The organism is Alteromonas lipotrueae (assembly GCF_019249215.1).
In the GTDB taxonomy this organism is placed as follows: domain Bacteria; phylum Pseudomonadota; class Gammaproteobacteria; order Enterobacterales; family Alteromonadaceae; genus Alteromonas; species Alteromonas lipotrueae.
Genome location: NZ_JAESDI010000003.1, coordinates 1 through 230,686, shown reverse-complemented (window position 1 = coordinate 230,686; position 230,686 = coordinate 1). Strand labels below are relative to the sequence as shown.

Below are 230,686 nucleotides of genomic sequence, written 5' to 3'. Positions count from 1 at the left end.
CAACCACACTCATCAACCACATTTGGGTTGTTGTACTTAATAATGCCGTTCACACCTTCAGTTACATAGTCAATTTCCGTACTACGTACTAGGTCTGCTGCATCTTCTGAAACCGCAACACGAAGGGTTGGTGAAATTTCTACAATTTCGTCGCCGTCTTTAGCGCTATCGGCAAAATCAAGTTCGTATGCATAACCGGTACAGCCACTTACACGGGTAGATAAGCGAATTAACTGACCCGGCTTGTCTTTAAGCTTGCTTTCAAAATGCTTAATGGCGCTGTCGCTCAAGGTAATAAGCTTTGTGCTAGGAACAAATGTTTCAACACTCATAGTGCCTCCTTAGGCCAACATCATTTTCGCTTTCTTAAGTGCAGCAAATAAGCTGTCCACTTCTTCAAGCGTGTTGTAAATTGAGAACGATGCACGAGCAGTGCCTGGAATACCAAAGCGCTTCATCAGCGGCTGAGCACAGTTATCGCCCGTTCTTATTGCTACGCCTTGCCTATCAAGAATAAATCCAATATCACCAGGGTGCGCACCGTCTAATAAAAAGCTTAAAACACCGACTTTATTAGGCGCTGTGCCAATTAAACGCATACCTTCAAAGGCAAGTGCTTGTTCAGTGGCGTAGTTTAATAGTGCTTGTTCATGGTTATGTAATGCGGCCATATCAAGATTTTTAAACCAATCAACTGCAGCACCTAAACCAATAGCACCTGCAATATTAGGTGTACCCGCTTCTAGCCGATTAGGTAACTCGCCCCATGTGGCTTCATGATAAGACACGTCTTTAATCATTTCGCCGCCGGTTTGCCATACTGGCCAGTCTTCTAGCACCGATTTGCGGCCCCATAAAACGCCAATGCCAGTCGGTCCGAATAGCTTGTGCCCAGAGAAAGCGTAAAAATCGCAACCTATGTCTTGTACGTCAACGCCGCCGTGAGCAATGCCCTGCGCGCCGTCCACTAACACCCATGCACCTAATGCTTTCGCTTTTTCCGTTAGCAGTTTAATAGGGTTAACCGTACCTAATGCATTTGATACATGCGGAAACGCCACCATTTTAGTGCTAGGTGTTAAGAGTCTATCGAAAGCGTGGATATCGAGCTCACCGTTATCGAACACCGGCACAATATTTAATGTTGCGCCAGAACGTCGACACGCTTGCTGCCACGTAACCAAGTTCGCGTGGTGCTCTAGCTCTGTCACCATGACTTGGTCGCCTTCGCGAAGCAACTGCCCCAACCCGTTAGCCACAATATTAATGGCTTCAGTGGTACCGCTGGTCCAAATCACTTCTTCTCGCACATTGGCGTTAATGAAGCCCGCTACACTCGTGCGCGCATTTTCATAACGTCGGGTTGCTTCATCAGATAAATGATGGGCGCCGCGATGCACGTTAGCATTGGTGTTCGTGTAGAAATCGACAATGGCATCAATCACCACTTGTGGCTTTTGTGTTGTAGCCGCGTTGTCGAGGTAAACCAGTGGCTTACCGTCTACCGTTTTAGCAAGGATTGGAAACTGGGCGCGAAGCGCAGCAACGTCTAAGCTCATTTAACCTCCATGTGTGCAAAGCGCTCGCTTAGCACAGGAAGTAACCAATCGCGAATAGCCGCATTAGGCATATCGTTAATTAGCTCTTGTATGAAACCAAAGTTCAACATCACCAAGGCTTTACTGCGCGGTACACCGCGAGTCAGCATGTAATAAAGCGCTTCACCTTCAATTTCTGCCACCGTTGCACCGTGAGCACAGCGCACGTCGTCAGCATAAATTTCAAGTTCAGGTTTGGTGTTGATAACACCGCGACGAGACAACAATAAGTTACGGTTGTTAAGCTCTGCCAAGGTCTTTTGTGCGTCACGGTGAATGTGAATACGGCCATTGAACACAGCACGGGCTTTATCACCCACAATCCCACGCGCATTTTCTTCTGTGGTGCCGTTAGGCATGGCGTGCTCAATGGTTGAATGTAAGTCGAATAACTCACCTTCAGCCAACAAATAAATCGCGTTCATTTTGGCGTTAGCAAATTCACCGGCATGATGCATATCTACATCTAAGCGAGACAACTCACTGCCATAGCCCACTAGGGTGCTATTTAAGGTTGAGCGGTCGTGCAACATAAAGTGACTACCACCAAGTTGTTTGGCGCTGCCTGTGAACATAGCAAAGCGGTAATGCTCCAAGTGCGCATCGTCAGCAATATCGTATTCTGCGAATGCTGTTGTAAGGCTATCGGTATCACCTGAACCTTGTTCAATGATAATCGCGCTTGATGCGTTACCTAGCTTAACCAATACGCGAGTATGGGCATCTACGTTCTTAGTCGCTAAATTCACTATGCGAATAGGCTTAGTTACTTTTGCGCCATCTGCCACATTAATGAAAACACCGTGCTGACAAAGTGCATCGTTAACGCGACCAAATAAATGGCGTGTTGGCTTCACTTGTCCGAACACACTCGCAATCGCTTGCTGTGTAGCCGCATCGTCAACGTTTAGCGATTTAATCACCATGCCTTCAGGCACGTCTAGCGTGTTAATTTGCGTAACTAACACACCATCGACAAACACGATATCTAACGCGTTTAAGTTATCGATGTTTGGCACAGGTACGCTGTCTGCTTGCGTGGCAATTGCAACGTTACGCTTTTCTACAGGCGTAAGTGGCGTATTGATCCAGCTTTCGTTACGGCGTTTCGGCCAACCATCGTTTTTTAATTGTGTTAAGGCCTGCTGACGCACGGGCGCCAGATAATCATCTAGCGCTGCCCCATCAATGACCTGTTCTAGCCATTGACTCATGCTTCAGCCTCCTCGTAGGCTTTACCTAAGAAGGCATAACCACTTTTCTCTACTTCTAGTGCCAGAGATGCATCACCACTTTTCACAATTTTGCCGTCGGCAAGAATGTGCACAAAGTCAGGTTTGATGTAATCAAGCAAACGTTGGTAGTGAGTCACTACGATAAAACTGCGCTCACCGTCACGCTGGCTGTTTACACCGTCGGCAACCACTTGAAGTGCATCAACATCTAGACCTGAGTCAGATTCATCAAGAATACAAAGCTTTGGCTCTAACAAAATCATTTGCATGATTTCGTTACGTTTTTTCTCACCACCAGAGAAGCCTTCATTAACACCGCGCTTTAAGAAATCTAGCGGCAATTGCACTTGCTTACACGCATCTTTGGCTTTCTTTAAAAATTCTGCAGCAGTAAGCGGGTCTTCGCCGCGCTGTTCACGCATGGCGTTTACAGACTCTTTCATAAATTCCATGTTGCTTACGCCTGGAATTTCTACTGGATATTGAAACGCTAAGAACAAACCTTCACGGGCACGTTCTTCCACTTCTAAATCGAGTAAATCTTTACCGTTCAGTGTCACTTCACCTTCGCTAACTTCATAACCATCACGGCCAGAAAGCACATAACCAAGGGTACTCTTACCGGCGCCGTTAGGGCCCATGATAGCGTGTACTTCACCTGGCTTAACTTCTAGGTTAAGCCCTTTAATGATGTTTTTCTCTTCTACGCTGGCATGTAAATTCTTGATACTAAGCATTGATTACCCCACTGAACCTTCAAGACTAATTTCGAGCAGCTTGCCGGCTTCTACGGCAAATTCCATCGGCAGCTCTTTGAATACTTCTTTACAGAAACCGTTAACAATCATGGAAACGGATTTTTCTGTGTCTAAACCACGTTGCTGGCACAAGAACAACTGCTCGTCGCTTACTTTCGACGTTGTTGCTTCGTGCTCAACAATGGCACTTGGATTTCTACTTTCGATATACGGGAACGTATGCGCGCCGCATTTATCGCCGATTAACAGCGAGTCACACTCTGTGAAGTTACGCGCGCCATCGGCACGAGGGCCCATCTGCACTAATCCACGATAGGCGTTGTTACTGTTACCCGCTGAAATACCTTTAGAGATAATGGTAGAGCGCGTGTTCTTACCAAGGTGAATCATCTTAGTACCGGTGTCGGCTTGCTGCCTTCCACGGGTTAACGCCACTGAATAAAACTCACCTACACTGTTATCGCCTTTCAGCACACAGCTTGGGTATTTCCACGTCACCGCTGAACCGGTTTCAACCTGAGTCCACGAGATTTTTGCGTTTTTATGGCAAATACCACGCTTGGTCACGAAGTTGTAAATACCGCCTTTACCGTTTTCGTCACCTGGGTACCAGTTTTGTACTGTTGAGTACTTAATAGTGGCATCATCCATAGCAACCAATTCAACCACTGCGGCGTGTAATTGATTCTCGTCACGCTGGGGGGCAGTACAGCCTTCTAGGTAGCTTACGTAACTCCCTTCTTCGGCAACAATTAACGTACGTTCAAACTGACCAGTGTTCATTTCGTTTATACGGAAATAGGTAGAAAGCTCCATAGGACAGCGTGTGCCTTTGGGGATATAAACAAATGATCCATCGGTAAATACGGCACTGTTTAATGCGGCAAAGTAGTTATCGGTGCGCGGTACTACTGAGCCGATGTACTTTTTCACTAAATCTGGGTATTTCACCAGCGCTTCAGAGATAGGGCAAAAGATAACGCCCGCTTCTTCTAACTTGCTGCGAAAGGTTGTTACCACTGAAACTGAGTCAAATACCGCATCTACAGCAACACCCGCTAGCATTTCTTGTTCATGCAACGGAATACCTAGCTTTTCGTAGGTACGCAGTAGTTCCGGATCGACTTCATCAAGTGACTGAGGCTTATCTTTCATACTCTTTGGTGCCGAGTAATAAGAAATGGCTTGATAGTCAATTTTAGGGTAGTCGACATGGGCCCAATCAGGCTCTTCCATTTCAAGCCACGAATGATACGCTTTTAAGCGCCACTCTAGCATCCACTCTGGCTCGTTTTTCATTGCTGAAATACGGCGAATTACTGACTCGTCGAGGCCACTTTCAAAAGTCTCAGATTCGATCTCTGAATAAAATCCAGCATCGTACTTTCTTTCTAACGCCTGTTCGATCTGTTCACTCATGTTGGGATCTCACTTGTTTGCCTGCGTTTGCTGCCTTCACTACTGGCCTCTCGGTCTTGCCAGTAAGTCACGTTGCCGTTTTAGCTATTCACGTATTTGCCAAAACGCATTTGCGATATTCTTATCGAATATCTAGACAGCCTAAAATTTTGGTGCCGTATTATATAATACCTGAGTATTTCACTCAAATATTCAATAGCCCTGTTAAATAAAAATTAAATATCGTAGCAATCGGTAATTGCGATGCCGTGCGACAAAAGACGCTATCGGCTTGCGGCCAATACTGTCGCCTCACGTAAACGGGTAACAATATCGATGACTTTATTGATGACGTAGGTAATGTCATCTAATGTGGTGAACCTACCTATACTAAAACGTATTCCAGCGTGAGCCAGTTCACTACTTCTTCCTATGGCGCGTAATACATATGAGGGTTCTAAGCTTGCCGATGTACAGGCAGAACCTGAAGATACCGCAATATCATTCATCGCCATCATCATACTTTCCCCATCCACACCACCAAAACTCACATTTAAAATGTTCGCTATACGCTGAGTTTCATGACCATTAAGGTGAATATCATCTAACTGGCTTAGCCCTTCCCACAACGCAGTTTTCAACTTGCTAATAAGGGCGGTATCATTCTCTAACTGCTGATAGGCAAGGTGTATCGCTTCCCCCATACCTACAATTTGGTGGGTTGCTAGTGTGCCTGAACGCATTCCTCGTTCGTGACCGCCACCGTGAATCTGTGCCGCTAAGTTGATTTTTGGTCGACGGCGAACGTATAACGCCCCCATCCCTTTCGGACCATAAATTTTATGCGCTGAAATAGATAACAGGTCGACTGGCAATGCTTGCAAGTCAATAGGAAGCTTACCTACGCTCTGCGCCGCATCGACGTGAAACAGGATGTTCTTAGCACGGCAAAGCTCACCAATAGCACTAATATCTTGAACAACACCTAATTCGTTATTTACGTGCATTACTGACACTAAAATGGTGTCGGTAGTTATTGCTGCTTCAAGCTGTGAAAGTGAAACAAGACCTGACGTATCCACATCTAGGTAAGTCACTTTAAAACCTTGCTTTTCAAGGTATTCACACGTATCTAAAACAGCTTTGTGTTCGGTATTAACGGTAATGATATGTTTACCGTTATTCGCATAGCCTTCTGCTACACCTTTAATAGCTAAATTATTCGATTCTGTCGCACCCGAGGTAAATACAATTTCTCGTGGGTCGCAGTTCAGTGCATCACTTATTTGATTGCGGGCGACGTCTACCGCTTCTTCCGCCATCCAACCAAAACGATACGAACGGGAAGCTGGGTTGCCAAAATTGCCATCCATAGTCAGGCACTGCACCATTTTTTCTGCAACCTTTGGGTCGACAGGCGTGGTAGCGGCGTAATCTAAATAAATAGGTGTTGAACGAGACATAAGCGACTAAAACATTCTCTAAAACTGTTGTTATAACTGAAAGCTAACTTCGATATCGTTGGCAACATTACGAAGGGAGGCGCTTTTATCTTGGCGCCCAGCCACTTCTTGAACGTCGCGCTTGGCCATTAATTCGCCAAGGGTAATATCGTTCAAAAAGGAACTTATCCGATCGCTCAAGTCTTGCCATAAACTATGAGTTAGGCAACGGTCGCCACTTTGACAATCCGCTTGACCTTGGCAACGGGTGGCATCTACAGATTCATCTACCGCACGAATAACTTCACCAATTGATATATTGGCAGCATCGCGCCCTAGTAAATAGCCACCACCTGGCCCGCGAACACTATCGACTAGCTGATCTTTACGTAATCGAGAGAAAAGCTGCTCTAAATAAGATAGCGAAATAGCTTGGCGTTCAGAGATATCAGCGAGAGGCACAGGACCGCGTGTCGAATGCAATGCTACATCAAGCATTGCCGTTACTGCGTAGCGCCCTTTAGATGTTAATTTCATAGAATCCTCCCGCTATTAATATAGCAGGAATTTTCACATACCTGACTAAATTGGTCAAGTATAAGACCTAGTAATTTAGTCAAGTATTATTGATTGAGGTAATCGCTTTTAGCTTCGCAAAAAATAAACTTTAAAATTAGTAACTTACACCAGTGAGTTACGCGCTTACTTTTTCATTTCGGCTACCCAAGCGTCGGCTAAATAGCAGGGTCGAACGCCTCTTGGCCAGCTTTAGCTTTACTCTCATCTGCAAACTCAATACCCGTATCGGCGAAATCTTGCGCTGATATGTTATGCAAGTTATCAGTACACACGTCACCGCCGAGTGATTGAATAACCTTACACATCTCTTCCACCTTGGTATCCATTTGATGCATATGCTCAAGCATAATTCCCATGGCATTAGCGACAGGATCTGGATTATCAGGCGCAACTGCATAAGCATCGAACCCATATTTTTCGGCAATTTTATTGCGGTTGGGGTTAACCTGCGCTGCATCACTTTGTTGCTTAGAGATAATTATACGCCCAGGAATCCCTACTGCAGTAGCCCCCGCAGGTATATCTTTCACCACCACAGAGTTTGAACCTACTTTGGCATTTTCACCTATGGTAATAGGGCCAAGCACTTTAGCACCCGCGCCCACTACCGCGCCTTTTTCTAAGGTAGGGTGACGTTTCCCCGGCGTCCAACTTGTACCGCCTAATGTTACCCCGTGATACAAAGTAACATCGTCGCCCACTTCTGCAGTTTCACCAATCACTACGCCCATGCCATGGTCGATAAATACTCGGCGACCTAACGTAGCACCTGGGTGAATTTCAATCCCCGTTAGCCAACGGTTGAATGTGGAGAGACTGCGTGCCAACCATTTCCAGTTGGCTTTCCACAATTTGTGGCTAACACGATGCAGCCACACCGCATGTAAACCTGGATAGTTGGTTAAAACCTCAAAGGTATTTCGTGCCGCAGGATCGCGATGAAATACCCCTTGAATGTCATCTTTAATTCTAGAGAACACGAGTGCCTCGTCTAGTTAGGTGATTCATTATCGTTATCAATTTCAGGCTCAGGTTCAGGCGCTTTCACCGATTTATCGATAGACGCCAATATACCACGTAGTATGTTCAGTTCTTGAGACTCAGGACGAGCGCGATTAAACAAACGTCGAAGTTTAGTCATCACCACGCCAGGATGGCTTTTACGAATGAAAGAGGTGCTTTCCAAAGTCGTTTCCAGATGGGTATAGAAACGCTCTAAATCTTCGTTTAGTGGGTACTCTTCTTCAACGCTGGGGTAAGTTTCGCGATTAAGATAGGCCATACGAATTTCATAACATAAGGTTTGTACCGCGGCGGCTAAGTTAAGCGAGCTATATTCAGGATTTGCTGGAATACACATATGGAAGTGACACTGCTGCAACTCTTCGTTGCTTAATCCACTATTTTCACGACCAAATACCAGTGCTACGGGGAAATTACTGACTTCCTGTACTAGTTTTTCGCCGCATTCACGAGGCCCAAGCATAGGCCATGAATGGGTTCTAGAACGGGCCGAGGTACCTACCACCAAACCACAATCAGACACGGCTTCTTCTAATGTACTCACTATTTTAGCATTGGCGAGGACGTCTCCAGCGCCTGCTGCCAAAGCACTTGCTTGGCCATCAGGCTCATGAACAGGATTAACTAAATAAAGGCTACTCAAGCCCATGGTTTTCATTGCTCTCGCTGTAGAGCCAATGTTGCCAGTGTGTGATGTACTCACCAAAATAATACGGATGTTCTCGAGCATGCTTTTTATTACCTGTAGCCTCGTCAATATTGAGCGAATAGTAGCACAATGGCGGTATAGATGGCTATCTGAAGGCCTACATTGATGCCTCAAACCAGTCGGCATCATCCGTAGTTGTGCGACCTACCCACATTTCATTTGCATCACACGACCATTCTGGTTAAGATGCGCGCGTTTTGAACACCTTACCTTGTGGGTCACTTGCGTAAAACGCATGTTGGGCTAACCTATGGTCAAGGTCTGTTCTTTGGTCTTTTACAATTGGTGGTTTATCTATGCATCCTATGCTGAATATTGCGGTGCGCGCAGCGCGTGCGGCTGGCACAATTATTGTTCGTGGTTTCGAAAAACACAACGAAGTAGCAACTGAATCAAAAGGCGCTAACGATTTCGTTACGCAAATCGATAAAGATGCTGAACAAGCTATTATTGCTAAAATTCAGCAATCATTCCCAAATCACTGCTTTATGGGCGAAGAGTCTGGCGAAACCGCCGGCGCAGATACTGATTTTCAGTGGATTATTGACCCATTAGATGGCACCACCAATTTCATTAAAGGCATTCCTCATTTTGCCGTATCTATTGCATTACTTCACAAAGGTCGTCTAGACCAAGCTGTTGTATTCGATCCTATTCGAAGCGAGTTATTCACAGCTAGCCGTGGACAAGGCGCTCAGCTAAATGGTTACCGTATTCGTGCGTCTAAGCCTCGTGATTTAAATGAGACTATTCTCGCTACTGGCATGCCGTTCAAAAACAAAGCTAAGTTTGGCGAGTATGCGCTAAGCCTAAACAAAATTTTCCATGAGTGTGGCGACATTCGCCGTGCAGGTAGTGCAGCGTTAGATTTAGCCTACGTTGCTGCTGGCCGTCATGATGGCTACTGGGAACGTGGTATTAAAACGTGGGATATCGCAGCAGGCGAACTTATTGTTCGTGAAGCTGGTGGCCTAGTCACCGACTTTAAAGGCGGTAACGATCCACTTTATAGCGGTGAAATTGTTGCTGGTAGCGCCAAGGTAGTTCAAGGCTTAGTTAAGCATTTAAAATAGCCTTTGCATTTTAGAAGGCAGCTCATTGAATTAGCGTCTTATATAAAATGAAAAAAAGCGGTGTTCATACACCGCTTTTTTTGTGCCTGTTTATAAGCTGGCTTTTGTAGGCGGCTTAGACCCTGTCTTTGAATAAGCCGATGCAGAAGAGAGCGTAATGGTTGTATCAATGTCTTGGTTAGGTCGTTGCGACCTAGCCTTCAACCCAAATAGTACTCGTGTAACCATGTTTCTTTTGGCAAGTTCATAAGTTAGCGCACAACCAACTAACGTAAAGAGTAAAATGAGCACAAACTGAATGCCTACTGGAAAGCCTATTGAATGAAGGCTATACGCGGCCACCACAATCAGTGTTTGGTGCATCATGTAGTAAGGAAGCACACCGCTATTAAGGTATTTAACCCAGTCCATGGGTTTATTTAAGTAACGCTTACCAAAGCCTAGTATTGCCGCCAACCAAGCCCAATGATTCAGCACTACAATGTAGCCTACCATCACTCTGAACCACCAGAACTCAGTCATCCAATCGCCAACAGGCCCAAACATGTCATGCCTATCTGCGATAATAAGTGAATACATGCACAACGCCACCACCGCGCTTACATAACGAGCACGCTCTAGTGCTTCCCATAGCTTGGGCTGCAAAATGATAACGGCACCTACCACCATAACAAGGAAGTATTTAGCATGGCTGTACCAGTCATTTAGCAAATCGTGTGTAGTGGGGTACGCATTTCGCAGCATTAGCCATATTGCGACCATTGCTGTAGAGGATGCAAAAGAAAAGCTTATTATTCCAATCTGGAGTTTTGCCAACTGAGCCATTATCGGAAACAGCAAAATTAACAATAACGAATACACCCACAAGTAAGGGAGAAACCAAAGGTGATTCCACGTGAGTAAGCCAATGTCAGAATGGCGCTCGGCAAGCCACTGTGTATTAGGGTTAATGTATTCTAAATAAAACTGCGTAAAAGTGGTGTCTATCACCCCATTAACCGTCCATTCAATATAAACTTGTGGGGCAACTATCACAAACATGCCAAATAATAACGGAATCATTAAACGTTGGGTTCGCTGAATTATCAACTCCCCTGCCCGTTTTAGGAATAGAAGCGGTTTAGGCTCTACGCGCGTCAACAATACCGTCAGTACCATCGAAGAAATTAGAAATAACAGCGACATTCGCCACTGATTAGTTAAAATCATCACGTCTTGCAGCCACGCTTGAGGCTGTTCACTTTTGATATGCCACCCCCATTCCAAAACGTAGTACATTCCAATGTGATAGAGAATTAACACACCAAACGCGATAACTCTTAGTGCATCGAGTTCATGAAACCGGGTTGATTCGTTGCGACTTATTGCTTGTGTCATTACTGTCTGTCCTATTCAATAATGTAGTAATAGGGTTTGATATAACGTAGATTTTCTTACTTACACTAGCGTAGAGTGACGAGAGAATGAGTAATTGGGGGTGAGCGGTGGGTAGCAGTGACGAAAAACTCAGTCAGTTTTTTCGCGATACAGAGCGATATCATAAATGGGCAGCCTTTGTACTGCTGGTGATTTATCTATTTTTGAATAACTCGATTAATGCTGCATCAGATTGGACAGAGCTCTCGAGAGATTCAAATAACAGCACTTCGTTGTGGGAGCCTTATCTGTGGGAATATAGCAGCGCATTAGCCACTGCATTATTAGTCGTCCCCCTTATTTATTTCATCCGCAAACTTGATACTTACGCATTTGGGTTTAGAACATGGCTACTTTGGCATTTTGCGTTTGCGAGCCTTTTTTCAATTGCACATGTCACTTTGATGGTGGCCTTTAGAGAGCTGTGCTATTTACTATCGGACAAAGAATATAATTTCGGGCCTATAGCCAGCGAATTTTTCTATGAATACCGTAAGGATTTATGGGGTTATATCACTCTTATCACCTTTTATTACATCATGATGTTCAGTTATAGAAGGCTTATAGGAGAGGCTTCTGTCATTCGGGAGCATGATGCGCCTGGGGAAGTGAGTGGCGCTAGAGGGGATACCCCCACCTCGGGCATGCCTGACAATTTGTTGGTAAAGAAGCTAAACAGAGAATTTTTAGTAAAACTTAGTGACGTCTATTGGGTAGAAGCGTCAGGCAATTATATTAATCTGCACACGGTGAAGTCGACCTTTCCATTACGGTATACCATGAAACATTTCTGTGAACACGCTAGTGAAAAAGGCTTTATTCGTGTACATCGTTCCTATGTGGTGCAAAGCACACTTATAGACAACATACGATTTGAAGACAGCGGAGATGGCACTTTAACATTGTTAAATGGCACTGAAGTTCCCGTCTCTAGGCGTTACAAAGACGCCTTAAAAGCCCGCCTAACTCCTGCAGCGTAAATTGAAAGCAAAAAAAAGCTAGTCAATTGCTGACTAGCTTTTTGTATCTTGTGAACCTAGCGTCAAAAATTAGGGCATTGGGTCTAAATCAGCGCCTTCTTTTTCTACCTGAGGTGGCATCAAATCTTCTTTACTAATACCCAGTGCTAGTGCAACTGAGCTTGCAATATAAACGGAAGAATACGTACCAACAACAACACCAAACAACAATGCAGTAGCAAAACCATGAATGAGTGCGCCGCCTTTATAGAACAAGGCAATCAACACTAATACCGTGGTGAGTGATGTAATGATTGTACGATTCAAGGTTTGCGTAAGCGAAATATTGATAATATCAATGGGCTCGCCCTTACGAATCTTGCGGAAATTCTCTCGAATACGATCAGAGACAACAATGGTATCGTTAAGCGAGTAACCAATTACCGCTAATACCGCTGCGAGTACCGTTAGATCAAATTCAATTTGAAGTGTCGAAAATAACCCCAAGGTTAGAATAACATCATGAGCAAGGGCCGATACCGAACCTAGCGCGAAACGCCATTCAAAACGCATGGCGACGTAAACCAATATACAGATGAGCGCCACTAGCATGGCCAAACCACCCTGCTCAGTAAGCTCTTCACCCACATTTGGCCCTACGAATTCAATACGACGCATATCAACCGTAGTGCCGTCGGCACGTAACGCTGCTAATACTTGCTCACCAATGGTGGCCGCTTTAACACCGTCACGAGGGGCAATACGAATTAGCACCTCTTGGCTGCTGCCAAAGTTTTGTACAATAGCGTCTTCGAATTCCGCGTTGTTAAGTAACGCACGAATCGATTCTAGGTTTGCCGCGTCTTCGTAACCCACTTCAATTAGCGTTCCGCCAGTGAAATCTAATCCCCAATTAAGACTGTTAACGCCCAAAGAGACGAACGAGCCTAAAATAAGAATGGTAGATAGCACCATCGCTGGCACACGCAGACGCATGAAATTAATGGTTTCAGATAACTTTAATAATTGCATGTCCTGCTCCTATATCGCTAATTTCTGTACATTACGTCGACCGCCCCACACAGCGTTAACGATAACGCGTGTTAGTAAAATGGCAGTAAACATAGAGGTAGCAATACCAATCATTAGCGTAATAGAGAAGCCTTTAATTGGACCGGTTCCTACAGCGAACAGAATAAGACCCGCAATGAACGTTGTGATGTTAGCATCTAAAATGGTAGAGAACGCGCTGTCATAGCCATGATGAATGGCCTGTTGAGGGCTTCTTCCATCACGTATCTCTTCGCGAATACGCTCGAATATAAGTACGTTAGCATCTACCGCCATACCAACGGTAAGAACAATACCCGCCATACCCGGTAAGGTTAGCGTCGCACCAGGGATCATAGACATAATACCCACAATCATCACCAAGTTGGTGATAAGTGCAATGTTTGCCACAATACCAAAGGCTTTGTAGTAAATGAGCATAAACACAAGTACCGCTAATAAACCGTACACAATAGCTTGCGTTCCAAGCTCGATATTCTCTTTACCTAAGCTTGGCCCTACCGTGCGCTCTTCAACAATTTGAATAGGCGCAATCAATGCACCAGCGCGAAGTAACAAGGCTAAATCACGGGCTTCTTTTGGAGAATCAAGGCCAGTAATTTGAAACTTACTGCCTAACTGTGCACGAATAGTGGCTACGGAAATAACCTGTTCGTGCTTTTCGAAGATTAGCTTGTCGTCTTTATTACGCTCGCCGTTCGACTTGTATTCAATAAATACCGTAGCCATTGGTTTGCCAATGTTGCCACGGGTCGAGCGAGACATTTTATTGCCGCCCTCTGAATCAAGAGAAATATTAACGTTAGGCAAACCGTATTCATCTACACCACTATTGGCATCAATGATATGACTTCCGGTAAGCATAATGCGTTTTTCAAGCAACTGAGGAATACCTTGCTGGTCTTCAATAACTTGAGAACCCGCTGGTACACGACCGCTAATAGCGTCACGCACGTCGTTTTTCTGATCAACCATTCTAAATTCTAAGGTTGCGGTAGCATTTAGAATTTCTTTAGCACGGGCCGTATCTTGAATACCAGGAAGTTGCACAACAATACGGTCAGCACCTTGTTTTTGAACCAAAGGCTCAGCAACACCTAATTGGTTAACACGGTTACGAATAATGGTAATATTTTGCTTAACCGCGTTCTCGCGAATCTCTTGAAGTTTAGCTTCAGAGAAAACCGCTCGAAGTACTAGGTCGTCAGTTTGGTTTAGCGTAAGGTCGCGATTTTGGTTACGTAAGAAAAACTCTGCTTTATCAAGCGTTTCTTCATCACGGAACGTAATTTCTACGTAGTCTTCTTTCTGTGTAACACCACGATAGCGAATGCCTTCTTCACGCAAAGAGGTACGAAATCCACTTTCAGCATCTTCTAATGACTTAGTGATGACTTCGGTCATATCCACTTCCATTAAGAAATGGACGCCGCCGCGTAAGTCCAAACCAAGTTTCATTGGCGTGCCACCTAACCCTTCAAGCCATTCTGGCGTATCAGGTGCAAGGTTCATTGCCACAAAGTAATCGTCACCTAATGCATCTTCTAATGCTTCACGGGCAACTAATTGAGTATCTGAATCTGAGATGCGAACGAGAATTTGCTCATCTTCGAATTCGATGCGCTTAGGGGTGATACCTTTTGCCGCCAACGTAGACTCAACTTGGCCTATCATTGACTCGGTTACGACAGCGTCACGGCCTGCAGAAATCTGCACTGCGTGATCTTCACCGTAGATATTGGGAAGTGCATAAAGTGCGCATAGTCCAATGACGATAAGCGTACTTAGCACTTTCCAGATTGAATTTTTATTTAGCACTGGATAGTTCCTTTCGTGCCAGTACCGGGAAGGTCCCGGCCCCGGCGTTTGTCAATTACAGCGACTTCATCGTGCCTTTTGGCAACACAGCTGTTACAGACGACTTCTGCACAACGATGTTGTTCGTGTCGTTAAGAGAAATTTCAATGAAATCTTTGTCGTCAGACACTTTAGTAATACGACCAACAATGCCACCTTGCGTTAGCACTTCGTCGCCTTTACCCAGTGAGGTAACTAAGTTTTTATGCTCTTTTACACGCTTCGCTTGTGGGCGATAAAGTAGGAAGTAAAATATTAAACCGAATACGGCCAACATGATGATCATTTCCATGCCACCGCCTTGTGCAGCGCCACCAGAAGCTTGCGCGTGTGCGCTTGAGATAAATAGGCTCATAAAATTCCCCAATTATTTTCGTTGTTATAGTGCCGGAACCGGCATATTTTTTTGTTCATAAAAAGTGTGTACGAAATCGTCCAACGAATCTGCTTCAATAGCATCGCGAAGGCCTTGCATAACACGTTGGTAGTAACGAAGGTTGTGGATGGTGTTTAAACGCGCACCCAAAATCTCATTACACTTATCTAAATGATGTAGATAAGAGCGAGAATAGTTTTTACAAGTGTAACAGTCACAATTTTCATCAAGAGGCGACGTATCGTTACGATGTTTCGCGTTACGAATTTTTACTACGCCATCGGTTACAAACAAGTGACCATTTCTAGCATTACGGGTTGGCATAACACAATCGAACATATCGATTCCACGGCGTACCGCTTCTACGATATCTTCTGGCTTACCTACCCCCATTAAATAGCGAGGCTTGTCTTCTGGAATTTGCGGCGCCGTATGGTCGATAATACGGATCATATCTTCTTTAGGCTCTCCAACCGATAAACCGCCAATGGCATAACCGTCGAAGCCTATGGCTTCAAGCCCAGCTAAAGATACATCACGCAAGCCTTCGTACATGCCGCCTTGAATGATACCAAACAACGCGGCAGGGCTGTCGCCATGAGATTCCTTACTTCGCTTCGCCCAGCGCAGAGACATTTCCATGGATACTCGTGCTTCTTGCTCAGTGGCAGGATAAGGCGTGCACTCATCGAAAATCATCACGATGTCAGAGCCTAGGTCACGTTGCACTTCCATCGACTTTTCTGGCGTAAGTAAAATCTTCTCACCATTAATTGGCGAGCGGAAGGTTACCCCTTCTTCGGTAATTTTACGTAAATCACCTAAGCTAAATACTTGGAAACCACCTGAATCGGTAAGGATTGGCTTGTCCCAATGCATAAAGTCATGCAGGTCGCCATGCTGGCGGATAACGCCCGTACCTGGACGCAACATCAAGTGGAATGTATTGCCAAGGCAAATATGTGCACCACTGTCTTCTAATTCTTCAGGGGTCATCCCTTTTACTGTGCCGTAGGTTCCCACCGGCATAAATGCTGGGGTTTCTACCACACCACGATCAAAAACCAGACGTCCGCGTCTGGCTTTACCATCGGTTTTCAACAACTCAAATTGCATGTAAAGCGTTCCCAATCAGGTGCGCGCTCTGGCGCTGGGTCAAACGAAATTGTGGGCGATTATACCAGTTATTCTTCTGAGATCATGCCCAATACGCATGTTTATCGTTGAGAGAAGGAAATAGGACGGTCATCCCCTGCCTTATTCCCTAAAATATCGCTTTCAATTAGGCTTTTTCGATAAACATACTGTCGCCGTAACTGAAGAATCGATACTCGTTCTCGATAGCATCTTGATAAGCATTCATTACATTTTCTCTGCCAGCAAAAGCACTTATGAGCATCATAAGCGTCGATTCAGGCAAATGAAAATTAGTGAACATGGCATCGACCACTTTGAAGGTAAAACCCGGATAGATAAAAATTTCAGTATCGGAGTAAAACGGCGTAATCACAGGCCTTTCACCCGTATTATTTTCTATTGACTGCACTGCACTAGCTTTTGCCGCAGATTCTAATGAACGTACCGACGTCGTCCCTACCGCAATCACCCGCTTACCTTGGGCTTTAGTCGCCAATACAGCATCTACCACCTCTTGGGGTACCTCGGCATACTCAGCATGCATTTTATGCTCTTCAATATTTTCCACCCTTACAGGTTGAAAAGTACCCGCACCAACATGCAGAGTAACAAAGGCCAAATTAACGCCTTTTGCTTTTAACGCCGCTAGCATATTGTCATCAAAGTGTAAGCCCGCCGTTGGCGCCGCAACTGCTCCAGGCGTTTGATTGTAAACCGTTTGATAGCGCTCTTTGTCGGTAGATTCATCCGGGCGGTCAATATAAGGAGGCAATGGCATATGGCCAAATTGCTCTAACAAAGAAAGCGCCGTCTCTTCATGGTCGAAGCGCAGTAAAAACAAGGCATCATCACGCCCTTCAACCGTGATATTTACATGCTCTTCTAGCAACAAACGGGTACCAGGCTTTGGTGCTTTACTGGCTCGAACATGTGCAAGCGCTGTGTGCTCGGTTAAAATACGTTCAATAAGCACTTCAACTTGCCCACCGGTTTCTTTCTTGCCTAATAAGCGTGCAGGAATAACCCGCGTGTTATTAAATACCAGTAAGTCACCTTTTTCTACTAACGACAACATGTCGTTAAACATAGAGTGGGTAACCGTGCCAGACTTACCGTTTAACTGAAGTAAACGGCTTGCCGTTCTATTTTCAGTTGGGTACTTGGCAATAAGGTGTTCTGGAAGTGTGAAGCGATAATCTGATAATTTCATATTACTATTTAAAGACGCCAAAATTAAACGAAAGAATTAAGACAAAAGTTGAATATTAAGTAGGTTTAAGTTTCATATACTTTAGTGATTTTAAGCAAAATGAAATTTCAAAAACTCATCCAACCTATTATTTTTATTAGCCTAAAGTAGCCATGTATAATTTGTTATACCTACTTATAGAACTCAATACGGTTAAATATCAAACAACAATAGAAGCAAAAACCTTAAACGGTTAAGATACACCCAGATAGTGATGATGTTCTCCCTTAACATTCCTTATCTTAGACCCGACACTTGTCGGGTTTTTTTTCGCTCGTCGATTACTATCGACTCCCTAAGCGAATTTTTCACTTCATATCTTTTTGCGATAAAGCATTTTACCTGTTTGTATCGTCAAGATCAGTTAAGATTTCTTCGATTAACGCCGCATCTACTGCTCGCGCTTTAAGGACGTATAATATTTGTACTAACAAATCTGCGCCCATAATGCCCTTATTCACTTTGTTTCTTAAATTATCAGCGCTTTGCTCCACACCAATGTCGGCTAAACGCTGACTGAGCGCTTGATATTTCACTCCGCGCACAGACATTTCAGACTTAACGAGTCGCGCTACGGTTTGTCGCCATGCATTTTTAGCACTCAATTAAACACCCCACTTGTGACGTATATTTTACAAAAACACACTTTTTTACACATTAAAAGCGTATTCGTTATTGACGATTATGGCATAATACGTCTACACTGCAAGTCAAGAATATTGGCGAGTGCGTAAATTGTGGTTACAGTGGCACTCGACATTATCGCTTCAATCGAAAAGGAGAACTGTATGAGTTGGGATCTAGAAAGCATCGAAACTTTGTTTAAAGGGCACGATGACTTTGTGGTGACGCGTGAGGAAAATTGTTTACTCATTGCGAATCAAGACGGTATAGACGCGTGGCTGGCTATTAGCGGCGAGCAAATCTTAGTGGAAACCTTATTATTTGCTTCATCAGAAGTTAAAGACAAAGCGGCTTTAGATCACGAGATTTTATCTACCCATATGTTGTTCCCATTAACCACGGTCGGCATTTCGACTGTTGGCGATGAAGAATACTACGTTGCCTTTGGTGCGCTTAGTGCACAATCGAAATCAGAAAGTATTGTGATTGAAGTAGAAACACTGTTTCAGAACGTTGCATCATTTTTAGATGCCTACGAAACACACCTTATTTAATATTTACTTCGAAGGAGAAGCGAATGTCAGTTTGGAAAAAATTAGTTACTGCAGTAAAGGGTGGTGCCAACGAAGCGGCACAGTCGGTAGTAGATAGCCAAGCTATCCGTATTCTGGAGCAGGAAATTAGAGAAGCTAAAGAAGAATTACGTAAATCTGATCATGCAAGAACGCAGATTTTAGCGAAATGTAAGTTGTCTCAGCAAAAAGTAGATAGCTTTAACTCATCCATTGCTGAATACGAAGCGCACGCGCGCAAAGCGATTGATAACGATCGTCAGTTGGCCCTTGATTGTGCTCACAAAGTATCTGAATTGAAAGAAGAGCAAGCGCAAGAACAGGCGTATCTTGATCAGTTCCAACAATCAGAAAAACAATTAGCACAGAATATCCAGCAAGCCAAAGCGAACTTACGTCGCTTAGAGCAGCAAGTCGATATGGTGAAAGCCACTGAAAGTGTACAAAAAGCGCAAGTTGCTGTTTCATCTCGCCACATGGGCGCGAACAGCAAAATGAAAACTGCAACGGAATCGCTTTCACGCATTCAAGATAAGCAGAAGATGCGCAACGCTGAGCTTCAGGCGGCCGAAGAACTGGCTACTGAAGAGTCGAGCAGCGATCTAGAAAAGCGCCTTTCTGAAGCCGGTATAAAAGGGGGCAAAACCTCTGCCGATGATGAACTTGCTCGCATTTTAGGCAAATAAAGTAATATTCAACGGGGGCTTAGGCTCCCGCTTCGTCTTTTATAGACATATTCCCCGCTTAAAGGCACAGTTAAAGAAAGACAAACAAAGGTTGTTTCTCGCTATGTCGCAATGGACAAAACTGCGCAAAATCATGTTGCAGTATTTCGCCGAATCTCGTTGGTACACGATTCTAGGCGCCACCGCCTTCTATGGTGTGAGTAGTTATTGGCTACTCTATGCCGCCAACGAAAATGCATTAATTGCACAAGCCGATTTTATCTACTGGTTAGCCGTTACCGCATCGACGGTGGGTTATGGCGATTTATCGCCCACGACCTCCGCCGGCAAGCTCATTGTAGCATTTTACGTTATTCCCTTAGGACTAAGTATTTTTGCCATGGTGATTGGACGAATTGCGGCCTGGGTATCTGAACAATGGAAAAAAGGGGTAATGGGCATGACAAGCCTAAATGTTAGTAAACATATTTTGGTGATTGGATGGAATGAGCAACGCACTATGTTGTTGTTAAATTTGTTATTGCAAGAACGCGAGGCCATGACTGAGCGGCCCGACATTGTTCTGTGTGTAAAAGCAGATATCACCAACCCCATGCCAGGTATTATCGAATTCGTAAAAGTAGACTCGTTTAACAAAGATGACGATATGGACCGAGCATGTATTAACGCGGCTCAAACAATTCTGATCGATAATCCACAAGACGATGTCACTATGACCACTGCGCTATATTGTTCGAAACGAAATCCGCAAGCCCATCAAGTTGCTTATTTCAATGATGATAGCCTAGTGGGCTTGCTACAAGAACACTGCCCAAAAGTGGAATGTACACCTAGTGTCGCTGTTGAAATGCTGGCGAAAGCGGCATTCGACCCAGGTTCGAGTATGCTGCACCATGACTTATTAAGCATTGGTGAAGGGCAAGCGCAATTCTCCGTGAAAATTCCCAACGACAGCCCATCTATTTCAGTTGCCAAATTATTTATGAACTTAAAGCGCCGACACGATGCCATATTTATTGGTTATGCCCCACACGGTCAAGTGAAAGACATGGTGGTGAATCCGCCGTTAGAATCAACCCTAGCACCAGGCGACACCTTATTTTACATTGCCGACAGGCGCATTAATGCCATCAATTGGCCATCGTTAGACGCCGAATAGCACAGGAGTGTATTGTGTTTAGTAAATTATTTAAGAAAAAAGCGCCAGAAAAACCCAAAGCGCCTGAAGTGATGGGCTTGTATCTAGGTGGTTCATTCGAGCTAGATAATTTAAAGCTGTCGTTACTCGAGCCATCGCTTACTATAGAAGGCGCTGCACGTTCACAACTGATTCAAGCCGTTGGCGAAGCGCCACTTGATACCGGCGGTACTTTGCTGCGCTTTTACACAGACGATGATGGCTTTTTGCAAGTGGTGCTTGATGGTGGGCTTAGTGAAAATCACATTACTGATGTTAAGCTTTGGCATTTTTATAGCACTGAAACCATTGGCAGTGAACAGCAATGGAAATCGTGTGTAAATACCCTGATTAGCCAACCTACTTATACTCTTGACGGCAAAGTATTTAAGCGAGTCTGGGAGGCCGTAGGGGCAGAATCACCGCCCGTAGCAGTGACAGAAACCACCTACGAAGAAGATGAAGATATCAGCACCACCGATCAGTTTATGATGCTCTACGAACGAGAGATAGAAAATGATAGAGTGGAGTCATTACTGGTTGCGGGCGAAGAAAAGGTAGTGGGTAGCAATTTTGACCGCTGCTTAGTTATTTCCACGGGGTTTGACGTAGAGCCCGCAGACATTACGATAAACGGTTAATCGACATATAAAGGTAAGGACGTTCTATGGACACTATTATGGATTCATTGACAGGATTAGATAACTTTGCGCTGTATTTCGGCCTATCAATTGTTTTCTTATTCGTCTTCAAACTTGTGTATGCACTAGTGACCCCACACGATGAGTGGAAACTAGTTAAAGAAGAGAAAAATGTAGCAGCTGCAATTGGCTTTGGCGGCGCGATTGTTGGTTTTGCTATTGCACTTGCTAGCGCAGCGACTCACTCAGTTGCGATTGTCGATTTCATTATTTGGGCTGTTGTCGCTATTGTCGCGCAATCACTAGCCTTTGCGTTATTACGTTTTACCTTTATGCCTAAAATTGCTCAGCGTATTAACGAAAATGAAGTTTCTGCAGGCGTGATGCTAGCCAGTATGTCTATTGCAGTGGGTTTATTAAATGCGGCATGCATGACCTATTAAGGGGGACCCATGACAAACTCTAATAAATCACACGCAGCACAAGATGCTATGACAGATAATCAGTCAAGTGGTTCTGCCACCAGCCGAAAACGTAGCTCAGGTATTAACCTTTCTCGTATGCGCAAAAGCTACGCGTTAAAGCCTCTAGCTATTGGTATTGCCAGTGTTTTCCTTAGTGCTTGTGGTGAAGAGAAACAAGACGCGCAAATCTACACTTCACTGGAAGACTGTAAGCGAGACTTCCCCGATGCAGTTGAACGCTGTGATGCGGCTTACAAAACCGCGACAGAAGAAGCGATGCGTACCAGCCCTCGCTTTAATAGCGAATACGATTGTGAATACGAATTTGGTGCCAACCAATGTCGCACGGTGAATACCAATTCTGGTAGTGTATTTATGCCCTTTATGGCCGGCTTCATGGTAAGTCAGTTGTTATCGCCAAATCGCTATTACTCACAGCCTCTCTATACCTCGTATTCACCCTACTCTTCATATCGCTCTCGTTGGGTTACGGCTGATGGAAATGTGTTTAGCGGTGATATTCGCAAGCGCAATTACAAAGTGGGCTCAGATACACTGAAACCCAAACCTACGGTAAACCGCACAATGAAGCGCGGCGGTTTCGGTAGTAGTGTTAGGGCAAAATCATCGTGGGGAAGTAGCTCACGCAAAGGCAGTTGGGGCGGATAAGCCATGTTTAGAATGCCATGCCAGCCACGCAAGGGTTGGCAGCAACTGGCCGGCGAATTTGGGTTTCACTTTCATACCATGTATGGCGAACCCTATTGGGATGAGCGCGCCTACTATCAATTTACGCTCGCCCAGATTGAAAAAGACATTGAAGACCCCACCGCCGAGCTTCATCAGATGTGCTTAGCTGTAGTTGACGATGTGGTTAATAGTGAGCAGTTACTCACCCGCTTTTCTATTCCCAAAGCCCACTGGGGATTAGTTAAAGACAGTTGGCGCAACCGCGATCCTAGTTTGTATTCCCGCTTAGATTTAGTTTATTCCGGCAAAGGCCCCGCAAAACTGCTTGAAAACAATGCAGATACGCCCACCAGCTTGTACGAATCAGGTTTTTGGCAATGGCTATGGTTAGAACAACAAGTGAATGCGGGTGTACTGGCGCGAAATGCTGATCAGTTTAATAGCTTGCAGGAAAAGCTGGTGTTTCGCTTCGGTGAAATAGCCCAGCATTATCAATTAAATCAAATGCACTTCTCTTGCTGCAAAGATACCGAAGAAGACCGCGGTACGGTGCAATACCTTCAAGACTGCGCAAGAGAAGCTGGTATTCAAAGCGATTTCGTTTTTATTGAAGACATTGGTTTGGCAGATACTGGCGTATTTACCGACCTTGCTGATGCCCCCATTACCGATTGTTTCAAGCTATATCCTTGGGAGTTTATCCTGCGCGAAGAGTTTGGTGACTCACTCGCTGATGCAAAGGTAAATTGGTTAGAACCTGCGTGGAAGTCTATTATTTCAAACAAAGCATTACTGCCTTTGTTATGGCAGAAATTTAAAGGCCACCCTAATTTACTACCTGCCTATTTCGCCGACGATATCCCTCATAACATCCATCATAAAGCCCCTCATAATGCCATGCACGGCGGCAAGTGGGTCAAAAAGCCATTATTTTCAAGAGAAGGCGCGAATATTTCATTAATTGAAAATGGAAAGGAATCGGAATTAAGCCCAGGTCCGTATGGAGAAGAAGGGTTCATTGTACAAGCTTTTCACCCCCTTCCTGTGTTTGATGGAAACCATACACTCATTGGTAGCTGGTTGGTAGATGACATGCCAGCAGGCATTTCGGTGCGTGAAGACAGCAATGCGATTACGCAAGACTTGTCTCGATATTTACCCCATATCATCTTGTAATCAAGCCCTAGCGTCTGCCGCTTGATGAGCTTAGCAGCCAATAAAACTAACGCGCTAGGCAAAGTGTTATAACGAAGGAATAGAATACTGTTTATGAAGCCACTGTCTTTTCAACTTCGCGTGTTACTTACCCTAGGCGCATTTCTCATTGTCATTGAGATAGTGAACCTTATAACGGGAAATAGCTTAAATCAGTTTGGTGTCTATCCCCGCTCCTTGTCCCATTTGCCCTATATCTTCATAGCCCCTTTTTTACACGGTACGCCGTCGCATTTAATGGCTAACTTTATCCCCCTGTTATTGTTTATGTGGCTTTCTATGCAGTGGGGAAAGCGCACCTTTCTCATCGCCACCGCAAGTGCATTGATTATTGGCGGACTGGGGGTGTGGATTTTTGGTCGTAGTGCTATGCATATTGGCGCAAGTGGTATGGTTTACGGCTACTTCGGCTTCTTAGTTTTAGCTGGCTTTAAAAGTAAAAAAGTTAAATACCTGCTGATTTCTATTATTGTTGCCATCGTTTACGGCGGAATGCTGGTAGGTATATTGCCAACCTCTAGGTTTATTTCATTTGAATATCATCTATTTGGCTTTTTAGGTGGGTTATTTGCCGCTTGGCACTGGGCACGATGAATGGATGCCGTATAATTGCAGTTAATTAAACAGTGCGGCTATTAAGAGAAAGACAAAAGCGTTATGGCAGAAGTACAATCGCAGCAAAAAAATCAGGGTTTTTTCGGCAACCTTGCTTTCAATATTATTATACCCGTGGTGTTAATGAGCTATGCAAGCTCTGAAGATTATTTAGGCCCAGAATGGAGTATCGTCGCCGCGCTGGCTTTTCCCATAGGTTATGGACTTTGGGATTTAAAAGCATCAGGCAAAGTTAACGGATTTTCAGTTTTAGGGATTATCAGCGTATTACTAACTGGCGGCTTTAGTTTGCTAAAACTGCCTGCCGAGTATATTGCCATTAAAGAGGCCGCGATCCCTGCAGCCATTGGTTTGGCAGTATTAATAACACAATTTACTGAAAAGCCGCTGGTCAAAATGCTGATCTTAAACGACCAAATTATAAACTGGCCACACTTAAATCGCGTACTCGATGAACAAAATAAACAAGCATTGTTTAAACGCAAAGTCGCAGTAAGTTCTTATATTGTAGCAAGCTCATTCTTTCTATCTTCTGCGTTAAACTATATTCTGGCAAAAGTGATATTGGTAAGCGCCCCTGGCACCACGGCGTACACCGAGGAATTAGGACGAATGACTGCATTGAGCTACCCAGTCATTGTTATTCCTAGCATGATATTGCTTATTACCGCACTATGGTATTTATTCAGCCAGATTAAGAAGATAACTGGCGAAGAGCTCGATGATTTTATTAATCAGTAAACCGACCAATTAATGCGCTTGCTCAATGAAGTAAGCGCAGCTACACCTAAATGAGAGTTCCCTACCGCGTTTAGCGCGGGAGAAAAAACACATATAGAAAAGCGTCCCGGCACCACGGCAATAACTCCCCCACCAACCCCGCTTTTTCCCGGCAAACCAACCTTAAAGGCAAAGCTACCCGCCTCGTCGTACATACCACTTGTGGCTAACAATGCATTCACTTGACGATTTTGGTCTGGGCTTAGTACCTGTTCGTCGGCACAATTAGAATAGCCTCTATTTGCTAAAAAGTTTGTGGCTCGCGCTAAATCAACACAACTCATTTCCAGGGCACAGTTGTTAAAGTAGCTATACAATACATCCTCAACTTCATTTTCGAAGTTGTTGTAGGCTTTCATTAAATATGCCATCGCTGCATTTCTAGCACGGTGATCAAATTCAGAGTCAGCAACCGCTTTATTAGCAAAAATATTATCGTTGCAGGATAGGCGCCTAACAAAATCTCGCATACCGATATGAGGCGAGGCGAAACGAGACTGTGTCATGTCACTAACCACTAATGCCCCCGCATTAATAAACGGGTTCCTTGGTATACCGTCTTCGTATTCCAACTGTACTAGCGAATTAAATGGCAGACCTGAAGGTTCACAGCCTACTCGTTCCCACATACCTTCGCCATAGTGATTCATAGCCAGCACTAAGTTGAAAACTTTGGATATGCTTTGAATAGAAAAAGGCACATCGGCATCACCAATTGACGTAATACGCCCTTCAATATCACATATGGCAATGCCAAATTGATGAGGATCGACACTGGCTAGCGCAGGAATATAGTCTGCGACTTCCCCCTCCCCTAGCATAGGTTTCACTTCATCAAAAATGGCTTCTAACAATTCAAGCATTAGCGCAGTGTTCCTATACTTTTAGTTACAACGCCAATTATCTTTAAAGTCACAGCTCGTGTTGGTCGCGTCGTTTTTATCACTTGCTTTTATCAATTCGACGTTCGTTGAAATACCTTGGGCAGGCATGTCGCGCTTATCAATAAAGTTAAAAATTTTCTTAGCGATATCTGTATTATCAATTTGACCCATGAACACATGATGACCAGCACCGAACGAAAATACCTCTACATCGACACCAGTATGTCCCGATGTTGTCCAACCTGTGTTAGTTTTATTGTCTAAAAATACTTTTAAGGCGTTAAATCGCGCTTTCACATCTTGCTGTGCAATGCTGTCGAAAGTAGCAATTTCTTCATCGGTAACATCAAAACCAAAAGTCGTTGCAACATAGTCACCTGGATTATCCTGTTCAACCATATCTTTCGCTATGGTACTCAGTGACGCTTTCAGGTTATGTAAATACTCGGGGCTCCAGCTATAGTCACCTCGAGCACCTATCGTTAAACCGCCAGTACTATGATCGGCCGTTAGAATAACCAAGGTATCTGGGTGCGCTTGCACGTAGGTCTTTAAGAATTCTATGGTGTAGGCGAGGTCTTGCATTTCAGCCATCGCCGACGCGATATCATTGGCATGCCCCGCCCAGTCTACTTGGCTGGCTTCAACCAGTAAGAAATACCCGTTGTCGTTTTCTAAGTGCTTAATAGCATGTTCTGTTAGGTATTTAAGGCGATTATCGCGGCTGTCGTCTAGCATGGCAGGTAGGGCTACAGGTGCAAATAAACCCAGTACGTTGCTGCCTTTTGGCACTGTCGCTAAACGGTTGTAAGTGTCGGTATATTCATAACCGGCATCAATAAATTCACCAATAATGTTACGATCTTCCCGCTCAAAAAAATCAGTACCACCACCTAACATCACATCGGCGACAAGCTCACCATTTACGCGAACATCAAAAAAGTCATCAGCGATAGCATTGTAGTTCTGGCGACTTTCGTTGTGAGCAATATAAGCCGCTGGGGTAGCGTGAACAATTTGTGAGGTGACCGCTAGGCCTGTTCGCATACCTTTCAATTTCGCGTAATACATGACTGATTTAACAGGTTGCTTATCTACATCAACACCAATAGCACCGTTATAAGATTTCACACCAGACGCTAATGCGGTAGCTGCGGCAGCTGAATCAGTTACAAAACCAGAAACTTGTGCTGGATAAGTAGATGCATTCCCCATCAAAATATCATCGAATATTACCGCATCAACCTCAGGGGTATTTTTATCATCAACATAATTACGGTAAGCCGTAGTGAAAGCAGGCCCCATCCCATCAGCTACCACCATGATTATATTGTTAGGTGCTGAGTTATGAGCATCCGTCTTTTGTGCACTTTCATTTGAGGTAGAGCCACACCCAGACATTACGGAAAGCGAACCGCATAGCGTTAAGGTGGTTAATAGTTTGCGTTTACTATAAATCATGAAACTTCCCTGAGAACTGAAAAAGCGCCATATATAAAAACGTGGGCGCGGGCGACCCTCATCCTAAATGGGTCGCATTTAAGAATTGTGTCATTTCACACATTGCACAAAATATTCACCAGATGATGGCGAGAATGTTGAACATGCTTATTATTGAAGGCGTTAGTGTAAGGCAGACCTACCCATTTCTCAAAGTATTAAGGAGAAATAGCACTGCCACGAGGGTGAATAATTATAAGAGGTAGCTAGTTTTCTGAGAGAAAGTCTCGAAGTCGTTGTTGAGCAACTTCTACAAGCATATCGGGTTGGAATTTGGATATAAACCGGTCACATCCTACTTTTTCTACCATGGCATCATTGAAACTGCCACTTAAAGAAGTGTTTAGCGTAATAAAGAGATCTTGCATCCTAGGATCGTTTCGAACTTCGGAGGTCAACATATACCCGTCCATTTCTGGCATTTCAGCATCGGTAAACATCATTAGAATTTCATCGCTGGGGCGCTTACCTGCATCCGCCCACTGTTGAAGTAAGGCTAAAGCCTCAGCCCCATTTTTTCTCTCAATGATGGTTATTCCTAATTGCTCTAACGTGTCTCTAACTTGTTTTCTTGCCGTGCTTGAATCATCAACAATCAATACTTTTTTGTCCTTGAAATGATTAACGATTTCTTTATCGAGCACTTTGTCAGAAATAGAGATGTCATAATCAATGATTTCAGCTAGCACCTTTTCCACATCGATAATTTCAACAATTTCTTTTTTACCTTGCACATCAACTTGCGTGATGGCAGTAAGATAATTAGTTTTCCCCATCCCACTGGGCGGTGGCTGAATAGTATCCCAAGATGTATTCACGATGTTCATAACTTTACCAATAATGAAGCCTTGAACAGATCGATTATACTCAGTGATGATAACATTGTGGGCATCGCTACCAATTGAACCGCCGCGCATTTTAATGGCTTGGCGTATATCTATGATGGGAATGGCACTGCCTCGATAATTCATCACGCCTTTTAGGTTTTGGTGAGAACCAGGCATACTATTGAATTTAGGAATATTAATGACTTCTTTAATTTTGAAAACATTCATAGCAAATATGTGACGAGAGCCCAACTGAAACATCAGCAATTCAAGCCTGTTTTCACCCACTAACTTAGTGCGCTGGTCAACCGAGGAAAGGACGCCGTTACTCATCGTTACTCACTTTAATTCTCAAAATCAATTGTTCGGAATGCCTGCTGTCATTTACTGAAATGCAGCTAAGTGTCAAAAGAATTTACACGTCATGCACTCAGAAACCTATTATCAATTATGCTAATAACCCGCCTAATTTTTGTTCTCCAAGGTAAAAGTTAGTTCACAAATTACGTTCTTACGAATATTGGTGAGCTTTGATACATGATACGAAACCACTCCCAACACCCGCGGCATTCACCACATGAATGATGGCAATCCAAAATATACACTTTTATTATTTTAGCTGCCGCACTAGGATTAAATGGAAGCTTAAGAGAACGCACCAATGCGAAATCTCAAAACAACATTGAAACTAATTATAGTAGGGAGATACGCTCATGTCGCAGTATCAACAAGATATTGATAACTTCGCCACGTTAAAAGCAGCACAAAAAGGTGCTTGGGAAGGCATTAGCCCTGAGTACGCTGCTAGAATGAAGATTCAAAACCGGTTCAAGACTGGACTAGATATTGCGCGTTACACCGCTGCAATCATGCGAAAAGACATGGCAGATTATGATGCTGACACAGCGCAATACACTCAGTCTTTAGGTTGCTGGCACGGTTTTGTAGGTCAACAGAAAATGTTGGCAGTGAAAAAACACCAAGGTACTACCGATAAAAGCTACTTATACCTTTCAGGCTGGATGGTAGCCGCGCTTCGCTCTGAATTCGGACCACTTCCAGATCAATCAATGCATGAAAAGACTACCGTTTCTTCACTAATCGAAGAGCTATACACTTTCTTGCGCCAAGCCGACGCTCGTGAATTAGGCGACTTGTTCCACAAGCTAGACGACGCGAAAGCGAATGGCGGAGATACGGCAGCTATTCAAAGTCAAATTGATAACTATGAAACCCATGTAGTACCTATCATTGCAGATATCGACGCAGGCTTCGGTAACGAAGAAGCGACCTACTTATTAGCTAAGCAGATGATTGAGGCCGGAGCATGTTGTATTCAGATTGAAAACCAAGTTTCTGATGCAAAGCAGTGTGGTCACCAAGATGGAAAAGTAACGGTTCCACATGAAGACTTCCTCGCTAAAATTAATGCCGTTCGTTATGCATTCTTAGAGCTTGGCGTAGATGACGGCGTTATTGTAGCTCGTACCGATTCACTGGGTGCTGGCCTAACGCAGAAAATTCCGGTATCAACCTCTGAAAGCGACCTTGCGGCTCAGTACAATGCATTCTTAAAAACAACCCCCGTTAACGGTGCTGATGATTTATCTGAAGGCGACCTTGTATTGAAGCAAGGTGGACAATTAGTGAAACCTGAGCGCTTACCTAATGGCTTATTCCGCTTTAAAGACAACTCTGGCTTCGATCGCGTCGTACTAGATTGCGTAACATCGCTTAAACACGGCGCAGACTTATTGTGGATTGAAACTGAAAAGCCTCATGTTGGTCAGATTGCTGAAATGGTTAACGCCATTCGTAAGGAAGTGCCAAACGCAAAACTGGTTTATAACAACTCTCCTTCTTTCAACTGGACACTGAACTTCCGTCAGCAAGTATTTGATACTTGGGCTGAAGAAGGGAAAGATGTTTCTGCATACGACCGCGCTAAGTTAATGAGCGAAGAGTACGATGCGACTGAATTAGCGACCACTGCTGATGAAAAAATTAAGAGTTTCCAAGCAGACGCTGCTCGTGAAGCGGGTATTTTCCATCACCTTATTACACTACCTACGTATCACACTACCGCCTTGTCTACCGACAACTTGGCTAAAGGGTACTTTGGTGAAGAAGGTATGTTGGCTTATGTTCGCGGTGTTCAGCGCCAAGAAATTCGCCAAGGCCTTGCTTGTGTTAAACACCAAGCAATGGCTGGTTCAGATTTAGGTGATACCCACAAAGAGTACTTCTCTGGTGAAGGTGCACTTAAAGCATCAGGTGATGATAACACCATGAACCAGTTCGACGTTTAAACACAAAGTATCCCAACTTTGTTCAAAGGCACCTTCGGGTGCCTTTTTTTATTATTCAGCGAATTTATCTGAATTTGCCATATGTCCAAATTCAAGAAACAATGGCATTACCAGCACTAAAAAATAATTAAACATATTTTTCAGCAACTTGGGATTTTCACGCTTTTTAAGAGTAAGACCAAAAGCGTATCTGACAGCAGATAAAAAAGGCTTTATAATAGTCCTGTCTAATTGAGTTTATTAAGAGCATTACAATAATGAATATAGCGAAGGTCGACTTAAATTTACTGGTATATTTAGATGTTTTACTGCGCGAAGGCAGTGTAACAAAAGCGGCCAATCAGCTAAGTATTACGCAACCTGCAATGAGCAACGGGCTAAAGCGTTTACGTGACTTATTTAAAGACCCTTTATTGGTGCGCACCAGCGACGGAATGACCCCAACAAAACGGGCACTTGAACTTCAACCCACCATTCGTGATGTACTCAGCCGACTTGAAAGCTCAATTCAGCCTGAAACCGATTTTGATCCGCTAACCAGCGAACGCACCTTTCGCATCATGACCAGCGACTATGCAGAAAGTACGTTGCTGCTTGAGTTAGTAGGCCGGTTAGCCGACCTTGCGCCGAATATCACATTAGATTTAATTACCCCTAGTGATGTTACCTTCCACGATGTAGAGCAAGGCAAGGTTGACATGGCCATTAACCGCTTTGAAGAACTGCCGCTGTCGTTTCATCAAAAAGTGATTTGGTACGATACCTTCAGTTGTGTAATGAGTTCAGATCATCCGCTTGTTGCTAAGTGTGACTTAGACAGCTATTTAAGCGCTCAACATATTTGGGTGAGTAAAACCGGCTTTGGTGTTGGCGTGGGTATCGACCCAACAGAAGTACAGAAGCTAGGTTGGGTAGACGCTGAGCTAACTAAAATAGGCAAGCAACGGGCTATTCGAGTATTTACACGTCATTACCACGCCGCATTACAGATAGCTAAAACGCAAAAGCTTATCGCCACCTTACCAAGCAAAGCGGCGAAGTTATTCAAAGACGACCCAAGCGTTGTAGTGAAAGAACCACCGTTCGATATTCCCCCTATTGCGTTAAAAATGGCGTGGAGTGCGCTACTCCATCATGATGCAGGGCATATCTGGTTACGCCGTTTAATTAGCGATGTAGCCAACGAAATGAGTGACCACTAGAGCACCATGTTGCTTCACGCCATTAAGATTTCACATGTGAATACTAAATACACACAAACATTCACTGAAAAAATGGCAAAGATAGGAACCATAAATTAAAAAACTGCCTCTATACTCTCTACACTAGAGCTACAGAAAATGTATAGAGGTAGTTATGCAAAATTATATTACACGAGGCCGTTTACAGGTTGCTGAGCAACTCGATGATTTCATCAACCAACAGGCAATGCCAGGCACTGGTGTTCAACCAGACGCATTTTGGCAAGGTGCAGAAGCCCTCTTTTCAGAATTCGTTCCTCAAAATCGTGCCCTGCTAGAAAAAAGAGAGCAACTCCAACTCGCTATCGATGACTATCACAAGGCTGGAAACCCCGCTTTCGGTGAGCAATACATTGCTTTCTTAAAAAAAATTGGCTACCTAGTAGAACAGCCTACAAAGGTACAAGCCGATACCACAAACGTGGATGCAGAAATTGCTAGCATGGCAGGCCCTCAATTAGTTGTACCAATCAACAACGCCCGCTATGCATTGAATGCTGTTAATGCGCGCTGGGGTAGTTTGTACGATGCTTTATACGGCACTGATGTTATTAGTAATGACAATGGGGCTGAACCCGGAAAAACCTATAACCCTGTCCGTGGCGAGAAAGTGGTAGCGAAAGCGAAAGCCTATTTAGACAATATGCTTCCACTTGCAAAAGGAAGTCACGCTGATGTTACCGGTTATAAAATAGAAACAGGTAAATTAGCGATATCCTTAACTGATGGCGACATCACCACGCTTGCGAACACCGAGCAATGGCAAGGTTATCAAGGTGATATTTCAGCCCCTACTGCATTGTTGTTTATTCACAATGGTCTGCATTTTGAAATTCAGATTGATGCCACCAGCCCTATTGGTAAAACTGACGCAGCTGGCGTGAAAGATGTGTTAATTGAAGCTGCGCTCACTACCATTATGGATTGCGAAGACTCCGTTGCCGCTGTTGATGCCGAAGACAAAACCTTGGTTTACAGCAACTGGCTAGGGCTGATGAAAGGCGCTTTAAGCATTGAAATGAATAAAGGTGGCAAAAACATCGTTCGTGCTATGCATGAAGATAGAGTGTACTCGCCTTCAAAACATGTAACGAATCAAGAGCAATTATCTTTATCAGCCCGCAGCCTTATGTTTGTGCGTAACGTAGGTCATCTAATGACAAACGACGCCATGCTATTCGATGGCGAGCCAGTACCAGAAGGTATTATGGACGGTTTAGTGACTTCGCTCATCGCTAAGCATGACTTGCTGAATAACAGCCCATTCCAAAACTCGCGTCATGGCAGCATATATATTGTTAAACCCAAAATGCATGGCCCTGAAGAAGTGGCCTTTTCTGATGCGCTATTCGCCAAAATAGAAACCGTCATCAATGTACCTAAAAACACGTTGAAAATGGGTATTATGGATGAAGAACGCCGCACCAGTGTTAATTTAGACGCCTGCATCAATGCAGCGAAGTCTCGCGTTGTATTTATTAATACAGGCTTCTTAGACAGAACAGGCGATGAAATTCATACGTCTATGCTTGCGGGCGCTTTCGCCGAAAAAGCGACCCTTAAAACCATGGCGTGGATTAAAGCCTATGAAACCGCTAATGTAGCCGTCGGCCTTCGATGCGGCCTTTCAGGTAAGGCTCAAATTGGTAAGGGCATGTGGCCTATTCCCGATGAAATGCAAAATATGATGGATGCCAAGATTGGACATCCCAAGTCGGGCGCGAATACCGCATGGGTACCCTCACCTACCGCTGCCACCTTGCACGCTCTGCATTATCATGATGTCAATGTTTTCGACATTCAGAAGGGACTAGACGAGGGTTTCTCAGGTCTTAACGATATTCTAACTATTCCACTGCTAGAAAGTAGAGATTCGCTATCAGCCGATACGATACAGCGCGAAATAGACAATAATGTGCAAGGAATATTAGGTTATGTGGTTCGTTGGGTGCATCAAGGTGTAGGCTGCTCCAAAGTGCCTGACATTAATAATGTTGGGCTAATGGAAGACAGAGCCACACTACGCATTTCATCACAGCACATTGCGAATTGGCTTGAGCACGGCATTGTAAGTGCAGCGCAAGTTGATGAATCACTTCGCCGTATGGCAAAGTTAGTGGATGAGCAAAATGCTGGCGACGCAGAGTATATTCCTATGATGCCTGATTTAGATAGCTCAGTTGGTTTCTTGGCCGCAAGCGACCTTATCTTTAAAGGAAAAGAACAGCCAAGTGGTTATACCGAGCCTTTATTGCACGCTAGACGCCGCGAGATGAAAGCGAAACTAGCCTCACGAAATTAGTCAGGGTGAATAAATGGTGTATTCGGCGTGGTTATTTCTATGGCTACGCCAGTAAAAACGCCTTGCCGAGCTTATCTTACTGAGTATTAATAATAAGATAAGTTCGGCATTTTTGCTGGTGCTCTCCTGGAAAAACTCATCATTCATTAACGCTTTCAGTCATTGTCTTGGTTCTTTTTCTAGCCTTTTCCACTGCTATTTTTTCAACCACTTGTTACAGACATTTTTACCGGCGTTTATCACCTCGCTTTTACCGCTACAAATACACTCTAGGCACGCGTTTCTTGCTCGTACAGTAATGCCAACATTAGTGCTTAAGCATTTAACTAGTACCTCTACCAGCACGCCAATAAAGTGGCGGGCTCGGCTAACTCTACTACGCTTTTACTATAATCACTGGAGTTAAAAAACATGCAGGTAACTTCATCGGTACCCGTTGCTAAGATACCCACTTCCATCGTGCCTATTTTGTCTGGCGGAGGCACTCGGCTTAGTGCCCATATAGGCATACTTAAAGCACTCAAAGACTTAAATGTCGAAATCAAAACCCTTGTGGGTGTATCTGGAGGCTCAATCATTGCAGCGATGTACGCCAAAGGTCATAGTATTGAAGATATGCGTGAGTTAGTAATAGCCACCGACTTTAAACAATTTACCGCTTTTTCTGTGTGGCGATTATTGCGAGAAGGCGGATTGTCGTCGGGAGATCATTTTGAACGCTGGATCGATGATAAGCTTGAAGGTATGACTTTTGCCGAGCTTCCCATCGCACTCACTATATTAGCCACAGATGTAAACGGTGGCGGCCCTGTATTATTTGGAAAAGAGAATACGCCGGACATGAAGGTTTCAGAGGCCGTACGTTATTCCATGTCTATCCCTCTGCTCTTTTCATTTAAACCTTTCAAAGAACACTTGTTAGTAGACGGCGCAATATTATCTGAAGATGCCTTGTTTGAGGATTGGCAACATGATGGCACGCCGACAGTGTGCTTTCGACTTCAAAGTGCCATTCAAAAACGTAAGATAATAAAGAAAGGTGTGCTATTGCTACCGCAGTATCTATCGATGTTGATACGCACCTTTATGACTGCCATATCAAGAGAATATATTAACGCTAAATATTGGCATAACACGGTGGTTATCAACACAGGGGAAATCTCAGCGGTAGACTTTGCGTTAACCGCTGAAATGAAGAACCATCTATTTGAACTTGGTTACGAAACCACTAAAGAATTTCTTCCCAAAAAGTGCGCCGCTTTTCAATCATTCAAAGTGGCATCTACTGGCTAGGAATTGCTTTAGTCTGGATTTTTAGATGTTGTAAAAGTCTTTGTACCAATCTACAAAGTTCTTAACACCGACATCGATAGACGTCGACGGTTTATAGCCTGTGTCATTAACCAATGATGATACATCCGCATAGGTATCTGGAACATCACCAGGTTGTAATGGTAAAAGCTCTTTTTTCGCTTCAACACCCAGTGAGGCTTCTAAGGTTTCGATAAATTTAAGCAAATGCACGGGTGTTTGTGCGCCAATGTTATAAACCTTGTAAGGCGCTTTACTAGAACTAGGATCTGGGGCGCTTGCATCCCAACTTTCATTTGGCTTGGCTACGTTATCAAGCGAGCGAATAACCCCTTCAACAATATCATCAATGTAGGTGAAGTCTCGTCTGTGGTTGCCGAAGTTGTATACCTGAATGGTTTTACCTTCCAGTATGGCTTTAGTAAATTTAAATAGCGCCATATCAGGGCGCCCCCAAGGGCCATAAACCGTAAAGAAACGTAATCCAGTGGTAGGCAGATTATAGAGGTGGCTGTACGTGTGCGCCATCAATTCGTTCGCTTTCTTAGAGGCAGCATATAGGCTTACTTGGTGATCAACATTATGCTGTTCTGAGAACGGCATTGTTTCATTCGCACCATAAACAGAACTTGATGATGCATAAACCAAATGACCGACCTTGTTATGGCGGCATCCCTCTAGTATGTTCATAAAGCCAACTAAGTTGGCGTCTACATAAGCATTAGGGTTTTCAATTGAATACCGTACCCCTGCTTGAGCCGCTAAGTGCACCACCTTGTCGAACTTTTGATCTTCGAATAAGGCAGCCATTTCAGGGCGTTCTTCAACACCCATCTTAATAAACGTAAAGCGTTGGCCTGCCGCTGAATTTTGAACTTGCTCAAGCCTTGCATGTTTAAGCGCGACATCGTAATAATCGTTAATGTTGTCAATCCCAACAACATCGTCACCGCGATTAATTAAATATTGAGAAACGGCTGCACCAATGAAGCCTGCAGCGCCGGTAACGAGAATTTTCATAAAAGTCCTATTTTCTATTTTTCCATTTCACGCTTTAACAGTGCATGAACGTGCTCGATTGGAATGGCATAAGAAATGCCTGAAGGATGCGTTAACGCACTTTCTTTACTGTCTCTAACGTAAACTTTATTGATGACCGCAAACACCTCCCCTGTTTCAACATTAACAACCGGGCTTCCTGAATTACCTGGATAAGCGGTCACATCTAATTGATAAATTAGATCTGGATTCTTAAGTCTATCAAGACTTTTCGCGGTAAGCGATCTCGCATTATTAGAAGGCATATAATCAGGCGTAATGGTTGCCACTATGCCTTTATGTACAGCAGGAAACAATCCTAATGCTCCTCCCAATGGATAGCCAAAAATGGCTAGTTCCGTACCTGCATCAACCAAGGAGTTGTTGGCTAATTTAAACGAGGGGAAAGGATTATTCACCTTTAGCAACGCTAAATCATGCTTGTCATCAATGGCCAGGATTTCTACTTTATCGAAGCGTACTTGTTTGCCATCTGGCAACATTACAACGAAATGTTCGACTATAGTAGGGTCTAGCTCTTCGTCAACAACGTGATAGTTTGTCACAACGTGTTTACCATCGCCGACAATAAAACCTGTCCCTTTAATTTGAGGTGTTGTGTGTTTCAAAGGGCTATGGAGTGCAATAGCCACTGTAGATTTTACCGAGCTTTTCGTCAGCTCAACGAGGTTTTTTGCTAGCGCTTGTGTCGATAAAATACAAGCAATTGTGAGTACGCATAGCATTAAGCCTCTACTTTTCGAGTCTGTTTTCACGATGCACCTTTGGGTTAATCGATATCAATGTAGACATCGGGAAAGATATAACTAACAGTTTCACTTATATTTACTAATAAATACAACTACAAAAATAATACGTTCATAATATTAGGAATACAATCTATACTGCTTAGATGTTGCACTGCTTAGGTTGCAGATACCTTTATAGCCTTTCTGGATGTATGGTCTTTATAAATAGGTACGAATAAACATGCAAAAAAGGAAATTACTTTCTACGATCCAAACTATCTTTGGGAAAAAAAGTAGAATATCAAAAGCATTAAGTGGATATCAAAAATTACAAGAGGTCAGAGAAATTTCTTCGCACTTTTCTGCGTATTTGACACCACTTGTTGCAAACAATAAGGATTTAAAGGAACACTCTTACGGCATTAGACATCAAGTTTACTGCGTAGAAGAAGGCTTTGAACCGGAAAGAGAATCAAAACTAGAAATTGATGAGTTTGATGCTTACTCTACGGCTTGCATGATTGAACATAAAAAGACACATCGTTTTGCTGGTACGGTTCGACTCGTTCGTCCGCAAAAAGAAGATGAGTTATTACCTATTGAAAAATATTGTCCCTCTTCGATAACTCACCCTGAGCTTAACCCAGCAAATTTTAAGCGCCACGAAATTTGTGAAGTATCTAGATTAGCGGTACCGGAAGAATTTCGCCGTCGTAAAAGCGATAAGTTTGATGGTGCATCTACAGGTGTAATCAATACCTCGACGTACTCGGAAACTGAACTTCGATGCTTCCCCTTTATTGCTATCGGGTTGTATTTGGCAGCTGCATCTATTTCAATCAATTCGGGGATTAAGCATACCTACGTAATGATGGAGCCGCGACTAGCTCGTTCAATGCGTTTCATTGGGATAAAATTCGAACAAATTGGTCCAGTAGTTGATTATCATGGAAAGCGTGCCGCTTATTATATAACACCAGAGATGTTACATAAGAACCTACCTAAAGGCTTTGCGGCTATGTTTAAGCATATTCAAGCCTCACTTGGACATGATGTTGCGAATAATGACCTATCGGCTAGGAACACAGATAGAATTGTCGAGTTTATTTACAGATCTTTTTCGACAAAACTTATTACCCAACAAAATCAACAACTTAAATAGTGGCATGCTAACTGCTTTGTAGAAATGCAATATTTAGATCGCTGCATACTTACGGAGAGCAGAAATGAAAAAGTTACTACTTACAACGATTACAGCTGCGGGTTTAGTGCTTAGTGGACAAGCCGCAGCTACCCCTTTTTATCTTGATTTGTCTGACGATGCGACTGTTAATCCTTTAGGTCCTATCGAGCAGCTTGACCTTTCTTATGATTCTTACACTGAAGTTGTTACTTCTGGCGTAGATGCTGGTCAAGTGACTACACGTGCTGGTATATCTTTAATCGGTTATGATTTTGGCGGTCAATTATCGTCTCCAGTTTATGACGATTTCGCTGACATGGTTTTAGATGGTACAGCTATCCAGAACACTTTCACTTACACGCCTTCACCAGGTGGCTTAGGCGTTGATTTCAGCACCTTCCCTTTTTCTCAAACACGTTTATCGTTTGACCTTGCCCTCGATGGTGATTTAGTTTCTGGTGTTGGTGTTGATTACACTGGCGGTTCACTTGATATTTACGCTTACGATGTATCTGACCCATTCAACCAAGATTCAGGTACTGCTTTTTTAAGCGGCCCTGTTTTGTTAATGAGCACCATGTTTAGCTTTAGCAGCATTAATGTTGGTGAGCAAGTGGTTGAAAGCTTAGTGACAGACACAAGCTTAACTGCTGCAGGCGAAGAAGTATTTTACTTTTCTAACCTTGCTGGCACAGTGTTCACTTCTTTCCAAGAGTACATTGAAGATACGATGACTGATATCGTGTTGAGCGCTGCGCAAACAGTTTCTATCGCTGAATTAGAAGCTAACATTCTTGCTCCTATAGCAGTTAGCGCTGACGGCACTACCGTTTTAGTATCTGATGACCACACTGCAGCAGTTACTTTCCAGGTAGCTGAGCCATCAACCGTTGCTGTATTTGGTCTTGGCCTTATGAGCATGTTCGGTTTTGCACGCAGACGTCGTCAAAAGTAAAACTCTGATTACATTGTAATCTATTTAAAGACCGCTCTAGCTAGAGCGGTTTTTTTTTAATCATTTAACAAATGATATACTCACACTATAGCGATTTAATTATTCATATTATCTTGTATATTTATTCTGATGCGTTAGTTTAGTGTAAAGAAATAATAAGGAAATTAATGTGGATACTTCAGTTAAATTAGCGGTTTTAACCTCCCTCCTACTCTTGAATCTTACTGCGTGCAGCCCTAAATCGACTAATGAAGTACTTCTAGATGCTGAACAACTAAAACAAGAAGGCAAGTATCAAGAAGCGTCAATAGCCTTAAAAAACGTTATTAAAGAAGAACCAAATAACTTGACGGCTAGGGAGTCCTTAGGTTTAGTTTATTTGGAGCAAGGCCTTTATTCTGCGGCGAGAAAAGAGCTTGTGCGCGCTGGCACCTCTCTGTCTCCTAATGGTGTCGTATCCCTTGCTGAAACATTCTTATGGCTTGAATCATTCGACGAACTACAAAGATTATCTATCCAAAACACTGAAGAGAATACTGAAAGCTTTTTTGAATTAGAAATTTATAAGGCAATTGCAACGTACAACAGTGGCGGAAAATTCAGAGCGTCAGCTAGCTTTTCTCGTCTTACTGACAATGAATCGTTAAAAATCTCCCAACTGGCAAAAGGCTACTTAGCCGTTCAAAACAATAGAATTGGTGATGCAATTGAATACACTAATAAAAGTGTGGAAGCTCAACCAGACTTTATCGCAGCACTTCAGTTTAAAGCTATTTTGGAAGCAGTCGATGGAAATTGGAACCTTGCTATTGAAACCTTAGAAGATTTGCTTAAAAAAAGAGCTAACGACTACAAAATTAAGTTAAAGTTAGCAGACGCATTAATAAATAACAAAGAATATGATAGAGCTGAACCTTTAGTTAATCAGCTCTTGTCACTTTCTGCTAATCATCCTTATTTTAATCAATTGAAAGGAACGATTGAGTTTTCTAAAAACGATTTTGAGAATTCGCTTATTTACCTTGATACCGCAATTAAAAATGGTCGTTCAAATTCCGTCACCCGACTTTTAGCTGCGTTAGCAAATTACTACGAAAACAATTTAGAGCAGGCATATCAAAACTTAAAGGTAATAGTAGAAACCTTACCACCTGAGCATTTTTCTCATAAGCTATATTCCATCATTCAGATTAAATTAGGGTATAGCAATGACAGCGATGGTTCTTTGGATGATATTAGGTCTATTCCTGTCAACGAAGCACTCTATTTAGCAAAGTCTTCATCTTTACTTATTCAAGAAGGTGAAATTGCGCAAGCCAAAAGCCTGATAGAACAGATAAACACAGATGATGTACAAGACGCTGAACTTCTAAGAAGTATTGGCCTTTTAAAAATACTCACTTCGGATACTGGAATAGATGAGTTAGAGAACAGTTTTCAGCAGGATCCCAATTCCGAGAAATCTTTTCTTGTACTAGCGTTCGCCTATCTTAACGCAGGGCAATTCGATAACGCAGAACAATTGGCAGTAGATTGGTTAGATGCTCACCCCGACACTGTATCGGCACTACACATTCAAGCGCAAGCTAGCTCACATACAAGCAACGCCTATAAGGTAGCTGGCATCTATAACAAAATTCTTGAATTAGAACCTGAACACATTTCTGCAAACTTATTTTTCGTTGAGAAAGACATTCGCGATAACAACCAAGGCTCAGCTAAAGCTAAGATTGAATCGTTAGTGGGATACCACCCTCTTGATATGGTAGTCCTCATGCGGCACTTTCAAATTCAAAACGAACTTGGAAACTACGACGCTGCGCTCAAGCCGTTTAAAGAAGCGAGCAACTCATCAGATGAAATAAAGTATGCATTGCTTTACGCGGGTGCTCTGGCAGAGCTAAATAAAACAGATGAACAGTTTACTGTCTTAACAAATATTCAGTCAGAGGCGGAAAGCGAACCTAAGTTCTGGATGATGCTAGCGGATGCTTATTGGGAGAAAAAAGATTTTGCAAATGCCGAACAGGCGCTTGCAAAATGGCGGGCACTTGAGAAAAGCACAAAACCCTTTTTGAAGTCTATTGAATTGGCTGAAATCACAAGAGACTACAAAGGCGCGCTTAAACTCGTGGAAGAAGGCATCTCACTATTCCCTGAACAAACACAACTTAAACTGATTAAAGCTCGAATTTTAATTTTAGATAGTAATATTGAAAAAGCCGCTACCGTTTTCGACTCACTCAGCCCAGCGATTAAAAGCTCAGAACTAGGGCTAACAGTTCAAAGCAAACTATTAATCGCACAGCGCAAGTACAACGAAGCCATTGATGTTATCGAGAGAGTTTATCAGAACGTAAAAAGCCAAGAAGTCGCGTCTATTCTGTATACCGCACTATTTAGGGCTGATAAAGAAGCTGAAGCGCTAGCATTCAGCGAAAAACATCTTTCAATGGTGCCAAACCACAATAAAATTCGTTTATTTGCCGCCAATCAACAGATTTATTCCGCCCCAGAAAAGGCGATTGTTCACTATAAATACCTTGTAGAAAATGAAACAGTACAGAGCCCACTTGTGCTAAACAATTTAGCGTGGCTTTTGAGTGAAGCACAAAAATATGAAGACGCTTTAGTGTACGCAGATACAGCTCAAGCTATACTTCCAGAGAACCCTTCTATAATGGCAACCCGTGGTAAAATTTTACTGCAACTAGACCGAATAGATGAATCGTTAGCCTTACTTGAAAATGCGTTTAACACTAGCGCTAATTCCCCCGATATTGGTATCGATTACGTTGTTGCACTTTTGAAAGCTAAAAATGACAGCGAAGCCCGAAAGGTATTAACGCAATTAAAGCCAAAAACTCAAGAGCACGAACGTAGGATTGACGAACTGAAGGTTCAGACAAATCTTTAATAATTAATAAGACGAGATATCTCATGTTCAATTATAACGAAGCGTTCTCGAGAAATATCGGCTGGGTAACAGAAGCTGAGCAGGAAAAGATTAAGAATACAAAAGTAGCCATCGGCGGACTAGGTGGTGTTGGAGGCGATCACGCCATTGTATGTGCTCGAATGGGCATTTCAAACTTTCACATTTCTGATTTAGACGAATATGATTACGCCAACTTCAATCGTCAGGCCGGTGCTTTTGTATCTACAATTGGTGAAGAAAAATCAGTTGTGATGGAAAAAACGTTACGAGACATTAATCCCGACGCTCATATTAAGAATTTTGATAGAGGGATTTCGCCCGAAAACCTTGAGGCCTTCCTAGATGGTGTTGATGTATACATAGACAGTTTGGATATCTTCGCTTTAGAAATAAGAAGGCAAGTCTTCCGCCGCTGCTATGAATTAGGAATACCAACCATTACTGCCGCCCCAATGGGGATGGGGACCGCAATGTTATGTTTCAAACCCGGCGGTATGTCGTTTGACGAATACTTTGCCATGGTTGACGCCCCCCATGATGCTGACGAAACGACTAAGGAAAACTACTTCGAAGATAACATCGTTCGTTTTGTAATAGGCGTTTCTCCATCAGTACAGCAAAGGCATTATCTCGTTCAAAATTCATCCGTGAACTTTATGAAAAAGAAGGTGCCTTCAACGTGTATGGGTATTTCGTTAGCTGCTGGGGTTTTGTGTACCAATGTACTGAAACTACTATTAGATAGAGGTGAGGTTGTCTGCGCTCCACGAGGTCTTCACTTTGATGCATACCGAAATAACTTGATAAAGACATGGAGACCTTGGGGAAACAGAAACCCTCTGCAAAAGTACATGTTTAAGAAAGTAAAACAGATCTTAGAAGAAAGTAAAGACACGTAATCATGCCATCTACATTGCAACTCATAAAATCCGACTTAAAAAGAAAACAGGAAATTTTTCATCAAGATGGCGCTGAAATTTCATTATTTAGGACGTGTCTTACTGATGGAACTAGTGCTAATATCCTTTTCCGCTTGGCTGCAAGGTGCGCACAGACGAAATTTTTGGCACCTGTCGCGTTGATAATTCAACATATAAATAGAGTTTATAATGGCTGTGTTATCGGCGTAAATGCAGATTTCGGCGAAGGTTTTGTCATTATGCATCCTATCGGCGTAGTCATAAATTCTAAAGTAAAGGGTGGTATCAATATTACTTTAGAAAGCGGTGTAGTAATGGGTGATGAAAAAGGAAAGTCTCCCACTCTTGGAAGCCATATATTTATTGGTGCTGGCGCTAAAGTTTTTGGCCCAATCACTGTGGGTAATAATGTAAAAGTAGGCGCTAATGCAGTAGTAGTAAAAGACGTAGAGTCTAACAAGACTGCACTTGGCATTCCCGCGAAATCAAAGTAAGCATAAATGAAGTATATTGAAATTTTATTCTGGGTTGTCTCTTTGGCTATTATCTATAGCTATGTTATCTATCCTTTTATATTAATTTTGGTCAGCGCCTTGGTTCAATGTGTTAGAGACACACGCTACACGCTGATTAAAAAAGAACGTCGTATTGACGTATCTGACAACTCTTCAGTTACCATCGTTATATCTGCATTCAATGAAGAATCATGTATAAAAGAACGAGTAGAAAACTTACTCTCACTGGATTACCCAGCAGAAAAAATCAATATATTCATTGCATCTGACGGAAGTACGGACAATACCAATTCCATATTGGCATCTTTTGACGATCCACGGCTGAGTACTTTTTTCTTCGATGAGAACAGAGGCAAAATTAACGTATTAAATGATTTGATGGAACGGGTTACATCAGAAGTAACTATTTTTTCAGATGCGAATACCGCTTTTGAAAAAGACGCGGTAACTCAACTTGTTATGTCTATAAACCAAAGAGGGGTTGGTGCGGTGTGTGGAGAGTTGGTACTCGTTGATGCACATTCAGGAGACAATAAAGATAATCTTTATTGGAAGTATGAACAAGTGCTTAAATTCCATGAATCAAGATTAGATGCTCTACTGGGAGCGAATGGCGGTATCTATGCCATCAAAACTAAATTTTATATTCCACTGCCAAGTAACACGATTATCGATGACTTTTGTATTGTTATGAATGTCGCACGCCAAAACCAATCCGTGGTTTACACGCCAGAAGCAAAAGCGATAGAAGAGATAGCCCCGAGCATGCAGGAAGAAGCGAATCGTCGTATACGTATTGGTGCAGGCAATTACCAAGCTTTTGCCAGACTTACTTGGTTACTCAACCCTAAATATAAATGGCGATGGTTTTCTTATATAAGCCATAAAGTCATGCGTTGGTTTGTACCGCACTTTATGATCATCTCTTTATCTACAAATTTCGCTTTGCTTTGGCATAGCCATTCGATTTACACTTACCTTTTTAGCGCCCAGGTTGCATTCTATTGCCTATGGCTACTTGGAAGCCTTAAGCTTTTAAAAAACATACCTATTGTTAGTGGTTTAGTATCATTAATAACGTTTTTTGTATCCATGAATATTTCGCTATTTCGCGGCTACATTAGATATCTAACAAGCAATTTATCTGCTACTTGGCAAAGGACATCTCGATGATTGCAGTTGTTTCACTAATTTTACTCACACTCTTCATAGCAGCCTTTATTTTCATTATTAAAAAGAAAAAAATGCAAAGTTGGCTATGGAACTATACCAAGAGTCAATTTACATCATCGCCAGAGCCGTCAGGAACGAAGCATGTCATGTTTTGCTTCGTTGACCATTATGAACCCCAATGGCTTAATAAAGACAACATAGAATTAGAAAGGAAACGTGTAGACCGCTGGATGACTGATTATCCATTGATGGCGTCGAAATTCACTGATTCAGATGGTTGCCATCCCAAACATAGTTTTTTTTACCCAGAAGAAGAATATAGAAAAGAACATCTAGATAAAATCTCAGACCTTTGTGCCAAAGGCTTTGGCGAAATTGAAATCCATCTACATCATGAAAATGATACCAGTGACAATTTAAGGAAAACCCTATCGGGATTTGCGCAATGCCTTCATGAAGAACACAACGCATTAAGTATTGATCCCCAAACAGGAAAACCCACCTACGCATTCATCCACGGCAACTGGGTACTGGACAACTCACACCCTGAAGGTCATTGGTGTGGTGTCAATGACGAACTAATTGTACTAAATGAAACAGGTTGCTACGCGGATTTTACTTTCCCTTCTCCCGATACATCTCAGCCTGCCATGCTCAATACTATTTATTACGCAAAAGATGACCCTGAAAAACCGAAATCGTACGAAACCGGCAAGCCAATTGAAAAAGGCGGACGAGCGTGGGGCGACCTACTTCTTATCCAAGGCATTTTAGGACTGAATTGGAAGGTTAGAAAAAAAGGGATTTTCCCACAAATTGAAAATTCTGATGTCAGACATACCTTCCCCCCGACCCCGAACCGCGTCGATTTGTGGGTTGACGAAGGTATACATGTAAAAGGGAAGCCTGAGTGGGTATTTATAAAAATTCACACTCACGGTGCGCAAGATGGGGATATGGATACGCTGTTAGGGAAGCCTGTCGAGGCAATGCATCGTCACCTTAATGAGAAATACAATGATGGCGAAAACTACTTACTTCATTATGTTTCTGCTCGAGAAATGTACAATATAATCAAAGCTGCAGAAGCAGGCGAAGAGGGGACCCCCAATGCTTATAGAGATTATATTTTACCCTCCCCATCATTTAAGCGGCTTTAAGTTTGACGATGTCTCGTATTAAGAAAAAATTCGGAAACTTGTTAGGGCTGAACAAGTATTTTTGGTCATCTAGACCAAATGGCTTATACAGTGTTAATTTCCATCGAATTGGAGACAGTGCAGATACGCAATTCGACCCTTGTGTTTACTCTTGTTCCACGAAGGAGTTAGAGCAGCATCTCGCATTTTTTAAGAAACACTTTAGAATAATTAGTTTGAGCGCCCTTCGCGAGTACCTTCGTATTAACGAAACCATCAATGAAAGAGTGATGTGCATTACGTTTGACGATGGTTATATAGATAATTACAGCAATGCTCTCCCAATTCTCAAAAGCCTTAATGTCACTGCTAGCTTTTTCATAGCAACAGGATTAATAGGAAATACCGTTGCTCCTTGGTGGGACAAAGCAGCGTATTTACTTAAAACCTATGACCCAAAAGCAATCAAACTCTCTGGGTGGTCTGAAAAGGTCATTAACCAGCATGATGGTGATCACTTTATCCGTGCTGTGTTGGCATCTATTAAGCACTGTAAAAGCACCGCGGAAGAACAAATCAAGGAATTAGAAGCATATCTCAACCATTCAGGTTTGTACCCTGCCGCTGAGTTTATGGACTGGAGTCACTTACAAGCACTTATAGATAATGGTATGGAACTAGGTGCTCACTCCCACAACCATGATATTCTTACCAAGCTAACCACTGATGAGCTATTTTACGAACTTAGTCATTCAAAAGCGCTTTTAGAATCCAATTTACAATGCAAGATTTCAGCGTTTTCATACCCCGTAGGAAACCGCTCTACGTATGATGATAATGTTGTCGACGGTCTTAAAAACAATGGTTATGAATTAGCTTTTAATTTTCAACCAGGCATAAATCAACTCCCTTCTTCTTCACCTTATGATTTACATCGTTTCCCAATCGCACCTGGAATGAGTGAAGCCGATTTGATGCAGATGTTCGGTTATGCCAGGAAATTTTAAAAATGAGAATTATCCATTGCGTAAGTAGTCTGCAAGTTGGCGGTGCTGAAAAATGCGTGAAAAATTTAGTGTCGAGACAAAAAGATAAAGGGCTAGACGTTTCAGTATTATCATTTGGAAACAAAGATGATGCATTCCAGCAAAGTATCGAATCGGAAAACGTTGATGTGGTCAATGTGAATGGGAATATCATCCTACGTCTATTCAAACTGATAATCGTTTTATTAAAATACTCATCAATACATATACATTCACCTGCTGTTATTAAAGCATTCGCCCCCATTTTTCCCTTACTACTTTTTAAAAATACTATTTACACTATTCATGGGGAGGTCGAACCCCCTATAAGCTTTTTACGTGGTTCTCACAAAATTGCATCTATATATCTAGATAAAATATTTGCGGTTTCTGAGCCTATAAAGGCTGGGATTTTTCAACGCTACGGCTGGCACTCAAGCATTGTCGAGGTTGTTAAAAATGGTGTAGAAGTGGCAGAGGCCCCTCTTAGGGTAGGACACAGTGACAAACTTAATCTTTGTACTGTTTCTCGCCTAGTGCCATTAAAAAACATTGAACAACTTATCGTGAACTTTGCTGCCAAAAAGGTACACGAATTTAGCCATTTACATGTCTACGGAAATGGTCCAGAGCTTGAAAAGCTAACCACACTTACAGAGAGGTTGGCAATGTCGCAATTTGTGACATTCCATGGCGCAGTCTTGGACGAAAAATCAATTTACGATGATAAGGACTTATTGTTAATTAACTCCACTACAGAAGGTCTCCCCATGTCCTTACTCGAGGCAATGGCTAGAGGGATACCCGCGTTATCTACCGATGTAGGTGATATTAGTGCTGTTATTAATAGTGGAGAGAATGGATATATTTATGACAGGAATGATATGAACACCTGGCTTAAACATTTGAACAACTTAAATGGTGAACGAAAAGAATTGAAAGAAATGGGCGAAAAAGCTTACCGTTTTATCGCAAATAACTACTCGATTGACAGTGTATCTATGCTATATGAGAGCTACTACTCATGAGCAAAAAGAAACCTCTACTTTTCTTCACCAATTTGCACCCTCTCCCGTGGCAAGAGACAAGAGCAACTTACAACCTGGAAGAAACTAAACATCTAAGCGAGCATTACGACATAAAAAAACTCATTCCTGTACCTTGGTTTACATGGTTAAAGCAAGTATTGGTTAATGGATATCGCACTGATAAAAACACATGCTTATTCCCCTTTTTTTACGTTCCAAAGGTGATGACCTCGCTACACCCCCTCTTTCTTGGAATCTCCATAGTTATCTCTGTTAAGCCATTACTTTGGATATTAAGTGCTAATCGAGTGATAGCAAGTTGGGCTTATGCCGAAGGTGTTTGTGCGGCTTTCTTTAAAGGCTTGGTAGGTAATAAACTTATCATTGAGAGTTTAGGGAGCGACATTAATGCGTTAATGACGAAACCGCTTCATAAACGTCAGATGAAATGGGCGTTTAAAAAAGCCACCTTTGTAACGGGTAAAAGCCAGGCTTTGGTCACCGCCATTCACAGCCATACATCGCGAGTAAATGCAGAAGTCGTCTACAATGGCGTCGATTTCGAGTCATTTACCTTAAGATCCTCCCCCGTCTTCACATCAGCTGAAATTAAACTCGTATTTATAGGTTCAGTCATAAAGACAAAAGGCATTTTTGAATTGATTGACGCCATCGCATTATTGAAAAAACAGAACTGCACCATAAATTTGAACTTATTGGGCGCCGGCGCACAGATGAAGGATCTTGAAGAAAGAATAAGCCAGTTAGGTGTTGCCGACAGCGTAAACCTAGTCGGCCCTATCCCCCACGATAGCTTAATGAGTTTCATACATGATTCAGACGCTTTAATTCTGCCAAGCTATCGAGAAGGTGTCCCGAATGTCGTTATGGAGTCTCTATCAACTGGCACACCTGTGATTGTTACAAAGGTGGGAGGAATACCAGAGGTTGTGCAAGAAAACACGAACGGAGTCTTCATCAACGCCCTGAGTGGTGAAGGGGTTAAGGAAGCCATCTTGAAGGCAAAGAATACCGAATGGCAGTGCAATGCAATACGCGCTTCCATTTCTCACCTTACTTGGGCGAACACAGCGCAACATATCCAATCTTTATTAGAAATAAAACAATGACAGCATACAACTCTTTGGTTCAAGTACCTTACTCTGACTTTGAATTTGCGGTTAACGAAGCTTTCGAAAGCAAGCAACCTTTCAGCTTTATTCGTCTCGGTGATGGAGAAGGTGCTTTATTAGATTTTGATGAGCAGTGCTCACTCGAAGATATTGAATATTTGTCAGAACATGTGGGCAAAAAAGCGACCATCGAACAGCTTTCCACATTGAAAAATAACTTGGAAAAAGCCATCGATAATACGAATATAGTTGGTATTAGAGATGATGTACTGGGCGTCTCATTTGAAGAAGGTTTACTTAAACAAAACGATGAGCAAGTTTTCTTAGAGGCATTTAAACAAGCCTTTACGCTACGCGCCACCGAGTTAAATATTTGCTATTCAGACGCTAGGCGTATTGCCAAACTGTATAAAGCAATCAAATACAATGCTTACTCTCACCAGAAGCTATGTACGCAGTGGATCCCTTTCGACTACTTTCTTTCAGGCGCGCTGACCAACTTGCTTGAACGAGCAGGTGAAATTGGTGTGGTTACTGCTCGTGTCAATATTCCTGAAAAACTCAGAAAAGCATTAAGCATCAATGTTATTGAACACATCACTCCCGATAAATCAGCTAGGCAAGTAGGAACTCTCATTCCACATTACCCAGATCATTTCAATAGAATAAAAAATGAGATAAACGTGAAATATCCTGGAATGCCCTATTTAGTTGCAGCAGGTTTGATTGGAAAAGGTTATTGTGCCGAAATACAAAGGCAAGGTGGTATTGCTTTGGATATCGGCGCATTGATTGACTGTTGGGATGGCCGATATAGCAGACCCAAAGTCATAGAATCAAAATTCAATGTTAAAAAGACCTTAATGGGCAAGAAAAAGCTGCCGGAAGAGCTCAAAATGACAACTGAAAATGCTAAACGGCTGCGTGAACTATTCCGCAATACCAGAAAATAATTCACACCGAACTGAATTTGAATCGATAGGTACTGACTACATTGAGTAAAAAACGTCTTCTTTCCTCTGGCTTCTTTTCTCTTATTGAAAAAATAGTCACTGTTGCCGCCATGCTAATACTGACCCCCAGTATTATTACCAGTATTGGCAGCGACGGCTATGGTTTATGGCTTTTAATACTTTCTGTAATGGCCTTTTTTAACATTATTGAACTCGGTTTCCCCGCAGCGGTTCAACGATTTGTTACCCTACACTTAGAGAAAGGTGACAAAGATACGGCAAACGCCTTTCTTACCACGTCTTTGTTGCTGTTTCTCAGTTTGGGAACCGTATCAGCACTGTCTGCTATTTGTGTGTTTAATTACCCCCATGTATTGGGGTTAGAAAATGACTATCAAGATACTTTAATGCAAGTCGCTTTAATTTTCGCGCTGAAGATTGTAATGGACTTTAGCATGAACCCAATCCATGCAATCTATTCTGCACATTTGAGAGTGGATGCTGATGCGGCCCTATCGACACTGAATGTCATTGTGAAGTCATTACTCATATTTTATATAGGAAGACACCATGGTGTTGTAGCCATGGCTTATTGTGCCGTTTTAACGGATGTATCGATTAACCTATTGAAGATTGGCGTGGCGAGAAAAATTTATCCTTATTGGAGTTTAAATGTTAGTAATATTAGCCTCAGTCGCGTATTAGAGCTCTTTAACTTTTCCAAATATATTATCATCATGGCTTTTGCCCGAATGATAAATCAGCGCTCTGCCCCCATACTCATTAGCAATATTATGTCCGTTAAGGCCGTCGCCATATTTGGTGTTGCCCAAAACCTAATAAATCATGCAGACACGCTTAACAACTCTATTTTTCATGCATTTTCTGCTTATTTTACCAAGTTGGTAGCGCGGGGCGGGAACATGAGTGAGTACATCATTAAAACTGCTCGCTTATGCTTTTTAACCTGTTTGGTGCTAGCGATTAACATTCTCATTTTCTCTCAATCATTTATCGAGGTATGGTTGGGAGACACTTTTGCAGAAGCCTCATTACTAATATCCATTATGGCATTTTCACTGCTTGTTAGACCCTATGCGATGATATTTAGGAATATCTTGGTCGCGCAAGCGAACCACAAAAATTTAATGTACGTATCCCTAATAGGTTCGATATTCACAATAACCCTAATCGTCACTTTAGGAGCCGAATATGGCACGATAGGTGTTGCTATCAGCTTCACCCTTGTTTCGTATCTCACGCAATTTTTTCTCTACAGGCTAGCGTTTTTGAAATACAATGCTATATCTTTAAAGCAAATGGACATCTGCTTTATCGTTTCTTTTACCTTGTGTCTATTGGCGCTAGCTAGCTCGAGCTATGTTTCGCAGTTTGTAAACAGTTGGCTTGGGTTAATTGGAGCCGCAGCCTTGATTAACGGCACGTTAGTGCCGTTAATCGCTTATTTCTTTTTACCACCTGATTTTATTGCCTTGATAAAGCAAAAAGTACAATTAAAACTGTAAAAGTAATAATACTGAGTGATTGCGTTACGGCAGTAGTTTAGAAAACATGCTTTTGTTATTAATAACCACACGTTCCGCAAGCTCTTCAGCTTTGTCTTGTAGCTTCACAGGATCCGGGATTTGAGTAAACGTTGTCTCAATTGATACTAAGTCAATTGACTCGTTGTATGGTGCGACGGACCAATCTTTGATATACGCATTAACCTTGTCGATGTTCTTATTGATACAATAATGTGGTTTTCCGAAAGCAAATGCCGTAATCACCCCATGCAAACTAGTACCATAAAACGCCGATGCATTTTTGATAACGTACATGATTTCCCAGACATTTAAATCAGTTAGTAAAACCGTTTCCTGAGGCAGTTTGCTGTGTATTTGACTTAGTAACTCAAAATCATCGTGACCAGATGCGTAGCCTATTGGCAAAAGAACAACCTTAGCACTACTGTGACTATTTAATTTTTTAACTGCCGCAATGATGGTATCTTCATCACATGATAATTTTATCGGGGACGCTTGAAACGCAACATAACTATTGTTTTTAAATTCGGCAATACGTTGACTGAGGTGCGTTGCTAGGAAGTCATCCGTAATTAACTTAGTAATAATATGCACTGAATCTGGAACCAACAACGGCTCGACAAAAGCGTTCATTGCATTCATTGTTCTTTTATCCCTTACCGCAAGATGTCCTGATTGCGTAAGGCTTTTCACACTTTTATCTTTTAGTTCTTCACTCTGAACCTGCACCCGGCCACCAACGGTATTAAAAAACACCTGGAAATCATCGGTAATTAAAACATATGGAAGCGAACTCACATTATTAAAAGAGAATTTTGCTAGGGCCTTATATAAGCGCGGGAACCTCCACTTTAGCGACCTAAAAATGGAGTATGTGGCTTTATTTTCAAAACTATGAAGGAAAAGAATATCTCTACTTGCACCAATTACCTCACCGCCAACCACAATGACTACCGAGCCCGACTGCAAATTTTTTAACACTTTATCGATTGGCGTCGTGGGAAGGCATTTATAATTGGTCAGATTCGAGCGAGTAATCGACGCGTATTCAAATTCATATGTCTGCTTTAAGTTTGGTAAATACTGTTCTACAAAACTTTCTAACAAAATAGGCATTAAATTATCGCCATAATTATATCTATCGAAGGCACCATATAAAACTATCTTTTTCACTGACCAGTCCTTTTTACTGCGCTATATGTTAATTATTGTGCATACAAAATTATTTAATCTATGTGGCGTTAATTTTATTTACTCTCCACACCCTTTGACAGCTTATTACGACTTGATAAAACTTTGATGAACCAGTCTCTTCTATGGCGAAGAGGTTTTTCTAATAAAATCAAGCTGGCTGAGGAAATCATAATGGTAGCAATCAAAAAGGTGACTAATCTTGCCGCCCAATTGTCTTCGAAAACACCCAAGAACATCATCGTATTTAGAACAACCATTTGATACACGAATAAACCAAAGGATACATCATTTTTAGCAATAGCCTTCTCAATCTTATTGAACAAAGTACTTGTTGACGGCGCCTTAAACGCAATACTGACAATAAAGAAAGCGAGTACAGTAAATAATATTGGATTTATATCGTTTCGTCCCCACCTGAACCCTAACCAAGCAAGTGATATAAACAACATCACATGCAGCAAAATCCAAGGGGTCGCATATTGGGTCAGCCGTCTAAATCGAACAAAGTCTCGACTAAACACATACCCTAATATAAAGAAGAACAACCATGGTAAAAAAGTTAAAAAATGTATGACCTTGGTCACATTGTTGGGGTAAAAATTATTGAAATAGTGAAATACCATATTAAATAACCCGCATAGTATCAGCACTACATAGATATATTGTGTCTTTCCTCTTTGCACCCAATAAGCATCTAGCCTTTTTAGTAACGGCAGCCCCAAATAAAATTGAAGGATAACGGGAATAACCCACAAACTACCGTTGAGCACCCCAGTTCCTACATGACTCAAAAAGTCGGGATGATAGAAAAACACTACGGTCAGTTGTCCTAGACTCCAAAGCAGGAATTTCAGCCAATCTTGACCATGCAAATCGACCATACCCAGCGTAAAAATCAATACAAGACTAACACTAAAGGCTGCCCATAATGGGGGGTAAACCCTCAACACCCTTTTGACAAAAAACGCTGTGAGTGAGTCACTATTTGAAGAACTTAGCGTAATGAGAAAGCCACTGATAAAAAAAAGAATAGGCACTCCTGGAACAAACCACGTCAGGGTTGCGACTACGTCAATATAGCTCTGTGGCGCAGTATCAAATTGCTTAGAATGCGAAAACACAATTGAAAATGCGGCTAAATATCGCAGCCATATAAAATGATTCGTTCTTGGGATATTGTTCACGAATCCAATCCCCTAGGTTTCGTAAAATTAAATTTACACAATGTTACGTTCGTTTTATACATATATAAAGACCTTATCTAACGCCAAATAATCGCGTATTCAATCTAGACCTTTATAAGGGTCACCGAATCTTAATTTCTGGTAGAGCCATACTATTTTTCTTCTATAGTGCTGACTTACACTACTAACGTTTTCTAACCACCTCGAAAATAGCATGGTCTTATAATGTAAAAATAGCTCTTGAACTTCGCTACCATCGGATCTTACCCTTGATGCTCTTAAAGGAATAAAAGACACATCAAAAGCGGATGTAGAAAACTTCACCAATCTTTCGCTGTGGATTGGACTTTTAGTTTCCTCACAAAATTTAAGTATCTTATTAAATCGTTTCCCATAGGCAGCTATGGCCTCATCACCAGTGACCACAGCAAACCTGTCGTTATAACCACCACAATGCTGCCAATTAGGTAGGGCAAGAGAGTTTTTATGAATTCGTTTACTTGCTTGCTCGATGATGGTCCTGAAGTCATCGTGGTAATGCAAATCGGGACGTAAAAACAATACGATATCAGGCTGCCATTTAAGGCATTTATCAGTCACTGAGGCCATTGAATAAAGCTGATGGTATAGATTTTTAATAGACTTGTTCTCATCTTCCCAGAAGTCACCAAACTTTATTACATTCTTGTAAGTAGAATCGGCTAGAAATAGTTCTGGCGGCTCAAAGCATATATCATCAGGAGAAAGTAAATAAGCATCGTTAGGGTCGATAGCGCCCTTCTCTCCGCTTCTACTGTTTTCAACACGTGTTTGCTCAAAGAAGTGCGCAAACACTTTATGTTCAAAATTGAGCGTCGCTATAGAAGAATATATATTCGCTTCAATGTGTCTATATGTAGTAGAAACACCTCTGGTTATTCCAAAAAAACAAACTGCTACTTTAATTGCCATAACTATCTCAACTTCTAAAGCACTTGTTCAAAACATTTCATTAAAAGGGCATCTGGTCTCAAATTAGACTCATAGTAGCGATGATTCTCTTTCATCATAGAAAACCTAGTGTCAGTACTTTCATCTAACCTAATGGCTTGGTCTACACACTCTTGTGCTGTAGTAAACGCTAGGTAGTGACTTCCTTCAGCTAAATTAGGAACATAATTTAAGTTTTTTTCTGCAACAATTGATTTAGACATAGCGATATACTCACCAAATTTCCATCCTATAGAGCCGTGAAGACCCGTGGACGCAATACATATATCATGAGACTTTACGGTATGCAGGTAATTACTTTTTGTCGTTAGACCAGCGTTATCAACCACTAATTGAGGGTGTTGCTTGACTGCGAAATCCGTTGCAATTAACCCTCCGGTAAATCGACTCCCAAATTCATCTCTTAAAAGCTCAATACACTTAGCACGCTGGACATTGATTTCTTCTCTTTGCGTTTTTTGCTGGTCGCTAATTTGGAAATAACTGTCGATCTCAGTGTCCCAAAGGCGAGCTAAAAAAAGTACTTTAGCCTGTTCTCTTAAAACAGGGGTAGAACTAATATTAGAAACTGATGCTTTAAAATGTAGTTTCCCTAGAAAATCCGCTTGTTTTATTAACTCTTTTTTCCACTCTTTGGTGCTGTAAAAAAGCGCACAACGTTTAAATCCAAATGGGTCAAACCCATCTGGATACACTAAGTAATTTAATCCATACGGATATACGTTCTTTTGATAATTTTCAGGCTCTAAAGATGGGTTAAAACTACGCTTAAAATAATGGTTAGTCAGTGCGTACGCTTCAAGGTCTATTGCGGCACTATCAGACGTATCAAAGCACAACTTCTTACCCGCCAGCTCGATATGCAGGATGTTGGGCTGAACGCTGAACGGCACAGTGCTTTTACGTGCTTCTTTCCCAACTCGCATGGATACCTTGAGCCTACCCTGGCGATGCAGCATGGTTAAGCCCGTATAGATTTGCTGCAAATGATTTGAGTTATTATCAGCATAGACAGTACATTTCAGCTTATTCACTCTCGACTCCCTTCAAGACTACAATCCCTTGGATTGGTAAGTGATCACTACCCATATCTTCCCCCACCTCGGAATGAATAGGCGTAAACGCTTTGCTTACGAGTAGATGGTCTATACGTGGGCTCACCAACCTATTTTTACGCGTTGAGCCATATCCACTGCCGCCAACGGCGAAAAGATTGTATAGATCCCCCCAATACTGTTCATATTGGTAGTTTCTATCAGTGATGTTAAAATCCCCAGCGATGATCACTGCGTCGTTATCGGTCCATTTATCTAATAAAGCGCGAACTAGACCAAACTCAACAGCTTTTGCATCCTTAAATAAGGATAATTTTGATTCAAATCCTTTCAACGTGTTGAACCTATACCCAAAATTAGATATCGAGGCAAAATGAACATTGGCTAACAGGACTGAATCCCCCCTGATTTTTGCACTGTGCAATGAAACAAACCGACCCCATCCGCCCAAGGGTTTTCTATCCAGACTATCCAATTCCTCAAGTTCAAAGCGCGATAAGATACATAGGCGCTGAACGCAATTAGTATAAACACCGGCATATTCACCTACATTGAACTGACCTAGACGCGATGCCTCTTGAATAAAAAGAATATCTAAATCTTGTTCTATGAACCAATTGTACAATTCTGCTTTTTCGACACGTTGAGCGACATTGTATGATGCGATTGAGAGTTGGCTTTCATAATCTATCGCTGCAGTAGCTTTTTTACTGAAAAAAGAGAACTTAAAAGGTGAAGCAAAGAATATGGCAAGTAATGCTAAGGGGACCAGGTATCGTTTTGACTTTCCGAGAAATATTAACGCAGGAACACACAGTAGAAGCAAAACATAGTCTGGTAGAAAGTCGAGAAAATAAAAAATATCAAATAGCTCTATATTAAGGATAAAAGCTCCACTGACCACGAATACTATACAAAGTAGGAGTATGCTAACTACGCGACATAAAGCAAGAATCATTATTTTCGGTCCCGATATATTTTTAGTGGCTATTTTTAATGGTGTTTGGGCTTAATAGCTAGTCGCGTAACGACGCAGTACACGGGTCATTTTCCATGAATCTTTTTATATTCTTCGTGCTTAACGCCAAATAGCCCCATAAAGGTACCAACGCCAGAACACACCCTGAACAACCCATCAACAAGCGTACCTTTACTGCGCAAAAATAACGCTTTAACTATTAGCAAAACACCACGTATCACGCGGACAATAGACAAAATACTGCTCTTTAACACAGCTTTTAAAAGCGATTCCTCAAAAATATGCGAACGTGTAAAGCCGATCCCCGAACGAAATCCGCGACGACAAAACCACTTTATATTTTTTCTGCTTGAAGGCATTTCTTCAACAACTGGGGCATCGGTGTAGATACACCTAAACCCAGCATGGGTACATTTAAGCGCAAAATGATAATCACTTGCCCCTGTCATCGCGAAACGTTCATCAAAACAGGGTGACATCTTAGCCAGTACGTGTTTACTCAACAGTAAGTTATTGGTGTAGAAAACACTTAACTCCTGTCCTTCGCTTTGAACGGGTGCTGGGTAAAGAATTTCAGTAGCCCAGTTCTGTTTTCCAGCTTCGTCAACCGAGATAACATGGCTTGTGACGATATCTGCAGCGTACTTTTTGGCACTTAAAACCAAATCCGAAGCCCAAGTTTTCTCTTTAGGCCATTCGTCGTCGTCAATGAATATTAAATAATCGCTATTCATGGATGTTGTAATAGAAACGCATTTATTACGGGCGTATACAATGCCCGCCTGTCCTTCAACGTCATAATGGATTGGTATACGGCCAGAACGACGCTTATCTACAATGTCCTTTGTTTCTTTATCACATGCGTTATCGACAACTAAAATAGAAAGCGTTAGATCTTCTGAAAATACCTGCTCCTGTAGAGCGTCGAGTAACCGAGCTAACCAAATAGGCCTTTTACAAGTGATAATAGCAATAGTGACTTTTTCCATGGCTGGCTTTCTCAATATTTGGTTCTTAAAAACGATTCAATTCTTTTGAGCGGCCAACTTAGCTTCCACCAAATAGATTCATAGGCATCTAAAAAGTGACGTTTGAAATAAACCTCTTCTGTTTTGACCGCATTCAAATGCTCGGAAAGCACACCCGACAAAGACGCTAAATAAACTTTATATTCATTAACTGACTCGGCTAGGCGGGCTTCATCCACCACGTCACTACTGAGTATTTCAAAGACTTCCATTGCAAGGTGAACAAGAGGCTCATTAGGTACCTCTACTGCCTTTTGATTCTTTAACTTTTTATCTATAAAACTTTGCTTTGGGGTATTTTTCCCAGTAGATATTTCGAAATGTTCAAATATTTTTCTTGCTGAATCATCTGGAGTATTTAACAAATTTTGATACTTAAGGATGAAAGGGTTCAGCCCTTTAGCTCCGATGTAACCAGAAAGCGTATAATTTAGCCAAAGGTGCATCGATTTATTAATAGAAAATCCATCTCGCTTTTTAAGCGAACCATGAACTTCCATTGGTGAACGTAACATCAAAACAAAATTAATTTTGATTCCTTTACTGTCGAGTACCTCTCTCCAGAAAGGCAATAGCAAGGTAGTTCTTGGGTCTTTCATACCCCAAAGGTTTTTTTTTGCATAATCTTTATCTAAAAGATGTTGAGCTTGAGCTTTATAACCTGCCAAAGAATCCGCGACTTCAGGGGTGATGCAAAGCGCTAACGGGTGATCCCAAGATAATAATTGCTCGTCCAAAAGCCTGTCATTAAGATCCACAAGTAAGGAGTTTTCGAAGAAGCCTTTTTCGTTGACCCCTTTTTGGGGTGCAAACAAAGAACTTCCCATAAAAACACCCAGTTCGGAAAGAAGACCCGAAACGGCAGAAGTCCCGCTTCTGTGCATACCGACCACTACAATCGCATTTGGCTTCATGCCACCTCCCCTTTGATTCTTTTTCTCATTTTCTTAATAGACACCAATAATGAGCGAGGCGTCACTTTTAGAATCAAGGATGTGATTAATAAATCTATTCGGTATCTTTTGAGCATCCATGCATTTGAATAGCAAGAGGAACATTCTTTAAGCTCATTGATATAGAAAAAGTTGCTCGCATAGTGACGATAAACCCGGTACTTAGCTTCTTTACACCATGCTCTTTCTTGTTCAGTTAAACCGCTAATTGAGGATATTTTACTTATGCAAATTAAATCTGCTGTAAGCATTTTTGCCTCATTGAGTGAGTAGTTGGCACCATGGATTACGTAAGTTGCCAAGGGTTCACTCACTACGCCGAAGCGCGTAATTCTTGCTAACCGAAGCCACACATGCCGATCGTCAACACCATGCAATTCTCGACTTTCGTCGAAGCCTCCTATTTCTAGAAGTAAATTTCGCCTCGCCATTCCAGTACAACATGAAATAAAATTTTGCATTAATAAGGCTTTAAAACATTCACCCTCAAAGCGCGGCTTACTAATACTAAAATCACCGTTTCTATCAACTTCAATCCAACTGTAAACAACGCCAACATCAGGGTGCTGCTCAAACGCTTCCATTTGCTTTTCAAGCTTGTTTGGCTTCCATAGATCGTCCTGATCACAAAAGCCAACGATATCCCCTTCCGCGTACTCAATGCCTACATTTCTCGCGGCTGCTACTCCGCCATTCTCTTTGAAGACATATCGAACTTTGTGGCTATCAAGGTATTTTTCTACAACATGTTTGGATGAGTCTGTGGAGCCATCATCCACTATAATAATTTCATAGCTTTCATAGGTTTGAGCTAAGAGACTGTTAAGCGTCTTTTCTACTGTTGCTTCACCGTTGTACATAGCAACAATGACACTAGCTTTTAGTTGATTCAATTGATTGTTCTCATCTACAGTTACAGTGATAGCAATATTCTAATGACTACATACAACGCTGCTAAACTTGCTATTGCCAATGCACATATTTTTTTTATTATGGCTGCGGACATAGCAAGTGGGGTGATTTTTCCAACTCGATAATACATGGCTGCCACCATGGCGACAAAAATGTACACGACCATAATATAACTGCGGCTGATGAAAAACGCAGTAACAGCGTACCCAATTAAAGCAACCAACAAGTACTGGCTTAAGACTTGCTCTTTTTTAAGCGCCTCTTCATGACCAGGGCTAACATCATTGCATTTCATAACACTCAAAAGCATATAAACGGCTGTAATCATAAACATTGCCCACATGACATATCCAAATATTCCAAGCTCCGCCATTACCGTGACATAAGTATTATGTGCAACCTTCGAATGATATTCTAAAAACCGTTCTTTCCCGAAGCCAAATAAGGGTCTATGTTTAAGCATTTGAATACCTTCGTACCATGCGGTTAAACGTTGACTGGCGCTCTCGTCATCCTTACTGATTTTACGGAACGCGCCCATGGCAAGGAGAACACCCGGTATACTAATTGACGCTAAAATTATGGCTTTAATTTTTCCAAATTTTATGTAGAACAAGCAAAAGAAAACACTCAAAAGCCCTAGAAGTGAGCCCCTGCTGCCACTCCAATATACTCCCATACATAGCATTAAGACTGAGGCCAGCGCCCCCACTTTAGTCACCACGCCTTTGCCTGTTAAGAGGAAATACACAGCAACAGGAATATTCATGACAAGGAACATACCCATGTCATTTGGGTCATTAAAGCTTCCTACGAATCGTGCCTGAACAGCCTCCCCACCACCATCATAACGGTAAACCACTGACTCAGCCCATCCTTGGCCTGTCGGGCTTTGTATTTGGCTGTAGGCGTGCTGAACCATAATTAATGACGAGCTTAAAAATATGAAAAAAATCACATTCTGGCGTTTGACCGTGCTCAGTAAACTGAAGTAGAGAATAAACGGAATAATGTTGGCGTTAACCCATTCTATTAACTTACTCAGGTCGCTAAAATAGCGAAAAGCACGAATTTCTGATAGCAACATAGAGAAAAGCAGTAGAATTAATAACGTACATTGGACATTCCAAATCTTCGGCCTGAAGCTCACTAAATAGGAGAAAAACGTCAGTATCAGAAACGTTCTCAATAATGGAAATTCAATATCAAATAACGGCCATTCGTGAGGACGAGCGAGCAGTAAAAAAGTATAAATCGCAAGTAGGAAGAACCCGAAAGAGGCATGATTGGCAGAATTACTATTCATTTGCATACTTTTGTTATTTACCATGACACTCTCCCTAAGATTCGAACTCTTAGGTAACTTAATGCTTTCATAATAGCGGTTCGCCAACACTCGAAGAAAAATGTAGTGCTGTACTTATGAAAAGTGAAGCTGTAAATGGGTTGTTTATATTCCGTAATGTCTTCTTTGTAGCTAGGAGGCATTGATAGTAAAAAGTCATAATTATTTAGGTTTAATATGCGGGCCTGTCGAAGTTGAGCGCAATGCAGAAGCATACCTGGAGAAATATTGGGTTTAAAAGAGGTGTCTACTCCACTTTGGTAAAACACTAGGTCATCACCGGATATCATTGAATAATTAACCGCTATCGTTTGTTCATTTTTTTTTATAGCGATTAAAGACAACTTTTCAACTGCTAAAAGCTTTTGCAAAACACTATTGTGAAAGGCGTCAAATAACGGGTGGTCAAAAATAGAAGGGTGTCCAGGTCGACGCCATTTTGTATTGTGAAGACGCTTCAATTCATCAAAGGCAAGCTCTAAATCCGAAACATTTTCTACAACATGATAGGTAATACCACGCTTTTCAGCAGCCTTAAGATAGCGGAAAGTTCTTTTTTCGAGCTTGGTTTTACTATCTCCGGTATTAATAAAATACCGATTCCCTTTGAACTCCTTAAGGTTTTTATACCCTAAATATTCAAACATCATGCTAACTTGATTTTTTTCTGTTGAGTTTGAAACAACTAATTTCTTAAGGCCAATAGTGTCAATCGCCTTTTTGAGTAGTTGGTTAATCTCGGTACTAATTAACCGAGCTGACAGCATATCCAGGCCTTCACTACATACTTCTGCAGCTTCTGGTTCTCCGCTACCTACAAACCAGAATACGCCAGCGCGGTCCCCTGCTCGTTTATAAAGAGGCAATAAGCATACTAGCTCATCAAGATCCCAGACTGTCACTACCGCCAATACCGACACACAGTTTTTAAATACACTTATCCATGTCGTTATCCATTCATAACTAAGAAAAACATTGCTGTTACTTGCACTAGCATAAAGCTTCTGCCAAGACTCCTTGCTCTCTACTATTTGTTGTTCTGAGTCTAAAATGCGCACTTCCATCACTTAAAAACCGGCATGTGGGGAGTTCTTTGAGGATGTAGCGCTCGATGAAGAGCAATCATCGGGGCATTTAGTCACGGTCACCACCAAACGATGAGTATTAACCCCTTTCAATGCGCTTTTAATTCGAGCAAGTTTAAAATTCCGTACAGAAGAAAACGTTTGGCCGTCAATGATATAAACATACTTAATAAGCCAAAAATCCCCCACCTTGTCACGACTTACTACCTGATTTTCCCCGTCAGAAATCACTTTCGATATTGACGTGTGGTCGCTAGGTATAATGGTATTTAAGTAGAATGATGCTTTGTTATCTAATTCTTCGGCATTGAAATAAAAGACACGCTTTTGCTCGTTATTAACATCACTGGCAACGCTGCAGACAAAAGAGTAATTGAGTACGTCTAAATTGATATGATTTCGGGTATCAAACTCAGCCTCACAATTTTCAGGTAGGACGGTACTATTTTGAATAGACATTTGCGCTGCATATGATGAAAAACAGAGAATCATTACTGTTGCTATTACTACTGTTGCCGTTAGTGGCGAATTTTTTTCTGCTGCTTCAGGTGATACCTCGGTGACGGGATTGATTACACGCATTCTTTCGTCTGCCTGTTCTAATTTTCCCCCCAGATAAAACTGAATTAGTGCCACGGGAACATAGATATACCAACCAAAGTTGTTGTGGTCAGTCATTAGAGAGCTTTCCATATTGGTATAATCTCCAATAAGAATAAGGAAAACTATTCTTAGCCAGTTAGTTACTAATGCGCCTACGATTGCAAACAATATGAAGATAAAAGCGCTTTTAAATGTTCTAAGGTAAAGAAATACGTAAAGTGAACTTATCGCAAGCGATACAATGATATACCGCAAACCACTACACCCCCTTGCGATTTCAAATACACCTGCTGGAATAGTAACAAATTCATTTTCTACAAAAACGGGAATATCCGTAAATGACATGATAAATGTCACCATAAATACAGAAAGTTCTTGAAAAAAGCCGGCGAATGCCCCCCAAAAGGGATAGATGAAAATTAAGTACGAGAGGGGAAATATGAGCGACCAACTCAATCTAAAAATTTGTAAACTCAAAAGAATAAGCAGCGAAAGGGACAATGACCAATACAGAAGGCTAATTTGAGACCAGACACTTATCCAAAATAAACCACCAATAACAATGCCTGCAGCTAACCATCCATAACTAATTTTTGTTCTAAAAATCAGTTTTTGCTGTTCAGCTGCAGTGTATATCAGATATAAAATAATAACGGGTATTAAGTAAGCGTGAGAGTACGTGCCGTCGTCAAAGCCGTTATCCCACAATGTCTTCATAACGGGAAAGTTTAATAACGCCCAACCCAATATGACCGTAGCCATTGTAACAAACGCAATTAGGCCATTCCTTGCTAGCATACTCTTAATCCCTATTTGAATATTTGAAGGCTATCTGCCTTTTCCAAATAACACCACTTCAACAGTTCTGATAAGTATAAGAATATCTAGTAGAAGACTTTGATGCTTAACGTAATAAAGGTCGAACTTAAGCTTTTCCATGGAGTCTTCCACACTTGCCCCATAGGGGTAATTGAGTTGCGCCCAACCAGCCAACCCGGGTTTAACATTATGGCGCTGGTTATAATAAGGTACTTCTTTTACTAACTGCTCAACAAACTGAGGCCTTTCAGGGCGAGGACCAATGAAAGACATTTCACCTTTAAACACATTAAGTAATTGAGGTAGTTCGTCGATACGATACTTTCTAATGAAATGCCCAATTCGCGTTACTCGATCGTCATTTTTACTTGCCCATTTAGCACCGTCTTTTTCGGCATCAGGTCGCATGCTTCGAAACTTCAGTATTTTGAACAGCTGCCCATTTAAACCAACTCGCTCTTGAGCATAAAACACCGATACCCCGGTGCGTCGACCGTCATCAAGATAGATGATGAGTGCAGTAGTGAGCATGATTGGCCATACAAATATAAACACAAAAAGTGCCAGTAAAGCGTTAAGGCTGTAGTCAAGCGCATCTCTGAGGTAATTTTGGCTCTGGAAACCATTTGAGTAGATAACCCAACTTGGATACATCAAGTTTACTACAATTTGCCCCGTCTCCCTTTCCATGAAGTCGAGTAATTCGGTAACCTCAATACCACGCAGGCGACATTCAAAAAGGACTTCAACGGGCAAGGTGCCACGACGTTGATCACACGCAATGACAATTTCTTCAATATCATTGTCGTTTATAAACTGCTGAAAGTTCTCATCCACCTTTATGTGAACGATTTTTTCTCTGCGAATACCGTCTTCTCGGTTATCACCAGGGATAGGCACAAACCCAACCATTTCGAATCCGATTCTATCCACATCGCGACGCATCCGCTTTTCAATAATTGATGCTCTTTCACCCGCCCCTAGCACCACTATACGAACTTTACCTAAACCTAAAAGCCCTAAGCGGTTCGTAAAGTAGCGAAAAATGACCAGTGTGATGATAATCGAAAATACGGCAGCCGGCAGGAAATAGGCATCCATCACCAGATTATCGAACAACGCCCTACTGACGATTTCAACAAGGAAGTAACTTAGCCCCACACTGACAAAAATCCGTCTTATAATGCCGCGAAAAGTTTCCCTAAGTTTTGCTTCATACAGACCCACAGACAGTGAGCAAAGAAGAATCGATACAGTAAGTAAACCTACGTTAATGATCAGCTTTTCCGGTGGAACTTTCGAAACAAGCCCAACCTGTGTGAGGATAAAGTACGTAATGTATCCCATATAAGCTATAAGTAGCGCTTCTGTTACTACAAGAATATTAGAGCGCTTATTTTGATTTCGCTTATTTACTGCCACCCCTGGCCCCTTAATACTACGAACTAATCCCCATCATAGAGGGATTTATTCTAATAGACTAGAATTGTTATTGGCATTATAGTGAGATTTGCCGTAGGGTAAACACCGAAAGCTACAATTTAACCATAATGAGTGTAGGATGATCTCTTATGTTTCGTTTAAAAAACATGCATTTAAGCTTTGCATTTTTACTAGTTTCAATACTTGTTGGGTGCTCGAATACTTCAACTCTCCCCCAAGCTACCACCAGAGCATCATTAACAACCGATGTAAATGAATATCAATACCTAATCGGCCCTGGCGACTCGCTAACCATTTTCGTTTGGCGAAACCCTGAAGTATCCGGTCAGTTTATTGTTAGACCTGATGGGAAAGTAACCACGTCATTGGTCGAAGATATCGATGTGGCAGGACGCACGCCCTCTATGCTGGCTCGCGAAATTGAAGAACAGTTATCAATTTATATTAATAACCCTCGCGTTACCGTGAGTGTTAATAACTTTTCTGGCCCGTTAAGTGAGCAAGTAAGAGTTATTGGGGAAGCCACTAACCCAAGCGCGGTCAGTTATACTGAACACATGACATTACTCGATTTAATGATAGCTGTTGGCGGATTAACTGAGTTTGCCGACGGTAATAACGCAAAATTAGTACGCGTGATCAATGGTCAGCAATCCACATTTTCCTTAAGTATTGACGACTTAATTCGAAGCGGCGACATTCAACAAAATGTAGACATTCTCCCTGGCGATATAATTATTATTCCAGAAGCTTGGTTTTAGTTCTAAGTAGTAAACGGAACATTTAAATGCAGGATTTACAACAAACCTTACTCCAATTTTTAGATTTACTAAAAGGGATTTGGATTAAGAAACGTCATGTCATTATTATGTCATGGATGATTTGCCCGATTGGCTTCTTCATGGTTGCCAACTTGCCCGATCAATACACCTCTACAGCAAAGGTTTACGTTGATACCCGTTCGGTGCTCCAGCCACTTTTGAAAGGTCTTGCTATTCAGTCCAACCCCGATCAAGAAGTCAAAATGATGGCTAGGACGCTTTTAAGCAGAACCAATGTTGAAACGATTGCCAGAGAGAGTGATTTAGATATCACCACTAATTCAGAACGAGAGTTTGAAGACTTAGTAACCCAACTATCTTCATCAATTGTTTTGCGTTCAGCTGGCAGGGACAATATCTATAACATCTCATTTGCTAATGCTAACGCGATTACAGCTCAGCGGGTTGTGCAAGAAACGTTAGACCTTTTTGTAGAAGGCTCGTTAGGAAACAACCGCCGAGACACTGATACTGCGGGGCGTTTCTTAGAAGAACAAATAGCTGAATATGAAAGCCGACTAAGTGAAGCTGAACAGCGACTCGCCCAATTCAAACGGCAGTACAACAATATACTTCCCCTTTCTGGTACATATTATAGCAGTCTTCAAAGCCTCAATGCAGAACTTGAGCTTACTCGCTTGAATATAAAACAGACTAAGCAACAGGTAGATTCTCTTAGATCACAAATCAAGAAAACATCTGCAACGGATAGCTTTGCTGTATCTAACCAAGAAAATTCAGGCTTAAAAACACGGTATGATGACCGTATCCGAAAACTGGAGGAAGAATTAGACCGCCTTCAATTAAGATTTACTGAAAAACATCCCGATGTGGTTGAAGCTAACTTGCTTTTATCTAGTCTGGAAAAATCCCGCCAACGAGAAATTGATGCATTCCTTTCAAGTGTTGACGAAGAAGACCAATTACCCCTTAATGATCTAACTCAGGAAATCCGGCTTGAAATGAGTAAACTTCAAAGCGAGGTTGCTTCATTAGAGGTAAAAGAGACAGATTTACAAAATAAAATTGCTGAGCTTGAATCTAAAGTCGACTTAATCCCACAGATTGAAGCCGAGTCTTCAGCGCTAAATAGAGACTATGGAATAACGAAGAAGAAATACGAAGAATTATTGTCACGCCGAGAAGCCGCTGGGCTTTCAAGACGGGCAGAGGTTTCTGCTGAAGAACTCCAGTTTCGTATTATAGAGCCGCCTCTTGCCGCCAGTTCGCCGTCAGGCCCAAATAGACTCATCCTATACACCGCAGTATTACTTGCTGGTTTTGGCTCTGGTGTAGGCGTAGCGTTTCTAGTGAGTCAACTTTCCCCTATATTAATTAGACCTAAACAATTAAACAGCCTATCTGATTATCCAATTTGGGGAACGGTCAGCCATTTGAATATTGTGAACATTCAGAAAAAAAACAAATTTAGATTATTAATCTTCGCCTTGTCCTGCGGGATGATTCTGCTGCAATATGGTATATTAGTGGCCGCAGAGATGATGAATATTAATTTAATCGAGAGGTTTTTCTAATGTCTAATACAATTGAAAAAGCATTGTTAAAACAAAAACAGAAAAACGCTTTAGCAAATAACTCGAATGAGGAAAGCGCAAGTAATAACGTTCCCGAACCTCAACTTGAAGCCACTGACGCTGCTAAGCCAGAGACTACATCCCCCAAAAGTAGTTTTAAAATTAATCTCCAGAGGCTAAGCGGTAATGGTCACATCTCTCTTTCTGGTGAGCGTAGGCAAATTAACGAAGAGTACCGAGAAATTAAGCGAAAGTTACTCGCTAACGCTTTTGGCCCACTCGCTAAAACCCTTCATAACCCTAATATAATAATGGTTACAAGCAGTCGCCCTTCTGAAGGTAAAACATTCACTGCGACAAACCTCGCATTGAGTATTGCAGCAGAACAAGATAAAACCGTCCTGTTAGTTGACGCAGACGTTCTTAAACCTAATGTGCTAAACACATTAGGTTTGGAAAGGCGCAAAGGGTTAATGGAGTATCTTGTCGGTGAGGTCGACGATATTTCTGAGGTACTTTACTCTACCAATATCGACAAATTGAAAATTATTCCTGCTGGTCGCTCGCATCACCTTTCTACGGAGATGCTTGCTAGTCATAAAATGCATGAAACAGTTGATGAATTTGCTAACCGATACCCTGATCGAATCGTTATTTTCGACACGCCTCCTCTTATCGGTATTAATGAAAGCGCTATTTTAGCTAATTTCGCAGGTCAAGCAGTGGTTGTAGTAGAGGAAGGTAAAGCGAAACTTAGTGACGTTAAAATGTCTGTAGAACGATTGAACCCTGATATGGCAATTGGATTTGTAGTTAACAAATCAGTGCATTATGACACCGATGGAAGCGGATATTATGGATACTATTATTCTGAGCGGGAAGATTAGAGCACATTTGGCTATATCTCTTACAAGGAACCTTAAACCAATAGCCGCTATCTTTTCGGCACTTTTTAGCTGCTCACTTTACGCTAATGTTGAATTGAGCGGCTCTACAAATGCGGATTATATTCATCAAAACGTTAGCTCTGAGTCTCTGGGTAATTTTTCAATTGATACACTTAAAATAGTCCCAACATTAAACGCTACTTATCAGTCACCTACTCTTTCAGGAGCTTGGTCTAGTAAATTGACGTACTTACAGCGTAGTAATGACATATCGGATGGAGAGCAAAGCTATACGGAGTATTCCTATGGGGGACAATGGGCACCGCTAGAACGTTTACTTGTCATCTCGGCGTCAGGTGCTCTTGCTTATAGGAATACCAGCTCTGCAAACTATCTAGTATCTGATTTTCTAAGTAATTCTGATTCTCTTAGCAAAACACGCTCGAATAGAGTTTTAGCACAATTAAATATTCAACAAGGCGATTGGGTTGCATTAAACGGTGTGGCCAGCTACTCCGACGTGGCTTCAGAGCGCTCATCATTGGTCGATGGCCAGGCTTTGGATAATGATACGATAAGCCTCTCAGGAAGCGCATCAAATGGCGATAGAGTCAAAAGCGTAGTGTGGAATGTAGAAGGTGCCTACCAAAATACCGACCGTGCGCAGAATAGCTCTGGTAGTTTTATAACTCGCGAGGGTGACGCCTTTTTAGATGCACTTCTGTACAACGATTTTGGATTAAGATTTGCTGCCCAACATGAAGCAAACCAAATTTCTAATAGAGATGATACGTCTAGCACAGTCCGTGAGTATACAAGCTATGGCGCAGGCCTAGTCTATCGACAAAGCGAAACTCGATACATTGCCGTCACGTTTAATCGGAGTAACTCGAGCATAGAAGAAGACGATGAGGACTTTGTTGGTGCAGAATTTTCTTGGGCACTCAGCTCCAGAACTTCGATAGGCGCGACGTTCGGAAGACGATTTTACGGTGACTCAGCTTCTGCCAATATCGATTATAACTCTAAACACTTTAGATCATCATTTGCTTATTCAGAAGAAGTGACGAATACGTCACGTTTGCTTTCAGATCCGGAAAGTCTAGGCGTTTTTGTCTGTCCTATATCATCAGCGTCTATTTCAGAATGCTTTCAGCCTAACAGCTTGAGCTATAGTCCAACTGCGTCTGAACAGCTTGTAGAAATCACTTCCCAAAATTTGGAATTCGACGACAGCATAATTCTTCGCAAAGGGGCAAATGCTCAGGCTGGTTATAGCTTTTCTAGGCTAACGTTAGGATTGTCTTGGCGGTATGCTGAAGATGATTACCTTGACCAAGACAGATTAAGAAGAACATATTCATTTGGTACTAGCCTAGCTTATAGCCTTGGCAGCTACACAACATTAAGCACAAATATAACCTTTGCCAATATCGAACAACGTTCGGGAGATATAAGCGCCAGAGGAGAAACAGACAATTGGAACAGTAGTGTTAGCATACAAAGAGAGTTGGGGCGGCACCTAGTTACAAGCTTGCAAGTGACGGTTCTGGACCAATCAGGTGATTTGAACTCTGGCATTGCCCAGTTCGGAAATAACTATAAAGATAGAAGAATTACAGCATCTTTAACTTATACCTTCGACTAATCCTTATCGACAATGAGTGGAAACGCATTTTTCTAGCACCTCTACTCACTTTTATCAGTACTCTTCAGTCTTACGTACGTTTTAAACTTCTTCTTCATTAGTTTATCTACATACTGCGTCATTTTAACCTTATGCGATATTGCATCGTCTAACGCATCTACTAACTCCGCCAACATATCAAGATAGTACTTACTATCTCGTATGATATTCCCACCGGGAGTCATAATCGTTTTGTTTTCAGGGTGCTCTGCAAAGTCATGAGTTTGGGACGTTGAATGGCCCAACCCACTCTCAGGCTCAAACATTTCAGCTTTAACTTCATCTATTACCTCACTTACCGCCTCTTCATCAAAGCTATTAAGCTCCTCCAAAAAGCCAAACAGCATGATGCGATCCATAAGCGTATTTATTTTACGGGGCACACCACGGGTAAACTGATAAATGCGCTCGTACGCCCCTTCTGAAAACAAATCTTCCCCATTCCAGCCTGCATGATGCAAGCGATATTCAATATACTCTTTGCACTCATCTAATGTGAGGGGCGCTAAATGACATGAAGCCACAATACGCTGTCTGAACTGCTCCATATTGGGCGCTCGTAGAATAGGCTGCAGCTCTTCTTGCCCTAATAAAAAGCTTTGTATTAACGGCTTACCATTAAGCTGAAAGTTAGACAGCATGCGCAGCTCTTCAATAGACTCTAACGGTAAGTTCTGCGCTTCATCAACAAGCAGTAATGCGCGGCGGCCTTGGGTGCTTAGGTCGTATAAGAACACCTCAAGCATCTTTAAGATTTCAGCTTTGCTTCTTCCGTCCGTGTTGATATCAAACTTTGAGGCCACCATTTTTACCAGCTCATCAGGCGACAGTTTGGGGGTGACTATTTGGGCCGCGAAAATATCGTCTTGAATTTCAGCCAGCAAACTATTCGCGACGGTGGTTTTCCCTGTACCAATATCACCTGTGATAACAATAAACCCTTCAGCCTGCGACAGCCCATATTGAAGGTACGACATGGCGCGTTTGTGCCACTTACTGGCAAAAAAGAAGCCGGGGTCTGGTGTTAACTGAAAAGGTTTAGCGTTAAGTCCGTAGTAACTTTCGTACATGCTGGTATCCGTTTGAAAAAACTGCTCGCTTTGCTAGCCTACCGATTAACTCATGGGGCTAGCAAACGACTACATTTTACATTTACTGAAATAAAAATTGAGGTAACCACAAAAATGCTAGGTTAACTTGTTTCGTGTTATACGCTCAATGATTCCGGTGGTAGAAACGCCATCCTCAAACGTTAACACTTGCACCTCACCGCCGTTGGCAATCACTTCTTTTCCACCAGCAATTTCTTCAATTTGATAATCACCACCTTTCACCAATATATCTGGTAATAACGAGGCAATTAATCGCTGTGGTGTATCTTCAGTGAAGGGCACAACCCAATCAACCGCACTTAAGCCAGCTAGTACTGCCATACGGCGATTAGTGTTGTTCACTGGCCGCCCTGGGCCTTTAAGCTTCGTCACCGATGCATCGGTGTTTACTGCTACAATAAGCCGGTCACCTAACTGCGCGGCTTCTTCTAAATAAGCCACATGCCCAGAATGTAGAATATCGAAACAGCCGTTCGTCATTACAATACGTTCGCCTCGCGCTTTCGCAGCAGCCATTGCCATTTCTAGTTGCTCTTCGGTCATCACGCCGCCGTCGAGATGCACAGATTGTTCACCTAAAGCTAGCGCTAATTCGGTATTGGTAACGGTAGACGTACCTAATTTCCCAACCACCACACTGGCCGCTAAGTTGGCCAATACACAAGCAGCTTGCAGAGGTAGTTTGCTTGCTAGCGCCACGGCTAGCGTTGATACCACAGTATCGCCGGCACCAGTAACGTCATAAACTTCTTTGGCTTTTGCAGGTAAATGAAACTCTGCATTGTTTCCTTCGAACAAGGTCATCCCCTGTTCAGAACGCGTTAGCAGTAACGCATCCAAATTAAGGTCAGTTTTAACCTGCTGCGCATTTGCTACTAATGATTTCTCAGAAGTAGACTCACCTACCACATGGTTTAGCTCTTCCATGTTAGGTGTAATAAGCATAGCGTTAGCGTACTTTTTAAAGTCACTGCCTTTAGGGTCGACAATAACGCGCTTACCTTTTGCTTTAGCTGCTTGAATTAGTGCTTGGGGGTGGCTTAAGCATCCTTTGGCGTAGTCAGATAATATAACAATATCAACATCATCAAGGGCGCTATCGAACGCGCTTTCTAGTTCAAATTTATCTGAATCAGCAAAGCTCTTTTCAAAATCTAACCGAAGCAATTGCTGATTACGGCTCATCACCCGAAGCTTGGTTATTGTGTCTTGACCTTCGACGGCGAAAAACTGGCAATCAATATCAAACGACTCTAAGCGCTCACGCAGTAGTTTGGCATTTTCATCGTTACCGCACATGCCTAGTAAGCTGACTTTAGCCCCAAGAGTAGCCACGTTCACGGCCACATTTGCAGCGCCGCCTGGGCGATCTTCAGATGACTGAACATTCACTACAGGTACAGGGGCTTCAGGGGAAATACGACCTGTTCCACCGCTCCAATAGCGGTCTAGCATTAGGTCACCTACAATAAGCACTTTTGCTTTACTAAAATCTGGTAAAATCATTGATGAGACAACTTTATCGATGTATTTCAAATTGCCAATGAGTATAACAGCCAACAACGTGAATACCCACCAGCAGCCTTCAACTTGGTACCTTTATCTTATCGAAAATAAACTGGGTCAATTGTACACGGGTATCACTACCTCCCCTGAACGCAGAATTTCCCAGCACAGAGGAGATATTGCAGGTGGAGCGCGGGCATTAAAGGGAAAAGGCCCACTTCAATTTAGGGCCATTTTCTTAATTGGAGATAGGTCGACAGCCTCGCAAATTGAATACAAGGTAAAGCAACTTTCTAAAGAGAAAAAACGGGCTATCGTTAAACAGAAGGTTTTGCCTGAAAACCTATGCAAAAACAGCCAGTATATTTCTCCTTCCGATTATCAGTAATATTAATTGTGATAGCAGCTTTCTACGTTACGCCATGCGTACTTGCGGCTACAGAGCAAACGCCTCAAGGTTTTAAACAATATACTTGTCTGCTGACAAGCTACCTTAACCACCGAGTACGCCATTAATCACCATGGCAGTACCTATGCTTAACGTAAAGCCTAGTGAAGCTACACCAACGTTGTGTTGTTGATCGACTTCTTGCCTAAAGTTCATACCAAACAGAATCACTTTTTTATTGATAAGCACTAATATATGCAGTGCGATAGCTAACGCTACACTTACCACCAACCAGCCGGTTACGTTACTTACATAACCTGACGGGTTATAGATAAGTAGGTTTTTCGCCGCCGAAACAATCATAGCGGTGCCCAGTAAATTACCCGAATGTTCTATGGCTAACGCTAACTGACCTTTTCGAAGCGCCCCCTGAAATGAGTCGTTTTGGTTATCTTTTGCATAGCGCACTTCTAAAATACGGGTCATCACCAATAACATGGTGAGCACGACAGAGAATCCTGTCACGATAGCAATAATGGCATTCATATCACTGCCATTCACCCACACCATAATATTTCTCAACACGATGGCACTTGCCACTAAGCTTGCAGCATCTACCAGTGCAATACTTACACTGCGCTCTGAAATCATGGCGTGAGTATCTACGCGATTGAGTACCAGCTTGTCATGGGCGAATCGACCAAACTTCACCAACAGAATACCGACAATACCGAACGTCACCATGCCAGTAGCCGCTTCACTGTAGCCCTGCCCGATATGACGACCTACCACCGAACTCAGCACGATACAAAGCGACAACATGCCACCGGCTATACTAATACCAAAAGCAAAATTGTCTTTAATACCAAGCTCTTCGGTCACTGAGTTCTTTCTCATCAGCCCAGTCAACCACTTCATAACCACCAACAGTGCTAGGGCGATACTTACATCGATAGCAAGGTAAATCCATAAGTCAGAACCTAGCGGCACGAGTTTTATTAAAGCATCCACGTATTGTTACTCCTTTTACCTAAACACAACCTTAGGGTGGTTACGCCCCAAAAACTGTGACAGACTCTTTTTTATCTCAACGTTTTGAAATATTTATTATTGTCGAAGCCAGTATTATGCCAACAGACAACACAATTACCATGAGCAATGCACCACAAGCCAACGAAACCTGGGAAAAACTTTCAGATAGTGATCGCGTTAATAGTGATTTAGCGCATCATCGAAATGATCTCACTACCGTATTTGGTCGCTCGCTGTTTTTTGCAGAGACCTGCCTGCAGCACCCTGACTGGGTTGGCGCTATGCTGGTTGAATCGGTTCCTGACGAGCCGCATACCTTTTACAACCATGCAGTTACGCAAAAATTGGAAAATGTTAAGTCAGAAGATGGGCTGCTTAGCGCACTTCGCCACTGTCGCCACTTTCATATGGCTGCTATTACGCTACGTGACGGGCTTAATAAGCAAACTATTACGCAATCATTAGGGCAGGTTTCTGCGTTAGCTGATGTATTAATTACGTCAGCTTACCAATGGCTTTACACCATGCTAAGTGACAAACACGGTGTTCCTTGTGGTGAAAATGGGCCTATCCATATGTACATTTTGGGTATGGGGAAATTAGGCGGTCGCGAACTTAACTTTTCTTCAGATATCGATTTGATTTTTGCCTATCCCGAAAAAGGCATGACAAACGGTGAAAAGAAACCGATAGAAAATCAGCAATTTTTTACCCGCCTAGCGCAAAAATTGATTCAAGCACTTAACAAGGTAACCACCGACGGCCAGGTATACCGAGTAGACATGCGCTTACGGCCATTCGGTGAGTCAGGGCCTTTGGTGATGCACTTCGACGCCATGGAAGATTATTACCAAGAGCAAGGCCGTCATTGGGAACGTTTTGCTATGGTGAAAGCGCGCGTGATCAATAATGATAATTCAGAAGACGTAGCTTCACTAAACGCCATCCTCACGCCTTTTACCTTCAGGCGCTACCTAGACTTCACCACTATTGATGCCCTTAGAGGCATGAAGCACCTTATTGCTACGGAAATTAGACGTAGGCGTTTGAGCAATAATATTAAGCTTGGTGCCGGTGGCATTCGTGAGGTTGAATTTTTCGCACAAAGCTTTCAGCTTATTCATGGTGGTAGAGAGCCTGAGTTACAAAGTAAGTCACTACTTACTACCCTGGATAATCTTGCTGAATTTGAAATGGTTGAAACCGATGTGACTGAACAATTACGGACAGACTATTTATTCCTTCGTAAAATTGAGCATACGCTTCAGCAATGCCAAGACCGACAAACCCAAACACTGCCAGATAGTGAGTGGGAGAAAAATGCACTTATTTCGGTTTTAGGGTTCTCGTCATACCACGCATTTACGCTAGCACTGCATGAAACCATGTCTAGAATACATGGGCATTTCAATGAATTAGTTGAAGAAGCACAAGATACTCACAACAGCGAAGATACCTTATTTGAAGCATGCCGTGATGCCTGGCAACTTTCCCTTGATAAAGAAGAGTTTAGCACCACGCTAACCCCTTTTATTAGTTTAGAGGAAGCGCAAGGGATTTGTACCCAGCTACAAGAATTTAAAACGAATCAGCGCGGGTATCGAATGGGTCAAAAAGGCGAGGATACGCTTAATAAACTGATCCCGGAAATACTGTATGTACTGATTAAATTCGACCCCAGTAAAGCAAACAATGTACTAAAACGAATCTTCGGCGTGATAGATGCGATTACCGGCAGAACAACCTATTTAGATTTATTGCTGGAAAACCCCAATGTTCTGCAACAGTTGGTAAAGCTGTGTGACAGGAGTGAGTGGATAGCGAATGAAATTAAGCGCTTCCCGCTGCTGTTAGATGAACTGCTTACCCCGCTCTATTTGCAGCAGCAAAATTCAGATATCACCACTAGTAAATATGAATACGCGCAAGAGTTGCGACAAACCATGCTGCGCGTTGAACACGACGATGTTGAGCTTGCTATGGACACATGGCGACAGTTTAAGCTTTGTCAGCAGCTGCGCATTGCAGCCAGCGATATTAGTGGCTCGCTACCCATAGCGAATGTAAGCGATAAACTTACCGTATTAGCGGAAGTCTTGCTCGAGCAAGTTATTGAAGCAGCGTGGCACCAAGTTTCAGCTCGCTTTGGCGTGCCGAGTCATTTGAACGATGGCGAGCTCGGGTTTGCAGTTATTGGCTATGGCAAGCTTGGTGGCTACGAGCTTGGTTATGGCTCTGATCTTGACCTTGTGTTTTTGCACAACGCGCCTCGCCAGTCAGCTACCAATGGGGCTAAGTCTATTGAAGCCCAGCAGTTTTACATCAAACTTGCTCAGCGTATTATGCACTTACTGAATACCAAAACCTTGTTTGGTCAGTTGTATGAAACCGACTTACGCTTGCGGCCATCTGGTAACGCGGGCTTGCTTTGTTGCCATATAGACGGATTTGAGCGCTATCAACAAGAAGAGGCGTGGACATGGGAACATCAAGCGCTAGTGAGAGCCCGCGGTATCTGTGGTGATATATCGCTGCTAAGTGCGTTTAATACTGTGCGTCACAACATTCTATCTATTCAGAGAGACCAGGCTACACTATCTACTGAAGTGAGCGAAATGCGCGTAAAAATGCGCAAACATTTGCTCTCTACGAGTAATCAAAAAGTCGATTTGAAACAATGTGTGGGAGGCATAGCAGATATTGAATTTATGACTCAATATTGGGTATTAGCACATGCGAATAAGATTGAGAGCTTGACTGAATTTTCAGATAATTTGCGTTTACTAGATGCAACCCGTAACGCAGGCATTATTGATGGAAAACAATCTCACGCGCTACAACAAGCTTATCTTGCGCTAAGAGAACAATATCATCACCTGACCCTTGCAGACACGAAATATGCAGAACAAACCGAGCATTTGAGCCAAATGAGAGAAACGGTAAGTGAATATTGGCAGGCGTTATTTGATAGTACTGCTGGTCATGCTGCCGATAGTAGTACCGACATTGATGGCAGTAGTATTAATGATAACGAAGGTGAGCAGTAGCTCACCTTTGCTTTAACTGATGATCAACGAACGAGGGTACATCGGGTAGATAAAAACTCGGTCTCTTCAGCAGTCACTACCAGAGAGCGTTGCTCGGGGCATAGATAGGCGTTTACCCGCCCTTCAAAGCTACTGTCGATAGCGCTGGCAATTTTAGCCAATGAACCGGCTACCGTATTATCTAACTGAAACTGATGTTTGATAATGAAGTCTTGCTCTAAATTCCATATCAGCTGCATGCCTTCCGCTTGCGCAAAAGTAGAGATAGCCTCTCGGAGTGTACTGCCCTCTTTGAAAGTGCGGAATTTTTGCTCTCCGGTCCAACTGGTATCTACCGTTGTATTTATACTCGACATGCTTTCTAGTCTGCTATCGAGCTGTGGATCAACGCCGCCAGTTTCTATCACAAAAGTACCCTGCTCTTCCTTAACTGGATCGGTAGAGGACATTCTAAATTCGCGGTAAAACTCGCTCAATCCCTTTGCCACCGATTTTTCTTCAGCTGGTTTACCGGAAGGTTCTTCATCACTGCTATTTTGTTGCAAATAAATCATCACACCCGCAATCACTATCAATACGAATGCCAGCGCTATGTGACGCGCCCAAAAAAATGTATTTGAATAACCTTTTTTAGCCATGACTTTTTCAATGCTTCCAATAACTTAAACTCAAGGTACAGCTTAACTCGCTTTTACCTTACGCACAAAAAGCGCGCTACAGTAATAATTGTACACCTAACGGCACAATAGGTAACTGCTTCGTTAGTACAATGACGGGGTGTCTTTACTGGGTCTGGTTTTGAACCGTTTATGCATCCACAAGTAACTTTCAGGCTGTTCTTTAATTGCCTTATCAATATGCGTGTTCAATTCTGTTAATGCCGCAACATCGTCCATATCCCCTAAATGCGTCAATGGGGGGTATATCTTTATTTTATAACCCTTCGCAGTGTACTGAGACGTAATCATCATAGGCACACTGGTAGAACGACGAATAAACATCAACGTAGCTGTGGTGGTCGCGGTTTCAGCAACCCCACCAAAAGGTACGAATACGCTTTGCTTTGGCCCGTAATCTTGATCGGGAAGGTATAAGCACAGCTCGTTTTCTTCCAATGCCATTAACAACGCTTTGGCATTTCGCTTGTCAATCATATACTTATTGGAGCGATTACGACCATGGTACTGTAAATAGTCGACCAGCGGATTATTATGTTTTCTATAGAAGGCGATGCTAGGGTGGAAGTAACCAATACCCCTGCATGCAAATTCAAGGTTCATGTTGTGCAGTGCCATGCCAAACACACCTTTGCCGCTGGCTATGGCTGCCTCAACATGCTCCGCACCTTCAATTTCTATGGCCTTTTTCACTCGCCAATCAGGCCACCACCACCCCATCGCCGTTTCAAATAAGGCCATTCCGGTTCTGCGCACATTCTCATTTAATAGCGTTTGCACTTCTGACTCCGACAACGACGGGTTCCAAAGTTCAAGGTTTCGCTTTGCTACGCGCACGCGTTTAGGAACAATTTTCGCAATCAGTTTACCTGCGCCACCGCCAATAAATCGTATAACAGGCAGAGGGAGCCAAGTGATGATGTAAAGAAGGAATACTCCTAGCCATACAGGCCAAAATTTTGGAGTAAGAAAAGACAGTTTGAATTTAGGAGCCTTAATTGCCGCAGCCAACGCACTCTATTCCTAACAAATTAAGAGGAGCGCTATTGTAGCAGACCAAATTAAAGTCGAAAGTGCGTTGGTGGAATAATTCGACACTACTGTCGTGGTATTTTGAACTCAATACGCCAAGCATTGTTTTACCTAGCTCGGTTAGCAAAAATGTTCACAGGACGTTAGCCCTCTCACTCTATAAATTTAGTGAGCGCCATACTCTTTATCAATCTGCTTCAGCTTTTTCTCAAAAGTTTGAAAGTGATCGTTTGTTTCATAATCGAAGTGATACTGGTTATGGAAACCAAACTGCAATTTACAGTTCATGTCTTCGATAAATAACGTGTAGCCATCTAGGTCGGTGTACGCAACAATACCATTTAGGTGGTATTGATCTTCTTTCTTATCACCATTAGTTCGGATTTTTTCAAACACCTGCAATAGAAATTTACTGTCTAATTCATTTTTCATAAATGGCTCCTTAGTTTTTGACTAGCCACTCTTTTTACGCTGAATGATAGCGTTTGGATTACACCGCTCATACTGATATGAATTTAGTCACTTGCCACTATTAGCCATTAAAAATTGTAGCGAAAGCCCAAAGATACTAAATGCGTTGAGAGGTCATCTTCCCCTCCTAGGTATGTATATTCAAGTCGCACCATAGATTTTAGACCAACATAATAATCAAATCCAAGACCAGCAATACCTGCAACCACACCTTCATCAAACGAGCATGCATCACCCGATAACTCTGAGTTGCCACAGTCGCGCGTACTTGCAATATCAGCGTTAGCAATACCTAATTTGTAATACAGTTCACCGTACTCGCTTTTCGCCTTTCCAAGTACAGCAAGGTAAAGCGCATCCCCCGAAAGATCGGTATCATCCTCGCTATCGTTAGTGAGATTAAGGTAACCCACTTCTGCATACCACTGCCTATGGATTTGGCGCCCAAAAGCAACACTGTAAGCTAGCCCGCTATTCTCGACATTTGTGAACTCAAAATCACTAAACCCAACTGACGCAATACCATAATTGGTAGAAGCACTATGTGCGTTGAACGTTAAAAAAAGCGCAATAAAACCAACTACAAACTGCTTCATTAAAACCTCAGGTTAAAACCACCAAAGAACAACCCTATTATTAACTATCTAGGGTGACGAGTGTAAACGTTAAATTTATATCAGAAATAAAGCCTCGTACTAAAAAAAGTACTCAAGGGTAAATTGGAGATGATCATCTCTTCTTAGGAAATAAAAGGTATCGTCAGTATCATCACTTGAAAAGAAATAGCCATCCAATTTCCAGCGCCAATGAGATGAAATACGACTAGACGCTTCAATAAATGCACTAGAAGTACTCGATTTATCTAAATCTTGCACGTATCCCATTAGCACTTCTGTTCCGTCAATGTCATTGAAGATAAACCGTAAGCCCACCATCAGGTCGTTTTGACCTAAAGCAAAAAAGTTATCTTCGCGTTCATCGAACTGGTACTCACTCAGTACACCTAGGCCATATTGGGTGTCGAATATGCCTTGTGTGGTGTACTCGAAACCTGTGACAACCGCAGCAAAATCTTCCGATTGCCCTTCACGATATATCGACTCAAATTTAAGTAACCATGCCCCGTATACATTCAGTAAATCTACGCCTACCTGATTGATTTGCGCGTAATAGGGAAGAATTTCTGGCTGACCTTCATCATTCACGGTGGTAACAAGTTCAGGCTCTCTGCTTGTACCTGAAAAGTAAGACAGCCCCACTTCCCAGTCACTGATACTGGCTTGCCACCTCAGCGCATAATCAACATGACTTTGCTCACCATCCGACTCATACAAGGCATCTCCCACAGCAATGGGCGGTCGCAGACGTCCATCAACACTTTCGAAGGTACGCTCTCTAAAATAGGGCAACACAAATGCTGAAAACGTACCAAAATCACTAAAGTAAGAAACATTGACCATGGGCTGACCAAGCTTATCTTCGCCGTCTACCGCTTCAATTGCATCGGTTTGATTCACAATATCGACGAGGTGAATGGACTCTGTTTGCCCCCAGAATACTTTTCCAATCCCTATTTTGGTTTCCCATGTGTCTGCCACGTGCATCCACTGCAGTTCCCGAACATCGAAATGCGTTCTATCCTCGTCGTGTTGATCAGCCCTGAAAAAGGGCTTAAACAGCAAGCTGTCTTCCCCATCATTCCACTCGGTATAGGTTTCAGGGCTAAAAAAAACAGAGCCGTAAGCTCTTTCTTGTGCTTCGTAAAGGGCGTCTTGCAAGAAATAACGCAACTCTCCGCCTGCGGAGCCTGTCACTTCCGTATTGGCCAACAAAGAAAATGAAGCCGTAATACTTGTTACCAATAAAGCGATGGATTTAGTCACGAATTACCGCGCTCTTTTTAAGCTATTCTTATCAAAATCCGATTCTGACAAATCGGTATCAAATATTAAGCTTTCTGTAATTAGCGACGTAGACTTACGGGTTTGTACGTTCGTCATCTCGCTGCGAATAGGTCGCCAGTATTTCTCTTTGTAAAGCTCATAATCTTTTAGTTCAAGCACCTTAAGTAGCGCCCCTTTCTTATCGTAAAATTGAACTTTGTGTACGCGGTAGTGAGACTTATCAATCCATACTTTTTGCAACGTATAACCCGAATAGTCGTATTGAGGAATTTGCTCCAATACAAAGCACGCTTCGCCATTAATCGTCTCATCCCCCACATAGGAGTAGGAAAATTTCTCTACTTCGAACGATGTCATGTCTTCAAAAGCAAATTCACTGCCGACAAAAGGCCCACTTTTATTTTTTGACGCTATACGCTTTACCCGTTTTAAAGCAGGAAGAAATATCCACTGTTCATCGGCATCGAAAACATGTGAGAAGCTCAGGAATGCTGTTCCTTTTACATCCCGAGGGGATTGGAAAACCGTTAGTGCTTTATCACCATCATCGGTCAACTCCATCGATTTCACGTTGAGTTTGCGTGTTGCTTCTTGGCCTTGTGCATTACGCAGGACCATTAAGATTTTCGCCTCTGAGTTATTCCACCCGCGATCTCTCGCTTTTCGCTCCTGCGCTATTTCTAGTCCTTTTGCACTAGGCTCAGCGGCAACGCCATTGAATGCGCTGATAGATATGAACGACGCCAGTAAAACAAGGCTAATGTATCTCACTATTCTTCTCCGGTAACGGGGTTTCATCTTTATCCAACCACATTAATAACGCGGGTAGGAAAATAAGGTCAACAGCCAAAGCCGCGACGATAATAATAATGGTCAAAATGCCCATGTGCGCGTTCAGCATAAAGCTTGAAGACGCTAACACACCAAAGCCGACTGTCAGCACTATTGTGGTAGTGGTCAGTGCCATTCCAACCGTATTAAATGCATAAAGCACACTCTCTTTAACCGATTTACGCGTCAGCCTCGCCGACTGATACTTCGACAAGAAGTGCACAGTATCGTCAACAATAATACCCATGGTCATACTGATCACCACCGACAGTGCCATGTTAATTTGGCCAGAGATTACCCCCCAAACGCCAAACCCGATAGCGGCGGGTAGCAAATTAGTAAACAGGCTAACTAACCCGAGTCGCCATGAACGCAGTGCAAATAAAATCAAAACAGAAATAAGCACTAGGGCATATAGAGAGCCCACTACCATACTCTCCATATTTCGATCGCCAATATGCGCGAACATTAAAGGCGGACTGGCGGCTTCTAACCGGTTGTCGCTACCAAGACTTTTGAAATATGCTTTTGCATCAGACTCCAATGCGGTTAAATCTCTGCTGCCTAAATTATCGATAACAGCGATAATTCTCATTGCCGATTTATCAATATCTAACTGATTGCTTAAGTCTAGACCAAATGGTAGCGACATTTCATACAGCAATACATACTGAGAGGCCAGCTCCCCATCTTCAGGTAACCGATAATAAGCATCTTCATCACCATGCATATTTTTATTTAACCGTTTTAATGTATCGGCAAATGACAACACATGATGAACTTCTTCTTTTTCGCGCAGCCATGTCGTAAGTAATTCTACTCGCGCTAAAAATTCAGGTTCCGTGGCACCATAAGGGGTATCTGAATAAATAACGAAGTCGATATTAGACATACCACCAAGCTTCTCTTCATTGATTTCCACCGCTTGGCCAAACGTACTTCTATCGTCGAAGTACTTCACCGCCACATCATTTAACTCGTTATTCGTTGCAAAAACACTGACTCCCACAATCACTAACGCACAAATAGGTAACAGAGCTCGATAATTCGACGTGACTTTATTTCCCAATCGGTCGAAGACCTTGTTACTTTTTGTCGCCTTCACTTTCAGTGGCTTTAGCAGCAATAAAGCGGGTAGTAACCAAAGCGACAATACACAGGCGAGCATTACGCCAAATGCGGTCATGTTACCTAAATCGGACAAAACGGGAACGGCAGAAAAGTTCAGCATCAAAAAGCCAATCGCCGTGGTAACACTGGTGATAATAATAGGCTTGGTATTGATTCTTAAACTTTCACTAATCGCATTCTCGTTGGTGAGGCCGCGACCAAGAAAGTACTGTACACCCACAATGATGTGGATACAGTCAGCCACTGCCAGTGTCGTTATCATGGTGGGAGCGTTCACAGTAGCGGTACTTAAAAACATGCCGAGCCAGCCAGATACACCAATGGAAGTGGCGATGGATACAATTACCACTAATAGTGTAGCGAGAGCCGCTAACACCGAACGAACAATCACGCCTATCATCACAATGATAAGGAAAAACATGAGCGGAATAAGCGTACTGGCGTCTTGCTGCGCAGCCACCGCAAAGGCATCGTTCATCACAACCATACCGGTGAGATAGATAGTGTGACCGGGGTACTTTTCTTCTAACTGCTGTTTTAACGCAGTGGCAACCGTTGTGATTTCAATGACTTCTTTCGTTTGGTCGCCGTCAGGTAACTGAATAGTCGTATTCACAACCAATACGTCACCTGGGTACGATACTAGCCGCCCGGTTAGCTCAGGGGTGTTATCTAGTACATCCTTAATATCTGTTATTTCAGGATTCGAGAGCGAACCTGTGGTAATTAAGTCCTCGACAATAAGATCGTCATCTTCGGCGTAGGTATATTGGAAGTTAGCGATGGATTCAACGCGGGTGGAAAGAGGGAGTTGCCATGCAGTTTCTGTAAGCTCAACAACTAAAGATAAGGTAGACGGTTTAAACACATTGTCGTCGTCTGGCACTACCATAAAAGCGACATTTTCGCTTTTATTAAATATGTTCTGCATTTCTTCAAAGGCAAGACGCTGCGGATTATCAGGCTCAAAAAATACTTTGTAGTCGCCTCGAAAGTATAAATTTTTTGCGCCGACTACTGCCACTAACATCGCAACAATAACCACACAGATAGTTAACTTTGGTGAAGCAAACCACCTTGATGTGACCGATGATGTATCTTGCATTACAACTTCCTGTAACTCGCTCTGTTATCGAAAGTCTACCCGTAAACGGTTAATAAACATAACTCAGTTACCAGAATATTTTTGAATGCGGCCCCATTTTGTAACATATCCTCACCATCAACATTTATAGCGTTATCGTAAGAGCTTATTTTTATTGAATTTTACATATTCCAATTTATTTATGAGCAATTTTTTTGATCTTTTCTGAAACTGATGTAGTATTAACACCATACAACTGGTCAGATGAGCGGATGAGTCAAATATGAGTATTAGAACTAGCTTAAAAAAAGTGTTACCACCAATTTCTGTAACAGAACAGGAAGCGTTAGATGCTGGTGACGTTTGGATTGAATCTTCTATTTATCAGGGTAAACCTGATATGCAGGCACTTCGTGATATTCCTCAAGCTAAATTGAGCGCGGAAGAGCAAGCATTTATGGACGGCCCAGTATCAGAATTACTGGGTATGATTGATGATTTCGAGTTAAATAACGGCGAGCACATTCCTCAAGACGTTTTAGACTTCTTGGGTAAAAACCGTTTCTTCTCAATGATCATCCCTAAGAAGTTTGGTGGTCTTGAGTTTAGCCCTTACGCTAACTCAACCATAGTAGCCACTATCGCAGCAAAATCTGGTGCAATCGCTGTAACCGTTATGGTACCTAACTCGTTAGGCCCAGGTGAGTTACTTATGCATTATGGTACTACTGCCCAACAAGATTACTGGTTACCACGCCTTTCAGATGGTCGTGATATCCCTTGTTTTGCCCTAACTAGCCCAGAAGCCGGTTCAGATGCGGGTGCTATTCCTGACGCAGCGATCGTAACTAAAGGCGAGTACAACGGCGAAGAAGTGCTTGGCCTTCGTATCAGTTGGGACAAGCGTTATATCACGCTTGCGCCAATTGCTACCGTGCTCGGTTTAGCATTTAAAGTATTCGACCCTGAGCAATTGCTTGGTGACAAACTAGAGCTAGGTATTACCTGTGCGCTATTACCTAAGTCTCACCCTGGTGTTGAGCTTGGTAACCGTCACGACCCTATGGGTGTGCGCTTCTATAACGGTACAACTCGCGGCCAAGATGTATTTATTCCTATGGAATTTATCATCGGTGGTCAGAAAAATATCGGTCGCGGTTGGCAGATGCTAGTAGCGTGTCTTGGCGCAGGTCGTGGTATTTCACTTCCAGCGATGGGCGTTGCGACAGCACAATCAGCATTTAAAGGTACGGTTGAGTATTCATTCGTTCGTGAACAATTCGGTGTTCCGATTGGTCGCTTCGAAGGTATTCAAGAGAAGATGGCAGACATTGCTGGTAAGACTTTCTTACTTGAAGCAATGCGTGTTTTAACAACAGAAGGCTTAGGCTTAGGTGTTAAACCATCGGTTGTTACTGCGATTGCTAAATATCACATGACCGAGCTTGGCCGTGATGTAATGAACTCAGCGATGGATATTCAAGCAGGTAAAGCAATTCAACGTGGCCCGCAAAATACCTTAGCAGGTGGTTATGCAGCACTTCCAATTGCCATTACGGTTGAAGGTGCAAACATCCTTACTCGTAACCTAATGATTTTCGGTCAAGGTGCAATGCGTTGTCACCCTTACCTGAAAGATATGGTTGACCTTATTCACAGCAACGAAAGTTCTGCTGATAAAGAATTCAACAAAGTATTACGTAAAACTGTTGGCTTTAGTGTTAAGAATGCATTCCGTAGTTTTGGTAAAGGTTACTTACCTTTCCTACGCGGTTCAGAGTCTGCATTGCCTGAAGTACGTAAGTACGAAAAGCGTGTAAACAGCATCTCAGCTAAATTAGCACCACTTGCTGACTTATCACTAGCAGTACTTGGTGGTGACCTTAAGAAGGCAGAATTACTTTCAGCACGCCTTGGTGATGTGATGAGCTACCTTTACGGTGCAATGGCAGCAATTCGTTTTTACGAGCAGCGCATTGAAGACCGTAAACTTGCACTACCGTATTTCGAATACGCTATGCAGTGGTCATTACAACAAGCTGATCAGGCAATTGTTAACTTCATCAACAATTTCCCGAACACACCGACTCGTGGCCTAATGCGCTTACTTACTAACACTTACTCAAACAGTGTGGCGGGAATCAGCGATGACCTAGTACGCGAATTGTCTATGGCGTCAATGCAGGACAACAGTGTGAAAGCGCAGCTTACTCATTTAGTTCGTGTAAGCCCGGGCGATGGTAACGATATTAACGAACAAGCATTTAAAGCGAAGCATGCGGTTGCACACCTATTAGGTAAAGTGCAAAAAGCACTGCGTAAAGAGCCTGTAGTGCCGTTTATCTCGTTTGAGCACGCGCTGAACAAGCTTCAAGAAAAAGGTGTTATTAATGCCGAAGAAGCTGCACAGTTGCATGACTACAACGAAAAGCGTCAATTGGCGGTTCGTGTTGATGAGTATACTTTCGATATGGAGTTATTGCCAGCAACTGAGACGTTGCGCGCAATTGATGGCGGAAAAAACGCGGCTTAATATTAATTAATTAGCACGCTATTAATAGAAAGCTCTGGCCCTTGGCTGGAGCTTTTTTGTATGTAAAAAATAACATTGGTCAGCACATTAAGGCGCCCCAAGCTCGCTTTATGTATACATGCCTTCACGCCTTGCACTAAAGGATGAAAATTCCCCCTTAAACATCTACGCTTTATATATCAATTTTGAATCATAGAAAGTTATGCAAATAATAAAGCTTCTTGGCACTGCTTTAACGGTTTCTTTTATTTGCTCAGCTAATTGCCTGGCTAACGGGGATGATAATGCCCCCATGCTCATCGGTTATGTGGGGCACCCTAGAGTGGTGACTCATTACAACAATATTATTGCCAGAACTTATAGCAAGCTTGGAATAACCGTTGAATTTATCGAGGTAGGTGGTGAGAGAGGCCTTCGGTTGTTAGATGCAGGCGTTACAGATGCTGATACTGTTCGCTATGAATTAGCTACCAACGATTTTAGCAACTTTTTCGTCGTGCGACCCGTTATTGTAAAAGGCGCAACAATTCTATTGTGTATGCGCAATAGTCTGTGTGAAAACAGCGTGCTTTCAAACCCAAACATCGTCATTGCAGCCACTAAGCGGTTTCACATCAATATTGAAGAAAGTGACATCGACATTGCTGCAAATCTCCGTGAATACGACCGCTTCGACCAAGTTGTGAATTTGCTTGTTTCAGGCCGATACAACTACGCGTTATTGCCGACAGACTTTTCCGATGAGGCTACCTTCAAAAAGCTAGGTGCACGACACATTGTTATTGTAGAGCACAATATCGTTCATGTGGTTAACAACAAATACCTTCACTTACGAGAAGATTTATCAGAGGCTCTGAGCAGCGTACTAAAGGAAGTAAACGCGATTGAAGCCAGCAATTAACGCTAATGGCTGTGAGGTAATACACTTACTGTCAAGCACCGGCTACTTCTTACGTCGCATAGCAATTTTTGTAATATGCGTGTAATTTAATCAAAATGAGTGTGTAAATTTAAAGCGACAAAAGCTAATTCGCTGTTATTGTTAACTACACAAAAAACTTCACACCATATATAGCCGTAAGCATATTGAGTTGGAAAGTAAATTTATAGTGAAAAGTTTTGATGAAAATAGAGATTTAACCTCCTCTCTTCCCATCACGCCGCAAATGCAGCGTGACTTGGCGGATATGCTAAACCGTAATATGTTTACTGGCTTAGCCATGACTTTCGTTGCTTTCTTAGGGTTAACATTCGGCTTCGGATTCGATACCGAAAAAGACCAAAGCTCGAAGGTGTTGCTCTTTATCGCAATGAACACGGTTATAGTTCTCCGTTTTGCAGATGGCCTTTATTGGTTAACCAGATTAAAAGGCACGCAGTATGATGCGCGCCCTGTAAAGTTTAGGTTTGCGATTGGGGTATATTCAACATCTACAGTGTGGGCACTTTATTCAATCTTGCTCTACACCACAATGAATGCAGTTGAGTTAGCGACAACCATGGTTATCCTTGGGGCAATGGCTGGCGGCGCGGCTTCAGTATTAGCGCCAAGTAAAATTTTCGTCTTTGTCTACACCACCTCATTGCTTGTGCCCATGTCGAGTAGAGCGTTGCTTGACGATGACAGAAATTTTGTTGTTTTGGGGATCTTGGGGCTTATTTTTTGGGTAGGTATTCTTGCTAGCTCTTTTCGTTACCACCGATTCTTTTTTGATACTGTATCACTTAAAAACAAGAACGCTCGCCTGATAGAGCAAATGCGCACAGATAGACAAGAAACCGCGAAGATTAACGCCATGCTGCGTAAATCTAACGAGCAGTTAGATGATGCTAATGCCAATTTAGAAGATGAAGTTGAGAAACGTACCGCCGATATTTTTAGGTTATCTAATAGAGATCCGCTGACTAATTTACTCAATAGAAACGGACTGTTTAAACAGTTAAATACCCTCATTGAAAGCACCAAAGCGCTTGATAATAACCTAGCCGTTTTGTTTATTGATTTAGACGGCTTTAAGCAGGTAAACGATAGTTTAGGACACAAGGTCGGCGATATTGTACTTGCTGAAATTGCTAACCGACTCGCCCAATACTGCGAAAAAGATCATCTCGCTAGGTGGGGAGGCGATGAATTTGTCGCAGTAACTCCCTATGCCACCGTTCATACCGCAGTGGCGGTTGCTCATGCTATGCGCAGTGGGGTTACAAAGCCTATTATAGCGTTAGAAAACCAAATCACATTAGATGCCACGATTGGTATTGCGATTTATCCCGAGCATGGCAATGACACCATGACGCTTATTCAACAAGCTGACTTGACCATGTACGATCAAAAGCGCAAACAACGAGGCACTATTGGTGTTTTTAGTGAAACCTTGCATGAAAAAATAAAAAATGAACAGCGTCTTTGTGAACAATTACGGTATGCCATAGAAAAAAAAGAGTTTTCTGTACACTACCAGCCCATTATTTGCGCCGACACACAAAAGCTAAAATCGGTTGAAGCCCTACTACGCTGGAACTGTAACGGTAATATCGTGTCACCAGCGCGCTTTATCCCCCTTGCCGAGCGAACGGGCTTAATGCCAGAAATAGGCTCTTGGGTATTAAATCGTGCGTGTATAGATGCGACAGAATGGCCATTCAACGAAGATATTGCATTATCGGTGAATGTATCTATTAGTCAGCTGCTCGATGAAACTTTTGTAAATGCACTTGATAAGGTGCTAGCGTCTACAAACATCGACCCAGCCCGCCTTTACTTAGAAATAACAGAGAGTGTGTTTGCTAATAATGTTAATGCGGTGGCAAACCAAATACACAATGTTAAACAACGTGGTGTAAAAATATCAATCGATGACTTTGGCACAGGGTACTCTTCATTGAGCAGATTACAGTCAATGCCTTGTGATTTTATAAAAATTGATCGCTCATTTGTACAGAATACCAATGAAGGTAGTGATACTATTATGCGCGCAACCATGCTTATAGCAAACGAATTTGGTTGCAAGACCATTGCTGAGGGCATTGAAACCTTAGACCAAATGAACCACATCAAAACCCTTGGTGTGGATTTTATCCAAGGCTTTCTTTACGCTAAACCAATGCCATTGAGCGACCTTAAAACCTGGTATAACGAAAACAAATAATATTCATGGCTCAACTTTATTTTTATTACTCTGCAATGAACGCAGGAAAATCGACCTCTCTTTTACAATCAGCTTATAACTATCGCGAGAGAGGCATGCACTCTCTAATTTATACCGCTGCCTTTGATGACCGCTATGGCGTAGGAAAAGTGACCTCTAGGATTGGATTACAAGCCGACGCAAAACTTTATCGAAATGATGACGATCTCTATGAATCCATAAAACAAGACAACAAAGAAAAGCGTTTAGATTGCATTTTCATTGATGAAGCGCAGTTTCTAACGCAAGTTCAAGTTCGTCAGTTAATAGAAGTGGTAGACGAATTAGATATCCCCGTTTTGGCTTACGGATTACGTACTGACTTTTTGGGAGGCACTTTTGAAGGTAGCCACTACCTTCTCGCTTGGGCTGATAAGTTGTTCGAACTTAAAACGGTTTGTCATTGCGGGCGCAAAGCAAATTTCGTGGTAAGGCTGGATGAAGATGGCAATGCGGTCACCGACGGAGACCAAGTACAAATTGGTGGCAACGATCGCTACGAATCTATGTGCAGAAAGCATTTCAAAGAGTTGGTCTGGGATAAAGACAAAATTTAATGTTTCTTAAACTTCACTCTTTGAAAGTAAGTATATACTTCAACTATTATGTTTGAATTACCTCAAAGAGTGTCGCTTTGGATATAGACCGCTATACAACACTCGTCATTTCATTATCAAAGCGCGGATTGGATGAGCAAGATAAACTCACTGCGATAGTGTCATGTCTTCGGTTAGGGATCCCTTCCGCGAACCGAATTAGCTTATGGCGATTTGAAGAAAACAAAACCCGAATTCGGTGCCTAACGTTAAATCAAGATGGCCAAAATTTGCCAACCAATGATTTATCGCTGTCTAAGGAAGCGATTCCCGATTATTTTGACGACATACTAAAACAAAGCGTGTTAGTAGCCTCTGATGCCCGTCATCATCCTGCCACCAAATGCTTTAACGACAGTTACTTCAAGCCCAATGATATTTACTCATTGCTAGACTTTACCTTTCATCACCAATTCAACCCAATTGGTGTTATTTGTTGCGAAAAGACACACAGTCCAGTCCAATGGTCACAAGATGATATAGATAACTTAAAGCGTGTGGCGCAGATAACATCAATGTTTTACGACAGTTAGACATTCAATATAGTACTTACTACTAAGCGCTAACGGTTTCCCCCATTTTTAAATCAAAAGGTAGCACAGTGCTTTTCAGTGATTCACTGAGTAAGGCTTTTGCGGCCATTTCGCCCTTAAGCGCACTTGATTGACAGACTGTTGTTAAATTAGGGCGAGTTCTGTCTGCTTCTTCAATCCCGTCAAAACCTGTAATTTTTAGTTCTTCAGGCACTTTAATGCCCATCGAAAGCGCTGATTGCAGCAGTTCTAGGGCTATAATATCACTCATACATAAAACGGTATTAGGTCGAGGGTTACTGTTTAACACCTCTTTCGCAGCTTGCTTTGCGAAGTTCCTCTCACTTTCTGGAATATGCCAAATCCAATCGTTTGTGATTGTTGCTCCACTTTCATCAATTGCTTTCATATAACCGTCTAATCGGCGATGAGAAATGGAGGTTTGTACTTCTATAAGCGGGCTGTCATAAATGCGGCAGGTACTTGGAGACTCGATTAAGCGCAGCCCTAAAATGGCGACATGATCACCAGGAGAAATCGCTTTTTTAGCGATTTGATACGCGGCGTTGTAATTATCGATGTTAACTGACGGCAGCCCCTCAATATCAAAATCTACCGTAATAGCAGGTTTACTTTGTCTGGCTAGTTCTTCTGCCAACTTGTAATTTCGTGGTGCACCGTAACAAATGAAACCATCAACGAAATCCACCACATCGAGGATACTCTCTGAGTCGCCCGCATAAAGGAGGAGGTGCTTACCTTGCTGCTGCAATATACTTGAAACCCCTTTAATGAAGGTGCTGGCCACTGGGTCACTGACGGTATAGGGAATACTATCAGCCAGTACTAGAGCAACAATATTAGAACGCCCTTTCCTTAATATTTGCGCGGCTTTGTTAGGCCCGGCGTAGCCAATGCGATCGCACTCGGCAAGGATATGCTCTCGACGCGCTTTAGAAAGCTGATCCGGCCTATTAAATGCATTTGAAATAGTGGCGGTCGACACACCCAACTGCAAAGCAACATCTTTCAGTGTCAGTTTTGTTTTGGTCATTTTTATTTGTACTATTCCTTGCGTGTGTTTTGTACAGTTCCCTGCGTGCGCAAAGACGACTTTCAGTAAGCATTAACGCGTTATAACTCGCTTCATGCATACATACTTGTAGGCTACCCGCTATTAACAGTAAAGATAACCTAAACTATATCACCACTTAAACGATTAATTCACACCTCTTATCGAATACCTATGACTGAAAGATTTTTAAGCTAAAGTGGATAGAGGGCTGGTTAGGCTAAGTTAACTTAATCGTTTTTTATCGTGTTCCGAATATTTTATCGCCTGCATCACCCAAACCAGGCAGTATGTAGCCCTTTTCATCTAGTCGTTCGTCAATAGCAGCAGTGAAAATTTCTATATCAGGGTGGGCATCAACCACAGCTTTAATCCCTTCTGGCGCAGCCACTAAAAAAAGCCCCATAATTTTTTTACAGCCCTTTTTCTTCAGCAGGTCAATAGTGGCAATTAACGTCCCCCCAGTCGCTAGCATGGGGTCGACAATTAACGCCGTACGTTCATCTATATTTTTGACGACTTTGTCGAAGTATGCCACTGGTTGAAGTGTCTCTTCATCGCGGTATAGACCAACTACACTGATTTTGGCATTAGGAATAAGTTCTAACACTCCTTCCAACATACCTAATCCAGCACGAAGGATAGGTACTACCGTAATTTTTTTGCCTTTTATTTGCTTAACTTCAACATCATCGCCTGACCAGCTTTTTATAACCGCACGCTCTGTGGGTAGCGTTCGTGTAGCTTCGTATGTCAGCAAGTTGCCTACTTCTGATGCCAACTCTCGAAAGTCTTTACTGCTAATTTTGGCATAACGCATTAACCCTAATTTGTGTGCAATTAAAGGGTGAGTTATTTCATGAACGGCCATTTTACTTCCTTAAGTATCTGTTTTACTCAGTTTAACCGCTCATTCCATTTAGGCAAAATTAACCTAACGTATTTTCTCCTACTTTCACGGTGCTACCGTCAGGTAATGTCATTTCAATTTTGATGCTTCCCCCTACCGCGGCTAGGTAAGCCGACGCTCTATGAAGAGGAACATCCTGTATACGTTTCGACTCTAGCTTACTTACCCCCGAAGCAGTCACGCAAAGCGCCATCGCTACGACTTCTTGTTTAACCCTGTGTTGCTTTCTAATATCACCTAACGTTATTTCTCTCATTGTTTTGTCGCCGATATATTTTGGGCATAAAAAAACCCAGATAGTTTAACCTTTCTGGGCTTTTGCAAAACGTTCTTACTTTTATGCCCAGAAGCGAATACTTGCCCCTGAACACTCAGCGTCAGGCGCTATTATTGGATATAATTGTAAAAGTAATTAAAAGTAACGTTTTGCATGATGAATTCTCTTCGGTGGTTGAAATGCGCACTTGCGCTGCTCACTTATCCTTAACCATACCATTATTATTGGCAATAACAACGACTTTCCATTTTGGAATATTTTGAAATATAGGCACATGAACGTAGCGCTCATCAACTGGTGCCATACAACGTAAACACTATCTCCCCCGATTATTTTCCGCGACCTCAAAAATGAAAAAGAGCCACTTGGCTCCTTTTCAATAATTGATGACAGACACTAGGCTAACTTAGCTTTAAGAGTATCAGTAATAGGTGTTGTTGCGCGACCAATCAAGGTTGAAAGTGCATGACTATTATCTTGTAACCATCCTTCAGCAGCATAATGTTCCGTGTCCGCCAACATCGCAGCCAACCCTTCCGGCAGCCCAGCATCAAGCAGCGCAGATTGATATTCATTTTGTTCCATTTCAACATAGCCTATTGCCTTGCCAGATAGGTTTCCGATAGCATCAGCATACTCAGCCAGCGTAAAACCTTCATCGCCAGCAAGCTCATAAATCTTGCCGGCTTGAGATTTTTTGGCAACAAGCACCGACGCAGCGGCGTCGGCATAGTCTTGACGTGAAGCGGTGTGTAGCTTGCCTGTTTTAGCTGCTCCAGCAACCGCCCCCATATCAATCGCACCTTGCACCGCATCGGTGTAGTTTTCACTGTACCAACCATTGCGCAATATCACAGCGGGTATACCCGATTTTTGGATATAGACTTCTGTTTGTTTGTGCTCTGCTGCAATTAAAAGTGGCGACGTAGTGGCTTTCAGCAAGCTTGTGTATGCCAGTAATGAGACCCCCGCAGAAACAGCTGCATCAATTACCGCTTTGTGCTGTTCGAAGCGCTTGCCGAACTCGGTACCAGAAATAAGCAACACTTTGTCCACACCTTTCAATGCGGCAGTCAGTGTTTCAGGTTGGTTGTAGTCAGCTTGACGAATTTGAACACCCTGTTCACGTAAAGCGTTAGCCTTTTCAGGGCTTCGCACCAAAGCAACGACGTCTTGAGGCGCGATAGTGTGAAGAAGTGAACCAATAACTTTCTGGCCTAGCTGACCGTTTGCACCCGTAATAGCAATCATCGTGTAAATCCTTAATGTGTGGAGTGGTTGAATACAGGTACATTATGCGTAAAACTATACGTATCGATAAGGCCATTAATTTAGAATGGATAGTTCCGAATATGAGTACAATAAACATTTCTCATCTGCGGCTGCTTGCCACCTACGCGTTGGTTGTAGATTGCGGAAGTTTCGCAGAAGCGGCAAGACGGGTTCAATCCAGCCGTTCTCGCGTGAGTGAGCAAATCAGTCAACTAGAATCTCAGTTAGGCGTACGATTACTCCAGCGTTCTACTAGACAGCTTACCATTACTGATGAAGGAAAAATGGTGTACGCAGAAGCGAAAAAACTGCATGATATTATTCAGAGTATCGATCAGAGTTTAGTGGAACCTATACCGTCTGGTCGAGTTTCAATTACGGTTACAAATGACATTGCTCATAAGTTTCTTTTGCCTCTGCTACCCAACTTCAAGGCAAAGTACCCTGAGATTAGTTTGAATGTCATCACAAGTGATCAACGTCTTGACCTTATTGCGGAAAATATTGACCTAGGTATTCGCATTGGCCTTCCACGGGACGACGCGTTGATAGGGCGGGTTTTGTACCAAGAGAGGTTTTCACTTTATGCGAGTAAGGAATATATTGAAAAACACACAGAGCCATCAAGCATCAATGAGTTACAGAACCACCGCTGGATTCTACTTCAACAATTGAATGTTGGGGCATCTCAGCATTTAATGTTAGATGAAATACCATTTGAAGTAACCCCTACTCAATACGAAATTAGCAACTCCCCCCATTTTATTCAGGAGATGGTAAAGGCGGGTTTAGGTATTAGTACTTTGCTTCCTTCAACGGTAAAAAATGAAGTGGCAGAAGGCAGTCTTGTGCGTATTTTCCCTCGCGTTTCTAGCGCACCGCTTTTATTCACATTGGTTTATCCGTCTCGAATGCATGTGCCATCAAGAACGCGAGCACTTATTGATTATTTAGTGGAAACATGCCGGTTTGGCTAAGGCCAAGGAGAAGCAAAACAACGGCTGCTTATCTCATTTTCACAAGCGCCCTTTACTAGAAACTTACACTTTACTTGGCAACTTTAGCGTCTAAAATCACTCTTAAGGTTACCTTTAGCTACCTCAAAAATTATAATTATGAAATTACTTGTTCCCTTTTTAGTTGCTACTGCCGTGTTAGCAGGCTGCGCCGGAAAACCAGACCATCAAGATCAAGGTGAAGTGTTCTTCGAAACCAAAATTAATCCCGATGGCACTAAATTATTTGCCTTTAGTATTGGTATGCCTAGCCGAGGAGATCGAGATGAAGGCAGGGGGCAACGCCCTTCTCGAGGTGGTGATGGTGGCGGTAGAGGCGGCAGAAATAGCGGCCAAAACGGCGGTGGAGAAGCAAGGGGCGGTAACGATCGCGAGGCCGAACGTATGGACGCTTTTTACGATACTTTGAGTGAAAAGTTATTTGAAACGCAATATTGCCGAAATGGCTATATTGAAATTGATACCCATGAAACTGAAGGCCGTTATCACCTACTCGGCGAATGCCAAGAATCGGCGTCAGAGGAAGATAAACTCAAGTTCGCAAATCCTTATTAATTGGTAAATCATCGCCCATATTGTTTTGTATAGCAGTGTGGGCGATCACTTTTTATGCTTGATAGATAGGAAAAGTGCTAACGCATTTTGGATAGAATTTTACGCTTTTCTTATAAGTTGCAAGTGTTCGTGCCAAGCACAAAAAAACATTAAAACTGCGTACCTAATTCAGCCTCTTTTAATTTCTCTAAAAAAGGCGCAACTGCTACGTCGCCTTCTTCAGGCGCCCAACTTGCAAAACCTTTGTCGTCCATGACTTCATACGGGCCTTGCTTTACTTCCATAAATACCACAGGTTCAAAACAAACCGTGGCATGCCATACGTTAGGTGGAATCTCTACCCCTACACAATCACCACCGGCACTTAAGGTTATACGCTTAGTTAACACAGCATTGTCGTCAAAGAACAGTAAATCGATACTCCCTTCTACCGCCATAAAAAATTCCCATTTATGCTGTTGGGTATGGCGATGCGGACGAACATAAGAGTCGGGCTCCATTGCAATAAATAGGCGCTGGACTAAATCTTCATAGCTTTTATGGACGTTGTGATTGGCTCTTCGTCTTGGACTTGCTTTGGCACTTTCTTTAAGTGCATTGCGCTGCGCGTGATTAAAAAGCTGAATATCGGTAAGCATGACACTCTCCTTGTTTTGCTTTATTAAGGGTTTGCCTGTATTTGACTACCCTAAAGTGCTGAACATTTAACTTAACGCGCAAGCCTGTGTTGCGAGGGGACTTGTATTTTGGCGTAACCTGTACGTTAGCATTGACGGTGTTGAAAAAGCAAAAAGACGAGCATATCGCTCGCCTTTTTCATTCAATAACAGTCTGAGCCCTCGGCTTAGCGTTTTGAATTAGCCTTTTAGCTTAGCCACTAAACTTGCCTAAACCTTCAACCAAAAGAGCTTTAATCTCTTGCCCTTGTTCGGTATCAAGGTAAGCTTTAGCACTATTCACAATTTGCATAATCTGCTCCGGTTCTAGGCCTAGCGCTTCAAATTGCTTGTTTAATTCATTCACTGACTTAAAGCTATCGCTATAACTTGCAGCTTTATCGAGAATGCTGCTTAACCCACCTTCAGACGTTACGTTACTGATATCGGGTACTGAACCTAGTAGAGACTCAAGCCCTGGCAGCGCGTTGCTTAGTTCACTGAACTGGCTGGTTGAAATATTGTCTTTTGCGTAGTTAAAGATAGATGCTAATCCGCCTGTCGCTTGAGATTCAGTAATGCCTACCGCGTCACTAACTGAGCGCGTCATATCAGAAATATTCGGCACTGCTTCAACTTCTTCGGTCATACCAAACAAGCCTTTTAAGGAATCCAACCATCCTTCAGCATGGCTTTGTGGGGCAACGGTCAGACCTGATACTAAAACAAGAGCGTAAATTTTTTTCATCATTATTTTTATTGTTAGCAAGGTGCACATAGCACTGCCGACAATCCATCCTTAGTGATTTCAAGAAACATAATTCTATAAGTATTTGTAATTATCACAATTAGGCAAAAGGATAAAACTACGCCCTGGCACTTATTCGTACAGGGCTGAGTCGTTATTTTAGGAAGGTGCTTACGTGCTTAGGACTTAGGGCTTACTACGAAGTGAAAGAAGTTGCTCGGGCATAAGTACAAAAGCCCTAACAAGGCCCATCCCGTAGCCGGGCCCTTCATTATCAAGTTCTGAGGCTGGTAAGTAAAAATGCTGTGTCGCTTCTAAGCGGTATAAGGCTGAATCTACAATGTGCCATTGCCCGTCATGCCAAACTTCAGTCCATGCATGCCCAAACGCATTTACGCTATCGTTTTGCTCTACTATCACCGTACCAATTATAACCTTGGCTGACATGCCTAACGCGCGGGCTAACGCTGCCGTAAGCACCGCATATTCGGTACAATCACCACTGCGCTGGCTGGCAACAACCGACGCAATATTAAAACCGTGAATATAATTTGGATCAACAATATAGCTATCAACAAAGGCGGTAAGATGTTCTAGCTCAAAGGGGGCATCTGCGTAAGCTTGTTGATAGCTAGCAACAAATGCTTTTGTACTGGGCTCACTTAAATCCACAACAAAGCTATCTGCGCTGTGTTTATCTTGAACTGGTTTCATAAAACGAGGCATTGAAGATAAGGTAATCGATAAGCGATTATCACTCACCTGCTCAGCAGTCACACCGTCCCAATTTGCTAAGTTGATAGCCAGCTTATTTGAGTTTGATGATACCAACTCAAAATTAATCTGTTTTGAAAGTGGTAAAACCTGACCTTCAGCAAGCTCGATACCTATTTCAGCCATAGACGGCACAGACTGCGCACTTGCTGTATAAGTAAACGCAAAACCAAATAGTAGGCTAAACCCAATAGATAACCGAGTTGAAGACCGCATTACAGTGTGGGGGCTCCGTGGGAATGCATTAATACCAAGTCCATCTTAAGTCCGCCTTGTTGCATAATCCCCTTGCTAATGACGCCCTTTTTGTCAGACTGCATGGTCATTATCAATGGCCCCATATCTATTTTAAGGTTGCCACTAGGATTGTCTGCAACTTCGCTTATCACAACCTCGATGGCTGCCGTTGGGTCGGCATCTGCCGTCCACATATAAAAACTACCTGAGTTATTGTCTGAGTTAAGCAGATTGACCGATTCTAAATAGCTGCCGTAGCTGGATAGTAACCAGTCTTTATGAGCCAGTTCTATTTCTAAAGCTTTACCTTGCAACTCCCCTTTAACCTGCCAAGCGTCTTCAACGTAACTAATATCAAAGCTTGATGTCATCGTGCTGTTTTCAATGGTGTATTCGCTTGCGTTAATCAAAGAACCGTCTGGGTTACTCCACGAAAAAGCGACAGAATCTGAACGAGCAATAGAGGTTTCATCTACGGGGATCATAAATGCTGTCCCTACCACAATTTCAATATCACCATCGCTATCTTCTATATATTTTTCACGAGTGAAACCCATAGGGATATCGTTAATAAGAACCTGATAGGTAGAACGGTAAAACTCTGGGGAAGGTTGAGCGGCAGTAAATGCGCGTACGAACGACTTAAAAACGGCGACAAAGGCGCTTTGATAACCCATTTCATTATGGATGCAGACTTGCAAACTATTATCAGTTTCAGCAGATAAGCCTTTTAAAAGGCCAGAAACCTTTTCATCGCCCTCACCCACCGTATACAACGTATCGAGTGAGAGGTAAGGCGTTGCGTCTACCGCACCCACATCTATGGCATAGTTAAATTGACCAGATAGTTTTTTTTCATTTAAAGCTTCCACACCCGACAAGCTATATTCTGCAATTGAATATAGTGAGTTAGCCGGGCCATCGAATTCATTAAATGCGTAGCACTCTACTGGTGAATCAGTACCTATATCGATGGTGTAGTACCAAGTACCGTCAGAAGCGTCTTGTGCAGTCGCTTGCCCCAACACCGAACTATTTACCTGAAAATCAGCTATTTCAATAGGTGAAGTGTTAGTCACCTTGATATCTCTGGCCATTGCCTCTTTGAACCAGTCTGGGAAATCGTTAATGTTAACTAATTCAACAGCACTTACGTTAAACGCTAGTAAACTTGAGAAAGATAAAGAGGTAACAATACTGCCTAACTTCATAAATAGTCGTTCCTTGATATTTGTCACTGATTAAAAAAGCGCACTGGCTGCTCATACCATCGACAATACGTTTTTTATGCGAATATTTCTATATTCTTTTGTGCGTTCTACTTCGCGTTTTTCTTCATTCTTTTACTTTGCGCTTCACGTTTTTCATTTCGCTTTTCTTTTCTATCGTGCTTATCGGGCGTGAGCGAACCATCTTTAAACCGTTGCTTTCGCTTGGCGTTATCAGCGGCTTTCTTTGCTGCCGCTTCAGCTATTTCACGTTTTTCGACTTCAATCATCTCTGGGGTTTCTAGGGTTATTCTGCCTAATTTACCCGATTGTAGTTCGTTCAATAACACTTCACATATCTTATGAAGATTAACACGGCCGCCGGTCATAATGGCGCCGCGTTTTTTCGCCGCGGCTTCTAAAAACTCAATTTCAGTATCGGGAATGTCTTCAAGTTTATAATTCGCTTTTAACACATCTGGGTAAGCTTTAATAAGATAATCGGCAGCGTAAAACCCTACGTCATCATATTCCATGGCCGTGTTCTTCACTGCACCTGAAGAGGCTAAACGATATATGGAATTAGGATTTTCCAGTTTTGGCCATAACACCCCAGGCGTGTCGAAAAGCACAATACCATCACCTAAATTAATACGTTGCTGACTTTTTGTTACCGCTGGCTCGTTACCGGTTTTAGCAATAATACGGTCGGCCAAAATATTGATGAGGGTAGACTTCCCTACATTTGGAATGCCCGTGATCATGGCTTTTATCACTTTGTGCTGCACGTCTTTGTGTGCACAAATAGTTTTAATCAGCCCCATGACTTGTTTACTGCTAGCGGGGTTGTCGCTAGAGGTAGTAAGGGTTTTAACCCCGCGCTCAGACTCTAAATGCGCTTGCCACTGCGCTGTTATTTCAGGGTCAGCCAAGTCGTACTTGTTCAAAATTTTGATGCACGGCTTATCGCCTCGTAATTTTGCAATCTCTGGGTTTTCGCTTGAAAACGGTATGCGTGCATCAAGCACCTCAATCAGCACATCTACCTGACTAAGCGATTCCTTAATCTCTTTAAGGGCTTTGTGCATGTGCCCAGGAAACCATTGTAAGGCCACTGTTATTATCCTTTTCGGGTGTGATACCACGCTATTAGCACTTTGCCAATGCCTGGTGTGTTATCAAGCTAATGAGAAGCAAGCGCATAGCGCTTAACCGCATTAATATTTCAATAATATATAAACTGCAAATAGCAGCGCTAATGTGTGCATCTGAATAGCATTAGCAACAGGCTAACGGGACAACTCATAAACACACATATTCACGGCACTGGCCAAGTTAAGCGAATCTATTTTACCGCTACCGGCTATGGTGTATGCCTTCGCATTAAATGCAGAAAGTGCCGTTTTAGGAACGCCGCGGGCTTCATTACCAAATAAGTAGCAGTCGAAATCTGAAAACGACGGGGCGGTAACGGCTTCGCCTGCCATATCTAAATAGGCGAACCGGCTAAAGCGAGTTTGCAATGCATCTAGGCTCACGTCTAATTCAATAGGTACGTGAAAGATTGCCCCCATACTTGAACGCACCACTTTAGAATTAAAGGGGTCCACACTATTGGGGCTTAGTAGCAAGGAGAAATTATCAAACCAGGCTAGTGTTCTTAATATGGTGCCCAAATTTCCCGGATCTTGCACTTCGTGCAGATACACATAGCGCTGCTTATCTTTATGTCCAAGCGCTTGATTCGAATGTTTATCCGACACTTGCTCTAGAGTATTGGTCGCGCCAGCGGTAGAACTAGGTAATGGCACACAGGCAATAATACCTTGCGGTGTTTTAGTATCACTTAGCTGTGACATTTGCTTTTGGGTGACGTTTACTAGGGTAAACCCTGAGTCAAGCGCCCTCGCCTTTTGCTCAAAGTCATCGGTAATATAAAGCGTGATAGATTCAGCTGATGGAGCACTACTGTATGCATTGGCCCTCACAGCTTTTACTAATTCTAAAACTAGGTGTTCGCCTTCCACCAAATAAAAGCCAAATTGCCCACGGTATTTTTTCTGATGTAGCTTTTTAACATCATCAAGTTTCATCATATTATTTTTTCCGTTTTAGGAGGCGAAGCGCACAGGTGAATTATTGTTTATTTATCGTGGACGCTATTCGTGCTCAAGCAAGGCGAGTTTATCTGGTACACCATTCCATACATCGGCGTCTTCAGGCGGTGCTTTTAGCTCAATAATATTAGGCCACTTCGCTGCAAGCTCTTCGTTAATGGCCAAATAAGGCTTTTGCGCATCAGTGAGGTGCGTATCTTGAACAATGGCGTCGGCAGGACATTCAGGCACACAAAGCGCACAATCGATACATATAGCAGGATCTATGGCTAAAAAATTAGGTCCTTCAAAGAATGCATCCACTGGGCATACTGCTACACAGTCGGTGTATTTACAGTTTATGCAATTGTCTGTCACTACAAAGGTCATTTGCACCTACATGCTTGGGTTATTATTTCAGGGTGCCAAGTTTAAATTAGCCTGTGTAAAACTCAAATTTCTTTTTACTCTATTATTCTAGGGTAAATAAGCTAATTAACCCACTGCTTACCCGTTATTGCGGCTAGTATTAGTCTTGTTGCTGATTTACCATACGCGCGCCCTGACGGAGAGGCCGTCCGGCAAAGCCAAGAGTACCTATTATTATGTTGCGTTTAACCGATATTAAATTACCGCTAGATCACGATGAAGTTGCGATAGAAAACGCAATTTTGCATAAGCTTCAAATCACAAAATCGATGCTTCTTGAAACCACGGTATTTAAACGCGGTTACGATGCGCGCAATAATAGAGACATCCAACTTATTTACACCCTTGATGTAAAGGTAGAAAACGAAGCGTCGCTGCTCGAAAAATTTGCCAAAGATTCGAGCGTGCGGGTAACCCCTGATATGTGCTACAAGTTTGTGGCTACCGCTCCTGAAGAAGTAACCGACCGCCCAGTGGTAGTTGGCCTTGGGCCTTGTGGATTATTCGCTGCGCTTATTTTAGCCCAAATGGGTTTCAAACCTATTGTGCTTGAGCGAGGCAAAGCCGTTCGTGAGCGCACCAAAGACACCTTTGGTTTTTGGCGTAAACAACCATTGAACCCAGAGTCGAATGTACAATTTGGTGAAGGCGGTGCGGGTACATTTTCTGACGGCAAGCTATATAGTCAGGTGAAAGATCGCAAGCACTATGGCCGTAAGGTATTGAACGAATTTGTTGCTGCTGGCGCACCTGAAGAAATAATGTATGTGAGTAAGCCTCATATCGGTACATTCAAACTGGTGAGCATGGTAGAGAAAATGCGTGAGCAAATCATTTCACTAGGTGGTGAAATTCGTTTCAGCACACGTGTTGAAAGCTTAGATTTAGACAGCGCGAATTCAAAACCGGCCGATGCAGCAAGCACAGAATCAAAAAGCCATAAAATTAAAGGGCTATTCTTATCCGATGGCAGCTACCTACCCTGCACCAAAGTCATTATGGCAATAGGCCATAGCGCTCGAGATACTTTTCAGTCGCTTTATGACCAAGGTGTATACATAGAGGCCAAGCCTTTTTCCATTGGCTTTAGAATTGAACACGAGCAAAGCATGATCGACAGCTGTCGATTTGGTGAGAACGCTGGCAATCCTATTTTGGGCGCAGCCGATTACAAGCTCGTTCACCACTGTAGAAATGGCCGTACCGTATACAGCTTTTGTATGTGCCCTGGAGGTACTGTTGTGGCAGCTGCATCAGAGCCTGGCCGTGTAGTCACCAATGGTATGAGCCAATACTCTCGTCATGAACGAAATGCCAACAGCGCTATTGTGGTAGGTATTACGCCTGAAAAAGATTATCCAGAACACCCCTTGGCAGGCATAGATCTTCAGCGCAAATTGGAAGAGTTGGCATTTAAAGTGGGCGGTGAGAATTATCATGCTCCGGCTCAGCTTATTGGCGACTTTCTAGAAGGCAAGCCAAGTAAAGAATTAGGCGACGTTAAGCCCTCTTATACCCCAGGTATTACCCTGACTGATTTAAGTAAGGTTGTTCCCGACTTTGTTATCGAATCTATCCGCGAAGCCATTCCCGCATTCAATCGTCAAATCAAAGGCTTTGCTAAAGCTGACGGTATGCTCACAGGCGTTGAAACACGTACTTCATCACCTGTATGTATTAAACGTGATAAACAATACGAAAGCATCAATATTGAAGGCTTATACCCTGCTGGTGAAGGAGCCGGCTATGCTGGTGGTATTTGGTCTGCAGGTATTGATGGAATTCGCGTGGCAGAAGCGGTAGCACTGGCATTGGTGCCCTCCGATTCTACTAACTAGCACCCAGTCCCCAGCGTTGTTAATAGGGAGCCAAATACGGTCAGTTTTTATTGCTGACCGTTAGGGAGTCATTTAAGCAAGCCAAATAAACGCCATTTCTTTCGATACTGAGCCAGCGGAATTCTTACTACCCGCTCGCCAGTATCGCAAGGCTCGATTTTGGCATCCACCTGAACATTGTTAAGTTCAAGCGCTAACTGCTGGGCATATACTTCATCTACACCACTTACCAAGGTAAAACGCTCTAATGAACTAATGGCTTTAGCCATTTGAATCACTTTCGATAGCGGTAAATCAACCAGTGTGCGCAGCACTTTGAGTGCAGATACCGTATCAATATTGTTCCCACTTACAATGACTTTATACATAGTTGGCTCTATTCGTCTTCGGTTTCAGATTCTAGCATTTTAGTACTGCTTGAGCTGCTCGAGCTACCGCTGGCGCCTCCTCCAATGGCAAGCCCCCCCATACCAGCTAAGCCTATACCTGCTGCTCCTAATCCAATTTCACCAATCGTTGCTGCACCCGCTAAGGCAATAGGAACGGTTGCTAATCCAGCGGTAGATACTATTGCAATTCCAAGCCCTACCATAGCAATTCCAACGCCGATTTGCTCCCATTCATAGCCACCAGCCACTTGATTTAACTCTAATTCAGTAAGTTGTTTCATATCTTTGCTTTCCTTTTTAAGTATTCAATTAATTCGCTAGTGTTGTCTAGCAAGGAAAGCTTACTAACAGGAGAGAAAGTAAAATACTGATCTTCGGCTTAGTTATCGAGCAGTTTTAACCATTAATACCAAAAAGGGCCATTAGGCCCTTTCAATTATCTGCTTTGATTAAGCAATCAATTGTCACCCAACTGTTCTGCGGTCGCTCGCAAATTGTTGGCATTTTCAACGAACTGAGCTGCTACGGTCGTATCATCAAAGAGGTAATTAAAGTCGATATAATCGCCCTCTCCTTCGTCAGAAACGAAGACCGAGAATTCAGTAGTACTCAAAGAAAGATACAATCTACCGTCAATATCTATGCTCCCATCATCGTTTAATGCATAACCGAAACTATTGTTTACTTCTGAGTAAGTGCTATCGGTGTAGATAACCACATTACTGCCGTCAAATTGTAGATAAGTGGCGTTCCATTCACCGCTTTGCGACGTGTCTACCAATATTAAGCTCTTATCTTTCAACGAATCAAACGAAGCAACAGATGTGCCTTCTCTTAATACAGTCTCATAATCATCAGCCGCTTGCTGGGTTTCGAAAAACGGAACTGGCGCGCCTAAATGAGCGCCTATCGTGATGCCATCAGAGGACAGCAGAAATGCTTGAAGCCCGTTGGGCGCTGCAACATCACTTGCTTGTAATAGAATACTGTTGTCTGCGGCAACTAGATAGCTCCCACTTTCACTGCCCTGCGGCAATCCTTCGAAGGTACGAACATAAGTATCATCTGCTTCTAAGCTCAATGCTATTGATGCATCGTCTACTGTGTACAAGCCGTTTTGTTCGACACCATATAACGTTGTACCTAAGTAATCTGAGGGCGTCACTAAATTGACAAACGCTTGAGGCGGCAGCGCGGGTAAATGTGGGTGCTCAGGCAGCGTTGCGGTTACAGGACGATTCGCCTGTTTCGACACGCGGCGATTATCCTGAACAAAGTAGTCGACTATGCCATCGAAGCCGCCTCTTCCATCTTGCTGATTGAAGTCGAACTCGTGCAGATTAGTGATATGGTAAGCATCGCCAACTTGAGCAAATATCGACCATGTACGACTGTTATATAAATAGCAATCGGCTGATTCATTAAAACAACCGGGCCAACTATAATCAGTTGAACGGTAGCGATTTATTTGTAATTCTCCATTCGCTTCCACTGACCAATTCCCAAACATTACCAAAATTTCTTCCGTGGTAATGTTACCGTCGCCGTTATTATCAGCAACTTCAATAGTATACGCCTTTCCGTTTGGCCAAAGCTCCCACCAAAATTCATTGAGACTATCGCCATCAAAGGCGTAAGTGTATATACCTGGCACTGACGCCACGTCGAACTTATCTTCAGCGGTTACCGCACCGCCTGCGTCGACCTTAAATGACTCATTCTGCCCATCTGAGGAGATCCCGCTAACTGCATAAAGGTTATTGTCGCTTGAGTCGGATAGCTGTACATAAGACAGTGTGGTTCCATCATCAAATGTAATGACGAGTTCGTTAATGTCAGGGTTCAACGCGTAAGGTTGCTTCATCCATGTAAAATCATTATCTACAACACGTGTACTACCCGTTCCGTCTTGGTTGAATTTGAACGTGTCTGAGGCCCAATTGTAGGTAAATAAATTACTGTCATCAGTATCAAATAGCGAAGAGGTGATAGGCAGTGATAGCGCTTTGTTATCGGCACTATCAATGGCAATTTCAATAGCATTATTTAACGCAATCGCAGTAACTTGCGTAGGAGCGTCAAGAATATTGTGAATATCTTCCAATTCACCATTGAGGTAATACTTTGAGTAAAGCAGCTTCATTTCAAATGTCACTACCCCATCTTGCTCATTTAGCGGCAAAAATGTCATTTCATGGTAAGCATATTCAACTTCAACCTGCTGAGTAATCCCATCAACGTTTAGATATTCATTTTGATTAAAATGATACTCTCCATATTCAAACTCCAATGTTATTTCATTATCATCACTAAATTTCTCAGCTTCAAACGTGCCTAAATAAGTACTGTAAGTTGCTGTCGTGTCACTGGTTAAGGTGAGCTTTTTACCTGGATCTGAAATGAGTGGGTTATAGTAATCAAGCAGGAAATAGGTAGTAACCGATGCGTCTAAATCACTCTCTACCAACTCTGGGTCTGCAATAATTTCTTCGTAGGCTGACTCATACGCTTCGGTATTTTCAACAGTCTCGATATAGGCAGCGGAAGCTTCTGGGTTTTGGACCAGTGCTAACGTGTCAGCTATACCGTCAGGCAACGCTAAACTAGCATCGTCGCCCGCTTTGTCTATCGCCACTTTTATCGCGGTTGCCAACGCGAACTTCTCTTGCTGTGAAACCCGAAGATTCAATGCCGCTAACGTTGCGTCATCAACGATGGGATCGCCCAGGTTTTCTCGCTGCATTAAACCGGCGTTTGCAGTGGTAACGTTGGTCACATTCACGCCGAAAAAATCATCTTTGGTTACCTCGCCGTCACCGTTAGAGGCTTCATTGAGCGCTTCAAACGAACCTAGCACTGACATAAGTTTCGCTTGCGTTTGCGACCCTACGCCACTCGCTATAATAGACACCATTTTATCCGTTACATCATCATCCACACTCAATGTAACGGAATAACTTCCATCGCTACCGGCCGTCACTTCTTGTTGCTCATTGCCTACATTAATCACAAGGTTTGCATCAATAATAGGCGAATCAGTCACTAGCCCTACTAAGGTTAACGATTCACTTTTCTGAAGTACATTAACGCTAACCGTTTCGGTAGTCGTCTCACCTTCATCATCTTCTACGGTAAGGGCAAACGATAACGTTTCATCGCTATCTACAGAAGGCGCAGTAAAAGAGAGCGTTGCGGTTGTTGTGCCACTTAGCTCAACTTCTGTACCGCCCGTTTGCCCCCACAAATAGTTGGCAATTTCACCGTCGTCTTCAACTACCGCAGCAATAGAATGCGCCTCTTTTTCTTCCACTTCCTGGGCTGATATTGTAATTGTCGGCGATGCGTTGATATGAGTGACTGTAACAGACACACTATCTGTGGCAGTTGCCCCAGCATCATCAGTAACGTTAAGTTCGAACGTGAGTGTTTCGGAAGGTTTAACATCTGGAGCGGTAAATTCAGCCGAAGCTTGGTCTGCATTCGTTAATGTGACCTCTACGCCTTCGGTTTGCACCCAGCTGTAGGATGCAATACTGCCGTCTTCATCTACACCACTGCCGACAAGTGTAACCTGGGTATTTTCGTCAACGGTGGCATCCTCGCCAGCTTGGGCGACGGGAAGACTATTAACCACTTCTTCATTGACCGCCTCTTCTTCGTTAACAACAACATCTTCTTTGTCATCGTCATTACAACCCGACAAGGCTAATACCAGTGATGCAGCAATAATGCTTTTCTTATAATTTGCTCTGATAAACATAAAACACTTCCTTATACTTTTATTGGTTAAACATTAAACTAAAAAAGCATAAACCTAATCCCCCGCTCCTTTCCTTCCTTAAATCGCGCAACTTGACCGCTAAACAGCTCAAAATTCATAAAGCGAAGCCGCGCAGAACCCAAAACATAATGTGAATAGTTAAAGCGAGAAAAATTTTAATTTTTTTGGAAAATGCCTGCGCATTTTCTTTCTACCTCGATAAGTGGGAAAGAAACACAATACCGCCACAGCCAATTTCGACAAGGTGAAGGGCAATGAAGGCGAGTGGGGCCAATGAGTCAGAACGAAAAATACGGTTCATGGTGAAATTTGAACAGCAGCTTAACTGTGAAATAGATAGAAGAGCGGTAAGCCACGACATATGTGATATACGGGTAAGTGATATGGCCAACGCCCTGAATATGGACGTGTCGACCCTTAGGCGTTTATGCCAGAAACACTACGGTAAATCGCCTAAGGTTTGCATAGATACGTTGCGTATTGCAGAAGCTAGGAAGTTGCTCTTAGTGGGTGAAAGGCCTTCCACCATAGCCGATAAGCTCGGTTTCTATGAACACAAAACCTTCTCTACCTTGTTCAAAAAATATGAAGGTGTGAGCCCCGTAATTTTTACCCAAAACGATAATGCAAAGGCCTTTGCGACATACCGTTAACCAGTTGTCGCTGCGCCTTCGCAAGGCTTAAAAGCAAGCTTACTCTTAGGTGTTTATCGATGATCTTAATGAGGATTAACCACCGTAAACCGTTCATCAGACACAGCCCAATAACCTGAATCACTTATAATAAGTATTTTGTAGGCATTCCCTTGACCATTAAATTGCGCTGGATCGAGCCCGTAATTACCTATGTTCGGTGCCCTACTCGCCACTAAATACCAACGTCGTTTCAGCACAGTAGTCATCTGCGCGTTACGCCCGCTACCAATATTTATAGGATTGTCGTGAAGTACATATATCGCCACGGCATCGCCTTTTAACGCCGCATTGTCCCACTCTATGGTATTGCGCTCACCCACATTATAAACCTCAGAAGCTTCAGGTTTACTCACAGCATCAACTAATAAACGGGGATTGATAGTATGGGTAATGCCGTTGTCTATCGCCGTGCCATTTTGTACACCAAATGAACCGTCGCTTAGTGACCAGTAGCCTTCATCTGACACCATCATTACCTTAAAGCCCTGACCACCATTTGCCATAAGAAAGAAGGGATCGATTTCTACTTCACCCGTATTAGGCACCTGCTTAGCAAACATCTGCCAGCGCAACCCTTGTATATTTTCAAATGAATCAAATGCTTTGGCTTCAAAATTTAACTTATGATTGATATACAAAGAAATGCTTTCGCCTTTAAGGGCATCTTTATTCCACTTGAAGGTAAAAGGTGTACCCATTTTAAGGTTATCCCCGTGGGTTGGCGCGGTTACCCCAGTAACTCTTCGATTACTCACCACGCGATTTTGCCCCTCTAACATCATCATATGAAGCGTCTTAAAATCAGGTGTTATTAACACCTCTGGAGACAATATACTGGCAAGCGTTTCGCCATACTCTTTGCGTATGGGAAGCGAAGTAGACGTTGCTAACATTTCTTCCGCTTTTAGGGCCTCGCCTTTAACCGCATACGCGGAGGCCAACGCTAAATGTCTTTCAATATCATCGTTCTGAGTATGAGTGAGCCCATATTTAATCGCTAAATCAGTAAAGCCGGCGCGTAGAGCAGTATGAATAATATAAGCGGTATACTCGCCCAGGGTATCTTTTGCCGCCAGTGCATGAATATCGGCTTGCTTCACAGATAGGCCCAAACCAATCCCACTATTCACTGCCACTAACGACGAGAAAAATGAAAGAGAGGCTGTTGAATTCTCGTCGGATACGCCATCATTATTTTTCAATGTTTTTATTTCTGCTGGCTTGATAACCGATAGCGCGCTTGTGAAATCATTAACAAGATACAGGGCTATCGCTTGTTTCACCTTTAACCGAGAACAACGGGGGCCTTGCGCGCACAACGCAACCGCAGATTCAATAAAAGACACACTTTGAGCATACATTTTGCCGTAGGCATAATAGTTGTGTTGCTGCTCATAAACTTTTATTAATTGCTCCTCAAATAAGGGAGCAAGTGCAAGGTAAATACTTTGCTGCTTACTCAATAGAAACTCTACCAAAAGAGGGTCGTCTATTAGCGATGCGGTTTCTAATAAATATCCATATAATTGCGCGAGCTCTGGATTGGTTGCATTATAGGCTTGCTCACCCAACGCCAACGATGATTTCATTCGTGATGCGGCGCCATTCCTATCACCGGCTTTGGCTAGCACTAATGATTTCATACCTTCAAACCATGCTTTTTGGTGAGCCGGCATATCTGCTGGTAAGGGCTGCTCAACCCTATCAAGTAACTTGGCAGGCGCATGCTTAAGCAAAACTTCCCACTGAAATTTTTGCAATCTAAACTTGTCTTCCGGCAACATTTGTTTGTCGAATTTATTGAGAAGACGCGCTAAAGCATCTAACACTTGCGGCCTTTGTGTGCCAGCGTAGTCGACCTTAGCGTTAAGGAATTCGCTTTCAAACGTACTTGGTAAATCGTTATTATGTTTCGTAAGCCAGTGGGTGGCGCTGCTTAAATCACCACGGTAATAGGCTATTTTTGCCTGCATCAATGCACCGCTGGCACCATCCGTATCCAATCGCTCAATAACGTACTTTGCTTTCTCTATATATCCTAAGTTCAATAGCGTTTGAGATAAGGTGGCAACAATTGATGCACGGGTTTCACTATCACTCAATGAGGTCGAAAATGCGATATCAACACCATGATTAATAAAGTCAGCGGCACTCAATGCACCGCCGCCTTCTGATTGTGGTGAGTGCGCTAAAAATAACTCGTCGTAAAAGGAAAGCGTCTGCTGTGTTTTCCTCGATTCTTGAATTAGCGACTTATTTTGCATGAATAGCGCAGCAGCCCCTATCGCTAGCACACAAGGGATAATGACGGCCGATATTGCAGTAGTGGGCGAACGTTGAAACCATTTTTTGTAATAATAAGACTTGCTACTTTTGAACCACTTAAGTGGCCTATTAGCGAATAAACATTCAAGTGCATCGTTAAATTGCTCAGCACTTTGAAAGCGATCCCTTGGGTCGGCAGATGTGGCTTTTTCAATTACTGCCTCAAATTCAGCATTGAGCATATGATGTTGAAACATAAACGCCATTACTTTACCCAGCGCATATATGTCATCGGTAACTTTTGCCTGGTTGCCACTTTGTTGTTGTGGACTAGCATAATCGTTGCTGACGGCGGTTAGTTGTTGATTATCTGGATGGCTTAACGAGTGTGAAATACCAAAATCGAGTAACTTTGGTTGGTTGTGTTCATCTACAATAATATTCGACGGCTTAATGTCAGCGTGAATAATACCGCACTGATGTGCTTCAAACAGCGCACTACAAAGTTTCATTAATACTGAAAGGTAGGCGTGAGTAGTGTGCGATAAATTCTGTCTATTTGATAACGTTGCTTCAGACAATGGAGCACCATCAATGTATTCCATCACCAAATAAGGTACGTCTTCTTCAGTGACATCGACGGTATAAATTTTAGCGATGTTAGGGTGGTTTAAATTGGCTAAATGCTGCGCTTCTTTTTGTATAAAGTTATCACCCGCTAAATCTGCAATTGATGCGAAAACAAACTTAACCGCGACTTTTTGTTCTATCAACCCATCATTTCGCTGACCTAAATACACCGCGCCCATTCCGCCTTCGCCAAGCTTTTGCTTCAGCAGATAAGGCCCCACTTGTTTACCTTCTAGGGATTTCGAGTGATTATCGTCGCACAGCAAATCGGCTTGAGCCCCCACTAACTGAGTGAAACCACTTTGTTTTTTATTCGCATAATGGGCATTGATTAATGCCAGGGTTTCACCAAATAGCGGATCTTCTTTTGAACATAACTGCGACAAATTTTCTCGCATTTTAGCTTCGTCCAACCCAATAAGGTGCTGAAAAAAGAGTAAGGCATTTTCAAACTTCATGAATAGCTCTTTTGATTTATCTGAACAACAATATGGAGGGATGAACTAGGCGGCTTCGCACTGAACCCTAAGGTAAGCTTTTGCCGCCGACAATTCGTTGTAAACCGTAGACTCGCTTAAATTGAGTTGAGAGGTTATTTCCCCTACATTTTGCCCGAGATAATAGTGAAGAAGCGCAATTTGATAACAACGCTTAGAAACATTTTCGAGTGAGGATAACGCATTGTCGAAACTAAGGTATAAACCCGAGTCGATAGAAGCATCGGTTATCTGTACCGCGTCCTCTAAATCGCTATTACGCTTTTTCGCAGAACGCTTTTTAATTTCATCTTGCAACATCCAGCGAACAAAGACGGCTAAGGAAGCGTAAAACTGCTGTCTGTTTTCAAAGATTTCATCAGGCGCGGTTAGTTTGATAATGACATCGTGAAGTAGTGAGGTGGTATTGGGGAGCTTGTCGAGCAGGCTTAGCGCATTGTCAGACTCCGCTTTTTTGCTGATCTGTTTTTTCACCATGCCCTTTAAATGATAGTAAACAATACTACGAAGCTGATTAGCACTTTTTAAATCGTTATTGATTACCCAAGCGTTTAGCACTTCGGTAAATTCGCCGCTTGTATCCCTCAAATGAACATCTTCCATACTGCTGCCTAGCGCATCGGCTAATCACTTTAATAACCAACATAGAAATAATATGGCGATTAGTCAACGCTTAAATGCACTTTACCTTAATTAATAATTCAAAAAGGCTAAACCCACCTGCAGTATAATCATTTATTATTACTAACAATCACTTACATTCATCCCTTACGGCTTGGGGCATAGAGTTCCCCCTCATAAATGCCTGGTTAGTAAGCTTTCAAGAGTATTTAGGCTAAGCTTATCGCCGATATGGCGGGCGGCAGAATACTGCTGTTTTTGCGTTTATAAGCAATGACTACTCCCTCGCATTACGTAAAAAAACTTGCTTCTTAGCGCCACTGTAAACAAACTCCACAAAATAGTATTTAGAACAAAGAGGCAATAATGGCTTTCGAATTAAAAATTGAAAACAAGGTAGCTCTGATTACCTTTGATGACGGAAAAGTAAACGCAGTAGGCTTTTCTCTTATTGACGCATTGAATGCCGCGTTAGATGAAGCTGAGCAAAACGCTGATGCCGTGGTGATGTATGGCGGTGCCGATAAGTTTTGCGGCGGCTTCGACCTTTCAGTGATGAAAGCCGAAGATAAGACCGAACAGATAAAACTGGTTCAGGCAGGCGCAGATTTAATTGTAAGGCTGTACGGCTATCCCAAACCCCTTATTGTTGCTGCTGAAGGCCATAGTATCGCATTAGGCGCAATATTCTTGATGGCCGCTGACCTACGTATTGGCAAAGACGGCGACACCAAATATGGCTTAACTGAGACCGCTATTGGCATGGTATTACCTGCGTTTGGGATGGAGTTGGCTAAATCACGTTTAGCCCCTACTTCATTAACAGAAGCGTTACTCTTTTCACGGGTATACCAAGGGAAGGATGCGGTAAAAGTGGGCTATTTAGATGCTGCAGTTCCGCAAGAGCAAGTACTCGCTACCGCTATGGGCTATGCTGAAAAACTCAAAATGTTGCCTGCCAAAGCGTTTGCTGAATCTAAGCTACAACTTCGCAAAGAAACCCTATCTAAAATGCGTGGTTAGTCTCGCCTTGCAACTTAGGTATCAAAACTTAGGCATTCATCGTAACTGATGCGTAGAGAAGTGCTTAGAATACACCTAAAAATCCATTTAGGTTAAAGTAGTGAATAGTATATGGCACCCTTGAGGTGCCATTCTAGTTTTACATACCAAACCGGTAACTAATGTACTACACCTGAGTTTTCTTCAATCTTAGCTTGAAGCTCTCCTCGTAAACCAAGCTCGAAGCCAAGTTCTGCAACCACAAACAACGGTCCAATAGCCAAGCCCATAATATCGTCTACAAAGGCTGGTTTTTTACCTTCAAAATGATGGCCAATAAATTGTAAAATCCAACCGCCTACGAATATACCAATTGAGGCAGATAGCCATACCCATGTTGCGCTTTGCGCCAAAGGTTGTGCGAGGTAAAGCAATGCCCCGGTTAATACCACCATGGTAAGACCTAACTTTACATCTAACTTTAAATAAAACACATTACCGATGACCCACACGAATAACGCAGGGCTTAGTAATAATGCTCCTACGATAGGCGCAGTGACTTCAAAAGCCGGGCGGCTTAACAAGCTTAAAAACGCAAAAACAATAAGGGGAATACCAATGTAATGGGTGAAAATATTACGTTGATCTCTATGATATTTTGCGTACTCACTTAGATGCTGCTCAAGCGTTTTCATTCTACTACCTATAAACTTTTTCTTATGAGCATGTGAGATTAGCGAGAAAGAATACTTCACACTGTCGCCAAGCCGACAATTAGTTCAAATTGATAGTAGTGTTTGAAAAAAATAGAATCCGATACGTGTGCTTTATTTATCGCCGTATACCAAACTCAAACAAACAGTTGCTTGCTACCAAACTAGAAGAGCGTGTTGATAGGCGAGTGAAGGTAATGACACTTATTTGGTCTTGCGTGTCTTCTTGGGATATGTCGAAATAATGCATGGCATAGCCGGTACCAGCATAGTTGGCACCGGTAGGCTGAAGTTCCACATAGGCGATAGCCTTAAACGCCAACCCCACTAAAAATTGCCTTATTGCGCAATATAACTTACCTTCTAAGGTAGTGATTAAACAATAAAAACATAAAGTTATAAACTCAACAAGGATGTTTCATGCGCAAGGCCGTTCGCTTTAGAGTACTTTATTTACTGTTTGCTATAGCCACCTACACTTTAGGCTTCATACTACTACCAAAGACTATTAATTCTTCATTCGACCAGATACTTTCTGCTGGCTTCCTGTTTGCCTACTTCATTGTTCTACCAGCTCTGTTTTGGTACTGCGTTATAAAGGTCGGTGAGCAGAAAAAATGGAAGATCATCATTCCCTTTAGTCTCGCCAGTGTTGTCGCTCGCTATTCCATGCCGGTTTCTCTTGCTAGCTACTTTGAATTTTTAAGCTGGGTGCGCTATCCGGTTATTGCCATACTGCTTATTATCGAATTCGTGGTGATTTTTCACGTCGTGTCTATGCTATGGAAATCTCGAAAAATTAAAGGTGATCCTCGCATTAATGCGTTAATCAACAACATAAACGAAGACGATAAGAAACGAGAAGTTACGCTAATTATGGCTAGCGAACCCGCAAGTTGGTATTACGCCATTCCTAAATTCACAAAGGCTCACACGCCCGCTTTAGCTAACCTATCGCTGCTAAGCGCCAAACGGTGGCATTTCGCACTAGTACTGATAGGTTTAATTGCTGTTACGTGGGGGTCTTATTCTTTATTAATTTTATGGAGTGAAATTGCCGCCATTATTGTCGCGTCAGTCATTTTCTACGGCATCATTAGTGTTACGGCAAGTCATCGAATTAGCAGGCATTTTTCTGTTTATTGCCACAACAATCACCTTATCGTAAATGCCAGTTTTTTCAGCCTGCTTTTTATTCCCTTAACTCATATTCAAACCTGTGAAGCTGGCGAGTGGGAGTGCGATAAAGAGCAATTGAAAGTGGGTCGTGGCACCGCGAATATTAAGCTAACTTTTTCAACACCGGTTTATTGGTTCACGTTAATGGGTACCATTTGTGAACGCCCTACTGAAGTTTATTTATGTGTAGATGCGCCTAATGAACTGGTGCTGTCACTCAGTAATGTGGATTAGGAGCTGAGGCAATGATATTTAAGGGTAAGAGTTGCTCAAATGGTTAAATGGATAATCTGCGAATAATCTTATCGGTTTAGTGTAAGTGTATGTGCTTCTTTACCTGAAAAAATCACCAATTTTCCTGATGATAGTTCTTTAAAACTATATTCCCCACTTACTATACGGGGATTTTTTTTCAGTGAAGTAATTAATATTTCTCTACTTCCCCCTCCTTGAGAAGAAATTTTCGAAGCTATTCTATTTAACGTATTGATAGAAACATTTTTATTACTTACTAACGCCACCAAGGTACCCAATTGCTCTTCCTTTTCCGATAGTGATTGTAACAGCTCACTCGGGGATGATGGGTTTTTAGCTAGTAGATTATCTATTTCATATCCCATATCAGTCTCGAACCCTTCTAATTCAAGAAGTCGCTCTGAACTAGTTAAAGGATTAGCAGCATCTTCGAATGCTGAGTATTGATTAAAAGAGGTAAACGAAAATAATAAAGTAAGAGACAAAAATAACGTTAGCTTTAAAAACCTGAACATTAATTGCCTAAAATTTTCTCTAATTCCATCTATAGAAATCTCATTTAAAAAAATGAAAATCCCCGTAAACAACACAATAGCCACTAATATGACTTTTATTATATATATACCCAGTTGAGGGTCAGATCTGCCATGGAGTATAGAAAAATTTAAAAATATATAGGGGAATACTGTAATAAAAGCAATCGCCATTACGGCGATGCTTCTAAATTTTAATAAAGACATCTCTAAACTTTACCAGCTATCAAATTTGAATAGTCCATAAGGCTTTCCCTCCCCCACTTAAGAAATGGTAAATTTAGCTCTAAAGTTACTATTATAAACAATAGCTAATCTAAATGATTTGCTAACGTTAATATCAAATCCAACGACAAGGTAGTCAAAACACTTAATTTTAACTTACCATCTTCAAAGTTTAGATTGTAAAATTTCTTTTTAACAGTTTCCCATCCCCCTGATTTAATCAAATCACAAAAGACTATATAACCGCTATTACAGCGACATTTTAAGCTCTATACGTGCAGTAGCCCCATCACCAATAGTGACGTTGTTAATGCCGCCACCAACAAGGTAATCAGTATCAAATACGTTCTCTACATTTAGCCTTACATCAACTTGTTTACCCATAATATCAGTTCGGTATGTAGCACCTATATCAACACGACTATACGCATCTTTTAACACAGTATTTGCGTTGTCTGCATAGCGTTCACCCTGATAAAAGATACCCGCATTCAATGCTAATTTTTCCGTAACTTCGTAGCGGCTCCATAACGACGCAGACCATTTAGGCGCATCAACTGGCGTATTGCCTTCAAAGTTCTCGTCTTTTTCATACTCAGCATCTAAGTACATCATTGATGTCATCACAAACCACTTATCACTAACCGCACCTTGTGCTGCAAGCTCTAAACCTTGGTGAGTTTGCTTACCAGATTGCGTAGTTACAGTGGTATACAAGGGGTCATTTAACAGCTGCTCAGAAATCAAGGTACCAGTCTTTTCAATGTTGAAAAGAGCACCACTTACGAGTAGTCGGTCTGATACTTCCCACTTTGCCCCTAACTCTACTTGCTTAGACGTAGTCGCATCTAATTCCATACCAAAGTTTTGATCAAGTTCGTCTTCAATGGTTTCACTTGATTGAGGCTCAAACCCTTCTGAGTAGTTCACATATACCGTGCTGTTTTCAGCTGGGTGATACAACACGCCAACTTTTGGTAATAAAGATTCGTTGTCAGCACCTTCACGGCTTTGCTTATCGAAGCGCCCACCAATGGCAACTTGCCATTGTTCGTTAAACGTCATTAAATCTTGAAAATACACACCGTAATAATCGTATTCAGTGGTACTCAACGTGTCATCATTATTGAAATTTAAATCAGGTTTGGCCGGTTCGGGTTGCCCTACGGTGTAAGTGATTGAATCCCCTCTTTCGATAAGCTGACCGTAGTAATAATCTAGTGCGTTCGCACCAATCAGAATATTGTGCTCGATACCACCAAACGATACTTCACCATTAATATCTATAAATGCGGTTTTAAACTGCCAATCGTCTGAACGATCGTAAGGGTTAGAGGTATAGCTGTTACCAATTTCATAATCAGAAGGAAGTCGAGGGGATGATTCAAATCGTTGTCTTTCAAATGATTGTTCATTGTAACCCACCTTAACTTGCCACTCAGGGTTCATGAAATAAGTTAACTTAACCCCTTTGTTTTCAACATGAATATCTGTGAACGCCCAAGAAAAATCGTTAATAGTATTTCTATTGCTAATTACATTAGCATCTTCATCTAACCATGCGCCGGTATCTAAACCCGCTTTATCGTTAGTGCGATCGTAATAAGCATTCACTATTAAGCTGTCATTAATTTTATGCTCAAGCACTAATGAACCAAGGAAACGATCACGCTCTCGCGTTTCACCATTTTGATATTCGCGATCAAAATTAACATCCTGCTTTACCAATACCGCGCGATAGCCGGTATCTTCAGCAATTTGACCACCAGCATCTAGCATAAATCGCGTAGAACCATATTGGTCTGTGTCTGCACTGACTTCCAATAAGCGAGACGCGGTAGGTTGCTTGGTTACCATATTAATAAGCCCACCTGGTGCAGACTGACCATATAAGATACTAGATGGGCCTTTAATGACCTCTACTCTTGAAAGCGTTTCGATAGGCTGTTGATAGTGAGACCAATGCTGGTGCCCATCGCGCAAATAACCAGTAGATGAGCTTAATTCAAAGCCTCGTGAGCTAAATACTTCACGGTTTCGTTGTTTAGAACCCGGTGACAAACTTGCATCGTTATTGAGTACTTCACCTAACGTGGTAGCAAGTTGCTCATCGATAATAGTTTCAGGAATGACCGTTACCGCTTGAGACGTTTCAAGTAATGAAACATTCGCACGCATGGCGCCAGATGCATCACCTACTTTATAGTCGTTAAAATAGGTACCTTTTACATTGATAACTTCTACTTCGCTTTCGCTTGTCATTGTTTCCTCTGCGTAGGCCGCATTCGATAATGCAATGCCCCCAACGCTCAGGCCCAAGCCTAGACCCAAACTTTTACCTAACTTAAGGCCTAAACGAACATTTACTGACGTACGACTGCGCTGCATGAAGGTTTTCCTATACAAAATACTGACAAAAGCTTTCAAAAACGCGATGCTAGCACAAACGCAAATGATAAACATTAACATTCAGTTAATCGAATTTAAGGAAAAATAGTATCTGTTTTGATAGATTGCAGAGAAAGAAAGCCCTTATTAACTTCCAAAAGGTAAATAAGAATAGGCTCCATATCCTAAACAAGCAGCAATTCCGGTAGCAAAAAGCCACGCTACCCACCCCATCTTTTTTAAGGCGACTCGCCAGGCCCCAAACGGTGTATTTTTAGAAGAAATACTGTCAACCTTTCGCCCTACTCGCAACCCGTACATGTACGTGCCAGTTATACAAAGGGCCGTAAGAAAAATACCAAATAAAAAATACAAAATCTTACTCGCTAACTTCCCCGTACTCCCTTGCACTTCACCCCACACACCAAAATGCAGCGGATCTGCTGCTTCTGAAATACGGGTATGTAACGACAAATCATTTCCATCTTGCTTGAAAACGGCTTCAGCAGAAACAGGGTCGAATTGAATGGTATTCGCTCGGCTTCTTACCAGTATTGCACTGGCTTGGCCTTGGAACACCACTACCCCAGCGGCCTTGTTGGGAAGTCGCACTTCTTGAATGGTAAGCGCTTGAAACTGCGCTCGTGCAATATGCAACATAGTGATAAACGCGGCTTGAGTTGGCATTATTGGTGCGTCCATCGCGGCTTCGGTCATTGCGTAGCCTTTGTCACGACTGGGAGCAGCTGCGCCCCAACGTTCTGCTAAATACCAGCTGCCTGTAAGTCCTATCACAATCAAGAACCATAAGCTCCAAACACCAACTAACCGATGTAAGTCGCCCCAACGGGTTTGCCTGTGCCGCCAACGGGGCGTGCGAAAGAAGCCCTTCCACCAGCGCCGATAAATATACAAGCTAGAAATCAGTACCGCCAATATAGCGATAGAAAAGGCACTAACAATGGTGATGCCAAGCGTTAGTGGCAACATTAGATGTCGGTGAATTACTCGCAAAAATCGCTGCCAGTTTAACCAGCGTCCATCGCCTAAATGCTCACCTGTTGTGGGATGAAAAAACAAACGGTGCCGTTGGTTATCCTTATCGCGATAGATAACTTCTGCACTGAACCAAGGATGAAGAGGCGCGTGGATAGACTCTATTTTTCGTACAGGGGGGGTTAATTGCGCGGTTTTAGTAAGAGCTTGTGCATAAACCGCCTGCCAATTCATATCACTTACACTTGACGGGGATACCCGTTTTGCTGAGTTAGCTAACCAATCAATTTCGTGGGACACCACAGCAAGCGTGCCGGTAGCTACTATGAAGCACAGCAGGATGGAAAGCTTAACGCCCACCCAGCTGTGAATAGAAAACCATGTAGACTTGCTTAGCACTTATTAAAAATTATATTGAAGCTGGGCGATAATTTCGCGAGGCTGCCCTGGGAAGTGGCCATTTCTTTCGCTAAAGCCGCTTACTGCATACTCTTTATCAAATAAATTATTCACATTTACACTAAGTAAAACCGCGTCCCATCGTGTTGTCCAGCTTGCATCAAATACAGTGAAAGGCTTTACCCTTTGCGCATCTGCACTTATTTGCTCGCTCACGTAATTCACTCCAAAAGCAATAGATGAGTCGATACTATTAATCGCAAACCTTGTCCACAAGCCAGCTTGATGACGTGGCGCATTTACAAATCTATCACCCTCACCAAAAGTGTTGCTTGAGCTACCGTCAACCACAATAGTATCGTTGTACGCGTAGTTAGCAGTCACGCTGATGGTATCGCTAATATCGCCTACCAAGGTAAATTCGGCACCATCACTTTCTACTACACCAAAATTAATGAGCGCTGATTCGGTATCGTCATTTTCACCTTCAATGTAATCAGGATTATTGTAAACCAAGTTTTCTTTGCTTATATGATACACGGCGACTGTGGTCATAATGCTTCCGTTCAACCACTCGTTTTTCACACCAAACTCAATGGCATCACCGCTAACAGGTTCTAGGGCAGTAACATTGGCATCAGCTTGGTCAGTGGCATCAACGGGGTTAAAGCTTTCTGAATAGTTGGCGTACACCGACATTGCTTTAAACGGTTTATAAGTAATGCCTGCACGATAGGTAACATCTGAATCGTCGTATTCAGTTCCAGTCTCTTTGTCTCGCTCGTCAAACCTATCAAAACGAGCACCTGCCATAACAATAATATTGTCTGTTAAATTCACCATATCTTGTACGTACAACCCTTGACGGTTACGACGTATACCATCTCTTTCTTGGTCAGTAAGGTTATAGGTACTAGGATCGGTTTCACCATAATTTAGCGTAAAAATATTAAGATTAGCGATGCCATCAGCTTCATACCTAGCACGCAGGTAATCGTATTCCGTGTCCATGTAGTGCCAATCACCACCAAATAATAATTGGTGCTCTAAACCCGCTGTGCTGAAGTCGTAAACGAAGTCAGTAGTTAGGCTGACTTCGTCATTGGCACGGTATTGGCTGCGATATTCACGTCGAATAGTCTCGTCATCAATATTAGCTTCGCCGTCACCGTTAACATCAACCCAACTGCGAGACTCGTGATAAGCCTGATCTCGCTCGTTGGTTAAATAGCGAAGGGTAGAACTAACCTTGAATGTGTCGCTGAAGGTGTGTGCTAACTGGGTTTGAAAGACGAATGCTTCCATATCTTGAAAGTCACTTTCTTCGTTCGCGTTATAGGTTAAATCGACTAAGAAATTGCCTTCATCGTCAACGGGGACACCGCGAAGTCGGTGGCCGCCGAGGTTTTGAACGATGTAATCGAAGGTGGTGGTCAACTGTGTATTGTCACTAACGTTATAGAGGATACCGCCAGCTAGCTCGATATTTTCCATATCCGCGTTATTTCTAAAGCTATCTTGTGCTTCATAAAAACCACCAATCCGATAGGCCACATCATCGGTCAACCCACCTGTAGCCTCACCTGAAATACCGCGCAGATCATAGTTGCCACCTGTTATGGTAATTTCTTTATTGTCGGTAAAGGTAGGTTTTTTAGTGACGTAATTAATCATGCCACCGGGTTCTCCGCCGCCATATAACGCTGCCGCAGGACCTTTTAGCACTTCTACCCGGGCAACATTGAATAAGTCAGGCACGCTGAAGCCTGAATAAGGATCGCCCCTTACACCATCATAAAATACGTTATCTTCGTCACGAAAGCCGCGAAATGTCACGCCGGAATAGCTGTACTCACTGACGCCAGCAATAGAACGATATAAGTCGGTAATATCACGTGCAGCTTGGTCAGCAATAAGTTGCGCACTAAGTACTTGCGCAGACATGGGAATATCGATGAGATCAGCATCAGTTTTAGTACCGATTTTGGTTTTGGTATCTAAGTAAAACTGCTGCGCTCTACCTTTAACTTCAACATGTTCTACCGAGTCAGTTTCAGCCTCTTGAGCGTGAACTACATTGTTAAATCCAAGAAAAACAAACCCAGATAAGCCAGAAAGAAAAATTCCAAGTGAGGTAGCGCTGCGCGACATTTATTGTATTCCACTAAAGTATAAAGGACTAAAATTTGGCGCACACCTTAACCTAAATAAGAATCATTTTCAATTGCAAAGCGAGGAATTTACGCTTATTAAACTCATGCTCATTTTAGGTAAAAATTCCTTTTACCTAACCTGCTGTTTTTCGGTTAAATTACCTAGTTAAGTTAAATAACCCCACCATTAGCCCGTAACACTTGTCCATTAACCCAATGTCCTTCGTCGCTAGCTAAAAAGCTAACTACATTAGCAATGTCTTCAGGCTGACCTAGCCTTTCCATTGGGCTCATATTGGCGAGCTTATCGATGAGTTCTTGGGATTTCCCCTCTGTGAATAGGTCTGTTTCCGTAGGCCCTGGCGCGACACAATTTACCGAAATATTTTTACCTCTTAGCTCTTTCGACAAAATAGCTGACATGGTTTCCACCGCAGATTTAGTCGCGGCATACACACCATAGCGCTCTAATTTAAGCCCCACTACACTGGTGGAAAGGTTAATGATACTTCCGCCTACATGAAGTTGGGTCGATGCTAACCGGAGCATGTTGAATACACCTTTCATGTTAACGTCGAACTGTTTGTTAAAATCTTCATCGCTGGTATCGGCTAGCGGTGAAAGCGCCATCACGCCCGCATTGTTCACCAGTACATCTACCTTACCGAATTTTTGTAGCGCTGCTTCAAACAAGCTTTGTGCCTGAGTGTTTTTCGACACATCAGCTTTTACCGCAATGGCTTGCCCACCTTTACTTTTAATTTTATCAACGAGCTCGTTTGCAGCATCACTACTACTGGCATAATTAACTACCACGGCAACATTATTCGCCGCTAACTTTTCAACGATGCTTGCGCCAATGCCCTTCGCCCCGCCTGTTACCAAGGCTACTTTTACATTTTTCATATGCCACCTTCCGTTTCTAAAAATAAAATAATGTTAAGGGGCAAACGATAAAGCTCACTAACCCACTCAGATAAAGCAAATAATGCTAACCCTACTGCTAAACCAGCACTACCACCTATTTGTAAAACATTGATGTTTTTACACAACATCATCAAGGCCCTTTGAATTTATTCTGATATTCCATCTAGTAAAACGAACGACGGCTTAATTAACCCATTGATATATCTATTCTTTAAACGCAACCACCTCTATCTCAACCATGTGGTTTGGGCTATAGAGCCGTTGTACTTCTACTAGCGTAGAGCTTGGATACTGGCCCTCTTTAAACTTTTCTTTTCGCACCTTGCCCAGCTTTTTGAACGCCTCAATATCAGTGGTATAAATTACCTGCTTTACGATACTTTCCATGCCTAGGTTATTATCTTTGAGGGTATTTTGTATAAGGGTATAGATTTCCCTTACTTGCGCTTCCATCGTAGCTTTATCACTTGCGATACCCGATAAATAAACGTTGTTACCTGCAATAACAACTTGGGAGTAACCAATTTCTGCCTCCCACGGGTTATACATTTTTCTCTCTATTTTAGTATCAGCAGTAGAAACAGAACAAAAGAGTAATGTTAAGCCAAGAAGTACGAGGTTTCGAACCAGTCTGAGAAACAATTGGACACTCCTAAATAAACGAAATGGGGTCAAAGTACTTTAATGAAAAGAAGCCTGAAAAAGGGCGCATAAGACTTTAATAGTGATTAAAGTGCTCTGCCCCATCATATTTTGAACAGCTTATAATGTTCCTAAAAATTCGGTAATAGAAGCTTTTAGCGCTACATCGTCTTTAATCAACACTAATGCTTCTTCACTAAACTTTCTAGCACGAACTTTATCTCCACGGCTTTTATAAGCTTTAGCAAGGCTAAACTTTACCTGTGCTGAATCAGGATAAAGCGAGGCATTGTAGTGAAGTATTGCCATGCCTTTTTCAGGCTGCTTCACTCCGTTCGTAATGTAGTCAGCAGCGAAGTTCAGGGAACCTATACGGGGCTTTACCTTATAATATAGGTCGGAAGATAACTTTTTATAGTGTGCCGATATTTCCTCGGGGCCTTTTTCCATTACAGGGAAGGACAATACCCAGTTTCGATATAGCGCATTCGTTGCGTTCACTAGCCCAGTTATGTTGGTTGCTACATGAGGCAATGTAGGAAAAACCTCACTTTTCACTCTTAGCCCTGGAATGGATTTTTCCTCAAAAAAGGCGCTTAACTCTAAAAAAGAATCCCTCATTGTATTTCGTGTTGTGTATCCACTTACAATAACTTCATCACCTAAATTCATATAAATGAACTGGTTTAAGGTTTTGCGTGACGAAATATACTCCTTTATTTTTTTAACTGTCGCGTTATCTCCCCAATGGAGAGACGGACTAAAAGCATAATGAGCAGTAAATAGTTCTGGCCTAGCTTGAAGGGCATATAAAGAGAATAACCCGCCTAATGAGTGCCCCTGAAGTATTTTAAAATCGGAAGTTTTATAGTTTGAGTCGACAAAGGGAATAAGTTCTTTTTCTATATAATCTAGAAATTTATCAGCTTTACCGCTTTCAACGTCAACGGTAGAGTGAGGGCTTGGAGTGTAATCTCTAATGCGATCCTCATTGTCGATTGTGACAACAATTGTGTCAGGTATTAGCCCATCAGCATAAAATTGAGCAATAACGGCACTCACCATATTTTTATAATACTTTCCGTCCAGAGCGTATAAAACAGGGTACCTATGATCCGCGTCACTATCATAGTTCTCAGGAAGGTATACGGTAAACTTTTGTTCTTCATCGAGAACGTTTGAGTTCAGCACTTGCTCTTCTATAACAAGTTGTTGTGCTACTGATAATTGCGCCCCGCAAACCATTACCGCAAAGCTGAGTAGTAATTTCCTTAATACTTTCATGACATCCTTAATCAAACTTTTGAAAACTTAAAAGGATTCAGAGTACTTTAATGATTATTCATTGATTAAAGTACTCTGACCCATTATTTAACATTTATTCAGTAAACGTCCACGCCACAAATCGGCTTTGCTTTTGCCCCTGCCCCATGTCTACTTTGAGAAATTTCTTTGCACCATAGTAATTGATGCTGGTTTCAATGGGTTTTAGGTGGTCGCTTTTAGACACTAAACAAGTGAACCAATCTACCTGTGTTTTAAACGCCACACTTTCAATGATCATGCGCTGAATGAAGGCAAGTTCGCCCCCTTCGCACCACAATTCATTACCGGTTCCTGCAAAGTTTAGCTTTACGCTACTGATATCGGGTTTCGCTTTAGCAGAGGTATGTGCGTTTGTATTAGCTTGAATATCAACACGAGGCTTTTTGCCACTTCGTTTTTGCTTATTTCCTTTAAGACCGATGGCTTTTCGCTCGCTTCCCAGCGCCGCAGCTTCGGCAGATTTGTGAAACGGAGGGTTACACATGGTGAAAGTGAAGTGCTCGTTAGGCTGAATAATGCCCTCAAAGATTTTCGCTTTATTCGGCTGCTTTCGTACCGACAATAAAGGGGAAAGCTTTGGATTTTTGTTAGCAATTGATTTCGCCGATTTCACTGATACCGCATCGATGTCGCTTCCCACAAACTGCCAACCATAGCTTTGACTGCCAATGATAGGATAAATGGCATTAGCCCCAATCCCTACATCCAGCCCTTTTACCTCACCGCCTTTAGGGATAACGCCACCATTGGCTCGCGCCAATACATCGGCAATGCCGTGAATATAGTCAGCTCGACCAGGTACAGGCGGGCATAAATACCCATTAGGTATGTCCCACGTTTTAAGTCCATAGTAGTGAATAAGCAATGCTGCATTTAGCGCTTTAACGGCGTCTTGATTGGCAAAGTCGATACTTTTCTTGCCACTCTTAGCATTAATCACATAGCCCGATAATTCAGGATGTGCTTGGCACAGCGCGGCCATCGGGTAGCCATTTCTATGTAAATTACGGGTGTGCATACTAGTACTAGCGTTTGAATTAGCTGGTTTTGTTATTGCCAAAGGTGAGTTCCTATATTCAGCGTCTATTTACTTCGGGCTGTCACCTAAAAGGAATCGGGCTCCCGCTCCATTCTCGGCAATGTTATCGTTTTTATTGTACAGGTTGCATTTGTCTAAAGACAAACAGCCACAGCCGATGCATCCCTCTAATGAGGATTGTAACGCTGTTAGCTCAGATATACGCCTTGCTATGTGTGCATTAAATATTTCACTAAGCTTAGCCCAGTCTTCTTTATTCGGCGTGCGTTTATCGGGCAGCGTATTAAGAAGTTGCCGAATATCTTCTAATGCATAACCCAATTTCTGAGCGATTAATATAAACGACACCCTACGTATAACCGAACGAGGAAACATCCTGTTTCCTCCAGATGTTCGCACAGAGGGTATGAGAGATTCGTTCGCGTAGTAACGTATAAGCGATACAGCATTGCCAGTTCGCTTTGCGACAAAGCCAATGCTAACAAGGGGTTCAGGGGCCATTTTAAAAAAGTTAAACTTAATACTTGATCTAAAGTTAGCTTGAGATATTAAGCTGTTTCTAACGATTAATCCATAACCCCATTTAATCAATAAGGAAACACTATGCAACCAGCTATACTTGAACACGCTAACATTACGGTCAAGGATCCAGATGCCATCGCTAACACATTATGTGAACTATTTGACTGGCATATTCGTTGGAGCGGCCCTGCCAAAGATGATGGCTACACCGTACACGTTGGGTCAGATTCTGCTTATCTTGCGCTGTACGCCCCGAAAGAAGTGAATACAACGCTTAGCAACCCAACTAGTGAAAGCAAAGCCTCATTCGATCACACCACCCTAGCCCACGTTAATCATTTAGGTATCGTGGTAAAGCATTTAGACACTATCGAGAAAAAAGTATTCGCCTTAGGTTTTGATACATACAACCACGGTAACTACGAGCCTGGAAGGCGTTTTTATTTCATGCTTGGAGAGGGTATTGAAGCTGAAGTGGTGTCGTATACCAGCTAAGAAGCTGAGGTAAAAAGTGGAAAAAAGGGGTCAGAGTTAATTTAAATTTACTCTGACCCTATTTTTTATTCTACTTCGCCCTCGGTAGGTGCTAAACCGCCGCCTAACACTTTATATAGAGTGATGCGGTTAACTAAGTCTGCTTGTCGCGTAGCAATAAGAGACTGTTTAGCGCTATACATAGTACGCTGCGATTCTAATGCAGTTTGGAAGCTATCAATGCCATTTTCATAACGAGCGAAAGAGAGTTCGTAACTTCGGGCAGATGCTTTAACCAAGGCACCTTCAGCCTCAAGCTGATCTTGAATTGTGGCTCGCCTTGCCAATGCATCAGCAACTTCGGTAAACGCACTTTGAATGGCATATTCATAGGCGGCTAAGTACTTCTGCTGCTGTGCTTCACTGTAGGCCAAGTTTGCCTTGTTTTCTCCCCCATCAAATATGGGCAAGCTAATGCTGGGCGCTATGCTCCAAATTGAACTGGCACCGCCGCTAAAAATATCCGATAGCACTGAACTGGCCAACCCGCCCGTCGCAGTAAGCGATATGCTGGGGAAGAACGCAGCGCGCGCCGCACCTATATTCGCATTGGCAGATTTAAGCGCATGCTCGGCAGTCAACACATCAGGTCGCACTAACAATACATCTGATGAGACACCTACCGGTACATCAGTTACCAAGCTGTCACTCCCTCCATAGGTGTCAGTAGGCAAGGTATAAGCAAGCAGATTGTCATCGAATTTCTCACCTACTAATAAACGAAGCGCATTTTTATCTTGCTCCACTTGAGTTTTATAACTGGCTATATCAGAGCGGGCGGCATGGTAAATAGTTTCAGCGCTGGCTACATCTATTCGCGAATCAATGCCATAAGATAAACGTTTATTCGTAATATCCATGGCTTGTTTAGCGTTACTGGCCGTTTCTTCGGCTAACGTCAGCAAGTTACTATCTGCCGCCAAGGTTAGCCAAGCGTTGGCAACTTCACCAATAAGTGAAATTTTTGCCGCTTTCGCGGTTTCACTACTGGCTAAATAAGTTTCCATTTCAGCTTCAGATAAACTACGATTTTTACCAAATAAGTCTAGCTCGTAGCTACTGAATCCCACCTCTGCTTCGTATGTAGTATCAATTTCGCCCGTTGAGTACTTGGTGCGATCGCCACTTAAGCTCACATCAACATCAGGGAACAAATCTGACTTTTGAATGCGGTAAGTCGCTCGCGCCGACTCGACATCGGCTAGCGTTTCCCGAAGGCTTCGATTACTGCTTAACGCCAAATCGATGATCTTCTCTAGCCGTTCGTCTTTAATAAAGTCTTTCCACGGAATATCTAACGCTTGTTGCGATGATAAACCTTGTGTTAGCTCAACCTTTTCGAGCTGCCATTCATTGGTTACCGTAGCGTCAGAGCGTGAATAGTCTGGCGCCATTGAGCTGCATCCAGCTAAAACTAACGCCGCTGCGATAGGCAAGAGTCTACCTTTGTGCAATTTAGAAAACTTAATCATGGCCATTCTCCAACGGCTTAGGCGTATCGGTTTGAGCAGCTGATGAAACTGCATGCTCATTAGCATTATCTGAGTAAACTGTTCGACGTTTAGGGAACAGGCCTCGCACCAACACAAAGAACATAGGCACAAGGAATATACCCAGTACAGTGGCAGTGAAGGTACCACCGATAATACCGGTACCAATGGCAACACGGCTATTGGCCCCTGCCCCTGTAGATATTGCTAAGGGTAAAATACCTAACATGAAGGCCAGAGAGGTCATGATAATAGGGCGCAATCTTAACTTTGCAGCAGTCACTGCAGCTTCAATTAACGACATGCCTTTTTGGTAGGATGCTTCAGCAAATTCAACAATTAAAATGGCATTTTTAGCCGCTAGACCAATAGTGGTAAGTAGCGCTACTTGGAAATAAATATCGTTGTCTAACCCTCGCATGCTAGATGCCAACGCCGCCCCTATAACCCCTAATGGAATAACCATAATCACGGAAAACGGTACCGCCCAACTTTCATATAAGGCGGCAAGTGCCAAGAACACAACTAATATTGAAATAGCGTACAGGGCAGACGATTGTCCGCTAGATAGTTTTTCTTGATAAGACAAACCGCTCCACGCGTAAGTGAGTTTACCTTGCCCGACTTCTTGAGTTAAACGTTCCATTTCAGCCATAGCTTGACCCGAACTCACGCCACTAGCGGCTGCACCTTGAATTTGGTACGACGCTATACCGTTGAACCTCGATAAACTTTGCGGAGCGCTTGACCAAGACGACGAGCTAAACGCCTCAAACGAGGTCATGGTCGTTTCACCATCGGCGTTGGTGCCTCGAACATACCATTCATTTAAATCTTCAGGTTTTGAGCGATATTCAGCATCCGCTTCTATGTACACTTTTTTCACTCGGCCATTGTCAATGAAATCATTCACGTATGAGCCAGCCCACGCTGAAGTCAGGGTAGCGGAAACATCTGACATCGATACACCCAACGCACTTGCTTTGCCGTTATCAATATCAATTTTTAACTGAGGCGTATCACTTAACGCGCCATCACGAATACTGTTGAGTAGCTCACTTTGACGGGCCTTAGCGAGCAATTCATTCTTTAAACGAGTTAGCTCAGCACGGCTGGTTCCCGTCGTGGCTTGTAGCTCGAACGTAAATCCGTTGCTTTGCCCTAGCCCCTGAATAACCGGTTGCGACATAGCAAACACATTGGCATCGCGAATAGTCGATAGATTTTTGTTCATGCGGGCAATAAGCGCATCGGCACTTTCATCATCTTCAGTGCGATCGTCCCAAGGAGATAAAGATACAAATCCCATTCCCGCATTTTGACCACTTCCACTGAAGTTAAACCCTGAAATAGAGAAAGCTCTTACGACAGTATCTTTTTCTTCTGTCATTAAATAGTCAGTGACTTTCTCGCCTACTGCACGGGTGCGCTTAATAGATGCTCCAGGGGGTAAATTCACCTGAAACATAATGCTGCCTTGGTCTTCTTGGGGTAAGAATCCTGTTGGCATTCTTACCACCAGCACACTCAATACACCAATAATCACCGCGTACACCACCATCCAGCGAACTTTTTGATTAACCATGCGGGAAACGCGACCTGCATACTTGTTGGTAAGGTCATCAAATTTTGCATTGAACCACTGAAAGAAGCTTTTACGGGGCGCTTTACCTGATGTAGCAGCCTGTTTATTCGCAGGTTTTTTATGCTTCAGTAAGCTTGCGCACAACGTAGGGCTAAGGGTTAGTGCTACCACTACCGACAAGATCATTGACGACACGATGGCTACCGAAAACTGTTTGTAAATAACGCCTGTGGAACCACCAAAGAAAGCCATAGGTAAAAATACTGCCGACAAAACAACCGCTATACCGATTAACGCGCCAGTTATTTCTGACATTGATTTGATGGTGGCATCTCGTGGCGAGAGGTTTTCTTCTTCCATTAACCGTTCGACGTTTTCTACCACCACGATGGCGTCATCCACCAGTAATCCTATAGACAGCACAATGCCAAACATCGTAAGTGTATTTATAGAAAAACCAAATGCCGAGAGCACCCCAAATGTTCCCAATAGCACTACAGGTACCGCGATAGCTGGAATAAGTGTGGCACGCCAATTTTGTAAAAACAGCCACATCACAATCACCACCAGCACTACCGCTTCACCCAAGGTATGCACTACTTCCGTGATAGATATTTTGATAAAGTCGGTACTATCTCGGGGAAAGGTTACTTCGTAGCCGTCCGGCAGATTCACAGCAAGCTCTGCTACTTTGTCCTTCACCCGCGTAGCGGTAGCTAGTGCGTTAGCCCCTGGCGATAACATCACCGCAATACCCGAAGCGGGATGACCGTTCAAACGAGGAATAGCCGAGTAACTTTCGCTGCCAATTTCTACTCTCGCTACATCACCTAATAATACATTTGCGCCTGTTGAATCATATTTCACGATAATATTGCGAAACTGCTCCGGTGTAGACATCATTGATTGCGCCGTAACCGTGGCATTTAACTCTTGGCTACCCGCAGATGGAATAGCACCAATGTTACCCGCGGGTACTTGCACATTTTGCGCATCAAGTGCACTTGTAATATCAGATGGCATAAGCTCGTAAGCAGCCAGTTTGGTAGGATCTAACCAAATTCGCATGGCGTATTCGGAACCAAACACTCGAGTGTCACCTACCCCTTCTATACGTGCGATAGCGTCTTCCATATTTGAAGAGATATAGTCTGAGATATCAAACGCCGATACTGTATCTGTGGTGTCATATACCGCGGTTACTAACAAAAAGTCAGTGTTCGATTTCGTCACGGTTATACCCTGAGATTGCACTGCCTCTGGGAAGCGAGAATTTACCTGCTCAACCTTATTTTGTACTTGTACTTGCGCGTAATCAGAGTCAGTACCTTGCTCGAAGATCACATTAACGGAAGCACCACCATCTGAAGTACTTGATGATGAAAAGTATAACAAGCCATCAAGGCCGGTAAGTTGCTGCTCTAATATTTGGGTAACACTATTTTCTACGGTTTCTGCATCAGCCCCTGTATAAGTGGTACTTACACTAATAACCGGTGGCGCTATACTAGGGTACTGAGCCACAGGTAGTGACATAATAGAAGCAATACCTGTAAGCATTATGATGATGGAGATTACCCACGCAAAAACGGGGCGGTCGATAAAAAAGCGCGCTAACATGGCCTATTTACTCCCCAGTGAAGATGTCGTGGAACTATCAGCATCTGTCACCGTCACCATAGTGCCCTTGCTATTCATTTCGACCTGAACAGGTTTTACTTCACTGCCGGGCCCTACTTTACCCGCGCCTTCGACTAACAACTTTTCATTTTCAGTTAGTCCGCTTTCTAGCAGCCATTGGTTACCTACCGCGTTAATGGTTTCGACAATACGTTTTTCTACCGTGTTGCTGTCGTCGATAACATAAGCGTAAGCTTCACCAGTCGCCTCATGGTAGATACCTTGTTGAGGCACCAAAATCGCGTTCTCATCAACCGCTTCGCTGACCGATGCACGAACAAACATACCAGGTAATAGTAAACCATCAGGGTTAGGGAATTGGGCACGTAGCGTCACCGCGCCGGTAGAAGCGTCAACTGCCACTTCTTGCATTTTTAATTCACCGAGGTGGTCGTAAGTGCTTCCATCTTCTAAGGACAAGGCCACGTCGGTTGTACCTTGCTTAATGTTATCTTCACGCATTAGTTTGCGTAGCTTAAGCAGCGCTTTGCTATTTTTTGTCATATCTACATAAATAGGATCTAACGTTCGAATAGTGGCTAATGCAGTGTCTTGCTGGGCAGTCACTAACGCGCCTTGGGTTACTGAAGAAATACCAATACGCCCCGATATAGGCGCAAGCACTTTGGTATATTCAAGATTGATTCTGGCGGTTTCCAATGCGGCTTCGTACATCTCTATATTTGCTTTCGCTTCTAAATGAGCAGCGTGGGCATCATCAGCATCTTGTTGAGACACACCTTCGATTTTTAACAACTTTGCATACCGCTCATCTTTTAATTTAGCCGTCGCCACTGTTGCTTTTGCACTGTTTAACGTAGCTTTTGCTTCGTTATAAGCTGCTTCGTAGGTTTCAGGGTCTATCTGATACAAGGTTTGTCCTTGCTCTACCATTTGCCCTTCGGTGAATAGGCGCTTTTGAATAATACCGCTCACTTGAGGGCGTACCTCGGCCACCATAGAGGCAGTTACTCTTCCTTGCAGCTTGGTATCTATTTTATGCTCGGTAGAGGTAACGTTAATGTAAGACACCTCTGTAACAGGCGCAGTTGGGGGCGTGCTAGATTGTTCTTCACAGCCACTAAGCAGCGACACTATGATTAAGAGGCCAATCGGGACCAGTGCATACGTCTTCATTAAGGAGTCCTACCATCGTTTAATTAAGTTAAGTACCGAAGTGGTTAGATTCACACAGTTGCACGGCGAATCCAGAATGGGAGCATGCTATTTAAGGACGGGTTAAGGCTGGGTTAACCCTTGGCATTTATGCGGTAAACGAACAGATAAACGGATAGACAGCATTTTTCGAAGCTGGTTTGACCAAGGTCATATGAAAAAGCCTGAAGAATAGATTTCAGGCTTTTCATAATTCGTATCAATATTTTCAGTTAGTTATTTATGCTTGAAATATCTCTGGCCCGTATAAAAAACACTCGCCAGAACTAGCCCCCTATTTCCCGCCATTAAAATGCGCGAGTATTTTACTCACCTCATTAATACGGCGTTCAAAGCTGGCTTTACTGGCACGTTCGTGAATGGTGTGGTCGCCATCACCATAGGGTCCAAAACCATCAAGAGTAGGGACACCCGCTGCTGATACTACATTGGCGTCGCTAACACCGCCGCGCTTTTCAAGCTTTAAAGGCGCATCCAGAACACTTTCTAACTCAGTGATAAACTGCGCTTGTGCTTCTGTAGGCTGCATAACATCTCGTTGTAACCCACCTGTCAAAGCTATCTTTACTCCTTCTACAGCAGGGTTTTGGGCCACTTCTTCAAACGCGGCCAACACTCTGTCCCGCTCTTCTGATTGGGTGAAACGTGCTTCTACCGTCAGGCTGGCACTGGGGGAAATGGTGTTTGCGCCTAAACCACCTTTCATTTTACCGGCATTAACCGTAGTGCCTTTTTCAAGGTCGGTTAAGTTCGTCAATGCAATTAACATATGAGCCGCTGCCAAGTTAGCGTTGATACCATCGGTATAGTGATTACCTGCGTGGGCTCCCTTGCCTTCAAATTCAATCTGAAAGGTAGCAATGCCTTTTCGAGAAATGACCACGTCGTGATCAGGCCCTGCCGCTTCAAAAACCATACAGGCATCGTAGGCTTTGGCTACTTCACTGGTAAGAAGCTTGCTATCGTCGCTGCCACTTTCTTCGTCACTCACCAACAGCATATCTATGTTGGTAATGTGGCCTTGCTCGGCAAATACGTGTCTAAGGGCAGTGAGTGCAATATAATTACCGCCTTTCATATCACATACACCAGGGCCGTAAATCCATTCATCATCTTCACGAAATTCGGTAAAAGTATCAGGTGGGAATACGGTATCTAGGTGACCAAGTAACAGTAATTTTGCCCCTTCACTCTTTTTAGACAGATAGTGAACATGATTACCGATTACATCTCGGCGATGGGTCTCAACAGAGAAACCAAGCTGCTCCATCCACATATTAAAGATGTCAGCATTACGATCTACACCCGCTTTATTTTTAGTGTAAGAGTTGAGCGATATAATCGTGGCAAGTTCGGTAAAGTCCAGACTACTATTCATGATATTTATTCCAAGTATTGATTAAAACCAAACCACGCTGAAACCCTTGATTATCAAGGTTTATTCACACACAAAACACACGCTTTAAACGTTACTCTCAAAAAATTCAAAATTAATTTCATTTGCACAAAAAATAAACTTGAATAGTTCGCAATTTAGCCGTTTAATGGCGCCGCTTTTGGGAGGGACTCCTCGTACCAAGACGTACCCTGAAGTCTAATATATGTCATATTTCTCATCTAAAATAGTTATTTACCACCCATTTTGGTGCAAATCTTTTAGTTGAAATGTCTTCTTACGCAAACCAAAAAGAATGTCAATTCTTAGGTTTAAAAAATAGGGTTAAAAGTCGTGCCAAAGTATACAGTCGGGATGTGGATGTACAGCAACAGCGGTGGTACTGCCATACAGGCTAAAATCGTCAATCAATTACGAGATCGCGATATCGAAGCAATTACCGATCTTAACTTAGGCCATGCAAACGCGCATAACGGAACCATCACGTGTCACAACGTAAATATGGAAGAGTTAGATGCGTTTTTTTCATACAATGCGGGGCAACAAACGCCCTATCAAGTTTTTCTTTATCAAGTATTAAACGAATCGATTCCGTGCCTTAACAGTTTTGAATCATTCTCGTTGTCAGAAGATAAACTTCGTACTTCCCACCGTTTATCTCGTGCAGGTATACGCACGCCCGATTACCGACTTTGTAACACCAAAGACAAGCCGATGCTTAAAAACACTATTCGCGAGTGGGGCGGGCGCTTAGTGTATAAACCGACCGATGGCTGGGGCGGTATGGGTATTGTAAAGGTAGAAGATGAGCGCTCTTTAGATATGCTTATTCCATTTTTGGATCAGACCAACATTCCTCACTTCTACGTTGAACGTTTTATTAATTACGACATGACAGACTATCGAATTGACATCGTTGATGGTGAATTCGTAGGGTGCTATGGACGTAAAGCGCCTAAAGATGATTGGAAAACGAACGTAACAAGCGGTGGTTCAGTTATACGCCGTGAACCGAATGACGAATTGGTCGCGTTAGCGATTAAAGCCGCAAAAGTAACGGGGCTGGATATCGCGGGAGTGGACGTAATTTACGACCAAGAACATGAAGAATATGTAGTACTAGAAGTAAACGGAATTCCAGCATTCGCGACCCCTGAACAAGAGGCCGCAGGGTTAACCTTCAATGATGGAAAAATAGAGCGGATCGTTAATTTGATTGAGCGAAAAGCAACTGAAAAGCGCGCAAGCATGCAGGCTGCGCTAACCTCTCAACTTTAAACGAGAAAGTAAAATGTCTACAACTAAACTACCTACCATTGGCCTACTCTACTTAGATCACGTTCTGCGCTTCTTCGATAAATCGAATTTTAAGGGTTGGCCAGACAAAATTGAAACTGTGTGTTACCACTGGGGTAACGACAAGGGCCGCTTTGTACGTGAAGTAAAAAGCAAAAATATTGATATTCTTATTGGCAACATTCCAGCCACAGCGTACGAAACGTTTCGAGAAATTGCTCGTGAGCTACCGAACGTTCGCTTTTTGCCAACAATGGACACGCAGTTTGCCAACAAGTCGAAAGAAAACGTCACGCATTTTTGTGAAAAGCACAACCTTCCTATTCCCAAGACTGACATTTTCTATGAAAAAGATGAGGCGATGGCGTTTTTGCGTAGCGCTAGCTACCCGAAGATTATTAAGAAATCTTACGGCCCGTCTAATTATGGCGGCTACTTCGTTCACAAGGTAGATAGCTTTAAAGAAGCGGCCGAGTTGCTTAAGAAAAAGAAATATCATCCGGTATACGTGCAAGAATTTGTACCTATGAAGGCAGACATACGCGTTATGCTAATAGGTCATAAGCCGGTTTGCGCATTTTGGCGTCGTCCGCCGGAAGGTGAATGGCTGACTAATACTAGCCAAGGCGGCTCTATGGACTACGCTAATGTACCTAAAGAAGCGCTACAAATTGCGGTTAACGCTTCAAAGGCCGCTAAAGCTGAATACTGGGCGTCGGATATCGCGTTAGGCGTTGACGGTAAATTCCGCATTCTAGAATGCGCTACCGCTTTTGCTGCGTTCCCTTATATTCGTGACTGGATCGGCCAGTACATAATGTGGACCTTGTGTTCAGAGCGCTTTAAGAAACCGCACATTCCTTTGTATAACTGGGAGGAACTGGGTAAAATTCGCACGCCATTGTTACGCACCATGAGAAACATTACCTTTGGTGAATACACACCAAGTTATGACAGCGCCGATGCAGCAGCCGTAACGAATCGTGAATTATATCCTTTACTACCTGTTGAATTGCAGCTTGACGAAGAATGGCCAAGTGAATCTTGGAATTTTCAAGATAATTACACCCCAAAAAGCAAAGCGCAAATCTTTACCGACTTACATTTAGAAAACCAAGATGTAAGTGAAGACGATGGCCTAGATGACGTTATTGGTGATGGACTAGAGCGTGTTTTAAATGATAGCAATGATGAGTTTGAAGACGGTGTTGAAGCAGATGCAGACGAACTCATTTTAACTACGTCAGAGCTAGAAAGCTTCTTTGCTGGCGTAAAAGGTATAGGCCCTAAGCTTACAGAGGTGATAATCAGTACTCTGGGTGAAGAAGGCACGTCAAAAGCGATTTATGCTGATCCAAGCGTGTTTCTGACGGTTAAAAACATTCAGCAAAAGAAAGTCGATGCAATTATCGCGCATTGGGATAATTTCAAGACTACGCTGGTAACCACTGATTTCTCTTAGCTAAGAAGAAACAATGAAAAAACAATATACCTCGTATCAAGAAACAATGGCGTTTTTGGAACGGGCTCAGGAAAAATACCCCGAGCTTATTCGAGTGCATAGTATCGGAACCACATGGGAAGGTAGACCAATTATGATGGCTACCGTATCTGCTAACATTGAAACCGCAGACAGCAAACCCGCGCTATTATTTACCGGCACTATCCACGCTCGAGAATGGATTGGTAACGAGTTAGCCATAAAATTTATTGATTATGTGCTAACCAACATTGACCATAACCCATCTATTCAACAAGCATTAGGCCGAAATACGCTTTACATGGTGCCGTGTTTGAACCCTGACGGTTTTGAATATTCACGCACCCACTTTTCTTTCTGGCGAAAGAATAGAAGAGATAATGGCGATGGCACTTTTGGTGTTGATTTGAACCGTAACTTTGGTGTTCGCTTTAAGCGCTCTGCTGATACTACGGTAAACACCTACTCAGGCCCAGCCGCGTTCTCTGAACCAGAAACTGCTGCCATTCGCGATTTCGTGCTGGATCATAAAAACATAACTATTGCCCTAGATTACCACTCCCAAGGTAATGTGTTTTTCCCTGCCCATAAGTTTAATCACGAGTCTGAAATTGAAGGTACCGACTTAAACGTATTGTGCGCCAATATGAACCGTGAAATCCATAAGGTAACGGGTCGCCAATACGGTATTCACCGTGGCAAGCCACCTACAAACTTGATTAACGGTAGTGGCCGAGAATATTACTACTCGTTAGGTATTATCTCAGCTGTGGTAGAAGTGGGCACTCGCAACATTCCAGATTACATGACGAATATGTCGCAAAGTGTAGACGAGAATGTACCTGCCGTGCTTTACGCCTTATCAGAAGCGAAAAACTACTCTAATGAAGCACCCGCTCGGGTAGATAATTTCACTATTGAATCAGTGGGCGTTTACGAAGCGACTCTATGCTGGGATTATCCAGAATCTGATGATATTTATTTTGAACTGTATCGCTCTGAAACAGTGAAAAGCCCTTGCCGTGAAGATAACCTTATCGCGATTATTGGCAAACACTCGTTCACCGACGTACAGCTTAAAAGTGGTCAGAAATATTTCTACAATATACGTGCAGTTAATAAGGTCACTGATACCAAATCGCCGTTTAGCCCTGAAATTAAGCTTAAGACCCAATTATCTGAAGATGAATATTTCAGAGGTTTATTCCCATCGAAGCGCGGTATTGGTTATGTAGGCCAATATACTCTCGAGAAAAACCGCGACCATTTCGGCTACAACTCCTTGTTTGTAGGTGTGAATAAACGCCGTGGTATCTGTTACGGGGTAATTGCATTTAATATGGAAAACTTACCTGAAGAAGCCCGTATTAAGAATGCGAGTTTCTCTTTGTACCCGATGAACCGCGTTAACGCCAAAGTAGAAAATTTTGGCGAATGGACAGTGTCAATTCTCGACCCATCAGAAATATCTGACATCACCGATTTCAATCAAATTCACCAAGCTAAGCCTATTCAAACGCTTGGCGATGAGATTCGCTCAGATAAACTAACTCAAGGTATTTGGTCTCATTGGGATTTAAATGTGGCTGAGCGTCGCATTATTCGCAAATCTATTAAGAACGGTACCTTGTTGCTTCGCGTTGAAGGTCCTAGAAAACTGCCTCTTGGCGCAGACTCGCAAATGATGCAGTTTGATATTGGGTACGGAAAGTTTGGTTCAGGTATTCATTACCGCCCTAACTTGGAAGTTATTTATACGCTTCCAAGCAAACAGGTAGAGCTAACCCCATCATCACTTAGCACGGTATCGAAAGCACAAGTGAATCAAAATGAACTGCAGTCTGGTTTTGATGAAAACGGCGATGTGGTGTACGGGCAAATGACCTTCTTAACCGAAAACTTGCCTGATCCTAAGAAAACCGTGATCACCGAAGCCTACTTAACGATGAGCAACGACAATGCCTTGCCTACATCTCAAGATATTCGTTTCACCATTGAATTAGCGGGTCTTGAAGATCTTGACTACCAAAGCGTGAAAAATAGAGAGAAAAAAGAGTTTATTGGTTATGAAGTGAGTAACGCTCAACTTAAAGACAAAAACTCGCACAACTTTATTTTTGACAGCTACTGCCGAGAAGCATTAGAAGAAATGCATGCGAAACATGCGCCTTTTCATTTCGTGGTTCGTTCAACATCTTCAAGCGCTGAAAAGAACATGCTGGTCAATTGGCATGACTTACACAGTAATCAAGTGTGTAAATTGGTGATTAAGTACATTGAGCGTCGTAAAGAACCTCTACCGGCACCAGCTAACTTAAGCGTAACCTTAGAAAATCGTCAGGTTAAGCTAAGTTGGAGCAACCCGAAGCATGCCGATTTAGTGGGCGCGTTTGTGGTTAGAAACCGCTTCCACTCGCCGCGCTCTCCTCTTGATGGCGTTAAGCTTTATGCAGGCTCAGATGAGTATACCTATGACAACTTCGGTAACCCGAATGTTGAGAAGTATTACTCGGTATTTGCCTACGACGACGTGCCAAACTATTCTGCACCTGTCAGCGTTTATTATTCTTCTGAGGAAGTGATACCGGTAGAGGAAGAGAAATACGAGAAGCAGGAAGAGGAAGATGACGATGAGCCGCTAATTGATTAAGCCTCTACTGGCCTTATCTTTTTAGCTTGTAGTTCACGCTATGCACAATCAACGGTAAAAACGCTGAGACAAGCACACGTTATAATGAAAATAGGCGCACTAAGCGCCTATTTTTTGCTCGTTAAGTATGCTTTTATATTAACGGTCGTTCAGCGCGGTGGAAACATGAGTACGGGCGATGTTTCGAGTCGACAGCTCTGAATGTATTGGTCTAATTGGGCTTACACTCGTCGATTTTTGCGGTACGTCAAAATATATTTCCACGTCGGCAAAACTATCAATGACTTGCTGAGTGATTAACGTCACTCCCTTCTCGCTTACTGAAAAGCCGAAGTGCTTGGCAATATTAGTATCATCAATAGACAAATTAGCAGGGATTGTCACGCCTTTATCGACGATAACGTTTTTTAATTTGGCTCCGGCCTCGATAGTCACATCAGGCAGCAATACACACCCTTGAAGTGATGCGCCATCACCGATTGCGCAATTGGATGACAAAACAGTGTGATGGATACGGCAATTAGTTAATTGGCAACCGGTGCCAATCAAAATCTGATTGAGATCGCACTGGCCTTTTTGCGCCCCACCCCGGATTTGAGTTGGCGCGCTAGACAAGGTACTTCCCCATATGGGCCAAGAGGGGTCGGCTAAATTCAACACATCGCTGTTGTTCAGCAAATCCATATGAGCCCGCCAGTAACTATCAATGGTACCTACATCGCGCCAATAGGGAATTTGGCAACCATCAGCGCCTCTGAATCGATGCGCAAACACTTTGTGGTGTTCAATAATATTGGGGATCACGTTTTTACCGAAATCGTGATCTGATCCCAATGTTTTAGCATCTGCTTTAAGTAGCCGATAGAGCACATCAGCATTCACTACATAATTGCCCATTGAGGCCAAACAATACTCAGGAGCATCTAACAATGGATGAGGTTTACTTGGTTTTTCGTCGAAAGCGGTTACCTGACCTTTGCTATCAGCACTTAACACTCCCAGCTGATTTGCCGCATTCTTAGTAGGCACTTCTATACAAGATACTGTCATTTCAGCGCCATTTTTCACATGTTCTGCCAGCAGTTTGCGATAATCCATTTGATATACGTGATCCCCCGATAAGATCATCACATATTTAGGCGCTCTGGATTTGATATAGTCAATATTCTGAAAACACGCATCTGCAGTACCTTGGTACCAGCTTTCAGACTGTTGCTGGGAGGCAGGAAGAATATCTAATCGCCCCCCAAAACTGTTGTTCAACGTGCCCCAATGTTGCATCAAATGGCGAATTAAACATTGAGACTTATATTGAGTGAGTACCGCAATTCGATTTAGGCCGGAATTAACACAGTTTGAAAGGGGAAAATCGATGATCCGACAGTGACTGCCAAACTCTAGTACCGGTTTAGCCCGTGTTTCTGTAAGCGCTTTTAATCGAGAGCCTTGCCCTCCAGCTAGCACTAACACCATGGTATTTTCTATTATTTGCTGCAAATCAATCTCTGCATTCATAACTGTCTCCGGCTAGGGTGATACCTAAATCGATGATGATTAAACTGCAATCACAATTTAATTTATCTATTAAAGGAAAATTGCCGACATTGAATTCAAAAAATTCTACAACATGCCCAACGTGTTAATGTAAAGTAAACAAGGAATTTCAGTTTAATGTATTGATCCGTATCAATACCAGTGGAGATGCGCGCCTATCGAGCCGCTTATACTCACTATAAACCCAGCCTATATGTAGCTTCTAGCAGACCTATGATCGCTACAGCGAGTCACGCTATTCTTTCCTCTACTTCATTGTAGCCATCGTTGCTTAAGCTAAACAGCTTATGATAGTTTTAATGATTACATGCTTATAATTCAAACAAATAAGGAAAGGGAATGAGACCAGTTTATACGCTTGTTTTGTTGTTGGTGAGTGTGCAATGTATGGCCAAAGATGTCATGGATATGCAGGCTAGGAGCGCGCTGGTCGATGAAATACTAGTGCAACGATTCGAGCAGGTTTTACCCAGCCTTATGCAGCGTACCAATATTGATATGTGGGTAATTATGTCGCGGGAATACAATGAAGATCCCGTGATTAAAACCATGCTGCCATCAACATGGTTGTCGGCCCGCAGGCATACCATGTTAGTCATTTATAACCCTGGCGAAGGAAAGCCTCTTGAACGTTTGGCCGTAGCGCGGTATGCAGTGGCCGATTTATTCGAAAAAGCATGGGACAAAGAAGCTCAGCCTAATCAGTACAAAGCACTTGCCGACGTTATAGAGGCGCGCAACCCTAAACGAATTGCAGTGAATGTTTCAGATGCATTTGCGCTTGCTGATGGTATGAGTAGCACTGAAAACCGCAAGTTCTTGGCCGCCCTCTCTCCTACATTTAAAGACCGTGTGGTATCAGGTGAAAAACTTGCCATTGCTTGGCTAGAAACCCGTAGTAAGCTTGAAATGCAACACTACCCAACCCTGACTCAAATTGGCCACAAGCTTATTGGTACGGCTTTTTCAAACGACGTCATTACCCCTGGAACCACCACCACTGACGATGTTATTTGGTGGCTGCGAGACCAAAGCAAAGCATTGGGGTTAGAAAACTGGTTTCATCCCTCAGTGTCTATCCAACGTGCTGACAAAGAAAAATTTGATCAAATAAAAGCATTTAGTAAGCGCTCGGGTGATAACATAATTCAGCCTGGCGACCTTATTCATGTTGATTTTGGCATTACTTACTTGCGTTTAAATACCGATCAACAGCAACACGCCTATGTGTTAAAAGCTGGCGAAACCGCCCCTCCTGAAAGCATAATGAAGGCCTTTGCTGCAGGTAACCGTTTGCAAGATATTCTTACTAGCAATTTTAAAGTGGGACGTACTGGCAACGAGATTTTGCAAATGTCTCGAGAACAAGCCATTGAAGAAGGGCTTACACCCTCCATTTATACTCATCCCCTTGGCTTCCATGGCCATGCAGCAGGACCAACTATTGGGATGTGGGATGCCCAAGAAGGTGTTCCCATACAGGGCGACTATCCCATGTATCCAAACACGGTTTATTCCATTGAGCTCAATGCCGCAACCTATATTCCAGAATGGGGGAAGGACATTCGCATCATGTTGGAGGAAGATGCATTTTTTGATGGCGAAAAAGTTAAGTATCTCGACGGCAGACAAAATGTACTGCATCTCATTTCACCAGGGGAGTAGCCGCAAGTGCTAACGGCGCGTTTATTTACCGTTATCTTTCCACCGATAAACGCGCTAAACCTGATAATTAGGCCTATTATTCAGTCGGAATGCTAAACGTTAACTGAGCGTTCAGCACCTTAATATCCGCTATCAAATAATCGACAGAAGCACTATTAAGCCCGTTGTATATGCCGCGAATATGGCGATTCTGATCTATCAATAGCAGGCTTTCCGTATGCAAAAAATCTTCTGTATTTTGCAAATTTCCCAGATCGTCGCTAGCGAAGTACGCGCTTTTTGCTAATGAATAAATAGCATCTCGCTCTCCTGTCGCCAAATACCACTTACCGCTCACAATCCCATTTTTATCCGCATAAGCTTTTAGCAATTCTACCGTATCGGTATGCGGCCTAATCGAGTGCTGAAGAATTTTTACGTTATCGTCATCAATAAATGCTTCTTGTACCTTCGCTAACTTAGAGCGGATCATGGGGCAAATACCAGGGCAAGTGCTAAAGAAAAAACCAGCCACGTAAATTTTATTATCGAAATCTTTTTCGCTGACCTCTTCACCGTCTTGATTAGTAAAACTAAACGGCGGTATTTGGTGAAAACCATTAAGCGCTTCACTACCGCTTTCAATCCAGTGCGGTGTAAATTCTTTACTGTTGTAATAGGGTAACTCGGCGGTGCCATATGCAAATGAAGCAAACGCATTACCCAATAAAAGCAAAGTGCTACAAACTAAGATTTGCTTGATTTTGGTAGTAGTCAACAGAGATAACTTCATCCTCAAGCCCCACACAATTGTTCGCTTTTCTAAGCCCATAAATCCGCCCATTTTTGTATTCAAAATTAGAGTATAAGGTGCCGTTTTTACGCCACGCTTGCTGCAAGCCTGTTGTCTGCCCTTCGTGGTAGTTAAATTTCTTAAACTTGGCGCCATTTCTGTACCAACGCCATCCCTCCCCTTCGACTTTGCCGTTTTCATACACGAATGCCGAGCGAAGATTACCGTTAACCCACCAGGTTTGTGTACGTCCATCTCGCGCACCAGATGTATAAAACGACTCGTAGCCTAAAATGCCGTTGGAAAACCACTTTCTGGCGACTCCAGCTCGGCGTCCTTCTATAAATTCGTCTTCTGTAGCCAGTTTTCCTGTGGGGTGATAACTCACCACTTTACCGGTGAAAGGCGTACTCTTGTAAATCCGAACACCTTGCTTATTCAAAGATATGTCACTTTGATACACCACTAATGGTGGTCTAGAACTGTAGGCTACCGACGCGTAAGTTGTTGCTAGCCAAAGTGCACAGAACATCAACAACTTACAGGTTATTGATTTAGTTAATATCACTCGGCGTACCTTGAAAGTTACCCGGGAAAATAAGGTAGTACTCACCGTTTAGGTATTGTTCAGTCGATACGTGATAGTGATATTCAGCATCTTCTTCTGAACCACCGGTATAAAGGGTAATTGACGTGTGGCCGTTGGACTCATCCAAGTCGGTGGGGTAGCCTACGGTTGAATAGCAGCGTCTTCCAAAAATGAAAAATCCGTCTGCCATAATACCTACAAGCGAATCATCATCATAAGAGATAGCTTGTGGCTCTAGATGATAGTGGTAGGTTTGCGGCCCCGTGTGCGCACCATTTCTATCGAAACCTTGTATTACGCCCAGCGATACATCTCCCGTCCCCTCTGAATCATTGAAAATCGGTGCCCCGCTGAGCGCTATGCCAATAGCACCTAACGGCGTGGCTGATGACGTCGCAGCAAGCTCTGGCGATACCGGTACAGTTAAATCAAAATCATTAATGTAATCTTCAATGTCACCCGGTGAGCGCTTTTGATTGAATAAGGTCTCATCTTCAGGCTCAACATATAAGCCGCTGGCATTGCCTGAATCCCAGTATGACGAAGTGTGATCGGGTTTGCCTGCCGACTCTAGCGAGACCGTACATCCATCTTCAGACAACACAATGGTGACATTAGGCGCCGCAACAAATTCAAGATAAGCACTTGAAAGCTCGGTCATGGGTGAGTCGCATGTGGTTGCACTCGAATCACCGTCGCTACCCGAGTCTGTGCCAGTGCCCGTATCCACACTGGTGTCGCTGCTTACGGTTTCATCGGTAGATGATCCCCCTCCGCACCCTGCTAATACCGACAGAATGCTTACACAAAATAATGCAGCTAGTGCGTAGTGACTTTTCGACATAATGATTCTCTCTATTGGTATTTACTGCAGCGGTACTCGAACGTTTACGCATATTGCAAACAAACGTAAGGAACGTGAATAGTCAGTAAAATAGCACGGGGCTTGGGTGCACAATGTGCATATTCAATGGAGATTGTTGATGGAAAAATGAATAGATAAAAGAAAGTAAAAGTTAAACCGTTGAGGCTAGTACCCATTTGTGGAAAGTTAGCGTTGTCGTTTTTTAATCAGTAATGAATGGGTTGTTTGGTTTAGTGTTTAAGAGAAGGGGGCTTTTGAGAGGTATTATTTCACACCAGAAGGCGCAGTGATTAAAATAAGTTACTGGCCCACCCAGTTGCCGAGTGGGCCATGAAACTGTGAACAAACGTTAAATCAGTGTGGCTGTCCTATTCAGAGAATGGACGTACAACTACTGATTCTGTGCTGTATGCACGAGCAAAGGCTGACATTTCTTTGTGGTTACAAATAATGGTTTCGCCTTCTAAGCCATACTTAGCTAGTGCTTTTTCTGTACCGATTGAAACGGCATCTAGACATGCTTTTGAAGCGATATCTTCGTTCTTAGCAACAAGCGCGATACCTTTAGTTTCACTGGTAGTTTTATTGCTGTATAAATCAGCAAACTTTCTTAAGCTTACGTCATTACAAAGCAATGATGCACTGAAAGACGCAACATTTAATCCGTTGTCACGAATTAAGCGCTTTGCTGCTCTATAGCCTTCTGTCGCAGCTGTGTAGCAAGCTTGCGTTTCAATGTTTTGATTAACTGGGTTTAAACGAACGTCTTGAGCAAAAGCATTTAAAGACGCTACTGAAGAGATTAAAGCAATGGCGAAAGTTGACAGTTTCATAATGTAATTCCTATTGTGTAACAAAATTAGAGTTTTCTTAAGCAACGCGTATATTATGACCAAAAATTACGTAAAAGAAAGCCCATTTCGTAATTTAATTACATAAAAGACCAAAAAACCGTACTTTTCACATCAATTCTGTAAGTTTTTTACAAAAATTAACCTTTTTAACAATCGTTGTTACAAAATGCGAATATATGTAACGTACATTATTGTTATCTAATATTGGATACGGCTATATTCAGCAGGTTAAAGATAGATATTTGAAGTTATTAAAGTGCTTAAGCGATCAAACGAGCTAATCTATGTGGTGCGAGGGTGGGTATGTATTTACAAATTTGCGTCAGAAAAGTAATGAGGGTTTTGCGACAACATTGCCCACCGACTGTGCGGTAGGCATCAATGATTAAGTAAATAGCCGAAACGGCTTTTATACTTTCACTACTACGTAATTAAATCGTGCATCCAATTTAGAGAAGGAAGTTTTCGGTCTTGCTGGTAGAACAAACGGTTTAGCCTTCCTAAAAGATTAACGGGCCTGGATGGATCGTGAGATTTAACCCTATGGGAACTTTCATTAAGCATAAACTCCCAAGGTTGTAGGTTCATATCATCAATCTCGTCCTGTTGAACGCCTAAGCTTTTAAGCGTAGACAAAATACGTTCTGTTTTGCTTTCTACAACAGGCAAAATGATACTACCGTATAAATCAGTTAAAGGTGCATTAATAGCGGCGAGTGTGTGGTTAATTGCCGACCACACCATGTCGTGATCGAACTCCCAGTCACGTGGCGCATAGTAGCCCTCTATTTCCCACTCTAGTTCGGCGTTACTGGCCGCTATACTGCTCTCTGCTTCTGGCGAAAACGACAAGTCAGGGCGCGCACCAATATTGTATGCGTCTACGCTCATGGCAACACAAATCACAAGATCGCCACATAGTGATTTATTTTGATACAAGGCTTCAAATGCCGCCCGCTTTACCCCCATCCAGCCGTGCACTTTCGAAGGTTGTTCTACAAAGTGACGCACATCGTTGGGCAAGTCTTCACCATAGAGATCAATTAATAGTGGTAAAGGATTTTGTTCTGGTGCCTCATCAGGCATCCACACTTCATACTCTTGGCGATTATCTGCTTTCCCACGGCTTTTAATACCGTACGATAAGTTTACAGGCCGGCAAATACTGCGATCTTCATCAACTTTATGAAAATACTCAGAGCGCATTCGCTTGATAAATGGGGCGTCTAACCCTGCTAAGGCTGCGGTAGGATAGCGATAACCAATCTCGCTATGTTCAACCATCGTGAGTGTAGGTATGGCTTTTTCAAGTTTACTCTTTACGCCCTTAAGTTGCTCTACATTAGGTAATACAATACTTCGCTCCGGCTCAATGGTAAGCCGGCTTCCATCTTCTGCGACAAACTTGGGGGTCTTGTGAAATTCGTACTGAGAAAGGCCTAAGCCCTGCACCGCGATGTTACGATAACGCGACAATTCACTGAAAAGCGCGGTGTGGTTCCGAATATGTTTAAACAGGGGGCGGTTTGACGTCATACTACTTATTCCATGTCACGTATTTAAGTTGGAAAATCTGTGCGTATCTATGCAACCGTTTTTCGGTATTTCCAATGACAGTGTGCCACAAAGATAGCTTCAGGCAAGCACCTCCGTGCTCATACCTCTTTCCTCACTTATTTATATTTAAAAATGCATACCAGACTTCAGCGCCAGCTTTATCGTACTCTTCGACTTTTGCGCGGAATGCTTTACGAAGGTCAACATTTACCAAAGGCGCTGGCAGCAGTGGGTCGAAGACCAATCGTTTTAGGGCATTATCGCCAACGAGATAATATTCCTTTGCTGCATCATCTAGTGTCAGGCCTTCTATACGCTTACGCGACCTCGCGAGTTCAATTAACCCTTCTTCATAGCTAGCTTCAAGGCTTTTGGTTTGCCATAACCCTGCAGCCTTTTTTTCTGTCGCCTCTGCGAAGTCTGATGCGTTAAACACCACAGCGCTTTTATCTAACCCCAATCGGTACAAACGCTCTCGTGTCGTACCTACCGTGTCGTTAAGATTATTCGGCCTAACATAAAAGTCCGCTGAGAGCTTTTTTAAACCCATTAGTTTAAGTGCCCTGTCTTGTGCCCGTGTAGCCTTGCGATCACTTTTTGCTAATGCGGTAGTCAGCACGGTAAGCCAGTCTCCACGCCATTCACATAATCTAGACTCTGCGGTATGCCAGTTACTGATCTCCCCAGCAAATTGCTCGCCTTCTTTGCCTAATTGGTAATAGCCACGCTCCACCAGCTTAAGCAACTTTGCCGATTGCAGACGAGTAAGGGTAACTCGAATGTTATTTTCCGAAATACCAAACAAGGCTCCTACCCGCACGGCGCTGGCTGCATCCATTTTTATACCGGGGCGTGAACCAAGTAGCTTCATCAGCAAGTGGCGGGCTACGGGTTTATCGGTAGGTTTTTCGGGTAACATATTGCTTTACCAATCTATTAGTAATTAAAACGACATCAAGTGAGCACTTTACCTAAATGCCCTGCATTTACAAAGTATATCCTTTTTCCGCCCTCTTACTTGGCCATATGTACCTGAACATACGCACTTAAATAACACGTATTAAATAAAGCCGCTCAAACAAATTCTTCAATATAACTACCCGATCAAAATTACACCGTTTGACACAAAAAGATGAAAAGAGTAATGTTTAATAAAATTTCAAGGCGAGTTTACTATGTCTGCACCTACGTTGTTCAATACCCATGTTGTTGAGAATCAACCACCCCCTTTGCCCGCGTATAACTTGTGGCAGAATGACACCCTGCTTAAGCACGCTGTAATGGCTAATGTAACGTCGCCAAACACTAACCTAAACCATCAACCATACGATGAAATAGAAACTCAGCTAAGTGCCTTTGGGCAAGTCGCAGGTTTTCGACTAATGGAGCACGGCGAACTTGCCAATAAAAATAGACCCGAGTTTCATCCTTTCGACCGTTATGGTCGCAGAATTGATGATGTGGCGTTTCATCCAAGCTACCACGCGCTTATGAACGTGGCCATGCAGGGTAACGTACACAATTATTCGTGGCAGCATGAAGGTCAGCAAGGCGCGCATGTCGTAAGAGCAGCGTTAATTTTCATGCACTCTCAGGCCGATGCCGGCACAACCTGCCCCCTAACTATGACCCATGCTGCTATTCCTGCTCTACGGCAGGCTAAAGGCTTACCAGATTATTGGGTAAATAAGGTCGTGCATGGCCACTACGATGAGCGCACCTTACCAGCAGAGCACAAGAATGGACTGTCTATCGGTATGGGGATGACCGAAAAACAAGGGGGCTCCGATGTTCGTCGCAACACGACCACTGCCACAAAGCAACAAGATGGCAGCTACCGCATTGTGGGGCACAAGTTCTTCTTTTCTGCCCCTATGTGTGATGGGCACCTAATACTAGCGCAAACTGACGCCGGCCTAGGGTGCTTTTTATTACCTAGAGTTATGCCTAATGGCACCTTAAACGAAGTACGTATACAACGTTTGAAAGACAAACTGGGGGACTGGAGCAATGCCTCATCAGAAGTTGAGTTTCAGGGAGCTACTGCTTACTTAATAGGTGATGAAGGTCGTGGTGTGCGCGTAATCATAGACATGGTGTCGCTTACTCGCCTCGATTGTATGATTGGCTCTTCGGCCTCTATGAGGCAAGCGTTAGTGCAAGCCTATCATCATGTTAGTCACCGAGAAGCTTTTGGTGCAACACTTATTGACCAGCCGTTAATGCAAAATGTCATCGCCGACCTTACGCTTGAATGTGCCGCATCACTGGCACTTACCATGCGGGTGGCCCGCGCCGTTGATGCAAGTAAAACCAATCCGAAAGAAGCCGCACTGGCACGTATCGCTACGGCGATTGGTAAATACTGGATATGTAAGCGCACGCCTGCATTTATTAACGAAGCCCAGGAATGCTTGGGGGGAGTTGGTTATGTGGAAGAAAATATTTTGCCTAGGTTATATCGCCAAGCCCCGCTTAATTCAATTTGGGAAGGTAGTGGTAATGTACAATGCTTAGATGTGCTTCGCGCCTTGCACAAAGAGCCAGAATCTAAAGCGGCGCTTTTTAATTTATTGCATAGTGCAAAAGGGAAAAATGCTTTCTACGACACGCACTTTCAACGTCTTTTAGATTCATTCGAGGATGTTACCAACCTAGAAATTCGCAGCCGATTAATTACAGAGCAAACCGCCCTTGCCATGCAAGCCGCCTTGTTAATAAATGGTACCGATAGCGTAATGGCGAACACTTTTTGTGAAGCAAGGTTAGGCAATCAGCAAGGTTTAGCTTATGGAACGCTACCTGCTAACACGCCTTTTCTAGATATTATTAAAAAAGGAGTGCTCAGCTGTGCTAAAGATTAAAACGGGTTGGTACTGAAACCCTGTTCACTCAAGCGGGCATGGGCTGTCATTGCAGATAAGTCCATTTCAACGCCCTCTATTAACATCTCACTTTGCACATCATTAGCTGCCGAAGATTGGCCGCACACAATTACTCGCACGCCTTTATCCATAAGTTCACGCAATAAACTTAAATTACCGTTATCTTCACCTTTTCGCTTTTGATAGGCCGCGTTATTAATAACATCTAGGGTAGCTGATCCGTGCACCACTAACGCTAGTTGAACATTTTCAAGCTTAGCGCCGTTGGCGACATGCATATTAATAAAACGAGCAAGTGAATCAAATTTGCGGTTTACCTTGCCCGCATCTGCTCCTTTAGCCACGTCGAAGGCGACTTTAAATTGTTGCTGAGGCGACACACTCACGCCTGGCACAGGCGCATGCTTGCCATAGTTATCAAATACGGGGCCTGCTGCAAAATCATCACTGCCCGCATGGGCAAACAAAGGAGTGGATAAAGCTGATACAACGGCGACTGTTGACGCTAAAAGGGGTAACGATTTCATGCAAACTCCAAGCTGTTATTTAAAGATAAAAAAACGCCCTACTCACCAAATGAATAGGGCACGTTTTCAATTCAGTGTAACTATTTGCTCGCTGATTTCAAACTGGCAGCATAGTCTTGGGCTTGTTGAAGTAGCCGTAACGCATTACCACTCCAAATATCTACTAGGTCTTCTTCGGTATAGCCCTCTTCCAACAATCGTTGTGTAATCATGGGTAAATTAACCACATCCATCATGTCGTCTACACCGCCGCCGCCATCCCAGTCAGCGCCAATACCTACGTGCTTGGGGCCTACTACCTCTAACGCATGTAAAAAGTGTTTCATGTACACATCAAACGACGCTTTAACCGCGGGGTGCTCATGCTCTATTTCCCTGCGTTTTTCTAATAAACTTTCATGGTCAACACCTTGTTTAACCATTGCCATTAACCCCTTATAAGCTTCTTTACGCTTAGGATTTTCAGGCAATGCAGTAAGGTAGTCGCTGTAAGCATTCATTTGAATGACACCGCCCGACTCAGCAAGCTGTTTGAGCAAGTCGTCGTCAATGTTTCGGGGATGATCGTAAATCGCTTTCACACCAGTGTGAGACAAAATAATCGGTGTTTTGGACAATTTAATCATGTCTTTCACCGTTTCATCATGGGCATGTGAGCCGTCCAGCACAATCCCTAATCTATTTGCCTCACTCACAAAGGTTTCACCTAACGGCGAGAGCCCACCCCACTTTACCCCTTCGGGATCGGTAGAGCTATCACCAAGCTGATTGTTTTTGAAATGTACCGGCCCCGCCATGCGTAGCCCAAACTTAAAAAATGTTTCAAGTAGGCTCATATCCGTCCCGAGGGGATAGGAATTTTCCATACTCATATAGACAATATATTTGCCGGCTTTTTTGATCTCACTAGCGTCATCGGGCTCTAGTGCTAATGCAAAGGTTTCGGGATGTTCGGTAACCATGGTGCGAACAGCAAGCGCCCGTAGTAAAGCGGTATCACGGCTTTGTTGATAACCTTCTGTCGTTAGCGGCCCTTGCGGGGTGTAGAGCACCCAAAAGCCACCGTCTAACGCTCCTTCTTGCATACGCGGTACATCAACTTGCGAAAAGTCGTGGCCATAGGTATGCCGTTCCATAATATCAAACCCGGGCCTAACCAAATGCGCGGGCGTATCTAGGTGGGTGTCCAAGGTCACTAGTTTACGCTGAATAGCTTCAGCCTCTTCTAGAGATACGGTATCAGCTGCCTGTGTTACAGAACTCGCCATCGTGGTTCCAAGACCTAAGGCTACCACTACCCCAATCATTGTTTTGTTTAACTGATTCAGTTTTTTATTTGTTTTAGTTGTCATGTTAGAAAGCTACCGTTAATGATGCTTGCACGTTACGAGGGCTTAAAGGGCGATAGAAAGCCGATCCTACAAACGCAAACGACAACACTTCTTTATCGAAAAGGTTATCTACGTTTAACCGTAAGCTCACATTTTCAGGCATACCGAAGGGGTTCACACCGCCTAAATCCACATAGGCACTTACCGTGGTGTAGCTATCCATTTCATAGGTTTCGGCGTAATCGGTATAACGACTGCTGGTATATTTTGCCGATACATTCGCTACTAGCCATTCTGTTGGCTCGTAGGTAATGCCACCTGTCATCACCCAGTCTGGGCTATCAGCCAAGGCGCTGCCTTCAGGATTACTACCAAAGCCATCTACTAAGCTGGCATTTTTGTACGAGATATTGGCATTCATGTATAACTGTTTTTTGAATACGTCAGGCTGATAAACACCCGATAATTCAAAGCCGTAGGCTTCTGAAGCACCGCCATTAATATAGAAGCTCTCTGGCTGCCCGGTGGCGGGGTTTAATACGTTACTGGCAAACAAACGATTATCAAAGCGGGTATAGAATAGCGCTAATGCCGCGTTAAAGTTTTCTTTGTTGGTACGGTAGCCTAATTCAATATTATCGGCTTCTTCACCTTCGGGAGTATCGGGTTCAAAGCTAACCGCATTGTCATAAATGTCATCTGTACCATTAGGTAGCGCGTAGTTTTTTGAGTAAGACGCAAAAACTTGGTCGGTGTCATTTAGGGTATATACCGCACCTATTGAAGGTAAGAAATGGTTGCTAAATTTGCCGCCCACAGACTGAGGGCCGTAACCTGCTTCACCATCAATTTCGTAATCATCGTAATCACGATACCCGTCTAGTGAATAATCCACACTTAATGACTTTATACCCAATTCAAGTTTTAAGTTATCGTCCATTAAGCTAATGGTATCTTTCACGTACAACTGCGTAGTTTCACGTACCGAGGTGTAATCTCGACGATAATATGCCACCTCATCCCAAATCACGTCACCATCAGCACTACCGCCCGTTTTATTTAAACGCTGTTGCGTACGATGGTAAGTGTCTTTTTCTTGCCAGCCACCAAATTGAATATCATGGGCATCGAGTGTTAAGCTAAAATCAGCAACAAAGCCTTTTCTATCACCCCCTACAGACGATAAGCCATATTGCACGCCACGTGGATGCACTACATCTAGCCCTGCTGCAGCCTGATCTTCATAAATACTTAAGGTGTTACTATAAGAATCGGGAGAAACACCATAACCATCTTTATCTTCAAAATAATAAGTACCGGTAAATAACAAGTTATCTAACAAGTAGGTTTCAAGCTGAGCAGAATAAAGCTTATCGTCACGAACGTTTACGCGGTCTTCGTAGTAACTTGTACAATTACTACCGGTAAACACAGGGGTAAAATCGCTTTCATCCGCAACACCATCTTGGTTGAAATCGTAAACACCCGTTAATGGGGCAATACATCCTTCAGGAATGGCGTCTAGGTAGCTGTAATAATAGTTATCATCAAAAGTCGCTTCGGTACCGGAGGGTGAGTCGTAGTCAAAAAAGTCATTCGCCACATAGCTAACGGTAAATGTAGTCTCGTCACTAAAGGCATAAATTGCTTTACCCTCAATGTGCTCTCTGTCGATAGTACCTGGCCCGCGCCATAAATCGCTATCGGTTTTCGAACGGCTCACATAAGCCTTGAAACCATTAATATCTCCGGTCTCCAATTTAACGAAAGAGCGATTTAAATCATCATCGCCAATGGTGTATGACATCATGCCACCGGCTTCGTCAGACGGGTCTACCGAATAGTAAGAGGCTATAGGCCCTAGGGTAGAATAACTTGGTGCGGAAACATCGCCTGCACCTGGAGATGCCACTACAGACGCTAAGTTCTCGTTATCGACATATCTAAAAATAGGGCTACCGCCGAAGGCATCTGAACGCCCCATGGGCACGCCGTTTAATACAAACCCCATTTGGCTTAAGTTGAATGCACGCACATTCACAGAGTTTCCAAACTCATATAACCCTAATGCACCGTCCGTTTGCACATTAAAACCAGGTAAACTCTCTAACATTTTGAGCCCAGATATACCGCCTGGGGCCGACAATAACGCTTCCCGTGTGACGGCTAGGGTATTGGTCACTTCACCAGTACCAATTGCCACCTCGGTAGTAGAGATACGACGACCTACAACTTGAATCTTTTCTTCTTCAGCTTCAGCACTGGCGATTTCACTTTCTTGTGCATACGCAGGGCTGACGGCAAACAATGCCGCAATAGAGACACTTAACAATGTGGGACGGAACGGTTTATTTGTTTTTATCATGAGTGTGTTTCCTGCTATGACTGCAACTACTTACCAACTCGGAGGAAAACCAAGTGGGAGCTCAATCAACACATCACAATAAACATACCAATCACGTTAGACTTAAGTATAGATACAGGCGTTATTTAAATCAGGCGAGCAGTCACCTAGCCTAAGCAACTCATCTGATGAGTTCATTCTCAATCGTTTTGGAAGATAACCATTCACATTAACCACCTTTACGCTTTGGCAATGCACCAAGAGATCGCCGCTGGTAATGAAAGGTGCACCACAACAGTGAATTACTTGCCTTAAAAAATTAAAACACTCTTTAATTTTCAATAACTAAGACATAAATTCTGTAGTGGTAAACACGCTATTTTTGAAAGACATTATAAGTGTAAAAACTGCGCTTAGCTTGCTAATTGCCTTTGCAATTTTTATATTGCTTAAACAATGGCAGTAACCAACTAAATTAAAATTCATGGAACCGAATTACGCCCTTTACTCCCACACTGAGTTACTAGAAGCATTAGAAACTATTGACCGTCACGCATACCCCGAGCGAGTCGATAGCATTAAAGCTAGATTAGCTACACTAACTCAGAACAGCACTAGCGCATCTATTCGTGGAGACTACAAAGATATTAGCCTCATACTATTTTTATTTAGTTCGGTAATTGGTGCGGTATGCGCCTGGATGCTATTTAAAGAAAGCGAAGATGATTTTAGGCATATAGTTGGCGCTTTATTGCTACCCGCTTCCCCTTTTTTATATTGGTATTACAAGAAAAAGTGGAAAATTCACGCTCAGGATCACTTCATATTAAATGAAGATGGCGTGCTTTATTGCTTAAAAGGGCAAGATGTCAGGTTAGTATGGGTGGATATTACGTCCATCGAGTACTCCCGAACCAGATATCATACCAGCGTATCTTTTGATTCAAATAACAGAGAAAAACGTATCTATATTGATATACAAAAATTCCAGTGTAGTCGGACAATGGTAGAAAACTTCATTAGACAAAAAGCCATCGAACACGATGTGCCGTATCATAAAAGCACAATATGGAGGGGAAAAAGGCAAATTGTATAAGCAAGACCCCCACTCCCAAAAACCTTGCTAAAAGCGCTTTATGTTGAAGACCTTGCATTCTTAATGAGTTATTAGCTTAAGCATTAGACGTTGACAACCCCTTTGAAGTACGTAACTCACGCCAACTTAGCGTTAAAAAATGCAATGGTTCTAGACCATGCAAGCTCAGCATTGTCTTTGTCAAACCGCCCCGTAGAGTCATTATGAAAACCATGATTCGCATTCTTGTACATGTGCATTTCGTAAGAGACATCATACGCTTTCAAATCTTCTTCGTATTCTGGCCAAGTGGCATTTACTCGCGCATCTAATTCACCAAGTTGAATAAGTAATGGTGCCTTTATATTTTTGCGTAATTCTTTGGCTGCTGGGGTGCCGTAAAAAGGCACACCTGCATCGATAAGGTCGCTATCAATGGCCGCTAGGTAATTCACCATATAACCACCAAAGCAAAAACCTACAGCGCCCAGTTTTCCACTAGATAATTCATGCGCTTTAATAAATTCAGCGGCGGCCACAAAATCATGTTCTATTTTCAAGCGGTCGAGGGTTCGCTGCATAGCGCGGCCTTCATCATCGTTGCCAGGGTAGCCTCCTATTGGAAACAAGGCATCGGGAGCAAACGCAATAAACCCTGCCTTCGCCAGTCTTCTGGCCACATCTTTAACGTAAGGGTTTAGCCCTCGGTTTTCGTGTATTACCAATACCACCGGCGCATTCTTTTGTGTGGTTTCGTTTTGTGTTAATGCATTCGGTACGACTAAATACCCTTTACCTTCTCCGTGCCCTTTGGGTGAAGCGAAAGTTTCGTAGGTCGCGGTTATATCAGGATCATTAAAGGATATTTGTTCAGCCAGCGCATAATTAGGCAGTAATGCCGAGGTTAAGAAAGACATGGAATAACCGAGGGCGACCAACCCTGTGAGCTTGGTCATGAATGTACGTCTGTCCATGCCGCCGTGGGCATAAGCGTCGTACCAGTCGAAAGCTTCTTGTGGAATGGCTGTGCTTTCCAGCTGAGGGCTGTTTTCCCGCTGAGGGCTGTTTTCCCGCTGAGGGCTCTTATCCCACTGATGGCTATTTTCCCGCTGATGGCTATTTTCCCGCTGATGGCTCATAACAACCCTTAAATAAAAAATGACAAGTCTGGTTTAGTTAATAACTATTATGGTGTGCTTGTCCAGGTAATCTCTGATGACTAATCTCTTTTCAGGCTGATCTTTGTCTAAACTAATCCCGCCACAAACTAATAAGTACAATGAGCAAATTTTTGTGTTGTCCCCCCTCTATAGAAGGGATTATCGTAAAAGTAGTGCAAAGCAGTTTTATAAAGAACTCGAAGGCGTTACCGTCATTCCCTAATCAATTCACCAGATACACAACATGTATCTCACCACGAGGCTTATATGGCAACGCTAAAAGAACTAACCCAGGCTAAGGTTGAAGCTGGCCGTAAAGGCAACCCAGACTTCATGAAAGGGGTAGACGCAGAAATAGCAAAAGCTAAATCGTTTCAGCAAGGCAGTGATGCATTGGCAATTGGTGATAAAGCACCTGAGTTCACGCTGCCAGATGCAAAATCGAATACGGTTTCACTCACTTTTCTATTAAACCAAGGGCCTGTTGTCGTAACTTTTTATCGCGGGAGTTGGTGCCCCTATTGTAATTTACAGCTTAGAGCCCTTCAGTCTCGATTAGCCGATATTAAACAACTCGGCGCAACGCTTGTCGCTATAAGCCCGCAGGTGCCCGATGATTCGCTCAGCGAAGATGAAATTAGCAAGATGGATTTTATCGTATTGTCAGATCAAAGTGCTAAAGTTGCAGCGCAATTCGGGGTAGCATGGGAAGTGCCCGAGTTTCTAATTGAGCACATGAAAAACGATAGGCAACTCGACCTAGAAACCATCAACAAGGGTAATGGCAATATTCTCCCCATTCCAGCAACCTTTGTGCTCAATCAAAAAGGCCACGTAACCTGGCGTTATGTGGATGTCGATTATCGAACCCGTTCAGAGCCTCAAGATATTGTTGATGCGCTCAAAAATTTATAAGCTTATTTGCGAAAGCGCTTATAAGTACTTTTACAAGCATTCTTGCGAGCTTTTTTACCTGCCGCCTAGAAAGTCAGATAGTAGGCCTTGGTAGGTATGTTAAAACAGCAAAAAGGTGGCCATGGCCACCTTTTTTAAATTATGTGCTGAGCAACAACAATGTAAATGTAAAACTACATACTCAGGCTTCATTTTACCAAATTATTACTTTTTTGTATTCGCTACAGCCAAATCGATAATTTCAACGTTGGTATTAAATTTACCGTTAGTTAGTACGTTATTCATTTTATCTGGGTCTTCTGCATAATCTTGCACAAAGGCTAAGATGTTTTGATCATTACAGGTTACGTTTTCAGCAATATAGCGCTTGCTCAAACCAGAGTCTTTAATCGATTTGTGCAGTTGAATTTTGCTGCCTTGTGCTGCAACAACACATAATTTAGAAGTAACCGAATCGTCTGCTGCAAATAATGAATCTGCCGCGCTCGCCATACCGATAGTAGATAAAGAAAGCGTAATTGTAGCCAGTGTTTTAGTGAAAGTGTTCATTGTTGTCATCCTTTAGGTTAAGTCAAAGTTAATTTTGCAACCTAAATGCCAACATTTTTAATTCATTTAAATCAAAAGCTTAAATAAAAATCACGTAAATGTCAGATTTTAACCATTCTCATCAACACTATTGAATCGTCATTTTCACTAAATTTTAGTCCTTTGTAAAATTGCATGATCGTGTGTCAATAATTGCTCCCTTCCTAACCAACTAAAACAGTAATTTAGCTAATTTGTGTACATCATCAGCCCGACACTAATTGTAAATACTCTTCTGATGCCATCTCTATCAATCGGCTTCTAGCCCGCTCAAATTCAAACATAAGCGCGCCACTAGTATAAATCTCATTTTGAGGCACGTAAGAGGTCATTATCAAGTTAGTTTTACTGTCGTAACATTCATCTACCAATGCAATAAACCGGCGTAATGCATCATCCATGGGTGCTAAAACCACCTCACGCTCTCCGGTTTCAGCAGAGGCAATGTTAATATTCGACCCATTATCCTCTGTGCCCCGTGCCTTAATGCGCTCGTACGCTTGCCCGCTCATGGGCGGTACATTGAACAATAATATTGTTTTGTACAGCTTGGCCAATTCTACATAATCAAAGTGGCTTCGCGGCCCTTCACACAATGCCGAAAAATTGAAACAGGCAGCCTTATGACTCATCTCTGAATTACGTGCATCAAATTCACGTTGGGCGACGATTTCAATAGTTCGTCCCAGCACTGTTATGCTTGAAGTCGCACTATTAAGTGTTAAGCCAAACTGACTAAGAAGGGTTTGATGCAATGTTGCTTGATCTTGTAACGACTCGGGTAGTTCGAAATAACGTTGAATGTAATTAAGTGCACGCTTTCTATGGTCTTGTTCGCCATTCAGGTGCAGCACATTTAAATGCGTTTCAATTGCAGCGATTGCCGGTAAAAAGCGTTCCCGCTGCAATCCATTTCGATAAAGCTCGTTCGGCGCACAGTTGCTGGTACACACCACTACCATATTCAGTGCAAACATGTATTGCAGTAAATTGCCTAACAACATTGCATCGCCAATATCAGACACAAAGAACTCATCAAAACACAGCACTTTGTACTGCTTACTTAGTTGCCTCGCAATATGGCGCAGCGGCTCTGCCTTTCCGGACAGTTCAGTTAGCCGTTTATGAACGTCCTGCATAAAATGATGAAAGTGCTGTCGTTTGCAAAACGTGCTAGGTAAGCTCGCGTCTAACAAGTCCATCAGAAAGGTTTTGCCCCGCCCTACTTTGCCCCACAAATAAATGCCTTTACTGTGTGGATGCGGGCTTTTATAAAAAGCGTCACCGTTAGCACTCTGAAATGAACGATACAGCTGCTGAAGCAATGCAATGGCGTGTTGTTGGGATGGGTCTTTGTGAATTTTTCCCGAATCGACTAATGCTTGATATTTGGTAAGCGGGGAGGATGGTAGCATGCAGATTTATACGGTTTATTGCCAAAGAAGATAGCGCTACGCGTATGTTTGAATCTTCAAAATTTTGCACTTTAGATACAGTGCAAAGCGTAACGCCCGATAGTTATCAGCTCACGATTATGAGGTTTTGCCCCACACAGAACTTGGCTTAGTCGCCTTATTTCTGGCTTGCTCTTTCACTTGCCCTTTGACTTTTTGGGCCTGCATATCCGCTTTTACATTCTGGCGAACTTGCTCTTTGGTATGTGCTGTTTTTTTCGCATCAGGGCGATACTTCTTCACCATGCCCTGTAATAAGTTACGCACAACTTGGTCGCCAGCCACTTTATAGTTTCTGTGATCGGGTTTTCTGAAAAAAGCAGACAGTTCGTTTTTGCTTAATCTGAAATCAGCCATTTGAAGCGCGTTAATCATGTCTTCGTCTTTGTAGCTCATAGCAATACGGATTTTTCGAAGCACTTCGTTGTTACTCAAACGCTCACCGGCTTTTAAAATAACAGGCTCAACACCTTCTTGCTTGCCACGTCTTTTAACGATTAAGCCGTCTAAGAACAAAGAGATGATTTTGTCTCTGCAAGGTAAATACCCTTCTTCCCCTTCTTTTTTCATAATTGAATGAAGGTAATCTACATCCATGTCGTAGTCTACTAACTTGAAAATACCAATAGCGGCGGTATCGTTAATTGCCAAAGCAAAACGTAGGCGTCGTAGAACATCATTGTGGATCATGGTTTTTAGTCTTAATCTAGAAGTGGCTCATTTATTATGGCGTAGTTTATCGCAATGGCTAATAGACCGCGAATTAAAACCACGGGTTTGCGTGAATTGATGGGGCTTAATGTTCAATTTGCGTTATTTGCAGTACTAAATCGATCCTAATTGGTTGTTTTCATCTTTAAACCATTACAGCAGTCCTTTATTCGGCGTACCTATGACACTAACAAATAAAAGTAAACATACAGCAAGAAAGCCTTTTTACGTGCTTTTTGCCTTTTTGGCGTTAAGCTTCTTAGCTGGCTGTGCCAGCAAAGGCCCGCAAATTAACATTGATGAAAGCCAAAATTTTGCCGAAATTAATACGTTTTTTGTTCGACCACCACTGAATAGCTTAAACCCTGAAATAGAGAGCCAACTTACATCGGCGATTAGCAGAGCACTTATCGCAAAGGGGCTCAAGCCCTCACCAGAAGAAGGTGCAGATGTGCTGGTAGGTTTCCTTCCTTCAACCGCCAGTGAAGAAAATGACACTCGGTTAAACCTTGGGTTAGGTACGGGTGTATTTGGCCGTTCTGGTGGCATCTCTCTTGGCAGTATATTCAGCGTGCCCATTGGTGAGCGCGTAACGCAATATCAAAACCTGCAAATCGATGTGGTAAGAGGCGATACGTTTATTTACAGTGCGGTGGGAAGTGTAGAAGTAGAATCTACCGATTCAGTCACTATCCAAAATAAACTTGGCGAGTTAGTGACCAGTTTACTTGAAGCCTTTCCAGCAAAATAAAAGTCACTTATGTTAGGCACATGACATAATGAGAATGGTTAGCTTGCTTGTTATAGAACACTCTCTTGTTTTCATCGTAGGCTATAAACTCTATACAGAAGGTTTTTTATGAAAGTTATACTCTTTGCTATCACACTTTTCCTCACCGGATGTGCAAGCACTAATGGCATAGCGGTTTTCTCTTTTTCAAATGCTGAAGTCCAGTCATTGCTTAATAAACAACTACCGAATTTAACTGAAAACGTAAACTTAATGGGCTTACCCGTGAAGCTTAATGTGAACGACGTTAGTGTAGACATCGGCCCTGATAGCCGCGATGTTATATCCCTTGGCTTAGACACAGGTGCAGAAATTAATGCTTTCGCGTTTAAATACCCTGTACGTTTAACCTTTAAGATTGAAGGTAGCCCCTACTATGATAGTGAGCAAAAAGCGGTGTTTCTCCGCAACCTTAACTTACTCGACTCAAGCGTAGAAGCAGGAGGCTATAAGGGAAACCTAAAGCCATTAAACAACGAAGTGATGAACTTACTCAACGCTTTTCTGGCCGTTAACCCTGTTTATAAATTAGATATGAAGAACCCTAAAGTGGCACTATTGAGTAAAGTACCGCTCGACATGAACGTGGTTGAAGGTGCCGTTCAATTAGTACCAAGAAACTGGAATAACTAGGCCATAATAAAAATAATAATTAAGGTAACGCATGAAAATTAGCTTAAAACTGCTTCAAATAGCACCCCGAATAGTCGCGCAGGGCACCGTAGCGCTAATAATGACGCCAATACTAATGCCCGCGACGGCTTTTAGCACAGAAGAGATGGCAGCAGACCCTATCATTCAGCCCGCCCCTTTAGTGTCTATTGCCAGCCACGATAGCTTTTTTGAGAGTATACGCGCGCTATGCGGGAAAGCGTTTGCAGGTAAAATAACAGTTGATAATCAGCCCACCAGCAGCATGGCTGATAAACCTTTGGTTATGCATGTCAGGCGCTGTAAAGACGACGTGTTACATATTCCCTTTCACGTGGGAGAAGATGCATCTCGAACGTGGATCATTACAAAAACTGGCTCCGGTTTGTCGCTTAAACATGATCATCGCCATGAAGATGGTAGCTATTCGGAGTCAACCATGTACGGCGGTCATACGCTTGATGCTGGCTGGCCACAGGTTCAATCTTTCCCCGCTGACGCCTACTCTAAAGCTTTGTTTGCTAAAAGTGGCATCCCCCAATCAAGCTCCAATATTTGGCAAATGTTTATTTACCCGGAAACCTTTACCTACCGATTGATTAGAGAAGGCAGAGAATTCCGGGTTGATTTTGATTTAACCCAACCTATACCCGTACCTGCAGCACCATGGGGCTACGCTAAATAGTATTGATAACCATGAGAAAGGGTCGCCTTGCATTACTTGATTAAGTGCGGGGCGCATACCTTGGCCGTTTGCTTAGCATCGAATATTTCAATCCAGTAATCATCTGGATCTTTAATAAATGCAATGCCTTTCATCGAACCGTCATTAGGTCGTTTTTGGAAAGGGACATCTAGCGCTTCAAATCTGTCGCATGCAGCTTCCAAATTCGGTACGTGAAAGCCAATATGACCAAAGCCTTTTGGCTCACTATTCCCATTATGATAATGAGCCGTGTCTGCGGTATCACCCCAATTGTGAGTGAGTTCTAACATCGCAGGACGACCAAAGGTTTGGGCGGTGCGCTCACTGTCGTCTTTGCTAATATCAGAAAAATCATCACCCGCCGCTAAGAAATAAAGACTAAATTTCATTTCTTCAAAATCAAGACGTTTTAACAATGTCATGCCCATCACTCGCGTGTAAAAATCAAGTGAACGTGCGGGGTCGGCAATACGTAACATGGTCTGGTTGAAAACAAAACCTTCTGTCGCTTTATCCTTGTCTTCACACAATCCTTCGGCGTTATCAAAATGTCGGCTCATTGAAATAGTATCCTTAATTAAGTGACTTCGTCAGTGTTTCAAATGGGGGCAATCAAAGCAATAAGCAACAATGAAAGCAGTAATAGATGCTTTATTGTACAACGACTTAGACTATTTGACCTTTGATAGCACCACATTCACTCTGTTAGTACAAAGCGTGAGCATTTATACTTTATTTACTCTATTGTCGTAACCCGAACTCATAGTAAATGCGTTTTTTTGCTTTTATCCTGTTACTGAATGTTTTTACTTCTGCCCATTCGCAGCAGGTTAGCCCCTTGCCTTCCCGGGATGAAGCTTCAATTCAGCGCGCTGAGACGCTACTTTCACAGGCACAATTAGCACAAGATTCCTCACTAAAGCGCAGTATTGAACGGGCTAATCAAGCCTTGAAAATATCGAAAGAAATAGATGATATTAGCACGACTGCACAGGCGCATTTTCTACTTGGAAAATTAACAAGGCAAGCCCGTCAAAACAAAAGTTCACGACACCACTTTTTAACCGCGTCGGCTATATTCGAAAGACTCAGCGACACGGAAAATTACATCTTGTCGTATGCGGGTTATATCAATGCATTGGTGAAAGATAAGCAACTTAACCAAGCCGATGAAGCGATTTCGATACTGGTTCCACTGGCTTTTCAATACGGTGAAGACTTTCCTATTGCCTCAACGTTAATCGCCAAGGGTGATTATCATTTCGCACTGTCCCAGCACTCTATCGCGGTCGTACAATATTTGATGGCCATTGAATATCTCACCGCCCCCGAAAGCGACATTAAAAACCGAAATGCAAGAACCCTCGTCAGAATTGCTGAGGCCTACAAGCGATTAGAGAACCGGGAAGAAACCGCTGAGTATTATGAAAAAGCACTAGCTATATATACCGACTTAAATGAAATAAAGTCTATGGCGCGTACCTTTAATACACTGGCTGAAGCACAACGATATCTCGGTAATTTAGTACTTGCGCTAGACTACGCATTACAAAGTTTAGCCCTTCACGGCCAAATAGATGATGCTGAAGGCCGCGCTAAAGCGTTGATGGGAGCAGGGATTATTTACCGCCACATAGGCCGCTATGAACAGTCCTTAAAACATGTGCATCAAGCTCATAAGTATTATAAGAAGGTCAATAATGCAACGGGCATAGCTAAAACGTCGAATCAGATAGGTCATATATATTTTAGGCTGCAACAATTCGACCAAGCTCGTTCGTTTTACATGCTGTCAATTAGTTTGCCGGAGGAAAAGGTTGAGCCTAAAACCCTTGCTACCGCGCTAAGAGAAAGCGCGATTATCGATTGGAACAAGGGTAACTATGCTTCGGCAACATTGTTAGCGAAAAAAGCGGATGATATCTACCGAGACAGTAATGACAAGGCAAAACAATCAAAAACTCAGCGAATATTGGCGAACATCAAACGAGACGAAAATAACGTTTCCAGCGCGCTCAATTACTATAGAGAATCACTGGCTTTAGCCACAGAAATCGAAAGTGATGTTTATCAAATTAAAACTCTCATTCCATTAGCAGCTATGCTTATTGATACTAACATGGAGGAGGCCGTAAGGCTGCTTAAAAGCGCCCTGACATTAGCACGTGAAAATGGCCACAAAGCCTATACGTTAGAAAGTTATCGTTACTTAAGACTAGCAGAGAAAACTAAAGGTAATTTAGCGGTATCCTTACAATATGCTGAACAAGAAATCGCCTTAAGCAAAGTTATTCAAGAAGACATTAACAATAACGAACTCGCGCTTGAGAAAGCCAAGCTACACTCCTTAAGACTGGAAATAGAATTAGAAACTCTGCGAGAAAAAAACAAACTCGACAAACTCGAACTGGCCAGAAAGAACAATGAAATTGAGATAGCCCAGCAAGCCACCACCATTTCAGAATTGGAACTAACTAAAAACAGATATGCCAGTGTCGCTTTGGCACTGTTATTAGCTGTCTGCTTAATACTGATACTGCTTATTTATCGTCGCTTTATTGTGTCGAAACAGCGCAACCAAGAACTTGGCTATTTAGCCACACGAGACCCATTAACAAACTGTTTTAATCGCCGTGTTTTGTTTGATTTGATGAAGCGGGATTTTGCAAGAAATCCACAGTCTGAAGACTATTGTGTGATTATGATAGACATCGACTATTTCAAATCTATCAATGATAGTTACGGGCACACCGTGGGTGATTCAGTGCTTCGTGGCGTTGCCAATACCTTGCAGAGCTGCGTCCGTCAAAACGATGTAGTAGCGAGGTTTGGTGGGGAGGAGTTCTGCATTGTATTGCCAGATACCTCCTCTCACCAAGCCATGCGTATAGCTGAAAACATGCGAGAAACCATTCAAGTTTGTCGCTTTGATGATATCGCGATTACCTGTAGCTTGGGCGTAACCTCTATTCGCTTTAATGCGACAACGCCTTCTGAACTTATCGATCAAGCCGATCTCGCGTTATTTAAGTCGAAATCGTTGGGTCGTAATCAGGTAACCTTATGGAGCGACGCTCTTGCTAGAGTGCAAGACTAACGTATTTATACAACGGTGATCACATCTTCCATTGGCAAACGTGCCTTCGGTAAACCGTGGTTCCAATCTTGTTCTTCGTCTGCATAGCCAAGTGCTAGCGCCACTTCACAAATGTGTCCGTCTAATTCTTCGCTAAACAATTCACCAATCAAGTCAGCGTCCACGCCTTCCATCGGCGTTGAGGCAATACCAAGACGGGCTAATGTGTGAAGCAAGTTTCCAAATGCTAGATAAACCTGTGCTTTTGTCCATGCGCCGTTGTAGCCGTTCTCGTCAGTATTAGCTTCTGCAAAAGCGTAAGCCCCCATAAATGAGTCACGCATTGCTTCTGGCAAGTGACCAGACGCCACTTCAGCATCAACACGCTTAACAAACTTTTCTTTGGTAAACTTAGGATCGTAAGCGAATAAGATCGTGTGCGATGCTTCTTTTGCATGCAATTGGTTGAACTGGTGCTTATTCGCAAAAGTGTCGTGTAGACGCTGTTTTGCGCTGTCACTTTCAACCACGACAAACTTCCAAGGCTGAGAATTTATAGAAGAAGCTGATAACCTTAATGCTTCCAATATAGTGGTTAAGTCCTCTGAAGAAATACGTTTGCTACTGTCGTACTTTTTAACGGTATAACGCTGGTTTAAATCACTGATAATTTGATTAGACATAACTAATTCCTAATATTTAATGCGAATACTTTAGATGCTGCGAAGTTTAACGAGTTATACTAAAGACGATAAGCCCAGTAATGGTTGAATGAGTTTAAACAAATTTTTGATAATGGAAGCGCAGGCTAAACGTCTACTTTTCACTGCCATAATAGAAATAGGAGGCAGACAATGGAAAATCGCGCTATTTTTGAAATAACTATCGATACAAAAGAGCAGTAATGACAGAGCAACAGTCTCTATCAATTAAAAAGAATCTAACAATACGCCTGTTACGTGTACTTAGGTACAACAAGGCTAGGGTAGAACGTGCACTTATGCTTATGCCTGCTGAGCACAAGCCGTTGTTCCATGTTCTGCCGTTTTTACTGCACGTAAATCATCCTGAGCTTCCAGGTTATATTGAAGGTGAAGATATTCCCTTTGGTATCCATAACTACTCATTCCGAGACGTTGTTGAAAATGCACTCTTGCAGTGCTTCCCTGATAAGCGTGATTTACTCTCTGATATCAAGCCTCTGTGGCCCCGTCAGCGGGCAATTGAAGCCTTAGTCCTTATGGGAAGCATTGGTACCATTGCACAAACAGACTCGTCTGATTTCGACTATTGGGTGTGTGTCGATGGCAAACAACTCTCAGAAGCATCGCTTAATAAACTACAAGAAAAATTAACTGCCATTGAAAGTTGGGCGGACAGCAAATTCGGTATAGAAGTGCACTTTTTCCTATCTGAAATTGACAATGTGCGACGCAACGACTTTGGCATTGCCGATGGGGAAAGCGCTGGCTCTGCTCAAGCCCTGTTTCTTAAAGCTGAGTTTTACACCACTAATATTGTAGTGGCTGGAAAGGCACCTTTTTGGTGGTTAACCCCTGAAAAAACTAATGATCAGCAATATGCAGCATTAAAAAACCACCTAGAAGACGGTGGCTCTCCAGATTTAAGCTGGTTTATGGATCTTGGAAACCTCGAAAGACTCGACGCCAGCGAATTGTTTGGTGCCGCAATATGGCAGTTAAGCAAAGCCATGGACTCGCCATTTAAGTCGGTACTCAAAATAGCAAAGTTAGAAGTTTATCTTGCTCATATTGAGCACGGCCAGCCCTTGTGTAGCTTGCTTAAAAAGCATGTTCACCGTGGTGCCGAAGCACCTGGACACGTCGCGGTAATAGACCCTTATGCACTGATGTTCGACCAACTTATTGAGCATTATGAAAAAGAGGGGCAGCCTGAAGACATGTTGTTGCTTCAGCAGTGTCTATACCTCAAATGCAATTGCAAGCTCAGCCAACCACCGCAACGTGGCGAAACCTCTACGTTTAAACGCAAGATTATAGCGGCCTATGCTAAAAAGTGGGGATGGACAAAACAAGACCTTTATCATTTGGATAATCAGCACGAATGGACATTTCACGAGCGGGTTCAATTAAGCCGACGAATTCATCGATTTCTTTTGAAATGCTATCGACGTATTTCAAGTCAGCTTGGGGCTGAACAACAAACCATGAGTAAAAAAGACATGACCGTGCTAGGTCGTCGTCTCAGTACATTTTATGGCAAAAAGCCTAATAAAATCGAGTTTCTACGCCGCGCATTTGATGAAAACCTCTACTGTGAAACGGTAACCGTTTCATTAAAGCAAAATAAATCGGGGCAAGATGTATGGACTGTCTATGCCACAGACTCACTCAGTAAATCGGGAAAAATAGCGCAAAGTCAGAAAATAACGCAAACATACTCAGCAGTTGAATCAATTGTATGGTGCGTTGCAAATCGTATTATCGACGCAAAAACCACCATCTATCTTGATTACAATACCGGTGAAGTGAGCGAGCTGGATTTGAATGACTTATTGAAACATATCTGCCGCTACTTTCCGCCGATTAAAGTCTCTTCTCTACAAAGGGATTATCTGCTCACCGCCGCCCGCGTAACAACTTGCCTAGCTATTGTGAATTTCAACACGCTCAGGCAAAAAGCGAGCGTTGAAGAAATCTCGGTGTTGTATACCACATCTTGGGGCGAAACCTTTTTGCTCCACGGGAGAGATGTGCTGGATACACTGTGGTTTGAGCTTCAAGAAACTGATCCTGCTCCGCCCTGCTACGTCATGGTGCCCCGTGGAAATCAACAATCTCGTATTCAAGGTGAATTTTTAGAATCAACAGGTGTGAATTTTTCACTTATTCACTAAACACAGCTTCTCTTTTCTAGCCTAACTATTCCGTGCTTTTCTTTTTCGCAAGGCCGACACTGTGCCCACACTCGCCATAACATGTGGTTAATTCTCTGGGGCGCAAAAAAACTAATAATCTTTTGTTTATCTAGGTATGCTAGAAAGTAAATCTACGTATTAAATATTGGCGCTATTATGCTAAAAATTAAAGGCTCCCTTCTTTCCTTTGCTATGTTAGTAACCTTACTGTGTACCCTGCTAAGTGCCTGTACTAACGTTACTACCGCTACTCAATCTGCAAAGTCATTCGATAAAAAGCTCACCGCCGAACAACTCATTGAGTCACTTGATTTAACCGGTCACGTTGAAGGGGGCTTTTTTCGCCAAACGTTCAAAGCAGATCACAGGCCGCTAATAAGTACAGAAAATGGCGATAGAGTAAATATGACCTCTATTTATTACCTGCTAAGTGCCAAATCCCCTATCGGGCATTTTCATATGAACCGTTCTGACATCATGCATTACTTCCATATGGGCGACCCCATCACGTATTATCTAATTAACCAAGATGGCAGCCTTGAAACTCATATATTAGGGCCCGACCCTACGCAAGGTCATAAGATGCAAATGGTGGTAAAAGGCGGTACATGGAAGGCATCAAAAATACTGACTACAGGCCCGTATGGTTACGGCCTAATAGGAGAAGCGGTAGCCCCAGGTTTCGAATATATTGATATGAAGTTGGGCGAACGAGCCGAGCTAGTTCACCAATTCCCTCAGCACAGTGGAATCATTACATCATTAACGCGATAAAAGAAGTCGCTCGCATTGCTCAAAGATAAAAACTAAGCGCACTTATGTTAAAAACACTTGTATCCTTTGGCACTTGTACCTTAAAAAAGCTATCTACCCTACAACTACATCGACTATAACAATATAAAGGTTAACTATGAGCCCACGTACTGTCGCATTTTCAAGAACACGCTTAACTGAACTAATGGTTCCTTCTTTTGCCAACTTTGGCGGAAAAGTCCATGGCGGTATTATCTTGTCTTTAATGGATAAAGTTGCCTACGCCTGTGCCAGTAAACATGCCGGCGCCTATTGCGTAACGGTTACGGTTGATGGCGTTGAGTTTTTACAGCCTGTGGAAGTGGGCGAGCTATTATCGCTAGACGCTACTGTGCATTATGTCGGAAACACTTCATTGGTGGTGGGTATTAAAGTCACGTCTGAGAACATCAAGACCAATAAAGTGAAGCATACCAATAACAGCTTTTTCACGATGGTGGCTAAAGACGACAACGGTGTGCCAGTAAAAGTGCCCGAGCTTGAACTCAGTAACCCTCACGAAATGCGCCATTTTGTCACGACGATTAAGCGTAACAAAGTGAAACGTGAAGCTCAGGCTAGAATACAAAAAGAGCACGATGACTTTATCCCAAAAGCAGATTTTGTATTGCTTGATAACCAACGCTGCACCATTACTTTCGATAAAGATGCCTCTTATACCCAAGAGTAGAATGCAAAAAAGCCCTTGGTGTTATTCAACAACCAAGGGCTTTTATTGATGCTTACACTTGTGTGCGTTAGCTTATAAACCAGCGTGGTACTGGCTTACCGTTGAAGCTGGCACCATATTATTTAGTGTGCCTTCTACGTGTTTATCACCGGCTAATAGCTGTTCGAATTGGCGAATTAGCGCTACCTTGTCGGGTGATACTTTACCTCCCGCGCCAATGTTGGTTAAGTCGATCATGAAGCCATCGAACAAGTCAGACAAATCGTTCATCACTTCCATATTTAAAAACTGATCTTCGTTGTAAATACTCGGATATCCGGCCTTTTGTTTATCAATGGCGAACGACATGCCTTTCACATTGGTAATGCTGGTTGATTTGTCGCACGAAAGCATACACCCGTTATCGATACGCGGTTTCTCGCAACCCACACTTTGTTGGAAGAAGCACTGCCTGCTGGTCATCAATAATATAGGATGATAAATACTGTAAAACAGTTTGAAGTTTTGAGGCCGTGCAATATTCTTCATTTGCATTCGATTAAGCTCGTTTGAAATAAACGCACCGTAACAATCGAAGTCTTCTTTCATCGCCATTAAAGCATACGAGTTGGTGGTATTTAAGAACGGCCCTGCAATCCACTTTATGCCTAATTCATTTGCCTTATAAGCAATACCGGTATTATTGGTTACAATTAATGGCGGCATGACTTGTTCAAGTATATTCACTGCCACATCGTAATCTTTGCCAATCAGCACCGCGGGGAACCACGGAATTAAACGCGGGTTATCTTTTAAGAAACCCACATACTTAGTGCAATTGCGCTTATAGGCATCTGGCAACTTAAAGTAAATGTCAGCATCCGTTTCATCGACTAACTGCACGTCTGCTTCATCACAAATTAACAACGAAAGCGCTGGCTGCTTATCGGCTTCGCTTTTGGGGTAACTTGTCAGCTTTGGTAATACCACTTCAGGAATTAGCGACTGTTCACCATTAAGCTGTTTCATGGCTTCATTTTTAAGCGCAGTAACATCGCGAAACGGCAAACTAAGGCCCTTACCTAGTTGTGTAACATCAAGATCGGCAATGCAGTATTCGCCGGTGCCTAAATTCCTAAAACGCTTCTCTAACAAGACTTCGTCTAGTGCATTTTTCTCGCTTTTCGATAACACGCCTTCAGAACGTAATATAATAGTTTTAGGGGCGATTGAATTGATGTTGTCTTTAACAGAGCCATCTTCAGTTATAGACGACTGACCCGCGGCTAAGCCATGTGTTTTAATAGTTAGGGTTAAACAACTTCCCTCTTCACCTGAAAAAGCCAGCGTAGTAGGTATTTTATCAATAGATAAATACTGAATTTTCTCTCTTACTAAGTCGTGTAGTTCGTTCTTTTCTTGATAAAGGGTTTGCTTCACTTCTTGTATCTGCACCACTGAAATACGGTTGACGTCTTTCGCAGACGCATCGCTTACGCTTTCTGTTTGTGCCGCTTTTTCGATAGCATGGTTTTTTGAGTTATCTCGTGGGTTATCAATAAACATCGATTGGTTCAAATCGCCACGTAAAAACGCGTTAGAAAAATCTCGGTTGAAAACCTTATAAAGGCGTTCGCCGTCTTCTAACAATTCGCCAGTTTCTAAAAAGCCATCTATTTGCTTTCTAAAACTGTCGATGACCGTATGAACGTAACTTGCGCCTTTTATCCGTCCTTCTACTTTAAACGAATACACGCCAGCTTCTATCAATGCCGGCAGGTCGAAAAAGGCTGAGTTATCTTTAATATTTAGCGGAAAGTTATGCCCAGATTCGGTGGTTTCATATTCTTCTCGACACGCCTGACTGCAGCGCCCTCGGTTACCCGAGTTCCCCGCACTCGCAGAAGTTGAATAACATAACCCTGAGAACGCCACACATAACGACCCATGCACGAACACTTCGGTTAGCACGTCGTGTTCACGGCTCACTTTAGTAATGGCAGTAATTTCTCGCAGGTTTAATTCTCTAGACAAATTAACCCGCGATGCCCCTAGCTTTTTAAGGAATGGGATTTGACCGATGTTGTGCGTGGTCATCTGGGTAGAGGCATGGATATCCAACGTAGGAAAATGCTTTTTGATAAGATTGAACATGCCAATATCTTGTACAATGACACCATCAAGCGTGGTATTAACCAGTTTGCTTAATAGCTTTGCAAGGGTGGGAAATTCTTTTTCAAGAATAACGATATTCAACGTTAAAAAGATTTCGCAGTCGTATTGGTGCGCCAAGCGAATAACGCCCACCAGCGCATCAAATGAAATATTAGACGCACGATTTCGTGCGTTAAAATTGTCTAACCCACAGTACACCGCATTGGCTCCCGCGATAATGGCGGCTTTAATCGCATCAACATCGCCACCTGGGGCTAATAATTCAATTTTCGGATTCATGTGAGTACTGTTCATGTAGATGCTATATTGTGGGAAATTTTATGCCGAGGATTTTACCTGCATATTTGCTCAATGAATATCATAACGGCAGATTAATCGCGGTAAATGGAGATAAAACCCCCAATGCCACCTTCAAAACCACATGCTAAGCCACAACAAGAGCAAAAAAGCGCACCCGCAATTACCCCAAAATATGAACCTCAGCGTGGTCAGTGTCCCATACTCTATTCGTTGCGCAATTGCCCTTATGCCATGCGTGGAAGAATTGGTTTGTTTAAAGCGGCGCAGGACGTTGAAGTGCGTGAAGTGGTATTAAGCAATAAGCCAGACGCTATGATTAAAGCGTCTGCCAAAGGTACGGTGCCCACCCTCGTATTGCTCAATCAAGACGGCACTAATACCGTGATAGATGAAAGTTTGGATGTGATGTTGTGGGCACTGCATCAAAACGATCCAGAAGACCTATTGCATCAGCAAGACCCCAATGCACTGCCTGCCATGCTGGCGTTAATTAAAACATTCGATGATGAATTCAAAACCCAATTAAATGCTTACAAGGCAGCCAAACGCTATCACGAAAATAACATCACCGAGTGCAGGCAAGCCTGTGAAGTTTACTTGCAAGATTTAGAAGCGCGTTTAGGTGCTGATAGCACTAGAGGAGGCATGGAAGATGAGCAAGCGGACCGATTTATCTTTGGCACAAAAGAAAGCCTAGCAGATATCGCCTTGCTGCCCTTTATTCGCCAATTTTCTAAAGTTGAACGAAAATGGTATCGAGAATCGCCCTACCCTAACCTAAAGCAGTGGCTAAACGGTTACATACAAAGCGTTATGTTTAATAAAGTGATGACGCAGTATGAACTGTGGAAGCCTACATAGATTGCCCTTAGGGAGGGAATCATAGGGAGATGTCATCTCTCCCTTAATCCCCTTTTGATCTCCCCCTAAAAAGCAGTGCTAACGCACTTGCCCCTCTGTAATAACCACTTCACTGCCGTCAAACCGGTGAAGCGTAAACGCGAGACTTTCTAACGGATTGTGTCCTATTGTTTGCTCTTGCAACATAGAAATAGCTATTTTCTCCCCCATTAAGAGAGATTGCTCATAGTCGGAATAGTAATGTACACCAGCCCAATCTCGCCCGATAGAAATGTTAGCCGCCAGCTTATTCAACTCCCCCTCAAGACTCAACGACTGACTTACTTTGACTACTCGTAGACGGCGGCCATCCGACGAAGGAATAAATGCGTTATCATGCTGGCGACAGTGCCTATCTACCGAAAAGTTTTCACCATCATTGGTGATATGTAAAAAACAACTCGCATCAAAAAACGCTTTTAAAATGGTCACGCATGCACCTGCAACCGTTGCGTGTCCAGCGCCATAAGATGGGTGCATTGGCGACCCCTCGGCAAACGCCATTGGCAATAGCAGATTGTTATCAAGCTTATCTGCCAAACCCGATGTTTCTATCACTTCGCGTATCTCTGCAAATTGAGGCTCGAAGCTAGCAGGATACGCTTGGCATTTGTCTAATCTCGCAGCCAGTGCTTCTGGGCGCAGACGTCGGTGCAGGTTAAATTTTTGATAGCGCACCGCTTTAAGAGCTCTAGTGGCAACCTCTGTCACCAATGACAGAATATGTGGCCCACCATACAGCGCGAAGCCCTGTTGTTTATAAGTTGTATCTGTTTCCCCCTCTTTTTTAGCGTAGGGGATCCTTTCTCCAAGGGGGGCTCCTACATTTAACAGCAATAAACACGCATTCAAATACGCTTGATATAGCGCATCATAGTGTACGTATGTCGCTAAATCTCTAGGGGTGGTTATAAAGCGTCTTTGGTCACCAACGTATTTTTCACAACCGCGAGCATCGCCGCCATTTTGAATATCTAACCACTCACTCCAGTCAGTCAAGTAGTCATCTGAACGTGCAAACCTCACCTTTTGATTGATGGTTTGAGCCCCGTAAGAAATTATGCCATCACTAGCATCATGTTCAGGTGATCCATCGTTCTTATTGTTTAGGCCATTATCACCCGTCAGTAGGAATTGTGATAGATAAGGGCCATCTAAATCCCCCTTTGAAATACCACGAAATGCATTCACTGGCGTAAAGGGGCCGCGAACATTGTCAGATGAAAAAAAAGGTATTCTGTTAAGGCATTCGACCACCGATTCAACGTGAGCGTATTTTGTGCTAACCCGCTTACTCCCCCATTCTTGCCCAACAAACTCCTTATAAACATTTTCATTCATTGAGAAAGCAGCAAAATGTGCGTCTCTAAGCAATGCCTGCGCATAAACTTCACCAATCTCAGCACTAAGTTCATCTTTGTTTTCCAAACCTGGAGGGGCTGGCATAGTGACAGAGTGACTATCTGGCCCCTGTAAATCATAAGTAAGGCCAGCTGCAGAACTTTCCCAGCCCCGCCATTTATAGTTAACAGTCGTACCAATAGGGGTGTCTAAGATATCTTGTGGATCACCAGTATTAATGCCTTTCACAAATTTCACAAAGTCGTCTTCGTTATACAATAAACCAGTGATTTCATTGTGCTGTAATCCTTTGGTAAAACTCATGGATTTTGAAGTAAGCATCTCATCATTGTTCGTTTTATGGATAGTCTCGGTAGGCGAGAGCGCTTCGTATTCGGACTCTATTCTTTGCCGAGCCACTTGGGCAGCTTCTTTTCGAACTTTCTCGCTATCAATGATGCGTTGCTCTTGTTCTGAACGTCTTTCTGGAAGGGCCATGGTGCTTTTTCCTTAAGTATTTTTTAAGTCAAATGAATGGGTGCCCCGTCTACAGCCTTCGACATCTAGGCAACCATAGGTTTATGTGCGGTGAAGCTCGAAAAGCTCGCAGCAAACATTGAGATTTTTTGTTCATTTTAAGATTTTATAGGAAGGTATGTGCTTCGAACGCAAATGAGTGAAGCGCTAGATGGTTTTTGCAGAACTAGTAATGCATAGATAGGAAGGCGGAATAAGCGCAAGGATTTGCCTGAAATTAAGGTGAATGCAAGCGTGAATAAAAATAACTGCATACCATTCAGGTACTGGGGACAACAGGGCTGCTCTTCCAGTGATGAGCAGCCAAATCAGGTGGTAAATTGAATACGCCTAATCTACCTCTATTTGAAACTTGCCATCTCGTATGAAAGTCGCCAGCGCGCCATTAGGGCCTGACATTATCGTCATAGGCACTATCGAAAAAGGTTCATCGCTTTCACGGTAAAGCGTAACTTCCCCTCCTTCAAGTAACGCAATTGTTCCTTCTAAAAGCATTTTTCTTTGCGGCTCAGACTGCTTCATTGCGTTTTTCAAACCATCGATTGCTTCATCGCGTAAATCATCAAGGCTTTTCTCGGCGGTAACTTGTGAAGCAAATAACCTATCAACCAGCCCATCTTCTTCTAACGAAAGGGTAAACTCACCAATTTCTATCGCAGCCATTAAGTGCTGCGCAATAAGCTCAGGGGCCGTTGAAATTGGGGCTTTTGTGAAAAGGTCTGTTGAAAGTGAAATACGGCCAGCGTCTTCCACATCGAAAGTCAGCTCTTTAATACGGTATTCGTTGTCATCTTCATTTACTTCAAAAGCAAAACGTTGATCGAGGGTTTTCCCTTCGTTCATCAGCATATGAACCAAAATTTCTTGAATATCATCTGGCGTATCATCAACACCTTGACCTTTATATTCAGAAAACGAGACACCAGAAAAGTGCACCTCTCCTTCAGTAGAATTCTCTAATGCTTCTTCGAAACCTGAAAGGGCAATGTTTTTAACCACGATATGCCCTTGTCTGTCATCACCAATGCGAATGTCGTCGATAGATACATCACCAAAAATAGTCGCACTTACATCGCGGTAAGAAACCTGAGTGGTAGCAGGGAGTTCAGCGATCATTTCATCTACTGCGTCTTTGGCTTTTGAGGAAGCATAAACGTTTCCTCCTACATAACAAACGCCAAGTGCAACCAAAACGCCCACAGCAAGCTTTGTGTTTTTACTCATTTAAGTATCCTTTCTTTTAAACAATCCCGAATTTCACACAATCAAATATCACTACTTTTTACAACCCGCAGAAACGGAATCTGCAAGGTGCAATATGGAAGGTGCAATATGAACAGTGCAACAAACAGATTGCTAAAACTAATGCTATAAGGCCATGGTAACGAATTTTAACAAAAAGGTATGCCGAAGAATGGTAGCGTCGCTACCGTCAAGTTAGAGAAGCAAAATAGTTGCAGTAAAGTTGTTCGACTTATTTAAAATAAATGACTGTTTATCTGCTGCCCACGGCGTAACGATTAGCTTAGTGGTGTGACGGTAGATGTCTTTTACTGCGCCGTTAGTAAGCACCATTTTTTGCGCGCTTTTGGGAAGCTTGATTTGGGTATAAACAACCGATGTTTCATGCCCAAGAGATACCGTACCTTCACCAAGTGAAACAGATTCATTTTCTGCGTTGATACTCAACGTTGCGCTAATATGGTTAAGAAGCTGCTCGTTAAATTCCTCAGGAGTAGTATAAGGGGTCTTGGAGAAGTGCAAACGCACTTCTTTTCTAAAAGCATCTAATGATGAGGTTACGGCTAAGCGCCACATATGGTTTTCTGTTTCCGTTAACCTGACAACAGAATAATCGAATCCGTGGGCATGAACGCTAATAGACCACCATAACAAGGTCACAATTAACACCGACTGTTTAACTACATTCATAATATACCCGCTGGATTACTCTGCCCACGCGCCATAAAAGCAATCTAAGAACTCGTTGCTCTCTAACGACAGTACATGATAATGGTAGCCACGAGTGTCGTCGCTGTGCCCTCTACATTCATCCAAATCTTCTGCTTCGTTACCGTTGTCATCTAACTTTGCGTACAAACCAAAACCATCAAGGGCATAGCCAATCATTGCCGCATGACTATCCGATTGCTCAATACGAGTTGTCATGCCGGTGTCGCCATGATAGTGATAACCTAAGCTGTTGTTTACGTGCCCACCTGCATCATCTACCGGCGCAATTTGATACCCAGCTAGAATAATATCGATGTCGGCTGGATGATCGAACCTAACACCATTGAATGCCAAGCCTCTTACTGAAGGTCCATACTCTACCCCTGCTACTTCTAACGTGGGGCCATCGCTCAGCTCAACCGGTTCGTCTTGCTTAATGGGTGTAATAGGGATGAGATAGGTCACTTGTGTACTTACCCACTCGGGCAAGCATTGAGCACACATGTTTGTGTATTTGTCTTCAATATTAGGATCTGCACCCTCTGCGCACTCCTCTGCGGTTTCCATTCTGCGAACGGTACCGTCGTCCTCGTACATCTTAAAGCCGGGGTCATCATAATAGGTGGCCAAGTTTTCAATGAAAGCGCCATCTAGATCATTTATTTCACCTTTGTCAAACCAAAGCCCCCCCTCTTCGGCAGTATCGTAAATTATTTCGGGGCACCAAGGGCCCATATCGTGCTCTTCTGCGGTGTGTTTTGATGTTATTTCGTAGCACAATGTTTGCGTACCATTCATCAAGGTACAGGATACAGTATCAATGCTGACGTTTTCTCCGGTAAGAAACAAAGTCGCATCGACATCTATTCCCGCCTCATCATTTTGCGCGTCGTCATCAGAACTATCATTGGTATCATCATTATCAGAAGTATCGTCAGAGCCATCGATTGCACTACTGTCGGTTACTTCAGTACTTGAATCACTTGAACCGCCACAGGCAGTTAAAAACAAAAATAGTGAAATAAAAGCAATTTTGAGCAGATCGTTATTCACGTTGTTTCCTTTGTAAAATATAAGGCACAGATTCAATTTACCGCCGCCTATCTATAACCCCGAGCAAAGCTGGGTAAACAAGTACTTAGCCAGCACACAGCCATACTCAGGAAAAAAATAATTACCGAACAACGACCTTACTAAATAAGTACGGGAAACAATGTGGAGAAAAAGTGGAAGTTAAAAATACGCGGTAAAGACACAGTCTGACATTAAGAAATTCGTGTTTTAAACAACGACTTTTGATGTGTAACGTCAAGTTCATACTTCTGAACAAGGGTGATTTGCTTGCTTATTGCCTTTATAGAGTTAGCAAGATTTGCCAACGAAAGTAGAGCTAAAAGCCAACCTACAGGTGAAGAAACTGTTCGTACGACTCGTTGCGCTATACGCAATAAATGACCAACAATAGTTAATCCTGCTACATAAAGTTTGGCTTGAAAAGCATACTGGGTTCTATCAAAACTAAGCTGCTCGTTTAGCGCTTTTGGGTCTATGCAGCAAAACTGATCAAAATCATTGTCATGGGCGAAACAAGCTTTAGAGGGCGTACCATAGTGAAACGCATTACCTTTTAAATACGACATGCCTGAATAAACAATATCGAACGCTTTCACGACACTCAAATAATTCTTGCGTGCTTTTTTGCTAATGTAACGTGCGATATTCGCAATCACTTCCTTTGTTTTTTCAAGCACGCGTTTTACTGCGCCAAATAGCCAACTTACCATTCGCTTTAATCCGTCGAAAATACCATTGGCTAGCCTGTTAAATTGTGCTCTTAACGCACTTTGCTTACTTTTACTTTGCCATAGTTGACTTACCGAAGCGTTCAATTTTTCACTGTCACTTTCGTCCACTTCTATGTCGGTGGATAGCGCAGAGAATGCCGCCATTAAAGCTGCGTTTATTGGGTGTCCCTTATCACTTATTTCATCACGTTCGAGCGCCACGGGGTAGTCAGAATAAAATTTTTTAATCGCGAGTTGAGTTTTGGATACGCTGATAAACGTTCTTTTTTTGAATCTTCTTGTAGCTCTTCTAATCGTTTGATCTTTCCCCGGTGAAATATCATAACCGAGCAACCAAAGCTCTACTCTGGCGATCGCTTCTATAGTTTTAGGGTACGTCGTAATTGCGGGTTCAAAGTGTGCATTGTCGCTTAACCTAGAAACGATATTGTCGTATTCAAATATGGCGTTGAGTAAATCCATATTCAATCCAGAGCACGAATTTCTCACTAGTCTCAGCTGCTTGGCAAACACACAAAACTGGTCAATCGCATTTTGAAAGTCGGCATTTTCGCTAGGGTTGATGATAGTTTTGGTGTGAATGCGATGTTTATCCCAATCGGTAAAAAAGCCGAGTGTATACAAACGACAATACACCGCTCGCATCACTGCTTTGTTTTGTAAAACCCCATCTTTAAATAGCCATAATTGGGGTTGATTTTCTGGCGTTGATTGCTGCCATGAACTTCTCCATTCCTCGCTAGAAGCATTTCGCCAAACATTGCCCCAGAATGCAGGACTTTGCTGGTTTTCAAAGCTTACTAAGCACTCCAATGCCTGCCATGTTAGCTTTCCGGCCCAACCGTCTTGGGTAATACCAGCATCATGTTGAAACTGCTTTATTTTTTTAATCAGTATGCGGTCAATCTGAGGGTTATGACGATTCGTGAATTTATGCCCTTCACCTAAGTAACCTAGCTCAATTAAACGGGATCTAATGGCGCGAATATAGGCAGAAGAATCTATTTCATTTGGGTTATCTGAAGCTAACGTTGCGTTGGGCAAATAATGCTTAGATACCGAAGCATCAAGCCCCATCCCCAACTTATCGACTGTGCCAAATTTGTCGTCCATCACTACAAATCCGCAATTTCCCCAACAATAGATCTCACAAACTCGATAGATGCTGCTCGAGATTCAGCGCCTGCGAGCACCAAGTCAGCATGAGCAAGTCGCTGTTCTTCGGTGATATCCTTATCGTAAAAAGCAACAATGTCGCCATCGATACTGGTTTGAGTGCTGGCCAGCACCTTAACTGCCACCGTGGTATTACCCATGGCAGAGGACATCACGTCATCAAATTTTAACGGCGCGGTATCCGTTGCGTTCAGTGTGACTGAGCCTTGAAATGTCACGACATCAAGTTTAGACAAATCGCCAATACCGTCTGCCATAGTTTGCATTGCGTCTTTGAACTTTCCCATCATAAAATTCCTTCTATAAATTAATAAAAAAGCAGCTTTATTGCCTTAACAAAGTTTGTATTAAACAGCGCTTTAAACAAGGGCAAAGCGGTGTCCTGAACTGCTGGTATAGATGCTGGTATAACTGCACTTTCTTCTACCATTTCCTGAGAAAATGAAGAGGTAGCCAAATGCTTGATGTCGTGCTGATTGTCGATTTCCAATCTGCCTTGGTATATTTCAACCCGGAACTCCCCCCTTTCGGCGAAGCGCTGATGTGCTCGGGTGTAAGCTTCGTATCGTAAATGTAAATCGTACTGAATCGTTTTCATTACGCCACCCTCACTAAGTCGCCAGCTAAATACCTTCTATCTGAATGCCTGACTAAATTAGCTTCATCGTCTCGCCGGTGTAACAATCCATCGAGCCCTCTGCCCTGCCACAATCGTTTCATCTTGGTAATTTGCAGCGCAATGCCAACGTAATCTTTGCTTAAAACCAAAGGTTTTATGGCAGCCATTTCTCGTCGTGAATCCCCTTTCAGGCTACCTCCACGGTTATACACTAACGAGACCAATGCAGTCTGAGCATCAGCATTCAAGTACTCGACACCTGGGTACGTAGATGTTGTTTTTTGTGCATATTTAGGCAGTGATGAGTGAACAAATACATGTTTCGCGGCATCGAAGGGCACCGTAACAGAACGTAAAGAAGAGACATATATTTTAGCGGCTTGCCCCTTCAGGCCACAAACCCGGGTAAGCTTCACCATATCAAAGGTACTAAGGAGCGACTGCCAGTCTGATTGAAATTGGCTTTTACTCGCGTAACCTAAATCGTAACCGATACCGATAGTGATCCCCGATTCACCTTTAGGCCACGTGGGATGGGTAAGCCGTTTTTCATAATATTGCTTTGAACTGATCTCATGCTGCACAATAAGGTTTATCCCCTTTTGTGAAAGAGTAAGGCTTATTTCATTTGAGTTGGCAGGCGTTATTGTTGAGGTAACTTGGGTCAGGCGCTCTTCGATGGGAAGTAACCGCTTTTCAAGGGCTGAAAGCGTTTCTCCGCCAAGCACACCATCAGGTGAAACACCCAAGTGTTGTTGAATTCTTTTTAGTCGCTCTGAAGTGGTGAAGTGCATTGGGCTGTGTCCATGCAACCTTGAAACATACTTCATTTCGATGGTTATTATTTAAACTTATTGAATATTAACTTAACACTATTTGCACAAAATACAACCAATTCAGTTTCAGCTTTGCGTGTTATCTGGAGGAAATGGTAAACGTATCAATCAAAGAGCAAGGCTTTGCGCTTTTTTATGAGGGTAACAAGCTGAATTTAATGATGAATAATCGGTAGTGACCCCGACTGAATAAATGAAGCCACTACCGCGTTTTTTTGTTTTTGTTCGGGCTAGAACAGAGACTATGCCGTGAGTTTCGCTAAAGAAAGGGTTGATTTTAGCCCCCCTTCTAGCAATGTGATATTTGCATCAAGCGTGCTCATTTCTATCCGTAATTCGGCGCGTTCTTCACCTAATGTCCAGACTAATAACAAAGTACCTGCATCTTCAGTAACAGAGAAATCGCCGTTAAACGCATTCGTATCGTTACGAATATGAATTAATTCAATTAGGCCTTTTACCACTGGCTTAGCGAGAGCTTCATCAATATCGCGTTCGCTTAAATAAGGGCGATTGATATCACGACCCACATTAGTTTTCGCTAGCAGCTCCATGTCGTTAGTCGCCCCTAACATCCCAGCATAATACACTTGTGGTACTCCTGGGCTGAAGAACTGTATCGCACGCGCGAGCAAGTAATTATAATCGTCCTTTCCTAACGCATCATAATAAGTGCAGTTAATTTGATACAGGTCGACATTACTCGCAGCTTCGCCAGTGGCCTTTCTCGACTCGCCATTCGAGTTAACATGAATGGTTTCTACCAAATTGTCGATTTGCGAGTTAGTCAAAAGCCCAGGCTTGTCACCGCTTGCTCCCACATCAACAATACCGATTCCATCATGGGTATCTAGTACGGTGAAGCAGTTGCGAGGGGAAATAGACAACCAATGCGCCAAGGCGGATGCGTCTTTGCTAAATAGGGTGTGCAATACCAATGGTGGAAGCGCAAAGTCGTAAACACTGTCACAACGAGACGCAATAGCAATTTGAGTTTCAAAATGGCTGTGAATTTCAACCAAGCTTTGAATGCCCATAGTGTGTGCCCGCTTGCTTAATGCTTCAATAAATTCAAAGGTTTCTTCTAACATGAAACAGTTGGTGCCAGCGCGTTTAATGGCATAACCTGCGGCATCTAAACGAATTAAATCGACATTACTTTGTGTAAAAGCTTCTAGGATTGATTCTAGGTATGCTTTACCCAAGTCAGACTCAACATCAATATCAATTTGATTAGCGGTAAACGTGGTCCAAAAAGGCACCACCTCTTTGTTATCTAACTCATACTCAGAGAAAAATGGCGTAGGGCGAGGCCTAAAGACCTTTCCAATATTGGTAATATTAGCCGCATCATCTTCGCTAAATACCGATTTTTTTGTTAAAAATAGCGGCCAGTACTGAGACTCTCGCCCCTGTTTAATCACATCTAAAAAAGGCTCACTTTGCGCAGACATATGATTCACTATTAGGTCTGCCATAATATTCATCGACTCACCAATCTGCTTCACATCGGCCCAACTACCCAAACGCGAATCAACGGTAGTATGATCGATAGGATCAAAACCTGCATCTTCACCATCGAATGGGTAATAGAAAGGTAAAATATGAACGCCTGTAAACAGCCCTTTTAACGTGGTGCTTAAAAGCGTATTGAGGCCAGACATATTTCCTTGACCCAAACGGTCTGCATAGGTAATGAGTTGAACACCATTGCGTAAAGGCATGAAAATTCTCCAAATAACGGGGTGCTGCGCATTGAAAAGCAAAATTGCACCGAAGACTTGCATTGCTTCTATGGCAACAAGAAGCACTGCATTGATTTAATGTATATAGTGAAACGTAATATTGCTCTAACTAATCGTCTTTGCTTTAGCCAGGTGTAGTTGAGTCAACGCCATATTCTCGTTTCTCAATCATGGCCAGACGCGCTCGCGTTGGCTGAGCAATAGCGTTGTAAAGTAACCCTAGGAACAACAAGATAGAAAAGCCTGTGGCTACTACAAACCCGTACTTGGCATCGCCACCATAGGCATCGCTCACCACGCCCATGATAAAAGGCCCAGCCGCAGCGCCCGCAGCGGTAAAGAATAAGATAACGCCCGCCACTGAACCGTGCTGTCGCTTCTCGAAGCAGCTAATGCCTTTAGAATTGAAAGTAGGATAAATGACCGACATAAATATGCCGCTTAATGGGAAAAGGAAAACGGCTAATGTTGGGCCAGTCATTAAACCAACCACAAAACACACCATTATCATGAAACTAAATAACAGTAGCACTTTGGTCCACTCGAAATGCTGCATCATCCAAATTCCGACAAACCGACCTACTGCACGCAAAGCAAAGAATACAGAAACGGCGTAGATGGCGAGTGTTTGAGTAGAATCATTGGCGTAGCAGCTGTAAATATCTGATGCCGAGTTAGCGTCACAAATTAAGTAGCTTGGCATCCACACATATATTGCGCTCTCGGCCGCAACATAAAGAAACGCACCAATAGAGAAGCCTAGTGCGTAAGGATCTTTAAGCAGTTTTAGACTATCGACAAGGCTAGTAGGCTTCTCTTTTAATGCCTTGCTTTGTGGGTATTCAACCATCAGTGCCATGCAAATTAGTATGGTACATAAACCACCGGCTATGACGTACAACCAAGTCCAGTGAACGCCTTGAGTAATCAGCCAGGCCACTAAAATTGGACCAATGATTGCACCAACGCCAAAGAAAGCTTCAGCACCGTTCATGGTGCCAGTATGTTCTTTAGTTGAGCGTGAAATATCGCCAATTAAGGCAAGTGCAGCGGTTTTAAACACCCCAACTGCCAGGCCTGATAGGGTTACCAAACTTAGAATAAAAGCAAAGGTACTGCCTACCATAAACAGATAGCAAGAAATCGCGAATAAGGCTAAGCCCAATATTAGCGTATTTTTACGACCAAATTTATCTGCTAAGAAGCCAAGAAACAGTCCAGAAAAAGCGATACCAATCATGAACAAAGAGTGCATTAAACTCGCTTGAGTATTGGTCACTGCAAACTCAATTTTTACTTCTTTAATGATTTCGCCTACCGAGTCGGATGTCATCGCAAACATCATAAACATCAAATAGGTTAACCAGCGAATTAACCCGTAGTTATGCTCGCTCGTTTGGTTAGTAGACATGGAGATTTACCTTTGATACTTAAGAAAGATAAACGCATTACTGCACCTGCGCCTAAATATCTTAACTAGCGCCTGCGGCTAAATACGGTAAACAGCGCCAGCGGCGGCTGCAAAAAGCAGCGCCGCGGCGAACTGCGATTAATAGAAGGCGTACTTCAATTGAATTGAAGACGTTCTTCCGCTAATCGGGCGAGCTCGAATGATATCGCCAGCTGATGCAGCACTCTCTTCAGACTCAGTGATAACAAATTCATCAGTGGCGTTGTTTACATTCAACGATACTGAGAACTGGTCAGATACATACCAAGTTGCAAATAAGTTAGCCACCACATAAGCATCTTGCTTAAGCTCGTTTGAGTCTTGCACATAGTACTCAGTTGAACCTTGTAAAGACGCACCGATGCTAAAGTTTTCGAAGTCGTACTGTGGAATAACCGTGTAGATGAAATCAGCTTGACGACGAGGTGTCTTACCTACTAATGCAGGGTTGAACTTGTCTTCACTAATTTCTGCATCTGTCCACGTTGCGTTTCCTGACATTGTGAAACCGTTACCGAAATCGTACTTACTTTCAAGTTCTAGACCTGTTGCTTCGTATTCACGAATAAAGGTTAAACCGCTTGTCACTTCAGCTTGAGTATCTTGGGTTACCGTATTGAACAATGTCGCGTTAAAATTGAAGTCTCGCGTACCGTACTTGACACCAAACTCTAACTGCTCTGTTTCGTCGAAACCACTCGTCGTACTCGTTAAGCTGCCATCTGCATTAAGGGTACCAGCAATTTGAAGTAGTCTATCAGCTAGCGCTCGGCCACCTTCACTATAGCGACCAAAGAAAGTCACAGAGTCGCTGTACAGGTATGAACCACCTAATGAGAATGATGTATTACTTGCTTCATAATCAACTATTTGGCTTGTTGCGTTAGCACGGTTCAAACGAATTACACCACCCCCGAAGCCGAAGCCATTTGATGCAGATGCATCTTCGGTATTGCCTGAGATAATGCCGTCACCATTGATGTCTACATCAGTGTTACCGCCACAACAAGAGTTGATAAGCTCACCGTTTGCTTGCACTGTGTCACGACGTGCACTCACGTCAAACAACCAGTTATCACCCACTTCGAAGCCTACGTTGATGTATGGTGCTGTAGTGGTGTAATTTAAATCCCATTCCCATGAAAGGAAGCTTGGAGCCCAAAGCCCTTGGTCAACAAGTGCAGTACCGTCGGCATCTTCAATATGAAGATACTGAGAGTTAGTACCATCAACCGTTTGAATAAACGTATTCCAGCTGTTCCAGCTAATAGCGATATCTTGCTTAGAGTAGTAATAACCTGCGGTAAGTGTTACGCCATTATCGTACTCTTTACGAAGGCTTAAATCGTTGATCATATTACCTAAATCATTGTAAGTCGTATCGAACAATAAATTAAGGAAAGCTAAGCCGTTGTACTCTTCACCGGCATTTGGACCATTCGCAAGCGTTACGCTGGTTGAATCACAGTTAAAAGCATTACCGTCGCCGTCTAAGGCTGATGCACAAATAGCGGTAGCCATGCTGCTAGCAGACTGCGGTCCATAAGCACCGAAAGTATCGGTGAATGGAGATACGAATCCACCGCCTACATCAGACGTTCTGAATTTGTTAAGTAGGTAAAGATCTTCTGCCACTTCTAAATCAGCTTCAAAGCCGAATGAGGTCACCTCAGATTCAATACCGTCCGTTAGATCACGATTAACTGGGTTACCGAAAGAATCGAAAGTCGAAACATTGGTAGTGTAAGCAGAATGCAGTGTTTGGCTGCTTGCATCGAAGTTATCTACTGCGCCATAGCTGCCGTTACCTTTTACCAATACCGGAGCTGGTAAATAGGTAGTCACCCTGTCGTCTAAATGCTTGAAGTAAAAGCGTAAATGACCGTTATCTAGTAACTGAGTGAAGTTGATTTTTACTTGGCCACCTTGATCGCCGTTATAGCCGGTGTCACGAACACCTTCGCCACCGCGTGCAAAACCACCAATATGAAAATATAGATCGTCGTTTATTTCACCGCCGTAAGCGAAATCTAAACGAAACTCTTCGTAATCAAGACCAAAAGATGTGCCGATTGCACCACCACCTTGTTCTCCCGTTGCGCTGATCATGTTGATGACCCCACCCGGTGAGTTACTGGCAAATGTAGATGCTGAACCACCACGTACCGATTCCACCCGTTCTACAGACCAATCGTAGCGCAAGAAGTTATCTGCGTTACCAAAGTTAATATCGCCGTACTCTAAAACGGGAAGGCCATCTTCATGGATTTGCATGAATTTAGAGCCGCCCGTCGCCAAAGGGATACCACGAATAGTGATGTTTGCGTTGCCGCCACCGCCTGATGATTCGGCGCGAATGCCTGGCAGCGCACGGAACACCTCAGCCGTTGAGCGAGGTGCTAGTTTCATGACGTCTTCTTCATCAAACGAACTAACAGAGACACTTGCCTCTTGTGCGGAAACACCAGCGGGGCTGGCTGTTACCACGATCTGTTCATACGTTTCTTTTGCTTTCTTCTCTTGAGATGAATTATCTTGAGATAAAGAGTCTTGAGCTAAAGCAGCGCCATTTAGGCCTATTAACACTGCAATGCCCAATGCGCTTTTTTTAAATGTAGTGTGCATGGGTATTCTCCAAAGCTAAGCGAAACTCTCTTACGCTCAACTTTATAGAAACAAGCGAAAGAGAACTAAAACCATAAATTAACAAACACCGACTTAATCGATTAAGTAAAAGATTACTAGAAGAATTGCATTATGTAAAATATTTGTTTAAAAAAATAACCGAACCCATCTCACCTTATCAGCAAACTAAAATTACAAACACATAAAAATCATAATCTTAGGCAAAAACTCAATAATATAAAAAAGTTCAATTTATTTTTAGTTTTTACCCACCATTAACTTAATCGTTTTAGACTAAGGTTTAATTAACAATGTATAAACATAGTAAAAACTCAGATAATTCTGACTCTTAGGCATCAAGTTCGCCATATATTTCATCAAAACTAACCGCAAGTCTTCACTATTATCTTATTTCAAAAATAGACCTTTCGTACAAAAATGCGAATTGAGGCCACGAGGTCAGCCTTGCCAAAGTATCTTAATATTTTGCACAGGCTTTGTTACACACGAAGTCCCTCACACAAAAAAGCTGGGCGTTAATTGGCTATATCGTTGAAGGTTCGAGAAACATGAAGCCGGTCACGCCGGCCATGTATTGACTGTTTAAAATAGAAGCGGTGTAGTATGTATGATGTATGCATGCGCGAGGCTGCGAACAGTTATTTTTGAATACTGTTACTTATGCTAAGCGTTTGACGTCAATGCTAACGCAGATTTAGCCACTGTAGAGCTCTCCCTCAAGCTCCTCGTTTAACTCACATTCAATTCAAGAACTGCGCTCACTTCAACCGCCATATTGCCCGGCAAGCTACTCATGCCAACGGCGGCTCTTGCTGCTTTACCATCATCACCAAACGCAGTGACAAAAATATCGGAAAAGCCATTTATCACGAGTGAATGCCCAGTGAAATCATCAGTGGCATTTACCATCCCCGTTATCTGTAGCACTTGTTTTACCGTGCTCAAATCTCCAGTGGCTTCTTTAATCGTTGCCAACGCGCATAGCCCCACCAATTGAGCAGCATCGTAACCCTGCTCTACCGATACGTCTTGCCCCAATTTGCCAAGTACACTCTTGCCTTCACAGGCCCCGTGACCCGATAAGTACAATATGTTTCCCGCACGTCGCCATGTTACGTAATTGGCTATCGGCTTCACTGGCGCTGGCAAAGTAAACCCCGCCGCTTTGAGGTTTTCCTCTGGCGAATTCGCGCTTGCAACTAAAGGCATTAATATTAATAAAGCTGCTGTCGATACTATAAAATTTTTCATCATTTTTCCTTTCTACAGGCTTTTTAAAGCGAGAATTAAGTGATTTATTTCTTCAGCTGAAATGAATATCTGCGGTGTAACTCGTATACAACAACCACTGGCTAGCCCTACTCTTACTACCGTAAATACGTTGAATTCATTTTCCAGTCTTTTCTGCAGCACCTTTGCGTCGTTTAACGACACTTTCTCTCTCATTCTAAATGCTCCCATTCCTGTGCTTGATGCGTCATCTTCGCCGCCCAACACTTCAATATTAGGCAGTTTTCTTGCTTCTTCTACCCACAAATTGCGCAAGTAACGCAACCTCGCTTCTTTATTGGCAGCCCCAATAGACTGATGAAAGTCGATAGCGGCAGGAATCGTTAAGACAGACGCAAAATTTGATGTGGCAGTATGAACCCGCTTGTGGGCCAACGTATTGGTAGGGTCGGTCTCACCGGGGTATGGAGATATTTTGCCTAACGTGCCCTTCTTCATATAAAGCGCTCCCACCCCCACTGGGCTGCCTATCCATTTGTGCAAGTTGAAGCCTGCCCAGTCCACATTTAAGTCGGTAATGTTAAAGTCGAGCAACCCCCACGATTGGGCACAATCACAAATAACATCTATACCACGGGCTTTTGCGGCTTTAGCGATATCAGCAACAGGCAATATGAGGCCGTGCTGATTACTCACATGAGTAAGCAGCATTAGCTTCAAATTAGGGTTTTCATCAAAGGCTTTCGTGTATACCCTGAGTATCTCAGCTTGATTGGTTTGCGCAGGTAACGTGACTTCCACAGGTTCGACGTTCTGCGTTTTAGCCAACCACCGCATGGTGTCTTTAAAGCTAGGGTAATCGATGTCGGCAAATAATACGGCGTCGTTAGCATTAAAGTCGTTGTACTGACGCATTAAGTTATGAATTGATTCCGTCGCGTTACGAGTGATAACGACTTCATCATGATTAGCACCTAGCGCTTGTGTGATTTTGCCAGCGCTTAGCTTTAGATCTTCAGAGAAATGCTTACGTGCATAAACGGAAAGTTGTGTATTCACCACTTTGGTTTTATCAACAAATACTTCCTGCACCTGCTTAGACATCTTTCCCCAGTAACCATGTTCTAAATTAACTATCCCCTGCGCTTTGTCATAATTCAGTGCAACTTGTGCCCAAAATGATTCATCTTTTGCCAGCAACTCGGGCGATATATTATTAGGTCTTGGGGGTAACTTAGCGGTGGTCGATGATGCAACTTTACTATTAGCATGAACCAATTTTGACGCCGCAAAGGTTCCTAACACCCCACCAATTAGGGTTTTTAACGCCCGCCTACGGTTTAAATACTCCGGCACTACACTCATGAAATCACGCTCACTACTAGGCCTACATTGAAAAGAAAAACATCGTATTTCACTAAATTTGAATCATAAGGAGTCTATCGCAGCCAATTGAAGCAATTGTTAAACCACATGATTTAATGGTGTGTATTTCTGTTGGCTACGCCTTGTGCATACCGCACCTCTAATTACCTTACTTGATGGGGCAAAATAACTTCGATACTCAGAACTGCTGCTTTGTTATTTTGTGTAAATTTCCAGCAAAAAAACGTAAAGCCTAAGGCACTTTTGCGGGAAGTTAATTAAGGTTTCAGATACTAAGCAATGATTGCACTGAATCAAAAAGGAGCGAGAGATGAACAAATGGTTTTGGGGTGTATTGATTTTCTGCTTTATTGTAATCAATGAGATAACAGTAGATTGGTTACTCGCCATTACCATTGGCGGTTATGGTTTCGAAGCCAGCTTCGAGCATATCTTTCGATATTCCTCTCCTTTTGCTTACTTTGAATCGGCTCCCTTTCGGCTCATTCCTTACTTGCTACTTACTAGCCTAGCTGCATTCCTTGGTGACTATTATTCTGTTCATGAAAAAATGGCATTTTGGGGAGCACTAATAGCAATAGCGCTTTTTCATTTTTGGGGATATTGGGGCTTAAATTACCCTTCCTATAATGGTGAGCGCCTATCATCGACAGCCGCATTGGCACTTCTTTTTATTCCCCTGCACGCTATTTGGGTTGGCTTACTTGCGGGTATAGTAACAGGGCTTTTATCGTTATTGTCCGCTAGTATTTTCAAGAAAATTCGCGGCGTTTAATGACAGTAAAACAGCCAATTAAACGCCTTCGAACAAGCGACCTTGCCAGCTACCAATTTGCAATGAAATAATCCGCTTAATTTCGCCCAGCGATAACACCGCCATCAACATCCCAAATCGCACCGGTTACCCAACTCGTTTGTTCTTGTAACAGGAAGACAATACTATTAGCGATATCATCAGGTGTTCCAATGCGACCTATTGGATGAAAACCGTTGAAGCCGGCTAGCGCATCATCAAGTTCAGATGGGTCAATAAACGACTCATAAATAGGCGTTTTAACTACCGCAGGCGATACTGCATTTACCCGTATATTATGCTCTGCTAGTTCCATAGCCATATGTTGCGTTAATGCATGCAAGCCTGCTTTTGCCATTGAATAGGCAGAAGACGGTGTTGCTTTTATTGCCTGTTTCGCCCACATAGAACCAATATGCACAATAGCACCGCCGCCATGCTTAATCATATTATTCGCCACTGCCTGACTAATAAAAAAAGTAGCGCGATTTAAGCTTGCATAAGTATCGTAATCACTGCCTTCGTGAGATAAAAATGGCTTAGGGTTAAAGTAGCCAGCAGCGTTCACTAGGTGCTGAACATGTCGATTTTCAGTGTTTATACTATGAATAACTTTGTCTATGTCTTGCTTAAGATATAAATTAGCTTGAATAGTTTCTACCGTAGCGCCATCTTTCGATATCGCTTCTAAATCAGATTTAGCAGTAGCTAATTTGCTACCTTTATTACCTAAAATAACAACACTAATACCTTTAGCAATAAGTTGCTTGGCGGTGGCTAATCCCATTCCACTAGAGCCACCTACTATTAGTGCTATTTTTGAAGTATGCATAATTAATTACCTTGGTTATGTTAAACTGTGTGGCGAATTTAACGGTAATTAATAGGCTTAAAAAGTAAGTACTTATCGGTAAGGTAGGTACTTTTTGGTACATCTTAATGAAAACATTAGAGAAGAATTTTTCAAAAAAATTAGCACCAAGCAAAGCTGCTCAGATGGTAGAAACTATTTATGGCTGTAAATGGTCGCTTACCATTTACCAACTTCTGAATAATGGTATTAATCGCCCCGGCGAAATGGTGCGGTGCGTAGATGGCCTTACCACAAAAGTACTCAACCAATGTTTACGCAAAAATATCGAGTTTAATATTTTAGCCCGCGTTTCTTACAATGAAGTTCCACCCCGAGTTGAGTACGAGGTCACTGAGTTTGGCAGAAAGTTTATGAGAGTACTGGATGAGCTAGACACCCTACAAAATGAAATAGATGGGCATGAGTAGTTACTAGTTATCCCGTCTCGCCCTAACCACTCACACTTTCCTGCTCCACTGATAGGCCACTCCCGTGACAGGCCAGCCTCCTTCCCTCCAGCACTGATTAAAAAAAACGCGATAAAAACTTGCGCTTTAGAATTACACATGTAATCTTAAATTGAGACTACATATGTAATCCATTTATAGAAAAGCCACTACCACATTGGTTAAAGCGAAATAATTATGAACACACCTAAAGCGCAGCCAGATATTAGCAATACCGAGTTTGAAGTATTAGACGTGATTTGGGACAGCAATCCGATTTCGTCTAACGAGGTCATTGAGCGCCTTAATCAACATAAACCGTGGCATGAAAAAACGGTGAAAACCTTGCTTGGACGCTTAGTAAAAAAGGGGGCTATCAGTTTTCACAAGCAGCAGCGCCAATACCTTTACTACCCCTTAATTGCCCGCGAAGAATATGTTCAGGAAGAAACCAGTAGCTTTTTAAGCCGACTCTTCAAAGGTAAAGTTGCGCCAATGATTGCAGGCTTTGCCAACCAAAACGAGTTATCTAAAGAAGATATCGATGAGCTTAAAGCGGTGATCAAACAATGGGAGAAAGACAATGATTGAGTGGATGATTTCTCAGCAAACTATGTTAACCGTTGTTCTGGCGCTATTGGTTCTTTGTGAGCGATTCCTCACTGCCCAACTAGGCACTACGTTTGTTTACAAAGCATGGTTATTACTTCCGGCTGCACTTGTGATGAACAACCTACCAATTGATTTGGTTTCTATTCCCACTAATAGCATCAGCCGCTATTTAGTGGGTATTAACCCTAGTGTATCCGGTGAGCAGTTTAATGTGTTGTTTTGGTTATGGGCAACGGGTGCTAGCGCAGTAGCGGCTTACATAGTGGTAAACCATATAAATATATTACGATCTATTGATAAAAAGCACCTTGTGCGAGCGCCTAGCGCAACGGTTCCGGTAACCTCAAATACATCACCTTGCCTTCGCGCTTATTATTCTGATAAAGCTTCTACACCTATGCTCTTTGGCTTCTTGAAACCAGCCGTACTGCTGCCAAGTTACTTTAAGACCGCTTTTTCACGCACTCAACAAGCATTAATACTTGAACATGAAAGTGTCCATAACCAACACAAAGATAACCTATGGAATGCCATTGCGTTAGCGTTTGCGGTGCTTTTTTGGTTTAACCCCGTGCTCTGGATTGCGTTGAAATCGTTTCGTAGCAGTCAAGAATTAGCATGTGATAACGCAGTGCTCGCCAACAAATCACCAACCGAGAAACTCATTTATGCAAAAGCACTTGTATGTTGTGCCGAGCATAATTCACAAGCAGTAAACCTGTACCCAACCTTTGGAGAGAAAAATACAATGATTAAAAGATTAAACGCGATTAAGACCCCGCATAAAGGTAATAAATTACTTGCCGCTGGCACAGCTGCTATTTTTGCCTTAGTAACGGCCAACATGGCGTTAGCCAATGTGCCACTTCAAAATACTGAACACAAGCAGTCGAAAGTTGATGAAGCAGCCCCGGTAGAATTTGTATCGCCCGCTTACCCCAAGTCGGCCGAAAAAGGCAATATTGAAGGCTTTGTCGTATTGCAATTCGATATTTCTAAAACCGGTACCACCGACAATATCACTGTGGTCAATGCCACTCCCGAAGGCGTATTTGATGAAAGTGCAAAAGCCGCGCTTAAGCAATGGAAATACAAACCGGCTGTAAAAGGTGGTGTTGCGCGTAGGCAAACAGGTTTGTTAGTGCAGCTCGACTATAAACTTGACCAGCCATTAACGGCGGGCACTGATAAGTAAGCTTAAGCCCAAAACAGTAAGAATACTAAAAGGAGCTCTTGCTCCTTTTAGTGTTTTCTTCAAACAAGGCTACTCTCTCAAGCTATTCCTTCTTAGGCTATGTTGTGTTAGACCGCTCTGTCTTAGACCATTCCAACATAGTACGAAGCAAATATTTCACTGCCATCAGTAAAGACTACGAACACTTCATCATTCCCTATATTGCTTTATCTTTTTCGCTTACCCTAACCTGCTGTAATTATTCTCAAAAAATATTAAGGAAGGGCTCGGCACTGTCTTTGCTTCATTCTATGGTTAACGCTAGTGATTAATATCGATGCTGATTAATTTTGATACCGGTTAGTAGCAAAATTAACAAGATACGCTTAGGAGCAAACATGGCCAGTGGCTGGGCAAAAGATGGGGCAGTACAAGATCAAATAGACGCAAGCGTTGAAGATGCCGTGGCGCGTGCTAAAAACAACATGTATCAAGGCGAGAGTGCTGTATTTTGCGAAGAGTGCGATGCTCGTATTCCTGAACGCAGACGCATCGCAGTGCCCGGTGTGCAATTATGTATTAACTGCCAAGCCGAAATGGAAAAAACAAGCAAAGTAGAGTCGTTGTTCAACCGTAGGGGCAGTAAAGATAGCCAGTTAAGATAGGCCATGAAAATAGTCGGCTTAAACAATATCGCCATTATCAAAAATGGGATTCGCCACGCAGTCCGTTACCGCCTTTCATCTTACTTACTCTCGTATTAACCGTTTACCCGTTGCATTGTAATGATACTTTTGTGAAAGATAAGTTATTGATTTATATTACTCCCGTTCGTATAACAATAAGAACGCGATAACGAATTCACAATAATAAAAACGGAAAACACATGAAATTAAAAACGCTTGCCCTAGCGTGTGCCTCATCATTTATTGCTGGATGTGCAACTCAACCCGCCTCTTCAGTTAATCAGGTGCCCACTGCTGAGCTATCAACCCCCTACTCTTTGAAATCAGGCGGAGAGATTTCTGAAAGGCAAAAGCATCTAACCATTAGTCATGCGAAGCTTGCCTTTTCTTTCGATTTTGACAAAGAGATATTGTTTGGCGATACCACACTTACGCTGCAGGCTCCTTCACCACAACAAGAAATCTCTGTGGATTTAGACACTCGTTTTACTATTGAAAGCGTTTGGCTGAATGCTACCGAGCTACCTGCACAGCAATATAGTAACCTTGAAGGCGAGCTTATTGTTTCGCCAAATAGCAAAGTGGCTTTTCCTGCAACGTTACGCGTTGTCTATTCTGGTCATCCACGAACGCCGATTAGAGCCCCTTGGGATGGCGGTGTGATGTGGGAAGAAACACCGGATGGTCATCCATGGTTGGCAACCGCAGTGCAAGGTGAAGGGTGCGACCTTTTCTGGCCGTGCATTGACCAACCTTATGGTGAACCCGCTAACACCGAGCTTTTCATTACCGTACCTAAGCCCCTTGTGGCCGCCAGTAATGGCGTATTGGTTGCTATTGAAGAAAAAGGTAGCGACCACACCTTTCATTGGCAAACCAAGTCGACACACAATACTTACGGCATTGCCTTGAACATTGCGCCTTATGAAACGCTTAACAAAAGTTTTACCAGCATATACGGTAACACCTACCCGTTAACCTACTATCACCTGCCAGAAAACGAAGACAAAGCTAAAGCCTTGTTTGCCGAGCTACCTGAAATGATTACCTTTTTCGAGCGTATGATTGGCCCTTATCCGTTTGCTGACGAGAAAGTAGGCATAGTACAAACGCCTCACCTGGGTATGGAACATCAAACCATAAACGCCTATGGCAATGATTATAGAAAAGATGATGCTGGATACGATTGGTTAATGCAGCACGAATTTGCCCATGAATGGTTTGGTAATCAGCTGACCAACGACAACTGGGACCATATGTGGTTACACGAAGGGTTTGGCACCTACATGCAGCCGTTATATGCCCAATACCTACACGGCAATGAAGCCTATTTTGTGAAGCTTAATGCGCAGCGAAAAGGGTTGGCTAATGCTCACCCTATCGTTAGCAACGAATTGATGTCTGAAGAAGATGTGTACGAAAAAGGCCCTGCGGGTGATATTTATGCCAAAGGTTCATGGGTTATTCATACACTTAGAGGGCTAATGGGCGATAAAGATTTTTTCCGCTCGGTAACCGAACTTGTGTATGGCCGTGTCGACCCACAACCAGGCAATTTCGAACCTATTTTCGCCAATACTCAAGACTTTATCGATATCGTCAATAAAAACAGCGATCAAAATTTAGATTGGTTTTTTGACGTGTATATATTCAGCGCGGCCTTACCTATATTAGATGTTACTCGCACAGAAAACGAAGTTACTTTCACCTGGAAAACAGAAGGTGACTTACCCTTCCTTATGCCCCTAGAGGTTAGCGTAAACGGCAAAGTAACCACGCTCGATATGCAAAAGCAAACTAGCTTAACGGTAACCGAATACGATGTGGTGGTTGCCGATCCTAATAGTAAGGTGCTTCGCTACGAACAGCGGTTCGAGGATTATAAAGCGTGGCAGGAAGCGCAAGCTGAAATGAAGAACAAGCAGACCGAGGAATAAGTTTAAGACACGGTGCTTAAACCGGGCCCCCTCAAATATGCGCTACTTCATGTTATGCCACTACAGGTATGAAACAATGGATAGCATGCAGATTAAGGGGCCCTTACTTTCGTTGGTAAAACTAATCTATGGATACCCAGTTACCGTTTTTTTATCACTTCTTGGAAATAGGGGTAACCACATTGCTACTCTCTACCAGTTCTTCTAATGCCACACCGGGATCTTCTTCCCCAGCCACTGACGTAGCATAGGGGCTAGCAGCTTCGGCTTCCCCATCTGAAAGGGGGGTGACGTTTCTGATGCGAGTGCCAGTGGTCTCGCCCCTCTTGATTTGATTTTTATCTTTCAAACCACGCATTAATTCCTCCAAATAGGGTACAAACTCTAAGGCTAGTGCTATCAATAGCACGGTAACTAAATACCATGTGGGTAAAGGGTCTTCTTTAAATTGTAGCGAGAAATCGGCGGAGATCTCGCCGATACCAAACAGTGCAGTAAAATGCGGCCAATGTCGGCCCACCACCAAAACCAAGGCAAGCAACGGGATCATTTCTAAAAAGCTATGAACATGCTGTTCAATGGGCCCTACACGGCGCTTAGTCACAGCATAAGACACATCCCACATTGCCGTTGCTTCATGCACAAAAAAGAGCAGGATACTGATGGCGATAATTAGGCTGTTTACTTCGAATATCAGCACCATGAAAAGGGGAATGCCTACTTCGGCGAACATAAGCAAATGGATAAGTGATTCTTTCGCGCCGCTAGTACCGGAAATATGACTACGCTTATGGCAGTACCAGTCGACGATGCCCGCCAGAAACCAGATGGGAATGATAAAATACATTAGGATAATTAACGTAGGATCGTTCATAGAAAGAAGCTTCTCCTCATAAACACGGACTACAACAAGCGACGTAAGCGAAGGCGTATGAGGTTATAAACGGGCAACAGAGCAGAACAGATTAGCAGTTCATTAAATTTTTTTAACGTTTGGCGGCTGGAGGCGAAACAGTTTATCCAGCCGTCTGATAGGTGTGCCGCACCACTTCATCAATTAACGTGTTCGTTAGACGGTTTTCTTAAGCACTTTAAGCAGCGTTAAACGGCACAAAACAAAAAACGAGCTATTTTATAGTTAACGATACCCAAACCATTCTGTGATCAGAACTTGCTTGTCTGTCTTTAACTAACCTATACAAGTCACTCTCTTTGGTAGGCCAAAATACGCCAGCGTCTTTTACGTCAAAGCCATATTGTGAAGGCAGCACATAATCGGCTCTTGCCCCCCAATATGCAGTGAAACGGCTACTGAAGGCTTCACTAGATGCTTCTGCGCCGCCAGCACTTATTGGAATAAGGCTATTGTTCACTAAAGGGCTTTCCGTCAGCTGCTCAATCACATCTGGTCTGTGCTTATCACCAAGGTCAGCAGCATTAAAATCGCCGACTAATACGAACCGGTCGTTCTCTTTTAAGCTAACCTGCTCGCCAGCATCGTCATATATATAGCCACCACGTTCAGGTGTTAAGTAATCTGCCATTAGGCGAATTTCATCGTGATTGCGGGTACCGTTTCTGTCTTCCTCACCATCGAAATTTGGCGGTGTGGGGTGCATGGCCAATACGTGCACTATTTCTCCGTTCACGTTCACCGGAATATCCCAATGAGATTTTGAACTTAGGCGAAAAGCTTTCCACTCCTCTTCTGAATACCAAGGTTTATCCTCTTCATTTGGTGCGGTAGCGGGTGAAATTGGCTGTCGCGCATCAGGCATATCTTGCCATTTAAAGGTTTGAAAAGTACGTGTATTCGCCTGTTCAATAGGGTACTTAGACAATACCACCATGCCATATTGGCCTGGGTATAAGCCGTATCCATAGGCATCACCGCCGTATTGTTCTTTTTTGCCATTATTGTCTAAATCAAAATTAGTGGGCTCGCCGGTGTTTACGGTATTTGTATAAACATAGCCATAATCCACCGCTTTTTGACCCGCCTGAGATACATTCAAGTAATGCTTTATAAAGTTATCAATGCCTACTGACTGGTCGGCGATATAATCAAACTCATTGAGTAACAGAATGTCTGGGTTAACACGTTGAATAATTTCAGCAATATTTTTAACTTGCTGATTCTCACCATTAGATAGCACCTGTTGTAAAACCTCAGCACTAGGTGCTAACCCGAGCGCTTTGTAGTTAGTCGATTCCATGCTCACATTGAACGTGGCTACTTTTAGTGTTTTAAGCCCTTTATGTATTTCAAGCGCTTCAGGGGATTCAAGTGCTTCGGCGTTTAGGGCAGCTGGCAGCAAGGCAAACGACAGCAAGGTAAATAGTGATACAAGAAGCCTGTGTTTCATGGATTTACTCAGTTGATTTTCTGCTTCCTTTAAGATTACCAATATTACGGCTATTACCAAGCGCTTTTAACCCATTTATTCGTCGCTTGAAATCTTAGTGTGGGCTGACATTTTTTACTCGCTAAATTAGATGCAGTATAATGAGTGTCCATTTTTAGGTAGTAAGTGCATGTCGATTAACCTGCGTAAAACAAGCCGCAATTTTCACTTGTGGCTCTCTTTGGCCATTTTTATTCCTGTTGTTGTTGTGATTGGCAGTGGTCTTTTGTTGCAGGTAAAAAAAGAGTTCGACTGGCTACAACCGCCCACTCAAAAAGCCCTTAGCAATGCCCCAACTATAAGCTTTGATACTATTATTGAAGTGGTTCAAGACGTACCAGAAGCGAAACTGAATAGCTGGGATGATATCGACCGTTTAGACGTTAGGCCCGACAAAGGCATTATAAAAGTACGCGGAAAGAATCAGTGGGAAGTGCAGCTGAACGCAACCAATGGCGAAGTGCTGCAGGTTGCTTATCGGCGTACCGATACCATTGAAGCTATTCACGATGGCAGCTGGTTTTTTGAAGGCGCAAAGTTATGGCTGTTTTTGCCCGCCGCCATTTTGCTATTCATTTTATGGCTGACGGGCTTAGTGATGTTATTTACTACGTTAAAGAGTAAATATCGAAAACGTTACTATCGTTCACAGCAAAAAGGTTAACGCTAGCTGTACACTTTCACCTTGCGCAAATGCGGCTTTATCGTCGGCGCTCACATAATATTGCTGATTAGTAAGGTTACGCCAACTTGCTTGCAGCGAAGTACGTTGGTTGAATTGCCATGCCGCGCCAATATCTACTGTGGTTACATTATCGAGTGCTTTTTCACCATCGCCAATATCCCGCTTGCTGGCACGATAAACAAGCGTTGAAAATAGCCGTACATCCTCTAGCTCATACCCTAATGTTAATCTCTGACTATGTGGCGGAATATCAGCAATAGCGCTACCTATATTATCTTCGCCCTCAATCCACGCGCCATTTAACTGCGCGAACCAATACCCCTTTCCTGGTGCATTATTTTCCGGTCTATTTACACCTTGTGACTGCTGCCAATCTAGCTGATAGCTTATGCCTTGAATGGTCGCACTGTCTAAATTACTATAAACCTGAACATCTTCAGATACCGTAGTACGCTCAATGTAGTGGTTGATTTTCTGCAGAAACACTTCAACTGAACCTGTTAAGCCGTTGCTGTTATACGATAACGAAGCCTGTATATTTGTGGCCTGCTCTGTATCTAAATCGGCATCACCTAATACGGTACCCCGAGGGGTTTCACCGGAGAAATAGCGTTCAGTTAATGACGGATTCCTAAAGGCGCTAGATAAGTAAACACTTGCCGTCCATTGCGGCGAAAGTATATGGCTAGCGCCAATAAAACCGCTGATGTTAGTATTTTCAACATCGTCAACGTTGTTAGACTGTTGCTGCCAATCTAACCTACCTCCAAACGCTAGCGTCGTAGCACCAAAGGTTCGAGATGCATCAGCAATACCTGCTACGGTGGTTTCACTGGCATCCAAAGTACGAAACTCGTAAGCCAATTCAGAAATGAAGAATGAGCTGGTTAGGCCTGAGGGCTGCTCTATAACATGCTCGTCTACAAGAGATTGAGTAGCAGAGGAAACCATGGTGAGCTCTTTTTCATCAATAGTTACCCCCTCCCGCCCCATCAACTGAACTTGCCAATTCACTTGCCAGTTATTAATGCGTGTATTACTGCCCACATCAAACCCGAAGTCTAACGCCTCGCTTTCACTTTCGTTTATCCGATCCTCGGGTCTTACAATGTGGGTGTCCAATGTGGATTGGTGCCACCAAAGGTTGCTCACTATGTCATTGTTAGATATGTCGTCACTAGATCTGTTATTGCTAGCGGTGTCGTTACTAGCTTTGTGGCTGCTAAATATATCAGAGAATACAAACGTCATTTTACCTAGCCAGTGCGTATTTTCTGGGTAGGTAGTTACTCTATCTTCTGGAAAGTCGCTGCTGGATTTACCAATATCACGGTTGTCTGAATACAACGTCCAGGCTTCTTTCAGCACACCACTTTCAGGTCGATGCCTAATAAACAATGCCGTTTGTTCAAACTTATCGAACAAGGTATTACCTTGTGCATCTGAGCCGTTATTTCCGTTACGATACGACAGGTTCCAATCGATATTCCCTGTGTAATCGGCATAACTATAATCTTGTGTCTGTTGGTTGCTGCTCCACCCTATTTGAAGGTTTGGTGCTGTGTTATATGGAAGTAACAAATCTACAGCACCACCAATAGCGCCCGACCCTAAATAGGTAGACGCAGCACCTGGCATAACGGCCACGCCTTGAATAAATGAAGGAGGAACAAACCCCACACTCGCGCCTGCTCGGCGATCACTCTCAATAGGTACACCATCAATAAGCGATTGAATTCGCCAGCGAGAAAAGCCCCTAATATTGATATTTTGAATTTGCCCACCTTGCCCATTTAAGTTAACTGAAGGCGATTGGAGCAAAATGTCATTAATGTGGGGGCTACCCACAAGATTCGATTTATCATAAGTATATTGGGGGAAAATGCTGTTTAAGGTTTGATTGTAATAGGCGCGCTCTGCGGTAACAGTGTAACGCTCGACTTCCTTGGCGCTAACACCATTGAAGCTAGGTTCGTCAGCCCCTTGAGCATCAGTAGCACTGGCATAAAAAACGGGGACGGCTAAAAAAGAAACGGTTAACAATAGTCTAAAAGGGGCTAATCCAAAACGCGAAAACTTAGCAAAAGATAAAAAACAGAAAGAATACGACAGGCTTTTCATTGGGTCTTGCTACGGTAGTAAAGCTAAAAAAGAAGGGTGAAAATAAAAAACGCGGCAGCGTAACGCTGCCGCATCTGTTTGCACTAACGCTCGTTAGTTTGCAATAACCGGAATGCCTGCAGTCCAAGGACCACCTTCATTCACCACCGCTTGCTGTAGCGCAGGCAGCGTGGTTTCATGCAACGTTTTAATGCGCGCAATCACGTGATTTAATTCATCTTCAGCGTAACCAAGTTGGTCTTTATGCTGTTGAGTTGGCCCATAAGATGAACCTAATGCAGACCTTGCGTAACGTAAGCGGCTCATAATATTAGCCGGCTTAATCCCTTTACGATTGCGCGACTCTAAGCCACTAAACGCTTTATTAATATCGTTTATTTCACTCTGAATGCTCGCAAATTGCGCTTCAAGTTGGCTAACATCGCTAGGCGTACGGTCAATAGCAACACGAAGTAATGCCATCGTTTCTTTCACTTGGCCTAGCACAGTAGTTGAAGACATCGCACGTTTTTGCGCTTTATCAACCGCATTACCATAAGCTGCAATTTCCTCAGCAGATGCCCCTTTAAGTGCACCCTCATAGATAGATTTTAACGTGAACTCAACAGGCTCAGCTAGCTGAGTAACAGTTGCCCCTTCACGCTTAAACAGTGTAGCGCTATAAGTGCCTGGCAATGCCATTAAACCATTATTTTTACTATCTTTTTTGGTAAGTGGTGTGGTATTTGAATACTTCATATCCCACGTAATGCGGTGAAGTCCTTTCTTCGTGCTGCCCGCTACGCGATTTATTACGTCGCCTGCATTGTCACGAATTTCGATATAAACCGCAGGTTCAGGTTCTTGAATTTCAGCCTCTATTGCTTCCCAACTTGGGTACTTAGGATATTTTTCATCTTCAAGTAGCTTTTTCTCAGCTTCTTGACGCTTACCCTTCGCGGTTAACAAACTGTCTTTTAAGAAGTAGGTTAACGTAGCACCATGTGCTGGGTTCTCAGCCGCGAAGCGGTCGTCGCCGTCTGAGTCAGTGTGCCTAGTGTCTAACTGAAACCATTTCACCGGGCGACTAGGCGCAAACAAAAGTGCATCTTGTTCCATCGATTTTTCAGTTAATGCGCGAAGTGGTGCGTAATCATCTAAGATATAAATACCACGGCCAAATGTACCGGCTACCAAGTCGTTTTCTCTGCGCTGGATTTTTACATCGCGAGTAGAAATGGTTGGCATACCGCCATCAAGTTCAACCCATTTTATACCGCCGTTAACCGTAAAGAAAACGCCAAACTCGGTACCAATGAACATCAAATCTTTGTTCACATGGTCTTGCACAATACGCCAAACAAGGTGTTTTGCAGGTAGGTCATCGGCAAGTGATGTCCACTTTTTGCCTAGGTTCGTCGACTTGATCAAATAGGGTTTGTAGTCGCCATATTTATGGTTATCTAGAGCAACATATACGGTATTGGGATCGTACAAATCAGCCCGAATATCGTTCACATAAGCGGTAGCGGGTATGCCTTTAATATCGTCTAATTCGATTTTCTTCCACGACTCACCGCCGTTGGTAGTGACTTGAATAATGCCATCGTCAGTACCCGCCCACAGAATGTTTTCATCCACTGGACTTTCAGAGAAGTTAGCAATAGTGTGGAATTCTGTCATGGCGTACAAATCCCAGCCCGCTTCTACCGACCACGTTCTGCCCATCATAGGCATATGCATACGGTTTCCGTCTTGGGTTAGGTCGCCAGACACGGCCGTCCAGCTATCGCCGCGATTGTCTGAACGCCATACTCGCTGTGATGCAAAGTAAATACGAGCAGGGTCATGGCTAGACACATTAATAGGTGCATCCCAGTTGTAGCGCTCAGCTGGATCGCCCGGTAATGGCTGCGGCTTAACGTAAACACCTTCTTTGGTGGTCATGTCTACGCGGGTAAGGTTACCCTGTTGCCACTGTGAATACATAATATCTGGGTTACCCGGTTCAACCGCCGGCTGATGGCCATCCCCGCCTAGAGTTAAGAACCAATCTTTATTCTTAATGCCTTCTTTTCGATTGGTACGTGAAGGACCGCCTTGGGTAGAATTATCTTGTGCACCCGCATAAATCATGTAGAAAGGTTTTGAATCATCCGGCGCCACTTTATAGAACTGCGTTAACGGCAAGTTAGCCATAAAACGCCAGTTCGCCATTCTGTCATGAGACATGTAAATACCACCGTCTGATCCCATCAAAACAAAATCAGGATCGGTAGGGTGAAATGCCATGGCATGATCGTCTACGTGCTTACGTTTCGTGTTAATTGGCGTCCAGGTTTTACCGCCATCATCAGACACTTTACTGTAGTTACTGGCAATATAAACACGGTCGAATTGGTGTTGGTCAGCAAAAATTTCTTGGTAATAGTGAGGGCCCGTACCTGCACCTACTTCATCCGATACCTTAGTCCAACTTGCACCTTGATCTGCCGAACGATAGAAACCGCCTTTGCGGTTGTCAGTCTCGATAGTGGCATAAAGCACATCTGGGTTCATAGGCGATATCGCCATGCCTATTTTACCCATGTTGCCTTCTGGCAAACCGGTTTTAAGTTCAGTCCAGGTTTCACCGCCATCGTCAGACGTATGAATGCCCGCCCCTTCGTTAGTCCCTACATATACCGCAATTGAACGCTGGCGAGCCCATGTAGCTGCGTAAAGTTTATCAGGGTTACGTGGATCGATAAGTAACGAGGTTACACCAGTCCATTTATCGGCAGGCGTAAGTACTTGCTTCCACGTGTCGCCGCCGTCAGTGGTTTTATAAAGGCCGCGTTCACCGCCGCCAGACCATAACGGCCCTTGGGCAGAAACCCACACGATATCAGGGTTGGTAGGGTGAATAATAATATCGGAGATATGTTCAGACTTCTCCAGCCCTACGTTATTCCATGTTTGACCGCCATCTACAGACTTGTAAACGCCGTCACCGAAGCTAATATGACGCCCACCGTTGTTCTCACCTGTGCCCACCCAGATGATGTTCGAATTACTTGGCGCAATGGTCACATCGCCAATAGAATATACTGCTTGTTTATCGAAAATGGGGGCCCACGTATTACCCGCATTCGTAGTTTTCCATACGCCACCGGAACCTACTGCGGTATACCACGTTGAAGGATTATTTTGATCGATAGCAATATCGGCTATTCGGCCAGACATATAAGCAGGCCCAATATTTCTCAGCTCCATTGCTTCGAAAGTAGAACTGCTAAAAATAGGTTTGTCGTCGTTAGGTTTTTCTGCAAAAACAGTCGAGCATGAGAGTGCAAGAGATACAGCTACTGCAGCTTTAAGAAGCTTTTTCATTATTATTATCCACAGAGTGTTTATTTTGAATTTAGAATTATAGGTATTAACACTATATAGAGTTACTAATAAACCTATAAAGTTTCAATAAACACACGACCAACTACCTAATATAGAGGTTAAAAAATCGTCGTCATTAGGCAAGCGCTGTCTAGGGGAGGTTTTTATACTCCCCCTCCTAAATCATGGTGGGCATGTTCGCTTTCAGCGGTAATCGCTACGCTTTTTTTACCGCTAAAATGATAGTTAAAAAGTAAGGCGTTTATAAAAAGCACAGCTCTCAATAAGCAAATGCGTCTAATTAAAAAGTGACGATGTCATCGTCAATTAAATGGCCTACCACAGGGCTGTTTTCAGCATCGACAAACCCGTTATCAATCGCTTTTGCGCGGCCGCGGGTTACCTTGCGATAGTTTGGATGCGTGTAAATGTACATTTGTTTTGAACGCAATGCTTCCAACACACGTTCAGCTAACATTGATACAGGAATTCCCGACTCCACCGCTATGGTGGCAGCTTTAGCCCCTGCTTTTAGTTTTTCTTTATCGATACGTTTTTCAGTGGCTACCGCGTATTTTTCTTGTCTATTACGATAAGACTCATGAATACGAGTTTTTACGAATGCAGGGCATAATACTGACGTATGAATATTGAAGGGCTCTAGCTCTGGCATCCAGCTTTCAGTCATTGAGACTACTGCGGCCTTAGAGGCACAGTATGCGCCCGCGTATGGCATACCCATCATGCCCGCCATCGATGCCACGTTTAGCACCCAGCCCCCTTCACCATGTTCTTTTATGGCAGGAACGCAAGCTTGGGCTCCATACAACACGCCCATTACATTCACGTCCATTACCCAGCGCCAAGTTTCAGCTTCTGAGTCTTCTATTTTTCCAGGAGAACCACCCACACCTGCGTTATTGATGACCATATGAATTTTGCCAAACGCGTCTTTAGCTTTTGCAACAACGTCTTCCCACTGGGCATAATCAGTTACATCAAGTGAGCAGGTTATTAACTTGTAACCCTTAGCACGCAAACCTTCGCTAGATTGTGCAAGGGCTGCAGCGTCGATATCGCCCATAACAATATTCATTCCCTGCGCTGCTAATGCCTCACTTAGGGCTAAGCCAATTCCACCCGCTGCGCCCGAAATGACCGCGGTTTTACCTGAAAATTCATTAGACTGAGACATCTGCTCTCCTGTTGACTTTATTGCCGAAGCACGTTTAATTACTGCAACTGCCGTTTGCCGCCATCACTATGACCGAATGCAGATAAGGCCAATCGAGAAGCAAAGCATAAATAGTGAGTTGTTCAGCAAGTAGACTAATCTGATGGCGTAAGGGTAGATACTTTATTTGGCTAATTTCAGATACTTCATGAAATCAATAATGCGGGTAGAACCAACTAACGCTTTCTATTGAAACGAGTAAAAATAACGCATTTTTATTATTCCAAAATATCACTTCGCTATGAAATATGACTGATATTCAAAAATATTTAGTCTGTAAGCCAAACATGCGCTTCTCTACTCATCGCAAAAATCGGCTGACTTAGCGGTTGTTTATTTCTACTTAATTTTTAACTGCGAGACAAGCATAAAACCCTGTCAATAAGCGAACACTTAGAAGACTTATCGGTAAAAGCGGCGTAAGCATTGCCAATGTTGCGCACGTTCATTTAATTACCCCGCGTAATTATCGAGGATTTTTATTTAAGTATGGCCAGCCCCCTTCAATTGATGTTTTTTGCAGTCTGCTTTTAAAGCATTTGTGCAGAAGCTTCAACGTTGCACCCCGGGTGTAGGGGTAATTTTGTGGATTGCAAACGCAGCATTGCTGCGTAACGTAGCATTGATAGACAGCGGCACAAGGCCGACTCAAGCGAGTTTGTTAGTGCGCTACACAATACATTGTTGTTGAGCCTTTTTGAGTTAAATTTATTTATGTAGCGATTTAGGTGCTAGCTTGCCTCAATGGGCAAAAGGTAGCGAATTTCCGGTGCTGTTGCCAAAATGGTTTCATACAGTGCAAATACCGACTTGGTATATTCTTGCGCGTAATGAAAGTCTAAGTCGGCCTGGCTTTTAAAGTGCTCAACTAAAATGTATTGGCCATTTTCTCTATCTTCAAAAATATCAAAGCGAATACATCCTGGCTCTCCTCTAGTGGGGAGTAGAAGGCACTGAAGCGCCTCTACTCCCTTTTCATAATAGCGTGACTGTGGTTGAATAATGGCAACAATATGCACCGGTCTGTCGACTTTTGTCATGAATTTGATCCTATGATTTTTTGGGTTAATAATTTAATTGGCTTAGCAAGGCCGTATGCAGCCAAAAAGGCCATGGGATAAGCCTTGATGAATGCCATTGACCAATCTGACAGAAACGTATCTGTGATCCCTAAATTAATAAAGGTCACCCAACCGGACATCAGTCCTGACAGACAACATGAAAACAGCGCAGTAAAGATAATTCTTTCCATCCATTCCTCCTTTGAGCGATGTTAGTGTATACCTATGTCGCTCGGTGAGAATAAGCGAAATGGAAACCTTAGATTGCAGGAATTGATGTGCTAGACGACTTAACGCTTTTTATCGAAGTGATCCAACGAGGCAGTTTTGCCAAAACGGCGGAAGATTTACGTATATCGCCCTCAGCGTTATCAAAACGTATCGCAAAACTTGAAGTACGACTTGGTACCCCTTTACTCTCACGTTCGGCCAGAGGCGTAGTGCTAACTGCATTCGGTAAAATGGTATACGATGATGTTGCCGATGTTATTTTACGCGTAAAACAAAAGGTGCAAGCTTACGACAGCACACAGCTAAATATGCTTAGCGTGTTATGCCCACAAAACTTGGTAGCCGGCCCGCTATTTACACCACTCAGTGAATTTCAATTTACTCACCCAACATTACAACTGCGTATCGAGCCCGACAACCGCAACGTATTAACCAGTCAAAAGCAATTTGATATCGCGTTTCGTGTGGGCGATCAGCAAGATTCTTCATTAATTCAAAGAAAAATGGGCAGCGTTACTGTTCACGTTGTTGGAAGAAATAAGAAACTGAATACCTCTCACCTTTTTGTACCCTACACCATCAAACAAATTCCCAACGCTGAGCAATTTAATGTTTTAGCCAGCGCGTATGACTATACGCATTACGTGGGTGATATTACGCTAGCGAAACAGTTTGTGGCGTCGGGAAATGGGGCTGCACTGTTACCAAGTACTGAAATTCAGACACTCATAGATGATAAAACGCCTGAGTTGCAGTTTCATAGTGAGCAGTTATTTACTCGCCCTATCTATGCATTGTGGCCCAACTCCTCTAGCCCAAGTGCTCAAGCGCGTGAATTAATTGAAAATGTTCATTGCTACTGTAGTGCCAATCCATCGTTGTGCGGCGGCGCCTTGCCTATAGGTTAATAGAACAAAACTTACTCATCTACGCTAATATACGCAGGCAGAATAAAGGGCAGCCAAGGCTCGGCTCCCCATTATTAAAAATAGTCACTACCTTATCTACACCAAATGAAATTGGCTATGCATACCTAAATCGCGAAGGGGGACAATGGCTTGATACGCCGCACTGTTGTACCACGCCTTTGCGCTTTCATTGTCAGGAAACGCAATGACAGCTTTCATCGGATGCCCAGCCTCACCATGTAATACCTCTATATGACCTTTGGCAATAAACTCTCCGTTAAACGGCTTTAATGTTTCGGCTGCTAAAGCGCTATATTCCGCTATGACAGCTTTATTTACTGGGGTTAGGTCAACGACAACTAAACTTTGCATCTTTTGGTTCCTTATTACTGACTATTTAAAAACTGCTATTCATCTCTTTTCGTTGACTCAAGATAAACCCGTAATACATATTGAACAATAAGCACTATTTGAACACTTTGTTTAATATTATGAACACCGTAAAATTGGCCCCGTTATTACTTATTTTTGTTGAAGTTGCGCACAAGCGATCGTTTACATTAGCGGCTAAAAAGCTAGGATTGAGCAAATCTGCGATTAGCCAACAAATTACAAAATTAGAAAGTGAAATAGGGCAACAACTTCTCATACGCAACACCCGCGGCGTAATTCTGACTGCCGTCGGCGAGACGCTACTTGCGCGCAGTGAGCTCCTTAGTGAGCAGATAGATCTCACCGTTGCAGAACTGGACAATGCAAAAAGCCAACCTAGTGGCTTATTTAAAGTATCGGTTCCCCCTTTTTTCGAAAAAGACATCGTTGTACCTGCGTTGAAACAGCTATGTATAGAATTCCCGAAACTTACTCCACAATTATTAGTTACGGGTAGATGGCAAGATTTGATAGAGAATAAGTTGGATGCCGCCATCTTTGGCGGCAATATTAAAGATTGTGATTATCGTGCGCTGTCAATTGGTAAAGTGTCAGAAATATTTTGTGCTTCGCCTCGATACATAAAGCAGCACGGCAGTATAAACAACATAGAAAAATTGCCAGAACACAGATTTATCGCTACTGAATGGCAACACGGTACGTTACATTTATTTGATAATAGCCATGCCAATGAAGTGCTGATTGACGTGCAACATTATGCAAGAACCAATACCCCCAACACGGCCTTAGAAATGGTACTAAATGATATGGGAGTGGCTTTGCTACCAGAGTTTCTAGTTCACTCTCTTTTGGCCGAAGAGCAGATTAAAAGGGTGATACCAAGCGCTCGAGGAAAAGCGTGGCATTTTTATTTCCTTCATCAGTATAGAGGCGAAAAACCGCTTCATGTGACGCGTTTTTATCAACTTTTTAAACACTATTTCACTAAAGTTAATGGTTAACCTTATCTCCAAATTATATGCGACCAATAGGGGGATATTTTAAACCTTTAAAGTATATGGCAGCGGATGTACATACATCCACTGCCATATATATACCTTGATATTACAAGCAATTAAGCCTGTTAAGTCGTCTACGATGTTGGCATAACGTACACTTCTCGTACGCAGGCCGAATCGCTAGCTGAAAGGGCAAACGCAACCGACTTTGCAATATCTTCGGGCTGAAGTTTATCTTCCTTGGGCTCATCAAAGAAAGGGGTGTTAACCATTCCAGGGCAAATTGTGGTACACCTACCGCCCCACTCCCTCATTTCTTCCGCTAAATTTTGGCCAAAACCGTAAGCAAACCATTTACTAGCCCCGTAAACCGAGCCTTTTAATGCAATACGCCCTGCCACCGAGCTTGTTAGAATAAAGTGGCCTTTAGTCTTTTTCAGCAAAGGTAGCCCAAGCTTTGCGGTATACAGCAAGCCGTTCACGTTTGCGCCTAACATACTTTGCCACTCTGCAACGTCGCCGTTCTCAATACCGGCACTCTTTGCACCCGTACCCGCATTCGCAAATACGCCGTCTACGTGGCCATAGTGCTGAGTTACTTTGCTAAACGCGTTCTCTAAATCGTTGAAATCGCTCACATCGGCAGTAACCGCAAAGGCATTGGCCTCGCCAAGCTCTGCCACCAAATCGTTGAGCTTGTCTTCACTTCTGGCAATTAAGGCAACTTTATTACCTTCATCTACTAGCGCTTGCGCTGTTGCCTTGCCAATCCCGCTTGACGCACCGGTAATAACAATCACCTTTGAACCTGTTTTCTGGCTAAACATGCATACTCCTGTTAAATCTAATTACTTTCTCGCCTAAAGTTCCACCTGTGAGGTTCTATTCTCACTTTACAAACCTAAGCAATGAGTTGACTAATTTTCTCTACAAAAGCAGGGATGTCATCTGGGTTCCGACTAGTAACTAATTTGCCATCTTGTACCACAAGCTCATTTTTCCAGGTAGCACCAGCATTAATTAAATCTGTTTTAATACTGGGAAAAGAAGTAACTGTACTGTTTCTTGCTAGCTCAGATTCAACCAGTAACCATGGCCCATGACATATAGCAGCAAGGGCTTTAATGCGAGGTTCTGCGTGGGCTTGCTTAATAAATGAAACCGCATCGCTATTAGTACGTAAGATGTCTGGGTTAATTTGGCCGCCAGGCAGTACCAGCGCGTCGTAATCACTTGGCGATACCGAGGAAACTTGAGCATCTACCGATATTTGTTTACCCCAATTCCCCTCATTCCATGCAGTGATACTGCTTTGATCATCAATTGAAAGTATCTCTACTATAGCGCCTTGCTCGGTAAGCATATCTTTTGGCTGCACGAGTTCGCTCTGCTCAAAACCATCGGTAGCTAAAATAGCGATTTTTTTGCCTTCCAAATTTTCCGGGTTACTCATTATAAAACTCCTATTTCTACTCAACGTTATTGCCGCTTCCCATTCAGTTGTTTGCATGAAGCAAAGCTGAAAAACGAAGGTTACTCGGATAAACACTCATCAGTGGTACACCTTCTAAGCTGGCAATTCGAATAACAAACTTATATGTGTAACTTTTGACTGCAATAACCAAACCATCACCCAAAACACCTTAAGCGACTGTTTATATTAATTTTTAATTTATATTAAAAAGTTTTATCGCTTTAGCCGGAACCTTTGGCGTACGACTTTTTCAGCATTTATGAAGGTTTTACATGAGGATGAAACTAGTTACGTATAGAAAAACATCAACAGAGCGCTGGCTATCATAAACAGGTTTTCAGTTAGCGAAACAAAGCCCAATGGCACGTTGCTGTCGCCCCCTACGCAGGCACACTTGAGCTCACGTTTATCGAGGTATACCGCTTTAACCACTGAAACCGCACCCACCGTACCTATAAATAGGGAGAACGGCGCCACCGCTAATGCGGGCAGTTGCGCCACCATACCAATACCAGCAAAAGCCTCTACGAACGGGTAAATATAGGCGTATCGTAGCCACTTCATGGCTAGCAAGTCGTAGGTAATAAATGAATTGGTAAAGCTGAATAAGTCTTTGAGTTTTTGTACTGCCAGTAACGTCATTGAAAACGCGATAAACAGCATGAGAGTGCGAATGGAAAAGTACGCACCTGCTACCGTATATTGAAATGCTAACGCTAATAATGCAGCGACCGAAAATATGGCTATTACTGGGGTATAGGTGGTACCCGTTTGGCCCGCTTCGCCTTTTCCAAAATAGGTACGAAGATCGTCGTACCCTCCTATACGCTCATCATTTATAAACGTCTGTGGGGTTGTTTTAACATTGTGCTTTGCCTTCAACGCGTCGGTTTCTTCCCTAGAAGTGAGAGGGCGATCATCTATGTCATACCCTTCTCTCTCTAGCAAGTCTTTGGAACGCAAACCAAACGGACAAATATGATCATCGGTCACCATTCTGTACAAAATTGCAGTTTTACTCATCATGCTCTCCTTTGTCTCACTCGCGCCAATAGCTAACAGAAAAGGTTGTAGTTAATGTCGCAATCAGCTCCAAACTCGTCTTTACTCAAACCTAGCCATAAGCTTGAAAGAGTTCGGTCAGGTTATTAGTCACACCAAACTCCCCTGCCTCAAACCTGCCTCAAAATTAAATAGCGAGAAGAGAACCGTCATGTGAAATCCTTACGCGAATAGTTCATGAAGCTGTAAATTCCTCACAATTAACGGCTCAAACCTTTCTGTTCTAGGTACAGTTATAGATACCGTTACAATATCTATACCGAAATGTACTCAAGGTTATTGTAGGAATTATCGAGTATGTCTCTCTGGGGGTAATCTGTCGGATGTATCTCTCGGAGAAATCTGTAAGGCAATGACGCGCAATCAATTGCTGGCCTTATCGCCTAGAGCGTAGAATATTCATTCCTTTCGTTATAGAGTGAATAGAACTCTCGAAAAGGCATTTAAAATGACATTCGTATTTTTACATGGCTCAGGTTGCACGAATAACGTGTGGGCGCACCAAGTATCGTTTTTCAACAACAGCATTGCTTTAAACTTTCCTGGGCATCCTGATGGCGAAGCATTACTTGATGTAAAATCCATTGCTCAATGGGTGCTTAACACCGTGGAACAAGAAGATTTAACAGACGTGGTGTTGGTGGGTCATTCTTTAGGAAGTGCCGTAGCCATGCAGGCTGCTCTGTCGGCTTCAAGCGAATCAACGACTTTTGATTCAAGTAGACTTAAAGCAATGGTGCTAATAGGTGCGGGCGCTAAATTAAAAGTAATGCCACAACTGCTTACGTCACTAGCAACGCTTATAGAAGAAGGCGGAGCATTCCCCGATTACCTATTGGCTTCAAACCAACAACTGCAAGAGCCGTTAAGAACTGAGGTGAATTCGGCAATCGTTAAAAATGGCGCCACTGTGATGCTGAAAGACTTTACGGCTTGTGACAACTTTGACGTTATGCAGGATATAGGTAGCATTACATTGCCAGTACAGCTTATTGTGGGTGACAAAGATATTATGACACCGGTGAAATATTCTGAGTTCCTGTTAGGCCAATTACCTAACGCAAAGCTAAACATTATAGAAAATGGCACCCATATGGTGTTTGCAGAACAACACGATACAGTGAACGGTTACATTCTGGAGTTTGTAAACGGATTAACCTAGTCTGTTTTCCCTTAGACACTTATTAAAATCTACTTATAAAAAAAGGCGTTACGCTAAGCAGTAACGCCTCGTGGTTATTAAGCTACTTTGGCTTTACCTAGCCGGGTTAAATAGCCATCGTTAATAGGAATCGTCGGGCAAGCCTTCTGCCAATTGCTTAGTTTGGTATTATCAACACTTTAATTAAGCGTGTCGGCAATATACTTATCGATAATTTGCTCTAGTACATCTAATGGCACGGCGCCGTTTTTCAGAACCGCATCGTGGAATTCGCCTAGAACGAATTTATCACCTAACGCTAACTTCGCTTTTTCCCGAAGCTCCAAAATTTTCATCATACCTACTTTGTAAGACGTTGCTTGCCCTGGCAGCACGATATAACGCTCAATTTCAGAGGTGACGTCAGACTCGGCCATGCCTGTATTAGTTAGCATGTAGTCTATGGCTTCTTCACGCGTCCAGCGTTTCGCATGAATACCGGTATCTACCACTAGCCTTACTGCCCGGAAAAGCTCGGCTTGTAAGCGGCCGATATTATCAAACGGATCGTCTTGAAAGCCGAGTTCCCACGCTAAGCGTTCTGAATATAGCGCCCAGCCTTCAATGTAGGCCACGAAGGGAGCTACGGTTCTAAAAATAGGTAAACCTTCCAGTTCCATTGCAATGGCAATTTGAAAATGGTGACCCGGAATGCCTTCATGATAGGCCAGCGTTCGCATGCTGTAGGTAGGTGTTGCTTTAATATCATAAAGATTCGCAAAGAAGACGCCCGGACGAGACCCATCAAACGCGGGCGCTTCATAATACGCACCTGGAGCTGTTTTTTCCTTAAACTCTGGAATACGTTTTACTTCCATACTCGCTTTTGGGCTTACCAGAAATGCATCGCCCAAACCTGCTTCAATTTCATCGAGGATAGTTTGGTAATCGACTAGAATTTGCTCTCGACCATTATCAGTATCTTCATAATAAAAGCGCTCGTCTTCTGCTAGCGTATTTATTGCTGCGGTAAAGCCTTGGCTAACATCAAACCCTTCTTGCGCTAAAATTGCTAAGATCTCAGCCTGTATTCGGTCAACTTCTGATAAACCCACATTATGGATGTAGTCGGCAGAGTAATCAGTGGTAGTGAAGAAACGCAGGGCCAGTTTATAAGCTTCATCTCCCCCCTCTAAGTGCCATAAGCCATCATCGGTTCCCGCTTTTGCCTTAAGGCCAACAAAGTAATCAATAAGCATTTGGTAAGTAGGATAAACCGTATTTTCTATTTCTGTAGCAACGTTATATAAAAGCCCATCATAGTCAGCTTCAACAATTGCATCAGACGCTTCCATGCGGCGCTGCACCGAGGTATACAGAATATTTTCTTTTACTGGCCTATCGATAAACCCCTGCATTTCGTCAATAACTCGCTGAATAACAAAGCGTGGTGGGAGGATATTCTTCTCTTCGCGCAACTTCATGCCTTCCAGCATTTGAGTAAAATAGCGCTTACTTTCACTTAAACGACTAATGTAGAAATCAACGCTTTCTACATCGGTAATCGGGTGCTGCCCATCCATAAAGCTAGGAAAGTTGCTCTGTGCCCCTGACATTTGGTTAAAGGGGTAACTATGATATTGGTACTTTTCGAACCCGCTTAAGGTGTTGAGTAAGTACAGCGCGATGTCTTTGGATAATTGCTGATCTTCATCCAAATCTTCATACTGCACAAGCACATTTTTAACCTGCATAAGCTCATCAAACGTGGCTTGTGAAGACGCTAAACTGGCATCGTCCAAATGGGCGTTATGACCTTTTATGCCCATACCATCTAACACGCCAATTGAGGTCAACGTTTGGGGGCTCTTCAATGCCTGCTGAATAAGGGTTCTATCTAAAAATACGCGAAATGAAAATGGCTTTTCAGCATTCCACTCGTGTGTACCCCAGGCGGCTGCACCCAGTATAATTACCAGCAGACCTATGCCTAACCATTTAAAGAAAGTTTTCATCTGTATCCCTGTTATTGTTATTTGTTCTATACAATTTAGACGCTGAAATTTGCGTTTGCGAGTTCTACATTATGCAGGTAAGCAATAAAGTCAATTAAAAGAAAGACAAAGCCAATTTAAGAGATTTCTTCCATACGTAGAAGTTAAAAAACTTTATAGAAAGATTTCGTCCTCTTTCGCTTTCTGAAATGAAATGCTTCATCGCGAAAATTCGACATGCCGCCGCTTGAAATACACGTCTCATCGAAACTATTAAAAATTTACAACTTTAGTATTGTATGACTAATTGATTTTGTGCTTAACTCAGCTCCATAAACGAAACTCGTTTATCACATCTAATAATTATAAGTCTTATCAGACAACACGGCTTTTAGCTGCACCCCGCAACAGAAAAGAAGTAACAGCAGTATGCGTACCAAAAATACGTGTAACTCGTGCATGCAAAAGCACTGCGCTACTGCAACGTTCATTCGCTTTAAAAATACACTTATAAAAATTCAGGAACACACAATGCAACAAGCAAATTTTAACGCTTCTGTTTTCAAGCTTTCCTTGATCGCAGGTGCTATAGCGGCTATACCGTTTTCAACGTCGGTAATGGCTCAAGAACAAACCAACATCGACGAGCAAGATGTTGAGCAAATCCAAATTGTTGGTTCGCGCCGCGTAGGCCGCACTGTTAATGACTCTCCGGTACCTATCGATATTATCGATGCATCTTCCATTGAAGCCACCGGTTTAACCGAAACCAACATGATCCTCAATTCGTTGTTGCCAAGCTTCAACTTCCCGCAACCTTCTGTTACCGATGGAACAGACCATGTTCGCCCCGCTCAGCTTCGTGGCTTAGCGCCAGATCACACACTAGTATTAGTGAATGGCAAACGCCGCCATACTTCAGCACTACTTAACCTAAACGGTTCTGTGGGCCGCGGCTCTTCTGCTGTGGATTTAAATGCTATACCAGCTAACGCGATTAAGCGCATTGAAGTATTGCGCGATGGTGCAGCGGCTCAATACGGTTCAGACGCCATTGCTGGTGTTATCAATATTGTATTGAAAGACGCTAGCGAAGGCGGTGAAGTATCAGCCACTTACGGTGCAAACGTAACTACGATGGACGGTGTGCCTAACCTTGAAGGCGTTAGTGCCGATGCAGACGGCAACCTTGCATTTGATACAGGTTCAGATCATGAACTTACCGACGGACAAACCCTTACCCTTCGTGGCAATATGGGCTTTGAATGGGGCGATGACGGATTTGTAAACGTTTCAGCTGAATACCGCGACCGTGGTGAGTCAAACCGTTCAGACTTCGATACTCGTGAAAACTATGCTCGTGATGCTGATGGTAATTTAGATGAAAGAGAATTCACAGTTAACCGCTACAACCACGTATACGGTAATGGCGAAGTAGAAGATTACGCGCTATTCGTAAACGCGGGTAAAGCTATTAACGACAGTATCGAATTTTACGGTACGGCTGGCTTTAGTTCACGTGATTCCATTGGCGGCGGTTTTTATCGCCGTGCATCAGACAGCCGTAACATTACTTCTATCTACCCAGACGGTTTCTTACCTTCTATTCAAACTGACATTCAAGATATGTCGGTACTAGGCGGTATTAAAGGTTACGGCGATGTGTGGAACTACGATTTGTCACTCACCCACGGTGGCAATGCACTAGAGTACAGCGTAGTAAATAGCTTAAACACTTCTCTTGGGCCAACAAGCCAAACGAGTTTTAACGCAGGTGAGCTAGAATACAACACCACTATTATTAATGCTGACGCATCGCGACTTGTGGACACTGGCTACTTCTATAGTGAAATGAACTTCGCTATGGGTGCAGAGTATCGCCACGAAAGCTATGAAATTACCGCAGGTGAAGAGAACTCTTATATTCAGGGTACATTTGGCCCGGGCGGCGTAGTTACCGACCCTGTTGATGGACCTTTTGGCGCTGCCGGTTCACAAGTATTCCCAGGCTTTACACCTGAGTCAGCAGGTGAAAATACCCGTCACAACTACAGCTTTTATGTGGATGTAGAAGCCGATGTGCTTGAAAACTGGAATGTGGCAGTAGCAGGTCGTTTTGAAGACTATTCAGATTTCGGTAGCACGTTTAACTGGAAGCTCTCTAATCGCGTTACTGTTACTGACACTTTTGCACTTCGTGCCTCGGTTTCAACAGGCTTTAGAGCGCCTTCCTTACAACAGCAGCATTTCACCTCTATTGCTACTGTGTTTGTTGACGGCGAACCCACTGAAACCGGTACATTTGCAGCTTCAAGCGACGTAGCTCAAGCGTTAGGTAGCCCAGGTCTTGATGCTGAAGAATCAGATAACTACAGCGCAGGTTTCACCTATTCGCCTACAGCGAATTTCAACCTAACCGTAGACTTCTATCGCATTGATATTGACGACCGAATTGTACTGTCTAACAACCTATCGGGCGATGCTATTGAAGCGTTACTTGAAGGCACAGGTGCTAACCAAGCTCGCTTCTTCTTAAACGCGATTGATTCACGTACTGAAGGGGTAGATATTGTTTCTACCTACACGTTGAATACTGCCGACTTTGGTGCGTTTAACTTCAATGCTGGTATTAACTTCAACGATAACGAAGTCACCGACATTATAGATGCGCCAGATGTACTTCAAAATGCGGGTTTCGACCAAAGTAACTTGTTCGACGATGTTGAACTACGCCGCTTTGAAACAAGCTCGCCAGATAGCAAAGTGAACCTTGGCGTAACTTGGTCTTATGACCGTTATAACGCTACTTTGCGCAACACACGTTACGGCGAAGTTGAAGATCCGTCTTCTATTGAAGCACGCAACGAAATCATTCCTTCTGAGTGGATCACAGATTTAGATGTTCGCGTAGCCCTTACTGACAACCTAGCGGTATCGGTTGGTGCGAATAACATCTTCGATGTTTACCCAGAAGCTACACGCGATTTAGTTGATGACGTAACGACCTTCTCGATGATTTTCCCATACTCAGGTTTCTCACCGTATGGTTTCACAGGCCGTTATGTTTACGGAAAAGTAACTTATAGCTTTTAATTAATCTTGTAAGGTAGAACTAAACAAAAATGCCGGATGTGAAAACATCCGGCATTTTTATGCTCTACTTTTCCCCATCAAAATTATATGCGGTAAATTCGTATTTAACCTCCCTACACGGCAAGAACTATTCTCAAGATCAGTTACCTTTGTTAACAAGCATGAGCATTGTAAGTGCTCCCACTTTTGGGTTAACACTTTTAGAAGGAATTAATAATGGAAGTTCTTACAAATAATGAGGTAGACCTTGTATCAGGCGGATGCGCAGAGCACTGCTGGGGCGATTTTAGCGTAGCAGGATTGGCTGCATCGATGGGAGCTGGAGCTCTAGGCGGTGTCCGTGGTGGTGGCTGGGTTGGTGCTGCTATAGGTGCTATTTCTGGTGGGTTAGGATATGCAGGTAGTAAAGTTGGCGACAAGATGTCCGAGCGCACCACATTTACAACTGATGAGTAATTTTAGGGGCTAAGGACCCTTATTAGGAGCCAATATGCTGAAGAATATTAAACAGATTATAAGCTATATCCTTTTTATGGCATGTATTGTTGTTATCACCGTAACCACCGTAAAGATTGTAGAAATGATCTGGCCTTTAGAGAATGCTAAAACGCTCTTGGTGATTGTGGTCGTTTTTGTGACCACGTTCATTTGCACCCAAGTAGCAAAAAAGTATGGCTTATTTACCCGTTAGTTTCCGCTTTCGATAAACACTCGGCTCAAGCCCTTGGTCATTCTACTTTGCTATTCATATGTATGGTGACGGGTAACACTAAAGCGGTTCAAAATGTGATGCATAACGTAAACGGCACTCAAACTAAGGGCAATTGCCACGGCCACAGAGCTAAAACGGTAAAGCGCGCTGTAAACTAAATCTTGGTTGGGTGTTAGCGAGTTTCCAAACAAAATACCAAACGTGGTTAGCACACCAAACCCAATGCCCGGCATCCCGCCACCTAAAATATGACAGCGGCTAAAAATGAACGCTAAAATCCACAATACGAGTACCGGAAAAAGTAAAAAATCACTGTGATTGTACAAAAACAATTGCGCCAGCAGTGCTAAATTACAACCAATGAGTGTACCAATAGCCCGTTGCCACCCAGCGAGACTTGCCGCTTTCCAGCAAAGCGAAAATAGAATAAGTACCGATGAAGCTTGTGCCGATATAGAGTCTTGTAAATCCAGCGCTTGAAACACCACAAACGATAAAGTTGCTACACTTGCACACAAAGGTATCGGCAATAAGGTAGTAAATAAAAACCAGCACGAAACCAATTAAAGAAAATCTTACGTAAAGCGAAAATTTCTGATCAGGTGTCATTAGTCCCCTCCTCTAATTTACTTGCTCTGCGTGTTTCCTGTAGAGAAATACAGTCCGAGGCATTTTGTTCTATTTGCAACAGCGCACACGCCATTGCGTCTAGCTGCTCATGGGTTAACCCTGCATAAAACTGCTGCTTAACATCCGCAATTTTTTCATTTAGCGAATTCAAAACAACGCGACCGTCTTGAGTGAAATATAGTTTTTTGCTTCGCTTATCGTTGTTATCAACTTGGCGGCTAATCAGCGACAGCTCTTCAAGCTGCTTTAATGTGCGAGTTAACGACGGCATTTCTATGCCCAAACTTTGCGCTAGCGCTAATTGGGTAACCCCTTCGCCAATTAAATTGATATGCATTAACGCGAGCCATCTTGATTGCGTTAACCCCAAGGGCTCAACAGTTAACGTAACAGCTTCTCTGCATAACCGGTGTACTCGGCCCATCTTTCCAACAAGCGTAAAATCTAGCGTTTCGTGAAACGGCTTTAGAGCAGACATACACACCTCAAAGTTACTTAGCATGCTAACTACAACGACATTACTTAGCACGTTAAGTAAATAAAAAGCCGCATTTACGTTTCCTGCACGTGACTTTTTATGGTCTCCAAAATGATCGTTATAAATACCTTCAGTCTACTCATTCTAGGTTCGCCTTATTTTGTAAGGTTGGAAAAGCATTAAGGATGGTAAGGGAAGCATGACAACAACTAACGATAATTTTCTGCAGGTGCGTGGTGCGCGAGTTCACAACTTAAAAGGCGTGGATGTTGATATTCCCCGAAACAGGATTGTGGCCTTTACGGGCATTTCTGGCTCGGGTAAGTCCTCACTCGCCTTTGGCACCTTATACGCAGAAGCGCAGCATCGTTATTTAGATTCGGTTTCTCCTTATGCAAGAAGGTTGATTGATCAGATTGAAACGCCCGATGTAGATAGTATTGAAGGCTTACCACCTGCGGTTGGGCTGCATCAGAACCGCGGAACGCCTTCAATTCGTTCATCGGTAGGTAGTATCACCACCATTTCAAATAGCCTGCGTATGCTGTATTCCCGTGCAGGTGATTACCCCACAAATCAAAAAATCATTTATGCCGATGGATTCTCGCCAAATACCGTTGAGGGTGCCTGCGAGAAGTGCCATGGCATTGGCACTGTGTTTGATGTAACCGAAGACAAACTGGTGCCCGACCCTACCCTTACCATTCGTGAAGGAGCCATTGCTGCCTGGCCTGGTGCTTGGCAAGGTAAAAATTTAGTGCGGGTTCTACTGTCGTTAGATATTGATGTCGATATTCCTTGGCAGGAATTACCCGAATCTACGCGAGATTGGATTTTATTCACCGACGATACACCCCAAGTACCGGTATACAGAAACTATAACTTGGCTCAGACCCAAGCCGCGAAGGAAGAAGGCGAACCCGCCAGCTATAACGGTAAGTTTATTGGCGCTAAACGCTATGTACTTGAAACCTTCAAAACCTCTCAAAAAGAAAAGATAAAGCAAAAAGTAGCGCAATATCTTGCCGTTTCAACGTGCCCACAATGCTATGGAAAAAAGCTTAAACAGGCTTCACTATCAGTAACGCTTTGCGGCCTAGACATATCCGCCTTCTCTCAACGTTCGTTGAGCGACGTGGTAGAACATTTGAATACGCTACTTGATACAGCCAAAGCCCAAAACAACGAACGGGCACTGGTTATTCATAACATTGCTAAAGACATCGTGGCTCGTATCAAACCCATCATTGCTCTTGGATTGGGGTACCTGTCACTAGAGCGAAGCACTACGACGATTTCAGCCGGTGAATTACAGCGGTTACGGCTAGCCACCCAAATAAAATCAAAATTGTTTGGCGTGGTATATATTATGGATGAGCCATCGTCTGGCCTGCACCCGAACGATGTAACCGCATTGCTAGACGCATTTGATGCGCTAGTAGAAGCAGGTAATAGCGTATTTTTGGTTGAGCATAATCCCCGTGTCATTAAACACGCTGACTGGGTTGTTGATATCGGCCCCTATGCAGGCTTAAACGGCGGTGAGTTGGTATATAGTGGACCTGTCGATGCATTGGAAAAAGCATCGAATTCAATAACTTCGCAATACCTTTTCAATAACGCTTTAGCCCTTAAGCATCACAACCGTGCCCCGAAAGGCTGGCTATCATTAAAAGCCATTAGCAAAAACAACCTTGATAATATCGACTGCGCGTTTCCCCTTGGCACTATTACCACAGTAACCGGCGTATCAGGCTCGGGTAAATCAAGCTTAGTCAGCCATGCACTGGTGGAGTTGGTGAAAGCGTCACTTGGCACTAGCAATACGCCCGACAAAAACGCTGCTATTAATAACTCTGCCGGCAAAAGCGCCGCTAGCAATAACCCTGCAGCAGTTATTACCGAAGCCACCTTGCTGGAAAGCAACGAAGAGCAGCCTGCTAGCGGCTATATCGATAGTGGCAATAATAATCATGGTAGTGAAGGTGGCATTCAAGATGGCAGCGCAGACAACAAAGTAAGTGATGCAGAACAAATAAAGCGATTAGTCGTAGTAAACCAATCCCCCATTGGCAGAACGCCCCGTTCAAATTTAGCGACTTACACAGGGCTATTCGACCATGTGCGCAAACTATTCGCCGCCACACCATTAGCGAAAAAACGACGCTACGATGCAGGTCGATTTTCGTTTAATACCACCAAAGGAAGGTGCGCCAACTGCGAGGGAGTAGGCTTCGTATCGGTAGAATTACTCTTTATGCCATCGGTGTACTCCCCCTGCCCGGTTTGCGATACAAAACGCTACAACCAAGACACATTAGACGTTACCTGGAATTCATTATCGATAGCCGATGTACTGTCGCTAAGTGTGGCCGAGGCACACAACATATTCGCTAATGAAGCCCCTGTTTTTCGTGCGCTCGATGCGCTTGTGAAAGTGGGCTTGGGCTACTTACGATTAGGCCAACCCGCCACCGAACTTTCAGGGGGAGAAGCACAACGAATAAAACTGGCTACCGAGCTGAAAAGAGCCGACAAAAAACACACCCTTTACGTACTAGACGAGCCCACAACTGGGCTTCACCCTGCAGATATTTCATTGTTAATGAAACACCTAAATACATTGGTGGATGAAGGCAGCAGCGTGGTAATGGTAGAGCACAATATGCAAGTTGCGTCATCTAGTGATTATATTATAGATATTGGCCCAGGTGCTGGTGATGCTGGGGGAAACATAGTGGCCAAAGGCACTCCAGAAGATGTTGGTAATTGTTCAGAAAGTAAAACAGCGCCCTTTATCAGGCCTAACTAGCATTGTTGGATACGATACACGCGTGCGGCAAATATAAGTACCATTGAGCTAGCAGGTATTTTTTATAATCTTACTTGTTCTCTGCGCTGTATAAACCTTATAGACGAGTAAAGTGAACGGAATTACATGAGCACAACGCAATCTACTCAAGCAGAGTCTGCTTTGGGGTTAACGCTAAAAAATTGGTGGAGTATTGTTAAACGTACATTTACCAACATCCAAAGCCATAACATTCCCCTTATCGCCGCAGGCGTTGCGTTCTTCTGCTTACTGGCTATATTCCCTCTTCTTGGTGCAACCATTTCCTTATATGGCTTAATAGTGTCACCCGAAGAGTTACACAATCATATGGCCTTACTGGTCAACGTAGTACCTAGCGACAGCAGCTATATCATTGAAGAACAGCTTAAAAACCTCACTCAAAAATCGAATTCAGCACTGGGTTGGGGCTTTTTCCTAACGCTTTTTTTATCACTGTGGAGCAGCAGTAAAGGTGCAAATGCACTTATTACCGCGTGTAATATTACCTACATCGAAGACAATGGCAGAGGCTTTTTTAAAGGCTTAATCGCCCGCATAACCGGCACCATTAGCGTGATAGCCACGGTCATTGTTGCGCTAGTTTGCATTACTGTTCTTCCGGAAATGATAAGTTGGTTTTCTAGCGGCTTAATAAGCTTCAAGCAAGCGTCATGGATAACCTGGCCTGTATTGCTGCTGCTCTTTAATATTGGGCTATCTGCACTATACCGTTACGCTCCTCATAGGCGTTCAGCGCAATGGCGGTGGGTTACACCAGGGTCGTTATTCGCCACCTTATTATGGATTGCCGCGTCTTACGGGTTTTCTATTTATTTAAATGAATTCGCCAGCTACAACAAAACCTATGGATCAGTGGGCGGTATTATCATTCTACTCATGTGGCTGTACTTAAGCGCCTACATCATACTTATTGGCGCGGAAGTAAACTCATCAATTGAGCTTCAAACTACCGCAGACAGTACCGTGGGTGAAGACAAGCCTATGGGTGAACGAAATGCCGTGGTGGCAGATAATACGCCGGAAGATTTGAAAGAGAATTGATGTAACCGGCTTATCGACGCACTTCTAATAAATATAAACAACTCGGCTAATTCTTATCGAAAGCTAACATTTTATCTTATGTCAGTTAATTGGTATTTTGAGTGAGCGGCTGTCATCGTCCCACAGCAGGTTAAAGCGCTGTAGGTAATCCTTCCTTTCGGATGCACACTTTACAAACTTAGCCATATCATCGCTATTATTTATACACTCAGGAGTTTCTTTATAAAAGTTATTCCAAGCCACTTTTTTTGCCCCCTTAAAGTTATGATAGCTACTTACCAACACATTTCGAGTGGTCGGGTAATTACGCAAACTCGGTTGAGCTTCCCTCTTGGGGTTTCTTTGATTACTAATATAATTCTGTGTGGGAGTTGATGACTTGGCAGTGCTGCTGTTTTTTTCGCTACCTAAACATGCTAGAAACTGAGCCTTAGCTTCGCGATGATGTGAGCGTCTAAGCTCTGTTACTTTGTCCCGTAAAAGACCGTTCCAATGATCTGCTGCTGCTTTCTCTTCCATACAGCTCTCTTTGGCAAATAGGTTAATTGAAAAAGTATTCAGTACCCAAAATACAAAAAATAGCTTCAAGCAATCCATGCGTTTAACTCCAGTATTCTAATGCTCCGCTGAGTTTCCATGACGTATTTAACAGCGAAAGAACAGTGCAGATGAATAACATCCTATAAAACAATATTACGAGCCGATGTTATGTAAATCCAGTAGTAACTTTATCTTTTCTAGAAAAATTTTTGCAAAGAATTAGTGTGCCACCCGTCTGATGATCTCACGACTGGGGTGCACTAATCTTCACAAATGAACTTAACTATAGCTGTGCCTTTAAAACGACTAACATATTCTTAATTGCTGTATCATGCCGTAAAACACCTAAAGGAATGCGTTGCCAAATGATTTCGAACCATACCCAAACATTGCAAGACCTATTTGGTTTTTCTTCATTTCGTAGTGGTCAGCAAGAGGTTGTAGATAGTCTGCTTAATCAGCGCTCATCGCTTGCCATATTTCCCACGGGTTCAGGTAAGTCGCTGTGCTATCAGTTTGTAGCAACGCAACTACCACATTTAACCTTGGTAGTGTCGCCGTTGTTGGCGTTAATGAAAGATCAGATCGCCTTTTTACATAGTAAAGACATTGCTGCCGCGAGCATCGATTCAACACTAACCGCTGAACAAAATAAGCAAGTCATGAACGACGTGCGTTCTGGTGAATGCAAAATACTCATGGTGTCGGTAGAGCGTTTTAAGAACGAACGTTTTAGGCAGTTTATAGAGTCGATTCAAGTTTCAATGTTAGTGATTGATGAAGCCCACTGTATCTCTGAATGGGGGCACAACTTTCGTCCTGATTACTTGAAACTACCAGCCTATCAGCAAGAATTAAACATTCCCTTGGTGTTACTGCTGACTGCGACGGCCACTAAAAAAGTGAAGCTTGATATGGCGCGTCGGTTTGATATTGCGCCAGAAAATATTGTTCAAACAGGATTCTATCGGCCCAACCTTAATTTAAATGTACTTCCAGTTGTAGAAAAGAATAAAAACCAAGCCTTACTGGAAGAACTTCAGCGCCAACAAGGCGCGGGTATTATATGCGCGGGTATTGTATATGTAACGTTGCAACAAACCGCCGAACAAGTCGCACGCTTTTTACAACAAAATGGGGTCGCAGCAAGCGCCTATCATGCCGGACTAGACAGCGATATTCGCCAAAACATTCAACAAGATTTCATGGTAAACAAGCTACAAGTGGTAGTGGCCACTATTGCGTTTGGCATGGGCATTGATAAATCTGATATTCGTTTTGTTGTACATTACGACTTACCCAAGTCTATCGAGAACTACAGCCAAGAAATTGGTCGAGGTGGCCGCGACGGACAAAACGCTAACTGCACTGTGCTGGCCAACCTAGATGGCCTAGTGACAATTGAAAACTTTGTTTATGGCGATACGCCAGACAAATCCGCTATTGAACGGGTAATTAAGGACATTGCCAGTCAAGCACCTGAGCAAAGCGCTAGCTCTTCATACGTTAACTCAAGCATCGATGTATACCAGTGGGAAACACAAATAAACAGCTTATCTACCTTAAGCAATATTCGTCAGCTTCCGCTTAAAACCTTGTTAGTACAACTAGAACTCGCCAAGGTTATTCGCCCTTTATACGCCTATTTTGCCGAATTCAAATACCGTTTTAATACCGGCAAAGCCGATATTCTCAACTTATTTAGCAAAGAGCGAAGCGATTTTCTAAACGCCGTTTTCACCCATACCGATATGAAAAAAGTATGGGGTGTAGTGAATTTCGACAGCATTTTTGAGCACTACGGTGCTGAACGCGCAAGAGTAGTAGCGGCGTTAGAATATTTACACGAACACAATCATATCGAGCTAGCGTCGCGGTTAATTACCGATGTGTACGAGGTTAATCAGCAAGCACTGTTAGCAGATGATCTACCCAATAGCCTAGCCGAAAACCTCGCCCACTACTTTGCTGAAAATGAACGTAAAGAAGTAAAACGTATTGCCGCCTTGGTACGGTTCTTCGAGCTTAATACCTGTTTAAACTATAACTTGTCGGCCTATTTTGATGACCAACAGGCTCCACAAGAATGCGGCCACTGCAGTGTGTGCAATGGTAAAGTGGCCAAATTAGACTATTCAACGCCTATCCCCTTGCCAGATAAAGAACAAGTAACCCAGGCCATGGCAGCCCTTAACAGTCACCTTGAAGGTAAGTTTAACGAAACCATCACTGAATCTATCTATTGCCGTTTTTTAACCGCCATGACCATGCCTTTATTTACCCGTTTAAAAGTAAGACAAGTTGTAGGGTTTGGCAGCTGCGAGTTTTGCAGATATGCGGATGTGAAAGCCGTTGTTACCGAGATTTTAGATGAGGGCGCTAGGCCTTAATACCTGTTACCCCTAATATCTGTTACTCTACGCGGCAAATATGCGCGGCATATAATCTCAGTTACACCGTGTCGCAGTTACACCGTGTCGCAGTTACACCGTGTCGCCCAATTCGTATACTTGCATAAACACGCTACCTAAAAGTGCTAGCACCAGATAACAATAGTGCGGGCGCTAAATAAAGATAAGTAAAAAGACAAATAATACTAGCGTTAGGCCTTACATAACGCGCTCAGCATAATACTCAGGATTACCATGGCTCTTAAAGCAACCATTTTTAAAGCGGATATATCGATTACCGATATGGATCGCAATTACTACAATGAGCACAATTTAACTATTGCTCGCCATCCTTCTGAAAACGATGCACGCATGATGCTTCGTATCGTGGCTTTTATTGTAAATGCTCATGAACAGCTGCAGTTTACAAAAGGGTTATCTGACGACGAAGTGCCAGACATTTGGCAAAAGGACTTCAGCGACGTAATAGAACTGTGGATTGAGTTGGGCCAACCTTCCGAACAACGCATTAAAAAAGGCTGCAATCAAAGCCAGCAGATGATGATTTATGCTTACGCAGATAACAGCTTCGATGCTTGGTGGAAGAAAGAACAAAACAGCTTGCGCACCAGAAAGAACTTATCGGTTTTCACCTTGCCAGAAAGCCTTTCTACCTCGCTAGCTAACGCCGTAGACCGTTCAATGCAAATGCAAGTAACGGTGCAAGATGGCCAAATTTGGCTAACTATCGAAAGCGCTGGCAATAGCGAATGTATAGAAGTGGAAATTGAAAAGCATTTGTAATTTTTCTAACGGTACAGAATGGATAGCCGATAGATGCTGATCTGGCTGACATAATGCTGCAATAAATACCTAATAACATGATTGGATTATGATTCTTCTATCAATATCCAAGTGAAAATTCTACTAATTAACTTGCCGGAATCCGTTGACCGACTCAATTTGTTTACGCAGAGCGCAAAGCACTATTCAGCTGAATTTTCAGTCATAACGGCAATTAAAGGCTCGTCAGATAACGTTATGCACCAAGGATATTCAAAGCGTGCTAACAAGCTAAATTACTATAAAAAATTAACCCTAGGGGAAATCGGCTGCTTTATTAGCCATAGAAAAGCCTGGTCTTTTATTGTCGAGCATAAGCTAGCGTTCGCCGTAGTACTAGAAGACGATGTGATGTTTGAGCATAGCTTTCAACAACTAGATAAAGTAATAGATAAAATCAACGAGCCTTGGGACTACATAAACCTTAACGAAGTACATGAGAAACGTTCTGCGACAACCGTCTTCATGTCTGAAGGTGTTTCTGTGGTCAAATATAATAAATTACCTATTGGCGCTTCTGCACAAGTCATTTCCTATAGTGGCGCTGAAAAGTTGCTAAAATATACAGAATCTTTTTCTAGGCCCTTGGACGTTGAACTTCAATGGTTAGCAGTAGATAAAATAAAAGCTTTAGGTATTAAGCCTTACCCGTTTAAAACAAGAAAGCTACATAGCGACATTGACCAATTTGGTAGAAGAAATAGTGTAAGTGGGAACCCTGTTGTGAAAGTTTTTAATCTAATAAAATTTCAGGCTCACCTTTTTAAAAATACAGTATTATGAATATTAGTATTAAGGCGATAGACGCTTTTATTACTTACTCTTTGAAGTTTTGAATGTCGCTAATAACCAGTATTCACTCTTAA

General features: G+C 42.9%; 197 protein-coding genes and 2 pseudogenes (1 of these 199 cut by a window edge). 78 read left to right on the top strand and 121 right to left on the bottom strand.

All coding sequences use genetic code 11. From position 1 onward, the window contains the following. The 9 genes from JKP82_RS04380 to trmJ form a co-directional block, all read right to left on the bottom strand. Window positions 1-332, bottom strand: partial view of a HesB/IscA family protein gene (locus JKP82_RS04380; protein ID WP_126873140.1) — the 5' portion only. The gene continues 25 nt to the left of window position 1, outside the view; 332 of the gene's 357 nt are visible here — the first part of the coding sequence; its start codon is at window positions 330-332; its stop codon lies beyond the left edge, outside the window. A 9-nt stretch (window positions 333-341) separates the two neighbouring features. Then, window positions 342-1,559 carry an aminotransferase class V-fold PLP-dependent enzyme gene (locus JKP82_RS04375; protein WP_218396004.1) on the bottom strand — a complete coding sequence of 406 codons (1,218 nt, stop codon included), beginning with the start codon at window positions 1,557-1,559 and terminating at the stop codon, window positions 342-344. Then, complete coding sequence (gene sufD / locus JKP82_RS04370) at window positions 1,556-2,812, bottom strand: Fe-S cluster assembly protein SufD (RefSeq protein ID WP_218396002.1); 1,257 nt, start codon at window positions 2,810-2,812, stop codon at window positions 1,556-1,558. The genes JKP82_RS04375 and sufD overlap by 4 nt, the downstream gene beginning before the upstream one ends. Beyond that, entirely contained in the window at window positions 2,809-3,570 is a 762-nt protein-coding gene (gene sufC / locus JKP82_RS04365) for a Fe-S cluster assembly ATPase SufC (RefSeq protein ID WP_126873137.1), read from the bottom strand. The genes sufD and sufC overlap by 4 nt, the downstream gene beginning before the upstream one ends. Window positions 3,571-3,573: 3 nt before the next feature. Next, complete coding sequence (gene sufB, locus JKP82_RS04360) at window positions 3,574-5,010, bottom strand: Fe-S cluster assembly protein SufB (RefSeq protein ID WP_129739519.1); 1,437 nt, start codon at window positions 5,008-5,010, stop codon at window positions 3,574-3,576. 263 nt (window positions 5,011-5,273) lie between these two features. After that, entirely contained in the window at window positions 5,274-6,452 is a 1,179-nt protein-coding gene (locus JKP82_RS04355) for an IscS subfamily cysteine desulfurase (RefSeq protein ID WP_218396001.1), read from the bottom strand. A 30-nt stretch (window positions 6,453-6,482) separates the two neighbouring features. Continuing rightward, window positions 6,483-6,968: a Fe-S cluster assembly transcriptional regulator IscR gene (gene iscR, locus JKP82_RS04350; RefSeq protein WP_057790573.1), complete on the bottom strand. Its 486-nt coding sequence runs from the start codon at window positions 6,966-6,968 to the stop codon at window positions 6,483-6,485. A gap of 197 nt (window positions 6,969-7,165) precedes the next feature. After that, complete coding sequence (gene cysE / locus JKP82_RS04345; RefSeq protein WP_218395999.1) at window positions 7,166-7,990, bottom strand: serine O-acetyltransferase; 825 nt, start codon at window positions 7,988-7,990, stop codon at window positions 7,166-7,168. An 11-nt stretch (window positions 7,991-8,001) separates the two neighbouring features. Continuing rightward, window positions 8,002-8,763: a tRNA (cytosine(32)/uridine(32)-2'-O)-methyltransferase TrmJ gene (gene trmJ / locus JKP82_RS04340; RefSeq protein ID WP_159532205.1), complete on the bottom strand. Its 762-nt coding sequence runs from the start codon at window positions 8,761-8,763 to the stop codon at window positions 8,002-8,004. Between the two features lie 275 nt (window positions 8,764-9,038). Here trmJ and suhB point away from each other — a divergent pair, with 275 nt between their 5' ends. Next, on the top strand, window positions 9,039-9,815 hold the full coding sequence (suhB, locus tag JKP82_RS04335) for an inositol-1-monophosphatase (protein ID WP_013783261.1): 777 nt from the start codon (window positions 9,039-9,041) through the stop codon (window positions 9,813-9,815). A gap of 90 nt (window positions 9,816-9,905) precedes the next feature. On the opposite strand, the gene JKP82_RS04330 is transcribed toward suhB, so the two are convergent. Beyond that, a complete protein-coding gene (locus JKP82_RS04330; protein ID WP_218395998.1) occupies window positions 9,906-11,192 on the bottom strand; it encodes an acyltransferase family protein in 1,287 nt (428 codons plus the stop codon). A gap of 107 nt (window positions 11,193-11,299) precedes the next feature. Between JKP82_RS04330 and JKP82_RS20985 the strand changes: the two genes are divergently transcribed. Further along, a complete protein-coding gene (locus JKP82_RS20985) occupies window positions 11,300-12,211 on the top strand; it encodes a LytR/AlgR family response regulator transcription factor (RefSeq protein ID WP_218395996.1) in 912 nt (303 codons plus the stop codon). 69 nt (window positions 12,212-12,280) lie between these two features. Here the strand turns inward: JKP82_RS20985 and secF are convergent, their stop codons facing one another. The 6 genes from secF to JKP82_RS04295 all read right to left on the bottom strand — a co-directional run bounded on the left by secF (window position 12,281) and on the right by JKP82_RS04295 (window position 18,431). Continuing rightward, window positions 12,281-13,222, bottom strand: coding sequence for a protein translocase subunit SecF (secF, locus tag JKP82_RS04320; protein ID WP_218395994.1), 942 nt, complete (start codon window positions 13,220-13,222; stop codon window positions 12,281-12,283). A 9-nt stretch (window positions 13,223-13,231) separates the two neighbouring features. After that, window positions 13,232-15,079 carry a protein translocase subunit SecD gene (gene secD / locus JKP82_RS04315; protein ID WP_013783254.1) on the bottom strand — a complete coding sequence of 616 codons (1,848 nt, stop codon included), beginning with the start codon at window positions 15,077-15,079 and terminating at the stop codon, window positions 13,232-13,234. Between the two features lie 55 nt (window positions 15,080-15,134). Next, on the bottom strand, window positions 15,135-15,473 hold the full coding sequence (gene yajC / locus JKP82_RS04310) for a preprotein translocase subunit YajC (RefSeq protein WP_013783253.1): 339 nt from the start codon (window positions 15,471-15,473) through the stop codon (window positions 15,135-15,137). Between the two features lie 24 nt (window positions 15,474-15,497). Next, complete coding sequence (tgt, locus tag JKP82_RS04305) at window positions 15,498-16,610, bottom strand: tRNA guanosine(34) transglycosylase Tgt (protein WP_159532209.1); 1,113 nt, start codon at window positions 16,608-16,610, stop codon at window positions 15,498-15,500. 166 nt (window positions 16,611-16,776) lie between these two features. Further along, entirely contained in the window at window positions 16,777-17,841 is a 1,065-nt protein-coding gene (gene queA, locus JKP82_RS04300; protein ID WP_159532210.1) for a tRNA preQ1(34) S-adenosylmethionine ribosyltransferase-isomerase QueA, read from the bottom strand. A gap of 377 nt (window positions 17,842-18,218) precedes the next feature. Continuing rightward, window positions 18,219-18,431: a DUF6471 domain-containing protein gene (locus tag JKP82_RS04295; RefSeq protein ID WP_232043593.1), complete on the bottom strand. Its 213-nt coding sequence runs from the start codon at window positions 18,429-18,431 to the stop codon at window positions 18,219-18,221. 237 nt (window positions 18,432-18,668) lie between these two features. On the opposite strand from JKP82_RS04295, the gene JKP82_RS04290 reads away from it, so the two are divergent. The 9 genes from JKP82_RS04290 to JKP82_RS04250 all read left to right on the top strand — a co-directional run bounded on the left by JKP82_RS04290 (window position 18,669) and on the right by JKP82_RS04250 (window position 25,305). Beyond that, a complete protein-coding gene (locus tag JKP82_RS04290; RefSeq protein WP_159532211.1) occupies window positions 18,669-19,058 on the top strand; it encodes a DUF2170 family protein in 390 nt (129 codons plus the stop codon). A gap of 23 nt (window positions 19,059-19,081) precedes the next feature. After that, window positions 19,082-19,762, top strand: a complete 681-nt coding sequence (locus JKP82_RS04285; protein WP_218395992.1) for a PspA/IM30 family protein — start codon at window positions 19,082-19,084, stop codon at window positions 19,760-19,762. Window positions 19,763-19,865: 103 nt separating this feature from the next. After that, window positions 19,866-20,921 (top strand): potassium channel family protein, encoded by a 1,056-nt coding sequence (locus JKP82_RS04280; RefSeq protein WP_201299271.1) that lies wholly within the window; start codon window positions 19,866-19,868, stop codon window positions 20,919-20,921. 14 nt (window positions 20,922-20,935) lie between these two features. Then, a complete protein-coding gene (locus JKP82_RS04275) occupies window positions 20,936-21,580 on the top strand; it encodes a YjfK family protein (protein ID WP_159532213.1) in 645 nt (214 codons plus the stop codon). Window positions 21,581-21,606: 26 nt separating this feature from the next. Continuing rightward, window positions 21,607-22,023 carry a DUF350 domain-containing protein gene (locus JKP82_RS04270; RefSeq protein WP_159532214.1) on the top strand — a complete coding sequence of 139 codons (417 nt, stop codon included), beginning with the start codon at window positions 21,607-21,609 and terminating at the stop codon, window positions 22,021-22,023. Window positions 22,024-22,071: 48 nt separating this feature from the next. Further along, entirely contained in the window at window positions 22,072-22,713 is a 642-nt protein-coding gene (locus JKP82_RS04265; protein ID WP_041452750.1) for a DUF1190 family protein, read from the top strand. A 3-nt stretch (window positions 22,714-22,716) separates the two neighbouring features. Then, complete coding sequence (locus tag JKP82_RS04260; protein ID WP_218395990.1) at window positions 22,717-23,910, top strand: glutathionylspermidine synthase family protein; 1,194 nt, start codon at window positions 22,717-22,719, stop codon at window positions 23,908-23,910. 93 nt (window positions 23,911-24,003) lie between these two features. Beyond that, window positions 24,004-24,543 carry a rhomboid family intramembrane serine protease gene (locus tag JKP82_RS04255; RefSeq protein WP_218395988.1) on the top strand — a complete coding sequence of 180 codons (540 nt, stop codon included), beginning with the start codon at window positions 24,004-24,006 and terminating at the stop codon, window positions 24,541-24,543. A 63-nt stretch (window positions 24,544-24,606) separates the two neighbouring features. Beyond that, a complete protein-coding gene (locus tag JKP82_RS04250) occupies window positions 24,607-25,305 on the top strand; it encodes a VC0807 family protein (RefSeq protein WP_159532217.1) in 699 nt (232 codons plus the stop codon). Here the strand turns inward: JKP82_RS04250 and glsB are convergent. The 3 genes from glsB to JKP82_RS04235 all read right to left on the bottom strand — a co-directional run bounded on the left by glsB (window position 25,299) and on the right by JKP82_RS04235 (window position 28,888). Continuing rightward, window positions 25,299-26,207 (bottom strand): glutaminase B, encoded by a 909-nt coding sequence (gene glsB / locus JKP82_RS04245; protein WP_159532218.1) that lies wholly within the window; start codon window positions 26,205-26,207, stop codon window positions 25,299-25,301. The two genes, JKP82_RS04250 and glsB, sit on opposite strands and share 7 nt — an antisense overlap. Before the next feature lie 21 nt (window positions 26,208-26,228). Further along, window positions 26,229-27,689, bottom strand: a complete 1,461-nt coding sequence (locus JKP82_RS04240; RefSeq protein ID WP_159532219.1) for an alkaline phosphatase — start codon at window positions 27,687-27,689, stop codon at window positions 26,229-26,231. A 245-nt stretch (window positions 27,690-27,934) separates the two neighbouring features. Then, a complete protein-coding gene (locus JKP82_RS04235; RefSeq protein ID WP_159532220.1) occupies window positions 27,935-28,888 on the bottom strand; it encodes a chemotaxis protein CheV in 954 nt (317 codons plus the stop codon). 380 nt (window positions 28,889-29,268) lie between these two features. Here JKP82_RS04235 and JKP82_RS04230 point away from each other — a divergent pair, with 380 nt between their 5' ends. The 4 genes from JKP82_RS04230 (at window position 29,269) to JKP82_RS04215 (ending at window position 35,700) form a co-directional block, all read left to right on the top strand. Next, window positions 29,269-30,864, top strand: a complete 1,596-nt coding sequence (locus JKP82_RS04230) for an isocitrate lyase (protein ID WP_159532221.1) — start codon at window positions 29,269-29,271, stop codon at window positions 30,862-30,864. A gap of 257 nt (window positions 30,865-31,121) precedes the next feature. Continuing rightward, the gene (locus JKP82_RS04225; RefSeq protein ID WP_159532223.1) at window positions 31,122-32,066 is read left to right on the top strand and encodes a LysR family transcriptional regulator; all 945 of its coding nucleotides are present in this window, start codon (window positions 31,122-31,124) and stop codon (window positions 32,064-32,066) included. A 154-nt stretch (window positions 32,067-32,220) separates the two neighbouring features. Then, window positions 32,221-34,407 (top strand): malate synthase G, encoded by a 2,187-nt coding sequence (locus JKP82_RS04220; protein ID WP_159532225.1) that lies wholly within the window; start codon window positions 32,221-32,223, stop codon window positions 34,405-34,407. 411 nt (window positions 34,408-34,818) lie between these two features. After that, window positions 34,819-35,700: a patatin-like phospholipase family protein gene (locus JKP82_RS04215; protein ID WP_201299272.1), complete on the top strand. Its 882-nt coding sequence runs from the start codon at window positions 34,819-34,821 to the stop codon at window positions 35,698-35,700. 21 nt (window positions 35,701-35,721) lie between these two features. Here the strand turns inward: JKP82_RS04215 and JKP82_RS04210 are convergent, their stop codons facing one another. Further along, window positions 35,722-36,738, bottom strand: a complete 1,017-nt coding sequence (locus JKP82_RS04210; protein WP_159532227.1) for an NAD-dependent epimerase — start codon at window positions 36,736-36,738, stop codon at window positions 35,722-35,724. Window positions 36,739-36,752: 14 nt separating this feature from the next. After that, window positions 36,753-37,532, bottom strand: coding sequence for a S1 family peptidase (locus tag JKP82_RS04205; RefSeq protein ID WP_232370651.1), 780 nt, complete (start codon window positions 37,530-37,532; stop codon window positions 36,753-36,755). A gap of 214 nt (window positions 37,533-37,746) precedes the next feature. On the opposite strand from JKP82_RS04205, the gene JKP82_RS04200 reads away from it, so the two are divergent. The 12 genes from JKP82_RS04200 (at window position 37,747) to JKP82_RS04145 (ending at window position 51,993) form a co-directional block, all read left to right on the top strand. Then, window positions 37,747-38,667, top strand: a complete 921-nt coding sequence (locus tag JKP82_RS04200; RefSeq protein ID WP_218395986.1) for a PEP-CTERM/exosortase system-associated acyltransferase — start codon at window positions 37,747-37,749, stop codon at window positions 38,665-38,667. 64 nt (window positions 38,668-38,731) lie between these two features. Beyond that, the gene (locus tag JKP82_RS04195; protein WP_159532231.1) at window positions 38,732-39,643 is read left to right on the top strand and encodes a PEP-CTERM sorting domain-containing protein; all 912 of its coding nucleotides are present in this window, start codon (window positions 38,732-38,734) and stop codon (window positions 39,641-39,643) included. 169 nt (window positions 39,644-39,812) lie between these two features. Continuing rightward, window positions 39,813-42,560, top strand: a complete 2,748-nt coding sequence (gene prsT / locus JKP82_RS04190; RefSeq protein ID WP_159532233.1) for an XrtA/PEP-CTERM system TPR-repeat protein PrsT — start codon at window positions 39,813-39,815, stop codon at window positions 42,558-42,560. 23 nt (window positions 42,561-42,583) lie between these two features. Next, window positions 42,584-43,480, top strand: a complete 897-nt coding sequence (locus JKP82_RS04185; protein WP_218395984.1) for a ThiF family adenylyltransferase — start codon at window positions 42,584-42,586, stop codon at window positions 43,478-43,480. 2 nt (window positions 43,481-43,482) lie between these two features. Further along, on the top strand, window positions 43,483-43,995 hold the full coding sequence (locus tag JKP82_RS04180) for a serine O-acetyltransferase (RefSeq protein WP_159532237.1): 513 nt from the start codon (window positions 43,483-43,485) through the stop codon (window positions 43,993-43,995). Between the two features lie 6 nt (window positions 43,996-44,001). Beyond that, window positions 44,002-45,189, top strand: a complete 1,188-nt coding sequence (locus tag JKP82_RS04175) for a glycosyltransferase family 2 protein (RefSeq protein ID WP_159532239.1) — start codon at window positions 44,002-44,004, stop codon at window positions 45,187-45,189. Then, window positions 45,186-46,349, top strand: a complete 1,164-nt coding sequence (locus JKP82_RS04170) for a hypothetical protein (protein ID WP_159532241.1) — start codon at window positions 45,186-45,188, stop codon at window positions 46,347-46,349. Before JKP82_RS04175 ends, JKP82_RS04170 begins: the two co-directional genes overlap by 4 nt. Window positions 46,350-46,357: 8 nt before the next feature. Then, window positions 46,358-47,335, top strand: coding sequence for a polysaccharide deacetylase family protein (locus JKP82_RS04165; RefSeq protein WP_159532242.1), 978 nt, complete (start codon window positions 46,358-46,360; stop codon window positions 47,333-47,335). Between the two features lie 2 nt (window positions 47,336-47,337). Continuing rightward, complete coding sequence (locus tag JKP82_RS04160) at window positions 47,338-48,381, top strand: glycosyltransferase family 4 protein (RefSeq protein ID WP_159532244.1); 1,044 nt, start codon at window positions 47,338-47,340, stop codon at window positions 48,379-48,381. Continuing rightward, window positions 48,378-49,511, top strand: a complete 1,134-nt coding sequence (locus tag JKP82_RS04155) for a glycosyltransferase (protein ID WP_218395982.1) — start codon at window positions 48,378-48,380, stop codon at window positions 49,509-49,511. The genes JKP82_RS04160 and JKP82_RS04155 overlap by 4 nt, the downstream gene beginning before the upstream one ends. Further along, complete coding sequence (locus JKP82_RS04150) at window positions 49,508-50,467, top strand: GT-D fold domain-containing protein (RefSeq protein WP_218395980.1); 960 nt, start codon at window positions 49,508-49,510, stop codon at window positions 50,465-50,467. Before JKP82_RS04155 ends, JKP82_RS04150 begins: the two co-directional genes overlap by 4 nt. A 41-nt stretch (window positions 50,468-50,508) precedes the next feature. After that, the gene (locus JKP82_RS04145; protein WP_159532250.1) at window positions 50,509-51,993 is read left to right on the top strand and encodes an oligosaccharide flippase family protein; all 1,485 of its coding nucleotides are present in this window, start codon (window positions 50,509-50,511) and stop codon (window positions 51,991-51,993) included. Between the two features lie 24 nt (window positions 51,994-52,017). On the opposite strand, the gene JKP82_RS04140 is transcribed toward JKP82_RS04145, so the two are convergent. The 12 genes from JKP82_RS04140 to JKP82_RS04085 all read right to left on the bottom strand — a co-directional run bounded on the left by JKP82_RS04140 (window position 52,018) and on the right by JKP82_RS04085 (window position 65,583). Continuing rightward, window positions 52,018-53,187 carry a polysaccharide pyruvyl transferase family protein gene (locus JKP82_RS04140; protein WP_159532252.1) on the bottom strand — a complete coding sequence of 390 codons (1,170 nt, stop codon included), beginning with the start codon at window positions 53,185-53,187 and terminating at the stop codon, window positions 52,018-52,020. A 74-nt stretch (window positions 53,188-53,261) separates the two neighbouring features. After that, window positions 53,262-54,392, bottom strand: coding sequence for an acyltransferase family protein (locus JKP82_RS04135; protein WP_218395978.1), 1,131 nt, complete (start codon window positions 54,390-54,392; stop codon window positions 53,262-53,264). 99 nt (window positions 54,393-54,491) lie between these two features. Continuing rightward, window positions 54,492-55,343 (bottom strand): hypothetical protein, encoded by an 852-nt coding sequence (locus tag JKP82_RS04130; RefSeq protein WP_159532256.1) that lies wholly within the window; start codon window positions 55,341-55,343, stop codon window positions 54,492-54,494. A 14-nt stretch (window positions 55,344-55,357) separates the two neighbouring features. Then, entirely contained in the window at window positions 55,358-56,416 is a 1,059-nt protein-coding gene (locus tag JKP82_RS04125; RefSeq protein ID WP_218395976.1) for a hypothetical protein, read from the bottom strand. Continuing rightward, window positions 56,409-57,395 carry an endonuclease/exonuclease/phosphatase family protein gene (locus tag JKP82_RS04120; RefSeq protein ID WP_218395974.1) on the bottom strand — a complete coding sequence of 329 codons (987 nt, stop codon included), beginning with the start codon at window positions 57,393-57,395 and terminating at the stop codon, window positions 56,409-56,411. The genes JKP82_RS04125 and JKP82_RS04120 overlap by 8 nt, the downstream gene beginning before the upstream one ends. A gap of 86 nt (window positions 57,396-57,481) precedes the next feature. Beyond that, the gene (locus JKP82_RS04115) at window positions 57,482-58,420 is read right to left on the bottom strand and encodes a glycosyltransferase family 2 protein (RefSeq protein ID WP_232370652.1); all 939 of its coding nucleotides are present in this window, start codon (window positions 58,418-58,420) and stop codon (window positions 57,482-57,484) included. Next, a complete protein-coding gene (locus JKP82_RS04110; RefSeq protein ID WP_218395972.1) occupies window positions 58,417-59,358 on the bottom strand; it encodes a sulfotransferase family protein in 942 nt (313 codons plus the stop codon). The genes JKP82_RS04115 and JKP82_RS04110 overlap by 4 nt, the downstream gene beginning before the upstream one ends. Then, window positions 59,355-60,290: a glycosyltransferase family 2 protein gene (locus JKP82_RS04105; protein WP_159532262.1), complete on the bottom strand. Its 936-nt coding sequence runs from the start codon at window positions 60,288-60,290 to the stop codon at window positions 59,355-59,357. Before JKP82_RS04105 ends, JKP82_RS04110 begins: the two co-directional genes overlap by 4 nt. 20 nt (window positions 60,291-60,310) lie before the next feature. Beyond that, entirely contained in the window at window positions 60,311-61,639 is a 1,329-nt protein-coding gene (locus tag JKP82_RS04100) for an O-antigen ligase family protein (RefSeq protein WP_159532264.1), read from the bottom strand. Further along, window positions 61,633-62,712: a GNAT family N-acetyltransferase gene (locus JKP82_RS20980; protein WP_159532265.1), complete on the bottom strand. Its 1,080-nt coding sequence runs from the start codon at window positions 62,710-62,712 to the stop codon at window positions 61,633-61,635. Before JKP82_RS20980 ends, JKP82_RS04100 begins: the two co-directional genes overlap by 7 nt. Window positions 62,713-62,721: 9 nt before the next feature. Further along, window positions 62,722-64,140, bottom strand: a complete 1,419-nt coding sequence (xrt, locus tag JKP82_RS04090; protein ID WP_126871658.1) for an exosortase — start codon at window positions 64,138-64,140, stop codon at window positions 62,722-62,724. 30 nt (window positions 64,141-64,170) lie between these two features. After that, on the bottom strand, window positions 64,171-65,583 hold the full coding sequence (locus JKP82_RS04085; protein ID WP_126871657.1) for a TIGR03013 family XrtA/PEP-CTERM system glycosyltransferase: 1,413 nt from the start codon (window positions 65,581-65,583) through the stop codon (window positions 64,171-64,173). Window positions 65,584-65,732: 149 nt separating this feature from the next. Here JKP82_RS04085 and JKP82_RS04080 point away from each other — a divergent pair, with 149 nt between their 5' ends. From JKP82_RS04080 to JKP82_RS04065, 4 genes are all read left to right on the top strand, one after another. Beyond that, on the top strand, window positions 65,733-66,365 hold the full coding sequence (locus tag JKP82_RS04080) for an XrtA/PEP-CTERM system exopolysaccharide export protein (protein ID WP_185864123.1): 633 nt from the start codon (window positions 65,733-65,735) through the stop codon (window positions 66,363-66,365). Window positions 66,366-66,391: 26 nt separating this feature from the next. Next, window positions 66,392-67,960, top strand: a complete 1,569-nt coding sequence (locus JKP82_RS04075) for an XrtA system polysaccharide chain length determinant (protein ID WP_126871656.1) — start codon at window positions 66,392-66,394, stop codon at window positions 67,958-67,960. Beyond that, the gene (locus JKP82_RS04070) at window positions 67,960-68,847 is read left to right on the top strand and encodes an XrtA-associated tyrosine autokinase (RefSeq protein ID WP_159532267.1); all 888 of its coding nucleotides are present in this window, start codon (window positions 67,960-67,962) and stop codon (window positions 68,845-68,847) included. Before JKP82_RS04075 ends, JKP82_RS04070 begins: the two co-directional genes overlap by 1 nt. Before the next feature lie 241 nt (window positions 68,848-69,088). Next, the gene (locus JKP82_RS04065; protein WP_258544332.1) at window positions 69,089-70,495 is read left to right on the top strand and encodes a porin family protein; all 1,407 of its coding nucleotides are present in this window, start codon (window positions 69,089-69,091) and stop codon (window positions 70,493-70,495) included. Window positions 70,496-70,536: 41 nt separating this feature from the next. Here the strand turns inward: JKP82_RS04065 and JKP82_RS04060 are convergent, their stop codons facing one another. Next, complete coding sequence (locus tag JKP82_RS04060; protein ID WP_218395968.1) at window positions 70,537-71,604, bottom strand: XrtA/PEP-CTERM system-associated ATPase; 1,068 nt, start codon at window positions 71,602-71,604, stop codon at window positions 70,537-70,539. Between the two features lie 117 nt (window positions 71,605-71,721). Continuing rightward, window positions 71,722-73,152, bottom strand: a complete 1,431-nt coding sequence (gene hldE, locus JKP82_RS04055) for a bifunctional D-glycero-beta-D-manno-heptose-7-phosphate kinase/D-glycero-beta-D-manno-heptose 1-phosphate adenylyltransferase HldE (protein WP_159532269.1) — start codon at window positions 73,150-73,152, stop codon at window positions 71,722-71,724. A 37-nt stretch (window positions 73,153-73,189) separates the two neighbouring features. Here hldE and JKP82_RS04050 point away from each other — a divergent pair, with 37 nt between their 5' ends. Further along, window positions 73,190-73,540 (top strand): GIY-YIG nuclease family protein, encoded by a 351-nt coding sequence (locus JKP82_RS04050; protein ID WP_309475314.1) that lies wholly within the window; start codon window positions 73,190-73,192, stop codon window positions 73,538-73,540. A 105-nt stretch (window positions 73,541-73,645) separates the two neighbouring features. Here the strand turns inward: JKP82_RS04050 and JKP82_RS04045 are convergent, their stop codons facing one another. Further along, the gene (locus tag JKP82_RS04045) at window positions 73,646-74,551 is read right to left on the bottom strand and encodes a DUF350 domain-containing protein (protein ID WP_159532273.1); all 906 of its coding nucleotides are present in this window, start codon (window positions 74,549-74,551) and stop codon (window positions 73,646-73,648) included. 116 nt (window positions 74,552-74,667) lie between these two features. Here JKP82_RS04045 and glnE point away from each other — a divergent pair, with 116 nt between their 5' ends. Then, entirely contained in the window at window positions 74,668-77,619 is a 2,952-nt protein-coding gene (glnE, locus tag JKP82_RS04040; RefSeq protein WP_218396072.1) for a bifunctional [glutamate--ammonia ligase]-adenylyl-L-tyrosine phosphorylase/[glutamate--ammonia-ligase] adenylyltransferase, read from the top strand. A gap of 23 nt (window positions 77,620-77,642) precedes the next feature. Here the strand turns inward: glnE and JKP82_RS04035 are convergent, their stop codons facing one another. The 7 genes from JKP82_RS04035 to JKP82_RS04005 form a co-directional block, all read right to left on the bottom strand. Continuing rightward, a complete protein-coding gene (locus tag JKP82_RS04035; RefSeq protein WP_159532275.1) occupies window positions 77,643-78,257 on the bottom strand; it encodes a TcpQ domain-containing protein in 615 nt (204 codons plus the stop codon). A gap of 123 nt (window positions 78,258-78,380) precedes the next feature. Beyond that, window positions 78,381-79,307 (bottom strand): LpxL/LpxP family Kdo(2)-lipid IV(A) lauroyl/palmitoleoyl acyltransferase, encoded by a 927-nt coding sequence (gene lpxL, locus JKP82_RS04030; protein WP_159532277.1) that lies wholly within the window; start codon window positions 79,305-79,307, stop codon window positions 78,381-78,383. A gap of 186 nt (window positions 79,308-79,493) precedes the next feature. Then, window positions 79,494-79,760, bottom strand: a complete 267-nt coding sequence (locus JKP82_RS04025) for a DUF3081 family protein (protein WP_159532279.1) — start codon at window positions 79,758-79,760, stop codon at window positions 79,494-79,496. Window positions 79,761-79,867: 107 nt separating this feature from the next. Next, the gene (locus tag JKP82_RS04020; protein WP_159532281.1) at window positions 79,868-80,395 is read right to left on the bottom strand and encodes an outer membrane protein; all 528 of its coding nucleotides are present in this window, start codon (window positions 80,393-80,395) and stop codon (window positions 79,868-79,870) included. A gap of 99 nt (window positions 80,396-80,494) precedes the next feature. After that, a complete protein-coding gene (locus JKP82_RS04015; protein WP_159532283.1) occupies window positions 80,495-81,682 on the bottom strand; it encodes a hypothetical protein in 1,188 nt (395 codons plus the stop codon). Window positions 81,683-81,685: 3 nt separating this feature from the next. Continuing rightward, window positions 81,686-82,474 carry an outer membrane lipoprotein-sorting protein gene (locus tag JKP82_RS04010; RefSeq protein ID WP_218395966.1) on the bottom strand — a complete coding sequence of 263 codons (789 nt, stop codon included), beginning with the start codon at window positions 82,472-82,474 and terminating at the stop codon, window positions 81,686-81,688. Further along, window positions 82,461-84,770, bottom strand: coding sequence for an efflux RND transporter permease subunit (locus JKP82_RS04005; protein ID WP_159532287.1), 2,310 nt, complete (start codon window positions 84,768-84,770; stop codon window positions 82,461-82,463). Before JKP82_RS04005 ends, JKP82_RS04010 begins: the two co-directional genes overlap by 14 nt. 262 nt (window positions 84,771-85,032) lie before the next feature. On the opposite strand from JKP82_RS04005, the gene JKP82_RS04000 reads away from it, so the two are divergent. The 5 genes from JKP82_RS04000 (at window position 85,033) to JKP82_RS03980 (ending at window position 91,599) form a co-directional block, all read left to right on the top strand. Then, window positions 85,033-87,282: an acyl-CoA dehydrogenase gene (locus tag JKP82_RS04000; RefSeq protein ID WP_159532289.1), complete on the top strand. Its 2,250-nt coding sequence runs from the start codon at window positions 85,033-85,035 to the stop codon at window positions 87,280-87,282. A 202-nt stretch (window positions 87,283-87,484) separates the two neighbouring features. After that, window positions 87,485-88,183 carry a hypothetical protein gene (locus JKP82_RS03995; protein WP_159532291.1) on the top strand — a complete coding sequence of 233 codons (699 nt, stop codon included), beginning with the start codon at window positions 87,485-87,487 and terminating at the stop codon, window positions 88,181-88,183. A gap of 208 nt (window positions 88,184-88,391) precedes the next feature. Next, on the top strand, window positions 88,392-90,431 hold the full coding sequence (locus JKP82_RS03990; protein ID WP_309475313.1) for a putative bifunctional diguanylate cyclase/phosphodiesterase: 2,040 nt from the start codon (window positions 88,392-88,394) through the stop codon (window positions 90,429-90,431). Between the two features lie 5 nt (window positions 90,432-90,436). Next, entirely contained in the window at window positions 90,437-91,027 is a 591-nt protein-coding gene (locus JKP82_RS03985) for a thymidine kinase (RefSeq protein WP_159532293.1), read from the top strand. A gap of 77 nt (window positions 91,028-91,104) precedes the next feature. After that, a complete protein-coding gene (locus JKP82_RS03980) occupies window positions 91,105-91,599 on the top strand; it encodes a GAF domain-containing protein (RefSeq protein ID WP_218395964.1) in 495 nt (164 codons plus the stop codon). A 22-nt stretch (window positions 91,600-91,621) separates the two neighbouring features. On the opposite strand, the gene JKP82_RS03975 is transcribed toward JKP82_RS03980, so the two are convergent. The 4 genes from JKP82_RS03975 to JKP82_RS03960 all read right to left on the bottom strand — a co-directional run bounded on the left by JKP82_RS03975 (window position 91,622) and on the right by JKP82_RS03960 (window position 95,109). After that, complete coding sequence (locus JKP82_RS03975; RefSeq protein ID WP_159532302.1) at window positions 91,622-92,653, bottom strand: LacI family DNA-binding transcriptional regulator; 1,032 nt, start codon at window positions 92,651-92,653, stop codon at window positions 91,622-91,624. 259 nt (window positions 92,654-92,912) lie between these two features. Next, a complete protein-coding gene (upp, locus tag JKP82_RS03970; protein ID WP_159532304.1) occupies window positions 92,913-93,542 on the bottom strand; it encodes a uracil phosphoribosyltransferase in 630 nt (209 codons plus the stop codon). Window positions 93,543-93,600: 58 nt separating this feature from the next. Continuing rightward, window positions 93,601-93,837, bottom strand: a complete 237-nt coding sequence (locus tag JKP82_RS03965) for a helix-turn-helix domain-containing protein (protein ID WP_159532306.1) — start codon at window positions 93,835-93,837, stop codon at window positions 93,601-93,603. Between the two features lie 417 nt (window positions 93,838-94,254). Continuing rightward, complete coding sequence (locus JKP82_RS03960; protein ID WP_159532308.1) at window positions 94,255-95,109, bottom strand: SDR family oxidoreductase; 855 nt, start codon at window positions 95,107-95,109, stop codon at window positions 94,255-94,257. Window positions 95,110-95,153: 44 nt separating this feature from the next. On the opposite strand from JKP82_RS03960, the gene JKP82_RS03955 reads away from it, so the two are divergent. Both JKP82_RS03955 and JKP82_RS03950 read left to right on the top strand, forming a co-directional pair. Further along, a complete protein-coding gene (locus JKP82_RS03955) occupies window positions 95,154-96,107 on the top strand; it encodes a LysR family transcriptional regulator (RefSeq protein WP_258544331.1) in 954 nt (317 codons plus the stop codon). Between the two features lie 138 nt (window positions 96,108-96,245). Next, on the top strand, window positions 96,246-96,701 hold the full coding sequence (locus tag JKP82_RS03950; protein ID WP_232370656.1) for a hypothetical protein: 456 nt from the start codon (window positions 96,246-96,248) through the stop codon (window positions 96,699-96,701). A gap of 149 nt (window positions 96,702-96,850) precedes the next feature. Here the strand turns inward: JKP82_RS03950 and JKP82_RS03945 are convergent, their stop codons facing one another. The 7 genes from JKP82_RS03945 to fdxA form a co-directional block, all read right to left on the bottom strand. Next, window positions 96,851-97,339: a WbuC family cupin fold metalloprotein gene (locus JKP82_RS03945; RefSeq protein ID WP_159532310.1), complete on the bottom strand. Its 489-nt coding sequence runs from the start codon at window positions 97,337-97,339 to the stop codon at window positions 96,851-96,853. Window positions 97,340-97,571: 232 nt separating this feature from the next. Then, a complete protein-coding gene (locus JKP82_RS03940) occupies window positions 97,572-98,108 on the bottom strand; it encodes a DUF2780 domain-containing protein (protein ID WP_232370657.1) in 537 nt (178 codons plus the stop codon). 183 nt (window positions 98,109-98,291) lie between these two features. After that, the gene (locus tag JKP82_RS03935; RefSeq protein ID WP_218395962.1) at window positions 98,292-99,095 is read right to left on the bottom strand and encodes a transglutaminase-like domain-containing protein; all 804 of its coding nucleotides are present in this window, start codon (window positions 99,093-99,095) and stop codon (window positions 98,292-98,294) included. Beyond that, window positions 99,095-100,327 carry a hypothetical protein gene (locus JKP82_RS03930; RefSeq protein WP_159532314.1) on the bottom strand — a complete coding sequence of 411 codons (1,233 nt, stop codon included), beginning with the start codon at window positions 100,325-100,327 and terminating at the stop codon, window positions 99,095-99,097. The genes JKP82_RS03935 and JKP82_RS03930 overlap by 1 nt, the downstream gene beginning before the upstream one ends. A 107-nt stretch (window positions 100,328-100,434) precedes the next feature. Further along, window positions 100,435-101,439: a ribosome biogenesis GTPase YlqF gene (gene ylqF / locus JKP82_RS03925; protein WP_159532316.1), complete on the bottom strand. Its 1,005-nt coding sequence runs from the start codon at window positions 101,437-101,439 to the stop codon at window positions 100,435-100,437. A 174-nt stretch (window positions 101,440-101,613) separates the two neighbouring features. After that, complete coding sequence (locus tag JKP82_RS03920) at window positions 101,614-102,417, bottom strand: TrmH family RNA methyltransferase (protein WP_218396066.1); 804 nt, start codon at window positions 102,415-102,417, stop codon at window positions 101,614-101,616. Window positions 102,418-102,483: 66 nt separating this feature from the next. Next, the gene (gene fdxA, locus JKP82_RS03915; protein ID WP_013783175.1) at window positions 102,484-102,810 is read right to left on the bottom strand and encodes a ferredoxin FdxA; all 327 of its coding nucleotides are present in this window, start codon (window positions 102,808-102,810) and stop codon (window positions 102,484-102,486) included. A gap of 215 nt (window positions 102,811-103,025) precedes the next feature. Here fdxA and JKP82_RS03910 point away from each other — a divergent pair, with 215 nt between their 5' ends. Next, window positions 103,026-104,687 (top strand): NAD(P)/FAD-dependent oxidoreductase, encoded by a 1,662-nt coding sequence (locus JKP82_RS03910; RefSeq protein ID WP_218395960.1) that lies wholly within the window; start codon window positions 103,026-103,028, stop codon window positions 104,685-104,687. 68 nt (window positions 104,688-104,755) lie between these two features. Here JKP82_RS03910 and JKP82_RS03905 read toward each other — a convergent pair whose 3' ends face one another. The 3 genes from JKP82_RS03905 to JKP82_RS03895 all read right to left on the bottom strand — a co-directional run bounded on the left by JKP82_RS03905 (window position 104,756) and on the right by JKP82_RS03895 (window position 108,836). After that, window positions 104,756-105,055, bottom strand: a complete 300-nt coding sequence (locus tag JKP82_RS03905; RefSeq protein WP_159532320.1) for a hypothetical protein — start codon at window positions 105,053-105,055, stop codon at window positions 104,756-104,758. 8 nt (window positions 105,056-105,063) lie between these two features. Continuing rightward, entirely contained in the window at window positions 105,064-105,357 is a 294-nt protein-coding gene (locus JKP82_RS03900; RefSeq protein WP_159532323.1) for a hypothetical protein, read from the bottom strand. 176 nt (window positions 105,358-105,533) lie between these two features. Further along, window positions 105,534-108,836, bottom strand: a complete 3,303-nt coding sequence (locus tag JKP82_RS03895; RefSeq protein WP_218395958.1) for a PKD domain-containing protein — start codon at window positions 108,834-108,836, stop codon at window positions 105,534-105,536. Between the two features lie 275 nt (window positions 108,837-109,111). Between JKP82_RS03895 and JKP82_RS03890 the strand changes: the two genes are divergently transcribed. Beyond that, window positions 109,112-109,510 (top strand): helix-turn-helix transcriptional regulator, encoded by a 399-nt coding sequence (locus tag JKP82_RS03890; RefSeq protein WP_218395956.1) that lies wholly within the window; start codon window positions 109,112-109,114, stop codon window positions 109,508-109,510. Between the two features lie 65 nt (window positions 109,511-109,575). Here JKP82_RS03890 and JKP82_RS03885 read toward each other — a convergent pair whose 3' ends face one another. Beyond that, window positions 109,576-112,905 carry a serine/threonine-protein kinase gene (locus JKP82_RS03885; protein WP_218395954.1) on the bottom strand — a complete coding sequence of 1,110 codons (3,330 nt, stop codon included), beginning with the start codon at window positions 112,903-112,905 and terminating at the stop codon, window positions 109,576-109,578. 45 nt (window positions 112,906-112,950) lie between these two features. After that, a complete protein-coding gene (locus JKP82_RS03880; RefSeq protein ID WP_218395952.1) occupies window positions 112,951-113,547 on the bottom strand; it encodes an ECF-type sigma factor in 597 nt (198 codons plus the stop codon). 384 nt (window positions 113,548-113,931) lie between these two features. Here JKP82_RS03880 and JKP82_RS03875 point away from each other — a divergent pair, with 384 nt between their 5' ends. Next, window positions 113,932-114,588, top strand: a complete 657-nt coding sequence (locus tag JKP82_RS03875) for a crotonase/enoyl-CoA hydratase family protein (RefSeq protein ID WP_159532333.1) — start codon at window positions 113,932-113,934, stop codon at window positions 114,586-114,588. Between the two features lie 158 nt (window positions 114,589-114,746). On the opposite strand, the gene JKP82_RS03870 is transcribed toward JKP82_RS03875, so the two are convergent. Continuing rightward, the gene (locus JKP82_RS03870) at window positions 114,747-115,262 is read right to left on the bottom strand and encodes an Mpo1 family 2-hydroxy fatty acid dioxygenase (protein WP_218395950.1); all 516 of its coding nucleotides are present in this window, start codon (window positions 115,260-115,262) and stop codon (window positions 114,747-114,749) included. A gap of 136 nt (window positions 115,263-115,398) precedes the next feature. Next, window positions 115,399-115,608 carry a hypothetical protein gene (locus tag JKP82_RS03865; RefSeq protein ID WP_218395948.1) on the bottom strand — a complete coding sequence of 70 codons (210 nt, stop codon included), beginning with the start codon at window positions 115,606-115,608 and terminating at the stop codon, window positions 115,399-115,401. A 92-nt stretch (window positions 115,609-115,700) separates the two neighbouring features. Between JKP82_RS03865 and JKP82_RS03860 the strand changes: the two genes are divergently transcribed. Beyond that, window positions 115,701-116,693 (top strand): hypothetical protein, encoded by a 993-nt coding sequence (locus JKP82_RS03860; protein WP_218395946.1) that lies wholly within the window; start codon window positions 115,701-115,703, stop codon window positions 116,691-116,693. Window positions 116,694-116,761: 68 nt separating this feature from the next. Here the strand turns inward: JKP82_RS03860 and JKP82_RS03855 are convergent, their stop codons facing one another. The 10 genes from JKP82_RS03855 to soxR all read right to left on the bottom strand — a co-directional run bounded on the left by JKP82_RS03855 (window position 116,762) and on the right by soxR (window position 127,843). After that, on the bottom strand, window positions 116,762-117,454 hold the full coding sequence (locus JKP82_RS03855; RefSeq protein WP_159532340.1) for a hypothetical protein: 693 nt from the start codon (window positions 117,452-117,454) through the stop codon (window positions 116,762-116,764). 267 nt (window positions 117,455-117,721) lie between these two features. Then, complete coding sequence (locus JKP82_RS03850; RefSeq protein WP_373996584.1) at window positions 117,722-119,791, bottom strand: TonB-dependent receptor; 2,070 nt, start codon at window positions 119,789-119,791, stop codon at window positions 117,722-117,724. A gap of 216 nt (window positions 119,792-120,007) precedes the next feature. Next, window positions 120,008-121,255: a PepSY-associated TM helix domain-containing protein gene (locus JKP82_RS03845; RefSeq protein ID WP_159532344.1), complete on the bottom strand. Its 1,248-nt coding sequence runs from the start codon at window positions 121,253-121,255 to the stop codon at window positions 120,008-120,010. A gap of 3 nt (window positions 121,256-121,258) precedes the next feature. Then, window positions 121,259-123,406 carry a TonB-dependent siderophore receptor gene (locus JKP82_RS03840; protein ID WP_159532346.1) on the bottom strand — a complete coding sequence of 716 codons (2,148 nt, stop codon included), beginning with the start codon at window positions 123,404-123,406 and terminating at the stop codon, window positions 121,259-121,261. 173 nt (window positions 123,407-123,579) lie between these two features. Continuing rightward, the gene (locus JKP82_RS03835; RefSeq protein ID WP_159532348.1) at window positions 123,580-124,314 is read right to left on the bottom strand and encodes an SDR family oxidoreductase; all 735 of its coding nucleotides are present in this window, start codon (window positions 124,312-124,314) and stop codon (window positions 123,580-123,582) included. Continuing rightward, window positions 124,311-124,466, bottom strand: coding sequence for a hypothetical protein (locus tag JKP82_RS03830; RefSeq protein WP_159532350.1), 156 nt, complete (start codon window positions 124,464-124,466; stop codon window positions 124,311-124,313). Before JKP82_RS03830 ends, JKP82_RS03835 begins: the two co-directional genes overlap by 4 nt. Before the next feature lie 73 nt (window positions 124,467-124,539). Further along, window positions 124,540-124,884 carry a RidA family protein gene (locus JKP82_RS03825; RefSeq protein ID WP_159532352.1) on the bottom strand — a complete coding sequence of 115 codons (345 nt, stop codon included), beginning with the start codon at window positions 124,882-124,884 and terminating at the stop codon, window positions 124,540-124,542. 213 nt (window positions 124,885-125,097) lie between these two features. Beyond that, the gene (locus tag JKP82_RS03820; RefSeq protein WP_159532353.1) at window positions 125,098-126,261 is read right to left on the bottom strand and encodes an alpha/beta hydrolase; all 1,164 of its coding nucleotides are present in this window, start codon (window positions 126,259-126,261) and stop codon (window positions 125,098-125,100) included. A gap of 94 nt (window positions 126,262-126,355) precedes the next feature. Continuing rightward, window positions 126,356-127,321 (bottom strand): 23S rRNA (adenine(1618)-N(6))-methyltransferase RlmF, encoded by a 966-nt coding sequence (gene rlmF / locus JKP82_RS03815; protein WP_159534643.1) that lies wholly within the window; start codon window positions 127,319-127,321, stop codon window positions 126,356-126,358. A 69-nt stretch (window positions 127,322-127,390) separates the two neighbouring features. After that, window positions 127,391-127,843 carry a redox-sensitive transcriptional activator SoxR gene (gene soxR / locus JKP82_RS03810; RefSeq protein WP_041452735.1) on the bottom strand — a complete coding sequence of 151 codons (453 nt, stop codon included), beginning with the start codon at window positions 127,841-127,843 and terminating at the stop codon, window positions 127,391-127,393. A 102-nt stretch (window positions 127,844-127,945) separates the two neighbouring features. Between soxR and JKP82_RS03805 the strand changes: the two genes are divergently transcribed. Beyond that, on the top strand, window positions 127,946-128,359 hold the full coding sequence (locus tag JKP82_RS03805; RefSeq protein ID WP_159532355.1) for a VOC family protein: 414 nt from the start codon (window positions 127,946-127,948) through the stop codon (window positions 128,357-128,359). Between the two features lie 65 nt (window positions 128,360-128,424). On the opposite strand, the gene JKP82_RS03800 is transcribed toward JKP82_RS03805, so the two are convergent. The 4 genes from JKP82_RS03800 to JKP82_RS03785 all read right to left on the bottom strand — a co-directional run bounded on the left by JKP82_RS03800 (window position 128,425) and on the right by JKP82_RS03785 (window position 135,707). Beyond that, window positions 128,425-129,870: an efflux transporter outer membrane subunit gene (locus JKP82_RS03800; protein ID WP_159532357.1), complete on the bottom strand. Its 1,446-nt coding sequence runs from the start codon at window positions 129,868-129,870 to the stop codon at window positions 128,425-128,427. Then, window positions 129,863-133,093, bottom strand: coding sequence for an efflux RND transporter permease subunit (locus JKP82_RS03795; protein WP_232370658.1), 3,231 nt, complete (start codon window positions 133,091-133,093; stop codon window positions 129,863-129,865). The genes JKP82_RS03800 and JKP82_RS03795 overlap by 8 nt, the downstream gene beginning before the upstream one ends. A 3-nt stretch (window positions 133,094-133,096) precedes the next feature. Further along, window positions 133,097-134,290: an efflux RND transporter periplasmic adaptor subunit gene (locus JKP82_RS03790; RefSeq protein ID WP_159532359.1), complete on the bottom strand. Its 1,194-nt coding sequence runs from the start codon at window positions 134,288-134,290 to the stop codon at window positions 133,097-133,099. A 313-nt stretch (window positions 134,291-134,603) separates the two neighbouring features. Beyond that, window positions 134,604-135,707 (bottom strand): M20 family metallopeptidase, encoded by a 1,104-nt coding sequence (locus tag JKP82_RS03785; RefSeq protein WP_159532361.1) that lies wholly within the window; start codon window positions 135,705-135,707, stop codon window positions 134,604-134,606. 351 nt (window positions 135,708-136,058) lie between these two features. Between JKP82_RS03785 and JKP82_RS03780 the strand changes: the two genes are divergently transcribed. Genes JKP82_RS03780 through JKP82_RS03770 form a run of 3 tightly spaced genes read left to right on the top strand, consistent with a single transcriptional unit; the run spans window position 136,059 to window position 141,151 of the window. Then, window positions 136,059-137,003, top strand: coding sequence for an ATP-grasp domain-containing protein (locus JKP82_RS03780; protein WP_159532363.1), 945 nt, complete (start codon window positions 136,059-136,061; stop codon window positions 137,001-137,003). 13 nt (window positions 137,004-137,016) lie between these two features. Then, window positions 137,017-138,483 carry an ATP-grasp domain-containing protein gene (locus JKP82_RS03775; protein ID WP_218395944.1) on the top strand — a complete coding sequence of 489 codons (1,467 nt, stop codon included), beginning with the start codon at window positions 137,017-137,019 and terminating at the stop codon, window positions 138,481-138,483. A 13-nt stretch (window positions 138,484-138,496) separates the two neighbouring features. Then, window positions 138,497-141,151, top strand: coding sequence for a M14 family metallopeptidase (locus tag JKP82_RS03770; protein ID WP_218395942.1), 2,655 nt, complete (start codon window positions 138,497-138,499; stop codon window positions 141,149-141,151). A 138-nt stretch (window positions 141,152-141,289) separates the two neighbouring features. On the opposite strand, the gene glgC is transcribed toward JKP82_RS03770, so the two are convergent. Next, a complete protein-coding gene (gene glgC / locus JKP82_RS03765) occupies window positions 141,290-142,666 on the bottom strand; it encodes a glucose-1-phosphate adenylyltransferase (protein WP_218395940.1) in 1,377 nt (458 codons plus the stop codon). A gap of 378 nt (window positions 142,667-143,044) precedes the next feature. On the opposite strand from glgC, the gene JKP82_RS03760 reads away from it, so the two are divergent. After that, window positions 143,045-144,370: a M24 family metallopeptidase gene (locus JKP82_RS03760; protein ID WP_218395938.1), complete on the top strand. Its 1,326-nt coding sequence runs from the start codon at window positions 143,045-143,047 to the stop codon at window positions 144,368-144,370. A gap of 76 nt (window positions 144,371-144,446) precedes the next feature. On the opposite strand, the gene JKP82_RS03755 is transcribed toward JKP82_RS03760, so the two are convergent. The 6 genes from JKP82_RS03755 to JKP82_RS03730 form a co-directional block, all read right to left on the bottom strand. Next, the gene (locus JKP82_RS03755) at window positions 144,447-145,142 is read right to left on the bottom strand and encodes an SCO family protein (RefSeq protein ID WP_159532373.1); all 696 of its coding nucleotides are present in this window, start codon (window positions 145,140-145,142) and stop codon (window positions 144,447-144,449) included. Further along, entirely contained in the window at window positions 145,090-145,710 is a 621-nt protein-coding gene (locus tag JKP82_RS03750) for a toxin-antitoxin system YwqK family antitoxin (RefSeq protein ID WP_218395936.1), read from the bottom strand. Before JKP82_RS03750 ends, JKP82_RS03755 begins: the two co-directional genes overlap by 53 nt. Then, window positions 145,697-146,575 carry a YHYH protein gene (locus tag JKP82_RS03745; RefSeq protein WP_218395934.1) on the bottom strand — a complete coding sequence of 293 codons (879 nt, stop codon included), beginning with the start codon at window positions 146,573-146,575 and terminating at the stop codon, window positions 145,697-145,699. The genes JKP82_RS03750 and JKP82_RS03745 overlap by 14 nt, the downstream gene beginning before the upstream one ends. A gap of 389 nt (window positions 146,576-146,964) precedes the next feature. After that, window positions 146,965-147,429 carry a DUF3718 domain-containing protein gene (locus JKP82_RS03740; RefSeq protein WP_159532379.1) on the bottom strand — a complete coding sequence of 155 codons (465 nt, stop codon included), beginning with the start codon at window positions 147,427-147,429 and terminating at the stop codon, window positions 146,965-146,967. A 444-nt stretch (window positions 147,430-147,873) separates the two neighbouring features. Next, window positions 147,874-148,986, bottom strand: a complete 1,113-nt coding sequence (locus JKP82_RS03735; protein ID WP_218395932.1) for a hypothetical protein — start codon at window positions 148,984-148,986, stop codon at window positions 147,874-147,876. A gap of 133 nt (window positions 148,987-149,119) precedes the next feature. Then, a complete protein-coding gene (locus JKP82_RS03730; protein ID WP_159532383.1) occupies window positions 149,120-149,926 on the bottom strand; it encodes a PaaX family transcriptional regulator in 807 nt (268 codons plus the stop codon). Between the two features lie 256 nt (window positions 149,927-150,182). Here JKP82_RS03730 and JKP82_RS03725 point away from each other — a divergent pair, with 256 nt between their 5' ends. Continuing rightward, window positions 150,183-151,871 carry an isovaleryl-CoA dehydrogenase gene (locus JKP82_RS03725; protein ID WP_218395930.1) on the top strand — a complete coding sequence of 563 codons (1,689 nt, stop codon included), beginning with the start codon at window positions 150,183-150,185 and terminating at the stop codon, window positions 151,869-151,871. Here JKP82_RS03725 and JKP82_RS03720 read toward each other — a convergent pair. The 3 genes from JKP82_RS03720 to JKP82_RS03710 all read right to left on the bottom strand — a co-directional run bounded on the left by JKP82_RS03720 (window position 151,868) and on the right by JKP82_RS03710 (window position 156,115). After that, the gene (locus tag JKP82_RS03720; RefSeq protein ID WP_232370659.1) at window positions 151,868-152,419 is read right to left on the bottom strand and encodes a DsrE family protein; all 552 of its coding nucleotides are present in this window, start codon (window positions 152,417-152,419) and stop codon (window positions 151,868-151,870) included. The two genes, JKP82_RS03725 and JKP82_RS03720, sit on opposite strands and share 4 nt — an antisense overlap. Window positions 152,420-152,499: 80 nt before the next feature. After that, window positions 152,500-153,771, bottom strand: a complete 1,272-nt coding sequence (locus JKP82_RS03715; protein ID WP_218395928.1) for a dipeptidase — start codon at window positions 153,769-153,771, stop codon at window positions 152,500-152,502. A gap of 1 nt (window position 153,772) precedes the next feature. Further along, window positions 153,773-156,115, bottom strand: a complete 2,343-nt coding sequence (locus tag JKP82_RS03710; protein WP_218395925.1) for a TonB-dependent receptor — start codon at window positions 156,113-156,115, stop codon at window positions 153,773-153,775. Between the two features lie 463 nt (window positions 156,116-156,578). Between JKP82_RS03710 and JKP82_RS03705 the strand changes: the two genes are divergently transcribed. Beyond that, window positions 156,579-157,190 carry a hypothetical protein gene (locus tag JKP82_RS03705; protein WP_159532391.1) on the top strand — a complete coding sequence of 204 codons (612 nt, stop codon included), beginning with the start codon at window positions 156,579-156,581 and terminating at the stop codon, window positions 157,188-157,190. Between the two features lie 116 nt (window positions 157,191-157,306). Here JKP82_RS03705 and JKP82_RS03700 read toward each other — a convergent pair whose 3' ends face one another. Then, on the bottom strand, window positions 157,307-158,308 hold the full coding sequence (locus JKP82_RS03700) for a dienelactone hydrolase family protein (protein ID WP_258544330.1): 1,002 nt from the start codon (window positions 158,306-158,308) through the stop codon (window positions 157,307-157,309). Between the two features lie 288 nt (window positions 158,309-158,596). On the opposite strand from JKP82_RS03700, the gene JKP82_RS03695 reads away from it, so the two are divergent. Continuing rightward, complete coding sequence (locus JKP82_RS03695) at window positions 158,597-159,244, top strand: peroxiredoxin-like family protein (protein ID WP_159532395.1); 648 nt, start codon at window positions 158,597-158,599, stop codon at window positions 159,242-159,244. A 204-nt stretch (window positions 159,245-159,448) separates the two neighbouring features. Here the strand turns inward: JKP82_RS03695 and JKP82_RS03690 are convergent, their stop codons facing one another. The 3 genes from JKP82_RS03690 to JKP82_RS03680 all read right to left on the bottom strand — a co-directional run bounded on the left by JKP82_RS03690 (window position 159,449) and on the right by JKP82_RS03680 (window position 161,976). Further along, the gene (locus tag JKP82_RS03690; protein WP_159532397.1) at window positions 159,449-159,793 is read right to left on the bottom strand and encodes a DUF3718 domain-containing protein; all 345 of its coding nucleotides are present in this window, start codon (window positions 159,791-159,793) and stop codon (window positions 159,449-159,451) included. A gap of 245 nt (window positions 159,794-160,038) precedes the next feature. Further along, window positions 160,039-161,247, bottom strand: coding sequence for a cell division protein ZapE (zapE, locus tag JKP82_RS03685; protein ID WP_218395923.1), 1,209 nt, complete (start codon window positions 161,245-161,247; stop codon window positions 160,039-160,041). 117 nt (window positions 161,248-161,364) lie between these two features. Continuing rightward, entirely contained in the window at window positions 161,365-161,976 is a 612-nt protein-coding gene (locus tag JKP82_RS03680) for a YehS family protein (protein ID WP_218395920.1), read from the bottom strand. Between the two features lie 202 nt (window positions 161,977-162,178). On the opposite strand from JKP82_RS03680, the gene JKP82_RS03675 reads away from it, so the two are divergent. From JKP82_RS03675 to JKP82_RS03665, 3 genes are all read left to right on the top strand, one after another. Beyond that, window positions 162,179-162,748, top strand: a complete 570-nt coding sequence (locus JKP82_RS03675; protein ID WP_159532403.1) for a DUF4136 domain-containing protein — start codon at window positions 162,179-162,181, stop codon at window positions 162,746-162,748. A gap of 108 nt (window positions 162,749-162,856) precedes the next feature. Further along, window positions 162,857-163,420 carry a YceB family lipoprotein gene (locus JKP82_RS03670; RefSeq protein WP_159532405.1) on the top strand — a complete coding sequence of 188 codons (564 nt, stop codon included), beginning with the start codon at window positions 162,857-162,859 and terminating at the stop codon, window positions 163,418-163,420. A gap of 115 nt (window positions 163,421-163,535) precedes the next feature. Then, window positions 163,536-164,123 carry a hypothetical protein gene (locus JKP82_RS03665; RefSeq protein WP_159534647.1) on the top strand — a complete coding sequence of 196 codons (588 nt, stop codon included), beginning with the start codon at window positions 163,536-163,538 and terminating at the stop codon, window positions 164,121-164,123. A gap of 32 nt (window positions 164,124-164,155) precedes the next feature. Here the strand turns inward: JKP82_RS03665 and gloA are convergent, their stop codons facing one another. Continuing rightward, on the bottom strand, window positions 164,156-164,704 hold the full coding sequence (gene gloA, locus JKP82_RS03660; protein WP_159532407.1) for a lactoylglutathione lyase: 549 nt from the start codon (window positions 164,702-164,704) through the stop codon (window positions 164,156-164,158). A 278-nt stretch (window positions 164,705-164,982) separates the two neighbouring features. On the opposite strand from gloA, the gene JKP82_RS03655 reads away from it, so the two are divergent. Then, window positions 164,983-167,241 (top strand): tetratricopeptide repeat-containing diguanylate cyclase, encoded by a 2,259-nt coding sequence (locus JKP82_RS03655; RefSeq protein WP_258544329.1) that lies wholly within the window; start codon window positions 164,983-164,985, stop codon window positions 167,239-167,241. Between the two features lie 5 nt (window positions 167,242-167,246). On the opposite strand, the gene JKP82_RS03650 is transcribed toward JKP82_RS03655, so the two are convergent. Further along, the gene (locus JKP82_RS03650; protein ID WP_159532411.1) at window positions 167,247-167,903 is read right to left on the bottom strand and encodes an NAD(P)H-dependent oxidoreductase; all 657 of its coding nucleotides are present in this window, start codon (window positions 167,901-167,903) and stop codon (window positions 167,247-167,249) included. Window positions 167,904-168,124: 221 nt separating this feature from the next. Here JKP82_RS03650 and JKP82_RS03645 point away from each other — a divergent pair, with 221 nt between their 5' ends. The 3 genes and pseudogenes from JKP82_RS03645 to JKP82_RS03635 all read left to right on the top strand — a co-directional run bounded on the left by JKP82_RS03645 (window position 168,125) and on the right by JKP82_RS03635 (window position 171,602). Next, window positions 168,125-170,098, top strand: coding sequence for a class I adenylate cyclase (locus JKP82_RS03645; RefSeq protein ID WP_159532413.1), 1,974 nt, complete (start codon window positions 168,125-168,127; stop codon window positions 170,096-170,098). 291 nt (window positions 170,099-170,389) lie between these two features. Next, a pseudogene (locus JKP82_RS03640) lies at window positions 170,390-170,893 on the top strand (cupin domain-containing protein); the annotation flags it as partial. Window positions 170,894-171,029: 136 nt separating this feature from the next. After that, window positions 171,030-171,602, top strand: coding sequence for an acyl-CoA thioesterase (locus tag JKP82_RS03635; protein ID WP_159532417.1), 573 nt, complete (start codon window positions 171,030-171,032; stop codon window positions 171,600-171,602). Between the two features lie 72 nt (window positions 171,603-171,674). Here JKP82_RS03635 and JKP82_RS03630 read toward each other — a convergent pair whose 3' ends face one another. Next, a complete protein-coding gene (locus tag JKP82_RS03630; protein WP_159532419.1) occupies window positions 171,675-174,035 on the bottom strand; it encodes a peptidase U32 family protein in 2,361 nt (786 codons plus the stop codon). Window positions 174,036-174,158: 123 nt separating this feature from the next. Between JKP82_RS03630 and JKP82_RS03625 the strand changes: the two genes are divergently transcribed. Continuing rightward, entirely contained in the window at window positions 174,159-174,917 is a 759-nt protein-coding gene (locus JKP82_RS03625; protein WP_159532421.1) for a glutathione S-transferase, read from the top strand. Window positions 174,918-174,995: 78 nt separating this feature from the next. Here the strand turns inward: JKP82_RS03625 and JKP82_RS03620 are convergent, their stop codons facing one another. The 13 genes from JKP82_RS03620 to JKP82_RS03560 form a co-directional block, all read right to left on the bottom strand. Beyond that, entirely contained in the window at window positions 174,996-176,795 is a 1,800-nt protein-coding gene (locus tag JKP82_RS03620) for a vanadium-dependent haloperoxidase (protein WP_159532423.1), read from the bottom strand. Between the two features lie 369 nt (window positions 176,796-177,164). Continuing rightward, the gene (locus JKP82_RS03615) at window positions 177,165-178,058 is read right to left on the bottom strand and encodes an aq_1923 C-terminal domain (protein WP_218395914.1); all 894 of its coding nucleotides are present in this window, start codon (window positions 178,056-178,058) and stop codon (window positions 177,165-177,167) included. Between the two features lie 213 nt (window positions 178,059-178,271). Further along, window positions 178,272-178,766, bottom strand: a complete 495-nt coding sequence (locus JKP82_RS03610; protein ID WP_159532427.1) for a hypothetical protein — start codon at window positions 178,764-178,766, stop codon at window positions 178,272-178,274. Between the two features lie 15 nt (window positions 178,767-178,781). Continuing rightward, a complete protein-coding gene (locus JKP82_RS03605; RefSeq protein ID WP_218395912.1) occupies window positions 178,782-179,840 on the bottom strand; it encodes a YHYH protein in 1,059 nt (352 codons plus the stop codon). A gap of 212 nt (window positions 179,841-180,052) precedes the next feature. Beyond that, a complete protein-coding gene (locus JKP82_RS03600) occupies window positions 180,053-181,705 on the bottom strand; it encodes a peptidoglycan-binding domain-containing protein (protein WP_258544333.1) in 1,653 nt (550 codons plus the stop codon). Between the two features lie 2 nt (window positions 181,706-181,707). After that, window positions 181,708-182,058 (bottom strand): hypothetical protein, encoded by a 351-nt coding sequence (locus tag JKP82_RS03595; protein ID WP_159532433.1) that lies wholly within the window; start codon window positions 182,056-182,058, stop codon window positions 181,708-181,710. A gap of 17 nt (window positions 182,059-182,075) precedes the next feature. Beyond that, window positions 182,076-182,366 (bottom strand): hypothetical protein, encoded by a 291-nt coding sequence (locus JKP82_RS03590; protein WP_218395908.1) that lies wholly within the window; start codon window positions 182,364-182,366, stop codon window positions 182,076-182,078. Then, complete coding sequence (locus JKP82_RS03585; protein ID WP_218395907.1) at window positions 182,366-183,181, bottom strand: DUF8812 domain-containing protein; 816 nt, start codon at window positions 183,179-183,181, stop codon at window positions 182,366-182,368. Before JKP82_RS03585 ends, JKP82_RS03590 begins: the two co-directional genes overlap by 1 nt. Window positions 183,182-183,465: 284 nt before the next feature. Next, window positions 183,466-184,947: a sucrose phosphorylase gene (gtfA, locus tag JKP82_RS03580; RefSeq protein ID WP_218395905.1), complete on the bottom strand. Its 1,482-nt coding sequence runs from the start codon at window positions 184,945-184,947 to the stop codon at window positions 183,466-183,468. A gap of 145 nt (window positions 184,948-185,092) precedes the next feature. Next, on the bottom strand, window positions 185,093-186,379 hold the full coding sequence (locus tag JKP82_RS03575) for an MFS transporter (protein ID WP_159532441.1): 1,287 nt from the start codon (window positions 186,377-186,379) through the stop codon (window positions 185,093-185,095). 138 nt (window positions 186,380-186,517) lie between these two features. Further along, a complete protein-coding gene (locus JKP82_RS03570; protein ID WP_218395903.1) occupies window positions 186,518-189,043 on the bottom strand; it encodes a TonB-dependent receptor in 2,526 nt (841 codons plus the stop codon). Between the two features lie 750 nt (window positions 189,044-189,793). After that, window positions 189,794-190,315 carry a RidA family protein gene (locus JKP82_RS03565; RefSeq protein WP_218395901.1) on the bottom strand — a complete coding sequence of 174 codons (522 nt, stop codon included), beginning with the start codon at window positions 190,313-190,315 and terminating at the stop codon, window positions 189,794-189,796. A gap of 12 nt (window positions 190,316-190,327) precedes the next feature. Beyond that, window positions 190,328-191,659, bottom strand: a complete 1,332-nt coding sequence (locus tag JKP82_RS03560; RefSeq protein WP_218395900.1) for an aminotransferase class V-fold PLP-dependent enzyme — start codon at window positions 191,657-191,659, stop codon at window positions 190,328-190,330. A gap of 331 nt (window positions 191,660-191,990) precedes the next feature. On the opposite strand from JKP82_RS03560, the gene JKP82_RS03555 reads away from it, so the two are divergent. After that, the gene (locus tag JKP82_RS03555; RefSeq protein ID WP_013783096.1) at window positions 191,991-192,455 is read left to right on the top strand and encodes a hypothetical protein; all 465 of its coding nucleotides are present in this window, start codon (window positions 191,991-191,993) and stop codon (window positions 192,453-192,455) included. 76 nt (window positions 192,456-192,531) lie between these two features. Here JKP82_RS03555 and JKP82_RS03550 read toward each other — a convergent pair whose 3' ends face one another. Further along, a complete protein-coding gene (locus tag JKP82_RS03550; RefSeq protein WP_218395898.1) occupies window positions 192,532-193,305 on the bottom strand; it encodes an SDR family NAD(P)-dependent oxidoreductase in 774 nt (257 codons plus the stop codon). A gap of 107 nt (window positions 193,306-193,412) precedes the next feature. On the opposite strand from JKP82_RS03550, the gene JKP82_RS03545 reads away from it, so the two are divergent. From JKP82_RS03545 to JKP82_RS03525, 5 genes are all read left to right on the top strand, one after another. Beyond that, window positions 193,413-193,754: a winged helix-turn-helix transcriptional regulator gene (locus tag JKP82_RS03545; protein WP_013783094.1), complete on the top strand. Its 342-nt coding sequence runs from the start codon at window positions 193,413-193,415 to the stop codon at window positions 193,752-193,754. A gap of 216 nt (window positions 193,755-193,970) precedes the next feature. Next, on the top strand, window positions 193,971-194,363 hold the full coding sequence (locus JKP82_RS03540; protein WP_129739741.1) for a BlaI/MecI/CopY family transcriptional regulator: 393 nt from the start codon (window positions 193,971-193,973) through the stop codon (window positions 194,361-194,363). Next, window positions 194,356-195,579, top strand: a complete 1,224-nt coding sequence (locus JKP82_RS03535) for a M56 family metallopeptidase (RefSeq protein ID WP_218395897.1) — start codon at window positions 194,356-194,358, stop codon at window positions 195,577-195,579. The genes JKP82_RS03540 and JKP82_RS03535 overlap by 8 nt, the downstream gene beginning before the upstream one ends. A gap of 377 nt (window positions 195,580-195,956) precedes the next feature. Beyond that, window positions 195,957-196,223, top strand: a complete 267-nt coding sequence (locus JKP82_RS03530) for a DksA/TraR family C4-type zinc finger protein (RefSeq protein WP_159532453.1) — start codon at window positions 195,957-195,959, stop codon at window positions 196,221-196,223. A gap of 221 nt (window positions 196,224-196,444) precedes the next feature. Continuing rightward, a complete protein-coding gene (locus JKP82_RS03525; RefSeq protein WP_218395895.1) occupies window positions 196,445-198,181 on the top strand; it encodes a M1 family metallopeptidase in 1,737 nt (578 codons plus the stop codon). A gap of 154 nt (window positions 198,182-198,335) precedes the next feature. On the opposite strand, the gene JKP82_RS03520 is transcribed toward JKP82_RS03525, so the two are convergent. Together JKP82_RS03520 and JKP82_RS03515 are read right to left on the bottom strand one after the other, a co-directional pair. Continuing rightward, window positions 198,336-199,055, bottom strand: coding sequence for a diguanylate cyclase (locus JKP82_RS03520; RefSeq protein ID WP_218395894.1), 720 nt, complete (start codon window positions 199,053-199,055; stop codon window positions 198,336-198,338). Window positions 199,056-199,308: 253 nt separating this feature from the next. Beyond that, entirely contained in the window at window positions 199,309-200,547 is a 1,239-nt protein-coding gene (locus JKP82_RS03515; RefSeq protein ID WP_218395892.1) for an endonuclease/exonuclease/phosphatase family protein, read from the bottom strand. A gap of 169 nt (window positions 200,548-200,716) precedes the next feature. On the opposite strand from JKP82_RS03515, the gene JKP82_RS03510 reads away from it, so the two are divergent. Continuing rightward, window positions 200,717-201,250, top strand: coding sequence for a PepSY domain-containing protein (locus JKP82_RS03510; protein ID WP_159532459.1), 534 nt, complete (start codon window positions 200,717-200,719; stop codon window positions 201,248-201,250). Here JKP82_RS03510 and JKP82_RS03505 read toward each other — a convergent pair. The 5 genes from JKP82_RS03505 to JKP82_RS03485 all read right to left on the bottom strand — a co-directional run bounded on the left by JKP82_RS03505 (window position 201,233) and on the right by JKP82_RS03485 (window position 209,229). Then, window positions 201,233-203,392, bottom strand: a complete 2,160-nt coding sequence (locus JKP82_RS03505) for a TonB-dependent receptor plug domain-containing protein (protein ID WP_218395890.1) — start codon at window positions 203,390-203,392, stop codon at window positions 201,233-201,235. The genes JKP82_RS03510 and JKP82_RS03505 overlap by 18 nt on opposite strands. A 93-nt stretch (window positions 203,393-203,485) precedes the next feature. Next, the gene (locus tag JKP82_RS03500) at window positions 203,486-206,743 is read right to left on the bottom strand and encodes a WD40/YVTN/BNR-like repeat-containing protein (protein ID WP_218395889.1); all 3,258 of its coding nucleotides are present in this window, start codon (window positions 206,741-206,743) and stop codon (window positions 203,486-203,488) included. A 301-nt stretch (window positions 206,744-207,044) separates the two neighbouring features. Further along, a complete protein-coding gene (locus JKP82_RS03495) occupies window positions 207,045-207,938 on the bottom strand; it encodes an SDR family NAD(P)-dependent oxidoreductase (protein ID WP_159532465.1) in 894 nt (297 codons plus the stop codon). A gap of 770 nt (window positions 207,939-208,708) precedes the next feature. Then, on the bottom strand, window positions 208,709-209,017 hold the full coding sequence (locus JKP82_RS03490; protein ID WP_218395887.1) for a putative quinol monooxygenase: 309 nt from the start codon (window positions 209,015-209,017) through the stop codon (window positions 208,709-208,711). Beyond that, entirely contained in the window at window positions 209,014-209,229 is a 216-nt protein-coding gene (locus JKP82_RS03485; RefSeq protein ID WP_218395885.1) for a DUF2798 domain-containing protein, read from the bottom strand. The genes JKP82_RS03490 and JKP82_RS03485 overlap by 4 nt, the downstream gene beginning before the upstream one ends. A gap of 87 nt (window positions 209,230-209,316) precedes the next feature. Between JKP82_RS03485 and JKP82_RS03480 the strand changes: the two genes are divergently transcribed. Beyond that, window positions 209,317-210,177: a LysR family transcriptional regulator gene (locus tag JKP82_RS03480; RefSeq protein WP_159532471.1), complete on the top strand. Its 861-nt coding sequence runs from the start codon at window positions 209,317-209,319 to the stop codon at window positions 210,175-210,177. A gap of 96 nt (window positions 210,178-210,273) precedes the next feature. Here JKP82_RS03480 and JKP82_RS03475 read toward each other — a convergent pair whose 3' ends face one another. Continuing rightward, window positions 210,274-210,549: a DUF1330 domain-containing protein gene (locus JKP82_RS03475; protein WP_159532473.1), complete on the bottom strand. Its 276-nt coding sequence runs from the start codon at window positions 210,547-210,549 to the stop codon at window positions 210,274-210,276. A 107-nt stretch (window positions 210,550-210,656) separates the two neighbouring features. On the opposite strand from JKP82_RS03475, the gene JKP82_RS03470 reads away from it, so the two are divergent. Beyond that, window positions 210,657-211,571, top strand: a complete 915-nt coding sequence (locus JKP82_RS03470) for a LysR family transcriptional regulator (protein ID WP_232370661.1) — start codon at window positions 210,657-210,659, stop codon at window positions 211,569-211,571. Window positions 211,572-211,702: 131 nt separating this feature from the next. On the opposite strand, the gene JKP82_RS03465 is transcribed toward JKP82_RS03470, so the two are convergent. From JKP82_RS03465 to JKP82_RS03455, 3 genes are all read right to left on the bottom strand, one after another. After that, a complete protein-coding gene (locus JKP82_RS03465) occupies window positions 211,703-212,395 on the bottom strand; it encodes an SDR family oxidoreductase (protein WP_218395884.1) in 693 nt (230 codons plus the stop codon). A gap of 74 nt (window positions 212,396-212,469) precedes the next feature. Continuing rightward, on the bottom strand, window positions 212,470-213,021 hold the full coding sequence (locus JKP82_RS03460; RefSeq protein WP_159532477.1) for a type 1 glutamine amidotransferase domain-containing protein: 552 nt from the start codon (window positions 213,019-213,021) through the stop codon (window positions 212,470-212,472). 309 nt (window positions 213,022-213,330) lie between these two features. After that, window positions 213,331-214,065, bottom strand: a complete 735-nt coding sequence (locus JKP82_RS03455) for a MauE/DoxX family redox-associated membrane protein (RefSeq protein WP_159532479.1) — start codon at window positions 214,063-214,065, stop codon at window positions 213,331-213,333. Window positions 214,066-214,552: 487 nt separating this feature from the next. Here JKP82_RS03455 and JKP82_RS03450 point away from each other — a divergent pair, with 487 nt between their 5' ends. Beyond that, the gene (locus JKP82_RS03450) at window positions 214,553-215,266 is read left to right on the top strand and encodes an alpha/beta fold hydrolase (RefSeq protein WP_159532481.1); all 714 of its coding nucleotides are present in this window, start codon (window positions 214,553-214,555) and stop codon (window positions 215,264-215,266) included. A 179-nt stretch (window positions 215,267-215,445) separates the two neighbouring features. On the opposite strand, the gene JKP82_RS03445 is transcribed toward JKP82_RS03450, so the two are convergent. Next, window positions 215,446-217,260: a DUF885 domain-containing protein gene (locus tag JKP82_RS03445; protein WP_218395882.1), complete on the bottom strand. Its 1,815-nt coding sequence runs from the start codon at window positions 217,258-217,260 to the stop codon at window positions 215,446-215,448. Window positions 217,261-217,770: 510 nt separating this feature from the next. Between JKP82_RS03445 and JKP82_RS03440 the strand changes: the two genes are divergently transcribed. The 3 genes from JKP82_RS03440 to JKP82_RS03430 all read left to right on the top strand — a co-directional run bounded on the left by JKP82_RS03440 (window position 217,771) and on the right by JKP82_RS03430 (window position 221,023). After that, a complete protein-coding gene (locus JKP82_RS03440; RefSeq protein WP_218395880.1) occupies window positions 217,771-220,332 on the top strand; it encodes a TonB-dependent receptor plug domain-containing protein in 2,562 nt (853 codons plus the stop codon). A gap of 216 nt (window positions 220,333-220,548) precedes the next feature. Next, window positions 220,549-220,788 carry a hypothetical protein gene (locus JKP82_RS03435; RefSeq protein WP_218395878.1) on the top strand — a complete coding sequence of 80 codons (240 nt, stop codon included), beginning with the start codon at window positions 220,549-220,551 and terminating at the stop codon, window positions 220,786-220,788. A gap of 34 nt (window positions 220,789-220,822) precedes the next feature. Continuing rightward, window positions 220,823-221,023: a hypothetical protein gene (locus JKP82_RS03430; protein WP_159532489.1), complete on the top strand. Its 201-nt coding sequence runs from the start codon at window positions 220,823-220,825 to the stop codon at window positions 221,021-221,023. Between the two features lie 50 nt (window positions 221,024-221,073). On the opposite strand, the pseudogene JKP82_RS03425 reads toward JKP82_RS03430, so the two are convergent. Both JKP82_RS03425 and JKP82_RS03420 read right to left on the bottom strand, forming a co-directional pair. Continuing rightward, window positions 221,074-221,562, bottom strand: a pseudogene (locus tag JKP82_RS03425) (FUSC family protein); the annotation flags it as partial. An 80-nt stretch (window positions 221,563-221,642) separates the two neighbouring features. Next, window positions 221,643-222,152, bottom strand: coding sequence for a MarR family transcriptional regulator (locus tag JKP82_RS03420; protein ID WP_159532491.1), 510 nt, complete (start codon window positions 222,150-222,152; stop codon window positions 221,643-221,645). 199 nt (window positions 222,153-222,351) lie between these two features. On the opposite strand from JKP82_RS03420, the gene JKP82_RS03415 reads away from it, so the two are divergent. After that, window positions 222,352-224,964 carry an excinuclease ABC subunit UvrA gene (locus JKP82_RS03415; protein WP_218395875.1) on the top strand — a complete coding sequence of 871 codons (2,613 nt, stop codon included), beginning with the start codon at window positions 222,352-222,354 and terminating at the stop codon, window positions 224,962-224,964. 126 nt (window positions 224,965-225,090) lie between these two features. Next, the gene (locus tag JKP82_RS03410; protein WP_159532495.1) at window positions 225,091-226,047 is read left to right on the top strand and encodes a YihY/virulence factor BrkB family protein; all 957 of its coding nucleotides are present in this window, start codon (window positions 225,091-225,093) and stop codon (window positions 226,045-226,047) included. Window positions 226,048-226,128: 81 nt separating this feature from the next. Here the strand turns inward: JKP82_RS03410 and JKP82_RS03405 are convergent, their stop codons facing one another. Beyond that, window positions 226,129-226,566 carry a hypothetical protein gene (locus tag JKP82_RS03405; protein ID WP_159532497.1) on the bottom strand — a complete coding sequence of 146 codons (438 nt, stop codon included), beginning with the start codon at window positions 226,564-226,566 and terminating at the stop codon, window positions 226,129-226,131. A 386-nt stretch (window positions 226,567-226,952) separates the two neighbouring features. Here JKP82_RS03405 and JKP82_RS03400 point away from each other — a divergent pair, with 386 nt between their 5' ends. The 3 genes from JKP82_RS03400 (at window position 226,953) to JKP82_RS03390 (ending at window position 230,603) form a co-directional block, all read left to right on the top strand. Then, on the top strand, window positions 226,953-228,977 hold the full coding sequence (locus JKP82_RS03400) for a RecQ family ATP-dependent DNA helicase (RefSeq protein WP_218395873.1): 2,025 nt from the start codon (window positions 226,953-226,955) through the stop codon (window positions 228,975-228,977). Window positions 228,978-229,232: 255 nt separating this feature from the next. After that, window positions 229,233-229,781 carry a YaeQ family protein gene (locus JKP82_RS03395; RefSeq protein WP_159532501.1) on the top strand — a complete coding sequence of 183 codons (549 nt, stop codon included), beginning with the start codon at window positions 229,233-229,235 and terminating at the stop codon, window positions 229,779-229,781. A gap of 81 nt (window positions 229,782-229,862) precedes the next feature. After that, window positions 229,863-230,603, top strand: a complete 741-nt coding sequence (locus tag JKP82_RS03390) for a glycosyltransferase family 25 protein (RefSeq protein ID WP_218395870.1) — start codon at window positions 229,863-229,865, stop codon at window positions 230,601-230,603. Window positions 230,604-230,686 lie beyond the last annotated feature (83 nt).

Excerpts from the sequence above, each read along its gene's own strand:
- JKP82_RS04375 (WP_218396004.1), bottom strand. The coding sequence starts at position 1,559 with ATGAGCTTAGACGTTGCTGCGCTTCGCGCCCAGTTTCCAATCCTTGCT.
- sufD (WP_218396002.1), bottom strand. The coding sequence starts at position 2,812 with ATGAGTCAATGGCTAGAACAGGTCATTGATGGGGCAGCGCTAGATGAT.
- sufC (WP_126873137.1), bottom strand. The coding sequence starts at position 3,570 with ATGCTTAGTATCAAGAATTTACATGCCAGCGTAGAAGAGAAAAACATC.
- sufB (WP_129739519.1), bottom strand. The coding sequence starts at position 5,010 with ATGAGTGAACAGATCGAACAGGCGTTAGAAAGAAAGTACGATGCTGGA.
- JKP82_RS04355 (WP_218396001.1), bottom strand. The coding sequence starts at position 6,452 with ATGTCTCGTTCAACACCTATTTATTTAGATTACGCCGCTACCACGCCT.
- iscR (WP_057790573.1), bottom strand. The coding sequence starts at position 6,968 with ATGAAATTAACATCTAAAGGGCGCTACGCAGTAACGGCAATGCTTGAT.
- trmJ (WP_159532205.1), bottom strand. The coding sequence starts at position 8,763 with ATGCTCGAGAACATCCGTATTATTTTGGTGAGTACATCACACACTGGC.
- suhB (WP_013783261.1), top strand. The coding sequence starts at position 9,039 with ATGCATCCTATGCTGAATATTGCGGTGCGCGCAGCGCGTGCGGCTGGC.
- JKP82_RS04330 (WP_218395998.1), bottom strand. The coding sequence starts at position 11,192 with ATGACACAAGCAATAAGTCGCAACGAATCAACCCGGTTTCATGAACTC.
- secF (WP_218395994.1), bottom strand. The coding sequence starts at position 13,222 with ATGCAATTATTAAAGTTATCTGAAACCATTAATTTCATGCGTCTGCGT.
- yajC (WP_013783253.1), bottom strand. The coding sequence starts at position 15,473 with ATGAGCCTATTTATCTCAAGCGCACACGCGCAAGCTTCTGGTGGCGCT.
- tgt (WP_159532209.1), bottom strand. The coding sequence starts at position 16,610 with ATGCAATTTGAGTTGTTGAAAACCGATGGTAAAGCCAGACGCGGACGT.
- queA (WP_159532210.1), bottom strand. The coding sequence starts at position 17,841 with ATGAAATTATCAGATTATCGCTTCACACTTCCAGAACACCTTATTGCC.
- JKP82_RS04295 (WP_232043593.1), bottom strand. The coding sequence starts at position 18,431 with ATGTCTGTGCGCGGAGTGAAATATCAAGCGCTCAGTCAGCGTTTAGCC.
- JKP82_RS04290 (WP_159532211.1), top strand. The coding sequence starts at position 18,669 with ATGAGTTGGGATCTAGAAAGCATCGAAACTTTGTTTAAAGGGCACGAT.
- JKP82_RS04285 (WP_218395992.1), top strand. The coding sequence starts at position 19,082 with ATGTCAGTTTGGAAAAAATTAGTTACTGCAGTAAAGGGTGGTGCCAAC.
- JKP82_RS04280 (WP_201299271.1), top strand. The coding sequence starts at position 19,866 with ATGTCGCAATGGACAAAACTGCGCAAAATCATGTTGCAGTATTTCGCC.
- JKP82_RS04270 (WP_159532214.1), top strand. The coding sequence starts at position 21,607 with ATGGACACTATTATGGATTCATTGACAGGATTAGATAACTTTGCGCTG.
- JKP82_RS04265 (WP_041452750.1), top strand. The coding sequence starts at position 22,072 with ATGACAGATAATCAGTCAAGTGGTTCTGCCACCAGCCGAAAACGTAGC.
- JKP82_RS04260 (WP_218395990.1), top strand. The coding sequence starts at position 22,717 with ATGTTTAGAATGCCATGCCAGCCACGCAAGGGTTGGCAGCAACTGGCC.
- JKP82_RS04255 (WP_218395988.1), top strand. The coding sequence starts at position 24,004 with ATGAAGCCACTGTCTTTTCAACTTCGCGTGTTACTTACCCTAGGCGCA.
- JKP82_RS04250 (WP_159532217.1), top strand. The coding sequence starts at position 24,607 with ATGGCAGAAGTACAATCGCAGCAAAAAAATCAGGGTTTTTTCGGCAAC.
- glsB (WP_159532218.1), bottom strand. The coding sequence starts at position 26,207 with ATGCTTGAATTGTTAGAAGCCATTTTTGATGAAGTGAAACCTATGCTA.
- JKP82_RS04240 (WP_159532219.1), bottom strand. The coding sequence starts at position 27,689 with ATGATTTATAGTAAACGCAAACTATTAACCACCTTAACGCTATGCGGT.
- JKP82_RS04235 (WP_159532220.1), bottom strand. The coding sequence starts at position 28,888 with ATGAGTAACGGCGTCCTTTCCTCGGTTGACCAGCGCACTAAGTTAGTG.
- JKP82_RS04230 (WP_159532221.1), top strand. The coding sequence starts at position 29,269 with ATGTCGCAGTATCAACAAGATATTGATAACTTCGCCACGTTAAAAGCA.
- JKP82_RS04225 (WP_159532223.1), top strand. The coding sequence starts at position 31,122 with ATGAATATAGCGAAGGTCGACTTAAATTTACTGGTATATTTAGATGTT.
- JKP82_RS04220 (WP_159532225.1), top strand. The coding sequence starts at position 32,221 with ATGCAAAATTATATTACACGAGGCCGTTTACAGGTTGCTGAGCAACTC.
- JKP82_RS04215 (WP_201299272.1), top strand. The coding sequence starts at position 34,819 with ATGCAGGTAACTTCATCGGTACCCGTTGCTAAGATACCCACTTCCATC.
- JKP82_RS04210 (WP_159532227.1), bottom strand. The coding sequence starts at position 36,738 with ATGAAAATTCTCGTTACCGGCGCTGCAGGCTTCATTGGTGCAGCCGTT.
- JKP82_RS04200 (WP_218395986.1), top strand. The coding sequence starts at position 37,747 with ATGCAAAAAAGGAAATTACTTTCTACGATCCAAACTATCTTTGGGAAA.
- JKP82_RS04195 (WP_159532231.1), top strand. The coding sequence starts at position 38,732 with ATGAAAAAGTTACTACTTACAACGATTACAGCTGCGGGTTTAGTGCTT.
- JKP82_RS04185 (WP_218395984.1), top strand. The coding sequence starts at position 42,584 with ATGTTCAATTATAACGAAGCGTTCTCGAGAAATATCGGCTGGGTAACA.
- JKP82_RS04180 (WP_159532237.1), top strand. The coding sequence starts at position 43,483 with ATGCCATCTACATTGCAACTCATAAAATCCGACTTAAAAAGAAAACAG.
- JKP82_RS04175 (WP_159532239.1), top strand. The coding sequence starts at position 44,002 with ATGAAGTATATTGAAATTTTATTCTGGGTTGTCTCTTTGGCTATTATC.
- JKP82_RS04170 (WP_159532241.1), top strand. The coding sequence starts at position 45,186 with ATGATTGCAGTTGTTTCACTAATTTTACTCACACTCTTCATAGCAGCC.
- JKP82_RS04165 (WP_159532242.1), top strand. The coding sequence starts at position 46,358 with ATGTCTCGTATTAAGAAAAAATTCGGAAACTTGTTAGGGCTGAACAAG.
- JKP82_RS04160 (WP_159532244.1), top strand. The coding sequence starts at position 47,338 with ATGAGAATTATCCATTGCGTAAGTAGTCTGCAAGTTGGCGGTGCTGAA.
- JKP82_RS04155 (WP_218395982.1), top strand. The coding sequence starts at position 48,378 with ATGAGCAAAAAGAAACCTCTACTTTTCTTCACCAATTTGCACCCTCTC.
- JKP82_RS04150 (WP_218395980.1), top strand. The coding sequence starts at position 49,508 with ATGACAGCATACAACTCTTTGGTTCAAGTACCTTACTCTGACTTTGAA.
- JKP82_RS04130 (WP_159532256.1), bottom strand. The coding sequence starts at position 55,343 with ATGGCAATTAAAGTAGCAGTTTGTTTTTTTGGAATAACCAGAGGTGTT.
- JKP82_RS04120 (WP_218395974.1), bottom strand. The coding sequence starts at position 57,395 with ATGATTCTTGCTTTATGTCGCGTAGTTAGCATACTCCTACTTTGTATA.
- JKP82_RS04110 (WP_218395972.1), bottom strand. The coding sequence starts at position 59,358 with ATGAAGCCAAATGCGATTGTAGTGGTCGGTATGCACAGAAGCGGGACT.
- JKP82_RS04100 (WP_159532264.1), bottom strand. The coding sequence starts at position 61,639 with ATGGTAAATAACAAAAGTATGCAAATGAATAGTAATTCTGCCAATCAT.
- xrt (WP_126871658.1), bottom strand. The coding sequence starts at position 64,140 with ATGCTAGCAAGGAATGGCCTAATTGCGTTTGTTACAATGGCTACGGTC.
- JKP82_RS04080 (WP_185864123.1), top strand. The coding sequence starts at position 65,733 with ATGTTTCGTTTAAAAAACATGCATTTAAGCTTTGCATTTTTACTAGTT.
- JKP82_RS04075 (WP_126871656.1), top strand. The coding sequence starts at position 66,392 with ATGCAGGATTTACAACAAACCTTACTCCAATTTTTAGATTTACTAAAA.
- JKP82_RS04070 (WP_159532267.1), top strand. The coding sequence starts at position 67,960 with ATGTCTAATACAATTGAAAAAGCATTGTTAAAACAAAAACAGAAAAAC.
- JKP82_RS04060 (WP_218395968.1), bottom strand. The coding sequence starts at position 71,604 with ATGTACGAAAGTTACTACGGACTTAACGCTAAACCTTTTCAGTTAACA.
- hldE (WP_159532269.1), bottom strand. The coding sequence starts at position 73,152 with ATGATTTTACCAGATTTTAGTAAAGCAAAAGTGCTTATTGTAGGTGAC.
- JKP82_RS04050 (WP_309475314.1), top strand. The coding sequence starts at position 73,190 with ATGAGTATAACAGCCAACAACGTGAATACCCACCAGCAGCCTTCAACT.
- glnE (WP_218396072.1), top strand. The coding sequence starts at position 74,668 with ATGCCAACAGACAACACAATTACCATGAGCAATGCACCACAAGCCAAC.
- JKP82_RS04035 (WP_159532275.1), bottom strand. The coding sequence starts at position 78,257 with ATGGCTAAAAAAGGTTATTCAAATACATTTTTTTGGGCGCGTCACATA.
- JKP82_RS04025 (WP_159532279.1), bottom strand. The coding sequence starts at position 79,760 with ATGAAAAATGAATTAGACAGTAAATTTCTATTGCAGGTGTTTGAAAAA.
- JKP82_RS04020 (WP_159532281.1), bottom strand. The coding sequence starts at position 80,395 with ATGAAGCAGTTTGTAGTTGGTTTTATTGCGCTTTTTTTAACGTTCAAC.
- JKP82_RS04005 (WP_159532287.1), bottom strand. The coding sequence starts at position 84,770 with ATGCAAGATACATCATCGGTCACATCAAGGTGGTTTGCTTCACCAAAG.
- JKP82_RS04000 (WP_159532289.1), top strand. The coding sequence starts at position 85,033 with ATGAGTATTAGAACTAGCTTAAAAAAAGTGTTACCACCAATTTCTGTA.
- JKP82_RS03995 (WP_159532291.1), top strand. The coding sequence starts at position 87,485 with ATGCAAATAATAAAGCTTCTTGGCACTGCTTTAACGGTTTCTTTTATT.
- JKP82_RS03985 (WP_159532293.1), top strand. The coding sequence starts at position 90,437 with ATGGCTCAACTTTATTTTTATTACTCTGCAATGAACGCAGGAAAATCG.
- JKP82_RS03975 (WP_159532302.1), bottom strand. The coding sequence starts at position 92,653 with ATGACCAAAACAAAACTGACACTGAAAGATGTTGCTTTGCAGTTGGGT.
- upp (WP_159532304.1), bottom strand. The coding sequence starts at position 93,542 with ATGGCCGTTCATGAAATAACTCACCCTTTAATTGCACACAAATTAGGG.
- JKP82_RS03965 (WP_159532306.1), bottom strand. The coding sequence starts at position 93,837 with ATGAGAGAAATAACGTTAGGTGATATTAGAAAGCAACACAGGGTTAAA.
- JKP82_RS03960 (WP_159532308.1), bottom strand. The coding sequence starts at position 95,109 with ATGATTGCTATTACGGGTGCAAACGGTCAGCTAGGCCAGAAAGTTATT.
- JKP82_RS03955 (WP_258544331.1), top strand. The coding sequence starts at position 95,154 with ATGCGTAAAACTATACGTATCGATAAGGCCATTAATTTAGAATGGATA.
- JKP82_RS03950 (WP_232370656.1), top strand. The coding sequence starts at position 96,246 with ATGAAATTACTTGTTCCCTTTTTAGTTGCTACTGCCGTGTTAGCAGGC.
- JKP82_RS03945 (WP_159532310.1), bottom strand. The coding sequence starts at position 97,339 with ATGCTTACCGATATTCAGCTTTTTAATCACGCGCAGCGCAATGCACTT.
- JKP82_RS03940 (WP_232370657.1), bottom strand. The coding sequence starts at position 98,108 with ATGATGAAAAAAATTTACGCTCTTGTTTTAGTATCAGGTCTGACCGTT.
- JKP82_RS03935 (WP_218395962.1), bottom strand. The coding sequence starts at position 99,095 with ATGCGGTCTTCAACTCGGTTATCTATTGGGTTTAGCCTACTATTTGGT.
- JKP82_RS03930 (WP_159532314.1), bottom strand. The coding sequence starts at position 100,327 with ATGAAGTTAGGCAGTATTGTTACCTCTTTATCTTTCTCAAGTTTACTA.
- JKP82_RS03920 (WP_218396066.1), bottom strand. The coding sequence starts at position 102,417 with ATGAAACTTGATGATGTTAAAAAGCTACATCAGAAAAAATACCGTGGG.
- fdxA (WP_013783175.1), bottom strand. The coding sequence starts at position 102,810 with ATGACCTTTGTAGTGACAGACAATTGCATAAACTGTAAATACACCGAC.
- JKP82_RS03910 (WP_218395960.1), top strand. The coding sequence starts at position 103,026 with ATGTTGCGTTTAACCGATATTAAATTACCGCTAGATCACGATGAAGTT.
- JKP82_RS03905 (WP_159532320.1), bottom strand. The coding sequence starts at position 105,055 with ATGTATAAAGTCATTGTAAGTGGGAACAATATTGATACGGTATCTGCA.
- JKP82_RS03900 (WP_159532323.1), bottom strand. The coding sequence starts at position 105,357 with ATGAAACAACTTACTGAATTAGAGTTAAATCAAGTGGCTGGTGGCTAT.
- JKP82_RS03895 (WP_218395958.1), bottom strand. The coding sequence starts at position 108,836 with ATGTTTATCAGAGCAAATTATAAGAAAAGCATTATTGCTGCATCACTG.
- JKP82_RS03890 (WP_218395956.1), top strand. The coding sequence starts at position 109,112 with ATGAAGGCGAGTGGGGCCAATGAGTCAGAACGAAAAATACGGTTCATG.
- JKP82_RS03885 (WP_218395954.1), bottom strand. The coding sequence starts at position 112,905 with ATGAAGTTTGAAAATGCCTTACTCTTTTTTCAGCACCTTATTGGGTTG.
- JKP82_RS03880 (WP_218395952.1), bottom strand. The coding sequence starts at position 113,547 with ATGGAAGATGTTCATTTGAGGGATACAAGCGGCGAATTTACCGAAGTG.
- JKP82_RS03875 (WP_159532333.1), top strand. The coding sequence starts at position 113,932 with ATGGCTTTCGAATTAAAAATTGAAAACAAGGTAGCTCTGATTACCTTT.
- JKP82_RS03870 (WP_218395950.1), bottom strand. The coding sequence starts at position 115,262 with ATGAAAACGCTTGAGCAGCATCTAAGTGAGTACGCAAAATATCATAGA.
- JKP82_RS03860 (WP_218395946.1), top strand. The coding sequence starts at position 115,701 with ATGCGCAAGGCCGTTCGCTTTAGAGTACTTTATTTACTGTTTGCTATA.
- JKP82_RS03855 (WP_159532340.1), bottom strand. The coding sequence starts at position 117,454 with ATGTCTTTATTAAAATTTAGAAGCATCGCCGTAATGGCGATTGCTTTT.
- JKP82_RS03840 (WP_159532346.1), bottom strand. The coding sequence starts at position 123,406 with ATGTCGCGCAGCGCTACCTCACTTGGAATTTTTCTTTCTGGCTTATCT.
- JKP82_RS03835 (WP_159532348.1), bottom strand. The coding sequence starts at position 124,314 with ATGAAAAATGTAAAAGTAGCCTTGGTAACAGGCGGGGCGAAGGGCATT.
- JKP82_RS03830 (WP_159532350.1), bottom strand. The coding sequence starts at position 124,466 with ATGATGTTGTGTAAAAACATCAATGTTTTACAAATAGGTGGTAGTGCT.
- JKP82_RS03825 (WP_159532352.1), bottom strand. The coding sequence starts at position 124,884 with ATGTATAACCCGTGGGAGGCAGAAATTGGTTACTCCCAAGTTGTTATT.
- JKP82_RS03820 (WP_159532353.1), bottom strand. The coding sequence starts at position 126,261 with ATGAAAGTATTAAGGAAATTACTACTCAGCTTTGCGGTAATGGTTTGC.
- rlmF (WP_159534643.1), bottom strand. The coding sequence starts at position 127,321 with ATGCACACCCGTAATTTACATAGAAATGGCTACCCGATGGCCGCGCTG.
- soxR (WP_041452735.1), bottom strand. The coding sequence starts at position 127,843 with ATGGCCCCTGAACCCCTTGTTAGCATTGGCTTTGTCGCAAAGCGAACT.
- JKP82_RS03805 (WP_159532355.1), top strand. The coding sequence starts at position 127,946 with ATGCAACCAGCTATACTTGAACACGCTAACATTACGGTCAAGGATCCA.
- JKP82_RS03800 (WP_159532357.1), bottom strand. The coding sequence starts at position 129,870 with ATGATTAAGTTTTCTAAATTGCACAAAGGTAGACTCTTGCCTATCGCA.
- JKP82_RS03795 (WP_232370658.1), bottom strand. The coding sequence starts at position 133,093 with ATGTTAGCGCGCTTTTTTATCGACCGCCCCGTTTTTGCGTGGGTAATC.
- JKP82_RS03790 (WP_159532359.1), bottom strand. The coding sequence starts at position 134,290 with ATGAAGACGTATGCACTGGTCCCGATTGGCCTCTTAATCATAGTGTCG.
- JKP82_RS03785 (WP_159532361.1), bottom strand. The coding sequence starts at position 135,707 with ATGAATAGTAGTCTGGACTTTACCGAACTTGCCACGATTATATCGCTC.
- JKP82_RS03775 (WP_218395944.1), top strand. The coding sequence starts at position 137,017 with ATGTCTACAACTAAACTACCTACCATTGGCCTACTCTACTTAGATCAC.
- JKP82_RS03770 (WP_218395942.1), top strand. The coding sequence starts at position 138,497 with ATGAAAAAACAATATACCTCGTATCAAGAAACAATGGCGTTTTTGGAA.
- glgC (WP_218395940.1), bottom strand. The coding sequence starts at position 142,666 with ATGAATGCAGAGATTGATTTGCAGCAAATAATAGAAAATACCATGGTG.
- JKP82_RS03760 (WP_218395938.1), top strand. The coding sequence starts at position 143,045 with ATGAGACCAGTTTATACGCTTGTTTTGTTGTTGGTGAGTGTGCAATGT.
- JKP82_RS03755 (WP_159532373.1), bottom strand. The coding sequence starts at position 145,142 with ATGAAGTTATCTCTGTTGACTACTACCAAAATCAAGCAAATCTTAGTT.
- JKP82_RS03745 (WP_218395934.1), bottom strand. The coding sequence starts at position 146,575 with ATGTCGAAAAGTCACTACGCACTAGCTGCATTATTTTGTGTAAGCATT.
- JKP82_RS03740 (WP_159532379.1), bottom strand. The coding sequence starts at position 147,429 with ATGAAACTGTCAACTTTCGCCATTGCTTTAATCTCTTCAGTAGCGTCT.
- JKP82_RS03735 (WP_218395932.1), bottom strand. The coding sequence starts at position 148,986 with ATGACGTCAAACCGCCCCCTGTTTAAACATATTCGGAACCACACCGCG.
- JKP82_RS03730 (WP_159532383.1), bottom strand. The coding sequence starts at position 149,926 with ATGTTACCCGAAAAACCTACCGATAAACCCGTAGCCCGCCACTTGCTG.
- JKP82_RS03725 (WP_218395930.1), top strand. The coding sequence starts at position 150,183 with ATGTCTGCACCTACGTTGTTCAATACCCATGTTGTTGAGAATCAACCA.
- JKP82_RS03720 (WP_232370659.1), bottom strand. The coding sequence starts at position 152,419 with ATGAAATCGTTACCCCTTTTAGCGTCAACAGTCGCCGTTGTATCAGCT.
- JKP82_RS03715 (WP_218395928.1), bottom strand. The coding sequence starts at position 153,771 with ATGACAACTAAAACAAATAAAAAACTGAATCAGTTAAACAAAACAATG.
- JKP82_RS03710 (WP_218395925.1), bottom strand. The coding sequence starts at position 156,115 with ATGATAAAAACAAATAAACCGTTCCGTCCCACATTGTTAAGTGTCTCT.
- JKP82_RS03705 (WP_159532391.1), top strand. The coding sequence starts at position 156,579 with ATGGAACCGAATTACGCCCTTTACTCCCACACTGAGTTACTAGAAGCA.
- JKP82_RS03700 (WP_258544330.1), bottom strand. The coding sequence starts at position 158,308 with ATGAGCCATCAGCGGGAAAATAGCCATCAGCGGGAAAATAGCCATCAG.
- JKP82_RS03695 (WP_159532395.1), top strand. The coding sequence starts at position 158,597 with ATGGCAACGCTAAAAGAACTAACCCAGGCTAAGGTTGAAGCTGGCCGT.
- JKP82_RS03690 (WP_159532397.1), bottom strand. The coding sequence starts at position 159,793 with ATGAACACTTTCACTAAAACACTGGCTACAATTACGCTTTCTTTATCT.
- zapE (WP_218395923.1), bottom strand. The coding sequence starts at position 161,247 with ATGCTACCATCCTCCCCGCTTACCAAATATCAAGCATTAGTCGATTCG.
- JKP82_RS03680 (WP_218395920.1), bottom strand. The coding sequence starts at position 161,976 with ATGATCCACAATGATGTTCTACGACGCCTACGTTTTGCTTTGGCAATT.
- JKP82_RS03675 (WP_159532403.1), top strand. The coding sequence starts at position 162,179 with ATGACACTAACAAATAAAAGTAAACATACAGCAAGAAAGCCTTTTTAC.
- JKP82_RS03670 (WP_159532405.1), top strand. The coding sequence starts at position 162,857 with ATGAAAGTTATACTCTTTGCTATCACACTTTTCCTCACCGGATGTGCA.
- JKP82_RS03665 (WP_159534647.1), top strand. The coding sequence starts at position 163,536 with ATGCCCGCGACGGCTTTTAGCACAGAAGAGATGGCAGCAGACCCTATC.
- gloA (WP_159532407.1), bottom strand. The coding sequence starts at position 164,704 with ATGAGCCGACATTTTGATAACGCCGAAGGATTGTGTGAAGACAAGGAT.
- JKP82_RS03650 (WP_159532411.1), bottom strand. The coding sequence starts at position 167,903 with ATGTCTAATCAAATTATCAGTGATTTAAACCAGCGTTATACCGTTAAA.
- JKP82_RS03645 (WP_159532413.1), top strand. The coding sequence starts at position 168,125 with ATGACAGAGCAACAGTCTCTATCAATTAAAAAGAATCTAACAATACGC.
- JKP82_RS03635 (WP_159532417.1), top strand. The coding sequence starts at position 171,030 with ATGAGCCCACGTACTGTCGCATTTTCAAGAACACGCTTAACTGAACTA.
- JKP82_RS03630 (WP_159532419.1), bottom strand. The coding sequence starts at position 174,035 with ATGAATCCGAAAATTGAATTATTAGCCCCAGGTGGCGATGTTGATGCG.
- JKP82_RS03625 (WP_159532421.1), top strand. The coding sequence starts at position 174,159 with ATGCCACCTTCAAAACCACATGCTAAGCCACAACAAGAGCAAAAAAGC.
- JKP82_RS03620 (WP_159532423.1), bottom strand. The coding sequence starts at position 176,795 with ATGGCCCTTCCAGAAAGACGTTCAGAACAAGAGCAACGCATCATTGAT.
- JKP82_RS03615 (WP_218395914.1), bottom strand. The coding sequence starts at position 178,058 with ATGAGTAAAAACACAAAGCTTGCTGTGGGCGTTTTGGTTGCACTTGGC.
- JKP82_RS03610 (WP_159532427.1), bottom strand. The coding sequence starts at position 178,766 with ATGAATGTAGTTAAACAGTCGGTGTTAATTGTGACCTTGTTATGGTGG.
- JKP82_RS03600 (WP_258544333.1), bottom strand. The coding sequence starts at position 181,705 with ATGGACGACAAATTTGGCACAGTCGATAAGTTGGGGATGGGGCTTGAT.
- JKP82_RS03595 (WP_159532433.1), bottom strand. The coding sequence starts at position 182,058 with ATGATGGGAAAGTTCAAAGACGCAATGCAAACTATGGCAGACGGTATT.
- JKP82_RS03590 (WP_218395908.1), bottom strand. The coding sequence starts at position 182,366 with ATGAAAACGATTCAGTACGATTTACATTTACGATACGAAGCTTACACC.
- JKP82_RS03585 (WP_218395907.1), bottom strand. The coding sequence starts at position 183,181 with ATGCACTTCACCACTTCAGAGCGACTAAAAAGAATTCAACAACACTTG.
- gtfA (WP_218395905.1), bottom strand. The coding sequence starts at position 184,947 with ATGCCTTTACGCAATGGTGTTCAACTCATTACCTATGCAGACCGTTTG.
- JKP82_RS03575 (WP_159532441.1), bottom strand. The coding sequence starts at position 186,379 with ATGTCTACTAACCAAACGAGCGAGCATAACTACGGGTTAATTCGCTGG.
- JKP82_RS03570 (WP_218395903.1), bottom strand. The coding sequence starts at position 189,043 with ATGCACACTACATTTAAAAAAAGCGCATTGGGCATTGCAGTGTTAATA.
- JKP82_RS03565 (WP_218395901.1), bottom strand. The coding sequence starts at position 190,315 with ATGAAAAATTTTATAGTATCGACAGCAGCTTTATTAATATTAATGCCT.
- JKP82_RS03560 (WP_218395900.1), bottom strand. The coding sequence starts at position 191,659 with ATGAGTGTAGTGCCGGAGTATTTAAACCGTAGGCGGGCGTTAAAAACC.
- JKP82_RS03555 (WP_013783096.1), top strand. The coding sequence starts at position 191,991 with ATGAACAAATGGTTTTGGGGTGTATTGATTTTCTGCTTTATTGTAATC.
- JKP82_RS03550 (WP_218395898.1), bottom strand. The coding sequence starts at position 193,305 with ATGCATACTTCAAAAATAGCACTAATAGTAGGTGGCTCTAGTGGAATG.
- JKP82_RS03545 (WP_013783094.1), top strand. The coding sequence starts at position 193,413 with ATGAAAACATTAGAGAAGAATTTTTCAAAAAAATTAGCACCAAGCAAA.
- JKP82_RS03540 (WP_129739741.1), top strand. The coding sequence starts at position 193,971 with ATGAACACACCTAAAGCGCAGCCAGATATTAGCAATACCGAGTTTGAA.
- JKP82_RS03535 (WP_218395897.1), top strand. The coding sequence starts at position 194,356 with ATGATTGAGTGGATGATTTCTCAGCAAACTATGTTAACCGTTGTTCTG.
- JKP82_RS03530 (WP_159532453.1), top strand. The coding sequence starts at position 195,957 with ATGGCCAGTGGCTGGGCAAAAGATGGGGCAGTACAAGATCAAATAGAC.
- JKP82_RS03525 (WP_218395895.1), top strand. The coding sequence starts at position 196,445 with ATGAAATTAAAAACGCTTGCCCTAGCGTGTGCCTCATCATTTATTGCT.
- JKP82_RS03520 (WP_218395894.1), bottom strand. The coding sequence starts at position 199,055 with ATGAACGATCCTACGTTAATTATCCTAATGTATTTTATCATTCCCATC.
- JKP82_RS03515 (WP_218395892.1), bottom strand. The coding sequence starts at position 200,547 with ATGAAACACAGGCTTCTTGTATCACTATTTACCTTGCTGTCGTTTGCC.
- JKP82_RS03510 (WP_159532459.1), top strand. The coding sequence starts at position 200,717 with ATGTCGATTAACCTGCGTAAAACAAGCCGCAATTTTCACTTGTGGCTC.
- JKP82_RS03505 (WP_218395890.1), bottom strand. The coding sequence starts at position 203,392 with ATGAAAAGCCTGTCGTATTCTTTCTGTTTTTTATCTTTTGCTAAGTTT.
- JKP82_RS03500 (WP_218395889.1), bottom strand. The coding sequence starts at position 206,743 with ATGAAAAAGCTTCTTAAAGCTGCAGTAGCTGTATCTCTTGCACTCTCA.
- JKP82_RS03495 (WP_159532465.1), bottom strand. The coding sequence starts at position 207,938 with ATGTCTCAGTCTAATGAATTTTCAGGTAAAACCGCGGTCATTTCGGGC.
- JKP82_RS03490 (WP_218395887.1), bottom strand. The coding sequence starts at position 209,017 with ATGACAAAAGTCGACAGACCGGTGCATATTGTTGCCATTATTCAACCA.
- JKP82_RS03485 (WP_218395885.1), bottom strand. The coding sequence starts at position 209,229 with ATGGAAAGAATTATCTTTACTGCGCTGTTTTCATGTTGTCTGTCAGGA.
- JKP82_RS03475 (WP_159532473.1), bottom strand. The coding sequence starts at position 210,549 with ATGCAAAGTTTAGTTGTCGTTGACCTAACCCCAGTAAATAAAGCTGTC.
- JKP82_RS03465 (WP_218395884.1), bottom strand. The coding sequence starts at position 212,395 with ATGTTTAGCCAGAAAACAGGTTCAAAGGTGATTGTTATTACCGGTGCG.
- JKP82_RS03460 (WP_159532477.1), bottom strand. The coding sequence starts at position 213,021 with ATGAGTAACCCGGAAAATTTGGAAGGCAAAAAAATCGCTATTTTAGCT.
- JKP82_RS03455 (WP_159532479.1), bottom strand. The coding sequence starts at position 214,065 with ATGAGTAAAACTGCAATTTTGTACAGAATGGTGACCGATGATCATATT.
- JKP82_RS03450 (WP_159532481.1), top strand. The coding sequence starts at position 214,553 with ATGACATTCGTATTTTTACATGGCTCAGGTTGCACGAATAACGTGTGG.
- JKP82_RS03445 (WP_218395882.1), bottom strand. The coding sequence starts at position 217,260 with ATGAAAACTTTCTTTAAATGGTTAGGCATAGGTCTGCTGGTAATTATA.
- JKP82_RS03440 (WP_218395880.1), top strand. The coding sequence starts at position 217,771 with ATGCAACAAGCAAATTTTAACGCTTCTGTTTTCAAGCTTTCCTTGATC.
- JKP82_RS03435 (WP_218395878.1), top strand. The coding sequence starts at position 220,549 with ATGGAAGTTCTTACAAATAATGAGGTAGACCTTGTATCAGGCGGATGC.
- JKP82_RS03430 (WP_159532489.1), top strand. The coding sequence starts at position 220,823 with ATGCTGAAGAATATTAAACAGATTATAAGCTATATCCTTTTTATGGCA.
- JKP82_RS03420 (WP_159532491.1), bottom strand. The coding sequence starts at position 222,152 with ATGTCTGCTCTAAAGCCGTTTCACGAAACGCTAGATTTTACGCTTGTT.
- JKP82_RS03415 (WP_218395875.1), top strand. The coding sequence starts at position 222,352 with ATGACAACAACTAACGATAATTTTCTGCAGGTGCGTGGTGCGCGAGTT.
- JKP82_RS03410 (WP_159532495.1), top strand. The coding sequence starts at position 225,091 with ATGAGCACAACGCAATCTACTCAAGCAGAGTCTGCTTTGGGGTTAACG.
- JKP82_RS03405 (WP_159532497.1), bottom strand. The coding sequence starts at position 226,566 with ATGGAAGAGAAAGCAGCAGCAGATCATTGGAACGGTCTTTTACGGGAC.
- JKP82_RS03400 (WP_218395873.1), top strand. The coding sequence starts at position 226,953 with ATGATTTCGAACCATACCCAAACATTGCAAGACCTATTTGGTTTTTCT.
- JKP82_RS03395 (WP_159532501.1), top strand. The coding sequence starts at position 229,233 with ATGGCTCTTAAAGCAACCATTTTTAAAGCGGATATATCGATTACCGAT.